Below are 222,137 nucleotides of genomic sequence, written 5' to 3' on the forward strand. Positions count from 1 at the left end.
GTCGCCGGACCGGGCGGCGCGGGCGGCGATCGGCCGCAACGTGCTGGACCCGGCGCGGCGGGCCGCGTCGGCGCGGGCCGGGTTCGCGCAGGCCGCCGCGGTGGCCGAGGAGGTGTCGGCCGTCTGGGCGTCCGGGGGTTGATCTTCCGGCTGTCGGTGCCGGCTGGTATCAAGGCAGGCATCAGACACGGGTACGGAAGAGGGCTGTGATGGCGGGCCAGGGTTTGTCCACTGACGAGGTACAGGGCATCCGGGAGGCGCTGGCGGCCGGCCGCAAGCCCAAAGTGGTGTTCACGGCGGCGGCCGGGCAGATTTCGGGCCAGCTCGGGCAGGTGGTGGAGCTGACCGACCCGGAGGTGTCCGAGGAGTTCGTGGTGGTGCGGTTCGGCCGCGACGAGCTGCCCTTCTCCCCCGCCGACGTGGCGATCGCGCCGAAGGGGGCCGGGCGGCGGCCGGCCGAGCCGAAGCCGGAACCCCCGGCCGAGGCGGCGCCGCCGGAGCCGGAGTTCGTGTTGGGCGCGCCGCCGGTGCCGGCGCCGCGGCGGGAGGAGCCGAGGGTGGAGCAGCAGGCGGAGCCGAAGCCGGCGCGGCGGGCCGTGAAGGCGGTCAAGCCGAAGGGTCCGGCCGGGTTGACGGTGACGCTGGCCTACGCCGAGGGCGAGTGGACGGTCGCGGCGCAGCAGGGCGCGAAGGCCCTCGCGAAGCCGTACGTGGTGAAGCCCGCGGAGGCGCTGCGGATGGTGGCGCTGGTGGACGTGCCCGGCGTGCAGGAGGCGGTGGAGCAGATCCTGGCCGCCGAGCGGGCCGAGGCGGAGCAGCAGGCGGAGAAGCTGCGCGCCGAGCTGGCCGAGATCGAGGCCCGGCTGGCGGAGCTGCGCGAGGCCCGCTGAGCCCCGCCGCGCGCCCCGGCCGGAATCGCCTCGGCCGGGGCGTGCGGCCTCTGCTAGGGTTCCGTCGCGTCCTCGAACGAGACCGGAGGGAGGTGAGCGCCATGGCACGCACGACTGTCACGCGCTCCCACCCGGCCGCGAGGACGTCGGGTTCCTGAACCGGGGAGCGTGCCGCTTCCTGGAAGGACCTTCATGACCGATCTGGTCATCCGCTCGCTCGTCGCGGGCGAGGAACAGCTCTTCGACTCCCTGCCCGACCCGGGGCTGGTCGGGCGCGCCGTGCTCGGCGAGACGTACGCCGCCGGCGGCTTCCGCCCCGAATGGACCTGGGTGGCCCTGCGCGAGGGAAAGGTGGTCGCCCGGGCCGCCTGGTGGGCCGGGCCCGACGACCCGGCGCCGCTGGCGCTGGACTGGTTCGACTTCACCGACGCGGACGCCGGCGCCGAACTGCTGCGCACGGCGCCGCTGCGCGCCGAGTACTCGATCCTGCTCCCGCACGGCTGGCGGGACGATCCGGCGGTGCGGGCGCAGGCGCAGGCCCGCATCGACGCCGCGACGGCCGCCGGCATGCGGGTGCTGGTCGAGCGGTACCGCTACCGGTGGACGCCCGGATGTGGCCTGCCGGCCCGGCCCGGGCGGCTGGAGTTCCGGCCCGAGCCGGACGACGCGGTGATCCTGGACGCGCTGTGCCGCATCGGCGAGGGCAGCCTGGACGCCCACTTCCGGGCCGCGGCGGCCGCGCACGGCCCGCTCGCGGCGGCGCAGGAGGACCTGGACCTGCTGCGCTGGATGCCCAGCCCGCGGGACTGGTGGCGGATGGCGTACACCCCGGGTGGGGAGCCGGTCGGGCTGGTCGTGCCGGCCCGCAACCAGACCGCCCACGTCGTCGGGTTCGTCGGCGTGCTGCCCGGCCAGCGCGGCCACGGCTACGCCTACGACCTGCTGATCGAAGGCACCCACCTGCTGGTCGAGGCGGGCGCCGACGCGATCGTGGCCGCCACCGACCAGGGCAACGCCCCGATGGCGGCGACGTTCGCCCGGGCCGGCTATCCGGTCGAGTGGGAGCGGATCGACCTGGTCTGAACGCCCCGCGGGGCCGGTGCGACCCCCTCGCACCGGCCCCGCGTCACCCGCGCCCGCAGGCTCATCAGTGTTGCGGGATGTTCTGTACCCCGATCCGGCGGCGGAACACCCAGTAGGTCCAACCCTGGTAGGCCAGCACGATCGGGGTGAACACGACCGCCACCCAGGTCATGATCTTCAGGGTGTAGGGGGTGGAGGCGGCGTTGGTGGCGGTGAGGGTGCCGGCGGCGTCCAGGGTCGACGGCAGCACGTTCGGGAACAGCGCGGCGAACAGGGTCGCCACGGCCAGGGCGATGGCCACGGCCGTGCCGGTGAACGCCCAGCCCTCCCGGCGTACCCGGGCGGCGGCCAGACCGCCGAGCAGGGCGAGGGCGGCGCCCACGGCGAGCACGACGGCGGCCGCGCTGGAGCGGATGCTCAGCGTCCAGGCCAGGAAGGCCACCGCCACCACGGCCGTGCCGGCCCCGACCTTGACCGCGAGCGCGCCGGCCCGCTCCCGGATGTCGCCGGTGGTCTTCAGGGCGAGGAACACCGCGCCGTGGGTCAGGAACAGGCCCAGGGTGGTCACCCCGCCGAGCAGGGCGTACGGGTTGAGCAGGTCGAGCAGGCCGCCGGCGTACTCGTGGTCGGCGGTCAGTGGCACGCCGCGCAGGATGTTGGCGAAGGCGACGCCCCACAGCACCGCCGGCACCGCCGAACCCCAGAAGATGGCCTGGTCCCAGCGGCGCTTCCAGCTCGCCTCGGTGCGCTTGTGCCGGTACTCGAAGGCCACGCCGCGGGCGATCAGGGCGAGCAGGATCAGCAGCAGCGGCAGGTAGAAGCCGGAGAAGAGGGTGGCGTACCACTCGGGGAAGGCGGCGAACATCGCGCCGCCGGCGGTGATCAGCCAGACCTCGTTGCCGTCCCAGACCGGGCCGATGGTGTTGATCAGGACACGGCGTTCCCGGTCGTCGCGGCCGAGAACGGGCAGCAGCATGCCGACGCCGAAGTCGAAGCCTTCGAGGATGAAGTAGCCGGTGAAGAGCACGGCGACGAGGAGAAACCAGATGGTGGTGAGTTCCACGATGGGCTCCGGGGTCAGTAGGCGAACGCCAGCGGGCGGTCGGCGTCGTCGGTGTCGGCCGGTTCGGGGTCGGGAGTCAAGTCGGGCACGCCGGCCTTCGCGTAGCGGACCAGCAGCTTGAACTCGATCACCGCGAGGGTGGCGTAGATCAGGGTGAAGGCGGTGAACGAGGTGAGCACCTCGGCCAGCGAGACGCTGCGGGACACGCCGTTGCGGGTGAGCATCTCGCCGAAGACGATCCACGGCTGGCGGCCCATCTCGGTGAAGATCCAGCCAAAGGAGTTCGCCAGCAGCGGCAGGGCCGGCATGACCAGTCCGGCGCGCAGCAGCCAGCGGCTCGACGGGGTGCGGCCCTTGCGCTGGGTCCAGAGCACGATCAGGGCGATCGCGGCGGCGGCCAGCCCGAAGGCGATCATGAAGCGGAAGCTCCAGTAGGTGATCGGGATGATCGGGGTGTAGCTGCCGGCGCCGTACTGGGCGGCGTACTGGGCCTGGAGGTCGTTGATGCCCTGCACGGTGCCCTTCGGGTCGCCGGTGCCGAGGAACGACAGCAGGTACGGGATCTTGAGGGCGAAGACCTCGCGGCTGCCGTCGAGGCTGCCGACGGTGAGCACGGAGAACGAGGCGGGGCTCTCGGTGGTGTAGAGGCCCTCGGCGGCGGCCATCTTCATGGGCTGCACCTCGGTCATGATCTTGCCCTGGATGTCGCCGGTGAACAGCACCAGCGCCGAGGAGACCAGCACCACCCAGGAGCCAAACTTCGTGGCGAAGCGGTAGGCGCCGGTGTCGGCGCTGTCCCGGTTGCGGATGAGGTGCCACAGCCCGACGGCGACGATCAGCGACCCGGCGACCAGGAACGCGCCGGAGAGGGTGTGCGGGAAGGTGATGAGGGCGACCTTGTTGGTGAGCACGGCGACGAAGTCGGTCAGCTCGGCGCGGCCGGTCTCAGGGTTGACCCGGTAGCCGACCGGGTTCTGCATGAACGAGTTCGCGGCGAGGATGAAGTAGGCGGACAGGTTCGTGCCGATGGCCGCGGCCCAGATGGCGGCCAGGTGCAGCCGCTTGGGCAGCCGGTCCCAGCCGAAGATCCACAGGCCGATGAAGGTCGACTCCAGGAAGAACGCGACGAGGGCCTCGATGGCCAGGGGCGCGCCGAAGATGTCGCCCACGAAGCGCGAGTAGTCGCTCCAGTTCATGCCGAACTGGAACTCCTGGACGATGCCGGTGACCACGCCCATCGCGAAGTTGATGAGGAAGAGCTTGCCGTAGAACTTGGTGAGTTTGAGGTACCGCTCGTTGCCGGTGCGGTGCCACAGGGTCTGCAGGATGGCCACCAGCACGGACAGGCCGATGGTCAAGGGCACGAAGAGAAAGTGGTAGACGGTGGTGACACCGAACTGCCAGCGGGCGACGTCCAACGCGTCCACCTGAAACCCCCAGCTGTGCATACTACGAGACGTAGTAAATACTACTCGGCGTCGTAGAAGAATCGGCAGGGCCACAGGGCCCGAAGCGGCCCGGGACCAATGACCCTGATCACCTCCCAACCGGTCAGGATTCGAGAAGCACCGGCCCGCCGCAGCTCCGTAGCGTGACTGACGTGCACACGACCAGCAGGCACGGAGAAGGAGACAACGCATGAAAGCCCACGTCAGCTCGATCCTCCTCGGCGTCCAGGACATGGAGCGGTCCAAGCGGTTCTACACGGAGGGTCTCGGCTGGAAGATCGCGCAGGACTACGGCGTCTCGGTGTTCTTCGCACCCGACGGCGGCTCGCCCGTCGGGTTCTACGGCCGCGAGGGCCTGGCCGAGCAGGTCGGCACGAGCGCCGCGGGCAGCGGCTTCAGCGGGCTGGTCCTCACCTACGTGGTCCGCAGCGAGGGGCGGATCGACGAGATCATGGCGGAGGCCGAGAAGGCCGGCGCCACGATCCTCAAGCCCGCCGGCGCCCTCCCCTGGGGCGGCTACGGCGGTTCCTTCGCGGACCCGGACGGCTACATCTGGAGCCTCGGCTACAGTGCCCAGGGCGAGAACCAGCCGTACGCCGAATAGCGGCACCCGGCCGGTGCCCGCCGCCGTGGCGACGGGCGCCGGCCGCCGTCGCGCAGGGATCGGTTCCCTCGCCCACCCCGTCGCATGCGACCATCCAGCACTGATGGACACCCCGATCACCCACTGGCGGGCGCCCCTGCTCTGGCGCGCCGCGCAACTGGCCGCCCGCGGCCTCGTCGCCCTGGTCGGCCGCCTCGAGGTCAGCGGCGACGTGCCCGACGACCTGCGCCACGGGCCGCTGGTCCTGGCCGCCAACCACATCAGCCCCTTCGACCCCGTGGTGCTCACCGCGGCCTGCCAGGTCCGGGGCATCCGCCCGCGGATCATGGCCACCGGCGGGCTGTTCCGCGCCCCGGTGATCGGCTCGCTGATGCGCCGCGCCGGGCACATCCGCGTCGACCGGGGCACCAGTTCCGTGCACCACTCGCTGGAGACCGCGGCCGGCGCGGTGGCCGGCGGCTCGGTGGTGCTGGTCTACCCGGAGGGGCGCATCGGCCTGGACCCCGGCATGTGGCCCGAGCGGGGCAAGACCGGGGCGGCCCGGCTCGCCTTCGCCAGCGGCGCCGCCGTCGTCCCGGTCGCCCAGTGGGGCTGCCACGAGGTGCTGCCCTACCGGGCGCCCCGGGGCATGCTGCGCGGCGTGGCCCGGGCGGTGCGGCGGCGGCCCGTCATCCGGGTGCGGTTCGGGCCCCCGGTGCTGCTGCGCGACCTGCACCCCGGCACCCCGGGCGCGGCCCGGCGGGCCACCGACCGGATCATCGACGCGATCACCGACGAACTCGTGCCGCTGCGCCCCGACGAGCCGGACCGGCCCCGCCACGTCGACCCCGGCCGCCCCACAGAGACCACCCGGATGCACCGCCGCCGGCCGCCGCGCTGAGCGGACAGGCTTCGCCGCCACCGGCCGGGGTATCAGACATCGTCACCGCCGGCCGGCCGAGAGGAAACGATCGTGGCGTCCATCCGGGCTCTGGTGCTCAACTGCACGCTGAAGCCGTCCCCCGCCCCGTCCAGCGCGGAAGTGCTCGGTCAGGAGGTGCTCGACGCGCTGGACAGCCAGGGCGTGTCCGGGGAGATGATCCGGGTCGTCGACCACGCCGTGCGCTTCGGGGTCTCCACCGACGAGGGTCACGGGGACGGGTGGCCCGCCATCCGCGCGAAGCTCCTCGCCGCGCAGATCCTGGTGATCGCCACCCCGATCTGGCTGGGCCAGCCGTCGGCGGTCTGCAAGATGGTCCTGGAACGGCTGGACGCCGAGCTGTCCGAGACCGACGCCGAGGGCCGCCTGCGCACGTACGGCAAGGTGGCCGCCGTCGCCGTGGTCGGCAACGAGGACGGCGCGCACCACACCATCGGCCAGGTGCAGCAGGCGCTCAACGAGGTCGGCTTCACCTGCCCCGCCGCCGCAGCCACCTACTGGGTCGGTGAGGCGCTGCACAAGACCGACTACATCGACGCCCGCCCGAAACCGGACACCACCGGCCGTACCACCACAGCGCTGGCGCTCAACAGCGCGCACCTGGCGCGGCTGCTGGCCGAGCAGCCGTACCCGCCGCCGCAGACCCGCGACGCCGGGGTCAGCCCGAGCCGGCAGCCGGGCTGACGGGTTCACGGTCGGCGTTCCGCTGCGCCGACCCGCCGCCCGGTGCGACCCTGCGATCGGAACCCTGGCAGCCGACGGCGGAGGCGGGGATGAGCGCACCAACGGTCCTGATCACCGGCACGTCCACCGGCATCGGCCTGGAGACCGCCGTGGGCGCGGCCCGCGCGGGCTGGCGCACCGTCGCCACCCTGCGCGATCCTGCCCGCGCCGACCGGCTGCGCGCCGCCGCCGACGCCGCCGGGGTCGGCGACCTGCTGGAGGTACGCCGGCTCGACGTCGTCGACCAGGCCGAGGCGGCCGCCTGCGTGGCCGACGTGGTCGCCCGCCACGGCCGGCTCGACGCGGTGGTCAACAACGCCGGCGCCGGGCACATCGGCACCCTGGAACGGGAGACCGTCGACGCCGTCCGGGCCGTCATGGAGGTCAACTTCTTCGGCGTCCTGCACGTCACCCGGGCCGCCCTGCCGCACCTGCGCGCCACCCGCGGGCGGCTGATCACCGTGACCAGCGTGGGCGGGGTGGTCGGGCAGCCGTTCAACGAGGCGTACTGCGCGGCGAAGTTCGCCGTCGAGGGGTTCATGGAGAGCCTGGCCCCGGTCGCCGCCACCGTCGGGGTCAGCGTCACCGTCATCGAGCCGGGTGCGGTGGCCAGCGAGTTCGTCGCCAACGTCGGCCTCGACGCCGAGGCCGCGGTCACCGCCGCCGGGGTGTACGGGCCGGCGCTGCGCGCGTACCTGGACCGCAGCGCCGCCGCGTTCGCCGCCGCCCAGTCGCCCGCCGACGCCGCCGCGGCGGTGGTGGCGACGCTGATCGACCCGGAGCCGGCGCCCCGGGTGCAGACCTCCCCCGCCGCGCGGCAGTTCGTCGGCGTCAAGCTGGCCGACCCCGACGGGCTCGGGGTGACCGCGCTGACCGCCGGCTGGGTGCGCTGAGGCTCAGGCGCCGCCGAGCCGGGCGTCCAGCGCGGCCAGGTCGGGCACGAACCAGACGTGGTCGTGGCGGTTGGACTCGGCCACCAGGGCCCGCAGCGCGCCGCTGGCCGCCAGGTGCGCGGAGATGTCGCCGACGACGACCAGCCGCAGCCGGTAGTTGACGAACTTCTGCATGATCTCCCCGGCGAAGCGGGTGCCCAGGGTGAAGAAACTCGGGTCGAGCCGCTCGGCGGGCACGGCGACCACCTCGGCGCCGCCGAAGGACGCGCCGCCGATGAGGTCCAGGGCCGCCTCGGTGGTGGCCACCGGGGGCCCGGCCGGGTCGCAGATCAGCACCGGCACCCCGGCCCGCTCCTCCAGCACGTCAGGCATCGCCGGTCCCCTCTCCGGTCAGCAGGTCGTTGTCGCCGGCCAGCACGGCGTCGACCAGGTGCAGCAGGTCGGCGGTGGCGGCGGCGTCGCCCAGGATCACGATCTTCATGCGGTGGCGTTCCTCGTCGTGGACGGTCTGCACGCGCAGCGGGCGTGCCGGGTCGTGGTGGGTGTTCACGCCGGCCAGCACCAGCGTGGCGAGACGGTCGGCGGCGGCCCGGTCGACGCCGTCGACCTGCACGATGCTCGACACCTCCAGCGCCGGCGGGCCGGCGGCCGGGGCGGGCCGGCCGGTCAGCGCGTCCAGGTCGGCGCGGGCGACGCGGTACTGCTTGCCGATCCGCACCGCCCGCAGCCGGCCCGTGCGGATGTAGCCGCGCACGGTGCGTACGTGCAGCCCGAGCAGCTCCGCAACCTGCTCCACCGAGTACATGTCGTTCCCCATCGCTCCCTATCATAGCCGTATCAGGGATGGATAGGGAAGTTCGTTACCGCGACGCCCACCGGTCACCGGGACGCCACCCGCGCCCGGCATACTTCCGGCGTGCAGCCCCGTCACGGCTACCTCGACGCCCCCGCGCCTCTCGCGTTCGCCCACCGCGGCGGCGCGGCCGAGGGCGACGAGAACACCGCCGCCGCGTTCGCCCGCGCCATCGCCCTGGGCTACCGCTACGTGGAGACCGACGTGCACGCCACCGCCGACGGCGTACCGGTGATCTTCCACGACGCCACCCTGCGCCGGGTCACCGGCGAGCCCGGCCGCATCGCCGACCTGCGCTGGGCGGACCTGGCCTCGGTACGCGTCGGCGGCGCCGCCGTGGTGCCCCGCCTCGACGAGGTCCTCGGCGCCTGGCCCGAGGTCCGGTTCAACGTCGACGTCAAGGCCGACGGCGGTGTGGTGCCGACCGTCGACACGGTGGCCCGCACCGGCGCCGGCGACCGGGTGCTGCTCGCCTCGTTCAGCGACGCCCGGCTGGCCCGGCTGCGCGCCCTGGCCGGGCCGAAGATCGCCACCGGCCTCGGCATGCGCGGGGTGGCCCGGCTGCGGATGGCCTCCCTGCATGGGCGGCCGATGCGACTGCCCCCGTCCGTGGTCGCGGCCCAGGTCCCCGTCCGCTACGGGCGCCTGCCCGTGGTCGACCGGCGGTTCCTCGACTACTGCCACCGGATCGGGTTGCAGGTGCACGTCTGGACGATCGACGAACCCGCCGAGATGCACGACTTACTTGATCTTGGTGTGGATGGCATCATGACCGATCACGTCGGCGTGCTGCGCGACGTCTACCGCAGCCGCGGCCACTGGGCCGCCTGAACCCCGAGGACCCCGATGGCCGATACGGTCGCCCCCGCCGTCGCCGAACCCGCCCACCCGGGCAGCACCCGCCGCGAACGCACCGGCTGGTACTTCTACGACTGGGCGAACTCCGCCTTCCAGACCACCGTGATCACGGTCTTCCTCGGCCCGTTCCTCACCACCGTCACCGAGCTGGCCGCCGGGTGCGAGCTGGGCGCCGACAGCTGTGACGGGGTGGTGCACCCGCTGGGCATCCGGGTGGCCGCGGGGTCCTTCTACCCGTACCTGATCTCCCTGTCGGTGTTCCTCACGGTGTTCGTGCTGCCGGTGGTCGGTGCCATCGCCGACCGGTCGGCGCACAAGAAGCGGCTGCTCGCCCTCGCTGCGTTCACCGGCGCCGCCGCGACCATCGGCTTCGCCTTCGTCACCGGCGACCGCTACCTGCTCGGCGGGGCGCTGTTCCTGGTCGCCAACATCTCCTTCGGCGCCGCCGTGGTGGTCTACAACTCGTTCCTGCCGCAGCTCGGCGGCCCCGACGACCGGGACGCCATCTCCAGCCGCGGCTGGGCCATCGGCTACCTCGGCGGCGGGCTGCTGCTCGCCCTGAACCTGGTCGCGGTCACCCTGCTCAGCGAGGAGGGCAACCACCAGCGCACCCTCGACCTGGCGCGCTGGTCGATCGTGTCGGCCGGCGTCTGGTGGGCGGCGTTCACCCTGCTGCCGCTGCGCTGGCTGCGCGAGCACCCCACCGCGGCGGCGCTGCACGCCGGCGGCAACGTGCTCACCGACGGGTTCCGGCAGCTCGGCCGCACCCTGCGGGAGATCAAGGCGTACCCGCTGACGCTGTTCTTCCTGCTCGCCTTCCTGGTCTTCAACGACGGCATCCAGACCGTCATCACCCTGGCCAGCCAGTACGGCACCGAGGAGCTGCGGCTGGAGCAGAGCACCCTGATCGTGACGATCCTGCTGGTGCAGTTCCTGGCCTTCGGCGGCGCGCTCGCCCTCGGCGCGCTGGCCCGGCGCATCGGCGCCTGGAAGACCGTGCTGCTGTCCCTGGTGCTCTGGACCGGGGTGATCATCGCCGCGTTCCGGCTGCCCGCCGAGGCGCCGCTGCCGTTCATGATCCTCGGCGGCTGCATCGGCCTGGTGCTCGGCGGCAGCCAGGCGCTGAGCCGGTCGCTGTTCAGCCAGCTCATCCCCTCCGGCAAGGAGGGCGAGTACTACGGCTTCTACGAGATCAGCGACAAGGGCACCAGCTGGCTCGGGCCGCTCGCCTTCGGGCTGGTGTTCCAGCTCACCTCGTCGTACCGGGTCGGCCTGGTCTCCCTGCTGATCTTCTTCGTGGTCGGGTTCGCGCTGCTGGCCGCCGTGCCGATCCGCCGCGCCATCATCGCCGCCGGCAACACCCCGCCCCGGGTGCTGTGAGGTCCGCCCGCGGTACCGCGCGGGCAAGATCCTTCTGCGTCGATGGGCTAGGCTGCCCCGACGTGACCGACGACGCCGCTGCCGCCCCGATCTGCCTGGCCCGCCCGCTCCCGGGCCCCGGCGACGACCGTGCCGGCGGCTGCGCCGCCGCTCGCGCCGTGGACGGCCGGCCGCTGCACGCCGCCGCGCTGAAGTTCTTCTGGGGCCCGATGGACTGCGGCAAGTCCACCATGGCCCTGCAGATGAACTACAACCACGCCCGGCAGGGCCGCCGCGGGCTGGTCACCACCCGCATCGACCGCTCGCTCGGCCCCCAGGTCACCACCCGCATCGGGCTGGCCCACTCCGCCGTCGAGGTGACCGACGAGCTGGACCTGCGCGACCTGGTCCGCGACGCCTGGGCCGAGGGGGTCCGCGTCGACTACCTGATCTGCGACGAGGCGTCCTTCTACAACCTGGCCCACATCGAGCAGATGGCCGACCTGGTCGACAACTTCGACGTCGACGTGTACGCCTTCGGCCTGGCCACCGACTTCCGCTCCTGCCTGTTCCCCGCCGCGCAGCGGCTGTTCGAACTCGCCGACGAGGTGGCCCGCATCCAGGTCGAGGTGCTGTGCTGGTGCGGCCGCGAAGGCCTGCTCAACGCCCGCGTCGTCGAGGGGCGGGTGGTGCGCGAGGGCGAGCAGGTCGTCATCGGCGACACCGTCGACACCGCCGACGTGCGCTACCAGGTGCTGTGCCGGCGCCACTACCGCTCCGGCGACCTCGGCCCGCGCTGACCGCCCGGCCCGCGCCCGGAAACCGGTTGAGCCTCCCGTCGGCGTTCCCGTAGGTTGCCTGCGGCCCGTCGCCTGAGGACTGAGGACAAAACCGCGTGACCCCGCCTGCTCTCTAGACCTGACACCTTCTTCCGCTTCCCCGTGACCGACCTCCCCGTCGGTTCCGCCGGGCTGCCCTCGTGCGCCCGGTCATTCAGCGATTGAGGCCGCGCGCTATCGGCCTCGTGTCAGGTCTAGAGATCAGGTCTAGCGAGTCATGTCTTCACAACCTCATATCGTGCTGCCCTGGGTCGTCCGCCGGACCCGGCTTCCGCTGCTGTCGCTGTCGTGCGTCGACTGCCGGTCAGGGTCGGCCACCACCGGCGAGGGCAGGTTCCGCGTCAACGCCAACGGCAAGCTGCTGGACGTGTGGCTGCTGGTCCGCTGCGTGTCGTGCGATCGGACGAGCAAACTCCCCGTGCACGAGCGAGCGTCGGTCCGATCCATCGATCCGGGCGAGCTGCACGGCTACCACGTCAACGATCCGGAACTGGTGGCGGCCCGGCTGCTGGATCCGCTGCTGGCCCGGCGCAACCACTTCACCCTCGACTGGACGGGAGCCTGGCGGCTGGACACCCCGACGGAACGGCTCGACCGTCCGTGGCCGCTCCAGGTGGCGGTCGCCTTCGCGGATCCGGTGCCGGTGCGCCCGGACCGGCTCATCGCGCAGGGGCTCGGCCTCAGCAGGAACGAGGTGCTGCGCCGGATCAAGTGCGACATCTCCCTGCGCCGTGCGACGAGCACCGGATTCACCTTCACCGTGCTGGCCGGGGACTAGCGCATAACGCAGCCGGGCGGGCCACCCCGCCCGGCTGCACCCCCCCGGCTTCCGGACCCCGGTCAGAACGGGTCGCCGCAGACCCGCCACTTCCCGTCCTCCTGCACGATCGGCAGCTCCCGCTCCTCGCTGCCGCCGCCGTCGCGGGTCAGCCGTACCTTCACCGTGCCGCGCGGCCGGCCGCCCCGGGTCTGCACCGCCACGTCGACGATCTCGTAGCCGCTGACCTGCGGCGGGGTGCGCACCCAGCTGCCGAAGCCGATCTGGCTCCACTTCCCGCGGGCCTCCCGGCACAGCTTGTCGTACGCCTGGTCGGTCTCACCGGCGGCGACCTCGCGGAAGAACGCGTCGGCGGTGTCCCGGACCGGGCCGTTGGCCTGGAGCACCACCTGCAGGTTCCAGACGCCGAGCCCGGCCACCCCGACCAGGCAGGTGCCCAGCCCGAGGGCGGCGACCAGCACACCGCCGCGTACCGGCCGGCGACGCCGGGCCGGCCGGCTGCCCGTGCGGTCCCTGCCCATCACCACCGACGGTAGAGATTGGCGGGCCGGTCCGCAGGAACTTGTACCGGCGCGGTCCGCCGGATGAACCTGACAGCAGGTGGCAGGTACGGGCGGCAGACTGCCGGGCATGACAGTGAACGCCGACCTCGCCATGGTCAACCTCGACAGCTCCGACCCGGCCGCCCACGCCGCGTTCTACTCCCGCACCCTCGGCTGGGAGGTCACCCACAGCCAGGCCGAATACGCCATGATCAGCAAGGACGGCACCTCGATCGGCTTCGGCCTGGTGCCCGGATACGCGCCGCCGGCCTGGCCCGACGAGACCGGCGGCAAGCGCTACCACCTCGACCTCTACGTCGACGACGTGTCCCTCGCCGAGAAGGAGCTGGTGGCGGCCGGTGCCACGCGGCCGGAGTTCCAGCCCGGTGGCGAGCGGTGGACCGTGCTGCTCGACCCGATCGGCCAGCCGTTCTGCCTCTGCCCCCGCCCGCAGGGCTGACCGCCGCCGGCCCGCCGGGCCATCGCCCGGCGGGCCGGGGCACCGGTCGGCGGACGTCGATCGGTCAGCGCAGCGGGCCCCGGGCGACCGACGCCCGCATCTCGGCCGGGCCACCGGCGGGGACGTACTCCAGCCACCAGGTGGCGCCGGCGGCCGCCAGCTCCGCCAGGTAGGCCCGCTCGGCCCGCTCGTCGGAGCGCCGCCGCCGGCCGCCGATCGCCACGTCGAACGGCTGCCCGTCGGCGCGGGTGGCGGGCAGCGCGGCGACCAGGTCGCGCACCTCGTCGGGCGTGAAGTCGGACCAGCCGGCGGTGTCGGTCAGCTTGTAGGGCACGATGCCGTCCGCCCGGGCGGCCCTGCGCAGCACCGCCCGGGCCTGGGTGCTGCCGCCGACCCAGACCGGCACCCGGGGCGACTGCAGCGGCGCGGGCCGCAGGGCCACCCCGTCGGCCCGGTAGTGCACGCCCCGGTGCGTGACCCGCCCGCCGCCGAGCAGCCCGACCAGGAGGTCGAGGCCCTCGGCGAGCATCGCGGCGCGGGTCGCCAGGTCGGTCGCCTCGCCGAACGCGGCGAGCCCACGGTCGGCCGGGTCACCGACCCCGACCGCCACCCCGGCCCGCCCGCCGGAGAGGTGGTCGAGGGTGAGCACCTCGCGGGCCAGCTTGGCCGGGCGGCGCCGGGGCAGCGCGGTCACCGTGGTGCCCAGCCGGACCCGGTCGGTGCGCCCGGCCACCGCCGCCAGCACCAGCCACGGATCCCACGTCGGCGGGTCGTCCCCGGCGTGGTGGATGAGGTAGTCCTCCAGGAACACTCCGTCCCAGCCGGATCGCTCGGCCAGTTCGCCGAGCGCGACCAGGTCGGACACCGTCACCGAGGCGCCCCCGCAGCAGATCTCCAGCCCGTGCCGCACGACGGCACCCTACGACGCCGGTACGACGCTCAGGCCGGGGACATCACCTCGAAGAGGTTGCCCGCGTCGTCGCGGAAGAACAGCCCGCGGGCGCACAGTGGATGGTCGGTGCGCCCGTTGTCCGGCGCGCCCGGCTCGCTGCCGTACGGCACTCCGGCGGCGCGCAGCCGGGCCAGGATCGCGTCGAAGCCGGCCGGGTCGACGTCGAAGGCCAGGTGGTGGCCCTCCGGCGCGGGCACGCTCATGAAGTCCAGGGTGAGCTGGTCGTTGACCCGGACCGGAGCGAAGTGACCGTGCCGGCCCGCGGGAGGCAGCACCGGCAGGCCCATCACGTCGGCGAAGAACCGGGCCGCGGCGTGGTGGTCGCGGGCCGGGACGATGGTGTGGTTGAGGGTGACGGTCATCGGCTCTCCTCGGCGGTGGCCGGCGCGAGCGCGCCGTGCAGGAACAGGTCGACCAGCTCGGCCGGTGCCGGCGGGTCGTCCGCCAGCGGCGGGCGGCCGGGCAGCAGCACGGCCAGGAACAGGGCGGCCAGCCGGTCGGGCGGTAGCCGCAGCCGCTCCGCCTCGGGGGCGAACAGGGCGGCCACCGCGGCCCGGGTGGCGGTCGCCGCCTCGTCGCGGGCCGCGCCGTCGCGCGGCGGCTGGTCGCCGGTCCCGCCGCGCCGGCCCCTGCCGGGGCGGCCGGTGGTGTGTGCGGCGGCGAGCACCGCGCCGAGCCGGCCCAGGTGGGCCAGCAGGGCGGTGGCGGCGGCGGTGAGCCGGTCGGCCAGCGGCTGGTCCAGCGGGACGGCCGCCAGCTCGGCGAGCACGGTGTCGGGGCGCAGCGCCTCGGCGACGGCGGCGTCGAGCAGGGCGTCCTTGTCGGGGAAGGCGCGGAAGACGGTGGCTTCGCCGATGCCCGCGGCGCGGGCCACCTGCGCGGTGGTGACCGCCGCGCCGTGCGTGGCGAGCAGGGGCAGCGCGGCTCGCACGATCATCGCCCGGCGCTGGTCGGGGCTCATGCCGGGTGCGCGGCGCCGGGGCGGTTGCGGATCGGTCATGGCATCGAGCATGCGGAGTGAGTACTCACTCCGTCAAGGGGGTTATCCGCGTCGGCGGGCCCGCGCGGCCCAGATCGCGTACGCCGGGTCACGGTCCAGGTTGTGCCGGTCCCGGTCGTAGCGGCGGGTGGTGCGCGGATCGGCGTGCCCCATGGCGTCCTGCACGTCCTCCAGCGGCACCCCCTCGGCGCGGGCCGTCGTGGCGAACGCGTGCCGCAGCGAGTGCGGGGACAGCTTCGCCCAGGAGGGGATCCCGGCGGCCTGCGCCAGCCGGCGCACCAGCCGGAACACCGCGTGCCGGTCCAGCCGCCCCCCGGTCGCGGTGACCAGCAGCGGACCGGTCAGCTCCGGCACGCTCACCCCCTCGGCGGCGGCGCGCGCCGCCAGGTAGGCGTCGATCGCGTACGCGGTGCCCGGCGTGAGTGCCCGCCGGCGTACCTTGCCGCCCTTGCCGACGAACCGCACGCTGCGGTGCCCGCGCTCGGCGCCCAGGTCGGCGAGGTCCAGCGAGACCAGCTCGCCGACCCGCAACCCCAGGTCGGCCAGCAGGGCGATGGCGGCCCGGTTGCGGGCGGCGGTCGCACCGGTGCCCGCGTCGGCGGCGGCCAGCAGCGCGTCGACCTCGTCCGGGGTGAGCCCGACCGTGGCGGAGTGGTCCCGGTCGACCCGCGGACGGTCGGCGGCGGCCACCGGGTTGGCCTCCACCGCGCGCAGCTTGACCAGGAAGTCGTACCAGCTCGACAGCGCGGACAGGCGGCGGGCCACGGTGGCCGGGGTGAGTGGCCGGCCGCCGCGCCCGGACGGCGTGGCCTCCAGCTCCCGCCCGTAGGCGTTGACGTCGAGGAAGCTGGCCCGCAGCGGGTCCAGCTCCCGGCCCGCGCACCAGCTCAGCCAGCCGGTGACGTCCCGCCGGTACGCGTCGCGGGTGTGCGCGGACAGCCGCCGGTTGTGCAGCCACGCCTCGGTGAAGTCGGTCGGGCCGCCACCCAGGGCGGCAGGGGCCGACGCGCGGGGCAGCACCTCGGGACGCAGCATGTGAGAAAGGCTCTCAGCCGGCCGGGCGATTCGCGACGAGGCGCGCCCGACGATCTCACCCCGGCTCCTCCACGAGCCGGCCGCCGTCCAGGCGCCACCGCCGGCCGACCCCCACCGCCTCGGCGAACCAGGCGTCGTGGCTGACCATCACCACCGTGCCGCGGAACTCGCGCAACGCCGCCTCGACCACCTCCAGGGAGTCGAAGTCCAGGTAGTTCGTCGGCTCGTCGAGCAGCAGCACCCGGGCCGGGCTGTTCACCAGCACGGCCAGCAGCAGCCGGCGCAGCTCCCCGGCCGACAGGGTACGCAGCCGCGCGCCCCACTGCTCCGGCCCGAACAGGTAACCGTCGAGCAGCCGCTCGGCGTCGTCGGCGTACACCGGGACGTGGGCGCGGAAGTGGTCCAGCACGGTGACGTCGGTGCGCAGCGCGTCGTGGGTCTGCGGTAGCAGGGCGACGCCCGCGGCGGCCTCCACACGGCCGCCGTCGGGGTCGCGCCGGCCGGCGAGGGCCCGCAGCAGGGTGGTCTTGCCGGCCCCGTTGGGCCCGGTGAGCAGGATCCGGTCACCGCCGCGCACGCACAGGTCGGCCCCGTCCACCAGCGTCCGGCCGCCGGCGGTGAGGGTCAGGTCGCGGGCCCGCAGCACCTCGGCGTCCGCCGGCCCGTCCTGCGGGAACGCCAGTGCAAGACCCGGCCGGGTACGCGGCTCCGCCAGCCAGCGGATCGAGTCCATCTGCCGGCGCAGCCGCCGCTCCCGGGCCTTCGCCTTCTTCGCGACCTTCTTGGCGTAGCGGCGCTGCTGGTCGGCGCCCAGGCCGCTGCGCACCGAGTCCTCCACACCGCGGGCCTGCTCCTTGGTGCGGGCGATGTCGGCCAGCCAGCGGCGGTGGTCCTTCTGCTGGGCCTCGTAGTCCAGCAGCAGCCGCTGCCAGCGGCGGACCTTCTCGGCGCGGTAGTCGGTGTAGCCGCCGGAGTAGGTCTGCGGCTCGTCGTGGATGCCGTCCAGCTCGATCACCCGCTGCACGGTGCGGTCCAGGAACGCCCGGTCGTGACTGACCACCAGCACCCCGCCGGGGAACGCGGCCAGCCACTGCCCGAGCCAGGCGATGCCGTCGGCGTCGAGATGGTTGGTCGGCTCGTCGAGCACCAGCAGGTCCGGGGCGTCGAGCAGCACGCGGGCCAGGGTGAGCCGGGCCTGCTCCCCGCCGCTGACCCGGTGCAGCGGGGTGTCGTCGGCCAGGTGGTCGACGTCGAGACGCTGCCGGACCTCGGTCAGCCGGGCCTGCGCCCGCCAGCCGTCCAGTGCCGCCCACCGGTCCTGCGCCTCCCCGTACGCGTCGAGCGCGGCGGTGTCGCCGACGGCCAGCCGGTGCTCCAGCTCGCGTAGCTCGGCGGCCAGCGGGTGCAGCTCGCCGAGCCCGGCGGCGAGGAAGTCGCCGACCGTGGCGGCCGGATCGGGTACCTGCTGGGCGAAGTAGCCGACCGTGGTGCCGGGCGCGCGCTCGACGTGGCCCGCCGACGGCGGCTCCTCCCCGATGAGCACCCGCAGCAGGGTGGACTTGCCCACCCCGTTCGGGCCGACCAGGCCGACCCGGTCACCGGCGTTGACGAGCAGGTCCAGGTCGGCGAAGAGGGGTTCGGCGTCGTGGTGCTTGCTGACGGAGACGGCTTTCAACACGGGTGATCCTCCACGCGACGACGGGCGGGACCACGGCCGGCGGGGCGGCGGCGGTCGGGGGCCGTGGCGGCGGGGCGGTGCGCCCGGCCGCGTCCTCGCGGATCACATGTGTCGATCGGCTCCTGCTCGGTCGGCGACACTGACGCAGCAGACAGTGCCAGCCGGCGGGCCGGGCCGCCAGCGGATTTCCGGCGCGGGATACCGTCACGGCGTGCGTGCCAGCCGCCTGGTCTCCCTGCTACTGCTCCTGCAGACCCGGGGCCGGATGACCGCCCAGGAGCTCGCCGACGCCCTGGAGGTGTCGGTCCGGACCGTCTACCGGGACGTCGAGTCGCTCGGCGCCGCCGGCGTCCCCGTGTACGCCGATCGCGGCCCGGCCGGCGGCTACCAGCTGCTGGAGGGCTACCGGACCCGGCTGACCGGGCTGACCGCGCCGGAGGCCGAGGCGCTGTTCCTGGCCGGGATGCCCGGCCCGGCCGCCGACCTGGGCCTCGGGCCGGTGGTGGCGGCCGCCGAGCTGAAGGTGCTCGCCGCGCTGCCCGGCGAGCTGGCCGACCGGGGCGGCCGCGCCCGGCAGCGGTTCCACCTCGACGCGCCCGGCTGGTTCCGGCACCCCGAACCCACCCCGCATCTGACCGTGCTGGCCCGGGCCGTGTGGGAGGACCGGCTGGTGGAGATGCGCTACCGGCGCTGGCGCGCGCCGCGCGAGGTGACCCGGGTGGTCGCCCCGCTGGGCGTGGTGCTCAAGGCCGGCCGCTGGTATCTGGTCGCCCGCTGCGACGAGCAGGTGCGCACCTACCGGGTCGGCGCTGTCCTCGACGTGACGGTCTCCGACGAGCGCCACGAGCGACCCGCGGACTTCGACCTGGCCGACTACTGGCGGGAGTGGACCGAGCGCTACGAGCGCGACGTCTACCGCGACCGGGCCCGGATACGGCTCACCGTGGCCGCGCTGGAGTTCATGCCGTACGTCTTCCCGCCGGAGATGAGCCGCGGCGCTCGCGCGGCGGCCGGCGAGCCCGGACCGGACGGCTGGCTGGAGACCACCGTGCCGATCGAGTCGGTCAGACACGCCCACACCGAGCTGCTGAAACTCGGCGCGGAGGTGGAGGTGCTGGAGCCGGCCGAGCTGCGGGAGCGCCTTGCCGCCACGGCGCACGCGCTGGCCCGGCTCTATCCGGTCACCCCGGACGCGGCAGCGGGGGCGGCCGGTTCCCCGGCCGCCCCCGCGCACCCGGTCCCCTGACCCGCTACGCCTGGTCAGGCGCTGATCTCCCCTGGCGGCGCCTGGTCAGGCGCTGATCTCCCGGCGGCCGTTGCTGCCCGCGGTGACCGCAATCCGGCGCGGCTTGGCCCGCTCGGAGATCGGGATGCGCAGGGTCAGCACCCCGTTCTCGTAGCCGGCCTCCAGCTTGTCGGTGTCGAGCGTGTCGCCGAGGAAGAGCTGCCGGGTGAAGGTGCCCATCGGGCGTTCGGCCGCCACCAGCTCGACGTTGTCACCGGCCGGCCGCCGCCGCTCGGCGCGGACGGTCAGCACGTTGCGCTCCACCGTGCAGTCGATGCTGTCCGGGTCGACGCCGGGCAGGTCGAAGGCGGCGTGGAAGAAGTCGCCGTCACGGTAGGCGTCGAGGTGCATGACCGCCGGCCGGGCCGTGGTGCCGAAGAACTGCTCGGCGAGCCGGTCGATCTCACGGAACGGGTCGGTACGCATCAACATGGCCGTGCCTCCTCGGTTCTCCTGGCCGAAGGTGTCGAGTTGAGTCGAGGTGACTCAAGTTCTCGATTTCTTGTTTTAGCGCGGAGCGCGTGTGTCGTCAACCCGGGCCGGCAGCGGTTTCTCGAACCAGTGCTGGGCGTACCGGCCGGCGTTGAAGGCGGGGATCTCCCGGTAGCCGTGGCGGGCGTACAGGGCCCGCGCCTCGACGAGGTCGCTGCGGGTGTCCAGCCGGATCCGGTCCACCCCCGCGCCCCGCGCGTACGCCTCGACGGCGGCGAGCAGCGCGGCCCCGCCGCCGGCGCCGCGGTGCGCCGGACGGACGTAGACCCGGGTCAGCTCCGCCCAGCCGGGCCGCCGGCGCAGCCCGGCGCAACCGGCCAGGTGCCCGTCGCGGCGGGCCAGCAGGAGCAGCCCGGTGGGCGGGATCAGGTCGTCGCTCGGCGACTCGGCGAGGGCGGCGCTCACCTCGCCCGGCCGCTCGGGCCGGCCGTGCCAGCGGCGGACCATCTCGGCCATGTACTCGCGCAGCACGGCCCGCGCGTCGGCGCTGTCGGGGGCGGTGCGGTGGGTGGTCCAGGTGCTCACCGCCCGATCCTCACCGGCCGGTCAACGGCTTTTCCCGGTCAGGGTCGCCAGTAGACGCCGTGCTCGCGGGTGAGCAGCAGGTCGTCGATCAGATAGCGGCGCAGCGTCACGTGGTCGGCCTCGCCGCCCTCGCACCAGCGGCGCAGCACGTCGTCGACGGCCCGTTCCGGGTAGCGCACACCAGGCTCGAAGGAGCGCTCGGTGATGTGCTCCAGCAGCACCCGGCGACGGCCGCGCTGGGCGGGCAGCCGGGTCAGCGTGCCGTCCCGCAGGAACGTGCGCAGGATCGTCTCCCGGGGGTCCGCCGACGGGGCCGGCGCGGGTGGGCCGCCGGCGCGGGCGAAGTCCCGCAGCCGCTCACCGTCGACCCGCAGCCCGGCGCCGTCGCCGGTCAGCACGCCGACGTCGGTGAGCCGGCGGACCGCGGTGGCGGCGTCCCGGGCGGACAGCCCGGTGCGGGACACGACGGCGGGGATGTCCCCGGCGCCGAGCACGATGGCGGCGAACACGGCGCGGCGGCGCTCGTCGGCGAGCGCCCCCGCGAGGGCCTGTGCACTCATGAGGGGCACCCTGCCAGCGCCCGTCCCCGGACGGCCACGGGTTTTCCGCCGCGCCGCCGCGCCGCTCAGGCGGGGACCGGCGCGGTGAAGTCGACGTCGGCGGTGTCGACCGTGCCGGCGGTGCGGCCGGGCGCGGAGTGGTGGTGCCAGTAGAGGTTGGTGTGGGCGATGACCTGCCCGGGCGGCGGCGCGCCGTAGGCGGACAGGTCATCGGTGGTGTGCGCGTCGGCGACCAGCGCCGCGTCGTAGCCACGGGTGATCGCGCCGTGCAGCGTCGAGCGGATGCACGCATCCGTCTGCGCGCCCGCCACGACGAGCCGGCCGATCCCCCGCGTGGCGAGGACCGACTCCAGGTCGGTCTCCTCGAAGGAGTCGCCGTAGGCCTTGTGCACCAGCGCCTCGCCGTCGCGGCGCACCAGCTCCGGCACGTACTGCCACTGCTCGCTGCCGGTGGGCAGCTGCTCGCTGCGGTGCTGCACCCAGACCACCTCGACCCCGGCCGCGCGGGCCCGGTCGACGAGGGTGGCGATGTTGCCGACCACCCGGTCCCGGTCGTGCGCGTTGTGCACGACGCCGTTCTGCACGTCGATGACGAGCAGAGCGGTGTGCGGTCGGTCGACGAGCGTGCTCATGGCGCCTCCCTGGACGGGTGCGGGCTGGTCGGTGACAACGTAGCCCCGCCCACCGACACTCCGAGCGCTCAGATCCGTCCGGGCGGCAGCTCGGCGGCCAGGGTGACCCGGCGGAGCAGGTCGGACAGCACCCGCCGCTCCGGCGCGGTGAGCGCGCCGAGGACCCGGTGCTCCTCGTCGCCGACCACGTCCAGGGCGCTGCGCCAGGCGGCCCGGCCGGCGTCGGTGAGCTCCACGTCGATGCGGCGGCGGTCCACCTCGGACGGGATCCGCCGCACGAAGCCCCGGCGGACCAGCGCGTCCACCCGGGCCGTGATCGAGGCGGGCGCCATCCGCAGGTCACCTGCGATCTCCGAGGGCGCGGCCCGGCCACCCCGGCCGGCGAGGGCGTGCAGGGTGCCGTACTCCTTCTCCTGCAGGTCGTGCGCGGCCAGCGCCCGGTCCTTCACCTCGCGCAGGTGCCGGGTCAGCAGCGACATCCGGACGACCGCCCCCTCCACGTCGGGGTCCAGGTCGGGCACCACGGGCAGCCAGCGTTCGACGTGCTGGTCGACGGGGTCGCGGTCGGTCACCCCACCACGATACGCCGACGTCGAAATATTCGTTGTCGAAATATTCGACGTCGAAGTACTCTGCCGGAGTGACGCATCCCCTCCGGCTCCGCGCCTTCCGCCTGCTCTTCCTCGGCCGCACCGTCTCCGCGGTCGGCGACGCCGTGGTGCCCACCGCACTGGCCCTGGCCGTGCTACGGGCCACCGGCTCGACCACCGCCCTGGCCGTGGTGCTCGGCTGCGCGATGGTGCCCCGGCTGCTGCTGCTCCCGCTCGGCGGGGTGATCGCCGACCGCTTCGACGCCCGCCGGGTCGCCCTCGGCACCGACCTGGTGCGCTGCGTGGCCCAGCTGGTCGTCGGCGTCGAACTGCTCGGCGACGCCCCCACCCTGACCCACCTCGCGGTGGCCTCCGCCGTCGGCGGAGCGGCCTCGGCGTTCGCCATACCGACCTCGTCCCCGCTGGTCGCCGGCACGGTCGACGCCGCCGGACGCCAGCGGGCCAACGCGCTCATGGGCGCCACCGGCAACGCCAGCCGGCTGGCCGGCCCGGCCCTGGCCGGGCTGCTGATCTGGACCGCCGGACCGGGCTGGGCGTTCGTGCTGGACGCCGCCTCGTTCGCGGTCAGCGCCGCGCTGCTGGCCGTCATCGCGGTGCGGCACGTGCCCGTCCCGCACCGCTCGCTCCGCGCCGACCTGGTGTTCGGCTGGCGCGAGGTCCGCGCCCGCGACTGGTACTGGAGCAGCCTGCTCGCCCACGGCATCTGGAACGGCGCCGCCGCGGTGCTGGTCACCCTCGGCCCGGTGGTCGCCGTGGACCGCCTCGGTGGCGAGGGCGTCTGGGTGCTGCTCCAGCAGGCCGGCGCCATCGGTCTGCTGGCCGGGTCGCTGCTCGCCGCACGAGCCCGCCCCCGCCGGCCCGTGCTGGTGGGCAACCTGGCCCTCGCCGCGTACGCGGCGCCGCTGCTGCTGCTCGCCGCCGCCGCGCCCGCCCCGCTCACGATCACCGCCTACTGCCTCGCGCTCATCGCCCTCGGCTTCCTCAACCCGGTGTGGGAGACCGTGGTGCAGGACCAGTTCCCGCCCGAGGTGCTCGCCCGGGTCACCTCGTACGACTGGCTGATGTCCCTGGGCGCCATGCCACTCGGGTACGCCCTCGCCCCCCTTGCGGCCGGCGCCTGGGGCGCCCCGGCCCCCCTCGCGGTGGCCGGGGCGCTGGTCCTGGTCGCCTGCCTCGGGACGGCCGCCGTCCCCGGCGTACGCCGGCTGGGCTGGCCGGCACCGACCCCGCCGGCCCCCGCGGAGCCCGCGCCGGCAGGCCGCTGAGGCGGGCCGGTCTAGAGCCGGTGCCCGGTGGTGGCGTCCACGTGCCCGGGCACCTCGTCGTGCCGCTCCCCGACACTGGACGTGCCGGACGGCTCGAACATCAGGATCGACGCGCCGCCCGGCGCGGACGGCCGGTGCTCCACCCCGCGCGGCACCACGAACACCGCGCCGCGCGGCAGCACCACCTCGCGTTCCGCGCCGTCCGCGCCGTCGCGCAGGGCGATGCGCAGCTCGCCGTCGAGCACCAGGAAGAACTCGTCGGTGTGCTCGTGGGCGTGCCAGACGTGCTCGCCGGCCACCTTGGCGATCCGGACGTCGTAGTCGTTGACGGTGGTGACGATGCGCGGACTCCACAGCTGGTCGAAGCGCGCCAGGGCGGCGGCCAGCTCGATCGGCTCAGTACTCATCGGCCCATCCTCGCGCAGCCGCCCCGCTCACAGGGGACGGTGCATGACGTGCAGCCCCACCCGCCCGAGCGTGGGGTGCGTGAACGACTCCGGCACGGTGCCGACCACCGTGAAGCCGAGCCGCCGGTACAGCTCGACGGCCGCCGTGTTGGTCTCCACCACCGCGTTGAACTGCATGGCGGTGAAGCCCTGCCGGCGGGCCCAGTCCAGGGCGTGCTCGCACAGGGCCCGGCCGACGCCGCGGCCCCGGGCGCCGGCGGCCACCATGAAACTGGCCGTGGCCACGTGCGCGCCCGGCCCCGGCCGGTTCGGCCCCATCTTGGCGGTGCCGAGCACCGTCCCGTCCTCCTCGGCGACCACGGTGCGGCCCGGCGGCCGTTCCACCCACACCTCGTGGGCCACCTCCGCCGGCCACGCCGGGTCGTAGGGAAAGGTCTCCTGGGCGACGATGACGTCCTCGACGATCGGCCAGACCTGGGCCCAGTCGGTCTCGGCGTACTCCCGGATGCGCATCCCGGGCACGCTAGCCGGGCGGCCGCCGGCCCGGTACCGGTTTCCGTCCACACGGGGCAGCGCGAGGTGGCCCGGCGGGACCATCATGGGCACGTGGCCGAACCCGTCACCGACCTCGACCGCTCCGACGCCGAGGCGTGCGCCGCGCCGACGACCCCGCCACCCGGGCCGCGCACCGCCGTGCCCTGGCTGGTCGGCGGGGCCGTCACCCCCGTGCTGCTGCTGCTCGCCGGCCGCTACGGCTACCACCGCGACGAGCTCTACTTCCTGCTCTGTGGCCGGCACCTCGACTGGGGCTACGTCGACCAGGGCCCGCTCGTGCCCGCCCTCGCCCGGCTGGCCGACACCGTCGCGCCCGGCAACCTCGTGCTGCTGCGCACCCCGTCGGCGCTGATCGCCGGCGCCTCGGTGGTGCTGGTCGCGGCGCTCGCCCGGGAGTTCGGCGGCGGTCGCGGCGTCCAGATCGTCGCCGCCGTGCTCGCCGCCGCCGCCGGGGTGGTGCTGGCCCCCGGCCACCTGCTCAGCACCACCACGGTCGACCTGCTGGTCTGGCTCGCCGCCGCCTGGTGCGCGGTGCGGATGCTGCGCACGGGCGACACACGCTGGGCGCTCGGCCTGGGCCTGGTGCTCGGCGTCGGCATGCTCAACAAGCTGCTGCCCGCGCTGCTCGGCGTCGGCCTGCTGGCCGGGGTGCTGATCGCCGGTCCGCGCCGGCTGCTGCGCGACCGGTGGGTGCTGGCCGGCGCGGGCCTGGCCGTCCTGCTCGCCGTGCCCAACCTCGCCTGGCAGGCCGCACACGGCTTCCCCCAGCTCTCGGTCGCCTCGTCGATCGCCGACGGCGACAGCTCCTACAGCGGCCGGGTGGACGCGGTCGTGCTCCAACTGATCATCATCAGCCCGTTCGCCACCCCGGTCTGGATCGCCGGCCTGGTCGCGCTGCTGCGCCGGCCCGCCTGGGCGGCGTACCGGGCGATCGGCTGGGCGTGGCTCGTGGTGTTCGCGATCGTCCTGCTCGCCGGCGGCAAGGGCTACTACGACGCCCCGCTGCTGCTCGTGCTCACCGCCGCCGGCGCGGTGCTCACCGCCGACTGGGCGCGGCGCGGCGCCGCCCGGGTCCGGCAGGCGCTGCTTGCCACCGCCGCCGTCCTCATGGTCGCCAGCAGCGCGATCCTGCTGCTGCCCACCCTGCCCGCCGACCGGCTGCCGGGGTTCGTGGTCGACGTCAACTACGACGCGGGCGAGACGATCGGCTGGCCGGCGTTCGCCGACTCGGTCGCCGCCGTGCACCGGGGCCTGCCGCCCGAGGACCGCGCCCGGGCCGTCGTGCTCACCGGCAACTACGGCGAGGCCGGTGCGCTGGCCCGCTACGGCCCGGCCCGCGGCCTGCCCCGGGCCTACTCGGGGCACAACAGCATGGCCTCGTTCGGCCGCCCGGCCGACGACGCCGACCTCGTGATCGCCGTCGGCTGGGAGCGCCCCGACCGGCTGCGCGCCTGGTTCACCGAGGTCACCGAGGCCGGCCGGGTCGACCAGCGGGTCGACGTGGACAACGACGAGAACGGTGAACCGATCTTCGTCTGCCGGGGCCTGCGCCGCCCCTGGTCGCAGATCTGGGACAGCGAGGTGACCCACGCCTCCTGAGCGCGGGGCGGCCGGTGCGGTCGGGCCATACTTGTCGCCATGCTCTGGGGTGTCAGCGGACCGCTCTTCCTCCTCGACTACCTGGGGGCGGTCGCCGCGGCGCTCGCCGTCGCCCTTGCCGCGCGGGAACTGACCGGCCGGCGGGCCCGGGGTGCCACCCCGGACACGATCGAGCTGGCCTACCTCACCGACCGGGCCCTGCTGGCCTGCCAGGTGGCCGTGGCCGCGCTGCACCGCGCCGGCGTCGTACGCCCCGGCGAGCTGGCCACCCTGTCGGTGGACGGCCCGCCGCCGCCCCGGTCACCCGCGCTGGTCCGCGCCCTGCACGCCGCGCTGCACCGGCCGCAGACCTGGGCCGCCGTGCTCGCCGACCCCGGCGTCGGCCGGGCGCTGCGCCGGCTGGTCGGCCGGCTCGTGCGGGACGGCTGGCTACTCACCCCCGCCCAGCGGCGCCGTGTCGCGCTGGGCACCCTTCCGCTGTTCGCGGTCGCCGCGGTCGGGGTGACCCGGTTGGTGGACAGCGCCGTCGAGGGGCGGGACGCGGGCGGGCCGGCCTCCGTGGTGGGCCTGCTGCTGTGCTGCCTGGCCACGGCCCTGGGCGGCTGGTGGCTGTGCGAGGTGCCGGAGACCGGCGCCGCGGCCCGCCGCCTGGTGCGCCGCCTGCGTCGGGAGCACGCCGAGCTGGACCCGCAGCGACGGCCGACCTGGCGCGATCGCGGCACCGACCAGCTGCTCACCGCCATGGCGCTGTTCGGGCCGCGCCCGCTGCTCGCCGTGGACCCGGGCCTCGCCGTGCAGGTCGGGGTCGATCCGGAGCGCGGCCGCCCGACCCCGGAGCGGAAACCCGCCCGCCGCTGACCCGGCGACCGGCCGGCGCCTCCCCTGCCCGGCGCCGGCCGACGCCGGATCAGCGCAGCTCGTCCGCGGAGCGGATGACCCGCGCCAGGTCCCGCACCTCGGGGTCCTCGGTGGCGGCGGCCGCCCCGTCGGCGATGGTCGCCAGGTCGGTAAGCCGGACCGGCCCGTCGGACTCCGTACCGCGCAGCGTCTCGGCGAACCAGGCCGCCGCGTAGCAGGCCCGCAACCGTGGCGACGCCGTGGCGAAGCTGCCCTGCACGTCGGCGACGGTCACCGACCCGTACGTCTCGGCCGGCGTCCGCTCGGCCGGGTCGGTCCAGCGCACCTGCACCTGGGCGATCCGGTCCGAGGGGGACGCGCCCTCGGCGAGCCGGACCGCGTACAGGGCCGTGACGCTGTGCCCGGGGCCCACCTCGCCGCCGTCGACCCGGTCGTCGCGGAAGTCCTCGTCGGCCAGCGCCCGGTTGTCGTAGCCGACCAGCCGGTAGGATCGCACCGCCTGCGGCGCGAAGGTCACCTGCACCTTGGCGTCCAGCGCCCGCACGCTCAGGGTCGCCGGCAGCTGCCGCACGAACATCTCGCGGGCCTGCTCCCGCTCGCTGACGTAGACGGCGAAGCCGTCACCCCGGTCGGCCAGCTGCTCCATCAGCTCGTCGCCGTAGTCGCTGCCGACGCCCACTCCGAGCAGGGCGATCTGCTTCTCCGCCTCGGCGCGCACCCGGCGCAGGATCGGCTCAGCTTCGGTGCTGCCGGTGTTCGCGAGGCCGTCGGACAGCACGATCACCCGGTTCGTCCGCCCGGGGCGGAAGCCGTCGCGGGCCACCCGGTAGCCGAGCACCAGGCCGGCCTCCAGGTTGGTGCTGTCCCGGGTGTGCAGCGAGTCGATCGCGTCGTGCAGCGGCCGGGCGTCGGCCACCGGGGTCATCTCCCGGATCACCCGGGCTGTGTTGCTGAACTCGACCACGGCGATGGAGTCGGTGGGGCGCAGCTGATCCACCAGCGTGTGCAGGGCGTCGCGTACCAGGTCGAGCCGGCCCGGCTCGCCCATCGACCCGGAGACGTCGATGACGAACGTGAGCGCCGCGTCCGGGCGGCGTTGCTCGTCCTCGGCGCGGGTCTGCAGGCCGACCCGCAGCAGCCGCTCGTCGCCGCCGGCCTCGTGGGTCTCCGGCAGGCGGGCGCCGTCGACGTGCACCGCGAAGCCGTCGCCGGCCGGCTGCGGGTAGTCCTGGCGGAACGAGTTGACGAACTCCTCCGGCCGCACCGTGGCGTGTTCCGGCAGCCGGCCGTCCATGATGAGCCGGCGGGCGTAGCCGTAGGAGGCGGTGTCGACGTCGAGGGCGAAGGTGGACAGCGGGTCGTCCGAGGCCCGGGTCTCGTCGCCGGAGCGGGGCGCGCGGGCGTCCGGGCGGGTCGGCCCGGGTGCCGCGTCGGCGCGCGGCCCACGGGCGGGCCCGTGTGCGGCGTCGCTGCGCCGGCCGCCGCCGTCGGCCGTGCAGGCGCCGACCGTCACGGTGGTGGCCAACGCCGCCAGCAGCAGCACCGAGCGTCTGATGTGGACCATGACTCCTCCGGAGGGGTGGGGAACGGGTCGTGGTCATCGACGCAGGGCCACGACCGGCCGATCCCGCCGTGATCGAGCCGAGACCCAAGCGCGATCGTCGTGACCGATCCGTGCGCGGACCGTGACCTGAGCGGGCCGGCGGGTGGCCCCTCGGCGGGCGGCGACGCGGCCGATACGGCAGAGTTGTCCCACGGCCGGCGGCGGCCGGGCGAGCAGGAGGTGAGCCGTGGACGGCCCGACCGGGGTGGTGTTCCCCGCGACCGGCGACGGCCGGCGCAGCACGACGGCGCTGGGGCGGGCGGTGGTCGCCGACGCCCTGCGCGCGGTGGACCCGGTGGGCGCGCGCTCGGCCGAGCACGAGACCGACTGGCGCCACGGCTACCTCGGCCACTTCCGCCGGCTCGTCGAGGCCGGCCTGCTCTCCCGGGAGGCCGCGCTCACCGTCGCCCGGGACGGGCTCGCCGCTCTGCACACCCGGATGCGCTACGTCCCCGCCGACGGCGCCGAGGTGGCGCTGGACGAGGCGTGCGCGCTGCCCGACCCGGAGCCACCGCTGGAGACCGCCACGGTGACCGGCGCCGGCCCGGTGGAGCGCGAGCTGTCCGTGCCGTACCGCGGGCAGCGCCTGCGCGGCGACGACCTGCGCCGCCGCCTCGACGCCTGGGTGGACGCGGGCGTGATCGAGCCGAGCTGCGCCGAGGCCGTGCGCGCGGTGCAGGCCGAGCCGGACTGGCTCGACCTGCGTGACCTGCGGATGGTGGTGCTCGGCGCGGGCGCCGAGATGGGCCCGCTGCCGTCCGTGCTGCGCTGGGGCGGCGACGTGGTCGCCGTCGACCTGCCCCGCCCGGAGATCTGGCGCCGCCTGCTGCGCACCGCGCAGCGCCACGGCGGCCGGCTGCACGTTCCGGTGCGGCCCGGCACCGGCGCCGACGACGCCGCCCTCGCCGCCGGCGCCGGCGCCGACGACGCCGCGCTCGCCGCCGGCGCCGGCGCCGACCTGCTGCACCGCCTGCCGCAGGCCGCCCGCTGGCTGGACGGCCTGGACGGCCGGCTCGTGCTCGGCAACTACGTGTACGCCGACGGCGCGACCAACGTCCGGGTCGCCACCGCGGTCGACGCGCTCACCGTCCACCTCGGGCGGCGCCGCCCCGACACCGCGCTGGCCTTCCTGGCCACCCCCACCGACGTGTACGCCGTGCCCGCCGAGGCGGTCGCCCACGCCGAGCGCGGGTACGCGGCCCGCGGCCTGGCCCGCCGGTCGCTGCGGCTGCTCTCCGGCGGCCGGCTGCTGCACCGCAACTATCCGCCCGGCGCCGACCCGGGGATCAACGACAGCCTGGTGCCGCAGCAGGGGCCCAACTACGCGCTGGCCAAGCGGCTGCAACGCTGGCGGGCGGCGGTGGCCCGGGACGCGGGGACGACCGTGTCGTTCACCGTGGCCCCGCCCACCCGGACCCGCTCGGTGCTGCGCAACCGCGCCCTCGCGGCCGCGTACGCCGGGGCGCACCGGTTCGGCATCGAGGTGTTCGAGCCGGCCACCAGCAACACCCTGATGGCCGCGCTGCTCGTGCACGACCTGCGCACCGGGGGTGGTCCGGCCCAGGACCACCCGTGGCGGGACGAGGCGTACGCGGCGGCGCACGGCGGCCTGTGGCGGGTGCCGTACGCCCCGCGCAGCGCGCTCGGCCTGGCCGTGCTGCTGGGACTGGGTGGCGCCCGGGCCTGACAGGTTTCCTTCTCTCGGGCGCCGGGAAGGCACCGGCATGGCCGAGACCTTCGCAGATCAGGACCTGACCACCCTGCGGTCCATCGCGCGCGGGGCCGGAATAACGGACACCGAGCGCATGCCGCACGACGAGCTGGTCGACATGTTGCGCCGCGCGGGGCTGGCCGACCCGGAAGCCCGGCCGGTCGACACGAGCCTGGCCGATCCGGGTGACCCCGGCGTGCCGGGCGCGTACCACGCGCAGGGCGTCGGACGGCGGGAGTCCGCCGGCGGCGCGGGCGCGCAGACCGCCGACTGGCCGGACCAGCCGACCCAGGACCCGGCCGGGCTGTCCGGGCTGCCGCGCAGCAGCCTGACCCTGGGTGACGAGAGCACCGGCGGGCGTGCCGCCGAGGAGGCGATCGGCGCCCGGCCCGGGGAATCCGGCACCGAGATCGACGACCGTGCCGAGGACGACCGGGGCGTGCGGGGCGACATCCAGGACCCGGCCGGGTTGTCCGGGCTGCCGCGCAGCAGTCTGACCCTGGGTGACGAGAGCACCGGCGGGCGTGCCGCCGAGGAGGCGATCGGCGCCCGGCCCGGGGAGTCCGGCACCGAGATCGAGGACCGGACCCAGCCCTGACCGACCACGTCCGCGGGTCACCCCGGCAGCGGGTGGCCCGCGGAATAATGTGGATATTCATCCTTTTTGTCTGTTCAGGGCGTCCCTGCGTCGTCTGGGGCGGATATACCTGTGATTCCGGATATGCGAATGGTGAAAGGTCGGCCTCCGTCCTCACCTTTCAATCCGGGACATACACCCACAAGCTCCCCAATAGCCTCAGCCAGTGGCTTCGCGTATTTCCTTCGACGAGTTCATCGGCCGCCCGCACCCTCCGAACCCCACCGTCCTCGCCCGACCCGCCCGACCCGCCCGACCGGTCTTCGTCGACGCCACCGGCACCCGCCGGCGACGGATCCGGCGCGCCGGCGTCCTGGTCGCGGTGGCCTCGCTGAGCTACCTGCCGATGGCCGCCGCCGCCCTGCTTCCGGGCCCCGCGACACCGCTGCTGCCCGGCCCGGTGTCGGTCGGCGGCGCGCCGAGCGGCAAAGCCACCCGCCCGCCCGTCGTCGCCCTGTCGCCCGCGCCGGCCCCACGCTCGACGAGGACCGCGGAGGCGCGACGGGCGCCGGCCGTCGCGCAACGCGCCGCCGGCAACGAGCGACCGGCACCCCGGCCGGTCGACCCCGCCCCGGTCGGCGTGCCACCGGAGGACGGGCCCGCCGCTCCCACCACGGCGCCGACCACGGCGCCGACCGTGCCGCCGAAGGACCCGACGCCGCCGGTCACCCCGGCGCCGTCCGCGACCACCGAACCCGGCACCATTCCGCCCATACTGCCCGGGACCGTTCCGGGGGGCATCGGATGACCCTCCGGAACCGTCGCACCGCCGGCCGGTTCGTCGTCGCGTCGCTGGCCCTCGTGGTCGGGTCCGTGCTGCTGGTCGAGGCGTACGCGAACGCCCGCTTCCGCCCCGACCACGTCCGTGAGGGCGAGGACCAGGTCACCGTGCCCACGGAGATCCTGAGCGGGGGGCCGCTGCTCGACGCGCGGGGCGACCAGCCCCGTACCTACCGGATGCCCGCGCGGACCATCGCCCTCACCTTCGACGACGGGCCCGACCCGACCTGGACCCCCAAGGTCCTCGACGTCCTGCGCCGGCACCAGGCCCCGGCCACCTTCTTCGTCATCGGGTCCCAGGTGGCCCGCCATCCGGATCTGGCCCGCCGCGTCGTGGCCGAGGGCCACGAACTGGGCGTGCACACCTTCACCCACCCCGACGTCAGCCTGCTGCCCGCCTGGCGGCAACGGATGGAGTACGCGCAGACGCAGATGGCCATCGTGCACGCCGCCGGCGTCCGCACCAGCCTGCTGCGCTTCCCTTACTCGTCGGTGCCCAGCGCCGTCGACGACGCCAACTGGCCGGTGATCCGGCGGGCCGCCGGGCAGGGCTACCTGACCGTGGTCAACGACCTCGACGGCGAGGACTGGGCCCGGCCGGGCGTGGACACCGTCGTGCGGAACATGACGCCGACCGGCGACGCGGGCGCGGTGGTGCTGCTGCACGACGCCGGCGGGGACCGCGCGCAGACCCTCGCGGCCCTGGACCGGTACATCCCGTCGATGCGCGCCCGCGGCTACACCTTCACCACGATCAGCGGAGGGCTGCACCGGGCCCGACCCGAGACGGCCGCGTACGCCGGCAACGTCCCGGCGTCCACCGCGGAACGCTGGCGGGCCGCCCCGGTCTGCTGGGCGATCCGACTGGCCGACGGGGCCCTGCTCGGCCTGGCCCTGCTCTTCGTGGTCGTCGGGCTGCTCATGCTGACCCGGACGCTGATGCTGCTCCTGCTGGCCGGCCGGCTGGCCCGGCGCCGGCGGACGCACCGCTGGCCCTGGGGGGTGACGACCTCGCCGGTCACGGTCATCGTGCCCGCCTACAACGAGCGGGCCGGCATCGTCGCCACCGTCCGGTCCCTGGTCGCCAACGACCACCCCGGGATCGAGGTGATCGTCGTCGACGACGGCTCGACCGACGGCACCGCCGACCTCGTCGACGCCCTCGGCCTGCCCGGCGTCCGGGTCATCCGCAAACCCAACGGCGGCAAGGCGACCGCCCTCAACACCGGACTCCTGTACGCCTCGCACGACATCATCGTCACCGTCGACGCGGACACCGTCTTCGAGCCGGACGCGATCCGGCGGCTCGTCGAGCCGTTCACCGACCCGCACATCGGCGCGGTGGCCGGGAACGTCAAGGTCGCCAACCGGCGGCGGCTGCTCGGCAAGTGGCAGCACATCGAGTACGTCATCGGCTTCAGCCTGGACCGCCGGTTCTACGAGAAGCTCGGTTGCATCCCCACCGTTCCCGGCGCGATCGGCGCCTTCCGCCGTCGTGCGCTGACCGAGGTCGGCGGGATGAGCGGCGACACCCTGGCCGAGGACACCGACGTGACCATGGCGGTCCTGCGCGCCGGCTGGCGCGTCGTGTACCAGGACCGGGCCCGGGCCTGGACGGAGGCGCCCGCCTCGGTGGGCGACCTGTGGCGGCAGCGCTACCGCTGGAGCTACGGCACCCTCCAGTCCATGTGGAAGCACCGCGGTGCCCTGCGCGACCGCGGCGCCGGGGCCCGCTTCGGCCGCTTCGGCCTGCCGATGCTCGCCCTGTTCGGGGTGCTGCTGCCCCTGCTCGGGCCCGTGCTCGACCTGCTCGCCGTGTACGGACTGTTCTTCCTGGACACCACGAAGACGGCCGTGGCGTGGCTGGTCATGCTGGCCGTGCAGCTGCTCACCGCGGCGGTGGCCTTCAAACTGGACCGGGAACCGCTGCGCCCGCTGCTCACCCTGCCCATCCAGCAGTTCGCCTACCGCCAGCTCATGTACCTGGTGCTGGCCCGGTCCATGGTCACCGCGCTGACCGGCGCCCGGCTGGGCTGGCGCCGGGTCAAGCGGGCCGGCGACGTGGCCGAGCAGACGCCCGTGCCGCCCGGCGCCGCGGCCCGGCCGGGTCGGGACCGCTGGTTCGACACCCTGCGGGCCCTCGCGCTGGGCCGGGTCATCGCGTACCACATGTTCGGCGCGGCCTGGCTGAGCTTCGTTTTCCCCGCCATGGGCGTGATGTTCGCCCTCGGCGGCGCGTTGATGGCCCGCTCGCTGGACCGTACGCCGGAGCGGGCGGTCAGCGGCCGGCTGCGTCGGCTGCTGCCGGGGCTGTGGGCCCTGGCCCTGGTGCTCCTGCCGCTGATGATCTGGCACGGCTGGTCCGACCGGCCCGCCTGGCCGGCGCTGCTGAGCTGGGCGGTACCGCTGGTGCAGCCGCCGGGCAGCGCGTGGGCGGCGGACGTGACCGGGGTGCTCTGGTACCTGGTGACGTACCTCTGGCTGGTGCTGCTCTCCCCCGCGATGCTGGCGCTGCACCGGCGGTGGCCGCTGTGGTCGGTGGTCGTGCCGCTGGCCGGCGTGGTGCTGCTCCAAACCGCGGCGCCCGGGTTCGACGGGCCGGTGGAGTCGGTGCTGACCGACCTGGCCACGTTCGCCGCCTGCTGGCTGGTGGGCTTCGCCCACCACGACCGCCGGCTCGGGCGGCTCCCGCTGCGGGCGCTGCTGGGCCTGGCGGTGCTCTGCCTGGGCGTGGCGGTCGGCTGGCTGGTCACGCATCCCGAGGCGGGCCGCGACCTCAACGACATCCCGGTGGCGCAGGCGTTCTGGTCACTGGCGTTCGTGCTGGTGCTGCTGCGCGCCGCGCCGCCCATGGGCTGGCTGTCACGCATCCGTCCGCTGGACCGGCTGGTGACCGCCCTGAACAGCCGCGCGCTGACCATCTACCTCTGGCACAACGCCGCCATCGCGGTCTGCTTCGCCGCGGGCGACGCCATCGGCGTCTGGCGGATCGGCCAGGTGGGCTACCTGGCGGTGGCCCTGGTGCTGATCACCGGCGTGGTGCTGGCCTTCGGCTGGATCGAGGACCTCAGCGCCCGGCGGCCACCACGGCTGCTGCCGTGGCCCCGCCGTACGACCGGGCGGCACCCGGCGCACCCGCCCCTGCCGCGCCCCACCACGGCGGAACGCGAGACGACTCCGGTGCGGACGTGAACACATACGACACACACCTTCGGATCGTCATAAACAGTTCAATATCGTGCACACTTGACTCACGGTGGTGGGTGCCCCGACCGGGTCCGCCCGCCACCGGAGACGACGTCACCGCGGGCCGGCCGCCCGCGGCGGCGCGAAGGCGGTGATTGGGGTGATCACCGCGGCCGGCACGGGTCTCGCCCTCCTACGGGCCCGTGCCGGCCACCCCCGACCCGGGGCGGCGCACCGGCCGCCGGAGAACTCTCGACGCCTGACCCCTCGCAGGTCAGAAGCGGAGCGAAGCGAAGATGGCGATGTGGCACCCGCCGACACCGGCGGAACAGGAGCTGTGGAACGCGGTGATGGCCGGGGTGCGGGCGGCCGACGAGTCGGACCTGGCCGGCGTCGACGCCGCGGTCGACCGGCTGACGCGGCTGCCCCACCCGTGGACGCACCATGTTCTCGGCGACACCGCCGCACTGCTCGTCGAGGAACTCGACCCCGAGGGCCAGGACGTCTGGCCGCTGCTGGCGGCGCAACTCGACGACGAGGCTCCGGCCTCCCCGGGGGCCCGCCGCCGGGCGTCGCCGTACCCGGGCGGCCGCCGGCCGGCGGAGTCCGGCGAGCCGGAGGCGCTGCGGCGGCGACTGCTGCTCATCGCCCGGCTCGCCGACGCCACCCAGGTCGGGGTCGGTGCGTTCCTCGACGTCGCGCTCGCCGAGAACGCCCGCGCCCCGCGCACTCCCTCCCGCACACTTCCGCACTGCCGCCTGGGCCAGTAAACCCCTCGGCCGGCGGCCGTCGGTGCCCCTCCCTATGCTCGCGCCGTGCTGTCGCAGGTGACCGGCCTCTCCCGGCATTTCGATGAAGAGTCCCTGAAGGCATACCTGCTCGGGCGGTCGGAACGGTTGCCGACCGGCTGCCTGATCGTGCGCGGCTACGGCAGCCGGCGTGGGGTGCCCCAGAAGCTCGCCGGGCGCGCATGGGCCCACGTCGCGGCCTACGCGGTGTTCGTCGGCGGCTACCGGCCGGACCTCGAGGTGCATCACCTGTGTGGCGTCCCCGACTGCATCGAGCCGACCCATCTCCGTCAGCTCAGCCACGCCGAGAACTGCCGCCGGCGCAGGCAGCAGCCACAGTGCCGCAACGGGCACGACCGCGAGCCGGACCCCGCCACCGGCCGCCTCCGCAAGGTCTGTCGACGCTGCAACAGCGAGGCGCAGAGGCGATGGCGGGAGCGCCGAGCCGCCGAGGTGGCCGAGGCGAAGTCCGGTCACCACGCCGCCCTCGGGGATTGACGCGCTGACGTCCGTCCTGGACGGCGTCGTCCGCTTCGGCCAGCGAGCCGAGCATGCGGTAGGCGACCGCCCGCAGCCGGGGTCGGTGCTGCTCGAAGCGCGCGGCCAGCCGCTCACCGTCGTCCATCGGAACACCATTGCATCGCCTGGGCATACCGCGGTGAACCCTCCGGCGCGGCGAGTGTGACTCCGTCCCGCGGCCGCTTACAACAGCGTGATTCCTTACGCACAAGAACTGTCATTATGATGCATGGCCGGTTCGCGGTCTTTGTCCGGCTTATTTACAGCATTGCTGTTACCAGTAATCCAGTAATTGGCTGGGGAGGTGCTCCGGGCGAAAGCGGTGGACGGGAGGATGCTCCGGCTTGTAGCTTGCAGGTGCCCGTGACGCCGCCCGAGGAGGTCAGACCCATGAACGCTGTATCGAAGTGGGTGCTCCCCCTTCCCGTCACGGCCGGGCGATCGACCTAGGTGTCGCCGGGAGCGCCTCGCCAACAGGCATCCCCGAAGGGCAACACCTATGCACTCTTCGCAGTTCGCCGCCGAGCCGTCATCGACCGACACGGCCGAGCGCGACACCACCGTGGTCGACGTCCCCGGACTCCCCTCGCCGGCCTCCGGCGCCGATCGCCCGCCCCTGCTGTTCGACGTGATCATCGCCGGGTGCGGGCCCACCGGCGCGATGCTGGCCGCCGAACTGCGGCTGCACGGCGTGCGGGTACTCGTACTGGACAAGGAGACCGAACCCAAGTCGTTCGTCCGCATCGTCGGTCTGCACATGCGCAGTCTCGAGCTGATGGCGATGCGCGGGCTGCTGGAGCGCGTCGTCGAACATGGTCGCCGGCGGCCGGCCGCCGGCTTCTTCGCCGCCATCAACAAACCCGCGCCCGAGGGCCTGGACTCCGCGCACGCCTATCTGCTGGGCATCCCGCAGCCGGTCATCGAACGCCTGCTCGAAGAACACGCGGTCGCGCTGGGCGCGCAGGTCCGGCGTGGCCGCGCGGTGGCCGGTTTCGCACAGGACGACGAGGGTGTGACGGTCGAGCTGGCCGACGGGGAACAGCTGCGTTCGCGTTACCTGGTCGGCTGTGACGGTGGGCGCAGCACGGTGCGCAAACTGCTCGGCGTCGGCTTTCCCGGCGTGGCCTCGCGGACCGAGACGCTGATGGGCGAGATGGAGGTGGGTGTGCCGCCGGAGGAGGTCGCCGCGACGGTGGCCGGAATCCGCGAGACCCAGCACCGGTTCTGGCTCCGGCCGTTCGGCGCAGGTGTCTACAGCGTCGTCGTGCCCGCCGCGGGCGTCAGCGACCGTGCGGAGCCGCCCACGCTCGAGGACTTCAAGCAACAGTTGCGCGCCGTCGCCGGAACCGATTTCGGCGTGCACTCCCCGCGCTGGCTGTCCCGCTTCGGGGATGCCACCCGGCTGGCCGAACGTTATCGGGTCGGGCGGGTGCTGCTGGCCGGCGACGCGGCGCACATCCATCCACCCATCGGCGGACAGGGCCTCAACCTGGGCGTCCAGGACGCGTTCAACCTCGGCTGGAAGCTGGCCGCACAGGTCCGCGGCTGGGCGCCGGAGACACTGCTGGACACCTACCAGGCCGAACGTCATCCGGTGGCCGAGGACGTCCTGGCCAACACCCGCGCCCAGATGGAACTGCTGTCCACCGAACCGGGCCCGCGGGCCGTACGCAGGCTGCTCACCGAACTGATGGACTTCAACGAGGTGAACCGCTACCTCATCGAGAAGATCACCGCGATCGGCGTCCGCTACGACTTCGGCGCAGGGCCCGACCTGCTCGGCCGGCGCCTGCCCGACATCGACGTGAAACCGGGCCGCCTCTACGGTCTGCTGCACCACGGCCGCGGCCTGCTGCTGGACCGCACCGAACGCCTGACTGTCGGCGGCTGGTCGGACCGGGTCGACTACCTCGGGGACCCCGGTGCGCAACTGGATGTTCCGAGCGTCCTGCTACGCCCCGACGGCCACGTCGCGTGGATCGGCGACGACCAGCAGGACTTGGACGACCACCTCGCCCGCTGGTTCGGCACGCCCGGTCAGCCGCCGGAGCAGTCACCGCAGGCGTAGGTGTCCCGGGCTCGGCTTGAGCCGGGGTGCCGACCCCAGAGAGGTCAGATCCCGGCTCAAGCCACCGCCTGTCTCCGGTGCCGGGTCGTCAGTCGGTCCGGGCGCGCAGGCCCCGTGCCAGGGTGGGGATCATCACCGCCGCCGGAACGAGGTGCAGCCCGAGAAGGGTGGTCGTGGTGGCGGTGTCCGCCCCGGAGAGCAGCGGCGGGAGCAGCGAGATCGCGGTCAGCGACACCGCCGTCCACACGAATCGCCGGGCGGGGCGGGCGCTCCACCGAAGAAGCGCGGCGGCGATGACGACGCCCACGACCGAGAAGAAGCCGGTCACCACGGCGAACCCGGGCAACGGGATCGTCTCGCCACCGTCGGGAACCTCGAAGTCGACGCCGGCGGCGTGGGCGAGCGCGGCGGCGAGGGTGGTGGCCGCCATCGCCGCGAGCGTGGCGACGAGACCGACACCGGCGAGCCCGCGCAGTCGGTGAAGGTGGCTGGTCCGGTCCGGCGCCGCGACGGCTCCGGTGTCATTCATGCTGGTCATGTCGCTCCTCGAATCTTCGGCAGCTGGTGTACGGGGGTGTGGTGACTGGTCGGTGCGAGGACTGGGCGCGCGGGCGACGATGCGTACCGTGGCCGTGCGACGGCCGGGGTTTCGCAGGGCGCGGACCCCGGTGCCGCTGAGCCAGAACCCGGCGTCGCGGCCGAGGACCGGCCCGGGCGCCCCGTCGCGCAGCTCCAGCTGCACCCGCCCGCGGGTGACGACACCGAACGCGTCGCGCCATTCCGCCGCGACCACCCCGACACGCGCGCCACCGCGCAGCGCGAGCGTCCGCACGGGGACTACTCCGTGCCGTCCGCCGGCAGGCGCTCCGGCAGCCCGAGCCGCGGGAACTGGTCGTCGTGGAAGATGACGATCTCGGTGATGGCCCCGCCGGTGATGCGCAGGACGTCGATCGTCAGCGGCAGGTACGCGCCCTCGCGCTTCCGCCAGTGATAGAAGGCGACGGCGGGCTGCCGGTTCACGGCGGTGGGGACGGCGCGCAGACCCGTCATGCCGTCGAAGCCGTCGTTGATCCAGTCGTTCACCACGGCGTCGCGGCCGATGTGCAGGCCCGGCGTGGGCGGCATCGAGCACCGGACGTCGTCCCGCAGCATCGAGGCGAGCGTGGGAATGTCGGTGGCCACGCTGGCGTCGGTGAATCGGCGCACCAGCTCGCGCGTTCCGGCGTCCTGCTCGCCGCCGGTCCAGTCCTGCCGCTCGGCGGGCAGGTGCTCCCGCATGCCGGCGCGGGCCCGCTGCAGCGCGCTGTTCACGGAGTTGACGGAGTCCCCGAGCAGCTCGGCGACGTCCTTGGCCGGCCAGCCGAGCACGTCCCGCAGGATCAGCACGGCCCGCGGGCGGGGCGCGAGGTGCTGGACGGCGACCAGGTACGCCAGCTCGATCGTCTCCCGCGCCACGGCGAGGGTTTCCGGCGCGTCCGCGTCGCCCGCGGGCAGTTCGTCCAGCAGCCGGTCCGGGTATGGCTGCAGCCACTGCACCTCGCCGCCGGTCGCGGGCTCCGGGCGGCACCGGGCGAGCAGGTCCAGGCAGGCGTTGGTGGCGATCCGGTAGAGCCAGGCCCGGAACGTCGACCGCCCCTCGAAGGTCTCCCGCCGCCGCCAGGCGCGCAGGAACGTCTCCTGCACGGTGTCCTCGGCGTCCTCGAACGACCCGAGCATCCGGTAGCAGTGCACGTGCAGCTCCCGCCGGTGCCGCTCCGCCAGCCCCGAGAACGCCGGCTCGTCGACCTCGCCCAGACCGCTCACGCCCAGCTCCTCCAGCCGCGTGTCCGCACTCATCACGTCATCCTTCCGCCTCGTCGTGTCCCGTCCTAGGTGTGACGGCCGCGGGCGCGACAACTCATCACTCGGGTCGGTCGGCGCCGGGCAGGCCGACGTGGCCGGGCGGGCGGCCGCGTTCGGGGCGACGTTCTGGTGGGTGCTCGGGTTCACCCTGCTGGCGGCGCTGCCCGCGCTGCTGCTGCCGGCCACCCGAGCGCCGCGTCCCGGCGTCGGGCCGGCCTGAGCAGCCGCCGTCGGGGGACCACCGGCTCGGGGGTGGTGGTCCCCCGACGGCGGTGGATCAGCGGCGCCGCCAGGGCCACCACGGTCGGCGGCGCGGCGGGGCCGGGACGGTCGCCGGGTCCGCCGCGGCGGTCACCCGCTCGGCAGCGGCGCGCTCCCGGGCGGCCCGCCAGTCGCGGACCGTGTCGTCGGCGTTGACCGGGCGTACCACCACGCGGGGGCCGACGGGCGTGCGCAGCCAGGCCACCACCTCGGCGTTGAGGGCCGCCACGTGGGCTCGCACCGAGTCCTCGGTGGGCAGGTCCCGGATCTCGTCGGGAAGCTTCTCGATGCGGCGGCGCAGTTGCAGCGGGGTGGGCAGGAGAAGATCGCCGGGCAGGTCCTCGCGCTCCAGGAAGCTGCGGATCCACCAGCCCTCGTCGTAGGGCACGTTCCGGCCCGGGATCGGCTTGCCGGCACCCGGCAGGTTGTCGAACTCCCCGCGCTCCTGGGCCGAGCGGATCTGCGCCTCGACCGCGGCCTCCCAGCCTGTCGTCACCGCCGTCACCTCCCCTCTCACCGTATCCGCTGGTCACCGACCCGGTTCAGCGCCGGCCGGGACCCGGCTGTTCCCGGCGGGCGGCGGGCAGCGGTGCGGCGTACATTCCTGGTGGGCCGGCGGGCGGCCCGTGTTCCGCGGGCGGGAGGATCGGCGGCGTGCGTGACTGGCTCATCGGGCTCGGGGTCGCGGTGGCCTGTCTGCTGGCCAGCTGGGCGTTGCTGGTGCTGCTGGCCCGGCGGATGCCACCGGGCATCCTGCGGGACCTGGCCGCTTTCATCCCGGACTGTCTGACCACGGTGCGCCGGCTGCGCCGCGATCCCCGGGTGCCGCGCCGGGCCAAGGTCGCGATCGTGTTCGCCGGGCTCTGGGTGGCCAGCCCCATCGACCTCATCCCGGAGTTCCTGCCGGTGATCGGCCCGCTGGACGACATCGTGGTGGTGGCGCTCGCGCTGCGCTACGCCGGCCGGCAGGTGCCCCGGCAGGTGCTGCTCGACGCCTGGCCGGGCGAGCCTCGGCTGCTGCTGCGCCTGCTCGGCCCGGCGACCGGCGCCGAACCGGCCGGCCGCTGAGCCGGGGCGCGGCTCAGGGCCGCAGGCGGACGTGGCGGTGGCCGTCGCGCGGGAACGGCGGGTGGGCCGGCAGGACCTCCGCGAAGGCGTACCCGGTCTTCTCCGCCACCCGGCAGGAGGCCGGGTTGTCCACCTGGTGCAGCAGTTCCAGGCGGGTCAGGCCGCCCGCGGTGAACCGGGCGAACGCCCAGCCGGTGACCGCCTCGAGGGCTCGCGGCGCGACCCCGCGTCCGCGGGCCGGCGCGGCGGTCCAGTAGCCCACCTCGGCGGCCGGCCGCCCGGGCGTGACCTCCTTGAGCACCACGTTCGCCACCAGCCGCTCCCCCTCCGTCGCCTCCAGCACGGCGAAGCTGAAGCGGCGGCCGGACGCCCAGCCCTGCCGGGTGCGGCGCAGGAAGGCCCGGGCCTCGGCCCGGGTGGTCACGGGGTACCGGGTCCAGGAGCGCAGCACCGGGTCGCGGTAGGCGGCGAGCAGCGCCTCGGCGTCGTCGTCGCGCCAGGGCCGCAGCAGCAGGCCGGGCGCGGAGGGGGTGGCGGCGGCGTGGAGCACGATCGGCATCCCGGTAGTGTGGCGCGTCACGCCGCCGCGGCGCGAGCCCGCCCACACCGCGTCGTACCGCGGGCGTAGGGTCCGCTCAGACGGACAGCGGGGGGACGCATGGTAACGGTCGGCGCTCTGGTGGGTATCGCCCTGGTGGCGTTGGGTCTGGTGCTCACGCCCGGGCCGAACATGGTCTACCTGGTGTCCCGGTCGGTCACCCAGGGGCGGCGGGCCGGGCTGGTGTCGCTGCTCGGCGTGGCCGTCGGTTTCCTGGTCTACCTGGGCGCCGCGGTGGCCGGCATCGCCACGGTCTTCGTGCTGGTCCCGCCGCTGTACACGGCGGTGAAGCTGGCCGGCGCGGCATACCTGCTGTGGCTGGCGTGGCGGACGCTGCGCCCGGGTGGCCGGTCGGCGTTCACGCCGGCGCCGCTGCCGCCGGACCGCCCGCGGCGGCTGTTCACCATGGGCCTGGTGACCAACCTGCTCAACCCGAAGATCGCCATCCTCTACGTGTCGCTGCTGCCGCAGTTCGTCGACCCGGCGCGCGGGCACGTGGCCGTGCAGAGCCTGCTGCTGGGGCTGACCCAGATCGGCATCGCGCTGACCGTGAACGGGTTGATCGTGCTCACCGCCGGCAGCGTGTCGGCGTTCCTCACCCGCCGGCCGACCTGGGCCAGGGTGCAGCGGTACGTGATGGGCAGCGTGCTGGCCGGGCTCGCGATCCGCATCGCCGCGGACCGCTCCCGCGCCGCCGTCGCCACCCCCTGAGCGGGATACGCCCGCCGCGGGCAGCGCCCGCCGGGTGGAGTGTCAGAGGTTGTCCGGCTGGTGCAGCGCCGGGTGGCGCTCGCCCGGAGCGGCGTACCAGGCAGCCCGGTCGTCGCGCAGCGCGGTGGAGATGCGCAGCCGCGACCAGTCGTCCAGTTCGGGCAGGTCGTCCGGGTCGAACCAGTCGACGGCGAGGGACTCGTCGCCGTCGGCGGTGGGCGCCCCACCGACCATCCGGCAGTGGAACCAGACGTTGAGGTATTCGCAGACGTCGCCGTTGGGGTAGACCACCGGGTGGGTGGCGACCCCGCCGATCCGGTCGATCTCCACCTTGACGCCGGTCTCCTCGTAGACCTCCCGCAGCAGCGCGTCGGCCGGCTGCTCACCCGGGTCGACCATGCCGGCCGGGACGGACCAGCGGCCGTTGTCGCCGCGCCGGGCCAGCAGCAGGCGTCCCGCGTCGTCGGTGACGACCCCGCTGACGCCGTACAGCATGAGCAGCTCGGGTCCGATGTGGCGGCGCATCCGGGCGACGTAGGGCGACTGCGGCATGGCGGCACCCTACCGGCCGGGCTCCCGGTGCCGCCGTACCATGCCGGCGGCCAGCGGCGCGTCGTCCAGGTCGCCGGCGGCCAACCGCCCGGTGACGGTACGGCGTACCAGCCGGTCGGCCAGCGTGGGCGCGTGCCGGGCCAGGGCCAGCTCCACCCGGCCCCGGGTGGTGGTGGCGACGTCCCGGGGCGCCCGCCGGGCGGTGGCGGCGCGCAGGATCGCCGCGACGACCCCCTCGACGGGCTCCAGCCGGGACACCCCGCTCAGCGACAGCCCGGCCTCGGCGGTGCTGTCGTGGATCGGTGAGGCGACCATGCTCGGGTAGACGACGCTCACCCCGACGTGGGTGCCGACCTCGTGGCGCAGCGCGTCGGCGTACGCGACGAGGGCCCGCTTGCTCACCCCGTAGGCGGCCGCGAGGGGCAGTGGCAGCACGGCCATCCGGCTGGCCACGAAGACCACCCGGCCCCGGGCCGCCTCCAGGGCGGGCAGCGCCGCCGCCGTGGTGCGCCAGGCGGCGAGCAGGTTCACCTCCAGCTGCCGGTGGACCACCTCGTCGGGGGGCAGCTCGGCCGGGGCGGGCCCGCCGACGCCGGCGTTGTTGACCAGCAGGTCCAGCCCGCCGAGCCGGTCCACGGCGGCGGCCACCGCGGCCGGCACGGCGGCCGGGTCGGTCAGGTCGCAACCGAGCACCGGCACCTCGCCGCCCTCGTCGGGGTGCAGGTCCAGCCCGACGACGCGGGCGCCCGCGCCGGTCAGCGTGGCGCACAGATGCCGCCCGAAGGTGCCGTTCGCGCCGGTGACCAGCACCCGGCGTCCGGTCAGCCCGCTCACCGCCGCACCTCCGCCCGGCGTCGCCCGGCGGTCAGCTCACGGTCCAGCTCCGCCAGGTACGCGTCGAAGTCGACCCGCATGTGTGGCCGGCGTTGCCCCCACCGGGCGGTGGCGACGCGCAGCTCGGCGCGGCAGGCCGCCGCCTGCCCGGCCCGGTCGGGTGGGGTCCAGGTGCCGGCGAGCCATCCGGCGACCAGCCGTGCCTGGGCCTCGACCAGCGGGAACGCCGCGCCGGTGGACTGCATCAGCCCGACGAAGGCCAGCCCGGGGGCGTCCAGGTGGAACACGTGCCGGTACAGCGGTAGCCGGTCGGCGCCGTCGCCGAGCAGGCCGGGGTCGAGGAAGGGGATCTCCACCCGGTAGCCGGTGCACCAGACCACCAGGTCGACCTCGTCGGCGCGGCCGTCGGTGAACTCGACCCGGTCGCCGGCGAAGCGGGCGATGCCGGGGCGGGCCTGGATGTCGCCGTGGGTGAGCCGGGACAGCAGCCCGTCGGACAGCGTGGGGTGGTCCTGGAGGAAGCCGTGGGCGGGGGCGGGCAGCCCGTACCGGGCGGGTGGGCCGACGGTGGTGGTGATCATGGTTTGGCTGATCCGCTGGCGCAGTCGCCAGGGCAGCCGGCGGGCGAGCGCCCCGTTGAGGGTGTCGGAGGGGCGGCCGAGCAGGTACTTGGGCACCACCCAGACCCCGCGGCGCAGCGACAGCAGGGTGCGGTCGGCGGCGTACGAGGCGTCCACGGCGATGTCCATGGCGGAGTTGCCGCCGCCGACGATCAGCACCCGCCGGCCGGTGAGCTGCTCCGGCCCCCGGTAGTCGTGGCTGTGTATCTGCTCCGCGGTGCACTCGCCCGGGTACGGGTCGGGCCGCTTCGGCGCCCGGTTGTGGCCGTTGGCCACGACCACCGCCTCGACGTCGAGGCGGAGCGGCCCGTCGGGTCCGGTGGCGTGCACGGTCCAGCCGCCGTCCGCCCTGGGGGTGGCCCACTCGACGGTGTGCCGCAGCCGCACGGCGTCGCGCAGCCCGAACCGGTCGGCGTAGTCGGCGAGGTATCCGGCGATGCGGGTGTGGTCCGGGTAGTCGGGCCAGTGCGCCGGCATCGGGTGGTCGGCGAACTGGGTGCGCCCCTTGCTGGTGTTCAGGTGCAGCGTGCGGTACGCCGGTGAGCCGGAGGACCCGTACACCCAGAGGCCGCCGACGGTGTCGGTGGTCTCGAACGCGACCGCCGGTACGCCGGCGTCGGCCAGCGCCTTGAGGGTGGCCAGTCCGGCCGCGCCGGCGCCGATGACCGCCACCCGGGGTGGTGCCGCCATGCCCCCGCCTCCTTAATCCAACGACCGCTGGATAATCCCCGGCGGGCGGCGGCCCGTCAAGGGGTGGCCGGCGGGTACAGCCCGTCGAGGAAGCGATGCACGAAGGCCCGGAACTCGCGCCGCTCCCGGGCGCCGGAGCCGTGCTGCGCGGCGAGGGCCACCACGTGCCCGTGCACCGCCCAGACCAGGCTGCGCACCGTGACGTGCGGGGCCGGCTCGACCAGCGCGCCGCTCGCCGCGGCGGCGGCGAGCAACTCCTCGACCAGCGTGTAGAGCGGGACCGCGTACCGCTGGTCGAGGTCGGCGTGCCGGTGCGGCTCCAGCCAGCGACGCAGCCACAGCGCGGTGGTCTCCGGCCGGTCCTCCAGGAAGTCGACGAACACGTCGACCAGGTCGTGCAGCGCCCGCAGAGCGTCGCCCGGCCCGGCCGCCAGGGCCGCCCGGGCGTGGCGCCCGGCCGCCTCCAGGACCTCCCGCTCGGCGGCGAACACCCGGGCGAAGCAGGCCTCGTAGAGTTCCGCCTTCGTACCCGTGTGGTGGGCGACCGTGGCCACGTCGACGCCCGCCGCGGCGGCCACGTCGCGCAGGCCGACCGCGTCGAAGCCCCGCTCGGCGAAGAGCGCGGTGGCGGCGGCGAGCACCAGCTCGCGGGTGGGTCGCTGGTCGTCGCGGCGGGGCCGGCCCGGTCGGCGGCGGGGCATGGTCATCCCGCCATTGTTCCCCCTACAATCCAGCATCCGTTGGATTGGGGGCGGCGTGTGCCCCGGGAGGAGGCGGCGATGACCGGGCTCGATCAGCGGCGGGAGGCCGCCGCCGCCCTCCCGCGTGGCCCGCTGGTCGGCTTCGCCGCCGGCTCGCTCGGCATGGGCGTCTGGGTCACGGTGCCCGGGCTGCTGCTGCTCTACTTCCTCACCGACGTCCTCGCCGTCGCCCCGTGGCTGGCGGGGCTGACCCTGCTGCTGCCGAAGATCGCCGACGTGCTGCTGCACCCGTGGATCGGGCACCGCTGCGACGTCGAGCAGGCCCGCCGCGGTCACCGGCGCCGGCTCCTGCTGGCCGGCTGCGCCCTGCCGCTGGCGTTCGCCGCGCTGTTCGCGGTTCCCGGCGCGCTGAGCGGCGCCACCGCCGCGGCCTGGGTCGCGGTGTTCTTCGTCGCCGGGAACCTGCTCTTCGCCGCGTACCAGGTGCCCTACCTGGCCACCCCGGCGGACCTGCGGATCGGCTACCACGAACGCACCCGGCTCATGGCCTTCCGGATGGTGGTGCTCACCCTCGGCATCCTGGTCTCCGGGCTGCTCGCCCCGCTGCTGGCCGGCGGTGACGACGCCACCCGCGGCGGTTACCTGCGGATGGCGTCGCTGCTCGCGGTGGGGATGCTCGCCGCCATGGCGATCGGCGTCGCCGGGATCGGCCGGCTACGCCGCACCGCCGCCGTGGCGGCGCCGCCGCACGGACCCGGCGGGTGGCGGGCCCTGACGGCGAGCCTGCGCGACCGGCAGTTCCGCTGGCTGGTCGGCGCGTACCTGGCCATGTCGAGCACCACCCACCTGGTGCTGGCCGCGGTGCCCTACTACGCGGAGTACGAGCTGGGCCGCCCGAAGCTCACCACCGTGCTGGTCGCCGCGTTCGTCGCGCCGGCGCTGCTGGTCACCCCGGCCTGGCTGGCGGTGGCCCGGCGGGTCGGCAAGCAGCGGGCGCTGCTCGCCGGGCAGCTCGCCTTCGCCGCCGGCGCGCTGGTGCTCGCCGTCGGCCGGCCGGCGGGGTTGCCCGTGCTCGTCGCCGCGGTGGCGGTGCTCGGGGTGGCCTTCGCCGGGATGCAGCTGCTGCCCTTCTCGATGCTGCCGGACGTGATCCGCGTCGCCGGCGCCGACCGGGCCGGCACGTACACCGGGGTGTGGACCGCCACCGAGGCCACCGGCGCGGCGCTCGGCCCCTACGCCTACGCGCTGTGCCTGGCCGCCGGGGGCTTCGTGGCCTCCGCCGCCGGGCAGGCGGTCACCCAGCCGGCGGGCGCCCTGGCGGCGATCCGGTACGGCTTCGGCCTGCTGCCCGCCGCCGTGATGGTGGTCGCCGTGCTGCTGCAACGCCGTTACACCCTCGACGACACGGCCCGCGCCGACGCCGGCGGCGAGTGACGGGCGGCGCGCGCGACCACGAAGAGGAACAGGCCGCAGGCCGCGACCAGGAGCCACCCCGGGCGGGACGCGCGGGCCAGGCCCGCCGGGCCGACCCCGGCGACGAGCCCTCCGGCGACGGCGATGCCGATGGCCGAGCCGAGCTGCCGGGCGGTGGAGGTGATCGCCCCGGCGACGCCGGCGCGGGCCGGGGGCAGTCCGCTCACCGCGGTGTTGGTGATGGGCGCGTTGGCGAAGCCGAAGCCGACGCCGATGAGCAGGTAGGCCGGCACGAGTTGCCGGGGATCCGGGTCGGGACGCAGGCCGACCAGGCTTAGCCCGCCGACGGTGAGGAACGTGCCGGCGAGCAGGAGGGGCACGCGCGCCCCGTACCGCCCTGCCAGCCGGCCCGACAGCGGCGCGCAGACCATCGCGCCCAGCGCCAGGGGCAGGGTGGCGGTTCCCGCCGCGAGCGGGGTCCAGCCGTGCCCGTGCTGCAGGTACAGCGTGGTGAGCAGCAGGCTGACGGTGAGCGCGACGAACACGGCCACCGCGCCCAGCACCGCCGTGGTGAAGGCCGGCCGCCGGAACAGCCCCAGCTCCATCAGGGGCTCGGGGCGACGCCGCTCGACCGCCACGAAACCCGCCGTGGCCGCGGCGGCGACCAGGTACGCGGCCCAGGCCGGCGGTGACGCCCAGCCGACGCGCGGACCCTCGATGAGCACCCCGACGCAGACGCACACCGCGACGGTGAGGAGAACCTGGCCGGGCAGGTCGAGCCGCCGGGCCCGCGCCGCCCGGGACTCCGGCACGAACAGCGCACTCAGCACGAGCGCGGCCACCACGACCGGAACGTTGACCCAGAACACCGACCGCCAGCCGAACGCCCCGATGAGCGCGCCGCCGGGCACCGGTCCGGCAGCCATGCTCAGCCCGAACACGGACGCCCAGATCCCGATGGCCTGCGCCCGCTCCCGCGGGTCGGGCATCGCGTTCACCACGATGGCCAGGGCCACCGGGCTGAGCATCGACGCGCCGATCCCCTGGAGGGCCCGCGCCGCGACGAGGGCGCCGAGCGACGGCGCGACCGCGCACGCCAGCGACGCGGCGCCGAAGACGAGCAGGCCGCAGCGGAAGACCCGGCGGCGGCCCAGCCGGTCGGCCAGCGCCCCCGAGGAGATCAGCAGGCTGGCCACCGCCACGGTGTAGGCGTCCACCACCCATTCCAGGCTCCGGGTGCCCACGCTCAGCCCGTGGCCGATGGCGGGCAGGCCGACGTTGACGATCGTGGTGTCCAGGCCGACCAGCAGCATGCTCAGCGCGCAGATCGCCAGCACCGCCCACCGCCGGCGCACGGTCAGGTCGGCTCGCACAGTCAGGGATGTCGTGGCCATCCGCTCACCTCCAGGGTCGGGAAACCTGCCCCGCCATGCTCGGGCCGGACAGACCCCCGGCCCCAGCGGTTTTGCGGAAACCGCAAAGATGGCGGGCATGGAAGCTGACGTGGCGGAACTCCTCGACGGCATCGGGCCCCGGCTGCGCGCGCTGCGCCGCGACCGCGGGCTCACGCTGGAGGCCCTGGCGGCGCAGACCGGCATCTCGGTGAGCAAGCTGTCCCGGCTCGAGTCGGGCAAGCGGCGCCCCACCCTGGAGCTGCTGATCCCGCTGGCCCGCGCCCACCGCGTCGCCCTGGACCAGCTGGTGGCGGCGCCGGCCACCGGCGACCCGCGCGTCCACCTGCGACCCCACCGGCGGCGCCGTGGCGGCGTGGTGGTGCCGCTGACCCAGTATCCGGGGCGGGTCCAGGTCTTCAAGCAGATCCTCGCGCCGCGGGAGCCGAGCCTCGTCACCCACGCCGGCTACGAATGGCTCTACGTCCTCGCCGGCCGGCTCCGCCTGGTCCTCGGTGACCGCGAGTTCACCCTCTCCCCCGGCGAGGTCGCCGAGTTCGACACCGGCGAGCCGCACTGGTTCGGCCCGGCCGGTACGGACACCGTTGAGATCCTGCACCTGTTCGGGCCCCACGGCGACCAGGCAGTCGTCCGCACCGGGCCGTCGGCGCCGTCGTGACCGGCGGCAACTAGACTTCGCCGCCGATGGACGCCGAGCCCGCCCCCGAGACCCGCCCCTGCGCCCACTGTGGACGGGATGTGCCGCAGCGCGCCGGCGCGGGCCGCCCCTTCCGGTACTGCCGGGACAACGACGGCGCCTGCCAGCGGGCGTCGCGCAACTCCCGGATGCGCCACCGCAACGCCCCCGGCCTGCCCGGGCAGGTGGCCCGCACCTGGGAGGCGGTCGACCGGCTCGACCAGATCGTGGAGACCCTCACCGAGGCCCTGCACGCCGAGCTGTCCCCGGCCGGGGTGGAGCGGCAGCTCGCCGAGGTCCGCGCCGAGACGGCCACCCGGGTGGCGGCGGCGCACACCGAACGCGACGAGGCCCGCCGGGACGCCGAGGACGCCGCCGCGGCCGCCGCCCGGGCCCGGCAGGAGGCGCAGGCCGCGCTGGCCGACCGCGACGCCGCCCGGGAGCGGGCCGACCGCGCCGAGACGGCGTCCGCGGCGGCCGACGAGGCGGCCCGCCGCGCCGAGGCGGCCCGGGACGAGGCACGCGGGGAGGCGGGCGCGGCGCAGGCGCTGCGGGTGCAGGCCGAGCGGGACCGCGACGCCGCGCGCCACGAGCTGCGTACCGTGCGGGCCGAACGCGACGGCGAACGGCGGCGGGTGACCGACCTGACCGCTGAACGCGACGCCGCCCGCGCTGACGCCGCGCGGGCCACCCGCTCGGCGGGCGAGGCCCTGGAGCGGGCCGAGGGACTGCGCGCCGAGGCCGACCGGGCCCACGCCGACGCCGAGGCGGCCCGCGCCGAGACCGACCGGGCCCGCGCGGAGGCCGCGGAGGCGCGGCGGGCCGGGCAGGAGGCGACCGAGCAGGCCCGTGCCCACGCCGAGGCGGCACGGCGGTCGGAGCAGGACGCGCAGGCGGCCCGCGACCGGGCCGAGGCCGCCCGGGAGGAGCTGGCGGCCCGGACCGCCGAACGCGACGGCCTCGCCGCGGACCTGGCGGCCGCGCGGCAGGCCGCCGCCGCCGTGGAGGCCCGCGTGGCGGAGCTGACCGCACGGCTGGCCGCGGCCGAGACCGACCGCGACGCCGCCCAGCGGCGCGCCGGTCAGCTCGCCGACCAGGTCAGCGACCTGGCCAGCGCCCTGGCCCGGCTCGGCTCCCGTACCGGCTGACGCGACCCGCGCCGGCGGCCACGGGCTGGGACGGGGCAGCGGGAGACCGCCGCCGGCAAGCATGATCAGGGTGTGGGTAAGACGTACGAGCGCATTGACGGCCGGTTGCGCACCTTCATCGAGGCGCAGCCGATGTTCTTCACGGCCACCGCCCCGCTGGCCGGCGACGGCACCATCAACCTGTCCCCCAAGGGTCTGCGCGGCTCCTTCGCGGTGCTCGACGACCGGACGGTGGCCTACCTGGACTTCGCCGGCAGCAACGCCGAGACCGTGGCGCACCTGCGGGAGAACGGCCGCATCACGCTGATGTGGTGCGCGTTCGACGGCCCGCCGAACATCGTCCGGGTGCACGGGCGGGGCGAGCCGGTGTTCCGCGACGATCCCCGGTGGCCGGAGCTGCTGGCCCATTTCCCCGGTATCGACCCGGGCCCGCACGGCCTGCGGGCGATCGTCGTGGTCCGCGCCGAACTGATCCGCGACACCTGCGGCTACGCCGTGCCGCTGATGACCTACGAGGCCGACCGCGACCTGCACGGGCGGCGGTTCGCCCGGGAGGACGACGAGTCGCTGAGCGCGTACTTCGCGGGCAAGGAGCACGTGGCCACCAGCATCGACGGGCTGCCCGGCCTGCCGCTGCCGCTGCCGCCGACCCCGGCGCGGTGAGCACCGGTCAGTGGATGCCGGCCATCAGGTGCCGGATCTGCCGGGTGAACATCACCGCGGCCAGCCCCAGCACCACCGAGGCCAGGCCGAAGGTCAGGAAGTAGGTCGGCTCGGACCAGCGGTCGGCCAGCCGGGCCACCTGCCCACCGATCGCGTCGCCGACGGCGGTGGCGAGGAACCACAGGCCCAGCATCTGGCTGGCGTACTTCACGGGGGCCAGCTTCGTGGTGGCCGACAGGCCCACCGGGCTCAGCGACAGCTCGCCGGCGACCTGGATGGCGTACACGGCGACCAGCCACCACGGCGAGACCAGGTCGCCGCCGACGGCGGCTTGCGCGGCGGCGGCCATCAGCACGAACGACAGGCCGTTGAGGACCAGGCCGACGGCGAACTTCGTCGGCGTGGAGACCCGGTGGCCGAGCTTGAGCCACAGCGCGGCGGCCAGCGGCGCGCCGATGATGATGAGGATCGGGTTCACCGACTGGAGCCAGGACGCCGGGAAGGTGAAGCCGGCCACGTTCCGGTCGGTCTGGTCCTCGGCGAAGATGTTCAACACCGACCCGGCCTGGTCGTAGATCAGCCAGAACGCGGCGGCGAACAGGAACAGCCACACGTAGGCCTTCATCCGGCTGCGCTCGGTGGCGCTGATCTCCCGGTCGGTCAGGATCCGGGCGAAGTAGGCGATGGTGACCAGCACGGTGACCACGGTGAGCAGGTTGACCACCGTGTCGACGGTGAACAGGCCCACCAGGGCGAGCACGGCCAGCACCACGAGCACCACCACGGTGACCACGGCGATGCGGGTCAGGGCCCGCCGCCGGTCGGCGCCGAGCAGCGGGTCGGCCGGGCGGGCGCCGGCGTCGCCGAGGTTGCCCCGGCCGAGCACGTACTGGAGCACGCCGAAGGTCATGCCGATGGCGGCGGCGCCGAAGCCCAGATGCCAGTTGATCCTCTCGCCGAGGAACCCGGTGATCAGCGGGGCGATGAACGCGCCCAGGTTGATGCCCATGTAGAAGATCGAGAAGCCGGCGTCGCGGCGCGGTGAGTCCCGGTCGTAGAGGTCCCCGACCATGGTGGAGATGTTGGGTTTGAGCAGGCCGGTGCCGAGCACGATGAGGGTCATGCCGGCGAACACGCTCCACCGGGCCGGGATCGCCATCACGTAGTGCCCGGCCGCGATGACCACGCCACCCCAGAGCACGCTGCGCCGCGCGCCGATCAGCCGGTCGGCCACCCACCCGCCGGGCAGCGCCATCAGGTAGACCATGGCGTTGTAGGTGCCGTAGACGGCGTTGGCGGTGGACTCCCCGATGGCCAGGCCCTCATCGGCGACCGACGCGGTCAGGTACAGCACCAGGATGGCGCGCATGCCGTAGAAGCTGAACCGCTCCCACATCTCGGTGAGGAACAGCGTGGACAGCGCCCGCGGGTGACCGAAGAAGGTCTTCCCGCCGGGGGGTCGCACCTCGGCCGGCGCGTCACCGGTCATCGTCACCTCCGCAGGACGTGGAGGCGGTTAACATCCCCGTTGGCAGTCGAAACACTCCACCGATTCGGCCCGGCCGGGGACGACCCCGCCGGGCGGCTGTCATGACCGGCTACTCTTGAGGATCCCGACCCCGCGCCGGGTCATCGGCGTGGCCGGGAATGGGCCGGCGGTGACGGACCGTTACACCTGAAGACCAGCACCACGAACGAGGGGAAGTCGATCATGGGCGAGCGTATGCTGCGCGGTAGCCGGCTGGGCGCAGTCAGCTACGAATCCGACCGCAACACGGAGCTCGCGCCGCGTCAGACCCGCGAGTACCTCTGCGCCAAGGGCCACCAGTTCGAGGTGCCGTTCGCCGTCGACGCCGAGGTCCCGACGACCTGGGAGTGCAAGTTCGACGGCAGCGTCGCCCGCCTGGTCGACGGCAGCGAGCCCGAGCAGAAGAAGGCCAAGCCGCCGCGCACCCACTGGGACATGCTGCTCGAGCGGCGCTCGATCGCCGAGCTGGAGGACATCCTCGCCGAGCGGCTCCAGGAGGTCCGCACCCGCCGCGGTCGCGCCTGAGCATCCGTAACGACACGAAGCGCCCCCGGGATCACCCCGGGGGCGCTTCGTCATGTCTGTCCGGTTCTCACCGGCCGGGTTCGACGATCTCCCCCTCGATGGCCCGGCCCGGCTCGGCCACCGGCGGCTGCTGCGGAGCCGGGGTGGGCTGCGGCGCGCCGCGGCGCACCCGCACCCGGCGCGGCCCGAACAGGTCACCGGCCACCATCGACGACACCCGGCGCTCGGTGGCCCGGCGCACCCCGGCGCCGGCCAGCCGCCGCACCGGCGGCACCAGCAACAGCAGCCCCGCCACGCCGCTGACCAGGCCGGGCAGCGCCAGCAGCAGCGCACCCAGCAGGCCCACCAGGCCATCGGTGACCTGCCGGCCCGGCGGCTGCCCGGACTCCGCGGCGGCCCGGAAGCCGCGCCAGGCCCGCATGCCCTCCCGGCGCAGCAGCACCAGGCCCAGCAGCGAGGCCGCGAACACCAGCAGCACCGCGAACCCGAACCCGACGCCTCGGCCGACCAGGATGAAAACGGTCAGCTCCAGCAGCGCGAGCAGCAGCAGAGCCGGTGGTACGTACTTCAGTCCTCGGCGCATCTCACCTCATCCGCCCGGGGTGTCATCACGCCCCTCCAGCATGACACGCCCGCGCTCACGGCCAGCGGGCCAACGCGGCGGGGCGGCGCGCCGCGGCACGCCGGTCCCGCAACCCCCAGGTGGTGATCCGCCACAGCGCCTCGGCCACGATCAGCGGGCTCATCTTGCTGTCGCCGTGCTCCCGCTCGGCGAACGTGATCGGCACCTCCACCATGCGCACCCCGGCGCGGTGCGCCAGCCGGGACAGCTCCACCTGGAAGGCGTACCCCTGGGACCGCACCGAGGCCAGGTCGATGGCGTCCAGCGCGGCCGCCCGGTACACCCGGTAGCCGCCGGTGGCGTCGGAGACGGGCACGCCGAGCGCGAGCCGCGCGTACAGGTTGCCAGCGCGGGACAGCAGCAGCCGCCGCAGCGGCCAGTTCAGCACCCGCGCGCCGCGGGTCCACCGGGAGCCGATCACCATGTCGGCGTCGCGGGCGGCGTCCAGCAGCGCCGGCAGGTCCTCCGGTGCGTGCGAGCCGTCGGCGTCCATCTCCACCACGGCGTCGTAGCCGCGCTGCCGGGCCCAGGCGAAACCGGCCAGGTAGGCCGCGCCGAGCCCGTCCTTGCCGGGGCGGTGCAGCACGTGCACGTGCGGGTCGGCGCCGGCCAGCCGGTCGGCGATGGCGCCGGTGCCGTCGGGGCTGTTGTCGTCGGCGACGAGGACGTCCACCGCCGGCGCCGCCTCCCGTACCCGGGCGACGATGCGGTGCACGTTGTCGGCCTCGTTGTAGGTGGGGATGACCACGAGGACCCGTCCCACCCCGGGATGGCCGGCCGTGCGCCTGTCGGCTACCACGCCCACGGTGTACCGCCTCCCGCCCCTCGTCCTATTCCGGGTCGGCCTCCCGGCGGCGGCGCAGCACGGCCGCGCCGGCCAGGGCCGCGACGGCGAGCGCCGTGAGGGCCGCTTCCGGCCACACCCCCGCCGTGGTGGCCGGGGTACGCCCGTCGCCGAGCCGCATCTGCCGCACCACCACCGCGGCGGTGTTGAACCCGGTGGCCCCGTCTACCCGCCCGCCCGGGGTAACGAACCCGGACACACCGACCGTGGAGGCCATCAGGGCGGCGCGACCGTGCTCGACGGCGCGCAGCCGGACCATGGCCAGCTGCTGGCGGGCCTCGGCCGCGTCGAAGGTGGCGTTGTTGGTCTGCACCACGAGCAGCTGCGCGCCGCCGGTGACGGTGTCCCGGACGACGCCGTCGTAGGCGACCTCGAAGCAGATCACGTCTCCGAGGGTGGCGGGGCCGGCGTCCAGCACGCCCGGGGTGCTGCCGGGGACGAAGTCGGAGCGGATCCGGTCGACCTCGGAGCTGACCATCCGGGCGATCTCGCGCAGCGGCACGTACTCGGCGAACGGCACGGGGTGGCGTTTGACGTAGAGCTGGTCGAGGTCGGGGCCGCTGCCGGGGCGCCACAGCAGGCCGGCGTTGCGGACCTGGCCGTCGCCGGGGCCGAGCAGCACGGCGCCGACCAGGATCGGCGCGCCGATCGCGTCGGCGGCCTGGGAGATCCGCTCGCCGGCGCCGGGGTTGCGCAGCGGGTCGATGTCGCTGGAGTTCTCCGGCCACACCACCAGGTCGGGGTGGCGTTGCGTGCCCGCCGCGACCTGTTCGGCCAGTTTCAGGGTGGCGTCGACGTGGTTGTTCAGCACCGCCTGCCGCTGGGCGTTGAAGTCCAGCCCGAGGCGGGGCACGTTGCCCTGGACGATGGCGACGGTGACGGTGTCGCCGCCGCCGCGCACCCCGACCGGCACGGCGGTGCCGGCGGCGAACACCGCGGCCAGGGCGGCGGCCAGACCGGCGACCGGCCGCCACAGCCCGTCGGGGCGGCGCCAGTCACGCCAGGCGAGGGCGAGCAGGATCCCGCCGGCGAGGGCCACGGCGAAGGTGACCAGCGGGGCGCCGCCGAGCGCGGCCAGCCGCAGCAGCGGGGAGGTGTCCTGGCTGAACGCCAGCCGCCCCCACGGGAACCCGCCGAACGGGGTGCGGTCGCGCAGCGCCTCCTGCCCCACCCACAACACGGCGGTGACCAGCGGCCACGCCGCGCGGTGCCGGTCGGCCAGCGGGGACACCCAGGCGGTGGCGGCGCCCAGCAGCGCCAGGTAGGCGGCCTGGAGCAGGGACAGCAGCAGCCACGGCAGGTAGCCGGTGTGCAGGTTGGTCCACTCCAGCAGCGGCGCGAACAGCGCCACCCCGGCGAGGAAGCCCAGCGCGGCGCCGGCGCGCAGCCGCCGCCGGTGCACGGCGGCGGCGAGCAGCGCCACACCGACCGGGGCGAGGGGCCACAGCCCGTACGGGGGGAGGGCGGCCAGCAGCGCCAGACCGGCCAGCAGGGCCGCCGGGACGGCCAGTTTCAGCGGCAGCGGCCGCCCGCCGGCGCCGGGGCGTGCCCCGCCGGTGGCACGGGTCTCTTCCCGGTCGAGCGTCGTCACCGGCACCTCACCACGATCACGCGCCGAAGGCTACCCGGCGGACCCGGCCGCCGGCCCGTGCGGGCCCGCTCATTCGGGCAGCCTGATCACCGGCAGGTCGTCGGCGCCGTAGCGGGCCTCGCCGGTGAGGATCGGGGCGTCGTGGTCGAGGCAGGCCAGCACGGTCGCGGCCAGGTCGGCGCGCCCGGTGAAGCCCCGCCAGTACGCCAGTTCCTGCCACGCCCCGCCGTGGGTGGGCAGGACGGCGCAGGCGTCGAGGGCGAGCAGCCGGCGCAGGGCCGCCCGGTCCTTCGGGTCGTCGACGGCCGTGTACGCCTCGGCGGCGGCGACCGCGGTCACCCCGAAGCGCACCCCGTCGGCGATCACCTCGTGCAGCGTCTCCCCCACGTGCACCGATCCGGCCACGTACGCCAGCAGCGCCGACCGGTCGAGCACCAGCCGCACGGGCGGGCCGTCGGGGTCGCTCACGCGGCGGTGACCCGGCCGGCGGGGTCCTCGCCGGCGGCGGCCTGCCGCACCCGCTCCCGGATCGCCTGGTAGCGCTCGGCCGGCCAGGCCACGTCGACGGCGGCGCGGGCCGCCCGCGCCCGGGCGACGCCCTCCTCGGTGACGGCGACACCCTGGTGGGCCAGTTCGGCGTCGAGAGCCTCCCGGCGCATGAGGGCCCGCGCGGCGTGCACGAGGAAGGCGCTGGCGTTGGGTTCCCGTTCGAGGCGTTCGGCGACGTCCGGCGGGACCGAGATCGACAACTTCCGCACCGCTCCGGTCATACCGAACAGCGTAACCGGTGGCACCGCCGGGGCCGGGGGTTCGGCGGACATGAAAATCGGGGCGCGGCTCGCGCCGCGCCCCGATGCTCCCAGGCCCTTCCCGGCCGGTGGGGCGAGGACGATCGGCGCCGACCTTCGGACCGACCCGACGTGGACTGGCTGCCCCCGCCTGGCCGTTGTCTACTGGCCGTGCCTCTCACCCTGCCCGTACACCGGTAACCGCGGCCGGTTCGCGCCGCCCCGCCGACCCCCGCCCGCTGGACCTGGCCGCCGCAACCTTCCGGTCGCTCGGCCAGCGGACGAAGGGACGAAGCGAACAACAGCCGCTTCCCGTGGTAGGACTCAAAGACGGTACGGCGTCCACCCCCGCCGCTGTCAACCCATCCGGGCCTGTCGTGTGTTGCGACACGGCGTGTCGCGTCGGCGCGTCTCGATACGAACGCCGGTTTCCGCAGGGCTCTCCCCTCCATCTCGTCGGGTTGCGCCCGGCTCGCGCCGGCGCCGGGCGGTCACGCGTCGCGCTGGTGCGCGGCCCGGTACTGCTCGTCGGGCAGCGGCTCCAGCCAGGTGGTGGGGTCCTGCCCGCCGGGCAGCGCCTCCAGCATGGCCAGGTGGCTCATGAACGTGTTCTCGGTGGCGCCGTGCCAGTGCTCCTCACCGGGCGGGCAGATGACGGTGTCGCCGGCGCGGATGCGCAGCACCGTGCCGTCGCGGGTGCCGACCAGCCCCACGCCCTCGGTGACGTGCAGGGTCTGCCCGACGGCGTGGGAGTGCCAGTGGGTGCGGGCGCCCGGGGTGAAACGCACCAGGGCCACGGTCATCCGCGACGGCTCGGTGCCGTTGTAGACGGGGGTCAGGTAGACGTCCCCGGTGAAGTTCTGGGCGGATGTCTTGACGGTGGGGTTGACGGGCTTGAGTTCCATCGGCGCTCCTTTGCGGTGCGTGGGCCGGTCACGGGCGCAGCAGGGCCTTGATCGCATCAGTTCCGGCAGGAACCCGCCGTACGGGTGCGGGGCCGCCGTGCAGGTGCGCCAGGGACCAGAACAGCTCCATGCCGGGCACGGCCACGTCGTGGGTGACGCCGACGAACCCGACGTGCCCGCCGGCGCGGGCCGCGTGGATGGCCTGCATCATCGACTCCTGCGTGCCGACCGCCTCGATCGGTGACCGTTTGACGAGTTCCCCGGTCGGGTTCCAGGTAACTCCCTGCCGGCGCCGGCAGGGAGTTACTGGTGGGGGGTGTACCGGCGGTACACCTGTGCGGCTCGCGGGTGACGCTCTCAGGCCCCGGCGAGGTGGCGGCGCAGCAGCCCGGCCGCCGCACCCGGATGGTCGGCGGCGAGCAGCCCACCGGCGGCCAGGACGTAGTCCACGTCGACGACGGCCCGCGCGGCCCGCGGCAGCGGCCACCCGCCGGCGTGGTCACCGAGGACCGCCGCCAGCACCCCGGCGGCGTCGCCGGGCGCGGCATGCCGAAGCACCCCGCCGGACCCGACCATCAGCTTGACGTCGCGCAGGTCCCGGCCGGCGCGCTCTCCCGTGGCGGCGCCCCGGGCGTGCCGGCGCAGCGCCACCGTCGCGGCGAGCGCGGCGATACGCCGGTCGGCGGCCCGGTCGGCGTCGTCGGCGGGCAGGAAACCGGGGTCGCCGGCGCGCACCGCCGCCGCCGCGGCCAGGCCGTCGGCCTCGCCGGGCGCGAGGAGGCGTTCCTCGGCGGCGGCGCGAACCACGCCGGGGGCGCTCCACCGCATGCCGAGGTCCCCCTCGACGGTGCGCGCCCGCCACAGCGTCCCGGCGACCTCCTGGCTGGGGCCGCTGTCCCGCTCGTCGGGGGTGAGCACCGAGTACACGTCGGTGGTGGCGCCGCCGACGTCGACCACGGCCAGGTCCCCGCCGAGGGCGTCGGCGAGGACCTCCACGCCGGTGAGCACCGCGTCGGGGGTGGCGGCGCGCACCAGCCGGGCGAACCGGCCGCCGCGGGACAGCTTCTTGCCGCCGATGACGTGCCGCAGGAACACCTCCCGGATCGCGGCGCGCGCCGGCGCGGGCGCGAGCACCCCGATGCGCGGCAGCACGTTGTCCGCGGCGGTGACCGGCACCTTCGCCGCCGCGAGCAGGGCGTGCAGGTCGTCGCGGACGTCGGCGTTGCCGGCGAGCACCACCGGCACCCGCCAGCGCGCCCGCGCCAGCCGGGTGGCGTTGTGGGTGAGGGTGTCGGCGTCACCGCCGTCGGTGCCGCCCACGAGCAGCACCACGTCGGGGCGGGCGGCGCGCAGCGCGGTCAGGTCGGCCTGACCGAGCCGCCCGGCGGCCACGTGCACCACGTTCGCCCCGGCGGACAACCCGACCCGCCGGCCCGCCTGCGCGGTCACGAGGGGCTCGTAGCCGATGACCGCCAGCCGCAGCCCACCGCCGGCCGACGAGCAGACGTACCACGGCAGGTCACGGGCGGCCAGGCCGGCGGTGGCGGCGCCGACCGCGGCGTCCAGGCCGTGCAGCACGTCCGTGCGCACGGTGGTCGGCGCGGCCGCCGCGGCGACCAGGCGGCCGCCGTCGAGGTCGACCACCGCGGCCTTGGTGTACGTCGACCCGACGTCGGCGCAGACGGCGAGGTTCACGCGCCGCCGTCCTTCGTTCGCGCGCTCACGCGCAGCTGTCCTTCGTTCGCGACTGCCGGGCTCGCAAACCCGGCTCACTCCCCGCGCTCACGCCGATGGCGGGACGACGACCGTGCCGGTCGCGGTGACCGCCACGATCGGCTCGGGAAGCACCTCGGCGGCGGACTCGCCCTTGTCGGGGCGGCCCCGGCACACCACCCGGGCGGCGAAGTCGATGGTGCGGCTGCGGGTGCCGACCCGGGTGACGGTGGCGATCACCTCCAGCACGTCACCGGCCTTCATGGGGGCCTTGAACTGCACGTCGGAGTAGGAGGCGAACAGCCCCTCGTCGCCGTCGGTGCGGATGCACACCTCCGTGGCGACGTCCCCGAACAACCCCAGCGCGTACGCCCCGTCGACGAGGTTGCCCGCGTAGTGGGCGTGGGAGTACGGCACGTACCGGCGGTGGGTGACGGTCAGGCCGACCCGGGGATCGCTCATGCTCTCGCCTTCTTGTCCGTGATCAGGGCGTGGACCAGGTAGCTGGCGACCTCGCCGGGGGTGGTGCCGCGGCCGAAGATCCGGTCGACGCCCAGCTCCCCGGTCATGGTCTCGTCGAAGCGGGGGCCGCCGACGATCAGCAGGGGCCGCCGGCCGGCGGGCAGGGCCTCCCGGAACGCGGCGGACATCTCCCGCGTGTTGTGCAGGTGCGCGTCGCGCTGCGTGACCACCTGGGAGACGAGCACGGCGTCGGCCTTCTCCCGCCGGGCCGCCTCCACAAGCTCCGGCACACTCACCTGCGCGCCCAGGTTGGTGACCTTCAACTCCCGGTAGTACTCCAGGCCCTTCTCCCCCGCGATCCCCTTGACGTTGAGGATCGCGTCGATGCCCACGGTGTGCGCGTCGGTGCCGATGCACGCGCCCACCACGGACAGCTTGCGCCGCAGCCGCTGCTTCACCACCGTGTTGACCTCCTTGGCCGACAGCAGCGGGAAGTCCCGTTCCACCACCTGCACCTTGTCCAGGTCCACCAGGTGGTTCACCCGGCCGTAGACGACGAAGAAGGTGAACCCGTCGCCCATCTGCTTGGCGTGCACCAGCATCGCCGGGTCGATGCCCATCTTGTTGGCCAGCTGCACCGCCGCGCCCTCGGCGCGCTTGTCGTGCGGCACCGGCAGCGTGAACGACACCTGCACCATGCCGTCGCCGGTCGTGTCCCCGTACGGCCGGACGATCTTCTTCTCCGTCATGCCGCCTGCTCCAGGATGTCCGTGGCCGGGTTGTAGTAGTCGGCCTCGTGCTTCGCCACACCGTCGAGGCCCTTGCCCCGGTCCGCGGGCCGCTTCATGATCCCGAACGTGCCCTCCGCGATCGCGGTCAGCAACGACTGGTCACCGATGCGCTCCAGCAGGTCGACAGCCTCACCGAGCACCCGGTGGGCGCGCTGCTGGATGAACCCGCCCGGCGCGGGCACGAAGTCCTCGTGCAGCCCGCCCGCGGCGCCCAGCACGTACCGGACGTTCTGCAGGGCGATGTCCCGGTCCGACAGCCACGGCGTCACCACCGCCTCGGTCATCATCCCCACCAGCAGGATGCCCTGACCCGTCATCGTGCCCACCAGGTTGAAGAACCCGTCGAGCAGGTTCCCGCGGAACACGTCACCGGTCATGTGCTTCGTCGGCGGCATCCACTTCAGCGGCGCGTCCGGGAACAACTCCCGCGCCAGCAGCGCGTGCGCCAGCTCCAGCCGGAACGACTCCGGCACATCCGGGTTGATCTCGAACGCGTGCCCCAGCCCGAGCTGCCAGTCCGCCAGCCCCGCCTCGTGCGCGAAGTACTCGTTGAGCAGCTGCGACACCGTGACCGTGTGCGCCTCGTCCACCGCGTCGGCGGTGGTCAGGTAGTTGTCCTCACCGGTGTTGATGATGATCCCCGCGCGGGCGTGCACCTGCCGGGAGAACCGCTGGTCGACGAACGTGCGGATCGGGTTGATGTCGCGGAACAGGATCCCGTACATCGAGTCGTTGAGCATCATGTCCAGCCGCTCCAGGCCCGCCAGGGTGGCCATCTCCGGCATGCACAGACCCGAGGCGTAGTTCGTCAACCGCACGTACCGGCCCAGCTCCCGCGACGACTCGTCCAGCGCCGCCCGCATCAGCCGGAAGTTCTCCTGCGTCGCGTACGTGCCGGCGAAACCCTCCCGGGTGGCGCCCTCGGGCACGTAGTCCAGCAGCGACTGCCCGGTCGACCGGATCACCGCGATGATGTCCGCCCCGGCCCGCGCGGCGGCCTGCGCCTGCGGGATGTCCTCGTAGATGTCCCCGGTCGCCACGATCAGGTAGATCCACGGCCGCTGCTTCGGATCCCCGTGCCGCTTCACCAGGCGGTCCCGCTCGACCCGCCGCCGGTCGATCTGCCGCACCCCCGCGGCGACCGCCTTGCGGGCCGCCCGCCGGGCGGCCGTGGCCGCCTTGCCGGTGGGCTGCGTGAACCGCACCGACCCCGCCGCGGCCTTCTGCGCCAGCAGCGTCACATCGGCGATCTGCTCCCGCGCGAGCGCGTCGAACACCGGCACCGCCACCCCGTGCCCCAGACCGACGTCGGCCACCACCGCGTCCACCAGCCGGTTCACCCACGGGATGCCGTCCGGGTCCGCGCCGGTCACCCCGGCCAGCCGCAGCACCGCCCGCTCCACCGACACGGTGGTGTGGCTGCGCGCCAGATCCACCACCGGCTGCCCGGCGCGGCGCGCCAACTCCCGCGCCCGCGCCACCAGCGCCGGATCCAGCCCAAGCTTGCTCGTCACGAAACGCCTTCCTGATAGATCACGTCACCGCGCAGCACCGTGGCCCGGCACACCGGCAGCGGCGTCGGATCGTCCGCGCCGCGCGCCTCCGGGTCCTCGGCCTGCAACACCGGAAGCCCCCGCTCCACACCGGCCGGCGTCTCCCACACCGCGAACGTCGCCGGCGCGCCCAGCGCCAGGACCCCCTCGTTGTCCAGGTGCACGGCCCGCCACCCACCGCGGGTGTGCGCGGCGAACGCCGCCCGCACACTCATCCGCTGCACCGGGTTGTGGTGCGCCGCCGCCGCCCGCACCGACCCCCACGGGTCCAGCGGCGTCACCGGCGAATCCGACCCGAACGCCAACGCCACACCCACCCCGTGCATGGCGCCCATCGGGTTCGACTCCAGCGACCGGGCAAGGCCCAGCCGCGACTCGTACATCCGGCCCGCGCCACCCCACAACCGGTCGAACGCCGGCTGCATCGACGCCACGATCCCGTACTCCACGAACCCGGCGATCAACCGCTTGCTCATGATCTCCGCGTGCTCGATCCGGTGCCGGGCCGCCCGCAACCGGTCCACGCCCACCTTCTGCGCCGCCTGCGCGAAACCCTCCAGCACCGTGCCGATCGCCGCGTCCCCGATCGCGTGGAAACCGCCCTGCAACCCGTGCGCCGCGCAGTCCAGCAGATGGTCACGCACCTGCTCGGCGCTCACGTACCCGTGCCCGCACGCCCCCGGCTCCCCGTCCAGGTACGCCGCCGACACGTGCGCCGTGCGCGAGCCCAGCGCCCCGTCGGCGAACAGGTCACCGCCCGCGCCGACCGCGCCCAGCTCCCGGGCCTTCGCGGCGCCCAGCAGCTCACCCCAGTACCCGTACACCTCCGGCACCCCGGCCCCCGAGATCGCCAGCAGCCCGGTGAAGTCCTCCTCGTCGGAGATGTCCGGACCGCCGCACTCGTGCACCGCCGCGATGCCCAGCGACGCCGCGTGCGCCAGAGCCCGCCGCTGCGCCGCCACCCGCTGCGCCCGCGTCACCGACGCGAACGCCGCCGCCCGCACCACATGGTGCGCGTCCCGCCGCAGCCAGCCCGACGCGTCGAAACCGGCAGCGCCCGCCGCGTCCGGGCAGGCCGCCAGCAGCGCCGCCGACACCAGCGCCGAATGGATCGACGCCTGCGACAGGTACACCTTGCGGCCCCCCGCCGCCCGGTCCAGCGCCGCCGCGTCCGGCAGCGTCTTGTCCGACCAGTTGGACTCGTCCCATCCGTGTCCGAGCACCACGGCGTCGGCCGGCAGCTCGGCGGTGAACGCCGCCACGGCCTCGCACACCGAACCCGCCGACCAGGTACCCGACAGGTCCAGCCCCGACAGGGCCAGCCCGGTGTCCGTGGCGTGCACGTGCGCGTCCACGAACGCCGGCGTCACCAGCGCCCCGCCCAGCTCCACCACCCGGTCGGCGGCCGGCGCGTCGCCGTCGGCACCCAACCAGGCGATCCGCCCGTCACGCACCAGCAACGCCGTCGCGCTCGGGTCGGCGGGACAGTGCAGCACTCCGCCGCGGTACAAGGTCGAGGGGTTCGTCATGATGCTCAGTCTGCCGCCAGGCGGGCCTCGAACAGACGACGCACCCCCGGCTCGCCGCGCAGCAGGTCCAGCGCCAGCTCCGCGTGCCCCGGCACGTACCCGTTGCCCACCAGCATGGTCACATCCGCGGCCAGGCCCTCCGCGCCCAGCGCCGCCGCCGCGAAGCTCGTCGCCATCGAGAAGAAGATCACCGTGCCGCCGTCCTCGGTCGCCAGGACCGCCCCGTGCTCGCAGCCCGGCACGTCCACGCAGACCACCGTCACGTCCGCCGGGGCGCCCAGCGCCGTCGTCACCGCCGTGGACAGCCCCACCGGGTCGCGGGCGTCGGCCAGCGCCACCACATCGGCCAGGCCGGCCGCTTGCAGCGCGTCGCGCTCCGCCGCCACCGGCACCACCCCGACCGTACGGCCGGCGCCCGCCCGCCGCGCCGCCGCCAGGGACAGCGAACCGCTCTTGCCGGCCCCGCCGATCACCGCCACCGTCACCGGACGCCGGTCCTCCTCGCGGCCGCGCCGCGCCACCTGCTCGGCCACCACCCGCGCGGTCAGCGCCGGCGCCCCGCACACGTCCAGCACCGCCAGCGACAGCTCCGGGTGCAGGTCACCCGGCAGCACCGCGGCGATCGACCGGGCGAACAGGATCGCGTAGCCGTCGCACGGCACCTGCTCGCTGCGCCCGTCCCAGCGCGCCAGCCCGTCGAGGATCGTCAGCGGGGTCAGCGTCAGCGACACCAGCGTGGCCACCCGGTCACCCGGCCGCAGGCCCAGCGGGGACCGCTTCCCGGCCTCCTCCACCGTGCCGATCAGCATGCCGCCGGAGCCGGTGACCGGGTTCTGCATCTTCCCCCGGGTCGAGATGATCTCCAGCACCTCGGCGCGGACCTTCTCCCCGTCGCCGCCGTGCTTCTCCGACAGCTGCCGGAAGCTCGCCGCGTCCAGGTTCAGCCGCTCGACTCGGATCCGCACCTCGTTCGCTGCGATCCGCGGGTCGGCGTCCAGCCGCCACGCCGCCTGCGGCAGCACCCCCGCCGGTTCCACGACTCGGTGCAGACCCACCGGTGACGTCACGCCGACCCCCTATGTCCAGCCGCCCGAAACCCCGGTCAGGGCTCGCGTCGCGGGAAAACTTCCGGCAGACTAATTTCTTCACGGGATATTTTCCAGTAGCCTTCGGGATCGCTGATCACCCGCACCACACCTCAGGAGGGGCCGTGACCCAGACCCAACCGGTTGAGACCATCCCTCAGCCCCGTCACGCCCCGGTCGCCGTACCGACCGCCGGGCAGCCGTACGAATACCGCCGCAGCCCCCTGGTCGAACCCGACTGGACCCGCTTCCCCGGCTGGCGCCACGTCACCCGCGAGCAGTGGGAGAACGCCCAGTGGCAGCGGGTCAACTGCGTCAAGAACATCAAGCAGCTGCGCACCCTCCTGGGCGACCTCGTCGACGAGACCTTCTACGCCGACCTCGAGGCCGACCAGAAGGCCCTGGCCACCATGTCCATGCTGGTGCCCCCGCAGATGCTCAACACCATGGTGCCCTTCGAGCCCATGACCACCGAGGCGCTCCTCGCCGACCCGATCCGCCGCTACATGATCCCCGTCGCCTCCGACCGGCGCACCGACTGGCCCTCGCACCCCTACGCCAGCCGCGACAGCCTCCACGAGCACGACATGTGGGTCGCCGAGGGCCTCACCCACCGCTACCCCACCAAGGTCCTCGCCGAGCTGCTCTCCACCTGCCCGCAGTACTGCGGACACTGCACCCGCATGGACCTCGTCGGCAACTCCACCCCCGCCGTCGACAAGCTGAAGCTCACCCTCAAGCCCGTCGACCGCTACGACGCCCACATCGCCTACCTCAAGGCCCACCCGGGCGTCCGCGACGTCGTCGTCTCCGGCGGCGACGTGGCCAACGTGCCGTGGAAGAACCTCGAGTCCTACCTCATGCGGCTGCTCGAGATCGAGACCATCCGCGACATCCGCCTCGCCACCAAGGCCCTCATGGGCCTGCCCCAGCACTGGCTCCAGGCCGACGTCGTCGAGGGCCTCGAACGGGTCGCCCGCACCGCGTCCCGACGCGGCGTCAACCTCGCCATCCACACGCACGTCAACCACCGGCAGTCGATCACCCCGCTGGTCGCCCGGGCCGCACAGACCGCCCTCGACGTCGGCGTCCGCGACGTGCGCAACCAGGGCGTTCTCATGCGCGGCGTCAACGCCACCAGCGCCGACCTGCTCGACCTCTGCTTCGCCCTCCAGGGCGAGGCCGGCATCCTGCCGTACTACTTCTACATGTGCGACATGATCCCCAACGCCGAGCACTGGCGGGTCCCCGTCTGGCACGCCCAGCAGCTCCAGCACGACATCATGGGCTACCTGCCCGGCTACGCCACGCCCCGGATCGTCTGCGACGTCCCCTTCGTCGGCAAGCGCTGGGTGCACATGCTCACCGAGTACGACCGCGAACGCGGCATCTCCTACTGGACCAAGAACTACCGCACCTCGATCGAGTCGGCCGACCTCGAAGCGCTCGACAAGCGCTACGCCTACTACGACCCGATCGACACCCTGCCGGAGACCGGCCAGGCCTGGTGGACCGCCCACCGCAACGACTGACCCGCGCCACCCCGTCGCCCCCGCGAGCCACCCGGCCGCGGGGGCGACGCGCATCCGGCCCCGTTTAGCCGCCGCCGGCGCGGCCCTTACCGCACACGGCGGCAGGCCCCCGGATCGCTCCAGGGGCCCGCCGCCTCGCGGATCACTTGTCGAACGCGTCACGGACGTTGCGTCCGGCCTCCTTGACGTTCTGCCCGGCCTGCCGCGCCCGGGCGGCACTCTGCTCGCTGGCGCCCTCGGCCCGCAACCGCTCGTTGTCGGTGGCGTCGCCGATGCGCTCCTTGGCCATGCCGGCCATCTCCTGGGCCCGGCTCTTCGCCTTGTCGGTGAAGCTCATCCCGCCTCCTCGGCTCGTTCGGGCTTCCGCCGGTTGCGTCCCCGGCGCCGGTGTGCCCAAACGCTGTGCGGGTGGGCACACCCTGTATAGGCATCCTAGGAAGATAGGTTGAGAGGAAGGGCTCTCGCTGCCCGGCCCGGGCCGCCGGACCGTGATTGACTGGGCTCGTGAGCGAGATCCTGCTGATCCGGCACGGCGAGACCACCTGGAGCGCCAGCCGCAGGCACACCTCGTACACCGATCTGGAGCTGACCCCCGACGGCGAGCGGCAGTCCCAGGCGCTCGCCGCGGCCCTCGCCGGCCGGCGCTTCGCCCGGGTGCTGTCCAGCCCCCGGCAGCGCGCGACCCGCACCGCCCACCTCGCCGGGCTCACCGTCGACGCCACCGATCCCGACCTGGCCGAGTGGAACTACGGCGCCTACGAGGGGCGCACCACCGCGGACATCCACGAGGAGAACCCCCGGTGGAACATCTGGACCGACGGCTGCCCCGACGGGGAGTCCCCCGCCGAGGTCGGCGCCCGGCTCGACCGGGTGCTCGAACGGGTCGCCCCGCTGCTGGAGTGCGGCAGCGTCGCGCTCGTCGGCCACGCGCACAGCCTGCGGGTGCTCGGTGCACGCTGGATCGGCCTGCCGCCGTCCGCGGGCGGGCTGCTGCGGCTGGACACCGCCACCGTCAGCGTGCTCGGTCACGAGCACGGCCGGCGGGTCATCCTGCGGTGGAACCAGCCGGTGCCGCAGACGGACCCGGACGGCAGCGACCGGGCGGCCCGGCACTGAACCCCGGCGGCCCGCCACTCCCCCGCCAGACACACGATCGGCTCCGGTCCGGCGTCGATGCCGGACCGGAGCCGATCAGTGCCGGTCAGAGGTAGCGCGCAGCCTCGTCGAGGAAACGCTGCGCGTACCGGTCCGCCGGGATGTCCCCGAGGTAGTACCTCTTGAGGTCACGGCGGGTGCCGGCGAGGGGGTCCCCGCCGAGGAGGTCGTCGAGGGCGGCGTCGAGCCCCTGCACCCGGCCGCCGTGCGCGTCGATCACGTAGGCCGCCCGAGCGAGCGGGAACGCCTCCGGGAACTGAGCCGCCGACGTCGAGACGGCGACCATCACGAAGGGCTTCTCCGAGTACAGGTAGTCCGCCACCACGCTCGAGACGTCCGACACCATGGCGTCCGAGGCGTTGAAGCAGTCGGCGACCGTCATCGTGACCTCCGCCTCGGCGCCGAAGACGTGCGGCCGCCCGTTCGTCCGCCGGTCGTCGGCCAGCAGCGCCCGGATCCGCTCCGACTCGCGGGCCAGCTCCGCCGACCGCTTCGTGTACGGATGCGGCCGGAAGACGACGCTGCACCCGCGGGCGATGAGCGCCTTGACGATGTCGTAGCCGGCGAGCAGCGACGAGTAGTTGGAGTCGGCGTAGAAGCCGGCCCACGTCGGGGCGTAGAGCACCCGGGGGTGGGCGATCGAGGAGATCGGCGCGGTGGCGATGGCGACGTTCTCCACCTGCGGGCGGCCGACGATGGTGAACATCTCCGCGGGCATGCTCACGCCGTTGGCCGCGAACCGGTCGATCGCGGCCTGGCCCGCGACGAAGTTCTTGTCGTAGATCCGGAAGACCGGGTTGTGACTCGGCACCTTGTCGCTGTCGCCGTGGTTGAGCTGGATGTGCTTCAGGTTGGTGTACCGGATGACGTGGTTGTTCACCGTCGCGGTGTTCACGTAGAAGGCCGCCCGCAGCGACGGGGCGATGACGTCGTCCAGCTGGTTCAGGCCCATCCGCATGACGACCGGGACCTTGGTGAGGGCCACGACCTCGTCGAAGTTGGTCTGGTTGCGCACCAGCACGAAGAACTTCCGGCCGAGGCGCTCCAGGTAGGGCAGCCACATGGCGAGCTGGTAGGCGGTGCCGGCGGGTGCGTTCCAGTGCACGAGGAACGCCGGCTCGTAGGCGGTCAGCGCGGCGTGCAGCTTCTTCTCGCGGCCACGCCGCGCCCGCACCGCCCGCACCCCCTGCAACCCCGTGAACAGCGTGACCCCGAGCGCCGCGACCGCCACCGCCAGCGCGACCCACCCGACGACGCCGGTGAACGCGCAGACCAGCGCCACGAGCACCGCGGCGCCGTTGGCCGGCGTCACCCGGCCCGAGTCCGGGCCGCGGCTCGGCTGCGAGCCGATACCGGGCAGGTTGGCCGAGACGGGATAGACGGCCTCGTACAGGGACGCCAGCAGCGGTTCGCTGAGAATCGCCAGGCCCGCGACGGCGACACCGACGGCCAGGATCGGATCGAGATCGCCGTGGACCGCGCCGAGCAGGTACGCGCAGGCGAGCAGGAGGACCCGCGCCACGACGGAGGTGCCGACGGCCACCGAACCGGCGCGCCACGTCCAGGCCAGCAGACCGAGCGCGATGACGGCCGGGGCGAGCGCCCAGAGACGGGAGCCTCCCACCGCTGCCAGCAGCAGGGCGGCGAGGGCCGCCACCTCGGCCGTCAGGGCGGGCACTCGCGCGCCGGCCGCCGATGTCCGCGCCTCCGTCAGCCATCCGCTGAGCCGGGACCGGCCCGGCTTCGCCGCGGTCATCGCCCGAGCCCCATCGACGACAGGCCGTTCCACCGCAGCCGACTCGCCCGACCCCGGCATGTCGCCAGCAGGTTCTGTTGCAACGCCAACTCCTTCTCCCCACGTGCTGAACCCGCCCCGCGAGCCCTCGCGGCTCGGTGAACGGTGGGTTCACAGTAGGCGAAGCGCAGGGGCGGGCCGTCACGTCCCCGCCGCCGCGACCGCACGTTCCCGGCCCGGCGGCGTCCACGCCCGCGGGCGGCGGAATCGGTCGTCGGGCGCGGAGCGTGGTCGATCCGCCGGTGGCCCCCGGCTCAGCCGATGCCGCGGAGCCGGGGCTGATCCACCGGGTCCGGGCCGACCTTCGGTGGCCGGTGCTCGTAGGGGGTGGAGAGCACGACGGTCGTCCGGGTGGTGACGTTCGCGGCCGTGCGGATCTCCTGCAACACCCGCTCCAGGTCCGCCGGGCTTGCCACCCGCACCAGCAGCAGGTAGAAGTCCTCCCCGGCCACCGAGTAGCACGAGTCGATCTCCGGAAGGTGGGCCAGCCGTTCCGGGGCGTCGTCCGGCTGCGAGGGGTCGAACGGCCGGATCGCCACGAACGCGGTCAGTGGCAGCTCCAGCGCCTCGAACGAGACGCGGGCCGTGTATCCCTTGATGACACCGCGCTGCTCCAGCCGGCGGACCCGCTGGTGCACGGCCGACACCGACAGCCCCACCTTCTCGGCGAGGTCCGTGTACGACAGCCGACCGTCCCCGGTCAGTGCGGCGACGATGGCGCGGTCGATCTCCTCCACGCGGTGCAACCTACCTGGAAAAGCGCTCCCACGCCGCACCCGGCCCGCCGTCGTGACGCTGCGCGGGCCGGGTCGTCGCACCGGGTCGATCAGCCCTTGGCCAGGGCCCGGGAGATGACCAGCCGCTGGATCTGGTTGGTGCCCTCGACGATCTGGAGCACCTTCGCCTCGCGCATGTACCGCTCGACGGGGTGGTCGGCGACGTAGCCGGCGCCGCCGAGCACCTGCACGGCGTCGGTGGTCACCCGCATCGCCATGTCGGTGGCGAACAGCTTCGCCTTCGCCGCCTCGATCGAGTACGGGCGGCCGGCGTCGCGCAGCCGGGCCGCGGCCAGCGTGAGCGCGCGGGCGGCGGAGATCTGGGTGGCGTGGTCGGCCAGGGTGAAGCCGAGCCCCTGGAAGTCGACGATCGGCCGGCCGAACTGCTGGCGCTCCCGGGCGTAGCCGACGGCGTAGTCCAGGGCGGCCTGGGCGAGGCCGACCGCGCAGGCGGCGATGCCGAGCCTTCCTGAGTCCAGCGCCGACATGGCGATGGTGAAGCCCGCGCCCTCGCCGCCGATGAGCCGGTCGGCCGGCACCCGGGCGTCGTCGAAGGCGATCTGGGCGACCGGGGAGGCGTGCAGGCCCATGGTCCGCTCGGCGGCCTGGGGGTGGATGCCCGGGGTGTTCCGGTCGGCCAGCAGGCAGGAGATGCCCTTCGGGCCGGGGCCGCCGGTGCGGCAGAAGATGTTGTAGAAGTCGGCGACCCGGGCGTGGGTGATCCACGCCTTGGTGCCGGAGACGACGTAGTCGTCGCCGTCGCGGACGGCCTTCGTGGTCAGGGCCGCGGCGTCGGAGCCGCCCTGCGGCTCGGACAGGCAGTAGGCACCCAGCAGCTCGCCGCCGATCATGTCGGGCAGCAGCTTGCGCTGGGCGTCGGTGCCGAACTGGGCGACCGGGTAGCAGGACAGGGTGTGCACGCTGACCGCTTCGGCGACGGCGAGCCAGCGGCTGGCCAGGATCTCCAGCACCTGGAGGTAGACCTCGTACGGTTGGGCGGCGCCGCCGTGCTCCTCGGCGTACGGCAGGCCGAGCAGGCCGGCCCGGCCCAGGGTGCGCAGCACCTCGCGGGGGAACTCGGCGCGCTCCTCGAAGCCGGCGGCCTTCGGGGCTAGTTCCCGGTCGGCGAGTTCGGTGGCGAGGTCCAGCAGGTCGTGGGCCTCGTCGGTGGGGAGGATCCGGTCGACAGTCATAGCGCGATGAGCTCCGTGGGGGTGGTGTTGAGCCGTTGCCCGCCGTCCGTCGTGCAGACGACGATGTCCTCGATCCGGGCGCCGTGCCGCCCGGCGAGGTAGATCCCGGGTTCGACCGAGAACGCCATGCCGGCCTCGACCGGCCGCGGGTTGCCGGCCACGACGTACGGGTCCTCGTGGGTGTCGAGGCCGATGCCGTGGCCGGTGCGGTGCAGGAACGCGCCGCCGTGGCCGGCGGCGGTGATGATGTCCCGGGCGACCGCGTCGAGCGCCTCGGCGGTCACCCCCGGGCGGACGGCCGCCACCGCGGCGCGCTGCGCCTCGTGCAGGACCGCGTAGTAGTCGGTGAACTCGGCCGGGGCGGGGCCGCCGGCGACGTAGGTGCGGGTGCAGTCGGAGCGGTAGCCGGACGGCATGGTGCCGCCGATGTCGACCACCACCGGCTCGCCCGCCCGGATCGGCCGGTCGCCGGTCTGGTGGTGCGGGCTGGCCCCGTTCGGGCCGGCGGCCACGATGACGAAGTCGACGCGGACGTGCCCGGCGGCCCGGATGGCGGCGGCGATGTCGGCGGCCACCTCGGCCTCGGTCCGGCCCGGGCGCAACCACTCCCCCATCCGCCGGTGCACCGCGTCGATCGCGGCGCCCGCCTCGGCCAGGGCCGCCACCTCGGCGGGCGACTTGCGGATGCGCAGTTCGCGCAGCACCTCGGAGGCGAGCCGCTGGGCCGCGTCGGGCAGCGTGGCGCGCAGGGCGAGCACCTGCTCGGCCCACATCCGGTCGGCCAGCCCGACGGCGGTGACCGGGCCGGGCAGCGCGGCCCGCACCAGCGGCCACGGGTCGGTGCCGTCGGCGTGGTCGACGATCCGGTAGCCGGTGCCGGGCGCGGCCTCGGCGCCGGGGCGTTCCAGCACCGGGACGATCAGGGTGGGCTCGCCCTGGGCGGGGAGCACCAGGCAGGTGAGCCGCTCCCCCTCGTGGGCGTCGTAGCCGGTCAGGTAGCGCAGGTCGGAGCCGGGGGTGAGCAGCAGCGCGTCCAGCCCGGCGGCGGCCGTGGCACGCTGGGCGGCGGCCAGCCGCCCGGCCGGGTAGAGGTCGTCGGTTCCCACCCCCAGAGCTTAACGGTCGTTTGGGCGGTCGCGGGACCCCGGTGGCCGCTCAGACCCCGGCCATCCGGTCCGCCTCGGCCTTGGTCAGCCCGGAGGCCTGGAGCAGCTCGCCGACCACGATGAACACCTGCGAGGCGACGATGGTGCCGGAGAAGCCGAGATCCTGCGCCCGCGCCCGGCGGGCCGCCTCGGCCGCGTGCAGGGCCCGGGACCGGGCGATCTCGGGGGTCCGGCCGGCCAGGAAGTCCCGGTGCAGCAGCCGCAGCGACTGGCCGAAGGTCTCGATCGCCTTCGGCAGGTCGGGCGGCACGGGCTCGCGGGCGTCGAGCAGCGCGACCACCCGGCGGACCATGTTGCGGCTGTTGGTGAAGGCAAGCTCCAGGTGCCTGGCGGCGTTCTCGTACCGGCGCAGCTGGGACCGGCGCCGCCACCGCCAGGGCGACAGCGACGCCACCTCCGCGGCCGCGGCCACGATCTCGGTAGTCTGTCTTCGCTCCGCCTCGGCCGCCAGGAGCCGCTGCAACGCGGCGTCGGCCTGCCCGCCGTCACCGGCGGCGAGGGCCTCGGCCGTGACGGTCAACTGGTGGGCGAAGAGGTTGAGCGTGGGACCGGCCGCGCGATGCACCACCCGCACCGGGTTCAGCGGCAGCAGGAGCAGCGCCACCACGACGGCGACCCCGCCGCCCACCAGCGCGTTGGCCGTCCGCGGCACGGCGAGGTCCGGCCCGCTGGGCTCGACGGTGCCCAGGAGGACGGCCGTACTGCCGGCCTGCACCATCACCGCCCCGCTGCCGCGGAACACCACCGCCGCCGAGATGGCCAGCGCGACGACCAGCCCGGTCTGCACGGGTCCGTTGCCGATCACCTGGATGATCAGGTCACCGACGAGCACCCCGAGGATCACCCCGCCGAGCAGTTCGGCGGTGCGGCGTACCCGGTTGCCGATCGCCGCGGCGATGGTGCCGACGGCGGCGGCGGGCGCGAACAGCGGCTGCGGGTTGTGCAGCAGGGTGTTCGCGATGTACCAGGACAGCCCGGCCGCCAGCCCGGCCTGGAGGGCGACGATGAAGTACCGGCGCAGCCGCTCGTACGCCTCCTGGGCGTGCCGCCGGGCGACGGCCACCACGCCGGTCACGGCGCGTCCCGGCCGTCCGGGCGCCACCGGCGGCACGGCCCGGGCGCGGTCACGCCCTCCTCTACCCCGGCCGCGCTCCGGTAGTCCCGGCGGCGGTCAGGCGCTCGCGGCCTCGGCCCGGAGGTCCTCCTCCGACGCGCCGCGCCGCCAGTAGCCGGCGAAGGTGACCCGGCGGCGGTCCAGGCCGCGCTCGGCGACCAGGTGCCGGCGGACCGCCCGGACCATGCCGGCCTCGCCGGCGATCCAGGCGTACGGTGCGGCGCCGGGCAGCCGGGCGGCGCGCAGCGTGTCGGCCAGCAGGCTGCTGCCCGGCGTGGTGGCGCCGCGGACCAGCCAGGTCACCTCGGCGCGGGCGGCGCTGGGCAGCGGCTGGATGTCGGCGGCCGTGGGGACCTCGACGAAGGCCCGGACCGGAGTGCCAGCGGGCAGCCAGTCGAGGATCCCGCCGACGGCCGGCAGCGCGGTCTCGTCGGCGACCAGCAGCACGGAGTCGGCGCCGGTGGGCGGCTGGAAGCGGACCGTGCGCTCGTCGGGCACGGCCGGGCCGAGCAGCAGCACCCGATCACCGGGGCGGGCCCGGCCGGCCCAGCGGGTGGCCGGGCCGGTGTCGCCGTGGCGGACGAAGTCGATGTCCAGTTCGCCGAGTTCGGGGCGCTGGGCACGGATCGTGTAGGAGCGCATCACCGCCCGCACGGCGGGGTCCAGGGCCCGCCAGGCCGCGTACCAGTCCTCCCCCGCCTCGACAGGGACGACCGGGGCGTCCTGGCCGGGGTGCGGCAGGAAGACCGAGACGCTCTGGTCCCGGCCGCCACCGGCGAACTCGCCGAGGTCGTCGCCGCCGAGGGTAACCCGGACCAGGCAGTCGCCCACCGCCCGGGTGGCGGTCACCCGGGCGGCGTAGAACCGGTACCGCAGGGCGACGGCGCTGGTCACGCCGTGACCTTCTTCGCGCCCCGGATGGCGGTGGCCAGGTTCTCCAGCAGCGGGGCGGCGCCGGCGTACGAGAAGCGGGGCACCGCGTCCCACGGCGTGACCTGGCCGGCCTTGACCGCGGGCAGTTGCGCCCACGTGGGCTTGGCGGCGAGGTCCTTCGGCTGCAGGGCGGTGGGCCGGTTGTCGAGCAGGATCAGGTCGGCCGGGAACTTGCCGGTGTTCTCCCAGCTCAGCGCCTCGAAGTAGTCGCCCTGTTCGAGCTTGGTCGGCACGACGATGTCGACGCCGAGTTCGGCGAAGTACATGAGGTCGGTGCTGACCTTCGGGTTGGAGACGTAGAACAGGTCGGGGCTGCCGGAGGCCGCCATCACCCTGATGCCCGGGTTCGCCTTGACCGCCTGGCGCACCGCGTCGGCGGCGGCGGTGAACCGGGCCTTCGCGTCGGTGACCTTCTTCGCGGTGAGGTCGGCGCCGAGGGAGCCGGCGAGTTCGGCGTACCGCTCGATGGGCCTGGTCATCGGCACGCGGGCCGTGGTGATGGCGACGCTGGGCGCCAGCGGGAGGATCTTCGCCTTGCTCTCGTCCGGTACGTACCAGAGCGCGCCCGGGTCGTACATGTGGGTGACCAGCAGGTCGGGGCGGAGGCCGGCGTACTTCTCCAGGTTGAACTCGCCCCAGGCGTTGCCGAGGATCTCGACCTGCTCGACGTTCAGGTCGCCGGCCTGCGGCTCCTTGCTGCCGTCGGCCTTCCTCGTCTCGCCGAACACCCCGACGATCTGCTTGTCGAGTCCGAAGTCGACCAGGGCGGCGGCCACCCCGGTGAACGCGACGATCCGGGACGGCCGGGCGGCGGCGCCGAGCTTCTCCTGCCGGTCGTCGGTGAACGACCAGGGGCCGCCGGTCGGACCGGCGCTGGTGGCGGCGTCGCCGCCGTCCTTGCCGCAGCCGGCGAGGAGGGCGCCGAGGCCGGCGGCGCCGGCGGCGGCGAGGAGGCCACGGCGGGAGAGCCGGCGGCTGGACACGATGTCGGGCATGGCGATGTCTTTCGGTACGGGTCTGCGAATGACCATGGACAGCCGGGTTAGGTTAACCTAACCTAAGTCGCTGTCAAGGCCCTTCCCGCCCCCGGAGTCCACGCTGTCCGTCATCACCCCACCCCGAAGCGGTGTCGTCACCGCCCCGGCGCCGCGCCGCCGTCGGCTCCGGGCCGGCGGGCTGGCCCTCGGCGTGCTGCTGCTCGCCGCGGTGACCCTGCTCAGCCTCGCCCTCGGCGCGAAGCCGCTCCCCCTCGCCGACGTGTGGCACGGCCTCACCGACCCGGCCTCCCCCGAGTACGCCGTCGTGCACCAGGGCCGGTTGCCGCGGACGCTGCTCGGCCTCGCCGCCGGCGCGGCGCTGGGCGTCGCCGGGGCGGCCATGCAGACGCTGACCCGCAACCCGCTCGCCGACCCCGGCCTGCTCGGCATCAACGCGGGCGCGTCGGCCGCGGTGGCCACCGCCACCGTGCTGCTCGGCGTCGCCGGCCTCGACCGCCAGGTCTGGTACGCGCTGCTCGGCGCCGCCGTCGTCACCGTCGCGGTCCACACGATCGCCGGCGGCCGGCAGGCCACCCCGGCCCGGCTGGCCCTGGCCGGCGCCGCACTCAACGCAGCCCTCTACTCCTACGTGAGCGCCCTCATGCTGGTCGACAGCACCTCGCTGGAACGCATGCGGTTCTGGACCGTCGGCTCGCTCGCCGGCGCGCGTACCGACACCGTGCCGGGGCTGCTGCCGTTCGTCCTGGCCGGACTGCTGATCGCCCTGCTGGTGACCCGTCCGCTGGCCGCCCTGGCCCTCGGTGACGACTCCGCCCGGGCGCTCGGCGCTCGGCCCGGCCTGGTCCGCGGCGCGGTGGTCGTCGCCGTCACGCTGCTCTGCGGGGCCGCCACCGCCGCGTGCGGGCCGATCGTCTTCGTCGGTTTGCTCGCGCCGCACCTGGTGCGCGCCCTCACCGGTCCGGACCCGCGCCGGCTGCTGCCCTGGTGCGCGGTGTTCGCGCCGGTGCTGCTGCTCACCGCCGACGTGGCCGGCCGGGTGCTGGGCCGCCCCGGCGAGCTGCAGGTGGGACTGGTCACCGCCGTGCTCGGCGGGCCGCTCTTCCTGCACCTGGTCCGGCGCGGACGGGTGGGCCGGCGGTGATCGTGCTGCGCCTTCCCGGCGGGCTGTCGCTGCGCCTGCGTCCCCGCGCCCTCGTCGTCGGTCTGGCCGGCACGCTGCTCGCCCTCGTCCTCGCCGTGCTGGCCGTCGGCGCCGGCGACTATCCGATCGCCCCGGCCGACGTGCTGCGGGTGCTGGCCGGCGGCGGCAACCCCGCCGACCGGTTCATCGTCACCGAGCTGCGGCTGCCCCGGCTCCTCACGGCCCTCGCGGTCGGCGCCGCCCTCGGCCTGGCCGGTGCGGTGTTCCAGTCGTTGACGCGCAACCCGCTGGGCAGCCCCGACGTGCTCGGGGTGACCTCCGGCGCGGCCACCGGCGCGCTGATCCTGGTGGTCGTCGGCGGCGGCAGCGCCGTGCTGGCCGGGTCGGCCGCCGCCGGTGGCCTGGCCACCGGCCTGCTGCTGTACGCCCTCGCCGGCCGGCACGGCGTGGGCGGGCACCGGCTGGTGCTGGTGGGCATCGGCCTCACCGCGATCCTCACCGGCGTCAACGGCTGGCTGCTCACCCGCGCCCCGCTGATGGACGCCGCCCGCGCCGCGCTCTGGATCACCGGCAGCCTGGACGGCCGGGGCTGGGCGAACGCGTTGCCGGTGCTCGGCGCGCTGGCGGTGCTGCTGCCCGCCGTGCTGCTCGCCCGCGCCCCCGCGCTGCGGCTGCTGGAGATGGGCGACGACTCGGCGGCCGGGCTCGGCGTGCCGGTGCGCCGCGTCCGGGGCGCCGCGCTCGGCTCGGCCGTGCTGCTGGTGTCGGTGGCCGCGGCGGCCGCCGGGCCGGTGTCGTTCCTGGCGCTGACCGCGCCGCACCTGGCCCGCCGGCTCACCCGCGCGCCCGGGCCGAACCTGCTGCCGTCGGCGGTCGTCGGCGCGGCCCTGCTGCTCGCCGCCGACCAGCTGGCCCAGCACGCGGTCGCCGGCCGGCAACTGCCTGTCGGTGTGGTCACCGGCGTGCTGGGCGGCGGCTACCTGGCCTGGCTGCTCGCCGGCGAACGCGGGGGCCGGCGATGACCGGCCCCGACGAGAAGGGAACTCCTGTGCGGCCCGACACCACCCGGCTGGTCGGCGAGGCGCTGACCCTCGGCTACGACCGGCGCACCGTCGCCGAGGACCTCACGGTCGCCGTCCCCGACGGCTCCTTCACCGTGATCATCGGGCCGAACGCGTGCGGCAAGTCGACGCTGCTGCGCGCCCTGGCCCGGCTGCTGCGCCCGGCCCGGGGCACGGTGCTGCTCGACGGCGCCGACATCCACCGCCGGCCCGCGCGGCAGGTGGCCCGTACCCTCGGGCTGCTCCCGCAGTCGGCGGTGGCGCCGGACGGGCTGACGGTGGCCGAGCTGGTGTCCCGCGGCCGCTACCCGCACCAGGGCCTGCTGCGGCAGTGGTCCCGCGAGGACGAGCGGGTGGTCGACCGGGCGATGGCCGACACCGGGGTCGCGGAGCTGGCCGACCGGCCGGTCGACGAGCTGTCCGGCGGGCAGCGGCAGCGGGTCTGGATCGCCATGGCGCTGGCCCAGCAGACGCCGCTGCTGCTGCTCGACGAGCCGACCACCTACCTGGACATCGCCCACCAGGTCGAGGTGCTGGACCTGTGCGCCCGGTTGCACGAGGAGCAGGGCCGCACGCTCGTGGCGGTGCTGCACGACCTGCACCAGGCGGCCCGGTACGCCACCCACCTGGTGGCCATGCGCGACGGTCGGGTGGTCGCCGCCGGGGACCCGCGGCGGATCGTCACGACCGAGCTGGTCGAGGAGGTGTTCGGCCTGCCCTGCCGGATCATCGAGGACCCGGAGACCGGCACGCCGCTGGTCCTCCCGGCGGCCCGCCGGTCCGCCGGGGCGCCTCGGCCGGGCCCGGACCGGGCGGTTCACCCGGCCCGGTGAGTGCGTTCGCCACCTAGGGGCGGCGCGCACTTACGGTCGCGCGACGGGACGGGGTAGACCGGGTTGACCGCTTGCCGAGCGGTTCCTGCCTGCCCTGAAGGGGGTCGACCACCGTGCGGACCGATCGCCACAGCCCCCGTCTCGACGGCGCCGAGGCGGTCGCGGACGCCGTCCTGTACGAGGGCTACCTGCTCTATCCCTATCGGCGCTCGTCGGTCAAGAACCGGGTCCGCTGGCAGTTCGGCGTCCTGGTGCCCCCGGCCTGGGCGGCGGCACACGGACTGGTCGACGGCGGCGTGGCCGGTTCGGCGGAGTCGCCGTGGCAGCAGACCGCCTGCCTGGTGGAGGCGCCGGACACGGCGCGCGTCCGGATCCGGCTGCGGTTCCTGCACCTGCAACGGAAGGTGACCGAGAGCCGGACGGCCGACGGCGGGTACCGGCCGGTCGACCGGATCGAGGTCGGCGGCCGCACCGAGCTCAGCTTCGACGAGGCGGTGCCGCGGGAGTTCGACGTCGAGGCGTCGATCGCCGACCTGCGGCACGGCCGCCGCCTCGACGTCCGGGTGCCGGGCGGGGAGGACGTCGAGCCGCTGATCGACGGCCGGGGCGAGCCGGTCGGGCGGGTGGTCCGGCGGCGGCGCCCGTTGTCCGCCTCGGTCACCGCCTCCGCCGTGCCGTGCGAGACGCCCTTCCGCCTGCTGCGGCTGGAGATCCGGGTCGAGAACACCGACCGGACGACCGCGCCGGACAGCCCGCGGGACGAGGCGTTGCCCCGCTGCCTGCTCGCCGCCCACACGCTTGCCACCGTCGACCAGGGGCGGTTCCTGTCCCTGCTCGACCCGCCCGAGTGGGCGGCGCACGCCGCGCGGGAGTGCCGCAACGTGCACACCTTCCCGGTGCTCGCCGGCGAGCCCGGCAGCGACGACGTGCTCCTCTCGTCGCCGATCATCCTCTACGACCACCCGCGGATCGCGCCGGAGAGCCCCGGCGACCTGCACGACGCGACCGAGATCGACGAGATCCTCTCGCTGCGTACCCTCACGCTGTCCGACGCCGAGAAACGGGAGGCCCGCGCCACCGACCCCCGGGCCGCCGCCATCCTCGACCGGGTCGACACGATGCCGCCCGAGGTGCTCGAACGCCTGCACGGGGCGATCCGGGCCCTGGAGCCGGTACGCCGCGGCGGCGACGCGGCCACCGACCCGCCCGGCAGCGACGCGGCCGACGACCCGGACACCGGGACGGTCCTGGTCGGGGGCACGGTGCTGGCGCCGGGCAGCCGCGTCCGGTTACGACCGCGGCGGCGCGGCACGGACGCGCACGACATGTTCCTGGCGGGCCGGACCGCCCGGGTGGAGCAGGTGCTGCTCGACGTGGACGGCACGCGGTTCCTGGCGGTGACCGTGGACGACGATCCGGGCGCGGAGCTGCACCAGTGGTACGGGCGGCTGCGCCACTTCCGGCCGGACGAGGTGGAACCGTTGACCGGAGAGGTGGCGGCGCCGTGAGCGACCCCGACGGCGGACGGGTCCTCGTCGCCGGCATCGGCAACATCTTCCTCGGCGACGACGGGTTCGGCGTCGAGGTCGTCCGGCGCCTCCGGGACGAGGTCCTCCCACCGGTCGTGGATGTGTCCGATTACGGCATTCGCGGCATGCATCTGGCCTACGATCTGCTGGACGGCCGCCACCACGTGCTGGTTCTGGTGGACGCGTTGCCGCTGGACGAGCCGCCCGGGACATTGGCCGTCATCCAGGTGGACCTCGACGACCCGGGCTGGACACTGCGCCCGGCCGACGTGCTGGAGGCGCCGGTCGCCGACGCCCACGGCATGGATCCCGAGTCGGTGCTGCGGCTGCTGCGCAGCCTGGGCGGCACGGTCGGCCGGGTGCTCGTGGTGGGCTGCCGGCCCGCCGTCCTGGACGAGCACATGGGGCTGTCCGCTCCGGTGACGGCCGCGATCGACGAGGCGGTCCGGATGGTGGCCGGGATCGCACGGGAGCAAGCCGCGCGGCTCACCGCCGGTCGAGCAGCCGGGAAGGCCGCGGCGAGCGGCAGCCGAGAGGGGGTGGGCGCCGATGCATGAGACCGGACTGTCCGAGGCGATCGTGGCGGCGGCGGTACGCCGAGCCGCGGGGCGGCGCGTCACCGGCCTGCGGGTCCGGATCGGCGGCCACGCCATCGACCCCGACGTCGTCACGCAGGGCATCCAGGTGGCCGCGGCCGGCACGGTCGTCGCGGACTCCGCGGTCGACCTGGTGCTGGAGCCCATGACCGTGCGGTGCCACCAGTGCGGCCGCAGCGAGCCGATTCGCGACCACCTGGCGATGGTGGCCTGCCCGCGGTGCGGCGGCGTCGACATCGAGGTAGGCGGCAGCGACGACGTCGTACTGGAGTCGATCACGCTGGCCAGCCCCACGATGGGAGCGGTCTGATGGACGCCACCGAGCTGCTGCGGCACGACCACCGCGTGGTGGAACAGCTGTTCCGGGACTACCACGCGGCGGCGTCGGACGCTCAGCGGCGTGGCGTCGTGGAGATCCTCGTCCGCGAGCTGTCGAAGCACGCCGCGCTCGAGGAGGTGCTCTTCTACCCGTTCGCCGCGCGGGTGCTGGCCGACGGGCAGGTCGACCGGCACCTCGCCGGGCACGGGCCCATCAAGGAGCTGCTCCTCGACCTGGACCGCTGCCGGGAGGGCGACCGCGCACAGGACGGGCTGATGGAGCGGCTGGCGTCCGCCGTCGCCCGGCACGTGCGCGACGACGAGAACGAGCTCATGCCGCTGCTGTGCAGCCGGGCCGACGAGCAGGCCCTCCGCGAACTGGGCCAGGAGATCGACCAGGGCAAGCAGCGGGCCCCGACGCGCCCGCACCCGCACGCGCCCGACGAGCCCCCCGCGCTGGCCCTCGCGGCGCCGGTGGCGGCCATCTACGACCGGCTACGGGATCGGATGCAAGGGAGGCCAAGGACATGACGCAGAGCAGTCGCGACACCGCGGTGATCCCCCGGGAGAACGGCTTCGACGAGATCACCATCCTGTGGATCTCCGAGGGCATGAGCTGTGACGGCGATTCCGTGTCGATGACCGCGTCCGGTCAGCCGGCGATCGAGGACATCGTGCTCGGGCTCGTTCCCGGGCTGCCGAAGGTCAACCTGCACAACAAGGTGCTGTCGCCGGCGGCCGGTGGCGAGGAGTTCCTGGCGCCGTACCGCCGGGCCGCCCGCGGGGAGATGACCGAGCCGTTCATCCTCGTCATCGAGGGCTCGATCCCCAACGAGAACATCAACGGCGACGGCTACTGGACCTCGTTCGGCAATGACGAGAAGACCGGCGAGCCGCTGACCCTGAACTGGTGGATCGACCACCTGGCGCCCAAGGCCTGGGCGGTCGTCGCGGCCGGCACCTGCGCGACGTACGGCGGAATCCACGCCATGGCGGGCAACCCGACGGGGTGCATGGGCCTGGCCGACTACCTCGGGTGGGACTTCCGCTCCGAGGGTGGCCTGCCGATCGTCAACGTGCCCGGCTGTCCGATCCAGCCGGAGAACTTCATGGAGACCCTGACCTGGGTGCTCTACCACGCCGCCGGCTCGGCGCCGCCCCCGCCGCTGGACCACATGCTGCGGCCGCAGTGGCTGTTCGGCAAGACGGTGCACGAGGGCTGCGACCGGGCCGCCTACTACGAGCAGGCCGACTTCGCCAAGGACTACAACTCGCCCAAGTGCCAGGTGAAGATCGGCTGCTGGGGGCCGGTCATCAACTGCAACGTGCCGAAGCGCGGCTGGATGGGCGGGGTGGGGGGCTGCCCCAACGTCGGCGGCATCTGCATCGGCTGCACGATGCCGGGCTTCCCCGACAAGTTCATGCCGTTCATGGACATGCCGCCCGGCGGCAGCCTGTCCACGTTGCTCATCAAGCCGTACGGCGCGGTGATCCGCCGCCTGCGCGGCATCACCAACGCCACCGCCAACCGGGAACCGAAGTGGCACCACAACGGACCGGAGCTGACCAGCGGCTACAACCCGCGGTGGCGCCCGTACGGCCCGGCGGATCCCCGCCGGCAGGCGGCAATCGAGAGGAACAGACCGTGACCGCGACGAAACCGAAGCCGGCCGCCGCCCAGAAGCCCGGCGAGCTGGTGGAGATGGCGTGGGATCCGATCACCCGGATCATCGGCAATCTCGGCGTCTACACGAAGATCGACTTCGCGAACCGCGTGGTCGCCGAATGCCACACCACGTCGTCGCTGTTCCGCGGCTACTCGGTGTTCATGAAGGGGAAGGACCCCCGCGACGCCGGCTTCATCACCAGCCGGATCTGCGGCATCTGCGGCGACAACCACACGACCTGCTCGGTCTACGCGCAGAACATGGCCTACGGCATCAAGACCCCGCCGCTGGCGGAGTGGATCATCAACCTCGGCGAGGCCGCCGAGTACATGTTCGACCACACCCTGTTCCAGGACAATCTCGTCTTCGTCGACTTCTGCGAGGCGATGGTCAAGCAGACCAACCCGAGTGTGCTGGCGCGCGCCGAGAAGACCGCCGCCCCGGGCCGGGACATCCACGGCTACCGCACGATCGCCGACCTCATGCGGGCGTACAACCCGTTCGAGGGTGAGGTCTACAAGGAGGCGCTGAAGGTCAGCCGGACGACCCGGGAGATGTTCTGCCTCATGGAGGGCCGGCACGTCCACCCGTCGACGGTCTATCCCGGTGGCGTCGGCACGATGCCCCAGCCGACGCTGTTCACCGACTACCTGAGCCGGTTGATCAGCATCCTGGACTTCGTCAAGAAGGCCGTCGCCATGAACGACGACATCTTCGACTTCTGGTACGAGGCGCTGCCCGGCTACGAGGAGGTGGGCCGCCGGCGGGTCCTGCTCGGCTGCTGGGGCGCGTTCCAGAACCCCGACGTCGTCGACTACCGCTACGAGACCATGTCGAACTGGGGGCGGGCCATGCACGTCACGCCCGGCATCGTCGTGGACGGCAAGCTGCTCACCACCGACCTGGTCGACATCAACCTCGGCATCCGGATCCTGCTCGGCAGCTCGTACTACAAGGACTGGGTCGGCGAGGAGGAGCCGTTCGTCAGCCACGACCCGCTCGGCAACCCGGTCGACATCCGCCATCCCTGGAACCAGACCACCCTCCCCGACCCCGGCAAGCGCGACTTCGAGGACAGGTACAGCTGGGTGATGAGCCCTCGCTGGTTCGACAAGAACAGCGGGCAGCACCTCGCGCTCGACACCGGGGGCGGCTGCTTCGCCCGCCTGTACACCACGGCGCTGGCCAAGATGGTCGACACGCCGTACGTCAAGTCGACCGGCAACAGCGTGCTGATCTCGCTGCCGAAGAGCCAGAAGCTGCCCGAGATGACGTTGGAGTGGAAGATCCCGCGCTGGTCGAACGCGCTGGAGCGGGACCGGTCCCGGGCCTACTTCATCGCGTACGCCGCGGCGATGTCGCTGTACTTCCTGGAGCGGGCGATGGAGCGGATGCGAAGCGGCGACATGCGGGTCTTCGCCGAGTTCGACGTCCCGGACGAGGCCATCGGCTGCGGCTTCCACGAGGCCGTCCGCGGCACGCTGTCCCACCACCTCGTGATCCGGGACCGCAAGATCGCCAACTACCACCCGTACCCGCCGACGCCGTGGAACGGCAGTCCCCGCGACAGCTACGGCACGCCCGGTCCCTACGAGGACGCCATCCAGAACACGCCGATCTTCGAGGAGAACGGCCCGGACAACTTCAAGGGCGTCGACATCATGCGCGCGGTGCGCAGCTTCGACCCCTGCCTCCCGTGCGGGGTGCACATGTACGTCGGCGGCGGCCGTACCCTCAAGAAGATCCACTCGCCGATGTTCGGCGCGTCCCATGGCTGAGCAGCCGGACGTCCCGCGGCTCGCCGACGCCGCCGTCGAGCCGCGGCTGGCCCGCCTGGACGCCGTGCTCGGCCAGCTCGAACAGACCCCCGGCCGCACCGCCGAGCTGGCGCTGGAAGCGGTCGAGCTCCTCACCGAGGTGTACGGCGAGGCGCTGGCCCGGATCACCGATCTCGCCGGCGAGGGCGCCGGCGAGCTGGACCGGCTCATCGACGACGAGTTGCTGCGGCACCTGCTGCTGTTGCACCGCCTCCACCCGGATCCGCTGGAAGGGCGCGTGGCGCGCGCGGTCGACGACCTCCGGCCGCAGCTGCGCGCGCGGGGCGCCGAGATCGCGTTGGTCGGTGTCCACGACGAGGTGGCGCGGATCAGCCTGTCGGCGAGCTCGTGCGGCGCAGCCGCGCTGGGTGACCTGGTGCGGGAACAGGTGCTGACGTTCGCCCCGGAGCTGTCCGCGGTCGACGTGACGGCGCCCGCGCCGGCTCCGGCGCTGATCCCGGTCGCCGCCCTGTGGCAGCGGCCGGACCGGGCCGCGGAGGCGACGACGAGCGGGGCGGAGCAGGCCGCGGAGCCGCTGGCGCTGGACGGAACGGCGTGACGGCGGGCGCCCTGCAACGGGCGATCCGCCGCGCGCGGCAGCGCGCGGCGACGGTCGAGCGCTGCGGCATGTGCGCCGGGGCGGTCGCCCCGGAACACCGGCACGTGTGGGACGAGCAGGACGGGGAGCTGATGTGCGCCTGCACGCCGTGCTCCCTGCTGTTCGAACGCGAGGCGGCCGCCGCCGGCCGATACCAGCTGGTGCCCACCCGGGGCAGGCGGCTGACCGGGCCGTCCCCGGACGAACTGGGCGTGCCGGTCGGTCTGGTGTTCTTCGTGAAGCGGCGGGACGGCCGCGTGCTCGGGCACTACCCGAGCCCGCTCGGCACCACCGAGTCGGAGGTCGACGTCGGCGCCTGGCGGGCGGTCGAGGCGCGCTCACCCGCGCTGGCCGAGCTGAGGCCACGGGTCGAGGCGTTCCTGGTGTGGACGGGCCCGCGGCGCGGCGACGGCCAGCAGTGGGTGGTGCCGGTCGACGAGTGCTTCCGGCTGGTCGCGCTCATCCGCCGGCACTGGACGGGCATGTCCGGAGGAAGCGCGGTGTGGCGGGAGATCTCCGGGTTCTTCGACGATCTGGGCCGGCGACACGACCGGCCGTCCGGTGACAACTGATGGAGGAGGCGGGAATGGGCGAGATTCGGGTGGGCGATCCCGATGTCGAACTCGACGCCCCGGCGCACACCAAGGGTGTGGAGGAGGGCAACTCGCGGCGGAGGAAGCAGTCGGGCCATCAGGACGACGGGACGGTGGACGCGCGCCGCTCGACCGGCATCCGGCCCGACAAGCACGACCCGATCCTGCCGATCATGCCGAACCTGCCGCCCGGCTGAGCCGGCCCGGCGTGGACCCGAGGGAGACGAGCTGTGCGGAAGCTGTTGGTGCTGCTGGCCGGCGCGGCCGTGGTGGGGATGTTCTGGAAGGAACTCCCCGCGCTGCGGCGCTATATCAAGATCGAGAAGATGTGACCGGAGAGGACGAGTAGCTCGATGTGCCTTGGGATCCCGGGCGAGATCGTCGAGATCAAGGCGGGCCACGACGATCTGGCCATCGTCGACGTCGTGGGTGTCCGGCGGGCCATCAACATCGGCCTGCTCGGCCCGGACCAGATCGGTATCGGCGACTGGGTGCTCGTCCACGTCGGCTTCGCCATGTCGAAGATCGACGAGGCCGAGGCGGCCGCCACGTTGGCCATGTTGAACGGCCTCGGGCAGGCCTACACCGACGAGCTTCAGGCGCTCGCCGAATCCGACATCACCTAGGAAAAGATCAGATGCGCTTCGTTGACGAGTACCGCGACGCGGACAAGGCCCAGGCGCTGGCGACCCAGATCGCCGCGTTGTGCGAGCCGGGGCGGCAGTACAAGTTCATGGAGGTGTGCGGCGGGCACACCCACACCATCTACAAGCACGGCATCGAGGACTACCTGCCGGAGAGCGTCTCGCTGGTGCACGGGCCGGGCTGCCCGGTCTGTGTCATCCCGATGGGCCGGGTGGACGACGCCATCGCCATCGCGAACGAGCCGGGCGTCATCATGACCGCGTTCGGCGACATGATGCGCGTACCGGGCGGCAACGGCTCCTTCCTGGACGCCAAGGCGGCCGGTGTGGACATCCGCATGGTCTACTCGCCGCTGGACGCCCTCAAGATCGCGCGGACCAACCCGGACCGCAGGGTCGTGTTCATGGCGATCGGGTTCGAGACCACCTCGCCGTCGACCGCCATGACCGTGCTGCGGGCGGCCGCCGAGGGCATCGACAACTTCTCGGTCTTCTGCAACCACGTCACCATCCTTCCGGCGATCAAGGCCATCCTCGACTCGCCGGACCTGCGTCTGGACGGATTCCTCGGCCCGGGACACGTCTCCACCGTCATCGGCTGCCGGCCGTACGAGTTCATCGCCCGCGACTACGGCAAGCCGCTGGTGTGCGCCGGGTTCGAGCCCCTGGACCTCCTGCAGTCGGTCTTCATGCTGCTCACCCAGGTCGCCGAGGGGCGCTGCGAGGTGGAGAACCAGTACACGCGGGTGGTGCCCTGGGACGGCAACCTGCGGGCGCTGGAGGCGATCGGCCAGGTCATGCAGCTGCGCCCGTACTTCGAGTGGCGTGGCCTCGGTTTCATCTCGCACTCGGCGCTGCGGATGCGCGACGAGTACGCGGCGTACGACGCCGAGCGGATCTTCGGCGTGCCCGGGGTCCGCGTGGCCGACCCGAAGGCCTGCCAGTGCGGCGAGGTGCTCAAGGGAGTGCTCAAGCCGTGGGAGTGCAAGGTGTTCGGCACCGCGTGCACACCGGAGACGCCCATCGGCACGTGCATGGTCTCCTCGGAGGGCGCGTGCGCGGCGTACTACAACTTCGGCCGCTTCACGCGGCAGCGGCTGACGGAGGCGACGCGGGTATGACGACGGAACGCACCGCCGGCTGGGCCGAGCGCGCGGTGGCCGAGGCCGAGGCGGCGTCCGAGCCCGAGCCGGGGCGGCTGTCGCCGGAGCAGCAGGTGCTCAAGCGCATCGAGCGGGCCCGGCAGCGCGCGCCGAAGATCAGGGAGAGCCGGATCACGCTCGCTCACGGGGCGGGCGGGAAGGCGACGCACAGCCTGATCGAGGGGGTGTTCGTCGAGGCGTTCCGGAACCCGGTGCTGGAGGAGCTCGATGACGGCGCGGTGCTCGCCGTGGGCGGCAGCCGGCTGGTCCTCACCACCGACTCGTACGTGGTGTCGCCGCTGTTCTTCCCGGGCGGTGACATCGGCGATCTCGCCGTCAACGGCACCGTCAACGACCTCGCCGTCAGCGGCGCCCGGCCGCTGTACCTGTCGGCCGGGTTCATCCTGGAGGAGGGCTTCCCCGTCGCCGACCTGCGGCGGATCGTCGCCTCGATGGCCGCGGCGGCGGAGCGCGCCGGGGTCCAGGTGGTCACCGGCGACACGAAGGTGGTGCAGCGGGGCAAGGCCGACGGCTGCTACCTCAACACGGCCGGCGTCGGCGTGCTGGAGCGGCCGGTGGCCCTGGGCACCGCGCAGGTCCGCCCGGGCGACGCGATCATCGTGTCCGGGCCGATCGGCGACCACGGGGTGACCATCATGCTCGCCCGCGGTGAGCTGGACCTCGCCGCCGACCTGGCCTCGGACACCGCCGCGCTGCACGGGCTGGTGGACGCTCTGCTGGACGCGGCCCCTGGTGTGCGGCTGCTGCGCGATGCCACCCGGGGCGGCGTGGCGACCATCCTCAACGAGGTGGCGCAGGCGGCGCAGGTCGCCGTGGTCGTCGACGAGGCCGCGGTGCCCGTGCGTCCCGCCGTCACCGGCGCGTGCGAACTGCTCGGCATCGACCCGCTGTACGTGGCGTGCGAGGGACGCCTCGTGGCCGTGGTGGACGGCACGCAGGCGGAGGCCGCCGTGGCGGCGCTGCGCGGCCATCCGCTCGGCGACGGCGCGGCGGTGATCGGCCGGGTCACCGCCGACCCGCCCGGGATGGTGCTGCTGCACACGGCGTTCGGCGGCACCCGGGTGGTCGACATGCTGGTCGGGGACCCGCTCCCCCGCATCTGCTGAGCGCGGTTCCCGGTCAGGCGGCGGAGGTCGCCCGGGCTGCGGCCACCGCGGCCTGACCCAGGGAGATGCCGCCGTCGTTGGGCGGCACCCGCGAGTGCACGAGCACCCGGAAGGCGTCCTGTTCGAGCCCGCTCACCACCCGGTCGAGCAGCAGCACGTTCTGGAAGACCCCGCCGGAGAGCGCGACCGTGTCGAGGCCGGTGCGCTCCCGGACGGCGCCCGCCGCCCGGACCACGGCGTCGGCCAGGCCGTGGTGGAAGCGCGCGGCGATCCGGCCGGGGTCGACCCCGGCGAGCAGGTCGTCGACGACGCACCGCACCAGTCCGCGCCCGGCGTGCAGGAGCGGGACCGGGCCCGCGGCCTCGACCCGGTAGCCGCCGCGCTCGTCGCGATCGGCCCGCTGCTCCAGGGCGATCGCGGCCTGCCCCTCGTACGTGACGCGGTCGTGGAGGCCGAGCAGCGCCGCGACGGCGTCGAACAGCCGGCCCGCGCTGGAGGTACGCGGCGAGTTCGTCCCGCGCCGCGCCAGCGCCACGATGGCGGGCCAGTGCCGGTCGTGCCGGCGCCGCAGCGGCAGGTCCGGGACGGCGTCGCCGTAGATGTCGTCGAGATAGGACGCGGCCATCCGCCACGGTTCGTGTACCGCCGCGGCCCCGCCCGGCATCGGCACGGCGCCCAGGTGGCCGGCCCGCTCGAACCCGGTCAGGTCCGCGACGAGCAGCTCACCGCCCCAGAGGGTGCCGTCCGGGCCGAATCCGAGGCCGTCGAAGGCGACGCCGATCACCGGTCCGGGTTCGCCGTTGTCGGCCAGGCAGGACGCGATGTGGGCGTGGTGGTGCTGGACGCCGAGCAGCTCGACGTCGTCGCGCTGGAGGGCGTACTTGGTGGAGAGGTATTCGGGATGCAGGTCGTGGGCGACGATCTCCGGCCGCACGTCGAAGAGCCGGGTGAAGTGCGCGATGCCGTCGGTGAACGCCCGCAGCGTCTCGTAGTTCTCGAGGTCGCCGACGTGGTGCGACACGAACGCGCGCCGTCCCTTGGCCACGCAGAACGTGTTCTTCAGCTCCGCGCCGCACGCGAGGACCGGGCGCGGGAACGGCCAGGGCAGGGTGATCGGCGCGGGCACGTAGCCACGGGAGCGGCGGATCGGCAGCTCCCGGCCCCGGAAGACGCGCACCACCGAGTCGTCGGTGCGGACGTGTATCCGCCGGTCGTGGACCAGGAAGCCGTCGGCGATCCGCGCCAGCCGCCGGCGGGCGTCGTCGTCGCGGTGGGCGATCGGCTCGTCGGACACGTTGCCGCTGGTCAGGACGATCGGCATGCCGAGGCGCCCGAGCAGCAAGTGGTGCAGCGGCGTGTACGGCAGCATGATCCCCAGCTCGCGGTTGCCCGGGGCCACCGAGTGCGCGACCGGGGCGTCGGCGCGGCGGGGCAGCAGCACCACGGGCCGGCGGGCGCCGGTGAGCACCGGCTCGGCCGCCGCCGTGACGTCGGCGAGGACGCGCGCCGAGCCCAGGCCGTCGGCCATCACGGCGAACGGCTTCTCCTCGCGGTGCTTGCGGGCGCGCAGCGTCGAGACGGCCCGGTCGTCGTCGGCCCGGACGGCCAGGTGGTAGCCGCCGAGGCCCTTGACCGCGACGACGTGCCCGTCCCGCAGCCACCGTACGGCCGTGTCCAGGGGTTCGCCGGCGACCGGGGCGCCGTCGGCGGTGACGAGCCGCAGGGCCGGGCCGCACGCGGGGCAGCACACCGGCTCGGCGTGGAAGCGGCGGTTCTTCGGGTCGGCGTACTCGGCGGCGCAGTCGGCGCAGAGCGGGAACTCGGCCATCGTGATGGTCCGCCGGTCGTACGGGACGTCCTCGACGATGGTGAACCGTGGGCCGCAGTTGGTGCAGTTCGTGAACGGGTAGTCGTGCCGCCGGTCGGCCGGATCGGACAGCTCCCCGAGGCAGTCCGGGCAGGTGGCGGTATCCGGGGAGATGAGGGCCTCCCGGCCCGCGCCGGTGACGCTGGTGACGATGGCGAAACCGGGCCGGCCGGTCGGCGGGAGCGCGTCGGTGGTGAGCCGTTCGACCTGGGCGAGTGCCGGTGCCCGCCGGCTGAGGTCGGCCACGAAGGCGGTCAGCCGGTCGCCGTCGCCTTCGACCTCGACGAAGACGCCCGCGCTGTCGTTGCCGACGAATCCGGCCAGCTCGTACTCGGTGGCCAGCGCGTGCACGAACGGCCGGAACCCGACCCCCTGCACGATGCCCTCGACGCGGACGTGCACCCGTCGCACGCTGGTCAGCTCCACGGTGACCGGTCAGTTCGGCTCGGCCAGCGCCTGCTGGGTGAGTTCCCAGAGCACGTGGTAGACGGTCGTCTGCGCCTCCTGGACCCGGTGCACGGAGGCCGACGGCACCACGAAGAGGTGGTCGATGAACTCGGATTCGGCCATCCGGCCGCCGTCGTAGCCGGCGAACCCGACGGTGAGCATGCCGCGCCGGGCCGCCTCCTCGAACGCCCGCAGGACGTTGTTCGACCCGCCGCTGGTGGACAGTCCCACCGCGATGTCCCCGGCCCGGCCGAACGCCGCCACCTGCCGGGCGAAGACCACCTCGAACCCGACGTCGTTGGAGAGCGCCGTGATGACGGCGACATCGTGGGTCAGCGAGATGGCCGGCAACGGGCGGGCGGCCTTCGGCGGGTGCAGGAACAGTTGGGCGACGTCCTGCGCGTCGGTGCTGCTGCCGCCGTTGCCGAAGGCGAACAGCGTGCCGCCGGCCCGGAAGGCCGCGGCGCACTGCCGGGCGCAGTCGAGCAGCCGCTGCCCGTGCTCGGCGACCAGGGACTGGCGGAGGGCGACGATCTCGGCCGCCTTGTCCGCGGTGGACCTCGCGACCGCGGCGAGTACGGCGTCCACGTCGGTCGGCCGGGTGTCGAGGAACGGGTACAGGGCTCCGACGGCGCCCTCGACCCGGGCGCTCACGATCGCTTCTCCACGACGGCGATGGCCTCCTTGGCGTGGACCAGCACGACGTCACCCGGTTCCGCCTCCACGAGGGCCACGCTGACCTCCTCCGGTCCGGCGTCGGTGTCGACCACGGCCAGCCCGCCGGCCCTGAGCTCCCGCACCCGGACGGCCACCGCCGCGTCCGAACAGGTGATGCACACGTCGTCGTGGCACTCCGGTACGGCCCGGGTCGCGGGCGCCGGCCGCGGGCTCACCGGACGGCCTCCGGCTCCAGCAGTCCAGGCTGCTCGAAGAACACGTGCACCAACTCCCACAGGATGTGATAGATCGTCACGTGCACCTCCTTGACGATGCACGGGTCCTCGGAGCGGGCGACGACGACATGATCGGCGACGGCGTCCCGGGCGAGGTCGCCCCCGTCGCCGCCGAGCAGGCCGACGGTGAGGAGACCGAGGTCGCGGGCCGCCGCCAGGCCCCGCCGGACATTGGCGCACCGGCCGTCGACGGACAGGCCGAGCGCGATGTCCTCCGGGGCGGCGAGCAGGCGCAGTTGCGCCGCGAAGACCTCGTCGAAGCCCTCGGCCCGGGCGATCCCGGTGAGGGTGGCGGCGTCGCTGGTCAACGAGATGGCGGGCAGCGCCCGCTTGCCCACGATGACCGGGTGGACGAACTCCACCACCACGTGCTGGGCGTCCGTCGCCGGGCCGCCGTTGCCGAAGACGATCAGCTTTCCGCCGCGGTGGAAGCGGACGGCCATCGCGTAGCAGGCCCGCGCGATGCGCGCCGCGTCGCCGGCGAGCGCCTCGGCGGGTGCCACGCGGCGGGCGAACGCGCGCTCGACCGGCGGCAGGACGGGCGACTGCATGATTCTCCGTTCAGCGTCCGGACGGGACGTACCGGCCGGCCGGGCCGGCCCCCGTCCCGGCGAAGGCGCCCGCCGCGCGTCGCAGGCAGGCATCGATGACCTGGTCGAGCTGCGCCAGCCGGACCGTCCACAGGCGGAGAGCCTGGCGGCCCTCGGCGGTGAGTTCGTAGCGCCGGCGCGCCGGCCCCGCCCCGGCGGTCTCCCAACTGGAGATCAGCGAGCGATCGCGTTCCAGGCCACGCAGCACCCGGTAGACGTGGCCGGGCTCCACATCGGGCATCCCCAGGGCGCCGAGCCGGTCGATCAGGTCGTACCCGTGGCCGGGCCGCTCGAAGACCAGCAGCAGGAGGAGCGGAGGCAGCAGGCCACGCAGCTCACGTCCGTGCATGCCACTCCCTTCCGGCGCGGGGCACCGCTCTCCCCCGAGAGCTAAACACACTTCCTCCCGGAAAGAGGAGGATTGCCCGGTTCACCGGCGGTCACCCGCGTTCACCCGCTCCGGCGGATCGGCCCCGTCGCCGTCGCGCTGCCGGCGGCGGTCGCGCCGGCGCTCGACCAGCGCCGCGACGAGCAACGAACCGGCGGCGGCCGCGCGACCCCACCGGCGCAGGGCGGCCCGGACCGGCCCGGGCGGAGACGGCGGGGGCGGCCCCGGCACCACGACCCGGTCCACGCCCGGGTACGCCAGCCGGGCGGCCTCGGCCGCCTCCTCCTCCGACACCGCAATCCTGTTGGCGGTCAGCACCACCCGCCGGGCCTCGTCGCGGTACCGCCACCGCCACACCTCCCCCTCCGGCCACAACTCGATCCGCTCCCCCGGCCGGTCCGGCGCGGGGATCTCGGGTTCGTCCTCGCGCGGGGCGGGCCGGCGGGAGGGACGGCCGGCGCGCCGCAGGTCGGCCCGGGTGAGGTCCCCGAGCGAGGCCGCGTCGCCGCGGCGCAGCGCCCGCGCGGTCAGGAACGCGGCCGCGCCGGTCAGGATCGGCAGGGCGAGCACCAGGACCCGGAAGAGGTACAGCAGGTCGTAGACCGGCACCCCGAGCAGCCGGGCGAGGACGTCGTCGCCGGCGGCCACCACGAGCACCGCGAAGAAGGTCAGGGCGGCCACGCCGACACCGATCCGCACGGGATGGTCCCGGGGCCGGTCGAGCAGGTGGTGCGGACGGCGGTCGCGCGTGCGCAGCCGCTCGCCGAACGGCCAGAGGTAGAGCGCCAGGAAGGCCAGCCCGCCCAGCACGACGCCGGGGAAGAACGGCGCCGGCACCAGGTAGCCGCCGATGCGGAACTCCCAGGGCGGGAACAGGCGCAGCGCGCCGTCGCCCCAGGCCACGTACCAGTCCGGCTGCGCCGGCGAGGTGGACTGGGCCGGCTCGAACGGTCCGTAGAGCCAGACCGGGTTGATCTGGGCCAGGCCGCCGAGGGCGAACAGCACCGCCAGCACCCAGGCGAAGAGGGCGAGCGAGCGCAGGGTGTAGCTCGGCCACAGCCGGGACCCCACCACGTTGTGCTCGGTCCGGCCCGGACCGGGGAACTGGGTGTGCTTCTGCCGCACCAGGATGCCGAGGTGCAGGGAGATGAGGGCGACGAGGACGGCCGGCACGAGCAGCACGTGGGTGACGAACATCCGCGGGATCATCTCGTCGGAGGGGAACTCGCCGCCCAGGGCCAGGGCGGCCAGCCAGGTCCCGACCAGGGGGATCGACTCCACCACCGAGGTGATGATCCGCAGGCCGAGTCCGGAGAGGAGGTCGTCGGGCATGGAGTAGCCGGTGAAGCCGTTGGCCAGGGCGAGGGTCAGCATGGTGACGCCGATCAGCCAGTTGAGTTCGCGCGGCTTCCGGAACGCGCCGGTGAAGAAGATCCGGGCCAGGTGCAGCACGATGGCGGCGAGGAAGATCAGCGAGGCCCAGTGGTGGGTCTGGCGGATCAGCAGACCGGCGCGCACGTCCCAGCTCAGCCGCACCACGGAGGCGTACGCGGCGGAGGTGGTGCTGCCGTCCAGCGGGGCGTACGACCCCTGGTAGACGCGGTCGGCGGAGCTGGGGTCGAAGAAGAGGGTGAGGTAGACGCCGGTGAGGACCAGCGCCACGAAGGAGTAGAGCGCGAGTTCGCCGAGCATGAACGACCAGTGGTCGGGGAAGACCTTCGCCAGCGCCCGGCGGGTGATCGGGGACAGCCGGAGCCGGTCGTCCAGCGCGCGGGCCAGCCGGTTCATGATCATGGCCGGCTCCAGAAGCCGGCGCCGGGCGGCGCTGTGAAGTCGCCGGTGGCCCGCAGGAAGCCGTCCGGGCCGACCTCGATCGGCAGGCCCGGCAGCGGCCGCGCCGCGGGACCGGCGACCGCCCGAGCCCCGGCCAGCAGGTCGAACGACGACTGGTGGCACGGGCAGAGCACCCGGCCCGTGCCCTTGAGGTAGAGCCGCACCGGGCAGCCGGCGTGGGTGCAGAGCATCGACCAGACGACCAGGCCGCCGAGGTGGCCGCCGGCGGGCGGGCGGGAGAAACGCCCGGGGTCGAGGCGGACCGCGAAGGCGGGGGCGTCGCCGGCGTCGCGGTCGCCCTCGGGGAAGACCGCCACCATCGTCTCGGCGGGCACGTCGTCCGGCCGCAGGGGTCGTCCCGTGTCGTCGACCAGCCGTACGCCGGGCCCCCACGGGGTGTCCTTGAGGGCCCGGGGCGGACGCACCCGGTCCCACGGGAGCAGGGAGCGCAGCGGGAACAGCGCGGCGACGCCGAGGGCGGTCAGCGCGAACCCGAGCGCCGCGAGCAGGCCGTACCGGCGCGTCGGGCTGTCCGGCGCGGCGAACTCCGCGGCGGTCAGCGCCTGCTCGGCCGGCGGCGAGGGGAAGCCCTCGTGCTCCTCGACGTACCCGCCGACCGGGACCAGCCGCCGGGCCCAGACCGCGAGCCCCACCGCCAGGCCGGCGAAGGCGACCGCCAGGCACACCCCCTCCCACCGGGTGTCACCGCCGAGCCCGTACGTCACGGCGAAGCCGACCGCGCCGGCGGCGCTCACCAGGAACGCGCCGACGATCCGGCGGCTCGCGGACTCCTCGGCCGGCGACGGGGGCGGGCGCCTCACTCCGCGGCCCTCCGGCCCAGCCAGCGCACGCCGGCCACCAGGAGTACGAGCACGGCCACCCAGGCGAGCAGCCCCTCGGCCAGCGGGCCGAGCCGGCCGAGCGGGTTGCCGCCCGGGTCCAGCCGCTCGGTGCGCAGCCGCCGTACGTAGCTGGTCAGGTCGTCGACCTGCTGATCGGTGAGCACCTGGCCGGGGAAGGCCGGCATCAGCCCGGGCCCGACCCGGACCGCCTCGGCGATCTGGGTGGCCGAGGCGTCGTACAGGGGCGGGGCGCTCCAGCCGTTCGTGAGCACGGCCCCCGAACCGGTGGCACCGTGGCAGGGCGCGCAGTTGGCGGCGAACACCTCCCGGCCGGAGGCCAGGTCGCCGGGCGCGACCCGGGGGATCTGCGGTCCGCCGCCGCCGAAGCTGGCGACGTGGTCGACCAGCGCGGAGATGTCGCCGGCGGAGAAGACGGGCTCGCGGCGCCGCGCCTGGGAGACCTCGCGCGACACCGGCATCCGGCCGGTGGAGAGCTGGAAGTCCACCGCGGCGGGCCCGACGCCGACCAGCGACGGGCCCTGCTGCGACCCCTGCCCGCGCACGCCGTGGCAGCTCGCGCACCGCTCCAGGTAGAGCCCGGTGCCGCGGTCGCCGGCGGGGGTGGTGGCGGCCGGGGTCGGCGTGGGGCCGGGCGCGGGCGCGAGGGCCACCGGGCCCGCGGCGAGCGCCAGCACGGACCCGGCCACGAGGGCCCGGCGCGGGTGCAGGGCGGGCAGCGTCACCGCTCGTGGTCGCCGCATCGGTCAGTCCAGCGTGTAGAGGTACGCGGCGATGTCCTGCGCGTCGATCGCGCTGACGCCGAGGTTCGGCATGGCGGTGCCCGGCTCGACGGCCTGCGGGTCGGTGATCCACCGTCGTAGGTTGTCGGCGTTGTTGGGCAGCTCACCGGCGATGTACGACCGGGCGCCGAAGCGGGTCAGCGGCGGGCCGACGAGCCCACCGGCCCGGTCGACGCCGGGGACGGTGTGGCAGGAGCCGCACCCGTACTGGGCGATCAGCTTCGCGCCCCGGTCCGGCCGCCCAGCGCGGGACTCGGGCGGCGGTGGCGGCGACGTCGACGCGCAGCCGGTCACGGTGACGACCGGCAGCGCCGCCAGCACCGTTGCCAGCAGCCAGAGACGACGGCTCATCGCACCATCCCTTCGGTTGCGGCGCCGCTCGCTGGCGGCACGCCGGGCCGGGCCGTGGCCAGGCGGCCAGGGCGCTCCCGGTCCAGCCGCAGCAGCCAGCCGAGGAAGACCGCCAGCGCCGCCACCAGGACCACCAGGTCCATCGGCGCCCACATCAGCAGTCCGGCGAGCTGCTGGTCGGCGAGCGGGTCGGGGCCGAGGACGCGTGCGGGGTAGACCGGTTCGGGGGCGAAGGTGAGGACCGCGCCGAGCGCGGAGGCGGGCAGCATGGTGCCGACGAGCAGCAGCAGCGACACCGGCGCGGGCGTGCGGTGGCGGGCCGGGCCGAGCACCGGCGCCCACAGCAGCCAGGCCGCCGCCACCAGGCTCACGTGCTCGGCGGCGTGCAGGACCGGGTCGTCCACCGCGGCGACGTACGGGCCCGGCAGGTGCCACAGCCACAGGGCCAGGGTTTGCGCGGCCGCGGCCAGCAGGGCGTACTGGGCCGGTCGGCGCAGCCGGCGTACCGGCGTCGCGGCGCGGACGCGGGCCAGCAGCCGGCGCAGCGGGCGGGGTGCGGCCAGGATGAGCGGCAGTCCCGCCGCACCGGCGGCGAGCAGCGGACCTGCCACCAGCAGGAGCAGCATGTGCTGGGCCATGTGCCCGGCGTAGGAGGACTCCGCCAGCCGGTGCACCGGCCCCTGGTCGGCCGCCAGCACCACCACCAGCCCGGCGCCGAACGCGGTCACCCGCCGGCCCCCCACCACCCGGCCACGGCCGCGCCGCGCCCACAGCTCCTGCACCCCCCGGCCGTAGCCGGCCGCGAGCAGGCAGACCACGGCCACGGACAGGATCGCCAGCAGCCCGTCGGCCACGTCGCCCGCGCCGGACCCGTGGGCCCGGCAGACGGTCAGCCCTGACATGGCGGGAACACCAGCACGGCGACCCCGCCGAGCACGATGATCGTCAGGAACAGCAGGTTCGCCCAGACCCCGACCACGGCGAGCATCCGGGAGCGGTCGACGGCCCGGTCCTCGGCGCCGGCCGACGACGCCTGGGCGGTACGCCGCCACACCAGCGTGGCCACCAGCAGCGATCCGATGGTGACCAGGCCCGGGATCACCACCGCGAGCCACACCGCCAGCCAGAGCGGCACGGCGGAGACCCGCTCGCGGCCCACGGCGCAGGTCAGCTCGTCCAGCGGCCAGGCTACGAGCAGGTGCGCGGCCCAGGCGACGGCTCCGCCGAGCACGCCGTACCAGAGCAGCAGCCCGCCGGCCAGGCGGGTGTGCGGGCCGGGTCCGGTGGTCATCACAGCCGCGGGGACAGGTAGATGGTGAACAGGATGGCGACCCACACCGTGTCGACGAAGTGCCAGTAGATCGCGGCGTTGCGGACGCGTTCGTGGCGGTGGGACCCGAAGCTGCCGCCGCGCAGGGAGGCGGCGAGCAGCCAGCCGATCATCGTCAGCCCGACCAGCACGTGCAGCCCGTGGAAGCCGGTGATCAGATAGAACAGCGAGCCGTAGACGTCGGTGGTCATGGTGAAGTGCTTGAGGTCCTCGGCGTACTCGACGGCCAGCAGGGCCAGGAAGGTCAGGCCGAGCACCAGGGTGGCGGCCAGGCCGGCCCGCAGCCGCCCGCGCCGGCCGCGCCGGATGCCGTGCTCGGCCCAGACCACGGGCAGGCTGCTGGGCACCAGGACCGCCGTCATCAGCAGCGGGAGGAGCAGCTTCGGCTTGTCGACGCCGCCCGGCGGCCACTGCGGACCGAACTGGAAGCGGAGGTAGAAGTAGCTGCCGAGCAGGCAGGCGAAGAGGGTGGCCTCGGTGGCCACGAACAGCACCATGCCCCACCAGCCGGTCGGTCGGCCGACCGGCTCCTCGGTGGTCAGCGCCGTGACGCCGGTGGCCGCGGCCACGACCCCACCCCGGTCGGTCATGACGCCACCCCGAGTTCCTCGTCGGGGCGGCGCGGCGGCCAGAGCCACGCCGCGATCGTCGCCGCCGCCACCAGCACGGCGAGCGCCGCGACGGGGTACGCGGCCAGCAGCATGGCGGTGAAGAAGACCAGCAGGGCGCCGGCGAGGACGAGCGGCTTGAACGACGGCTCGGGCATGGTCACCGCCCGTTCGGTGCGCGCGTCCAGCTCGCTGGTGAACAGGGTGCGCCGGCCGTCGCTGAGGATGCGGTCCGCGGTCGCGCCGGTGGTGGTCGACTCGGCGGTCCGCGCGTCCCAGGTGGGGTGCAGGCTGTGTACGCGGGGAATGACCGGGAAGTTGTACGGCTCGGGCGGTGAGGCCGCCGACCATTCCAGGCTGTCGCCCTCCCACGGGTCCGCCGGCGCCGGCCGGCCCCGCCGCAGCGCGTGCACCACGCCGACGAGCACCAGCAGCAGCCCGAGCGCCAGCAGGTACGACCCGATGGTGCTGACCAGGTTCCACCCGTCCCAGCCCGGCTCGCTGCGGTAGGTGTAGACACGCCGGGGCATGCCGAACAGGCCGGTGAGGTGCATGGGGAAGAAGGTGACGTGCATGCCCGTGAAGGTCAGCCCGAACGCCCACCGCCCGAGCCCCTCGTGGTACATCCGGCCGGTGATTTTCGGCAGCCAGTAGTAGATGCCGGCGAGCATCGGGAAGACGGCTCCGCCGATCAGCACGTAGTGGAAGTGCGCCACCACGAAGTAGGAGTCGGTGACCTGCTGGTCGAACGCGGTGACGGCGAACATCGCGCCGGTGACGCCGCCGAGCACGAAGGTGACGATGAACCCGACCACGAACAGCAGCGGCACCCGCGGCACCAGCCGGCCGAGCAGCATGGTGGCCAGCCAGGCGAAGATCTGGATCCCGGAGGGGATCGTGATGACGGTGCTGGCCGCGCTGAAGAAGCTGTAGGACAGCTGCGGCAGCCCGGTGGCGAACATGTGGTGCACCCAGACGCCGAACGAGATGATGGAGATCGCGACGATCGCCAGCACGATCAGCGGGTAGGCGACGACGCCGCGGCGGGTGAACGCGGGGAGCACGGCCGAGACGATGCCCAGCCCGGGCATCACGATGATGTAGACGTCGGGGTGCCCGAAGATCCAGAACAGGTGCTGCCAGAGCAGCACGTTCCCGCCGCCGGACGGGTCGAAGAAGTGGGTGCCGAACCGCCGGTCGAGGAAGAGCATCGCGTTGTCCGCGTTGAGCGCCGGCAGGGCGAAGACCACCATGAACGCGGTGGCCACGATCGCCCAGACGAACAGCGGCACCCGGTTGAGCGACATCCCGGGCGCCCGCAGCTTGAGCGCGGTGACGATGAAGTTGATGGCGCCCGAGGTGGTGGAGATGCCGAGGAAGAGCAGTCCGAGCGCGTAGACGTCCATGTGCGGGCCGGGGTTGTGCTGCGCCTGGTTGAGCGGCGCGTACGCGAACCAGCCGTTGTTGGGGGCCGCCCCGAACGGCAGGCTGGCCCACATGAACAGGCCGGCGAAGAGGAACACCCAGTAGCCGAAGGCGTTCAGCCGGGGGAACGCCATGTCCCGGGATCCGATCATCAACGGGACGAGGAAGTTGCCGAAGCCGAAGAGCATCGGGGTGGCGAAGAGGAAGATCATCGCCGTGCCGTGCATCGTGAAGAGCTGGTTGTACTCGTCGGGCGACACCACGCCGGATTCGGGCCGGGCGAGTTGGGTGCGCATGACCAGGGCGCTGAGTCCGGCCAGGACGAAGAAGAACGCGGCGGTGACCAGGTAGCGTCGGCCGATCTTCTTGTGGTCGACGGTGGTGAGCCAGGCGCGCAGCGAGCGGGGCTCGGCCCAGTGCTCGGCCAGGCGGGCCAGGTCGTCCCGGCCGACGCCGGGGGCGGTGCTGGTGGTCGTGGACATGGCGGCCCCTACTCCAGCGACCGGAGGTAGGTGATGAGGTCGGGCAGCCGGGCGGCGTCGACCGGCTGCGGGGGCATGGCGTTGCCCGGCTTGACGGTCTGCGAGTTGGCGATCCAGCCGCCGAGGTGTCCGGCGTCGTTGGGCACGGCGCCGGCGCCGATGCTCCACCGCGAGCCGACGTTCGACAGGTCGGGCCCCACCCGCCCCTGTGCGGCGGTGCCGCGGACGGTGTGGCAGGCCGCGCAGGTGCCCTGCGCGAAGGTCTGCTGACCGCGCCGTTCGGCCTCGGTCCGCGGCGCCTGGGCGGGGGCGTCCAGCCGGGCAAGCCAGGCGTCGAAGTCGGCGCGGGGCTGGGCCACCACGAGGAATGCCATGTGGGCGTGCTGGGTGCCGCAGTACTCGGCGCACTGGCCGCGGTAGCTGCCGTCGCGCCGGGCCTCCAGCCAGGTCTCGCGGGTCTCGCCGGCGATCAGGTCGGTCTTCGGCATCAGCTGCGGCACCCAGAAGCTGTGCAGGACGTCGTCGGTGCGCAGGCGGACCCGGACCCGCTCCCCCACCGGGATGTGGATCTCGTTGGCGGTGGCGCCGGAGGCGCCCGCGTAGCGCACCTCCCACCACCACTTGTGGCCGGTGACCTCCACGGTGAGCGCGTCCCGGCCGGGTCCGGCGCCGAGCGCGGCGAGGTCCCGCAGGCCGACGCCGTAGACCGCCACGAGGATGACGAACGGCAGTCCGGCCCCGGCGATCGTGACGAAGCGCAGCGGTTGGCCGTGACGCACCCGGGCGGCGCCCCGCCGGAACACGAGTGCCCAGGCGAGCAGTGCCATGACCTCGGCGAACACGGCCATGGAGATCCAGAACAGCAGCCACCAGAGGCCGCTGACCCGCGCCGCCCCGGTGCCCGCGGGATTCAGGGCCGACGGGCTGCCGCCGGAGCAGCCGGCGAGCAGCAGCGGGCCGTACAGCAGCGGCAGCACCGACCGCGGCCGGCGCTGTCGCCGTGCCGGGCGCGAGGTGGTCTGCGCTGTCGTCTTCACCGGCATGGACCTTAGTACCGGTTAGCGGCCTTCATACCTTTTACCCCGAACAGCGGCGTATGGGACGACCATCGCCCTTATGGTGGGCTGCAGTCCCCACCTTCTCGGTCAAGCGCCTCCGGGACGCGGACAGGGAGATGATGCAGTCCTCCACCGTGGACCTCCTCACGGACACCGCCAGAGCAGCCGCGGCGCGCCGGACGACGGCCTGGGTCGCCGGCGGGCTCGCCGTCGCGGCCGCCGTGGCCGGCGGCTGGCTCGCGCCCCGCGACGAACTCCAGGGCGACGCGCAACGCCTCATGTACCTGCACGTCCCGGCCGCCTGGGTGGCGTACGCCGCGTTCGCGGTCGTGCTCGCGGCCAGCGGGGCGTACCTGATCGGCGGTGACCTGCGCTGGGACCGGTTCGCCCGGGCGGCGGCCGAGCTCGGCGTGGTACTCACCGCCGCCGCCATCGGCACCGGGTCCCTCTGGGGGCACCTGGTCTGGGGCACCTGGTGGGCCTGGGACCCGCGGCTGGTCAGCACCGCCCTGCTGCTGCTCGCCTACGCCGGTTACCTCGCCCTGCGCCGCACGCTGGCCGAGCGCCGGGGAGCGCGCGACGGCGGCGATCACCGGGTGGCCCGGCCCGCCGCGATCGCCGGCGTCGCAGGTTTCCTCCTCGTGCCCGTGGTGCACTTCTCCGTGGTCTGGTGGCGCTCGCTGCACCAGCAGGCGACGGTGCTGGCCCCGCACCGGCCGCCCATCGACCCCCGGATGGCCACCGCGCTGCTCCTCGCCGTGGCCGCCGCGACCCTCGCCGCGTTCTGCGTGCTGCTGCACCGGGTCCGCCGGCTGGAGCGCCGCCTGGCCCCCGCGCCCTCCCCCACCGCGAAGCGCTCGCCGGCCCGGGTCGGATGATGCGTCGCCGGAGGGGCCGGGCGGCCCTCGTCGCGGTGCTGCTCGCCGCCGGCGGGCTGCTGGTCACCAGCGCGCTCCGCGACACCGTCACCTACTACCGGACGCCCGGCGAGCTGCTCGCCGACCCGGGTCTCGCAGGCCACCGGGTCCGCCTCGGTGGCGACGTCGTGCCCGGCTCTCTGCGCCACGACGGCGAGGTCGTCGTGTTCCGCCTCGCCGAGGCGGGCCACGAGATCACCGTTGAGCAGCGCGGCGCACCCCCGGAGACCTTCCGCGAGGGGACCGGGGCGGTCGTCGAGGGCACGCTGTCCTCCGACGGCGTGTTCCGCTCCGACCACGTGGTGGTCCGGCACGGCAACGAGTACGGCCCGTCGTCCTCCCCGACGGTTCCGGTCGATGCTGGGTGACCTCGGCACCGCCGGCCTCGCCGTCGGGCTCGCCTGCGCGACCCTCACCGCCCTGCTCTGGCTGCGGGTGGCCCTGTTCGGCGCGGCCGTGCGCACCGCCCGGCACGGCACCGCGGCCACCCTGGCCGCCGCCGCCCTGGCCTGCGCCCTGCTGGAGACGGCGCTGTTGCGGCACGACTTCAGCGTCCGGTTCGTGGCCGAGAACGGCGGCCGGGACGTCCCGCTCTACTACACCCTGACCAGCCTCTGGTCGGCCCTGGACGGTTCGCTGCTGCTGTGGTTGCTGGTCCTCGGCGGCTACGCCGCGCTGCTGGCCCGGCGCGCGTACCCGCCGCGGCTGCACGCGTACGCGATGGTGGTCGTCAGCGTGGTCATGATGTTCTTCTTCGCGCTGTCCACCTTCGCCGCGAACCCGTTCCGCGCGGTGAGCCCGGTGCCGGCCGACGGCCCCGGACCGAATCCCCTGCTCCAGCAGCATCCGGCGATGGGCGTGCACCCGCCGCTGCTCTACGCCGGCTACCTCGGTCTGGTCGTACCCTTCGCGTTCGCGCTGGCGGCGCCACTGGCCGGCCGGGACGGAGCGCGCTGGGTGCGGCTGGCGCGCCCGTGGGCGCTGGTCGCCTGGGCGGCGCTGACCGGCGGCATCGGCATGGGCGCCTGGTGGTCGTACGCGGTGCTGGGCTGGGGCGGCTACTGGGCGTGGGATCCGGTGGAGAACGCCTCCCTGCTGCCCTGGCTGACCGCCACCGCGTTCCTGCACACCACCCTGGTCCGCGGGCGGGTCGCCTGGCACGGCGCGCTGGCCTGCGCGAGCTTCCTGCTGGTGCTGCTCGGCACGTTCCTCACCCGCTCGGGCGCGGTGGCCAGCGTGCACGCCTTCACCGACTCGCCGCTGGGCCCCATGCTGCTCGGCTTCGTCCTGCTGGCGGTGGTGGTGTCGGCCGTCCTGACCGGTCGCCGGGCCCCCGAGCCGGCCCGCGCCGGGCGCCCCCGGGCGCTGTCCCGCGCCAGCCTGGTGCTGGTCCACGGTGTGCTCCTGGTGACCATCGCCGCGGTGGTGCTGATCGGCACGATCCTGCCGCTGCTCACCACTCCGCTGACCGGTTCGGCGTCCTCGGTGGGCCCCGCCTACTACCAGCGCACCGCGGTGCCCCTGGCGGTCGTGGTGCTGCTGGTGATGGGCGTGACGCCGGCCCTGCGCGTCCGCGACCGGTCGGCGGCGCGGGGGCGCCTCGTCGTCCCCGCCGGCGCCGGCCTGGGCACCGTGGCCCTCGTCGGCCTGCTCAGCCGGCCCGGCCCGGCCGCGCTCACCGCGTTCGGCGCGGCCGCGTTCGTCCTCACCGGACTGGCCGGTGACCTGGCGCACCGGCTGCGCCGGCCCGGCCCGCACCGGCGGCCCGCCCGGCTCGCCGGGCTGGTCGCGCACGCCGGTCTCGCCCTGGTCGCGGTCGGCGTCGCCGGGTCGTCGGCGTACGGCCGCGACGCCGAACGGACGCTGCGGGTCGGCGAGACGCTGCGGGTGAGCGACGTCGCCGTCCGGCTGATCGGGGTGGACCGGGCCGGCGGCAGCGGGAGCATGGCGGTACAGGCCCGGCTGGCACTCACCACGCCGGGCCGCCCCGCGCGCACGATCACGCCGGCGCTGCGCTACCAGGCCGCCCGGGACACCGCGGTCACCGTGCCCGCGATCGGCACCGGCCCGCTGCGCGACACGTACGTCACGCTGCTCGCCGTCGCCGAGGACAGCGGCACCGCCACCGTACGACTCGCGGTGAACCCGCTCGTCGGACTGATCTGGGCCGGCGGCGCCCTGACCGCCGCCGGCGGGTTGCTCGCGGCCGTCGCCACCGCCCGCCCGCGTACCCGGCCGGCGGGCCGCGCCGAGCCGCCGCGGCCGGCCCCGGTGGCCGTCGGACCGGGAGCCGCGACGTGAGGCGGCCGACACGGCGCCCGGGATGGCTGCGCGCCGGGCCGGCGACGGTCCTCACGCTCACCGTCGCGGTCGGCGCCCTGATCGCCTTCGGCCTGCGCGCCCCCGCCACGCCGGAGCCCGGCGCGGCCACGGCGGTGACCGGCCGGCCCGCCCCGGCGCTGGCCGGCGCCACCCTGGACGGTGGCCGCTTCGCGCTGTCCGACGCCCGTGGCCAGGTGGTGCTGGTCAACGTGTTCGCCTCCTGGTGCGGGCCGTGCCGGGACGAGCTGCCGGTGCTCGTGGACGCCGAGCGCAGCTGGTCCCCGCGAGGCGTCCGGCTGGTCGGGCTGAACATCCGCGACGGCGCCGACGCGGTCCGGGCGCTGCTCGACGAGACCGGCGCGACCGGGTTGACCGTGGTGCCGGATCCCGACGGCACGCGGGCGGTCGAGTGGGGCGTGCGGGGCGTGCCGGAGACCTTCGTGGTCGACCGGGACGGCCGGCTCGTCGACCGGCGGCAGGGGGTGGTGACCCGGCAGTGGCTGGAGCAGCGGATCGCGCCGCTGCTGGCCGGATGAGGTGGCGCCGCGCCCTGGTGGCGCTCGTGCTCGGCACGCTCGCCGCGGCGGCCGGCGTGGCACTGGCCCGGTTCGCGGGCGACCCCGGCCGTGCGGACCCGGTGCGCGCGGTGTCCGCCGGGCTGCGCTGCCCGGCCTGCCAGGGCGAGTCGGTGGCGGACTCCCGGTCACCGGTCGCGGCGGCCATGCGGCAGGTGGTGGCGGACCAGCTCGCCCAGGGGCGGGACGAGGCCGAGATCCGGCGGTGGTTCGTCCAGCGGTACGGCGCCGACGTGCTGACCGATCCACCGGCCCGCGGGGCCCGGCTGCTGCTCTGGGGCGTACCCGTGCTGGCGTTGCTGGCCGGCGGCTATGCGGCCGTGCGGACGCTTCGGCCTGGTGCCGTCCGGACCCGAGCCGTGCGGAGCGGTGCCGCCCGGACCGATCCTGCCCGGAGTTGTGCCGTCCCGACCGGTCCGGCCGCGCCCGGGACGCCGGACGTTCGGGGCAGACGGCGGGCCTACCGGGTGGCGTCCGTGGGCCTGGTGGCGCTCGTGGCGTCCGTCGCGATCGTCGCCGACCGGCTCGACCCGCCCGCCCGGCCGGCGCCGGCCGACCCGGTGGCGGTCGTCCTCCAGCTCGCCCACGACCTGGAGACGCAGGACCGGTACGACGCCGCCGCGCAGATGTACCAGGAGGCGCTGCGGGACCGGCCCGACGACGGCGTCCGGCTGCGCCTCGCGTTCGCGCTGCTCCGGGCCGGCGACGGCGCCGCGGCGCAAGAAACCGCCCGGGACGTGCTCACCCGCGAGCCGGACTCCCCCGACGGCCTGCTGGTGCTGGGCCTGGCGCAGCGGAACAGCCGGTCCGTCGAGGCCGGCGACACGCTGCGGCGTTTCCTGGCCGTGGCACCGGCGCACCCGGCCGCCGCGGAGGTCAGGCGGCTGCTCGCGACGGGCCCGGAACCGGCCGGGCGCTGAGGTGATCTGGTCGAACCCCGGTCCCGGCCGGCGTGCGGGCTACCCGACGCCGGCCGCGGCGGCCCGGCCGGCGATGCGGCCGGAGAACAGGCAGCCGCCCAGGAAGGTGCCCTCCAGGGCGTTGTAGCCGTGCATGCCGCCGCCCCCGAAACCGGCGACCTCCCCGGCGGCGTACACACCGGCCAAGGGCTCGCCGTCGGGGCGCAGCACCCGGCCGGACAGGTCGGTGTGCAGGCCGCCGAGGGTCTTGCGGGTCAGCACGTGCAGTTGCACGGCGATCAGCGGGCCGGCCGCCGGGTCGAGCAGCCGGTGCGGGGTGGCCACCCGGATCAGCCGGTCGCCCCGGTAGCGGCGGGCGCCGCGGATCGCGTGCAGCTGGGCGTCCTTGCCGAACGGGTGGGCGATCTCCCGGTCCCGGGCCTCGATGACCCGGCGCAGCGCCGTCGCGTCGAGCTGCGGCCCGCCGCTCTCGGCGGCCAGCTTGTTCATCCCGTCGACCAGCTCCGGCAGGGCGTCGGCGACGACGAAGTCCGCGCCGTGCCGCTTGAACGCCTCCACCGGTCCCGGCGCGCCGGGGCGTACCCGCTGGAGCACCTGCCGGACGCTGCGGTTGGTCAGGTCCGGGTTCTGCTCCGAGCCGGAGAGCGCGAACTCCTTCTCCAGGATCTTCTGGGTGAGCACGAACCAGCTGTAGTCGTGGCCGGTGGCCCGCAGGTGGCGCAGCGTGGCGAGGGTGTCGAAGCCGGGGAACAGGGGCGCCGGCAGCCGCTCGCCGGTCGCGTCGAGCCAGAGCGAGGACGGCCCGGGCAGGATGCGGATGCCGTGCCCCGGCCAGACCGGGTCCCAGTTGCGCAGGCCCTCGGTGTAGTGCCACATCCGGTCCGGGTTGATCACCTGGCCGCCGGCCGTCTCGGTGACGGCGAGCATCCGGCCGTCGACGTAGGCGGGCACCCCGGTGACCATCCGGGCCGGTGGGGCGCCGAGCCGCGCCGGCCACGCGCGCCGGACCAGGTCGTGGTCGCCGCCGATGCCGCCCGAGGTAATGATCACCGCCTGCGCGCCGTACGCGAAGTCGCCGACCACGGTCCGGGAGGTGGGCCGCCCGCGCGGGGCGTCGTCGGGGGCGAGGATCGCGCCGCGCACGCCGGTGACCGCGCCGCCGCTGGTGACCAGCTCGTCGACGCGGTGGCGGAACAGCAGCCGGATCCGGCCCTGGTCGGCGGCGGCGCGGACCCGCCGGGCGAACGGCTCGACCACGCCCGGGCCGGTGCCCCAGGTGACGTGGAAGCGGGGCACCGAGTTGCCGTGCCCGTGCGCCGCCCCGCCGCCGCGCTCGGCCCAGCTCACCACCGGGAAGACCCGGTGGCCCATGCCGCGCAGCCAGGCGCGCTTCTCCCCGGCCGCGAAGTGCACGTACGCCTCGGCCCACCGGCGCGGCCAGTGGTCCTCGGGGCGGTCGAAGGCGGCGCTGCCGGTCCAGTCCTGCCAGGCCAGCTCGACGGAGTCGCGGATGCCCATCCGCCGCTGCTCCGGCGAGTCGACCAGGAACAGCCCGCCGAACGACCACCACGCCTGCCCGCCGAGGTTCTGCTCCGGCTCCTGGTCCAGCAGCAGCACCCGGCGGCCCGCGTCGGCGGCCTCGGCGGCGGCGACCAGGCCGGCCAGCCCGGCGCCGATCACGATCACATCGGTATCCACGGCACCGACCGTACGTAGCCCGGGGCCAAAATCGTTGGTCGGGGCGTGCATGATCCGCCACCAGTTTTGTCACGGCGATGACAAAGGAGCCGACGATGGCGGACACGCTGCTTCACATCGAGCCCGGCCTGGCGCGGCTCGCGCCGGCGGTCGGTGAGCAGCTGCGCGGGCTGCGGGACCCGCTGCACGGCCGGATCCTGGCGACCGTCCGCGCTGCCATGCGGGCGCAGGGCCGCTCGCTGACCGGTGGGCAGGGGCGCGGCCTGGCTCTCGGGGTGCGTACCGCGGTGGACGCCTTCGTCGACGCGGTCGCCGAGCCCGCCCGCGACCTCGCCACCACCCGGGCCGTCTTCCACGCGCTGGGCCGCACGGAGTACCGGGAGGGGCACCGGGTCGACGCGCTGCGCGCCGTGCTCACCCTCGGCGGCCGGGAGATCTGGGCCTTCCTCGTCGCGCACACCACGCCCGCCGGCCCCGCGCCAGCGGACCTGTACGTGGTCGCCGGCGCGCTCTTCGGCTACGTCGACGCGCTGGCCGGTGCCGCCGCCGAGGGATACCTCGACGAGCAACGCGAGGCGGCGCGGGACTGGGCCACCACCCGGCGGCGGCTGATCACCCTGCTCGTGCAGCCGCAACCGCCGGCCGAGGCCGCGCTGCGCGCCGCCGCCGACGCGGCCCGCTGGCCGCTGCCCCGTACGGTCGCCGTGCTCAGCGTCGACGGCGACGACGCCGAGCACCTGGGCCGGACCATCGGGGGCGGCGCGATCGCCACGGTCATCGACGACGCGGTACGGATCGTGCTGCCCGAGCCGGCCACCCCGGGACGGCTCGACCGGGCCCGCCAGGCCCTCGCCGGGCGGCGGGCGGCAGTCGGGCCGAGTGTGGTGCTGGGCATGGCCCGGCTGTCGTACCGGATCTCCGGGCGCGCCCTGGCGTTGCGCCGTGACGGGGTGCTCCCCGGCGACCCGGTGGCCGGGGACGAGCACCTGCTCACCCTGCTGCTGCGCTGGGAGCCGGGGCTGGCCGACCACCTGGCCGAGGCCTGCCTCGCGCCGCTGGCCGGCGTGCGGCCGGCCGCCCGGCGGGCCCTGGCCGAGACGCTGCACGGCTGGCTGCGCCGCCAGGGGCAGGTGGTCGCCGTGGCGGAGGACCTGCACACCCACCCGCAGACCGTGCGCTACCGGATGCGCCGGCTGCGCGAGCTGTTCGGCGCGGATCTCGACGACCCCGACCGGCGTCTGGTGCTCCACCTCGCGCTGCGGCACCGGCTGGGCGGCGGGTAGCGATGTCGTACCGGTGGTCCATGATCCTTGTCGTCACAGCGGCACGGATGTGGGCCGGCGACGGCGCCTCCGCGTGCCCGGCGCGGGCCAGGCGGCGGGGAGGTCGAGATGACGGAGGCGACGGACGCCTCGTGGCGGCGGCGGAGCGTGCTGCGGGTGGTGCCACCCGCCCGGGCGCGCAAGCTGGCCAAGGTGCCCTTCGTGGAGCTGGCCGACGGGCGGCTGCAGGGCGTGGTCTCCAGCGGGTCCGATGTGGAGCGGGTGTACGTGTCGTCGGTGTCCGCCGGCAGCCACACCGTCAACTGCAGCACGAACAACAACCGGCCGTGCGGCGGCCTGCGGGGCAGCCTGCTCTGCAAGCACCTGCACGCGCTGGCCGACGAGGCCCTGCTGCAGTACGGCGCCGCGCAGGTCGCCCGCTACCTGCGCGTCGACGTGGGCGACGGGGTCGGCAGCGGCGCGGACCTGTTCGCCCGGATGGACGCCCGGCACGAGCCGACCCCGGCGGCCGTGGTGTTCAGCCGCTTCCTGCGCCACCTGGCCTACCTGGAGGTGCCGGCCACCACCGTTTCCGTGCCGGAGCTGCACTGGTTCCCGGCGACCGCGGGGGTGCGCTGATGCTGGCCGCGCAGCTCGCCCAGCTGCGCGCCGCCGCCCCGGCCGGGATGGCCGAGGCGCTCGACGTGATCACCGGCGTGGACGACGCGCTCGTCCGCGGCCTGGCCCGGGTCGGCGAGGCCGACGCGACCGCGCTGACCGCGCTGGCCGGCGCGGTGTCCGGCACGCCGCTGGCCGGCCGGGTCGCCGAGGCGGTGGGCGCGGCGACGAGCGGCGCGCTCACCGAGGACCACCTGGCCGCCCTGGCCGGCGCCCGGTCGGCGCTGCTCGGCGCGGTGCACGACGCTCTGCTCGACGCCCTCGACGCCGCGCTCGGCCGGCACCGGTCGCCGTGGACCGGCCCGGGCGCCGGTGCCCCGGAGCCGGCGGCGGCCCCGGCCGGGGCCCGGGCCTGGCTGCACGAGCTCGCGTTGACCGGCTGGCGCGGCGTCGACCACGACCTGGTGTCCGGCAGCGCCGCGCCGGTCGAGGCGGCCCTGGCGGCGCCGGAGCTGCGCCGGCTCGCCGTGCTGCTCGACGGCTTCGCCGCCGAGCTGCGGGCCTGCCTGCCGGTGGCCACCCTGCCGCAGGTGCCGGCCCGCCGGTGGGCCGACTTCTGGGCGCGGGCCGTGCTGCTCGCCGGGGGCGCGGCGGCCCCGGTCGCGGCGGCGGAGCCGGTCTCGGGCCGGCTGCTGCCGCTCGGCGTGGACGTCCACGAACACGACACGGCCGTGCAGGTGCAACTGCACGCGCTGCTCGAACCGGCCGGCGGCGGCACGCCCCGGGCGGTCCGCGTCACGGTGGCCGCCGCGAAGGTGGCCACCATCGTGGGCCCGGCGGTGTGGCGACTGCTGGAGGCGCACCCCGTACTCCTCAAGGCTCTGGCGGAACGGCGGTCCGTGACGGTCACCGACCTGCCGCTGCACGGCGGCGACCTGCGCTGGGACGACACCCGCGCGGACCTCGGCGAGCCCGCCGACCCGTTCGCCACCGCCCGGGTCCTGCTCGCCGCGGCGGTCGCCGCCGCGACCCCGCCGCTGGACCGGCACCCCGCCGCGATCGCCGAGCCGGTGCTCGTGGAGGGCTACGCCACCCGCGACGACGGCGGCGACCTCGTGCTCGACCTCGACGGGCACCCGGTCGCGGTGACCACCGACCGGTTGCCGGCCGCCGGCCCGCTCACCCGCGAGCTGGTCGCCGCCTCCACCGCCTGCCTCGGCCTGCTGCGCTGGGACGACGGCCGTTGGCTGCTGCAACCCCTCGCCGTGCGCGCCACCGTGAAGCGGCAGGCCGTCGAGGCGCACAACGGCGACTGGGCGTGCGGCGTCACCGACGCCAAGGTCGGCAAGGCCGAGGCCAAGGCCGGCGACGCCGTGGCCGTGCTGCGCGAGCGCGCGGGACGGTTGCTGCGCCGATGACCGCCGACCGCAACGACGAGAACCGCCGGCAGGTGCTCTACTGGCGGCTGCTGGCCCGCCTGTTCAACCCCGACGAGCAGCCCGCGCTGGAGTCGGCCGCCGTGGCCGTCGTCGACGACCTCGGCCTGCCCGCCGCGCTGCTGGACCCGGCGGTCTCCGTGGACACCGTGGTGCAGCGCTTCCCGGCTCTCGCCGCCGACCTGCGCGGCCTGCTCGCCGGCGGCGACGCCCCGGCCGAGGCCGGGACGTTCGCGCCCGGCGAGGCCGAGGTACGCCGCGCCGCGCTGGTGTCCAAACTGCTGCTCAACGTGTTCGCCACCGGCGCCGGCGAGGTCAGCGCCGGGCAGCTCGCCCGGTGGCAGGCCGACGCCGGCTGGTTCGAGCAGGCGCTCGGCGCCGAGCCCGGCGAGCTGCGCCGGCAGGGCACCGGCCTCGGCGCCACCCTCGCCGGGCTGGAGGGCGACCTGGTCCGGCGGATGCACCTGCGGGAGGTGCTGGCCGACCCGGCGCTGGCCGGCCGGCTGACCCCGAGCATGTCGCTGATCGAGCAACTGCTGCGGGACAAGGCGAACCTGTCCGGGGTGGCGCTGGCGAACGCGAAGTCGCTGATCCGCCGCTATGTCGACGAGGTCGCCGAGGTGCTGCGCACCCAGGTCGAGCAGGCGAGCGTCGGGGCGATCGACCGGTCGGTGCCGCCCAAGCGGGTGTTCCGCAACCTCGACCTCGACCGCACCATCTGGCAGAACCTCACCAACTGGAGCCCGGAGGACGAGCGCCTCTACGTCGACCGGCTCTATTACCGGCAGACCGCCCGGCGCACCACCCCGGCCCGGCTGATCGTGGTGGTGGACCAGTCCGGATCGATGGTCGACTCGATGGTCAACTGCACCATCCTCGCCTCGATCTTCGCCGGGCTGCCCAAGGTGGACGTGCACCTCATCGCGTACGACACCCGGGCGCTGGACCTCACCCCGTGGGTGCACGACCCGTTCGAGGTGCTGCTGCGCACCAACCTGGGCGGCGGCAACGACGGCCCGGTGGCCATGGCGCTGGCCCGGCCGAAGATCGTCGAGCCGCGCAACACCGTTCTGGTGTGGATCTCGGACTTCTACGAGTTCGACCGCTCGCAGCCGCTGTTCGACGGCATCGAGGCCGTGCACCGCTCCGGGGTGCGGTTCATCCCGGTCGGCTCGGTGAACAGCTCCGGCGGCCAGAGCGTCAACCCCTGGTTCCGGCAGCGCCTCAAGGACCTCGGCACCCCGGTCATCTCCGGCCACATCCGCAAACTCGTCTTCGAGCTCAAGAGCTTCCTCACCTAGGAGACCACCCCTGATGTCCGACATGCTCCGTGCCCCCGCCGAGGTCAAGTACGCCGACGAGCTCGCCTACCTGGAGTCCGTCGACACCGGCCCGAAGCCGTTCTCCTGGCGGCTCAGCCCGCGGATGGTCCGGCTGTTCGTCCTCGGCTCCGAACGCGCCGACGGCCTGGACCGGGAGATTCCGCAGAAGTGGTTCGGCGACCGCAGCTTCGTCGAGCGCAGCATCGTCACCCTGGCCTCGGACCGGGGCCTGCTGCTGATCGGTGACCCGGGCACCGGCAAGAGCTGGCTGGCCGAGCTGCTGGCCGCCGCCATCTGCCGCAACTCCACCCTGGTCGTGCAGGGCACCGCCGGCACCACCGAGGACCACATCAAGTACTCGTGGAACGTGTCCATGGTCATCGCCCGCGGGCAGTCCCGCGAGTCGATGATCCCCTCCCCGATCATGACCGCCATGGAGCAGGGCGTCATCGGCCGCTTCGAGGAGCTGACCCGCTCCACCAGCGACGTGCAGGACGCGCTGATCTCCATCCTCTCCGAGAAGTACGTCTCGATCCCCGAGCTCAACGACGACAACATCGTCTTCGCCAAGCCCGGCTTCTCGATCATCGCCACCGCGAACAGCCGCGACCGCGGCGTCAACGACCTCTCCTCGGCGCTCAAGCGGCGGTTCAACTTCGTCCGCATCCCGGTGGTGACCAACAAGCGCAGTGAGGCGGAGATCGTCCGCTTCCGCACCGAGGAACTCCTCCACCGGCACCGCATCGAACTGGACGTCCCGCCCACCCTGCTGGACATCCTGCTGCAGAGCTTCGCCGACCTGCGGGCCGCCGCCGCGTCCGCGACCAGCGACGACGAGAAGCTGGAGTCGGCGCTGTCCACCGCCGAGCAGATCGGCGTACTGGAGGACGCCATCCTGCACAGCCAGTTCTTCGGCGACCGCACCCTGCGCCCGGAGACCCTCGCCGGTTCGCTGATGGGCTCGCTGGCCCGGCGCAGCCCGGAGGACCTGGCCATCCTCAACAAGTACCTGCACGGCGTCATCGAGCCGCGGGCCAAGCAGGACGGTGGCGAGTGGACCGGCTTCCTCGACGGCGGCCGCCAGGCGATCGCGTCCCTGTCGTGAGCGCACCCACCGCCCCCGGCCTGTTCGGCGCCCTGCGCGAGCAGCTCACCGACGCGGCCGCCGCGTTCGCCGGCTCCCCCGACGCGCTCGCGGGCATCCTCGCCGGCATCGTCGACGACGTCGACCGGGCCATCGGCGAGCGGCTGGAGATCTTCCCGGTCTGCCACCACTCCCCGGCCAGCGCGCTGGCCATGGTGCGCCGGCTGCGGGCCAAACAGCCCAAGGTCATCTACCTGGAGCTGTGCGAGGACCTGCGACCGCTGCTCGGCGAACTGCGCAACTGCCGGCTCCCGGTGGCCGTGCAGGCGTTCGCCACCGAACTGGACGGCTTTCCCGCCGAGTGGAGCCCGCTCAGCGTCGTCGCCCCGATCACCGAGGCGTCCGCCGAATACCAGGCCATCGCGTACGCGCTGGAGACCCCGGGCGTGGAGCTGGTGCTGGTCGACCGCTCCACCGACCACGTCTTCCAGTGGTCCCCCCGCGCCGCCGGCGAGGCCCTGCAGGACGGCCCGGCCCCGGATCCCGAGGCGGGTGAGGAAGCGGCGCTGCACGGCGACGCGGTCGGCGTGGAGATCGGCGACCTGCGCCCCCGGTTCGCCGAGCTGGAGGCGTACCTGCTGCACCACGGGAAGGTGCGCCACTGGTCGGAGTGGTGGGACCAGTACGTCGAACGGCCCCTCGCCGACGCCGACCACGACACCTACCGGCAGGTGATGGTGCTCATCGGCAGCCTGTTCCGGCGGCTGCGCCCCGTCGACGCCGACCGGCACGACCGGGACGAGGACCGCGAGCGCTACATGTGGACCCGGATCCGGCAGCACCTGGCCGCCTCCGGCGCCGACCCCGCCGACTGCCTCTACGTCTGCGGCGCCTTCCACGCCGCCAGCCACGTCGAGCAGTTCGGCCTGGACTCGACCGCACCGGACTTCGCGATCAGCCCCCGCACCGGCACGCGCTGGCGCTACGGCCTGATCCCGTCCAGCCACTCGGCCATCGAGGCGCAGTTCGGCCTGGCCCCGGGCGCGGTCTCGATCGCCGCTGCGAGCTGGACGACCGCGGTGAGCCGCTCGGGCCTGGTCCCGTACCGGCTCGACGGCCAGCGGGGCCAGAAGAAGACCCGGCGGTCCCGGGCCGCCGGCACCCCCGCCCCGGCCGGGCCGGCCACCGACCGGCTCACCGGGTTCCTGGCCGCGCCACCCGCCCTCGACGAGCTCGCCGAGGCGGAGCTGCGCGGCTGGTGCGTCGACATCGTCCGGCTGGCCCGCCGCAACGGCTACCTGGCCAGCACCGCCGACGCCATCGCCGTCTTCGAGACCTCGATCCTGCTGGCCAACCTGCGCAACCGGGCCCGGCCCACCCCGTACGACTTCGCCGACGCCGCGGTCACCTGCATCGAGAAGGACGTGGTGCCCGGCCGGCGCGACGTCCGCCGGCTCTGCGAGATCCTGCTCGGCGGCGACCGCATCGGCCAGGTCGGCTACGACTCCCTCCCCCCGCTGGCCCGCGACGTCCTCGACCGGCTGCGCCCGCTGGGGCTGGATCTGGAGAAGCGGACCGTGCAACGGGCGCTGCTCGACCTGCGGGCCGACCGGGCACTGGCATCCTGCTCCGACCTGCTGTGGATGCTGCGGCACCTGCTGCCGCCGGACGCGGCGCGGCCCATCATGGGCGAACGGCGCCTCGGGCACCGGTCGCTGCAGGAGAGCTGGGATCTGGCCCTCGGCCGCAACCAGCGCGCCCTCATCGAGCTGGGCTACGAGGGCGTCACCGTCGAGCAGGTGCTGGAACAGCGCCTGCGGCGCGCTGTCCGCGGCCCCGACGCGACCGCCGCCCGCGCCCTCGCCGCCGTCGAGGACGCTATCCGCCTGCTCGACAGCCCGCGCCTGGTCGACGAGCTGGGCGCGCGGGCTGTGGAACTGCTCGCCGCCGAGCGCACGGTCGACGACGCCCCGGACGTGCTGCGCCGGATCCGCCGGCTGCTCGCCCACCACCGCACCACCGCGCCGGCCCTGCCGGCCTGGTGCCAGGCGTTCGTCATCACCGGGTACGCGCACTACTGCACCCTGCTGCCCACCGCCTTCGTCGACGAGGGGACCGGGGTACGGCAGGTCGGCGCCATGCTGGGCTTCCTGTTCAGCATGGAGAGCCTCGCGCTGTCGCTGGGCTGCGACCGCGCACAGCTCGAACTGGCCGTCGCCCAGTCCCACCCGGAGGCCCCCGCCAAGGTGGCGCTGCTCTGGGCGGCCCGCCACCAGCTCGGCCTGCTTCCCCTGGCCGACCTGCGTGCCCGCTGCGCCGACCTGCTGGCCAACCCGCTGGTGGTGCCGGCGTTCCCGCAGTACCTGTCCGGCTTCGTGCACGCCCTGGAGCCGGTGCCGGCGTTGGCGCCGTTCGTGGTCGAGACCATGTCGAGCGCGTTCGCCCGGCTTCCCGACCCGGTGCTGCTGCCGTGGCTGCCCACGCTGATCACGACGCTGCGGGAGCAGGGCCCGGAACTGGTGCCGCTGCTGGTCCGCGAGGCCGAACGCACCTTCCCCGCCACCCTGCCCGCGCTCGACGCCTGGACGCCACCGTGGGCGGCGCCCGCACCGTCGGCCGGGCCGGTGTCGGCGGCAGCGGCGGTGCCGGCGATCGGCGGTGCGGTGCACGCCCTGCTGGTGGCGCATCCGCGGTCGGTGGACGCGGTGGCCGGGCTGCTCGGGTGCGACGGTCCGTGGCGACCGGCCGTCGGCCGCCCCGAGCCCGGGGATGCGGCTGGCGCGCTGGTGGCCGCGCACCCGGCGACCGCCGTGGCGGTCGCCGGCCTGCTGACGACCGGGTGACCTTGCGGGTGGGGGCCACCATGGGAGCGTGCTTCGCTTTCTGCTGAACCTGTTGTGGCTCGTCTTCGGCGGTGGTTTCGTCCTGGCCCTGGGCTACGGGGTGGCCGCCCTGATCTGCTTCGCGCTGGTGGTCACCATCCCGTTCGGGGTGGCCTCGCTCCGTCTCGCCTCGTACGCGCTGTGGCCGTTCGGCCGCACGCTCGTCCCGAAGCCCGGCGCCGGGGTCGCCTCCGGCCTGGCGAACGTGCTGTGGGTGCTGCTGGCCGGCTGGTGGCTGGCCCTGTCGCACATCCTCGCCGGTGTCGCGCTCTGCGTGACGATCATCGGCATCCCGTTCGGGGTGGCCAACTTCAAGCTGGTCCCGGCCGCGCTCTGGCCGCTCGGCCAGGAGGTCGTCGAGACGCCGTGAGGCGGCCGCCTCCCCCGGCGGGCCGCTCAGCCGCGCAGCAGCGCGTTGAGCCGGGCGGCCTGCCGGGTGAGGTGGTCGCGTTCGGCCAGGCTGGACGCCGACCGGGCGGCTTCGGCGTAGAGCCGGGCGGCGGGCGCGAGGGCGCCGTCCCGTTCCCTGAGGTACGCCTCGACGGCGGCGTACCGGGGCAGGGCGGGGTCCAGCCTCGCCAGGGCGGCCAGTCCCGCCCGCGGACCGTCGGCCTCGCCCACGGCGACGGCCCGGTTGAGGCGGGCCACCGGGCTGTCGGTGAGGCGCACCAGTTCGTCGTACCACTCGACGATCTGGACCCAGTCGGTCTCCTCGACCGTCCGGGCATCGGCGTGCAGCGCGGCGATGGCGGCCTGGGCCTGGAACTCGCCCAGGCGGTCGCGGGCGAGGGCCCGCTGGAGGACGTCGACGCCCTCGGCGATCAGGCGGGTGTTCCACCGGCTGCGGTCCTGCTCGGCCAGGGGCACGAGCCGGCCGTCGGGGCCGGTCCGTGCCGTGCGGCGGGCATGGTGGAGCAGCATGAGCGCGAGCAGGCCGGCGACCTCCTCGTGGTCGGTCCTGGCCGCCAGCTCGCGGGCGAGCCGGATCGCCTCGCCCGCGAGGTCGACGTCGCCGGAGTAGCCCTCGTTGAAGACCAGGTAGAGCACGCGCAGCACGGTGGCGACGTCACCGGCCTGGTCGAGGCGGACCCCGGAGATCGTCCGCTTGGCCCGGCTGATCCGCTGCGCCATGGTCGCCTCCGGCACCAGGTAGGCCTGCGCGATCTGGCGGGTGGTCAGGCCGCCCAGGGCGCGCAGCGTCAGCGCGACGGCCGACGCGGGGGTCAGGGACGGGTGCGCGCACAGGAAGTACAGCTGGAGCGTGTCGTCCACGGCCTCGGCCGGGCCGGGTGCCGGCTCGGCGTCGACGCGTACCTCCCGGTGCCGCCGGGAGGCGTCGGCACGGGCCGCGTCGAGGAACTTGCGCCAGGCCACCGTGACCAGCCAGCCCTTCGGGTCGCGCGGTGGGTCGTCCGGCCACCCGCCAACCGCCTCGACCAGGGCGTCCTGCACGGCGTCCTCGGCCGCCGCGAAGTCGGCTCCGCGGCGGACGAGGATCCCGATCACGGTGGGCGTGAGGGTCCGCAGCAGGACCTCGTCCACCGTGCTCACTCCGTGATGGTCGGGGGCTCGGTCAGGAACGGCCGCACCTCGAGCCACTCGTGGATCGGCTTCCCACCCGCACCCGGCGCCGCGGACAGCTCCCCGGCGAGTTCGAGCGCCCGCTCGTAGCTGTCGACGTCGATCACCATCCAGCCGGCGATCAGGTCCTTGGTCTCCGCGAACGGGCCGTCGGTGACCGGCGGGCGCCCCTCGCCGTCGTAGCGGACGAACGTTCCCTCCGGGGACAGCGCCTGGCCGTCGACGAACTCGCCGGTGCCTTCGAGCCGGGCGGCGAAGTCCTGCATGTACCGCACGTGGGCCGAGACCTCCTCCGGCGTCCACTGGTCCATCGGCACGTCGTTGACCGCTGCCGGGGCGCCCCGGTAGTGCTTGAGCAGCAGGTACTTCATCATGTTCTCCTCAGTGCGGTACGGCCGTCGTCGCCGTGTTCACCCGGGGGACGGAGCCGCGCGCCGGTTCTCGACATGCCGTCGCGACTTTTTCCTGGCGAGTTTCGATGACACCACACCCCCCGCACATGTGGGCCGGTCACACCCGCTAGAGCATCCTAGGAGGCTGGGGTGAGGAGTGGAGTGGGCTCACCCGAAAGGGGCTCACAACCGGGGTGGCGCGGCTACGGTCGGAGTGGTGGGCGGTCATATCGGGGTGATCGAGACACTCAAGGCAGACCCCTCCATGTCGGGCCTGCGCCGATCGCTGGAGGCGTACTACGGCGACCCGGCCCGCGACGCCGCGATGGACGCGTTCTACGCCCCCCTGGTCCGCCCCGGCGACCTGGTCTTCGACGTCGGCGCGCACGTGGGCGACCGGCTCGGCAGCTTCCGGCGCCTGGGCGCCCGCGTGGTGGCCGTCGAGCCGCAGCCGCTGTGCACCCGGGCGCTGCGCGCCCTCTACGCCGGCGACAACCGGGTGACCGTGGTGGAGGCGGCGTGCGGTGCGCGTACCGGGCCGGTGCGGCTGCACGTGAACTCGGCGAACCCCACGATCTCGACCGCGTCGGCCGGGTTCCTGGAGGCCGCCCACGGAGCCCGCGGCTGGGCGCACGAGGTCTGGGACGCCGAGATCGAGGTGGCGGGCACGACGCTCGACACCCTGATCGCGACGCACGGCGTGCCGGCCTTCGTGAAGATCGACGTGGAGGGCTTCGAGGACGCCGTGCTGGCCGGCCTCAGCCGGCCGCTGCCGGCCCTGTCGTTCGAGTTCACCACCATCGAGCGCGACCTGGCCGCGCGCTGCCTGGACCGGCTCACCGGGCTGGGCTTCGGCTCGTTCACCGTGGCACTCGGCGACGAGATGGCGTTCGCCCTCCCCCGCTGGCGGCCGGCGGACGAGGTGGCGGCCTACCTCCGGGCCCTGCCGCACGAGGCCAATTCGGGCGACGTCTACGCCCGGACCCGCCCGGCCTGACCCAGCCGATTCCTCGCATCGACGCTGCTCACACCCTCGATGGACGGCGTTGTCCAGAGGCACTTTTTTCAGGTTTCGAACTTAGCCATGTTTCGTTACCCGCCCGTTATTGACGTGACCGGCGCCACTTCGGTTGACTGCGACGGAACCGCTTCCGCAACCGGTTCCGAAACATCCCCCTCACCCCTGCGACCCGGGAGCGTCACGTGCCGATCACCATCGCCGACGTCGCCACCCGCGCCGGCGTGAGCAAGACGACGGTGTCCCGGGTGCTCAACGGCAAGGGCGAGGTGCACGTCCGCACGGCCGACCGGGTCCGCGCGGTCATCAACGCCCTGGGATACGTGCCGAGCGCCCGCGCGGTCGGCCTGGCCCGCGGGCGTACCCGGGTGGTGGGCATGCTGGTCCCGGCGCTGACCTGGCCCTGGATGGGTGAGGTGCTCCAGGGCGCGGCCGACGTGGTCGAGGCCGAGGGGTACGGGATGCTGCTGTTCACCTGCACCCACGGCGACGAGTCGATGCGGCGGTTCGCCTCCCAGGTCTCCGCCAAGTCCTTCGACGGCCTGCTCGTGGTCGAGCCGGAGGGCACCCTCGACTACATCACCGAGCTGCACGAGCGCGGCCTGCCGGTGATCCTCATCGACGACCGCGGCCACCAGCCCGGCTTCCCGTCGGTGCGGACCACCAACGAGTCCGGCGCGCGGGCGGCGGCGGCGCACCTGCTGGCCCAGGGGCGGAAGCGGCCGCTGGTCGTCACCGGCCTGAGCCGCTTCGGCTGCACCCGGGAGCGGCTCGCCGGTTTCGCGGCCGGGTACGCCGACGCCGGCCTGCCCATCGATCCGGCCCTCGTCGTGGAGGGCGACTTCACCTTCGAGTGCGGGCGGGTCGCGGTGGAACGCCTGCTCGCCGACGGCGTGCTGTTCGACGCCGTCTTCGCCCACAACGACCTCTCCGCCGCCGGGGCGCTCCAGGCCCTGCGGGACGCGGGCCGGCACGTCCCGGACGACGTGGCGGTGGTCGGCTTCGACGACCTGCCGCTGGCCGGGCACACCCATCCACCGCTGAGCTCGGTGCGCCAGCCGCTGCGGGAGATGGGGGCGGTCGCCGCCCGCACCCTCATCGCCCACCTCGGCGGGACCCCCCTGCCCGCCACCCCGACCGTCATCCCGACCAGCTTCACCGTCCGCGCCTCGACCGGCACCACCTGACCTCGCCACCGCTGTAGCACCACCCGCACCGGCGAGCGCCCCGCCCGCCGGTGGCACCACCGCACACCCTCCATCCACCACATCCCGCCCCAGGACTGCGGGAGCACCGAGGGAGACCTCCATGAGAAGAAGGCAACTCCTCGCCGTCGCGCTGGCCGGCGCGATGGCCACCGGCGTCGCCGCCTGCGGCGACAGCCCGAACGCCAACAAGAAGAACGGCCAGGCGGCCACGGTGCTGAACGTCGGCATGCCGAACGGCCCGCAGGCCGAGAACAACAACCCGTTCCTGACCACGTCCGCCGCGGCCTCGCTCGGCTACCGCTGGCAGATCTACGAGCCGCTGATGATGTGGAACCCGGTGAAGCCGGCCGACCCGTTCAAGCCGTGGCTGGCCACCAAGGCCGAGTGGTCGCCGGACTACACCTCGGTCAAGGTCACCATCCGGGACAACGCCACCTGGTCCGACGGGCAGAAGGTCACCGCCGAGGACGTCGCCTTCACCTACAACCTGGTGAAGAAGTACCCGGCGCTCAACGACCAGGGCGTGCCGTACACCGATGCGACCGCCAGCGGCAACGAAGTCACCATCAAGATGGAGAGCCCGCAGTTCGTCAACCAGCAGAAGGTGCTGTGGCGGGTGCCGATCGTGCCCAAGCACATCTGGGAGAAGATCAGCGACCCGACGACCGACGCCGTGAAGGAGCCGGTCGGCAGCGGCCCGTACACGCTGAAGTCGTTCACGCCGGCCAGCATGACCCTGTCGGTGCGCGACAAGGGCTACTGGCAGGACCTGCCGAAGGTCAAGGAGCTGCGCTACACCTCCTACACGGACAACAGCGCGCAGACCACCGCCCTGGCCAACGGCGAGTCGGAGTGGAGCTTCGTCTTCATCCCCAACTACCAGGCCGTCTTCGTGGCCAAGGACCAGGAGCACCACAAGGTGTGGGCGCCGCCGGTGCTGGGCATCCACGGCCTCTACCTCAACACCACGAAGAAGCCGTTCGACGACCCGACGCTGCGCCGCGCCATGAGCATGGTCGTCGACCGCGAGGACATCTTCACCACGGCCGAGGCCGGCTACTTCCACCCGCTGGTCAAGAGCGTCACCGGCCTGCCCAGCCCGGCCGGTGACTCGTTCATCGCCCCGGAGTTCAAGGGCCAGGACCACAAGGTCGACATCGAGGGCGCGAAGACGCTGCTGACCGGCGCCGGCTACAAGCTGGAGGGCAACACCCTCAAGGACAAGACCGGCAAGCCCGTCACCATCAAGCTGACCGACCCGGCCGGCTGGTCCGACTACCAGACCAGCCTGGAGATCGTGAAGGGCAACCTGGCGAAGATCGGCATCGCGGCCACGGTCGACAAGGCCAACCAGGACGCCTGGTTCCGCAACGTCGAGCAGGGCAACTTCGAGGCGACCTTCCGGTGGACCGAGAGCGGCGCCACGCCGTACGACATCTACCGCACGGTGATGGACGGCCGGCAGCTCAAGCCGATCGGCACCGCCTCCCCCGCGGGCAACTTCGGCCGCTTCAACAACTCGGAGGCGACCGAGGCGCTGAAGGCGTACGCGAACGCCACCGACGAGGCGGCCCGGACCGCCGCCATGAACACGCTCCAGAAGGTCTTCGTCGAGCAGACGCCGATGATCCCGGTCGGCGCGGACAACATCGGCGGCGCGTACAGCACGAAGAACTGGACCGGCTGGCCGGACGACTCGAACCCGTACGGCGCCATGCAGCCGACCCAGCCCAACGCGGTGGACGTGGTCCTGCACCTCAAGCCCGCCAACGGCTGACCTCCTCAACCGCCTCCCCGGCCGGCTCCGCGGCCGGCCGGGGAGGCGCACCCCACGTTCAGACAGGAACTCGGCATGACGTTGAGCGAGAGCGCGGCGGCGCCGGTCGACGAGGTGGTGCTGGAGGCCGTCGGCCTCACCAAGCACTTCCCCGTCCGCAGGCGGCTGCGTGACCTCTTCTCCCGGACGCCGGCCGTCGTGCACGCCGTCGACGACGTATCGTTCGCGCTGCGTCGCGGCCGGGTGACCGCGCTGGTCGGGGAGTCCGGCTCCGGCAAGTCCACGGTGGCGCGGCTGCTGGCCCAGATCTATCCCCGTACCGACGGCGACATCCGCCTGCACGGCACCTCGACCCGGGTGCGCGGTGGCCGGCCGTTCCGGTCGTACGTGCGGCGGGTCCAGCTGATCCTGCAGGACCCGTTCGCCTCGTTGAACCCGGTGCACACCGTGCGCTACCACCTGACCCGGTCGCTGCGGATCCACGGCAACGCCGGGCGCGGCGCCGAGGACCTGGAGAAGGCCCTCGGCAAGCTGCTCACCCGGGTGAGCCTCACCCCGCCCGAGCGCTACCTGGACGCCTTCCCGCACGAGCTGTCCGGCGGCCAGCGGCAGCGCGTCGCCATCGCCCGGGCCCTCGGGGCCGACCCGGAGGTGCTCCTCGCCGACGAGCCGGTCTCCATGCTCGACGTCTCGATCCGCCTCGGCGTGCTGAACCTGCTGCAGGACCTCAAGCAGCGGCTCGACATCGCCATCCTCTACATCACGCACGACATCGCCTCGGCCCGCTACTTCGCCGACGAGACGATCGTGATGTACGCCGGCCGGATGGTCGAGGGCGGCGACAGCGAGACCGTCACCCAGAGCCCGGCCCACCCGTACACCCGGCTGCTCACCGACTCGGCGCCGGACCCGGAGCGGATCACCGGCGACGGCGCCGGTGCCGGGGCGGCCGCCGGTGCGGACCGCGGTCAGGGCGAGCCGCCGAGCCTGATCGCCCCGCCGTCGGGCTGCCGGTTCCACCCTCGGTGCCCGCACGCCATGCGGCGTTGCACCACCGACCTGCCGCCGCGGCTCGACATCGGTGACCGGCCCGGTCACTGGGCGGCGTGCTGGCTCTACGACGCGGACACCGTCGCCGCCGACGCCCCCGGCTCGGCCGCGCCCGACGCCGACCCGACCGTGCCACCGCCCGCGCCGGCGGCCGAGCGGGACGGCACCGCCACCCTCGGGGAGGCACGATGAGGTTCCTTCTGCAGCGCACGGCCTTCTACCTGTTCACGGCGTGGGCGGCCATCACGCTCAACTTCTTCATCCCGCGGCTGGTGCCGGGCGATCCGGTGCAGTCCCTCATCTCGCGCAACCAGGGCCGGATCAGCGCCGACGCCATCAACTCGCTGCGCGTGCTGTTCGGGCTGGACTCGCACGAGAACATCTGGCAGCAGTACCTCGACTACTGGGGGCAGCTGCTCCACGGCGACCTGGGGCTGTCGTTCACCTTCTTCCCCACGCCGGTGTCGACGGTGATCGGCGACAGCCTGCCGTGGACGGTCGGCCTGGTGGGCATCACCACCATCATCAGCTTCCTGCTCGGCACCGCGCTCGGCGTCGGCGCCGGCTGGCGGCGCGGCTCCTGGGTCGACGGGCTGCTGCCGGCCACGACGTTCCTGTCCTCGATCCCGTACTTCTGGCTGGGTCTCGTCGCCATCGCCGTGTTCACCGGGCCGGGGAGCTTCTTCCCGTCCTCCGGCGGCTACGAGGCGGGCCTCGTGCCGGCGTTCGACGCGTACTTCATCCCGAGCGCGATCAAGCACAGCGTCCTGCCCGCCGCCACCATCCTGGTCTCCTCGATGAGCGGGTGGATCCTCAGCATGCGCAACATGATGGTGACCGTCTCGTCGGAGGACTACATCACCGTCGCCCACGCCAAGGGCCTGTCGGAGCGCCGGGTGGCCCTGAGCTACGCCGCCCGCAACGCGCTGCTGCCGAACGTCTCGGGCTTCGCGCTGTCGCTCGGGTTCATCGTCGGCGGCACGCTGCTCGTGGAGATCGTGTTCTCCTACCCGGGCCTCGGTTTCCAGCTCTTCCAGGCGGTCGGCTACAAGGACTACCCGCTCATGCAGGGGATCTTCCTGATCATCACGATCTCCGTGCTGGTGGCGAACCTGCTCGCCGACGTCGCGTACCTGCTTCTCGACCCGCGGACCCGAAAGAGCTGAGCGATGACCATCTCACCGTCGAGCATCGAGCAGGTCATCCCCGGCCAGGGGGCGATGGCCCAGCCGTCGGCCGCACCCGGCCGGGCGAAGCGGCGCCGGTTCCGGTTCGTCGCCAACGCCAAGGCCGCCACCGGCCTGGTCATCCTGGCCGTCTACTGCCTGTTCGCGGTCATCGGGCCCTGGGTGGCGCCGTACGACCCGGACGCGCGCAGCGCCGATGTGCTGCAGGCGCCCTCGGCGCGGCACTGGTTCGGCACGACACACCTCGGTCAGGACATCTTCAGCCAGATCCTGGTGGGCGCGCGCAGCGTCATGCTGGTGGGCCTGCTCGCCGGCGTGCTGGCGACGATCCTGTCCATCCTCATCGGCGTGACGGCCGGCTACCTCGGCGGGGTGCCCGACGAGGGCCTGTCGGCGCTGTCGAACGTGTTCCTGGTCATCCCCGCCCTGCCGCTGATCATCATCGTGACGTCGATCGTCGAGCAGGCCAGCGACACGCTGGTGGCGCTCATCATCGGCTTCACCTCGTGGGCGTGGGGCGCCCGCGTGCTGCGCGCCCAGACGTTGTCGCTGCGCCGCCGCGACTACGTCGAGGCGGCCCGGGCCACCGGCGAGCGGACCTGGCGGATCATCCTGTTCGAGATCCTGCCCAACCTCACCGCGATCATCGCCTCCGGCTTCGTGGGCACGGTCATCTTCGCGGTCATGTCGGAGATCACGCTGGCCTTCATCGGCATCTCGTCGATCTCCTCGTGGAACTGGGGCACCATCCTGTTCTGGGCGCAGGGCCAGCAGGCCCTCGCGCAGGGCGCCTGGTGGTGGTTCGTGCCGGCCGGGCTGGCCATCGCGCTGCTCGGCACCGCCCTGGCCCTGATCAACTTCGGCATCGACGAGTTCGTGAGCCCTCGGCTGCGCAGCGCCGGCCGGACCCGGATCCGCACCGCCGACGGCCGTACCGTGCGGATGCGGGTCGGCTTCACCCCCGTGCTGGCCCCGGCCGCCCGTGCGGTGCCGGCGCCCCGAGACGAGGTCACACCGTGAGCGTGAGGAGTGCAGCGAAGCGGAGCCCCGCAGTCGCGAACGAAGGAGGGCTCAGGTGAGCGCGAGGAGTGCAGCGAAGCGGAGCCCCGCAGTCGCGAACGAAGGAGGGCTCAAGTGAGTGATCCGGTGCTGGAGATCCGTGGGCTGCGGGTCGACTACGGGCTCGGCGCCGCGGCGGTGCACGCCGTCCGCGACGTGGACCTGACCCTGCACCGCGGCGAGGTGCTGGGGCTGGCCGGGGAGAGCGGCAGCGGCAAGTCGACGCTGGCGTACGGGCTGACCCGGCTGCTGCCGCCGCCCGGCGTGGTCAGCGGCGGCGAGGTCATCTACCACCCGGTCGACGGCCCGCCGGTGGACGTGCTGACCCTCAGCCCGGCGCAGCTGCGGCAGTTCCGCTGGGCGGAGACCTCGATCGTCTTCCAGGGCGCCATGAACTCGCTCAACCCGGTGCACAAGGTCTCCACCCAGCTGCTCGATGTGATCAAGGCGCACGAGCCGAGGAGCACGCCGGCGGGCCGGCTGGCCCGGGCCCGGGACCTGCTGCGCCTGGTCGGCATCGCGGGCGACCGGCTGGACAGCTACCCGCACCAGCTGTCCGGCGGGATGCGGCAGCGGGTGATGATCGCCATGGCGCTGGCGCTGGAGCCGCAGGTGGTCATCATGGACGAACCGACCACGGCGCTGGACGTGGTGATGCAGCGGCAGATCCTCGGGCAGCTCGCCGAGCTGCGGGAGCGCCTCGGCTTCGCGGTGCTGTTCATCACCCACGACCTGTCGCTGCTGGTCGAGTTCTCCGACCGGATCGCCATCATGTACGGCGGCCGGATCGTCGAGGAGGCGCCCGCCGCCGAGCTGTACCGGAGGGCCCTGCACCCGTACACCGAGGGGTTGCTGCACTCCTTCCCGGCGCTGCGCGGGCCGCGCCGGGAGCTGACCGGCATCCCCGGCTCGCCGCCGGACCTGCGGGCCATGCCGGAGGGCTGCGCGTTCCACCCGCGCTGTCCGAAAGCGTTCGACCCGTGCGACAAGGAGGTGCCGGCACTGGGCGCAGCCGCCCCGGGCCGGGACGTCGCCTGCTGGCTGCACCCGGTCGCCGCCCCGGTCCCCCGCTGACCCCACCCGCCGTCCGACCGAACGACCGCTACCGCGAGGAGAACCATGGACACCGACCTCACCGGCCCGACGACCACCGGGCGGGCCGACCCGATCGACACCCTCCCACCGACCTTCCGGTGGGGGGTGGCGACCTCGTCGTACCAGATCGAGGGCGCGGTGGCCGAGGACGGCCGGACGCCGTCGATCTGGGACACCTTCTGCCGCGTGCCCGGCGCGGTGGCCAACGGCGACCACGGCGACGTGGCGTGCGACCACTACCACCGGATGCCGCAGGACGTCGCGCTCATCGCCGACCTGGGCCTGGACACCTACCGGTTCTCCGTGGCGTGGCCGCGGGTGCAGCCGGGCGGCCGCGGGCCGGCGAACCCGGCCGGGCTGACCTTCTACGACCGCCTGGTGGACGAGCTGCTGGGCCGCGGGATCGACCCGTGGGTGACGCTCTACCACTGGGACCTGCCGCAGGAGCTGGAGGACGCGGGCGGCTGGCCGAACCGGGACACCGCCCACCGGTTCGCCGACTACGCGGAGCTGGTCTTCGGCGCGCTCGGCGACCGGGTGAAGACCTGGACCACGCTGAACGAGCCGTGGTGCTCGGCCATGCTCGGGTACGCGTACGGCAACCACGCCCCGGGCCGGCGCAACCTGGGCGACGGCATCGGCGCGGCGCACCACCTGCTGCTCGGTCACGGGCTGGCGGTGCAGCGGCTGCGTGCCGCGGCGGCCACCCCGATCGAGCTGGGCCTGACGGTCAACCTGTCCACGGCGGATCCGGCCACCGACAGCGCGGCCGACCGGGACGCGGCACGGGCCGCCGACGGGCTGGGCAACCGGCTCTACCTGGACCCGGTGTTCCGCGGCGCGTACCCGGAGGACGTGGTGGCCGACCTGGCCGCCGAGGGGGTGCGCATCCCGGTGCAGGACGGCGACCTGGAGGTCATCTCGTCGCCGATCGACGTGCTCGGGGTGAACTTCTACTTCGGGCAGGTGCACTCCGGGGTGGACGAGCAGGGCCGGGAGCGCGACGACGACGGCCGGCCGGTGCGCCGGGTGATCCGCCGGGACCTGCCGCGTACGGCGATGGACTGGGAGATCGTGCCGGACTCCTTCACCGAGCTGCTGGTCCGGCTGCACCGGGACTACCCGGGCGTGCCCCTGGTGATCACCGAGAACGGCGCGGCCTTCGACGACAAGCCGGACGCCGACGGGTTCGTGGCCGACGACGACCGGGTGGCGTACCTGACCGAGCACCTGCGGGCGGTGGCCCGGGCCCGGCAGGCCGGGGCGGACGTGCGCGGCTACTTCGCGTGGTCGCTGCTGGACAACTTCGAGTGGGCGTACGGCTACGACAAGCGGTTCGGCATCGTGCGGGTGGACTACGACACCCAGCGGCGCACGCCGAAGCGCAGCGCGAACTGGTACCGCGACACCATCCGGCGGGTGCGCGGGGAGCGCTGACCGGCCGTTCGGGGCGGCCGCGCGGGATCCTCCCGCGCGGCCGCCCCGCCATGCCCGGACACCCGTCTGAGTGCTTTTTTCATGCCTTGACATAAGCAGGTGCGAGGGGTTTTCTCATTCACGGATGTCGATCTGCTCGGAAGGAGCATCCGTGTCCCCCACCACCGTTCCCCGCCTCGCCGGCCGCGCCGCCTTGGCGCTCTGCCTCACCGCCGGCGCCCTCGCCCTCGCCCCGCCACCGGCCGCCCGGGCCGCCGGCGAGACCGTCAACGTCTGGCTGACCACCACCTCCGACTCCGGCGGGCGGACCGTCACCCGCGGCCTGCAACAGCAGAGCCCGCTGGCCTTCGCCGCCACCAGCCCCGGGGCCACGCACACGATCACAGTCGACGAGAACACCCGCTACCAGCCGTTCGAGGGCGCCGGGGCGTCCATCACCGACACCACCGCGTACCTGCTGCGCGGCGGTCCGGTGAGCGCGGCCACCCGGGATGAGGTGATGCGCAAGCTGTTCAGCCCCACCGACGGCATCGGCCTGTCCTACGTCCGCAACCCGATCGGCGCCTCCGACCTGTCCCGGCCCGGCAACGTCTCGCTCGACGACACCTGCTGCGACCTGAACGACTTCGGCGCCAACGGCTACGACACCGACGTCGAACTGCTCACCGCGCAGGCCCGGCAGCTCAACCCGGCGCTGCGGGTGATGGTGGTGCCGTGGAGCGCGCCCGGCTGGATGAAGGACAACGGCCGGATGGACCAGATGGGCTGGCTCAAGTGGGAGTACTACGCCACCTACGCCCAGTACTTCGTGAAGACCATCCAGGCGTACGCGTCCCGCGGCGTGAAGGTCGACTACCTCTCGGTGCAGAACGAGCCGAACTGCTGCCAGTCCGGCAACCCCACCGCCATGGACTACCCGGGGATGAGCTGGAACTCCTCCGGCCTGGTCGAGCTGACCAAGAACTTCGTCTACCCGGCGTTCCGCGCCGCCGGCATCACCACGAAGGTGCTGGTGCACGACTGGAACTACGGCGACTACGGCACCATCGGCTCCGGGCTGCTCGCCGACAGCGCGGTGCGCACCGACCCGCTCTTCGGTGGCATCGCCTGGCACGGCTACTGGGGCGACCCGGCCGTCGGCAGCCAGGTGCACGGGCAGTACCCGGCGGTGCCGCAGTTCAGCACCGAGCACTCCGGCGGCACCTGGATCGGCAACCAGCACAACGAGGACATGGCCGACATCGTGAACTACGCCCGGAACTGGAGCCGGAGCGTGGTGAAGTGGAGCCTCGCGGTCAACCAGTTCATGGGCCCGCACAACGGCGGCTGCGGCACCTGCACCGGCCTCATCACCGTGCAGGAGGGCGGCGCCCGCGCCGGCCAGGTCGACTACACGATCGAGTACTACACGACCGGGCACCTCACCAAGTTCGTCCGGCCCGGGGCGCTGCGGATCGACTCCACCGCCAACGGCACCGTCCAGAACGTCGCGTACCGCAACCCGGACGGCACCAAGGCGCTGCTCGCGCACAACGGCGGCACCTCGGCGCAGTCGGTGAAGGTGGTCTGGGGCGGGCAGTCCTTCACCTACACCCTGCCGGCCCGCACCACCGCCACGTTCACCTGGGGCGGCACCCAGTCCGGCGGCGGGGGCGGCACCCCGACCGGCCCGATCACCGGCATCGGCGGCAAGTGCCTCGACGTCACCGACAACAGCAGCGCCGACGGCACGCCGGCGCAGATCTGGAGCTGCACGGGCGGCGCGAACCAGCAGTGGACCCGGGCCGCCGACGGCACCATCCGCGCGCTGGGCAAGTGCCTCGACGTCTCCGGCGGCGGCACCGCCGACGGCACGAAGGTGCAGCTGTGGACCTGCAACGGCAGCGCCGCGCAGCGGTGGACCTGGACGGCCGCCCGGGACCTGGTGAACCCGCAGGCCAACAAGTGCCTGGACGTCACCGGCAACACCTCCGCCGACGGCACGAAGACGCAGATCTGGAGCTGCACCGGCGGCGCCAACCAGAAGTGGAACCTCCCGTCCTGACCCGAGGCCGGGCCGGCGGCGCCGCGCCGCCGGCCCGGTGGGTCAACGGGTGCGCGAGCGGGGCCGCCGCGGCGGCGGCGGGGACAGCCGGGCGACCGGTTCGCGCGGCACGCCGCCGTCGCGCAGCAGCCGGGCCATCGGCAGGGTGGCCGCGCCCATCGCGACCGCGTCCGGGCCGAGCCGGCACAGCTCGATCGAGGTCTGGGCGTACGGCTGGCGCAGCGCGTGCCGCGCCGTGACCTCGCGGATCTGCGGCAGGTAGCGCTCGCCCAGGGCCAGGCCGGCCCAGCCGCCCAGCACCACCCGCTCGGGGTTGAACAGGTTCACGAGGTTCGCCACCCCGGCGCCCAGGTAGCCGACCGTCTCGTCGAGCACCTTCGCGGCGGTGCGGCTGCCGGCGCGCAGCAGCTCGCCGAAGGCGGTCTCCTCGTCTCCACCGGCCGCCGGACGGCCCCGGTTGGCCTGGCGGAACCGGTCGAGCACCCCCTCCGCCCCGACGTACGCCTCCAGGCAGCCGAGGTTGCCGCAGCGGCAGCGGCGGCCCCCGTACACGATGGTGGTGTGCCCCCACTCGCCGGCGCTGCTGTGCGCGCCGCGGTAGCCCACGCCGTCGGCGACCACGCAGGCCCCGACGCCGGAGCCGACCAGGGCGACGACGGCGTGCCGCACGCCTCGGCCGGCGCCGAACCACATCTCGGCCTGGCCGAGGGTCTTCCCGCCGTTGTCGATGTGCACGGGGATGTCGGTGCCGGCGCGGAGCATGGCGCCGAGCGGCACGCCGTCCCAGCCGAGGGTCTGCGCGTGCACGACGGCGTCGGCGGTGCGCTCGACGGTGCCGGAGACGGCGACGCCGAAGCCCAGCACCGCGGCCGGGTCGACGCCGGCCTGTTCGATCACCGCGGCGAGGCCGTGCAGCAGGTGGTCGGTGACCTGGCGGGGGTCGGGTTCGGCGGCGGCGATCGGATACTCCGCCTTGGCCAGGGCGGTCATCGCGAGGTCGAACAGCTCGACCTGCACCCGGGTCTCGCCGACGTCGGCGCCGACCAGGTAGCCGTAGGCGGGGGCGACCCGGAGCAGGACCCGGGGCCGGCCGCCGTCGGACTCGACCGAGCCGGCCTCCTCGACCAGGCCCTCGGCGATCATCTCGCCGACCAGGTTGCTCACGCTGGCCAGGCTGAGTGCGGTGGACTGCCCCAGCTCGTGCCGGCTCAGCGGGCCGTCCAGCCAGATCCGGGTGAGCAGGACCGACCGGTTGGCACGACGCATGTCGCGCACGGTGGTGCGTCTGGCGTCCACGTCCGCCGCCGTCCTCTCCCGGCCGCCCCCGGCGGCCTGCTTCACGCCGTGAACCAAGTGCTGACAGACTACTGCGCATTTACATTTAACAAAGTTAACTGCTAGCCTCCGGCGCATCGATGAGGAGGTATGTCATGCGACTTCGACGACGGCTGACCGCCGTGCTCGGCGGCGCCCTGCTGCTCGCCGTACCCACCGCCCTGCCGGCCGCCACCGGTCTGGCCGCCTCCGCCGCGGAGACCGCGCTGGTCTCCTGCGCGGGCGTGCCGGCCTGGGCCGAGGGGGTGACCTGGACCGCGGGCAGCCGGGCCACCTACGCCAACCGGCTCTACCAGGCGCTGGTCACCCACACGCCGCCGGCGGGCGCCGGGTGGACCCCACCGGCCACACCCGCGCTCTGGAGCGACCTCGGCGCCTGCGGCACCGGCACCCCGTCACCGACCCCCACCACCAAGCCGCCCTCGCCCACCCCCACGCCCACCACCTCCCCCACGACGTCGCCCACCCCCACGGCGACGCCCACTCCCACCCCGACCACGCCGCCGCCCGGTGGGACCACCTGCGCGCTGAAGTCGCGGCCCGCCGGCAAGGTGCTCCAGGGCTACTGGGAGAACTGGGACGGCGCGGCCAACGGCGTGCACCCCGGCATGGGCTGGATCCCGGTCACCGACTCCCGGATCACCGCCCACGGCTACAACGTGGTCACCGCCGCGTTCCCCGTGATCCGCTCCGACGGCACCGTGCTCTGGGAGGACGGCATGGACGCCGGCGTGAAGGTGCCCACCCCCGCCGAGGTGTGCCAGGCCAAGGCCGCCGGCCTGACCGTCCTGCTGTCCATCGGCGGCGCGACCGCCGGCATCGACCTCGGCTCCAGCGCGGTCGCTGACCGGTTCGTCGCCACCGTCGTGCCGATCCTCAAGCGGTTCAACTTCGACGGCATCGACATCGACATCGAGACCGGGCTCACCGGCAGCGGCAACATCAACCAGCTGTCGACCTCGCAGGCCAACCTCGTGCGGATCATCGACGGGGTGCTGGCCCAGATGCCCGCCGGCTTCGGACTCACCATGGCCCCGGAGACCGCATACGTCACGGGCGGCAGCGTCACCTACGGCTCGATCTGGGGCGCGTACCTGCCGATCATCAAGAAGTACGCGGACAACGGCCGGCTCTGGTGGCTGAACATGCAGTACTACAACGGCTCGATGTACGGCTGCGCCGGCGACTCGTACCCGGCCGGCACCGTGCAGGGCTTCACCGTGCAGACCGACTGCCTCAACACCGGCCTGGTCGTGCAGGGCACCACCATCCGCGTCCCCTACGACAAGCAGGTCCCCGGGCTGCCCGCGCAGACCGGCGCCGGCGGCGGGTACCTGAGCCCGGCGCTGGTGGCGCAGGCGTGGAACACCTACCGGGGCGGCCTCAAGGGCCTGATGACCTGGTCGGTCAACTGGGACGGCTCGAAGGGCTGGACCTTCGGCGACAACGTGAAGGCACTCCAGGGCCGCTGAGGCCGCGCGGGGCCCCGCAGGCGCGCGGGGCCCCGCCCCTCAGCGAGGGCTGTCGCGGATCGCGAGGACGGCCTGGATGAGCGCGGCGTGGGTCAGCGTCTGCGGGTAGTTACCGCGGTAGGCGCCGGTCGTGGGATCGACCTCCTCGGCGTAGAGGCCCAGCGGGCCGGCGTGGTCGAGCAGTTCCCGGAACAGGTCCTCCGCCTCGCGGCGCCGCCCGGTGGCGGCGAGGGCCTGCACGAGCCAGAACGAGCAGGGCAGGAAGGCGCCTTCGGTGCCGTGGAGGCCGTCGCGTCCCGGCGGGTAGCGGTAGAGCAGCGGCCCGCCGGCGGAGAGCCGCTCGCGGATGGCGTCGACGGTGCCGCGCACGCGGGATGACGTCGCGTCGTCCAGGCCGAGCAGAGGAAGCACGAGCAGAGCCGAGTCCAGGTCCGGCGTCCCGTAGCTGCGGACGTAGCTGGCCTGGGCCGGGTCGAAGCCGCGCGTCCGTACCTCGGCCGCGATGGCGTCCCGGGCCTCCCGCCAGCGCCGGCGTTGCCGGTCGGGAAGCGGGTGCGTGTCGGCGATGCGCAGGGCACGGTCGAGGGCGAGCCACCCCATGAGCTTGGAGTGCACGTGGTGGCCGGGTTCGCGGACCTCCCAGATGCCGGCATCGGGCTCGCCCCAGCGACCGGCCACGACGTCGGCGAAGCCCCGCACCGCCCGCCACGTCTCCGAGTAGAGGCGGTTCCCGGCCTGCACGAACACCCAGGCGGCGTCGACCACCCAGCCGTAACCGTCGAGCTGGTGCTGACCGGCGGCGGCATTGCCGAACCGTACGGGCACGCTGTCCAGGTAGCCGGGCCAGCCGGGCAACTCCCGTTCCCGTGGCACGTGGCGGCCGGTCAGGGTGAACACCGCCGGCAGGCGCGGCCGCTCCAGGCGGCTGGCGTGCAGCAGCCAGGCGAGGAAACCGTGGGCCTCGTCGGGCTTGCCGACGCCCAGGAACGCGTTGACGCCGATGCTGGCGTCCCGGGGCCAGACGTAGCGGTAGTCCCAGTTGCGTACCCCGCCGGGGTCCTCGGGCAACGACGTCGTCGGCGCGGCGACCGGGGCCTGCGACGGTGAGTAGGTCAGCAACCGCAAGGTCAGCAGGCTGCGGACGACGTCCTCCCGGAACGGCAGCGAGCCGTCGATCCCGGCCGACCAGGCCCGCCACCGGGCCTCGTCGCCGAGGACGAGTTCCCAGGCCGTCTCCGGCTCGACCTGGATCAGCGGTTCGCGGTCGGCCACGGTGAGGACGAGGGTGACCGGATGGCCCGGCACCACCTCGACGGTGGTGGGCCGGCCCGGTTCGACCGCGACCCCGGGTGAGCAGGTCAGGGACACGGCGAGCGCCCCCCACTGGCACACCACGGCCTCCCCGCGGCGGCTGACCCGGGGCCGGCGGTGCCGTACGCCGAGGCGGGGGTCGAACTCGACGACGGCGGCGACCGCCGCGCCCTCGGCCGACAGCCGCCGCACCAGCAGCGTCGCGGGCAGCAGCCGTCCCTTGATCTCGGCCACCATGGAATCGGCGAGGGTCAGCCGGCCGTCGCCCACCGTCCACGTCGTCTGGATCGTCGCGGTGTCCTTCCGGTAGCGCCGCTCGACGACCGTGGCGGGCGGGAGCGGTCCGGCCCGGAAGGTGCCCGCCGCCGGACCGCCCACGAGGCGTCCGAACAGGGGCTCACCGTCGAAGCGGGGTACGCAGAGCCAGTCGATCGCCCCGTCACCACCGACCAGGGCGGCGGTACGGGTGTCGCCCAGCAGCCCGTAGTCGCTGATCGGCGTCGCGGGACCGGGACCCGTCATCGCGGACTCCTCTCGGTTCCCGTGGCCGGCCCCCGAAGGCCGGTGGCGGTCAACCGGCCCGCAGGAGCAGTCCGAGGACGACCCCGTAGATCACGTGGACGACGGCCGCGACCGCGGGCGTCTGGATGCCGTAGTTGAGGGCGAACAGGCCGGGTGGCTCCAGCACGGCTGTGCTGGACGGACCGGCCCGCAGCGAGGCCATCCGCGGATGGACACCCGGTAACAGCGGCAGGAGCACGGTCAGCGCGATCGCGACGTGCAGCCCGCCGAACAGCGCGCCGATCCACCAGGTGGCACGGTGCAGCAGGGCGAACGCCGCCGCGTACCCGAGGGCGAAGCCCTGCCCGGCGAGGAGGTGGATGAAGAAGCCGACGACCCGGGCCCGGTCGGGGTCCTCGGTCACGAGGGTGCCGAGCACCAGGGGAAGGTCGAGCCGGGTGAGCCCCACCAGTTGCGCCGCGATCATCGCCGCGGTGAGCGCGGCGGTGGCGACCAGCCCGAACACTGCCCATCCGGCCCAGTCCATCTCAGCGGTGGCCGCCGGGGCACACCCGGACGTGCGGCGCGGCGCGGCCCGGCACGGTTGTCTCGGCCATCGATGCCTTCCGGCTGTACGGCGAGCGCGTTCGGCTCCGGGACCGCCAGCCCCGCCTCGCTTCGACTGTCGACCACGGTGGTCGCCCGGGTCTCCACCCTAGGCCCGCCGCACCTGCGGATCGGGTGGTGTGCGGCGCGGATAGCCCGACCGGGTGAGCCGGCGCGCGCAGGGCCGGGCGGCCGGTAGACGACGACCTGGCCGGCGCGAAGGGGTCAGGCGGGCGTGGCGGCCTGGCACAGCGGCTCGCCGGTGGCCGGGTCCTGGCACAGGTACCGGCTGCCCGCGTGCATCCACCCCCAGAGGCTGTCTTCGAACAGGGGCTGCCGGCAATGCTGGCAGGTCGGCCGCGGCCCGGGCTGTCCGGCCCGGGCGGCGCCGTCGGCGGCTGCCGGCACCGTGGCGGCCGGCGAATCCGGGCCCGGCCGGCGCTGCGCGTGCGGGACTGACGTCGTGTGCTCCACCATGAACACTCCCGTGCTCGACTCGATCGGGCGGCACCTCTCGGTCCCACATCCGCCCGCGGCTGAAAGGCGCTGTATAAGAGCGGCGCTGCGGGCGGCCGTGCCGTTACGTGGACGGTCGGGGGCCAGGTCCCGCAGTGGCGGCCTGGAACAGCTCAGCGGTCGACCGGAGGTGGGCGGCCAGTTCCGGCGGGCCGCTGACGGTGAACGGCAGTCCGATCGACGCCAGCCGCAGCGCGTGCCATTCGGGAGTGTCCGGCGGCGCGAGCCACCGGCAGGTGCCGTCCGGCTGGTCGGTGAGGGTGCCCGGCGGCGGTCCGCCGAGGCGGTCCACCACCTGCGCGGCCGGCGCGTGCAGCACGACGTCGGCCGTGCACGTCGGGGCCATCCGCATGGTCCGGGCGGCCACGAAGGCGGCGACGTCCCCGCCGGGTACGTCCCTCGTGGTCGCCCGGGCACCGGTGGCGGCGGCCGTCGCCACCCGGTCCAGCCGGAAGGTCCGCCAGTCGCCGCGGTCGAGGTCGAAGGCGAGGAGGTACCAGCGCCGCCCGGCCGTCACCAGGGCGCGCGGCTCGACGTGCCGGCCCTCGTCGCGGTAGCGGAACCGCAGCCGCTCGTGGTTGGCGATCGCCGCGGAGGCGACGACCAGCGTGTCGGGGTCCACCGGCTCCGCGGCCAGGGAGAACGGGTGTGCCACCGTGGCGGAGGCCAGGGTGTCGACCCTGCGGCGCAGCCGGGCCGGCAGAACCTGGAGCAGCTTGCGCAGTGCGCGCACCGCCGCCTCGTCCACCCCGGCGACCGGCTGGGCCGCGGCCGTGCGCAGGCCGATGGCCACGGCCACCGACTCGTCGTCCTCGAGCAGCAGCGGCGGCATCGCCGTGCCGGCGGTCAATCGGTAGCCGCCCAGTCCGCCCTGCTCGGCGTGCACGGGATAGCCCAGTTCCCGTAGCCGGTCGACGTCCCGGCGCACGGTCCGGCCGGACACCCCGAGCCGCCGCGCCAGCTCGCTTCCGGACCACAGTCGAGGGGTCTGCAACAACGACAGCAGGGACAGCAGTCGGGCACGCGGGTCGGACATGGCTGCCATTGTGTCGCGCGACTAGGACGGGATCTGACCTATACGAGCCCTAGCGTGGGCGCAGTTGGTCACCACACGAGGGAGATTCACCATGAGCCGCACCGCGCCCGCCGGGTACACGACCGCCGCGCCGTGGATCGTCACGCCGGACACCGGGCAGTTGCTGGACTTCATCACCGCGGTGTTCGACGGGGTCGAACTCGGGCGGGTACGGCTGGAGGACGGCACCATCGGCCACGCCGAAATCCGGGTCGGCGACACCGTCCTGCTCGCCTTCGACCAGCAGCCGGACTGGCCGGCCATGCCGTCGCTGCTGCGGGTCTTCGTCGCCGACGCCGACGCCACGACCGAGCGCGCGGTCGCCGCCGGAGCCCGCGTGGTCACCGCACCGGCCACCCACGCGTTCGGTCAGCGGGGCGGCCGGGTCCGCGATCCGTTCGGCAACATCTGGTGGATCAGCGCGGTGGTCGAGGAGGTCGCGCCCGAGGTGGGAATGCGACGGCTGGCCGAACCGGCGTACGCCGAGGCGATGCGCGACGCGCAGGAGACGCTGGACCGGGAGTTGAGCGGCCGCGCCGTCAGCGTCGTGAGCCGTCCGTTGATCGGCTGACCTCTGCTTGCCCTGATGCGGCGGACATTCGGCGGCCCCACTTTAACGTATATCGGACCGGGGGCCTTGCCGCAAGACCCGGGTCTTGCCGCAGAATCGTCGGCCGGACCCAGGAAGGGACGAAGAATTGGGGCACGACATCGCAATGATCGAGCAGTACGTGTCAGGTTTCCACGAGGTCGACGAGACGCAGGTCGCGATCGTCGGTGGCAAGGGCGCGCACCTGGGGGCGTTGTCGCGGATCGACGGCGTCCGGGTGCCGGCCGGGTTCTGCGTGACCACGGGCGCCTTCCGGCGGATCGTGGCCGAGGCGCCGGCGATCGACGAGCGGCTCGATCGGCTGTCGCACCTGGACCCGGACGACCGGGAGGAAATCCGCGCGCTCAGTGCGGAGATTCGCCGGAGCATCGAGGGGATCGCCGTCCCCGGCGACGTGGCGGCGGCGATCACCCGGGCGCTCACCGGGCTCGGCGAGCAGGCCGCCTACGCGGTCCGGTCCAGTGCGACGGCGGAGGATCTGCCGACGGCCTCCTTCGCCGGCCAGCAGGACACGTACCTGAACGTCGTGGGGCCGGCGGCGGTTCTCCAGCACGTCAGCCGGTGCTGGGCCTCGCTGTTCACCGAGCGGGCCGTGAGCTACCGCCAGCGGAACGGCATCGACCACCGCCGGGTCCAGATGGCCGTCGTGGTGCAGCAGATGGTCTTCCCGAAGGCGGCCGGCGTCCTCTTCACGGCCGACCCCGTCACGTCCAACCGGAAGGTCGCCTCCGTGGAGGCCGGCTTCGGCCTCGGCGAGGCCCTGGTCTCCGGGCTGGTCAACGCCGACTCGTACAAGGTCCGGGACGGTGAGATCGTCGATCGGTCGATCGTCGCCAAGCGGCTCGTCATCCGCCCGCTGCCAAACGGCGGAACGGAGGAACAGGCGGTCGACCCGGAGCGGCAGGAGCAGCCGGCGCTGACGGATGCGCAGGTCCTGCGGCTGGTGGAGCTCGGCCGGCGGATCGAGGCCCACTTCGGCCGCCCCCAGGACATCGAGTGGTGCCTGGTCGACGACGACTTCCAGATCGTCCAGAGCCGGCCGATCACCACGCTCTTTCCGATCCCGCAGGCCGGCGACGGGGAGAACCACGTCTACCTCTCCGTCGGTCACCAGCAGATGATGACGGACGCCATGAAGCCGCTCGGTGTCTCCATGTGGCAGCTGACGGCCATGGCGCCCATGCACGAGGCCGGTGGGCGGCTGTTCGTCGACGCCACCCGGGCCCTGGCGTCTCCGTCGAGCCGAGCGGGCCTGCTGGAGATGGCGGGCAGGGCCGACCCGCTGACCAGGGACGCGCTGGAGACCGTCATCGGCCGGGGTGACTTCATCCCGTCGCTTCCCGACCAGGGTCCGGCGGGGCCGCGCGCCGGCGGAGCGCGGGCCCCGCTCGAGACCGATCCGGCCGTCGTCACCGAGCTGATCGACCGCAGCCAGGCGTCCATCGCCGCCTTGCGGCGCGACATCGCGGCGACATCGGGGCCGGCGCTGTTCGACTTCCTGCTGGCGGCCTTCGAGGAGCACAAGCGGCTCCTCGGCGAGCCGCGGAGCATGCAGGCGATCATGGCGGGGATGGATGCCTCGTGGTGGCTCAACGAGCAGCTGGAGGAGTGGCTGGGCGAGAAGAACGCGGCCGACACCCTCACGCTGTCCGCGCCCCACAACGTCACGTCCGAGATGGGGCTCGCGCTCCTGGACGTCGCCGACGTCATCCGCCCGCACCCGGAGGTGGTGGCCTTCCTGCAGCAGGTGACGGACGAGGGATTCCTGGACGAGCTGGCCGGGCTGCCCGGCGGCCCGGAGGCGCGCGACGCCATCCGGGCCTACCTCGACACGTACGGCATGCGCTGCGTCGGCGAGATCGACATCACGAGGCCGCGCTGGAGCGAGCAGCCCAGCGCGCTCGTGCCGCTCATCCTGGACAACGTCCGGAACTTCGAGCCGGGCGCTCGTAGGCGGCGCTTCGAGGAGGGGCGCCGCAGGGCGGAGGAGAAGGAACGGGACATCCTGGAGCGCCTACGGGCCCTGCCGGACGGGGAGCGGAAGGCCGAGGAGACCAAGCGGATGATCGACCGGGTCCGCACTTTCATCGGGTACCGGGAGTATCCGAAGTACGCCATCGTGAGCCGCTACTTCGTCTACAAGCAGGCCCTGCTGGGCGAGGCCGAACGACTCGTGCGGGCCGGCGTGCTGCGCGAGACGGAGGACATCTTCTACCTCACCTTCGCCGAGCTGCACGAGGTCGCGCGCACGAACCGGGCGGACGTTCAGCTCATCGACCGGCGGAAGGACGCCTTCCGAGCGTTCCAGGCGCTCACACCGCCACGCGTGCTCACGTCTGAGGGCGAGGGCATCTCGGGGGCGTACCGGCGCGAGGACGTGCCGGCCGGCGCCCTGGTCGGTCTCCCGGTCTCCGGCGGGATCGTCGAGGGGCGGGCCCGCGTCATCCTGGACGTGGCCGACGCCGACCTCGAACCGGGCGACATCCTGGTCACGACCTTCACCGACCCGAGCTGGTCGCCACTGTTCGTCGCCGTCGACGGGCTGGTGACGGAGGTGGGCGGCCTCATGACCCACGGGGCGGTGATCGCCCGGGAGTACGGGCTGCCCGCCGTCGTCGGCGTGGCGAACGCGACCAGGCTGATCCGGGACGGACAGCGGATCCGCCTGCACGGCACCGACGGCTACGTCGAGATCCTGTCCTGACCGATCGGCGGGCCCGCCGGATTCCAGCACAACGGTGGGCGGGCGTGGAGGTTGCGGGGGCCGCGGAGGTCGTCGGGCCGGTGGAGTTCGGTCTCGATGCCGGCGGCCCCCGGGCCTCCCGGTGGACGTGAGCCGCTCAGCCGACGCCGACGCTCTGCCGGTCGGCTTCGATCACGGCCACCACGCGCTCCTCACCCCGGGGGTACGGCTGAGCGGTGTACTTGGCGACCAGCCGGTCGATGATCTGCCACGCCGCGTCGCCCTCGAGCCATTCGACGACGCGCCCGCGGACGACGACGGGCGTGAACGGGTTGTCGGCCGGCGCGACGGACAGCGCCACACGGGGGTCGCGTCGCAGGTTGCGCGCCTTGCGGGTGCCCGGGCCGGTGAAGAGGACGACGTGGTCGTCGTGCGTGCCGATGTAGACGGGGGTGCTGTGGGGCGAGCCGTCCGGAAGGAGGGTGGCGAGGTGGGCGATCGGGGCGCCGTCGAGCACCCGCCGCACCTCCGGGTCGAGACCGCCGGTCACGGGGCTCATCGGACGACCTCGTAGTGCAGGTGGGTGACCCCGGGGGCCGGAATCGCCTCGACGAGCCGCAGGCGAACGTGCCCGGGCAGGGACTGGAAGAACGGTCGTCCCCCGCCGAGCAGGATCGGCACCTGATGCAGGATCACGTCGTCGACCAGGCCCGCCGCCAGGGCCTCGGTCACGACGCCGCCGCCCATGAGCGCGACGTCCTTGTCGCCGGCGACCGCGCGAGCCGCGGCGATCGCGTCTCCGATGCCGGTGCTGACGAAGGTCTGCCGCTCGTTGGCCTGCGGCGCGGGGCGGTGGCTGAGCACGACCAGCGGGGCCGCCGGGTGGGGGGTGCCGCCGGCCGACCAGCCCGAGTCGTCGTAGGTGTTGCGGCCCACCAGGCTGGCGCCGACGCGCCCGGCCAGGGCGTCGAACACGCGGGCGCTGGGCTCGCTCAGCCGGAACCCGTCGAACACCCCGCTGGGCGTGTCGCCGTCGAAGTACCAGTCGAACAGCGTCGGCGCGTCACCGAGGCCGCGTCCCGCTCCGGGATCGCGACCGGTGATGTAGCCGTCGACCGACACCGACAGTGCGGTGAACACCTTGCTCATTCCACTCACCCTTTCCTGGGTTCCCTCAGGAGACTCTGTGACCGTAGCAGCTTGAGTTCCTTGAGGGAACCTCCGGTGGTAGATTGAGGCCATGCAACGCACGAACTTCGGCGAGATGGCCTGCTCGATCGCGCGCACGCTCGACGTCATCGGCGAGCCCTGGTCGCCGCTGATCCTGCGTGACGTGAACGTCGGCCTCACGCGGTTCGAGCAGCTCCAGGCCGATCTCGGCATCTCCCGCAAGGTCCTGACCGAACGCCTGAACCACCTCGTCGCCCACGGGGTGCTCGAACGCCGGCCCTACGACCGCAGACCCCGGTTCGAGTACGTCCTCACCGAGAAGGGCACCGAGCTGGTCGACCTGCTGATGGTCATGGTCGGTTGGGGCGACAAGTGGCTGGCCGGTGAGGCCGGCCCACCGGTGCTCTACCGCCACCACGCCTGCGGCCAGATCAGCCACGTCGAGCTGCGCTGCGCGCACTGCGGGCAGCCGATGCACGCCAGCGACGTCGACCCGCTCGCCGGCCCGGGGGCCGCGACCTGACGCCCCTCCCGCGGATCTTGCCAGCTCAGGTGTGGCATTGTCATGGGAATGGAGCCGGACGCGGACGCCGAGGCCCACCGGCGCCTGACCCGGCCCGGCCCGGTCGGCCTGCGGGTGCTGCGCGACTACCGGCCCACCGTCGCCCGGCTCCGCAGCCTGCTGCGCAGCATGGTCACCTCGTTCGTGGTCCTCAGCGTGACGCTGTGGCTGCTGCCCGGGGTCACCGCCAGCGGCCTGCTCGCCACGCTGTGGCTGGTCGGGCTGATCGCCGCGATCGGCGCGGTGCTGCGCCCGGTGCTGTTCGCCCTGGCCACCCTGCTCGGCGGGGGCGGCGCACTCATCGTCGGCGTGTCCGTCCAGGCCGTCGTCATGTACGTCGCGCTCCGCCTGGACCCGGAGGCGGACGTCGCCGGGTTCGCCGACGCCTTCGCCGCCGCGTGGCTCGCCGTGGCGCTCGCGGCGGTCGTGAACTGGCTCGCCGACGCCGGCACCGACGACGCGTTCGTCAGCGAGATGCTGTGGGTGATGACCCGGGTCCGGCGCCGGCGGGAGCGGCGCCGGCACCCGGGCTGGCGGTACCGGCTGCGACACGGCCGCGCCGCCCTGCCGGCACCCGAGGGGCACACGCCCGACGGCCTGCTCGTCGTCCAGCTCGACGGCGTGGCCGCGCCGCTCGTGCAGTGGGCCATCCGCGCCGGCAACCTGCCCACCATCGGCCGGTGGCTGCGCACGGGCAGCCACCGGCTGTCCGGCTGGCACACCGGCCTTCCGGCCACCACTCCCGCGGCCCAGGCGGGCCTGCTCTACGGCGACGTCCGCCGACTGCCGGCCTACCGCTGGTACGAGAAGGCGGCCCCCACCGGCGACCGCGGCCACTCCCCCGGCCGGCTCGTGGTGACCAGCCGGCCCCGCGACGCCGCCGAGATCGAGCAGCGCCTCTCCACCGGGCAGGGGCTGCTGCGCGACGGCGGTGTCAGCATCAGCACCGTCTTCTCCGGCGACGCCCCCACCAGCCTGCTCACGGTCAGCCGCGCCGGCCTGCCGGGACGGTCCACCCAGGGCTACGCGGTCTTCATGGCCAGCCCGTACGGTTTCGCCCGGGCCGTCGTCCGCGGCGCCGGGCAGGTGGTCCGCGAGCTGTACGAGGCGCGGCGGCAGCGCCTGCGCGACGTCCGGCCCAGGGGCCGGCGCAGTGGCTCCTACCTGGCGCTGCGCCCGATGGCGAGCCTGCTCAGCGACCTGAACGTGTCGCTCATCGCCGAGCAGATGGCGGCCGGGGCGCCGGTCGTCTTCTGCGACTTCCTCGACTACGACGAGGTCGCCCACCACGCCGGTCCGGCCCGTCCGCAGGCGATGGCGGTCCTCGAGGCGCTCGACCAGACGCTGGGCATCCTGCAGCGGCTGGCGGCCGAGGCGACCCGGCGCTACCACCTCGTGGTGCTCAGCGACCACGGGCAGAGCCAGGGTGCCACGTTCCGCCAGCGGTACGGCGAATCCCTCGCCGACGTGGTCGCCCGGCTCGCCGCTCCCCCGGTGCGGCAGGTGGCACCCGAAGGCCCGGTCCCGCAGGTGGCGGCCGCCGCGGCCGCCGGCCCGGTCGAGGAGTGGGGACGGTTGAACACGCTGCTCACCGAGGCGGCTGGGTCGGGCGGGGCGACCGGCACGGCCACCCGGCTGGCGTTGCGCTCCCACGCCGACGGCGGCGAGGTCAGCCTCGGGCCGGCCGACCGTGAGGAGGCGGCGACCCACACCGATCCCGCCACGGTGGTGGTGGCTTCCGGGAACCTGGCGATGATCTACCTGGCCCGTCACCCGGGGCGGCTGACCCGCGAGCGCGTCGACGCCGTCGCGCCGGGGCTGATCGACGGCCTGGCCGCGCATCCCGGCGTCGGGCTGGTCGTGGTCGACTCGGCGGCCGGGCCTCTGGCGATCGGGGCGCGGGGCTGCCACCACCTGCGCGACGGGCGGGTCGACGGCGAGGATCCGCTGGTCCGCTACGGTCCGCTGGCCCGCCGGGACCTGCTGCGCCACCAGGCGACGGAGCACGTGGGTGACCTCGTGGTGATCAGCACGGTGGATCCGGGCCTGGAGGAGGTGGCGGCCTTCGAGGAGCTGGTCGGCTGCCACGGTGGGCTCGGCGGCTGGCAGACGCAGGCTCTGCTCATCCACCCCGCGGACTGGCCGCAGGACGGCGAGCTGGTCGGACCGGACGCGGTCCACCGGCAGCTGCTCGGGTGGCTGCGCCGGCTGGGCCTGCGCGGGCCCGACGAGCACGCCGGCGACGAGCCGGAGGGTCCGGGTGGCGCCGGGCGGGTGGCGCGGACGACGGTTACCGCGTCGTCAGCGGACCCTCCGGTCCAGCCCGGCGCCGGCTCACCCAGCTCAGCCCCTGAGTGACCACCACGACGAGCAGGATCGCGGCGACGACGCTCTCCCAGGGCTCCGGAAAGACCGCGCGGCCGAGGACGCCGATCGCGGCGTAGAGCACCGACCACAGGAGGCTGGCCGGCGCGTTGGCGACGGCGAAGCGCCGCCAGGCCAGCCCGGCCACGGCGGCCGCCAGCAGCACCGGGATCCGGCCGCCGGGGATGAGCCGGGACACCAGGAGCGTGGAGACGCGGGCCTCCCGGACCCGCGCCGGCACCCGGTCGATGCGCTGGACACGCAGACCCGGCAGCCGCCGGGCCACCCGTCCGCCGCTCCAGCCGAGCAGGCGGAACGTCGCCAGGTCGCCGACGTACGCTCCGGCGGCACCGGCGAGCACCACCAGGACCACGGTCAGCGGATGCTGGTGGGCGGCGAGCGCGGCGGCGCCGCTGACGGCCGCGCCGGTCGGCACCACCGGGACCACCGAGCCGAAGAGCACCACCAGGAGCAGCGAGCCCAGCGCACCCAGCGTCGCCGTCACGGCCGGCACACCGCGAGCGACCCACCCGGCCGCAGCACCCGGACGCGGGTGGCCGGGGAGATGGTCGCCGCCTGCCGGGCGAACTCGTCGCCGGGCCCGTGGAAGCGGTCCGGCCGGACCGCGTCGAGACCGACCGGCCAGAAGGTGCCGTAGTGGATCGGCACGGCCCACGCCGCCCCCACCCGCCGTACCGCCTCGGCGGCTCCGGTCGGATCGAGGTGGCCGGGGCCCAGCGTCGGCCCCCATCCGCCGACCGGAATCAGCGCGAGATCCACCGGCGCCAGGGCCGCCATCTCGTCGAAGAGGCCGGTGTCCCCGGCGAACCAGGTGCGCGCGCCACCTTCGACGACGTAGCCGAGGGCGGGTGCGCGGTGCCGGGACCAGGGACCCCGGCCGGCGTGGTGGGCGGCGGGCACGGCGGTGACGTCGAGCCCGCCGATGCGGGTCCGCTGGCCGATCGCCAGTTCCGTGCACCGGCCGGCAGCCGCCGCGCCGAGCGCCTGGCGGACCAGCCGCCCGGCTCCCGCGGGGACCACCAACGCGGTGTCCGCGGGCAGCCGGCGCAGCGACGCGAAGTCCAGGTGGTCGGCGTGCAGGTGCGACACGAGTACGGCGTCCGGCGCGGCCGGCAGTCGCGGGATCGGCCCCCGGCGCCGGCGCAGGTGGGCCAGCCGGTTGCGCAGCAGCGGGTCGGTCAGCAGCCGGGTGCCCGCGTCCTCGATCCACACGGTGCTGTGCCCGTACCAGGTCAGGTCGACCACGTCGACACCCGCACCACCTCGATCACGCCTGCCACCGTATCCGGAGCGGCGCGGAACTGTCGGAGGGGCGCCGTAACGTGTCGCGCGTGACCGATCGTGGCGACGTCCCACCCGAGATCCTCGATCGGCTCCGGCCCGTCTGCCTCGGCCTGCCGGAGACCTACGAGGAGCCGGCGTGGGTGGGCACCCGCTGGCGGATCCGCAAGCGGACGTTCGCCCACGTGGTCACCGTCGACCCCGAGCGCCAGGTCGCCTACGCCCGGGCCGCAGGGACCGACGAGCCGGTCTGTGTGCTGACCTTCCGCTGCCCCGGCGACGAGATCGCCGGGCTGCTGGCCGGGGGCCACCCCTTCTTCAAGCCCGACTGGGGCGCCGACGTCGTGGGCCTGGTGCTCGACGGCGGGGTCGACTGGGACGAGGTCGGCGAGCTGCTGACGGAGAGCTACTGCGTGCTGGCCCCGAAGAAGCTGGCCGCCCAGGTCGACCGGCCGGCCGGGCCACCGCCGGGTCGGCCCGGGCCGCACTGACCCGTCGGTCAGCTCTGGCGCGCGCCGCGACATGCTGCCAGGCTGGCGGTTGTGTACGACTACGACCTGCTGGTGCTGGGCTCCGGTCCGAGCGGTCAGAAGGCCGCGATCGCCGCGGCCAAGCTGGGCCGGCGGGTCGGCATCGTGGACCGCCGCGACATGATCGGTGGGGTGTGCATCAACACCGGCACCGTTCCCTCCAAGACGCTGCGCGAGGCCGTGCTCTACCTGACCGGCCTGAGCCAGCGGGACCTCTACGGCAGCAGTTACCGGGTCAAGGAGGAGATCACGGTCAGCGACCTGGCCGCCCGGACCCAGCACGTGATCAGCCGGCAGACCGACGTCATCCGCAACCAGCTGGCCCGCAACCGGGTCGCCATGATCACCGGCACCGGGCGGTTCGCCGACGCGCATGCGGTCTGGGTCGACGGTGGCTCCGGCCGCGAGTCCCGGGTCACCTTCGACAAGATCGTCATCGCCGCCGGCACCCGGCCGGCCCGCCCGGACAGCGTCGACTTCGACGACCGGACCATCGTGGACTCCGACGGGGTCATCAACCTGCAGGCCGTGCCCCGCAGCATGGTCGTGGTGGGCGCAGGCGTGATCGGCATGGAGTACGCGTCCCTGTTCGCGGCCCTCGGCACCAAGGTGACCGTGGTGGAGCGCCGCGACCGGATGCTCGACTTCTGCGACGAGGAGATCGTCGAGTCGCTCAAGTACCACCTGCGGGATCTGTCCGTGACGTTCCGCTTCGGCGAGGAGGTCGCCGCGGTCGAGAAGCACCAGACTGCCGCGCTGTGCGTCCTGAAGAGTGGCAAGAAGATCGTGGCGGACACGGTCATGTACTCGGCCGGCCGACAGGGCCAGACCGACGACCTGGCGCTGGAGGCGGCCGGCCTGGCGGCGGACCACCGGGGCCGGATCCAGGTCGACGCGACCTACCGCACCGCGGTCGACAACATCTACGCCGTCGGCGACGTGATCGGTTTCCCGGCGCTGGCGTCCACCTCCATGGAGCAGGGCCGGCTGGCCGCGCAGCACGCCTGCGGCGAGCCGGTGCGCGCGATGCCGGAGTTGCAGCCCATCGGCATCTACACGATCCCGGAGATCAGTTTCGTCGGGAAGACCGAGGAGGAGCTGACCGACAGCTCGACCCCGTTCGAGGTGGGCATCGCCCGCTACCGTGAGCTGGCCCGGGGCCAGATCGTGGGTGACTCGTACGGCATGCTCAAGCTGCTCGTGTCGCCGGACGACGGGCGGCTGCTCGGCGTGCACGTGTTCGGGACCGGGGCCACCGAGATCGTCCATGTCGGGCAGGCGGTGATGGGCTGCGGCGGCACCGTCGACTACCTGGTCGACGCCGTGTTCAACTACCCGACGCTGGCCGAGGCGTACAAGGTGGCCGCGCTGGACGCCGCCAACAAGATCCGCAACATCACCCGGATCGACGGCTGACCGCCTCGGCCGAGGAAGGGACGCGATGCCGGGAACGTCGCAGGCGAGTCGCACCGCGGTGCTGGTGTGTCAGGGCCGTGCCGCGGCGGACGGGCTCATCGCCGCCGGCCGCTTCTCGGATCCGACCGCCCTGCCCCTGCTGCGTCCCGACGAGCGGGCGGCCGTCCAGCAGGTCCGCGACGGCGTACCGCCCCAGGGGTGGCGGCAGCGGATCGACTACGAGACGGTCCGCGCCTCCGCCGAGCTGATGGCGCCCCGGACGATCGCCATCGACGACGCGATCCGCGCCCGTCCGTGCCCGCAGGTGGTGATCCTCGGCGCCGGGCTGGACGGCCGCGCGTGGCGGATGCCGGAACTCGCCGAGGTGGCGGTCTTCGAGGTCGACCAGCCGGCCACCCAGCGGGACAAGCGCGACCGCGCCGCCGCCCTGCCCGGCACCCCGCCCCGGTTCGTGCCGGTGGACTTCGGCCGCGACCGCCTGACCGACGCGCTGGCCGCCCACGGGCACCGCGCCGACCTCCCGACGACCTGGGTCTGGGAGGGCGTCGTGCCGTACCTGACCAGGGCCGAGGTCGCCGCCACGGTGGCCGGCCTCGCCGCCTGCTCCGCGCCGGACAGCCGCCTGGTCGTCAACTTCCAGATCCCCGCCACCTCCGCGCGGCTGGGCCGGATCGTCGCCCGGCTGCTCACGGCCACCACCGGCCGGTCGAGCGTGTGGGCGAACGAGCCGTGGCGCTCCACCTGGACGCCCGCCGCCATGGCCGCCCTGCTCAGCCGGCACGGCTACACCGTCACCGCCGGCGAGAACCTGCTCGACACGGCGCGGGCGCTGGCCCTACCGGTTGGCCACGCGAGGTCGCTGCGCCACGGCCAGGTCATGGTGGCCGACCGGGCCTGACCCCTGCGGCGGCGGTTCAGGAGGCGAGGGCCAGCTTCAGGCCGAGCCACCGCGCCAACTCCTCGATCTCGTGCCACACCGCGTTCGTCATCGCCCTGCTGAACGGCTCGTCCTGGTGGATCGCGTCCACCCGGAGCACACCGGCCCGGCGGTCGGCGGTGGCGTCGAGCTTGCCGACGAGCCGGTCCCCGTACAGGATGGGCAGCGCCCAGTAGCCCCAGCGGCGCTTGGCGGCCGGCTTGTACATCTCCAGCTGGTAGTCGTACTCGAACAGCTCGGTCATCCGCCGGCGGTCGTAGACGAGGCGGTCCAGCGGGGACAGCAATGCCGCGCGGCCCGTGAACTCCTGGTCCAGCAGCTCGGGGTCGACCCGCCACTGGCCCTTCACGCCCTCGACCACCGCGGGCTCCCCGGCCGTGCGCACGTCGTTGGGCTCGCCCGCGCTCTCCGGGGCTCGGGGGCGCGCGATGCCCAGCGCCCGCAGCCGCCGCTCGTCACGGATCCGCGACGCCTCCTCGTAGGGCACCGTCTCGTCCGGGTAGATCCGTTCGGCGAGATCCCACAGCCGGTCGGCGCCGCGCCGGCCGGCGGCCGCCACCTCGCCGCGCTGGACGAGGAAGTCGAGCATCTTGGTGACGTTGCGGTTGTTCGTCCAACCGGAGGAGCGCCACGGGACCACGCACGTGTCCGGCAGCTCGCGCGTGCTCAGCGGCCCGTCGGAGCGGAGCCGGGCCAGGATGTCCAGCCGGCAGCCGTTGTTGGCGTCGACCCAGTCCCGCAGGCCCTCCTGCCAGTCGCGCAGTGGCGGGCGGCCCGGCCACTCGGCCATCTCCGCCCGGAAGAGCGCGAGGTCCTCGGGCGGGCGGACGAGGCCGTCCAGCTCCAGCAGGGTCTGCTCGTCGAGGGCGTCGCGCAGCTGCGCCGGGGCGTACGAGGCGCCGAGGCGGCTCCACAGGACCAGGTCGGCGCTGCGGGCCACGGCCGCCGTCGGGTCGTTCTGCAGCAGCGTCAATCGGCGGACGACCTCGAACATGCCGCTCGGGCGGCGGGCGTCGAGCAGCTGGGCGCGCACCGCGAGGCGGCGGGCGTCGCGGCGGGACAGCTCGTGCACGGTCACCCGCCGAGCCTAGGAGGCGGGTACGACCACCGGGAAACGCGGATCGTTGACATGTGACCATTTGGTCACCTATTCTCGGTGGGGTGAGCGACGACGACGATCTGGTGTTCAAGGCGCTCGCCGATCCGACCCGGCGCGCCCTGCTCGACCGGCTCTTCGTCCGCGACGGTCAGACGCTGACCGACCTCGAGTCCGAGCTGGCGATGACCCGCTTCGGTGTCATGAAGCACCTGCGCCTGCTCGAGGAGGCCGGTCTCGTGGTCACCAGACGGCAGGGCCGGGAGAAGCTGCACTTCCTCAACCCGGTGCCGATCCGGTTGATCCATGACCGGTGGATCGACAAGTACACCGCGCACCATGCCGCGACGCTGTTGGAACTGAAGGCGGAACTCGAACGCGACGACCCGAAGGAGAACCGATGACCACCACCACGACGACGGCCGGGACGACCAGGGTCTACCGGGTCTACATCAAGGCCACCCCGCAGGCGATCTGGGACGCCATCACCAAGCCGGAGTGGACCCGGCAGTACGGCTACCAGTGCCTGGCCGAGTTCGACCTGCGGCCGGGCGGCCGGTACCGGGCCCTGGCCGTCCCGGAGCACCGGGAGACCGGCATGCCGGAGGTGCCGGTCGAGGGCGAGGTGATCGAGGTGGACCCGCCGGTCCGGCTGGTGCAGACCTGGCGGCCGACCTGGCTGGACGAGCCGGCCACCCGGTTGACCTACGAGATCGCGGAGCGGGGCAACGGCGTCACCTCGCTGACGGTGATCCACGAGCTGGGCGACGCGCCGCAGACTCTGGCGCAGGTCAATGGCGAGGTCGAGAGCGCCGGTGGTGGCTGGCCGGAGGTTCTCAGTGACCTCAAGACGCTGCTGGAGACCGGCAAGCCGCTCTACGCCTGACCGCGGCCCGGAACGAGGCGCAGACACGGGCGGCCCGGCTGGTCGTACGCCGGGCCGCCCGTGCGGTCGCGCGGTCAGCCGCCGAGGCTCGCCGCGGCCGAGGCGATGGCCGAGGAGAAGTAGCTGACCTGGGTGTAGACGCCGGGGTAGTTCGGGCGGGCGCAGCCGTTGCCCCAGCTCACGATGCCGACCTGGATCCAGGCGTTGGCGGCGTCCCGGCGGAACATCGGCCCGCCCGAGTCACCCTGGCAGGTGTCCACGCCGCCGCTGGCGTACCCGGCGCAGATCTCCTCGGCCGGGATGAGGTCGCCACCGTAGTTGGCGTTGCAGGTGGCGTCGCTGACGAACGGCACGGTCGCCTTCAGCAGGTACCGCTGCTGCGCGCCTCCTTCGCGGGCCGCGCCCCAGCCGGCGATCGTGAACGTGCCGTTGTCGTAGGCCGTGGTGTCGGCGATCTTCAGGGTGCTCAGCCCGGTGACCGGGGCGGCCAGGCGGATCAGCGCCCAGTCCTTGCCGTTGCCGTTGTAGCCCGGGGCCCGGTAGACGTAGTTCGACCGGACCGTGATCCGGCTGGACGACTGGAGGTCCACCACGCCGAGGGTCGCCGTGATGCTGGTGTTGGTGCCCGTGGCGCCGACACAGTGGGCGGCGGTGAGCACCAGGCGGGGACTGTAGAGCGCGCCGCCGCAACCCATCGAGAGCCGCACCATGAACGGGAACTCGCCCTGAGCGGCGCGGGTGCCGCCGACGACGTTCGGCGTCATCGGCGTGGGGTCGGCGAGGGCGGGTGCGGCGAGGGTGAGGCTGCCCGCGGTCACCGCGGCCAACGCGGCGGCCAACAGGCCGGTGAGGGTACGCCAGCGAACCATGAATTCCTCCGCATCAGGACCGGTGCGCCTCGGGGTGCGCACCTGATTCGAGATTGCGGACAGCATATTGATATCAATAAATAAAGCGGCCATACCCTTCGGGTCGTATCGCCCCGATATGGAGACCGGTCAGGTCACGGCGCCAGCACCTTCTCGAACCAGTGGTGCGCGTAGGGCTCGTCGTTGTACGGCGCGATCTCCCGATAGCCGGCGGCGCGGTACATGGCGATCGCCTCGGTCAGGTTTCGGTTGGTGTCCAGCCGGACGGCGGTCCAGCCGCGCTCGGCGGCGTACCGCTCCAGCCGGTCCAGCAGGCGCCGACCGACGCCCAGCCCGCGGACGGTGTCCGCCACCCAGACGCGCTTGATCTCCGCGGGCCCGTCGGCATGCAGCTTGATCGCGCCGCAGCCGACGGGCTCTCCGTTGAGGGTCGCGAGCAGGAACACGCCGGCGGGCGGGACGAGCTCCTCGTCGCGGACCGGCTTGCTGAGGGCCGGGTCGAACCCGTCGTCGAACCGCTGCGCGATCTCGCGGGCGTACGCCCGCACGGAGGCACGGGCCCGGGGGTCTCCCGGCGGGCAGGGCTCGACGACCACCATCGAACCGACGAGCAGCCGCTCCACCTCCGCCATCGCCGCTACGAGGCGTTCGCGGCGACGGTCGCCGAGCGGTTCGAGAATGGACCGGGCCAGCTCGTCGGACCGCTCGTCCAGCTCGGCCCACTCCCCCCGTCCCGCTGGGGTGAGCGTGGCGAGGCGTACCCGTCCGTCACCGCCGGCCGGGCCGGCCGGGCCGACGCTCACGAGTCCGTCGCCCTCCAGGGTGCGCAGGAGCCGGCTGAGGTACCCGGAGTCCAGCCCGAGCCGGGCCCGCAGCGCCGCGACCTCGGCGCCGTCGGGGCCGATCTCCCAGAGCAGCCGCGCCTGGGCGAGCGGCCGGTCGCGGGACATGTACTGGTCGTCGAGAGCGCCCACCCGTTGGGTGACCGTCCGGTTGAACCGCCGCACGGTGGCGATGAGCTCCGGGTCCATATGCCTGACTTTAGTCAGGCATCGACGCCGGGCGCCAGGGCCCGGGCCCGTCCGATCAGGTGGAAGGTCCGGCTCAGCTGCCGGTAGGGGTCCCGAAGGCTCGCCTCGAGTTCGACGGCGGCCACCGCCGGCACGTCCGTGCTCTCGGGCGGCAGGTCCCGCCAGTCCGAGAACAACCAGACGCCGTACCAGCCCTCGGGGTCTCCCGCCGCCGGACGTCGTCCGGCTCGTGACGCAGCCGCTGCTCGGCCTTGGCGAGCATGGCCGGCGACGGGTCGAGGACCGTCACCTCGTAGCCGAGCCGGGCCAGTGGCAACGACTGGTGGGCCGCGCCCCCTCCGACGTCGAGGACGCTAGCCGGCGGCTCGGACAGGTGCCGCAGCAGCTGAGCGTGGATGACGTACGTCCGCACCTGTCCCTTCACGGAGGCGTACGCACCTTCCACGAACGGGCTCGCCAGCGCGGCCCAGGCGTCCGACGGCATACCGGGATTGTGGCATCCGGCGTGGTCGTCACAGGGACAACGGTCCGGCCCTACGCCGCCTCGCCCGGGTAGGTGCGCCGGCCCGCCGTCCGGTGGGCCCAGGACCGCCACATCTCCGGCAGGGACCGGCCGCCCGCGAGGCACCACACGGCGATGACCGGGTCGCAGATCGCGCAGCCCAGCGAGGAGTGCGCCGCGAACGGCAGGATCGGCTTGCCGTGGAGGTGGTGCAGCAGGTCCCACGCGGTGTGCATCAGCCACGCCACGCCGATCCACCGCCACGACCGCAGCCCCCGGAAGGCGGCGTACGTCATCGCCGCGGTGAACAGCAGCTCCCAGACCCCGAAGCCGCCGCTCAGGTAGGCGGCGCCCGCCCCGGCGACCATGATCGCGTTGAGGGGTCGGCGGTGCACGGCGGGGATCAGCGAGTTCAGCGCGGCGTAGGCCAGCCCGATCAACACGGGCGCGATCACGAACATGCAGGGAACCTACGATCGGGACCGCGGGGCGAACAGTGGCGCGAGCGCCAACCATCAACGGCTCACCGCCACGGTGCCCGCGGGTAGCGTCGACGCGTGCACACGGTGGCGGTGGCGGCGTTCGACGGGGTGGTCGGCTTCGACCTGGCGACCGCTCTGGAGGTGTTCGGCAGGGCGCGGCTGGCGGACGGCGCGCCGGCCTACGAGGTGAAGGTGTGCGCCGAGCGGCGTGAGGTCGATGCGGGTTCCTTCGTGCTGCGGGCGCCCTGGCGTCTCGACGCGCTGCGCGAGGCGGACACGGTGATCGTGCCCGGCGTCGCGGACCTCGCCGCGCCCACCTCGGCGCCGCTGCTCACGGCCGTGCGGGCGGCGGCCGCCCGGGGAGCCCGGGTGGCGTCGATCTGCGTGGGCGCCTTCGTCCTGGCCGAGGCCGGCCTGCTCGACGGCCGCCGGGCCACCACGCACTGGGCCGCCGCCGCGGAACTGGCCCGCAGGTATCCCGCCGTCACCGTCGAGGAGAACCTGCTCTACGTCGACGAGCGCGACGTGCTGACCTCGGCGGGGGCCGCCGCCGGGCTCGACCTGTGCCTGCACATGGTCCGCCGCGACCACGGCGCCGCCGTCGCCGCCGATGTCGCCCGCGCCTCGGTGATGCCGTTGGAACGCGCCGGCGGGCAGGCGCAGTTCATCACCTACGAGCCACCGGCCGCGAGCGGCTCCCTCGCGCCGCTGCTGCAGTGGCTGGCCGCCAATGCCGTGCGCGACATCGACCTGGACGACATGGCGGCCCAGGCCGCCGTCAGCGTGCGCACCCTGCTGCGGCGTTTCCGTGCCCAGACCGGGACCACGCCGATGCAGTGGCTCACCCACCATCGGGTACGCCGGGCGCAACACCTGCTGGAGACCAGCGACATGCCGGTCGAGCGGGTGGGGCAGGCGACGGGTTTCGCCTCGGCCACGACGTTCCGCGACCGGTTCAAGGATCTCGTCGGCGTCAGCCCGGCGGCGTACCGGCGCACGTTCTGCCCCACCCCGCGCACGTCGGGACCTTCGTGACGGATCGGTGGCCGGACCCGCCAGCCGGTCTCAGCCGTGCAGCCCGAGCTGGGGATACAGGGCGTCGGGGGCGGGGACCGCTTTCTGGGGCCGCGTGACGTCGACGTCCGTGCCGAAGTCGCTGTAGCGCAGGGACGCGTTCGGCATGCCGTTGGCGGCCGGGATCAGGAAACTGACCAGCCGGCCCTCGGCATCGATCGTTGCCTGGAACGGGTTGCTGCGCGCGCCGTCGGGAAAGCCGTCCGGGCCGGCGCGGAGGTTGATCCCGTTGCCGGCGCCCAACCGGGTCAGGTCGATCGTGCCGACGATCTGCGAGCCGTCTGCTCGTGCGGTGACGATGGCGTTGATGAGGCGCGCCGAGCCGCCGGGGTCGTTCTTGCCCGGGGCGAAGCTGAGGGCGAAGTCTGATGGGACCCGCGCCGGGTCGAGGGCCATCCATTCGTGGCCGACACCCGGCAGGTCGAACTCGGACTTCAGGTAGACCTCGTTGCCGGTCATCCGGATCTCGATGACCTGACCGGACGCCGAGATCGTGGAGACGGCACGCTTGTTGACGTTGTCGACGTGCGACAGCGTCGTGACCTGGCTCGCGATGTCGACGTCCGCGCGGAAGCTCGTCCGGTCGATGAACGTCGTGCCCGATCTCAGCAGCTCGATCGCCTCGGCGCCGGTGCTGGCCTCGGCGCCGACGGTCGACGCCGGGGCGGCGGGCCCGGTTCCCGTCCGTGCACCGGCCGAGCAACCCAGCAGCAGCATCGTTCCGGCGGAGAGGGCGGCGACCGCTGCTCGACGTGTCACAGCCGCAGGGTAGGGGGCTCGCGCAAGGCCGCGACGCCCACGACGCGGCGCAGCGCGCCCGGCCGGTGGGTGGGCGGGGCGCGCTGCGGGGGCTCGCCTCACGTGACGGTGACGGCCTTCGGCGTGGTCTTCGAGTCGAGCCAGGTGTTGATGAGCTTGGTGAAGTCGCGCCCGGTCTGCTTGTTGACGAAGGCGATGAACGACGCCCGGTCCTGCTGGGTGTTGCGCTGATCCTGCACCCAGGCGCGGGCCAGCGCGAAGAACGCCTTGTCGCCCAGCTTCCGGTGGATCTCGTGGAGCATGGCCTCCGGGCAGAGGTAGACGTTGCCCTCGGCGAAGTTCTTCGGGTTGGGCTTGCCGGGCGGGCCGAGCTTCTTGCGCAGGGCGGCGTCGGCGTCCCGCAGGTACCGGTCCAGGCTGGCGTCGCTGAGGTGCCGGGTCTCCTTCGTGTACAGGTCCTGCGCGTACTGGGCCCAGCCCTCGTTCAGCCACAGGTCGGTCCAGGTGGTCGGGGTGACGGAGTCGCCGAACCACTGGTGGGCGTACTCGTGCAGCAGGTCGCCTCCCCAACGCTCCCGGCGGGCCGTGGTGTTCTCGATCTTCCGGCCCATCGTGATCATCTGCTGGGTCTCCATGCCGGACGCCGAGTCCACCACGACGACCCCGCCGGTCGGGAACGGGTACGGGCCGAACTTCTTCTCCAGCCAGGCCAGATACTGGGGGGACTTCTTGAGGTACGGCAGCAGCTTGTCGTCGGCGCCCTTGCGGTACCAGTAGGTCAGCGGCACGCCGCGGGGCCCCTTGGCGGTCAGCTTCTGGTATTTCCCGACGGCGAGCGTGGTCAGGTACGTCGCGACCGGGTCGGCGCTGCGGTAGGTGAACGTGGTGCCGGACTGCCCGGCCGGGGTGCCGCTGGCGATGGCGGTCCAGCCCGCCGGGACGGTCACCCGGATGTCGTAGAGGGCCTCGTCGGACGGCTGGTCGTTCGCCGGGTACCAGGTGAAGGCCCCGAACGGCTCCTGCATCGTCCAGAGGCCGCCCTCCTTGGTGACGGTGAGGCCCAGGTCCTCCACGTCCTTGCGGTGCGACGGCATCGGCGTCGTCTTCGGCTTGCCGTGGTACGTGACCACCAGCGTCACCGGCTTGTCCGCGACGAGCGGGGCGGCCACGGTCAGCTTCTCCCGGGCGACCGTGCCGGTGACCGTCGCGCCGTCCAGCGTCACCCCGTCGACCTGGTAGGGCATGAAGTCGAGGACCAGGCTGGGAGCGTCCTTCGTGGGCCGGATCCGCAGGGTGGCGGTGCCCGTGAGGGTCCGGGTCGTCGGCGCCCACTCCAGCGCCAGGTCGTAGTGCAGGACGTCGAGGGCGTCGGTGCCGCGGGCCGGGTAGACCTTGTCGGCCACCGGCGCCGAGCGCCCGGCCTGCCAGGCGGTGTAGTCCACGGCGGGAGCGGTGGGGCTCGGTGTGGTCGCGGGGGCGGACGAGCCGGCGGCCGGGGCGGCTGGATCGGAGGTGCACCCGGCGACGAGCAGCGGTGCGAGAAGCAGGATCAGTGGTAGGCGGCGACGCATCCGCGCACCATACGGCAGAGATCCACTTCCGTGGGGCCCCTCACCGGTTAGCACCTTTTGCGGCTTTGTCAGCATGGCACAACCCGTCTGGCCAGGCGAGGAACCACTCAGCAGGATGGAGGCAAGGATCTGACGGGGTGGTACCCATGATCGGCACCGGCCAGGCAGTGCACAACTTCCGGCACTTCCCCGCGGCGGCCCGGCGGTCGGCCGAAGCCGCGTCGGAGGAGCGCGACCAACGCCTGCGAGAGATCACGAAGAAGCGCGACAGCAGGGCGGCGAAGCTGTCCGCCGAGGCGAGCCGACGGCTGCGCCACCTGCTGGGCGACGACACCTGGGCGGACCTGCGGGACCTGATGCGGCGGGAACGGATGACCGTCCGTGACCTGCTCCAGCCGCCCGAGGGGTTGACGGCGCGCTACGACGACCTGCACCGGACCCGGCGGCGCACGGCCAAGGCGTTCCTGCGCAGCCGCGACATCCGGCCTGACGCTCTCGTCGCGATAGCCGGCGACTACCACGAGGCGCTCGCCGACGTGTTCACCGCCGACGAGAACATCAGCCCCGGGTTCCACCTCTCGCACCACCTCGACAAGTGGCTGAGCCTCTCCCCCTTCCATGACCGCGCGCTGCCCTGGGGGGTCTTCGAACCGGACGACAGCGACGACCCGCACCGGTGGGAGGTCTTCCGGCCGCCGTTCTTCGGGTTCAACTTCGGCTTCGTCCCGGTGCGCAACGACAACTTCGTCGTCGACCGCAGCCACACGCTGAACCCGTCGGTCGGGGATGTCGGCATCTCCATCTCCATGAAGGACGACGACGCCGGCGACTTCGACTACGCGTCCGGCGACGCCTTCAGCGCGATCGCGTTCGCGTTCGTGCCGCCGGCGACGGGTCTGGTCGAGGTACTCATCGACGCGCAGTGCGTCGAGGCGACGCACCGGCTGGAGTCGACGGACGAGTGGGGCTGGTCCAACTCGCACACCAGCCAGCAGAACTTCCTGATGCTCGACGTGCTGCACCCGAGCGTGGCCGAGCCCTCGTACGCCGCGATGTCGGCCCTCGACGAGACGACCGACGACGACGAGAGCTTCCACCAGGAGCATCTGACCCGCGGCACCCACTACTTCGCGCAATTGTTCAGCGCGGGGCCGGTGCCGGCGGACCAGTCGGTCATCGTCTGCGCCGGCACGCGCTCCTTCGACAAGAGCGGCACCAACGACGTGTCCATCGACAGCACGTCCGACTTCCGGTGGTACATCAGCTCGGTCGAGGTCCGCATCTCCCCGTGAGCGGCGGGGTCACCGAGACGGGCTAGTGCGCGGGGACGCCGTCCAACCGGACGCAGCAGGCCCCGGGACGGGGCGCGAGCCGGGGCAGCAGGTCGGTGCGGCCGGCGCCGTCGACCATCCCGGCCAGGAACGCGTGGTTGAGCCCGCACACCAGTGCGGTCTGCCGGCTGGCGAGGGCGTGGAACGGGCAGTTGCCGAGCAGCACCTGGTCGCCGGCCGTCTCGGGTGCGAAGCCGAGGCCGGCGAGCGCGGCCACGAGGTCTTCTCCGGCGTCGCGTACGCGCGCTCCGATGTCGCGGCCGCGTTGCCGGGCGTGCCGCCGTGCCGCCTCGGGGGCGTCGTGCGGGTCGTCGGCGACCGCGTCGGCGAGGATCTCGGCGATGAGCTCGTAGCGCCGCTCGGGCACGGTGATGGCCAGGCCGTCGCCGGCCGCCTCGTAGACCTTCGGCGTCCGGCCGCGGCCCCGGGGCTGGTCGGCCGGCGCCTCGTAGTGGGCCCGCAGCAGCCCGGATTCGACGAGCTTGTCGAGGTGGAACGCGGTGAGGTTGCGGGACATGCCGTGCGCCTCGGCCGCCTCCTCGCGGGTGACCGGATGGTCGGCCCGGCACACGTAGTCGTACAGCGCCCGTCGGGACCGGTCGACGAGCGCGGCCATCGCGCTCCAGCGCTCCCCCGTGCTCATGGCGAAAGGTTATCACCAACGACGGCTATTGAAATTCCGGAGGCGGTGCGGCAGCATGATCGCTATCACCAATCAGCGTTGGTTAAAATCCCCTGGGGGCCCCGAGTGAGTGTCAGCGCGCTGCGAGTGCAGCACCAGCGTCCCCGCCGCGACCCGGCCGCCGCCGAGCGGGCGGCGGCGGAGTTCCTGACCGCGCTCGGCGTGGACCTCTCCGCCGACGGTCTCGCCGACACCCCGGGCCGGATGGCCCGCGCCTACTCCGAACTGCTCACCCCGCGCGAGTTCCAGCTGACCACCTTCGACAACGACGAGGGGTACGACGAGCTGGTGCTGGCCCGGGCCATCCCGATCCGGTCGGTCTGCGAACACCACCTGTTGCCGTTCGTCGGCGTCGCGCACGTGGGCTACCTGCCCGGCGAGCGCATCCTCGGACTGTCCAAGCTGGCCCGGGTGGTCGAACTGTTCGCCCACGGCCCGCAGGTCCAGGAACGCCTGACCAAACAGATCGCCGACTGGCTGACCAGCCAGCTGCACCCCCGCGGGGTCGGCGTGGTCATCGAGGCCGAACACCTCTGCATGACGCTGCGCGGCGTCCAGGCCGTCGGCAGCAGCACCATCACGTCCACCCTGCTCGGCACCCTGCGCGACGACCACCGCTCGCGCGCCGAGTTCTTCACCCTGACCGGGGTCGGCCCCCGCTGATCGACGTACCTCCGGAAGGAGCTGGACCGATGTCGAAGACCGGCACGTTCGTGATCGTGGGCGCCGGGCTCGCCGGCGCGCGGGCCGCGCAGACGCTGCGGGAGGAGGGCTTCGGCGGCGGCATCGTCCTGATCGGCGAGGAGCCCGAGCGACCGTACGAGCGGCCACCCCTGTCCAAGGGCCTGCTGACCGGCGGCGCAGAACCCGACAGTGTGTACGTGCACGACGCCGGGTGGTACGCCGAGCACGACGTCGACCTGCGCACCGGCGTCCGCGCCGCCGCCGTCGACCGCGCCGCGCGGGAGGTCCGCCTCGCCGACGGCACGGCCATCCGGTACGACAAGCTGCTGCTGGCCACCGGCGCCACGCCCCGCGACCTCGCGGCACCCGGCGTCGGCCTGGACGGGGTGCTGCGGCTGCGTACCCTCGCCGACAGCCGCCGCATCGCTGCGGCGCTGGTCGACGACGCGCACCTCGTGATCGTCGGCGCGGGGTGGATCGGCCTGGAGGTCGCCGCCGCGGCCCGGCAGCGCGGCGCCACCGTCGACGTCGTCGAGTCGGCCGCGCTGCCGTTGCGCCGGGTGCTCGGCGACGAGATCGCCCGGGTGTTCGCCAACCTGCACCGGGACCACGGCGTCACCTTCCACTTCGACGCCGAGGTCCACGAGGTCCGCGGCACCGGTCGCGTCTCCTCGGTCCGGCTGGCCGACGGCACCGAGCTGCCCGCCGACGCCGTGGTGGTGGCCGTGGGCGTGCGGCCGAACACCGAGCTGGCGACGGCGGCCGGTCTCACCGTCGAGAACGGCATCGTGGTCGACGCGTCCCTGCGCACCTCGGACCCGGACATCCACGCCGCCGGTGACGTCGCGAACGCCTACCATCCGCTGCTGCGCCGGCACCTGCGCGTCGAGCACTGGGCCACCGCGCTGCACGGCGGGCTCGCGGCGGCCCGCGCCATGCTGGGGCAGGCGGTCAGCCACGACGACCTGCCCTACTTCTACACCGACCAGTACGACCTGGGCATGGAGTACGTCGGGCACGCCCCGCCGGGGGCGTTCGACCGGGTCGTCGTCCGGGGCGACGTCGCCAAGCGGGAGTTCATCGCCTTCTGGACCGCCGGCGGGCGGGTGCTCGCCGGCATGAACGTCAACGTGTGGGACGTGGTCCCGTCGATCCGGCGGCTCGTCGCGGCGGCCGATCCGGTCGACCTCGGCCGGCTGGCCGACCCCGACGTGCCGCTCGACGAGGTGCGGGGCGGCTAGTGCTTCCTCCTGGCGGTTCTGCCGGGCACCGGCTCACGCAGGCGGCGTGACCGGGGGTCGCTGGCCGAGCCACTGCTCGGCGTCCCAGGCATGGAACCGCTCGACCTCGGTGAACCCCAGCTTCGCCGCGAGACGCATCGAGCCGACGTTGGCCGTCTGTGTGGTGAGCACCACCGGCTCGCCGGGAAGGACGCCGTCGAACCAGTCGAGTGCCGCCGTGCACGCCTCGGCGGCGTACCCGAATCCCCACGCCCGCGGCAGGAACAGGTAGCCGAGATCGGCCTTCCCGACGGCAGCCGGGCGACGGTGCTCCGTCGCCCTCCGGAGCAGGATCTGGCCGATCATCGCCCCGCCGAGATCGACGACGAAGCTCCCGGGCCACCGCCCGGGCGCCTCGGGCAGCTCGCGCTCGAGCTCGTCACGCGGCCGGGGGCCGCCGAGATAGGTGTGGACCTCCGGTGACGCCAGCAACTCGACGAACGCGGGTCGGTCCCGGGCCTCGGCCTGCCGGAGCACGAGCCGCTCGGTCCGGATCGGCTCGGGCGGCCAGGCGACGGGTCCGAGGTCGGTCATACCGGCCAGCCAATCAGCAGACGCGCCAGCGATCAAGACCCGCGGACCGGTCAACCCCCCGCGGTGCCCGTCACCAGGCGAGGCCGGCGTAGGCGCGTAGCTCCTCGTGGGTCGTCGGCAGGCCGTGTTGGCGGAGCGGACCCTGAGGTCCAGAGGAGCCGAACACCTGCGGGTTGTCGATGAGCCAGGCGACCACCGCCCGCTGCGCCGCCGTCAGTTCCTCGAAGCCGCGGCCATGATCCGACTCCATCTGCGGGAACGCGCGCGCCAGCACCAGGTTGAAATGGTTGTGCCAGTTCGACGTGGGTTGCTGGGCGAGCGCCGCCGCGACGAGGTCCGACCGCACCTCCTCGGCCACCGGCGCGGCGAAGGCGTCGAGCACGTCGAGTGCCACGGAGCCTGGGCTGGCACCCCAGATCGTGTGCGCGGGGTCCGGTCGCCGAACGGCCGCCCATCGGCGTAGCTCGGCTATCGCCGGATCCGGCACCTCTTCACCGGCCAGCTGCGCCCAGGCCACTGCGGCCGCCCATCTCAGGTCGGGATCCGTGCCGGCGAGGTTCCTGCCGAGCAGGTCCGCTACCGGCTGCGTCAGCGCACCGCCGACCAGCCCCAACGCGATCAGCGCCGCCCCGACGAGCCACGCCGGGCGCTGGTCGTCGGAGGCGATGTCGAGCAGGCGGGGGCGGATCGACGTCGACTCCTCCGAGAACCAGGCCAAGGCGTGGATCGCCTCCCCGACCACCTCGGTGTCCGCGTCCGTCAGGCAGGTCAACAGCAGCGGGACGCCGGCCCGGACGGCGTCGTAGGTGGCCAGCGCGTGCCGGCGCTCGATCATGCGCCGCTCGGGCTTGGTGAGCGGGAGCGGCTGCCGCTGCCCTGTTCTGACGACCTGGTACCAGTCCTTCATCGCTTGCGACCAGCGGCGCCAGTCCTCCTCGGGGACCTGGGCCACGGCCTTACGGATCCTGGCGACGGGGTAGCCGCGGGCGGGCAGGTCATAGGGCGTGTAACCGACAGCGAGGCAGGAGAGCAGCTGGATGACCTCGTGCCGGACGGGCGTGGCGGGGTCGGCCGCCAGCTCCAGCAGGAACGGAACCGCGTGCGCACTGGCCTCGTAGCGGGTGCCCTGGTGGTAGATGTTGCCGTACAGCTCGTGCATGGCCGCGCCACGGACCTCGGCGTCGGATGACCGCAGATCACGGATGAGGCCGGGCACGTCCTCGGCGCTTCCGTACGCGTGCGTCAACGACGCCCAGTCGATGCTCTCCAGATCACCTCGCACCCGGCGCATTCTCCACGCTGGGCGCATTCACCGCAGTCCCGGTAGCACCGGCCGGTGTTCGGCCCACCGGAGCCGGCCGGCACCCAGCGGTGCCGGCCGGTCCCGAGGTGCCTCGCGGGCGGCAGGATCAGTTGGTGCCCTGGTCGTGCGGCACGGTGACGGTAACGGTGCAGCCGACCGGCCGGCCGATCTCGTCGTGGCCGGCGTAGGTGAGCTGGTAGACCCGGTCCCCGCCGTCGCCGGCCCGCTCGGCCCGCAGCTTCCCGCTCGTGTCCGGGGTGCCGGTGACGAAGTCGCTGACGTCGGCGGCGTCACCGCCGGTCACGCCGGTGAGGGTGAACGCGTTCGGGCCGAGCACGCCGTCGTGCAGGTCCGCGGTCACGTTGACGTCGACCAGCTCGTGGTTCGGCGGCCAGAGGACCGGCCGGTCCACGGCACAGTCGAGCTGCCGTACCGGCAGCGGGTTGGCCAGGGTGGCGGTGGCGTGGCCGATGGTGGCGGTGAGCCGGCCGCCGGCCTCGTAGTACATGTGCGCGGTCTGCCCGTCGAAGTAGAACGTGGGCGCGGCCGACCGGCCGAGGTCGGGGGCGGCGGTCATCGAGTCGTGCACGACGCCGAGGTGGATCTCCTGGTCGAAGTTCTCCCCGACGTCCACGGCGTGCATGTTGCCGTCGGCGGCGTGGTAGATCACCAGGTTGCGGTCGTTCCAGCGCAGGAAGAACGGCCCCGAGGCGTTCGGGCCCTCGTCGCCCTGCGGGGTCACGATCGGTTCGGGCTGCATGGTCCAGGTGCGCGCGTCGTTGGAGACCGCCCAGCGGATCCGCCGGGACACCGGCCCGGTCGGTCCGGGCGCCCCGCCCGTGGGGTTGTCCATGAAGACCATCAGATACCGGGTGCCCAGGCGCGGCACGGACTGCTCGAACACCCGGGCGTAGGACGTCTCGCCGCCGGTCGTCTCGTTCCGGCTGACCGCGGTGCCGCCGTAGTCGAAGTGGATGCCGTCGTCGGAGGTGGCGTACCGGGTGATCGAGTTCTCGCCGTGGAAGTAGAGGAACAGCTTCCGCTCCCCCTCGATCCACACGGCGTGCGGCGAGGAGATGTGGCTGACCGTGGAGTAGTACGGCAGCCAGGTGTTGCTGATCAGGGGGTTCGCGGTGTACTCGGTCCACGGGCCGTTGATCGAGTCGGAGTACGCGAGGGCGATGCCGCCGGGACGCTCGTGCGGCGCGTAGTAGAGGTAGTAGGTGCCGAGCGGGTTGGCGAAGTAGTCGGCGGCCCGGATGACGCTCGGGAAGATGAACTCGTTGGTCGGGTTGTAGGCGAGGGCGCTCTTGTCGAACGCGGTGCCCTGGTAGGTGAACTGCGGGAAGTCGAGCCCGGTATCGGCGGCGGCCGGTGCAGCGCCGGCCAGGGCGGCGACGAGCAGGCCGGCGCTGGCCGTGGCCAGGGCGGCGCGCCGGGAGGACGGGACGGGTGGCTTCGTCATGCGGCTTCCTCTTCGGTCGGTGCGATCGGGTGACGGTTCGCGAGCAGCGCGGAATGACTCTCAGTAAGAACACAGGGGACACCGATCGGCGGACGCAACCTGGCGTCGCCGTGCTAATACGTATTAGCATCTATGTTTCTCGAATGTTGCTCGCTCGGCGGCGCTCCTGTCAAGAGGCGGCCCGGCACCGCCCCGATTCGCCCGGATCGCCGGCCCGCCCGCCGCCGAGCGGATCGCTAATGCGCATTACTCCTGCGGGTTCATCTCGCCGAAATCTTCCGGTCCACCTCTTGACACACGCCGACCCACCCGCCAGGCTCCTTCCCAACGCCGAGCGCTAATACGCATTAGCCGCACCGGAAGGACCCGACGTGACCGCTCCCCTCAGACGTGTCACCCAGCGTGACATCGCGCGGATGGCCGGCGTCAGTCAGGCGACCGTGTCGCTGGTGCTCAACAACCGCACCGACGCCGACGTCCGCATCGCGCCGGAGACCCGGGACCGGGTGCTGCGGGTCATCGCCGAGACCGGCTACGCCGCCGACCCCGTGGCCCGCCGCCTCGCCTCGCGGTTCAACCGGATCATCGGCGTCTTCACGTACGAGCCCGCCTTCCCCAGCGGCAGCCGGGACTTCTTCCATCCGTTCCTGCTCGGCATCGAGGAGTACGCCGAGCGGGTCGGCTGCGACCTGCTGCTGTTCACCAGTGCGCCGGTCGTGGACGGCCGGCGGCGCATCTTCCACCAGGACAACCGGCTGCGGCTGGCCGACGGGTGCATCCTGCTCGGGCGCGAGATCGACGGCGCGGAGCTGCAGCGGCTCAACGGCGACGGATATCCGTACGTCGCCGTGGGGCGCCGCGACGACGCCGGCGGGCCGGTCCCCTACGTCGGCGCCGACTACGCCGCGGCCGTGGCCCGGCTGGTCGAGGCGGCGCTGCGGCACGGCCACCGCCGCCTGACGTACGTGGGCATGGGCATGACCGCCGAGTCCTCGCAGGACCGGCGCCAGGGTTTCGGCGCCGCCGCGGCCACCGCGGAGAGCGCCCGCCAGGTGTCCGCGGCGCCCGGGGCGGCCGACGCGACGCTCGACGACCTGCTGGCCGACGGCAGCACGGCGGCCTTCGTGGAGGACTTCGCCACGGCGGTCGCGCTGGAGGCGGCCGCCCGCCGGCGTGGCCTCACCGTGCCCGGCGACCTGTCGATCGTGACCCTCGGGGATCCGACGGTCCCCGTGCCCACCGACATCGTGTTCACCGGGTTCCGAATCCCCCGAGAGGAGATGGGCCGGCAGTCGGTCGAGGTGCTGACCGGCGTCATCGACGGCAGCGCGGGCGGCCTCCAGCAGCGACTTCTCCCCTGCGAACTCGTCGAGGGCAGCACCCTCGGCACCCCTGATCCGGCGGTCGACCGGCCCTGAGCGGTCGGCCGCGCAACTGGAAGGAAGCAAGTGGTCATCATGCGTGCGGACGTCCTCGTCGTCGGGGGCGGACTGGGCGGTGTCGCCGCGGCGCTCGCCGCGGCCCGGACCGGCCGGTCCGTCATCCTGACCGAGGAGTTCGACTGGCTCGGCGGGCAGCTCACCAGCCAGGCCGTCCCGCCGGACGAGCACTCCTGGATCGAGCAGTTCGGCGCCACCGCCAGCTACCGGGCGCTGCGCAACGGCATCCGCGACTACTACCGTCGGCACTTCCCGCTGACCGAGCGGTCCCGGGCCTGGACCGACCTCAACCCGGGTGCGGGCTGGGTGAGCCGGCTCTGCCACGAGCCGCGGGTGGCCGTCGCGGTCCTCGAGGAGATGCTCGCCCCGTACCGCGGTTCGGGGCGGCTGCGGGTGCTCCAGCCGTACCGGCCGGTCGCCGCGGAGACCGACGGCGACCGGGTGACCGGTGTGACCCTCGCGCACCACGACCGGGACGAGCGGATCGAGGTGGTCGCGCCGTACGTCCTGGACGCCACCGAGACCGGCGAGTTGCTGCCGCTGACGGGCACCGAGTACGTCACCGGGTTCGAGTCGCGGGAGGAGACCGGTGAGCCGAGCGCCCCGGCCGAGGCCCAGCCCATGAACATGCAGGCGGTCTCCGTCTGCTTCGCCATCGACCACGTCGACGGCGACCACACCATCGACCGCCCGGCCGGGTACGACTTCTGGCGCGACTACAAGCCCGACTTCTGGGGTGACCGGCTGCTGTCGTGGAAGTCGCCGCACCCGCGCACGTTGGAGATCGTCGAGCGCAGCTTCACCCCCAACCCGGACGACGACCCCTTGAGCGTCAACGCCGACCAGCGCGTCAACCCCGGTGACGGCAACCTGTGGACGTTCCGGCGGATCGCCGCGCGGCGCAACTTCACCGACGGCGCGTACGGCAGCGACATCACGCTGGTCAACTGGCCGATGATCGACTACTTCGAGGGCCCGGTCATCGACGTGCCGAACGCGTCGTGGCACCTGGCCAAGGCCCGCGAGCTGTCGTACTCGGTGCTCTACTGGCTGCAGACCGAGGCGCCCCGGCCCGACGGCGGCACCGGCTTCCCCGGCCTGCGGCTGCGCGGCGACGTGACCGGCAGCCCCGACGGCCTGGCCCAGGCCCCGTACATCCGCGAGTCCCGCCGGATCCGGGCCGAGTACACCGTCGCCGAGCAGGACCTGTCGCTGGCGGTCCGGGGCGACCACGGCGCGGTCAGCTACCCGGACGCGGTGGGCGTGGGCATGTACCGGATCGACCTGCACCCGTCGACCGGCGGCGACAACTACATCGACGTCGGCTCCTGCCCGTTCGAGATCCCGCTCGGCGCGCTGATCCCGCAGCGGATGGAGAACCTGCTGCCGGCCGGCAAGAACATCGGCACCACCCACGTCACCAACGGCAGCTACCGGCTGCACCCGGTCGAGTGGAACGTCGGCGAGGTCGCCGGCCTGCTCGCCGACTTCTGTCTGGCGCGGGGCGAGTCCCCGCGTGCGGTCCGCAACACCCCCCGTCTGCTGGCCGAATTCCAGGACCGCCTCACCGCGGCCGGCGTGGAACAGCGCTGGCCGCGGATCGCGGGCTACTGAACACACACCCCCGGTGAGGAGAAGATTGTGAGAGCAGGAAAGGCCCTGCGCGGCGTCGCCGTGGCCCTGGCCGGCGCGCTCGCCCTGACCGCCTGCGGCGGCGGTGGCGATTCCGCCGACAGCGGCCCGACGAAGCTGCGGATGACCGTCTGGTCGGCCAACGAGGCGCACCTCAAGCTGTTCAACGAGATCGCCGACGAGTACCGCAAGAGCCACCCGGACGTCGCCGAGATCAAGTTCGACCCGCTGCCGTTCGACAACTACACCACCACCCTGACCACCCAGATCGCCGGCGGAAACGCGCCCGACCTCGCCTGGGTGTTCGAGAACTCCGCCCCCGACTTCGTCGCCTCGGGCGCGCTGCAGCCCCTGGACGACACGCTGAAGAAGGCCGAGGGCTACCAGTACGACGACCTGTCCCCCGCCACGCTCAAGCTCTGGCAGAACGACGGGAAGCTCTACGCCTACCCCTTCTCCACCTCGCCGTTCGGGGTCTTCGTCAACACCGACATGGTCAAGAAGGCCGGGCAGAAGACCCCGGCCGAGCTGATCGCGGCCGGGCAGTGGACCTGGGACAACGCCCTGGCCACCGCCGCGGCGGCGGGCGCGAAGTCCGGCAAGGCCGGCCTGGTCATCCGGGACTTCGACTACAAGGGCTGGGACAACCTGTCCACCTTCTGGACCGGATGGGGCGCCCAGGCCTGGAGCGAGGACGGCAAGACCTGCGGGTTCAACAGCCCGGAGATGGTCGAGGCGATGACCACCCTGCACAAGGCCACCTTCGCTCAGAAGGCGCTGCCGGGCCCGGGCACCACGGCCGACTTCTTCGCCGGTGACTCGGCCATGACGGTGACCCAGATCTCCCGCGCCTCGCTGCTGAAGGACGGCGGCTTCGGGTGGGACCTGGTGCCGCTGCCGGCCGGCCCGAAGGGCAACTACGCGGTGGTCGGCCAGGCCGGCCTCGGGGTGATGAAGAAGAGCCCGCACGCCAAGCAGGCGGCCGATTTCCTGGCCTTCTTCACCAACCCCACGAACTCGGCGAAGCTCGCCCAGTTCTTCCCGCCGCCCCGGCAGTCCCAGCTGACCGCCGAGACGCTCGCCAAGACGAACCCGAAGCTCAAGCCGGAGCAGCTGCAGAAGGTCGTCATCGACGGCATCACCAACGGCGTCGTCAAGCCCAGCCACGCCGGCCAGGCCGAGCTGAGCCAGCAGGTCCGCGCCGGCCTCGACCCGCTGTGGCAGCCGAACGCGGACGTCAAGGCCGTGCTCGAGGGCGTCTGCGCCAAGATCCAGCCGCTGCTGGCGAAGTAGGGCTGACGATCATGACCCAGACGGACACCAGGGTGGGCCCGGCAACCGCCGGGCCCGCCCCGGGCCGGGCCCGGCCGTTCTGGACCACCCGCCGCCGGGACCAGCTCACCGGTTACCTGTTCATCACCCCGCAGCTGCTCGGCAGCGCCGTCTTCGTGATCCTGCCGCTGATCCTCGTGGTCTGGTACAGCCTCCACGAGTGGAACGTGCTCGCCGGGACCTTCGACTTCGTGGGCACCGACAACTACAAGGCGCTCGCGGACGATCCCAACCTCGGCGCGGTGCTGCGCTCCACCGGGCTGTTCTCGATCGGCCTGGTGGTGCTCAACCTCGGCCTGGCGCTGCTGCTGGCCGTCCTGCTCAACCAGAAACTGCGGGGCACGATCCTGTTCCGCACGCTGTTCTTCTCCCCCGTGGTCGTCTCGCTGGTGGCCTGGACCATCGTGTGGGGCTTCCTGCTGCAGGACAACGGTGGGCTGAACAGCCTGCTCGACACCGTCGGCATCGACGGGCCGAACTGGCTGCGCGGCGAGGGCACCGCGATGCTGTCGGTGATCGTCGTGCAGGTGTTCAAGAACGTCGGCCTGAACATGGTGCTGTTCCTGGCCGCCCTTCAGGGTGTGCCGGCCGAGCTGTACGAGGCCGCGCAGGTCGACGGGGCGAGCCGGCTGCGCCAGTTCTGGCGGATCACGGTGCCGCTGATCAGCCCGACGATCATGCTCACCTCGATCATCACCGTGGTCGGGTCGCTGCAGGTCTTCGCGCAGATCGCGGTGCTGACCCAGGGCGGGCCGGGCACGTCGACGACGGTGCTCGTCTACTACCTGTACCAGCAGGCCTTCCAGTTCCATCACTTCGGCTACGGCGCCACGCTGTCGATCGTCCTGTTCGCCATCGTGCTCGCCCTCACCGTGCTGCAGTGGCAGATGCGCAAGAGGTGGGTCTTCCATGAGTCGTGACCTGTCGCGGCGGACCAAGCTGGTGCTCTACGGGGTGCTGCTGGTCCTGGCGATCCCGTTCGTCTTCCCCACGTGGTGGATGGTCACCTCGTCGCTGAAGCCGGTGGCGGACATCTTCGCCTTCCCGCCGGACCTGCTGCCGACCAACCCGCGCCTCGACGCGTACCGGCGGGTGTTCGAGTTGCAGCCGTTCGGGGAGCAGTACCTGAACAGCCTCTACATCGCGCTGGTGGTCACGGTCGGCACCCTGGCCGTGTCGGCGCTGGCCGGGTACGCATTCGCGCGCATCCGGTTCCGCGGCCAGAACGTGCTGTTCCTGGTCGTCCTCGCGGGCCTGCTCATTCCGAGCGAGGTGACGATCGTGCCGCTGTTCCAGATGTTCTTCAAGCTCGGCCTGGTCAACACCCACTGGCCGCTGATCCTGGTGCCGATCTTCGGCGCGCCGAGCGTGCTGGCGACGTTCATCATGCGGCAGTTCTTCATCAGCCTCCCCGGCGAGCTGGAGGAGGCGGCCCGGGTCGACGGGCTGGGCCGGTTCGCCACCTTCTGGCGGATCGCCCTGCCGCTGTCGCGGCCGGCGCTGGGCGCGGTGGCCATCTTCACCTTCCTGCACAGCTGGAACCTCTACCTGGAACCGATCGTGTTCCTCTCCTCGCCGGAGAAGTTCACGCTGCCCCAGGCGCTCACCCAGTTCGTCGACGCCTACGGCGGTCCCATGTGGGACGTCCAGCTGGCCGCGGCGTCGATGACCGCGCTGCCGGTGCTCGTGGTGTTCGTCATCGCGCAGAAGCAGTTCGTCGAGGGCCTCGCGCACACCGGTCTCAAGGGATGACGCCGCCGGTCATCGGTATCGACATCGGTGGCACCAAGACGGCGGCGGCGCTGGTCGGCCGGGACGGGCGGGTGCGGGAGCGCCGCGAGGCGCCCACGCCCGCCCGGTCCGGGCCCGAGGCCGTGCTGGACGCCGCCGCGCGGCTGGCCGCCGACCTGCTCGGCGCGGCCCCCGGGCCGGTCGGGGTGGGCACGGCCGGCACGGTCGACCCCGCGACGGGCAGCATCCGGTACGCCACCGACAGCCTGCCCGGCTGGGCCGGCACCCCGGTCGCCGGCGCGCTGGCCGCCCGGCTGGACCGGCCCGTGCGGGTCACCAACGACGTGAGCGCCGCCGCGCTCGGCGAGTGCTGGGCCGGCGCCGGACGGGACCGCGCCCACGTGCTGCTGGTGGCCGTCGGCACCGGGCTGGGCGGGGCGATCGTCCGCGACGGCCGGGTGGAGGCAGGTGCCCGCGGCGCCGCCGGCGGGGTCGGGCACCTGCCGGCCCCGGGCGCCGAGCGGCTGCGGTGCGGGTGCGGCCGGCACGGGCACCTGGAGGCGATCGCCTCGGGCAGCGGGCTGGCCGCCGCGTACGCCCTCGAAACCGGGACCCGGGTCACCGGCCGGACCGTGGCGGACCGGGCCGCGGCCGGCGACGGCATCGCCCGGCGGGTCGTGGACCGGGCCGGCGCCGCCCTCGGCGCCGCCCTGGCGGGGCTGGTGGCCCTGCTCGATCCGGACGCCGTCCTGGTGGCCGGCGGTGCGGCAGGTGCCCTGCTGCCCGCTGCGTCGGCCGCCTACACCGCCGAGCTGCCGGCGGGCTGGGCCGGCGTTCCGCTGCGGCCCGCCGCGCTGGGCGCCGATGCCGTCCTGGTCGGCGCGGCCCGGTTGGCCATGAACAGCCACGACTTCGAAAGGAACAGCGGGTGAACGCGCTCGACGACCTGGCCGGCGGACTGGTGGTGTCCTGCCAGCCGCTGCCCGACGACCCGGACGACCCGATGCGGGACCCGTACGTCCAGGCCCGGGTGGCGGCCGCGGTGGTACGCGGCGGCGCCGTGGCGGTCCGGGTCAACGGACCGGACGACGTCGCAGCGGTACGGGCCGCCGTCGACGTACCGGTGATCGGCCTGTACAAGTACGGCGCGGAGGACGTCTTCATCACCCCGACCGCAGCCCACGCGCTCGACGTGGCCCTGGCCGGGGCGGACATCGTCGCGGTCGACGCCACCGACCGGCCCCGGCCGGACGGGCGCGCCTTCGCCGACACGGTCCGCCTGATCCGCGAACGCACCGACGCACTGGTCCTGGCCGACGTCTCCACCACGGCCGAGGGCGTCGCCGCCGTCGAGGCCGGCGCGGACGCCGTCGCCACCACGCTGTCCGGCTACACCCCGGCCAGCCCACCGACTGACGGGCCCGACCTCGGGCTCGTGGCGCGACTCGTCGCACAGCTGTCCGTGCCGGTGCTCGCCGAAGGGCGGTACCGCACCACGGAACAGATCGGCCGGGCCTTCGAGGCGGGTGCGCACGCGGTGGTGATGGGCAACGCCGTCACCTCACCGCTGTGGATCACCCGCCGGCTCGTGCCGGCCACCCCCCGCGCGGCGAGCGCTCCGGAGAAGAGGGAGTGAGCATGAGAAGACGTACCCTCCTGGCCACCGGCGTGGCCGGGCTGGCCACCGTGGCCATCGGCCGGCCGGCCCTCGCCGGGCCCGCCGGGCGGCAGCCGACCGTGGCGCTGGTGCCGCTGGACGACCGGCCGGTCAACACGTACGCCCCGCAGATGACCGCGGCGAGCGCCGGCGCCGAGGTGCAGCTGCCGCCGCGGGAACTGCTGGGCCGCTTCTTCACCCCCGGTGACGGGGCCGCCATCGCCCGCTGGCTCGGCGCCACCGGCGGCGCCGACGGGTACGTGATCTCGGTGAGCATGCTCGCCTACGGCGGCCTGATCGCCTCCCGGACCGCCGCACCGACCCTGGCCGCCGCACTGGACAACCTGGCCGCCATCCGGAACCTGCGCGCGGCCCGGCCGGACGCGGTGATCGAGGTGCACGACACCATCCAGCGCCTCGCGATCACCAGCACCGGCACCGAGCTGGACAAGTATCGCGACGCGCTGGTGAGCTGGGCGAAGCTCTACGACCAGGTGGTCAACCTCGGTCAGGAGGAGCTGCGGGCCCAGCTGGACGCCGTCCGGAAGCAGATCCCCGACCAGGTCGTCGAGGACTACCTCGCCGCGCGGGCCCGCAACCATCAGGTCAACCGGCTCATGGTCGAGTGGGTCGCCGACGGCACCATCAGCCACCTCGTGCTCTCCGAGGACGACACCGCGCCGGTCGGGCTGGCCCGGGCGGAGCGGGTCGAACTGGAGGCGCTCGTCGCCCGGCTCGGCGTGGGCGACCGGGTGGAGATCTTCCCCGGCGCCGACGAGGTCGACGCGTTGCTGGTCGCCCGGGTGATCGCGGCCGGCACGACGCCCACCTACCGGGTGGAGTACGCCGGGGTCTCCGGCGAGAGCTGGACCGCCCAGCTGGAGGGCATCCCGTTCGCGGAGAACATCCGCCGGCACGTGGCCGCCGTGGGCGGCCGGGTCGTCGACGGCGACGCGGACATCGTGCTCGCCGTGAACACCCCCTCGGCGGCGCCCGGGCAGCGGGCCGCCGACCTGGACGCCTTCGTCGGGCGGATCGGCGCGCTGCTGGCCGCCGGCACCCCGGTGATCGTGGTGGACCCGCTCATCGTCAACAAGGCCGACCACGACCTGGTCGCCCGGATGGAGAGCGGCCTGGACCTCGCGGCGCTGCTGTCGTACTCGGGGTGGAACACCGGCGGCAACGCCCTCGGCCTGGCGCTCGGGCACGGGACCGCCCGGTGGGCGTACCTGCGCTCGTCCGGCAGCGGGTTCGGCGTGCCGGAGTTGCGCGGGCCCGGCCTGGCGCACGCCGAGTACCTGCTCTACCGGTTCGTCAAGGACGACCCGTGGAAGAACATCGTGCAGGTCGAGGCGTACGCGCACGCGCGGGCGCAGGGCTGGGACCCGCTGGCGCTCACGCCGGCGCAGAAGACCTACTTCGACGGCTGGGTACGCGAACGGCTGGTGCCGCTGACCGAGCGGTACTTCGCCGACCACTTCGCGGGGCACCGTCTCGTGCTGGGCCGGCGCGGCGCGCAGACGTTCACCGCGACGCTGGAGCGCTTCGAGTCGGCGCGGGTCGAGCTGCCGTGGGACCGGCTCTTCGAGGTGATCCTGGAGCCGCGGCTGCGGCTGTCCTGACCGGACGACCGGTCGCGCCGGGGCCGACCCGCCGGCGCGACCGGTCCGCCGTGCTCGTGCGGGTTCAGCCGGCGCGTTCCCGTTGCTGGCGCGGGCGGCCCTGCCCGTCCTCGCGGTCGATGCGCAGCTCCCGTTCGAGCTCGCCGATGACGGCGCGCAGGTCGTCCAGCCGCTGGGTGAGGGCGATGCGGTCGAGTTCGTCGGGTATCCCGTCGCCGTCCTCGTCGTAGTCCGGCGCCAGCCGCTCGGTCATCTCCAGCCGGCGGGCCTCCTCCATCGAGTTGACGATGACCGCGATCAGGATGTTGAGCAGCACGTTCACCGTGATCAGCACGAAGCTGACGTAGTAGACGAGGGTCCACGGCGACACCGCCATGCCCTGCTGGAGCAGGTCCGGCAGCGTCTCCAGCGACAGCAGCACGAACAGGGTCAGCAGCGAGCGGCCGATGTCGCCGTACTGCTCCGGGTACCGCTCCCCGAAGATCAGCCAGCCGGCCATGCCGTACACGTAGAGGGTGACCGCGGCCAGGGCGAGGAAGCCCGCGACACCGGGAAGGCTCCGCCACAGCGCCGCCACGATGGTGCGCAGCCCGGGTGAGAACCGCACCAGCCGCAGTACCCGGGCGACCCGCAGGAACCGCAGCACCCCCGAGTCACCGTGCAGGCCGGGGATGAAGATGGTGGCCGTCACCAGGAAGTCGAAGACGTTCCAGCCGTGCCGGAAGAAGTCCTGCGGCCGGCGGCCGTAGGCCAGCACCCGGATCGCGATCTCGACGACGAAGACGAGCCGGAAGAACCACTCGCACCACCGCAGGAGCGGGTGCGCCGCCCCGATGTCGCGGTAGGTCTCGAAGCCGAGCACGGCCCCGTTGAGCATGATGACCACGACGATCACCACGTCGAAGGCGCGCGAGTCGGCGATCAGCCGGCAGCGGTCCGCCAGGCCGGAGCGCCCGGCCGGGGGTGCGTTGCGTTGCCGGGGCACGGTGGGCGGCGTCACCACCCCGGCCCGCCCGCTCTCCTACCGGGGCCGTCGGTCTGGGCAGGTGGGCGGGGCCGGGCAAGCATGCGGACAAGCCTAGAGGTGTGACCGGCCCACGTCCGTCGGCCGGGTCAGGCCGTCGCTTCGATGATGCGCAGGTCGCGGTCGGCGCCGTCGCCGAGCGCCCGCAGCGCCTCCTGGTAGGCGGGGGTCTCGTGGGCGGCGAGCGCGGCGTCGACGCTGTCGAACTCGATCAGCGTGGTGCGCTCCCGCACGCCGGACTCGAACGCGTGCGCCGCCACGCCGCGCGCCAGGAACGTGCCGCCGGCCTCGCGCAGCGCCGGCCCCGCCAGTTCCGCGTAGGCGGCGACCTTCTTGTCGTCGCTGATGGACCGGTAGGTGGTGATCCAGTATGCCTTCGGCACCGTCGCTGTCCCCCGCTCATGTGGACGGCATCCCTGCTGGGCTGCCCTGCGAAGCGTAACTGTCGTCGACCGGCGGCCGGTCACGCCCGGGCACGTACGGCGTCGACGACCCGGCGTACCTCGTCGCCGTCCGTGGCCTCACGGCCGTCGCGCCGCACCGGTGCGCGCAGGTGCACCTCCCGCGCGCCGGTCTCCGCGAGCACCTGCCGGACGTTGTGCGAGCGGATGCCGCCGCCGGCGATGACCCGCAGCCGGTCGCCGGCCCGCTGCCGCATCGCGGCGATCCGCGTGGCGCCGGCCAGCGCGGTCGGCGCGCCGCCCGAGGTGAGCACTGCGTCGGCCCCGAGGTCGATGAGTTCCTCGACCGCGCTCAGCTGGTCGTCGACCTCGTCGACGGCCTTGTGCACGGTCACCGGCAGCGGTCCCGCCGCTTCGATGAGGGGGCGCAGCACGGCCAGGTCGAGGCCGCCGGTGGCGGTGAGGGCGCCGACCACCACCCCGACCGCGAGACCGTGGGGATTGGGCAGGTCGCGGATGGCCGCGATGTCGGCGAGCATGACCTGCTCCTCGACCTCGCTGACCCGGAAGTCGCCGCCCCGGGGACGGACCATGACGCGTATGTCCACCCTGCGCAGCGTTCGCAGCGCGACTTCGACCGTCCCGAGGCTCGGGGTGGTGCCGCCCTGGCCGAGGTCGGCGCAGAGCTCCAGCCGGTCGGCTCCGGCGGCCTCGGCCACCAGCGCGGTCGGCACGTCGCTCACGCAGATCTCGACGGTGGTCATGCGACGGCCCCGGCCCGGGCGGACGGCGCGGTCGACTCCGGACGCAGCGGGAAGTGGCAGGCCACCTGGTGGGCGTCGCCGGCCAGCGGCGGTTCGGTCTCGCAGATGTCCTGAGCCAGGGGGCACCGGGTCCGGAACCGGCACCCGGTGGGCGGGTTCATCGCGCTGGGCAGCTCGCCCCGGATGGTCACCCCGTCGCGCGCGGTCGCGGCGTTCGGCGTGACGGAGGGGACGGCGTCGATGAGCGCCTGGGTGTACGGGTGCCGGGCGGCCCGGACCACCTCCCGGGCGGGCCCGACCTCGACGAGCTTGCCGAGGTACATGACGCCGATGCGGTCGGCCATGTAGTCGACGACGGACAGGTCGTGGCTGATGAAGACGTACGCCAGGCCGAGCTCGCGTTGCAGGTCCCGCATGAGGTTGAGGACCTGCGCCTGGATGGACACGTCCAGGGCGCTCACCGGCTCGTCGCCGACGATCAGCCGGGGTTGCAGGGCCAGCGAACGGGCCAGCCCGATGCGTTGCAGCTGGCCGCCGGAGAACTCGTGGGGGTAGCGCTCCAGGACCCGGCGCGACAGCCCCACCTGGTCGAGCAGCGTCGCGATCCGCGCCCGCCGCGCCGCCGCGCCGCCCACCTTCTGGATCTCCAGGGGTTCGGCGAGGATGGCGTCGACGCGCATCCGCGGGTTCATCGCGGCGTAGCTGTCCTGGAACATCAGTTGGACCTGCCGGTGCATCCGGCGGCGCTCCCGCCCGGCCAGGCCGGCGATGTCCGTGCCGTCCAGCATGATCTGCCCGGCGGTCGGCTGCTCCAGCCCGACGGCCAGCCGGCCCACGGTGGACTTGCCGCAGCCGGACTCACCGACCAGTCCGAACGTCTCCCCCGGACCGACCTCGAACGACACACCGGCCACGGCGCTGACCTGCCCGGCGGTCCGGCGCAGCACGCCACGGCCGTGCGCGGCGTAGTTCTTGACAAGGTCCCGTACCGACAGGACGGGCTCGGCCGCCGGATCGGCGGGTCCGGCGGCCGGCACCGGCTCGACCCGCACGGGGGTGGTCAGGCTGACCGGCGCGGCGGGCTCCGCCGGCACCGGGTGCAGGCAGGCGTGCTGGTGCGCGCCGGCCGACAGAGTCACGTCGGTGGTCCGGCACTCGTCGGTGACGTGCCGGCAGCGTGGCGCGAAGCGGCAGCCGGTCAGGGGCCGGGACAGGTCCGGCGGCAGGCCCGGGATGCTGTAGAGCCGGCCGTGTTCACCGGAGTCCCGGATGGCCGACTCGGGCAGCGCCTCCATCAGCGCCTCGGTGTAGCGGTGCCGCGGCGTGCGGAACAGCTCTGCGGTGGCGGCGGTCTCGACCACCCGTCCGGCGTACATGACGGCGACCCGGTCGGCGCGGCCGGCGATCACCCCGAGGTCGTGGGTGACCAGGATGACGGCCATCCCGAACTCTTCGCGCAGGTCGTCGATGAGTTCGAGGATCTGCCGCTGGGTGGTGACGTCGAGCGCCGTGGTCGGCTCGTCGGCGATGAGCAGGCGGGGTGAGCAGACCAGGGCCATGGCGATGGCGACCCGCTGCCGCATCCCGCCGGACAGCTCGTGCGGGTAGTTGTCGACGATCCGCTCCGGGCGCGGCATGCCGACGCGGCGCAGGATCTCGACGGTCCGCTCCCGGGCCTCCGCCCGGCCGACCCGCTCGTGCACCCGCAGCGGTTCGCCGACCTGGACGCCGATGCGCATGGTCGGGTTGAGCGAGGTGAGCGGGTCCTGGAAGACCATGCCCATCCGCACGCCCCGGATGCGGCGTACCTCGTCGGCCGGCAGGGATCGCAGGTCGCGGCCCTCGAAGAGGATCTGTCCCCCGGACACCTGGCCGCCGGGCGGCAGCAGGCCCATGATCGAGAGCGCGGTCATCGTCTTGCCGCTGCCCGACTCCCCCACGACGCCGAGGGTCTCCCCCGGCATGACCTGGAGGCTGACCCCGTCCAGGGCGTGCACCGTGCCGCGGCGCAGCGCGATGTCGGTGTCGAGATCGCGCAGTTCCAGCAGGGGCTCGCCGGCTGCCGGCGCGGGTCGGACGGTCGATTCGCTCATTCTCAGCTCCTGCTCAACGCCGCCGGAGGCGGACCTCGAAGGCGTCCCTCAGCCCGTCGCCGATGAAGTTGAAGGCGAGGACGATGAGGATGATGGCGATGCCGGGCGGGTACAGCAGCCACCAGTGGCCGCTGTAGGTGTCCGCCAGGCCGTCGGAGAGCATCCCGCCCCAGTTCGCCGCGGGCGGGGGGACGCCGAGGCCGAGGAAGGACAGGTACGCGACGTAGAGGATCGCGTCGGCGACCTGGAAGGTCGCGTTGACGATCACGGTTCCGATGGCGTTGGGCACGATGTGCCGGCGCACGGCCCGTCCGCCGGTGCCGCCCATGCCCCGCATGGCCTGGACGTATTCGCGGGAGCGCAGGCTCAGTGCCTCACCCCGGACCAGCCGGGCCGGTCCGAGCCAGGCGAATGCGCCGATGATGAGGATGAGCATGGGCACGCTCGGCGTGACGATGGCGGCGAGCAGCATGAAGAGGAACAGCGACGGGATCGACATCATGGCGTCGACCACGCGCATCATGGCCGAGTCCACCCAGCCGCCGGCGAACCCGGCGACGGCGCCCCAGATCGTGCCCAGGGCGGTGGCGAGGATGCCGGCGGCGAGCCCGACGATGATCGAGGTCTGCCCGCCGAGCATGAGCCGGCCCAGCTGGTCGTAGCCGACCCCGTCGGTGCCCAGCGGATGCCCCTGCTCACCGGGGGCCAGGTGGACCGCGGTGAGGTCGGTGTGCACCTGGTCGGTGTGGTAGACGAGCGGGCCGAGGAAGCAGATCCCGGCCAGCAGGACGAACAGGCCCAGGCCCACCAGGGCCAGGCGGTTCTCGCAGAAGACGACCAGCCCCTGGCGCCAGAGGCCGCGCACCGGCGTCTCGGCGTCGGCGGGCTGGTCGGGGACGGCACCTGGGCGGACCGCCTCGGAGAGTGTGGTCATGACGCGCTCCGCTGGAGTCGGACCCGGGGATCGACGGCGGCGTAGAGCAGGTCGGCGACGAGCGCGCCGACCACCGTCGCGATCGAGATGATGACGGTGACCCCGAGCAGGATCGGGAAGTCACGCTTGAGTGCCGCCTGCCAGAACAGCTGTCCCATGCCGGGGAAGTTGAACAGTGACTCGACGACCAGCGCCCCGCTGAACAGCGCGGGCAGGTACATCCCGAGCAGCGCGATGACCGGGAACAGCCCGTTGCGCAGCGTGTGCCGCAGCACGACGCGCCGCTCGGAGAGGCCCTTGCTGCGGGCGGTGCGGACGTAGTTCTCGTTGAGGTTGTCGACCATGGCGGAGCGGACGTACCGGGAGTAGACCGCGATGGTGACGATGGCCAGTGTGATCGTGGGCAGGACCAGCCCGGCCGGATCGGCGAGCACCTCCGCCACGGTGAACCCCTGCGGCGCCTCGGGCGGCAGGATCGGCCAGACCTGCGAGAAGAGGATGATCATCATGAGGCCCATGAAGAAGATGGGCGTGGCGTAGGCCAGCAGCGACAGCGAGGTGATGGCGTAGTCGGGCCAGCGGTTGCGGCGTACCGCCTGGATCACCCCGAGCGGGATCGCCAGCACGATGGCGAGCACGGTCGACAGCAGCGACAACACCATGGTCTTCGGCAGCCGCTGGCTGATCGCCTCGACGACCGACTGGTTGAGCTGGTACGAGTAGCCCAGGTCGCCCCGCAGCAGGCGCTGCACGTACATGCCGTACTGCTGGATCCAGGGCCGGTCGTAGCCCATGTCGTGGTTGAACGCCGCCAACTGCTCCAGCGTCGCCTCCTTGCCGAGGGTGGCGCGTGCCGCTCCCCCGGGCAGCAGGTGCAGGATGAGGAACGCGATCACCGTGACGAGCACGACGACGACGAGGGCCTGGCCCAAGCGCGTGATGAGGTACCGGACCACCTGGGCCCCGCCTCCTCCCCGGTCGGGGCCCCGGCGGCGCGTTCGGCGCCGCCGGGGCCGGGACGATCAGTGATCGGTCACTTCCAGGACCAGTCCTGGAAGTACATGAAGTTCATCGGGTCCTGGGGCTCGACGCCCTGCAGACCGGACCGGTACGCCGAGACCTGGAACACCGGGTTCGGCATCCAGAGCACCGGCAGGTCCTTGGCGAGGAAGTCGTTGTACGCCTTGAGCGTGCTCTCGTCGCCGGAGAACTGCGTGGCCTCGATGAGCTTGTCGGCCTCGGGGTTGCTGTAGCTGCCCAGGTTCACCGGGGCGCCGGTGGCGAAGAGCCGCTCGCCGCTGGCGAAGGCCGGGTAGTACCAGCTGCCCTGCGAGCCGAAGAAGGACATGTCCCACGAGCAGGTGGCGTCCGCCGGCTTGCAGGCCGGGGTGACGGCGACCGAGTCGGGTACCTCCTTGATGGTCAGCTGGATGCCCAGCTTGGCCATCTGCGACTTGATCTCGGCGAACATCTTGGTGGTGGCGGCGAAGCCGGTCTGGCTGGTCACGGTGAGGTTCAGCGCCGTGCCGGCGGCGATGCCGTCGCCGCACTGGTTCGGTCCGGTGCCCGGCGTCTGGCAGGTGGTCTGCCCGTCCGGGGTCACCTTCCAGCCGTGGCTCTCCAGCAGTTCCTTCGCCTTGGCCGGGTCGAAGGAGTACACGCAGCCGGTGGCGTCGGCGCCGTTGGTGCCCGGCTTGGCCGGCACCGGGCCGCAGGTCGGCGCGGCCGTGCCGGACCAGATCACCTTGCTGATGGTCGGCTGGTCGATGAGCATCTGCAGCGACTGCCGCAGGTACGGCTGCTTGAACAGCACACCGGTCTTCGGGTTGTTGAAGTTGAGCTGCAGGTAGGTGACGGACCAGCCGTACCACGGCGAGACCGTGTAGCCCTTGGACTTGAGATAGCTCTCCTGGGAGAGGTTGGCCGCGGGCACGTACCCGTAGTCGATGTCACCGGCGCGCAGCACGTTGAACTCGGCGTCGTCGCCGGTGAACGGCCGCAGCACGATCTTGGCCAGCTTCGGCTTGTCCACGCCGGAGTAGTTCGGCTGGGCGGCGAGGGTGACCTCGCCGTTGGGCACGTACTTCGCCAGCTTCCAGGGGCCGCTGTTGACCTTCCACAGCTCGTTGGAGTCGTAGGTCTTCGGGTCCTTGGCGGCGGCGGTGAGGAAGTCGAAGACCTTCTTCGCGCCCTCCGGCGTGCTGGCCAGGTTGCCCACGGCCGCGGTGGCGGAGTCCTTGTCCCAGGCGTGCTGCGGCATGGGGGTGATCTTGTTGAGCTGGTTGTCGACGAACCAGGCGGTGTTGAAGACCTTCGTGGTGGTGATCGAGAAGGTCTTGTCGTCCTTGACCGACCACTGCGCGATGTTGTCCGGGAGGCCGCCGGCCCGGTAGGAGGCCCACTTGTCCTTGTTCGCGCGGACCAGGTCGTACCAGAACTGGATGTCCCTGGTGGTGACGGGCTTGCCGTCGGACCAGGTGTTGTCCTTCAGGGTGATGGTCAGGGTCTTGCCGCCGTCGCTCACCACCGGCGCCTCGGCCATCGAGCGCTGCGGGTCGATGTTGTACTGCGCCGTGCCGTCCAGCTTGTACTGGTAGAGCGACCGGTACAGCGCCTGGCCGAAGATGGCGTTCTCGCCCTGGGTGAAGCCGGGCGCCGAGATCGGCAGGATCCAGTTGGGGGTACGGAAGGCGACGGTCGCGGTGTCCTTGCCCTGGCTCCCGCCGTCCTTCGACGAACCGCTGCCACCACCGCAGGCGACCAGACCCGCCCCGAGGGCGACCGCGCTGGCTACCGCGACCGCGCCGCGGAGGGCTCGCCGGGGAAATCTGCTCCTCATGAATCTCCTCGATTGATGTGCACTGCCCCGCGTCTGCGGGCGCTACCGGCGGTGCCACGTGTTCGGCCGCCTGGTGCTGCTCCTCGACGTTCGACGCGGAGAATGTATCCGGGCCGAAGTGCGGAGTCAACGAAACTTACCCTCTTTATTCGCCGACTTCGGCCAGGGTACGATCTAAGTCGGCGAAGCATCGACCGATACTCTTCGCGTGGGCTCCGGCACGCACCCCGCCGTGCACTGCCACACTGAGGCGGCGCCGGAGGACCGCCCGAACAAGGAGAGGCACCCTTGGAACCATCGATCTCCGCCACGCTGCGAGACCAGACCCTGAGCCTGCTGGCCAGCGGCACGGTCACCTCGCGCGCCGACCTCATCGAGGCGTTGCAGGTCGCCCCCTCGACCGTCACGAGCGTGGTACGCCGGCTGCTGGAGGAGGGCGTCATCCTCGAGGAGGGGATGGGCCGGTCCACCGGGGGTCGACGCCCCCGGATCCTGCGCCTGCGGGAGACCAAGGGGATCCTCGCCGTCGCGGAACTCGGCGGCAGGCACGCCCGGGTGGGCCTGTGCGCGCCCGACGGAGGGCTGCGCACCACCGAGGAGGTGGCCATCGACATCGCCGCCGGACCGGCGGAGGTGTTCGAGGTCGTCGGGGCGACGTTCGACCGGCTCCGGGCGGCGGCCGCGCCCGGCCAGGAGCTGCTCGGGGTCGGGGTGGCCCTGCCGGGTCCGGTCGAGTTCCCCGGTGGGCGGCTCATCGGCCCGGCCCGGATGCCCGGCTGGAGCGGCGTCGACGCGAGCGCCCGCCTCGCCGAGCGCTTCCCGGTGCCGGTGGTCGTCGACAACGACGCCAAGGCGGCGGCGATCGGCGAGTACGTCACCCGGCGCGACGAGTTCGGCGACATGATCTACGTCAAGGCCGGCACCGGCATCGGCGCATGTCTGGTCAGCGGCGGTCACATCTACCGGGGCGGGCGCGGCCTCAGCGGCGACGTCACCCACGTCCGCGTGGCGGACAGCGGCGAGCGGGAGTGTTCCTGCGGCAGCCGGGGCTGCCTGGAGACCGTCGCCAGCGGCGCCGCGCTGGCCCGCCAGCTGGCCGAGCAGGGCTCGTCGGCGACCACGATCCGGGAGATCGTGGCAGCGGTCAGCGACGCCGACCCGACCGCGGTGACCATGGTGCGCCACGCCGGCCGGCTGCTCGGCGTCGCCCTCTCCGGCCTGGTCAACTTCCTCAACCCCGACGCCGTCGTCATCGGCGGCGCACTGTCCAGCCTCGACGTCTACGTGGCCGCCACCCGCGGGATGCTCTACGAGCGCTGCCTACCGTCCATGACCCAGTCCCTGACCATCGAAGCCAGCGTCGCGGGCCCGGATGCGGCCCTGGTCGGCCTCGGGCACCTGCTGCGCACGACGACCGACGTACGACCCTCCTGAGGAGCAACACCCGTGCCCCGTCCCCTCCGCGTCGCCATCGGCGGCATCCACATCGAGTCCAGCACGTTCTCGCCGCACCTGAGCACCGCCGACGACTTCGAGGTCACCCGCGACGACGCGCTGCTGGCGCGGTACGACTGGCTCTCCCCCGCCCAGCCCTGGGCCGCCGACGTCGAGTGGATCCCGCTCGTGCACGCCCGGGCCCTGCCCGGCGGGGCGGTCGACCCGGCGACCTACGAGGTCTGGGCCACCGAGATGGTGGAGAAGCTGCGCGCGGCCGGCCCGCTGGACGGCATGCTGCTGGACTTCCACGGCGCGATGACCGTCGTCGGCAGCGACGACGCGGAGGGCGACCTCATCACCGCCATCCGGTCGGTGCTCGGGCCGGAGCCGTTCGTCTCCGCCGCGATGGACCTGCACGGCAACGTCTCGCCGGTGCTCTTCGACGCCTGCGACCTGCTCACCTGTTACCGCACCGCCCCGCACGTCGACGTGTGGGAGACCCGTGAGCGCGCCGCCCGGAACCTCATCGAGGCGCTGCGCCGGCAGCAGCGCCCGCACAAGGCGCTGGTCCACATGCCGATCCTGCTGCCGGGCGAGATGACCAGCACCCGCGAGGAGCCGGCCCGGGGCCTCTACGCGCGGATCGGTGAGGTCGAGGCCCGGGATGGCATCGTCGACGCGGCGATCTGGATCGGGTTCGCCTGGGCCGACCAGCCGCGCTGCCGGGGCGCGGTCGTCGTCACCGGCACCGACGCCACCGCCACCGCCGAGGCGGCCCGCGAACTCGGCGGGCACTTCTGGGCGGCCCGCGACGAGTTCGCCTTCGTCGCGCCGACGGGCTCGATGGACGAGTGCCTCGACACCGCCCTCGCCGCGGTCGCCGATCCGGCCCGCCGACCGTTCTTCATCAGCGACTCCGGCGACAACCCGGGCGCCGGCGGCGCCGACGACGTCACCTTCGCCCTCGAACGGATGCTGGCCCGCCCCGAGATCCGCGACGGCGCCCGCCGTGCCGTGTTCGCCTCGCTGGTCGACCCGCAGGCCGTGGCGCAGATCGCCGACCAGCCGATCGGATCGCCGGTCCGGGTCACCGTCGGCGGGCGGATCGACCCCCGGGACCCGGGGCCGCTCCCGCTCGACGGGATCCTGGAGGCGGTCGCCGACGATCCCGACGGCGGGCGGTGCGTCAGCGTGCGGGTCGGCGGGCTCAGCGTCTTCGTCACCTCCCGCCGGATGCAGTACCGCCTGCTGGACTCCTACACACGCCTGGGCGTCAAGGTCGACGAGGTGGATCTCGTCGTGGTGAAGATCGGCTACCTCGAACCCGAACTGTTCGAGGCGGCCGGTGACTGGCTGCTCGCCCTGACGCCGGGCGGCGTCGACCAGGACCTCGCGCGACTGCCGTACCAGAAGGTGGTGCGACCGGTGTTTCCCCTGGACCGCGACTTCACCGCGGACCTCGCCGTGGTGACCGGGTGATCGCGTGACCCAGCCCGAAGGCCACTGCGTCCTGGCCGTCGACGTCGGCGGAACGACCATCAAGGGGGCCGTGGTCGGCGAGGACGGCCGGCGCCGGCACACGCTGACCGTGCCGTCGCAGGCGGACGACGACCCGGTCAAGGCGGTCCGGTCCCTGTGCCGCCAACTGCGCGACGACGCGCTCGATCTCGGCGCCACGCCCGCCGCGATCGGCGTGGTCACGCCGGGCCTCGTCGACGAGACGAACGGGGTGGTGCGGTACGCCGCCAACCTCCGCTTCCGCGACGTGCCGCTCCGCGCCCTCGTCGGGGACGACCTCGGGCTCCCGGTGGCGGTCGGCCACGACGCGCGGGCGGCGGGCGTCGCCGAGGCGGTGGCCGGGGCGGCCCGCGGGCTGGACAACTTCCTGCTGCTGCCGCTGGGCACCGGCATCGCCGCGGCCGTGGTGGTGCACGGCGAGCCGGTGCCGGGCGCGACCGGCTCGGCCGGCGAGGTCGGCCACATGCCGGTCCACCCCGGCGGCGAGCCGTGCAGTTGCGGGCAGCGGGGCTGCCTCGAGGTCTACGCCTCCGCCGGCGGGCTGGCCCGCCGCTACGTCCGCCTCGGCGGAACCCCGGGGTCGGACAGCCGGGCCATCGCCGACGCGGTGGCCACCGATCCGGTCGCCGCCGCCGTCTGGAACGACGCGACCCAGGCGCTGGGGATCGCCCTGGCCACCCTCACCCTGACCCTCGACCCGGCCCGCATCGTGCTCGGCGGTGGGCTGGCGGACGCGGGCGCGCTGTTCTTCGACCCGGTACGCGACGCCCTGCGCGCGGCCCTCGCCTGGCGGACCCCTCCCCCGGTGCTGCGCTCCGCCTTCGGTGCGCAGGCCGCACAGATCGGCGCCGCCATCCTGGCCCGACGGCTCGCCGGCCTGTCCGTTCCCGACGGCTGGGGCGCACCGGCCCTCCGCGACCACCAGGACGACGGCGGAGTGGCGCCGAGATCTTGACGGCGGCCGTCCGGTGCGGGTGGAGTGGGCGTACACAGCCGGCGGGCAGTGACGCCACGGCCGTCCAAGGAAGAGGATCCACATGACCGTCCCACGCCTGCGCGGTGCCGCGCTCGCCACAGTCGCCCTGGTGGCTGTCGGATCGGTGGTGGCACCGGGCTCGGCCGGCGCCGCACCCGGCAACCCCGGAGCCCCTCGCTACTCGGCCGGCGCGGCGAGCGTCGGCGACCCGTACTTCCCCGACGAGGGCAACGGCGGATACGACGTCCAGCACTACGACCTCAACTTCTCCTACGACCCGGCAACCCGGTTCATGGCGGCCACCGCGACCATCACCGCAGTGGCCACCCAGGATCTCGACCGGTTCAACCTGGACTTCCGTGGTCCGGAGATCTCGTCGCTGACGGTCAACGGGCACGCGAACGACTTCGTCCGCGACGGCCAGGAGCTCATCGTCACACCCCGCCCGAAGCTCAAGACCGGGCAGACCTTCACCGTGGTGGTGACGTATTCCGGCGTACCGGGGCCGATCACCGACCCGGACGGGTCGATCGAGGGCTGGGTGCCCACCGACGACGGCGCCTTCGTCGTCGGCGAGCCGCAGGGCACGCCGGCCTGGCTGCCCACCAACGACCACCCGACCGACAAGGCCACCTTCCGGTTCACCGCGAAGGTGCCGGAGGGGCTCACCGCCGTCGGCAACGGCCAGCTCCTGTCCCAGGAGACCCGGGCCGGCTGGACCACCTTCATCTGGGACTCGACCGAGCCGATGGCCAGCTACCTGGCGACGATCACCATCGGCACCTTCGTGGTCACCACGTCGACCACGCCGAGCGGGATCCCCGTGTACGTCGCCGTCGACCCGCGGCAGGTCGCCGGGTCCGCGGCCGCGGTCGCGCAGATCCCCAAGATGATCGACTTCTTCGCCTCGACGTTCGGCCCCTACCCGTTCGCCTCGACCGGGGCGATCATCGACCGGGCCCCCGACGTCGGCTACGCCCTGGAAACCCAGACCAAGCCGATCTTCTCCAGCGCGCCGAGCGTCGGCACGATGGCCCACGAGCTGGCACACCAGTGGTACGGCGACTCGGTCTCCCCGCAGCGCTGGTCGGACATCTGGCTCAACGAGGGCTTCGCCACCTACGCCCAGTGGCTGTACACCGAGTACAACGGCGGCGCGTCGGTCAACCAGACCTTCAACAGCAGCAGCAACTACGGTCGGGCCGCGTCGTCGTCGTTCTGGCAGATCGTCCTCGCCGACCCGGGCCCCGAGGACATGTTCAGCAACATCCCGTACAACCGCGGGGCGATGACCCTGCACGCGCTGCGGGGCAAGGTCGGCGACGACACCTTCTTCCGCATCCTGCGCGAGTGGGCGGCCGGCCACCGGCACAGCCACGCCGCGACGGCCGACTTCATCGCCCTGGCCGAGCGGGAATCCGGGCAGAACCTCGATGCCTTCTTCGACGTGTGGCTGTTCCAGAAGGGCAAGCCCACGACCTGGTGACGTCGGTGGGGTCCCGCGACCGGAACGGCCGCGGGACCCCATCCACGCCTCGGGCCGGTAGCGCTACCCCGCGTTGGCGCGGCGGGTCGTGCTGAACCGGCGTTGGTAGGCGGCGGGGCTGATGGACAGCTTTCGGGCGAAGACCCGTCGCATGCTCTCGTAGCTGGGGAACCCGGCGAGGGTCGCGGCCTGCGTCGCGGTGTGTCCCTGGTCGAGCAGTGCCCTGGCCAGGTCGAATCGGATGACCTCCACGTAGCGGGCCGGTGTCGTGGCCAGTTCGTCGTGGAAGAGCCGGGTGAGGTGCCGGGTGCTCACGTTGAGGTGTTTCGCGAGTTCCGCGAGCGAGTAGTGCCCGCGGGGATTCGCCGTCACTAGGTCGGTGATGGTGCGGAGAGCCGGCGAGCGGGGCGGCGGTCCCTGCAGCGGCGCCGAGAACTGGGACTGGCCACCCGCGCGCTGCATGTACACCACCAGGGCGCGGGCGACGCCGCGCGCCAGGTCGGGGCCGTGGTCCTCTTCGACGAGGGCGAGCGCCAGATCGATGCCGGCCGTCACCCCTGCCGAGGTGTACGTGGTGCCGTCGCGAACGTAGATCGCGTCGGGCTCGACGCGGCACGTCGGGCACCGGGCGGCAAGCTCGTGCGCGACCCGCCAGTGCGTGGTCGCGCGCTTGCCATCGAGGATTCCGGCGGCGGCGAGGATGAACGCCCCGGTGCAGATCGACGCGACCCGGCCGGCTGCAGCCGCGGGTATCCGTGCGGCGTCCGCCACGTGGGCGGGGACACGTTCGCGCGGATAGAGGTCGGACCCGGCCACCAGCACCGTGTCGAAGGCCGGCTCCGAGGTGACGCCGCCGTCGACCGCGACCCGGATCCCGAGGTTCGACGTGACGTCCGCGCCGGTCGGTGACAGCAGCACGATCCGGTAGTCGGCACCGAACCGGTTCGCCTCCTTGAACACCTCCGCGGGGCCGGCGACGTCCAGCAACGTCACCCCGTCGTAGACGAAGATCGCGACGCGATGGGGGCCGGCGTTCACCACTCCGGTCCCTTCGGGGCGCGGTGGGCGGCCGGACCCGGCGGCACGGACCGCCCTGGGGGCGGCGAGACAGGAGGCCTGGACACCGGTTATTGGTAGCACGCCATTTCGGGACAGACGGGGTTCTCGGGCCGGGTCGTGGTGGGCACTGGACCGCGGTTTCGCCGTGTCCGGATGTAGGTGGTTCCTGGCCGGAGGAAGGCGGCGCCGTACGACGATCGGTGGGCAGCATGGAGGCCGGACGCACACCTGCCCGGAAGGTCGGAGATCATGCCAGAGAGCATCGCGGGATTGGAGATTCCTGACACGGCGGCGGTCGCCGAGGCGACCAGGCGCATCCAGGAGACGACCAGCCCCCTCATCTACCACCACTCCCGACGGGTCTTCTTCTTCAGCCTGATGCACGCACACAGGCTGGGCGTGAAACCGGACCCGGAACTGCTCTATCTGGCCGCCATGTTCCACGACGCCGGCCTCCTGACCCCCTTTTCCGAGATCGAGCAGCGCTTCGAAGTCGATGGCGCCGACCACGCGCGCAAGTTCCTCCTGGAACGGGGCTTCTCGACGGCCGCCGCCGAGACCGTCTGGACGGCGATCGCGCTGCACACCACGCCCGGCATCCCCGACCGGATGGCACCGGAGATCGCGACCACGTACCTCGGTGTCCTGACCGACGTGCTCGGCTTCGGCCTGGACGGACTGGAACAGGATCAGCTGGCCGAGATCCTCGCCGTCCATCCACGCGGTGACTTCAAGAACGAGTTCCTGCGGACCTACGTCGACGGGCTGAAGAACCGTCCCGAGACCACGAACGGCACCGTGAACTCCGACGTGCTCGAACACTTCATCCCCGGCTTCCGGCGCGTGACGACTGTCGAGCGCATCGCCGGCTCACCCTGGCCGAGCTGAGCGGACCCGGCCTTACCGGCGCATACCGACGAGCTTTCTTGAAAGGATCCGAGCATGCGAGCGATCACCGTGCGGGACCGTGACGCGGGGGTCGGCGGGCTCACCCTGACCGACATGCCCTACCCGCACGCTGCGGAGAACGACGTCATCGTGTGCGTGCACGCCGCCGGCTTCACCCCCGGAGAACTCGACTGGCCGGCAATGTGGACCGACCGCGCCGGTCGCGACCGGACACCCAGCATCCCCGGCCACGAGCTGTCCGGAGTGGTGGTCGAGCTCGGCTACGGGACCACCGGCCTCACCGTGGGCCAGCGGGTGTTCGGGCTGACCGACTGGGCCCGCAACGGATCCCTGGCCGAGTACACCGCGGTGGCGGCTCGTAACCTCGCGCCCCTCGCGGCCGACATCGACCACACCGTGGCCGCCGCGCTGCCCATCTCGGGACTGACCGCCTGGCAGGGCCTGTTCGACCACGCCCACCTCACGACCGGCCAGACCGTCCTCATTCACGGCGCCGCCGGGGGCGTCGGCTCGATCGCCGTGCAACTCGCCCGCGAGGCGGGCGCCCGCGTCATCGGCACCGGCCGCGCCGGCGACCGCGATGTGGCGCTCCGCCTCGGCGCACAGACCTTCCTCGACCTGGACGCCGACGATCTGCGGCAGGCCGGCGAGGTCGACGTGGTGTTCGACGTCATCGGCGGCGACATCCTCGATCGATCGACGGAGCTGGTACGCCCGGGCGGGACCGTCGTCACCGTCGCCGCGCCACCCACCGTGCAGCCCAAGGACGGGCGGGCCGTCTTCTTCGTCGTCGAGCCCGATCGCGCCCGCCTGACCGACCTCGCCGAGCGCCTCCGGACCGGACGGCTCAACCCCATCGTCGGCGCCGTGCGACCGCTCTCCGAGACGGCCGCCGCGTTCGCCCGCCACCGCCGCACGCCCGGCAAGACGATCATCCAGGTCGCGGAGGAACAGGGAACGCAGAACTCCTGACCGGACCGCCGAAGGATGGGCTCATGACCAGCACCGACCTCCCCGCCCCGATCCAGACGTTCATCGACGCCACCAACCGCGCCGACTCGGATGCCTTCGTCGCGGCTTTCACCGAGGACGCGTACCTCAACGACTGGGGCCGTGAGTTCCACGGCCGCGACGGCGTGCGCTCCTGGGACCGCACCGACAACATCGGGGTGCAGTCGCACTTCGAGCTCGTCGCAGTCGAGCGCGGCACCGACTCCGACAGCTACGTCGTCACCCTCACCGTCTCGGGCAACGGCTTCAACGGCACCGGCCCGATGACCTTCCGCCTCCGCGACGGCCTGATCGCGAGCCTGCGCATCAGCTGAGGTCCCTGCTGGTCGCCCCCGCGGGGCGGGAGACCTGCCAGGATCGGCCGCATGTCTGCTGGCCTGGGCGCTCCCCCGGGCCCGCCGGCCCGGCCGTGGTCAACGACCACGACAGTTTCCTCGGCGGTGCAGCGGGTCCGCCGCTCGCGGCACTGCGCGGTCGCGGTGCCGTCGTGACCGGCATCGACCCCAGCGCCAACGGAGCGCATCCTGTTCTTCCTGCTCTTCGCCCTCGAGGCTGCCTGATACGACAGCGGCCCCGCCGTCCATTCGGCTGGTACGGGCGTCCTCGGTTGCCATGACGGCTGATACAACTAGCACCGGCTGCACCGCAGCCTGGGCCACCGCCGTCCCGCCGACTACCAGGCCGCCCCTGGCGGCCTGACCACCACCCCGATGGTGTCCGCCACGGCGGACGAGCTCAGACCACAGGAGTGTCAGAAGGTATGGACGGAACTGCAGGCAGCCCGTGGGCGGTGACCGGTCTGGATCCACTGGCCGGGCGGGTGTTGGAGCATCTGGTGGCCGTGCCGTCGGCGAACGTCACCGAGGTGGCGGCGGCGCTCGGGGTGTCTCCGGCGGAGGCGGAACGGGCACTGCGGCACCTTGCGGACTCCGCACTGGTGCTGCAGATCGACGGCACGGCATCGCGATGGGCGGCCGGTCCCCCGCGGTCGTCGCTCAGCGCCCTGCTGGCCCGGCGGCGGGCCGAGCTGGCCCGCGTCGAGAGCCTCGTGGATCGGCTTCACGAGGTGTACGAGGCGGTGTCCGGGCCGCGCGCCGCGCACCTGGTGGAGGTGCTGGAGCGCGAGGATGAGGTGCCGGCGCGCTACGGCCAGCTGCTGAAGGGGACCTCGGTCGAGGTGCTGCATCTGGCGAAGCCGCCGTATGTGACGGCCACGCAGGCGTCCGTCGCGGAGCCGGTGGTGGCGCCCGGGGTGCGGATGCGGTCGGTGTACGAGACGGAGGGCTTCACCGACACGGTGTCCCTCGAGACGGCGCTGCGCGGCACGGGGCAGGGCGGGGAGCTGCGGCTGGCGTCAGGCCTGCCGGTGAAGCTGGTGGTGTTCGACCGGGCGGCGGCGCTGCTGCCCGTGCGCGGGGACCGCCCGGCGGCGGGTTCCATGGTGGTGCATTCGCCCGCGCTGGTGGCGGCGCTGGTGGCGCTGTTCGAGAGCATCTGGGAGCGCGCCGAGCCGGTGTCGCTGGCGAGCCGCCTGGACGGACCGGCCACCAAGGACGGTCCGACGGCTGTGGGGCCGGACCGGCGGACGCAGGAAATTCTGCACATGATGGCGACCGGGATGAAGGACGAGGCGATCGCCCGGGTGCTGAAGGTGAGCCGCCGCACCGTGCAGAAACATGTCAGCGATGCCGGTGCCCTGCTAGGCGCCCGGACCCGGTTCCAGATCGCGCTGCTGGCGGCGGAGCGGGGGTGGCTGAGGCCGGCCACCGCATGATCTCCAAGGGCTCCCACCTCTGGTGACCATGCGGTGGCCGCCAGGCCGGGACCTCCTTGTGGGAGGTCCCGGCGCATCGTCGTGCAGCGCGCTTCCCTAGCGGGGGCTCACTGGCAGGACTTGGCTCCCTTCGCGTACGCCAGGCCGAAACCGCCCGCCGACGAGTCCATGAAGACCACCACGCGCCCCTCGCCCGCCGTCGCGAACATCTGCGCGCCCGGGCTGCACGACGCCGGACCGACGTACGTCCCGTCGAACGTGTACTGCTTGAGCTTCGGGTTGAGCGAGTTGTCCGGGTAGCCGTCGGTCGCGAGCCAGAGGTCCACGGGGGCCTCCTCCGTGACCGTGAGGGTCGTGTCGGACAGCGTGAGGACGTCGGCGCGGATCGCCTGCGGGGAGTTCTCCTCGAAGAGCAGGTGGCTGGTGCCCGTGGCGAAGTCGAAGAGCCGCACGGAGTCGTTGAACGTCCCCTGGGTCCACTTGCCGTCGACGTAGCTGCCGTAGTCGCGGTTGATCACCCAGGCGACGGCGGTGCCGGACACCTCCGGGTAGCTCATGGTCTCGGCGCCCGGGTCACCGCCGGCGAAGGTCGTCTTCCCCGTCGTGACGTCGTACACCTCGACGCCCAGCGACCACCAGTTGCCGTTGGCGTCGGGCTGCGCGTAGTCCTCGTACCGGACGTAGGAGATCTTTCCGTTCTCGACGCTCGGCGCCGTGGCGTTCCCGAGCCAGTCGGGGTGCGCGAGGGTGTGGACGGTCCGCGAGCTGCCCTGCAGGTAGCGCACGACGTCGCGGTACCCCTGTTCCGGGTCGTACTGGCTCCACGCGACGACGGTGCCGTCGTAGCCCAGGCCGTCGATCCGGTACGGGGAGTTGTAGAGCTCCTCGATGTCGCCGCCGCCGACGGGCGCCGACAGGATGCGGTTGGTCTCCCACGTCGGCGAGTCGGGGTTCCCCTCGACCGAGAGCCACACGACCCGCTTGCCGTCGGTGTGGGGGAAGCTGTGTGCGTTCCCGTCGTTCGGGGAGATCCGGTACGGCGCAACCTTGCCGTCGATGCGGCCCACCCAGATCGACGGCGGCTCGGTGTGGTTCGCGTCGGAGCGCGGCACGGTGAACCAGCCGCCGGCCATGCTCGCCTTCAGGTCGCTGTACATGCCGGTGTTGAGCCGGTCGACCAGGAGGTCGGTCTTCTTGCCGTACAGATTCGCCTTCCACTTCGCGGTGATCCCGCGCGAGTCGAACGCCGCCTGCACCACCTTGAGGTCCTTCTGGCTCAGCCCGAAGGACTTGGCGGAGGCGAGCACGGCGTCGCGGGCGTCGACGAAGTCGGACATGGGCGTGAGGTAGTCGGTGAGCGCCCGGTAGAGGATCTTGTCGGCGACCGCGCCGCCGAACGTCTGGCGGAGGTCCCACAGCGCCCCGGACACGATCGTCGAGTTGAGGTGCACGCCGCCGTCGTCCATCTGCGGCGTGTCCATGAGGTGCTGGAAGTCCGCCGTGGTGGCGCCGTCGTCGAGGTTGCGCAGGGCGCACCTGGTGGGCGTCAGGGTGCGGCAGAGGTCGCCGCCGATCAGGCTCGCCTCGGGGTCGGACATCGGCGTGCCCGAGGCGTCGAGGTCGATGGCGTTGCCGAAGTAGTCGGCGATCGCCTCGTTGAGCGCACCCGGCTGGCCGGCGTAGACGAGGTTGGCGGAGTTCTCCACCACGCCGTGCGTCATCTCGTGGCCCACGACGTCCGGGTCGGCGGCCAGCGGCAGGTACTCGTCGTCGCCGCTGCCGTACACCATGCGGGTGCCGTCCCAGTACGCGTTGACGAACGGGTAGCCGCCGTAGGTGATGCCGACGATCGAGTTGATGGGCATGCCGTCGTCGTCCAGGCTGTTGCGCCCGAGTTCCGTCTGGTACCACTCGAACACCTTCGCGGCGTCCCAGGCCGCGTCCACGGCGCCGGCGTCGGTCAGGTCGGCGCCGAGCGTGCTCGACGGCGACGCGAACGGTCCCACGCCCTCGGGCAGCTGGCCGTCGAGCAGTTCGTAGTAGTCGCGGCCCCGGGCGTCCCAGGTGGTGATCGGCACCGTCCGGCCGTCCGGGAGGGTGTGGGTCTGGTCGATCATGAGGTAGGAGTTCGCGTCGTCGATCCGGACGAGCGGGACCGGCACCGTGGCGCCGTGCAGGCTCTTGCCCTCGCCGACGACCGGCGTCGTGCCGTTGCCCGACGGGGCGGGCTCCGTCACGGCGCGCGGTGCGACGGCGGTGCCGCCGGCGGCGAGGGCGGCGGCCTGCTGCGCGGTGGCGAAGGGCTTGATCCGGCTGACGCTGAGCAGGGTCAGCCCGTTCGTCGCGCCCAGGTACACGTCGCGGAGCACGGGCTGGCCCGTGGCGACGTCCTTGCCCTTGACGAGTACGCGCCGCGCGAGCACGCCGGTGCCGGTCGGCATGACCACGAGCCCCTGGTCGGTGCCGGTGAGGTCGGTGTGGGCCGCGTCGGGCGTGGTGCCGCGGCGCGGGGTGCCGGCCACGACGGCCGCGCCGGGGTGCAGGCTCTTGCGCACGTCCTCGACCGCTCGGGAGATCGCGACGTCCGCGGGGATCGGGGTGCGGGTCGTGTCGACGTCGAGGTTCGTGAAGTAGCTGCCCGACGTGCCGGTCACCGCGCGCGTGCCGGCCTTCTTCTCCATCCGCACCACGTACTGGGCGCCGAACACGGGCAGGCCCTTGTACTTCTGGTTCAGCCGGACGGTCTCCCGCGTGCCCTGCGTGTCGACGCTCGCCGTGGTGAGCGTGCCGGCCGGGTCGGCGATCCGGTAGCGGTCCTTGTGGCCCGTGAGGTGGGCCTTGGCGGCCTTGTCGGGTGCGATCGTGGCGTCGACCGGGTCGGCCAGGTCGTCCACGAGCGCGGGGGTGTCCGTGGCGGGCGCCGCGGTGGCGGGGACGGACGCCTCCGCAGCGGTCGTCGTGCCCGTCCCCGACGGGGCTGCGGCGTGTGCGGCCTGGGCGGTGGTTCCGAGGAGGGCGGCCGCTGCCAGGATGGCGAGAGCCGGTGGGGCCTTGAGTCTGCGCATCTGTTGCTCCTGCAAAATGATCCAGCGCCCGGCCGGCTCCTTGCGGCACGGGATTCGCTCACCCTCACCGCGGTGTCGGCGGCGGCACAAGAACGACTTTGCGCATCTGCACAAGTCGGAAGCTCATCGAGGGCGCGCTGGACCGGACGGCATACCTGGTCGTGGTGGCTGGCGGCGGTGTCGACTTCGTCGCGGTTGGATGCTCCCCGGCGCGCCCTCGGTGGACGGTGGCCTAGGCTGCCTCCTCGTGGGCGAGCCGCGCGGGTCAGGAATCCTTCGTCATCAGTCGCTGCACGACGGTTTCGTACCGGCGAAAGGCCCGCAGCGGGACTTCGCCGAGGCCATCGACCGGCACATCGCGGAACATTTCGGGCCTGTCGAGTTCGTCTACCACGAGTTCGCCTCGCATCTGGTCGGTGTGCATGTCCATGTCGTGGCACCGACCGAGGAACGCCCGTACCGCACGTTGATCACGTCGGGGATGAGTGAGCTGCCGATGGCGGTCCCGGACGGTCACGACATCAGTCCGTACGCCGAACTGATGCTCAGCCTGCCCGCGGACTGGCCGCTGGACGAGGTGGCCGGGCTCGACGATGCGACCGGGTGGCCGTTGCGGGTCCTCAAGCAGGTTGCCCGGCTGCCGCACGAGTACGGGACCTGGATCGGCGAGTGGCATTCCGTGCCGAACGGCGATCCCGCCCAGCCGTACGCTGCCGGCACCCCGTTCGCCGGTGTCGTCGTCACGCCGATGCTGCGTGTGTCGCCGGAGGCTCGGACGATCGACCTCGCCGGCGGTACCCGGATCGCGTTGCTCGCGCTGGTTCCGCTGCATCCGGCCGAGTTGGCGGTCAAGCTCGAACGCGGCACCGACGCACTCATCGAGGTGCTCGATCGTGGTCACGTGACCGAACTGCTGGACCCGCACCGCCCCTCGTACGCCTGACAACAGAGGTAGGGCGCCCGATCCTCATTCCGTGGGCTGTCCCTGATGGTGGCGTTCGGCGAGGTGTTTGAGGTTCAGCAGCTGCCGTCGCGCCATGACGAGGTCGCCGATGGACAGCCCGACGGCGGCCCAGCGGTTCGTCCGCATGACGACCTTGAGCAGCAACCGCATCGCGTCGGGCTCCTGGGGCACCAGGAGGTATGACATGAACGCACCCATGATGGTGCTGGTCAGTTGTCTGCCGGGGTCGACCGACACGATCCGGCCCAGCTTCCGTCCGCCGGCGGTGGTGAACGCCTCGCCGACCCGGGGCTCGGGCAGGCCCACCAGCCGTCGAGGTGAGCGGTGGCCGAGGTTGTCGATCCAGTCGTAGGAGTACGGCGCCAGCCGCACCTGGGTCAGCCACGGCCACACCGCCGCGGCGGGCGCTTCGATCCGCACTCCTCGCCACGCCTGCAGCGCGGGCGAGACGACGAGGTCGTCGCACGGATAGGACCGCGACGTCTCGCTGTCCGTCATGCCCCACCGGTCACCGATCATCGCTCCATCTTCCACCGCACCGGAACGGATTGATGAGGCAGCAGGGTCACCGGGCCGATCGGGAACGCTTCCAGGAGCAGCCGAACAACCTGTTGAAAATTGCCGGGCGGTGCGATGGAATGGTCGAAATATTTCACCACCGGTCCTCCCGGATGAAGGTGGCACCATGTCACTCCGCCCACCCCGCCTTCTCGGCACGGCGACGGCCGGCACCCGGCGACGCGCGCCGGCGGCCGGGCCCCGCACGCAGCAGACGTACCTGGTGATCGCCCTCGACCGGCTCCGGCACGGGAGCGCCGGGTCCATCCCATAGGTCGGACCGGCCGGGCCTTCGGTCTGCCGTCGGCCCGGACCGACATGCATCGACAGTGTCCACCCGCCCACAACAGTTGTCGTTGTTGTTCCATCCCCCTCATGGAGGCAGCGCATGTCAGCTCATCGGCACGAGGTCGATCGCCGCACCCTGCTCAAGGCAGGTCTGGGCACGGGGATCGCGGCGATCGTCGGCACCGAGGTGTTCACGGCGGCACCGGCGGGCGCGGCGCCCAGCACCATGTTCCCCTGGGTCATCGACTGCGACACCTGGGGTGCGCGCCCGCCACGGGGAACGATTCAGATCACCGGCAACACCACCAACAAGATCATCCTGCATCACATGGCCTTCCCGAACGTCACGGACTACTCGGTCGACCACGCGATGCAACTGGCGCGGGACTGCCAGAACCTGCACATGGACGGCAACGGCTGGGCGGACACCGGACAGCACTTCACGGTCAGCCGTGGCGGCTACGTGCTGGAGGGTCGCCACCGCAGCCTGCAGACACTCGACGCGGGCGGGCACCAGGTCATCGCCGCGCACTGCCCGGGCGAGAACGGGAACGCGATCGGGATCGAGAACGAGGGCACGTACCTCACCGAGACGCCACCGGAGGCCCTGCTCGACTCGCTGGTGACGCTGTGCGCCGCGGTGTGCCGGCAGTTCCGGCTGCAGCCCTGGGACATCTTCGGCCACGGGGACTTCTACACGACCCAGTGCCCGGGCAACGCCTTCTACCGGTTGTTCCCGATGGTCCGCTCCCGTGTCGCGGCAGAGCTCGGCACCAACCAGACGGACATCCCCGCACGCCGGTGGCCCGATATCTGGCGCTTCGGCGACGGCCCGGTCGTGCAGGTCGCGCAGTACCTGCTCGCAGATCTCGGCTACCCGCTGACCCCGAACGGCGACTTCGGCTACGACATGAACGCCGCCGTGGCCGACTTCCAGGCCAGCCACGGGATCCGGGTCGACCCGGACGCGACCTTCGACGCCGCCACCTGGGAAGCGCTCGTGCCGACACTCGACAAGGACGCCACCGGCCTTCCCGTCACCGCGCTGCAGTTCATGCTCGGCCGCAAGGGGTACGACGACGTCACAGCAAGCGGGGAGTTCGACCACGGCACCATGAAGGCGGTCCAGGACATGCAGCGCCTGCACGGCCTGGTGCCCAACGGAAAGGTCGACGTGGACACGTGGTGCGCGGTTGTCGGTGGCACCGTCCGTACGGCCTTCCAGCAGGTGGACGCCGCCTAAGCCACCGGTACGGAGTGGTGCCTCGTCGGGTCGGCTACGACGACGCCCCGTCAGCGGGGCGTCGGGAATCCCGGCCCGACGGGGCATGGCCGTCGACGTCAGGTGATGGCCAGCAGCACGGCCTGATCGTTCGCGGCTGCGGCGTGGTAGAACCGGCGCAGTTCGACGAAGTGCGCCATCAGGTAGTCAAGCGCGTCGGCACCGTCGGTCCAGATGTCCGGGTAGATCTCGGCCGCAGACATGGCGTCCGGGTCGAAGCGGGCGCCCAGAGTCTCCACATCCAGTGCGTCCAGGTCGGTGGCCACGGCGCGGACGGTGTCCCGGTCGAGTAGCCGTGGAGGACCGTAGCCACCATCCTCGCCGATCTCGGCACCACCGAGGATCGCCGCGCCGGCGCCCTCACCGATCTGCCAGTCGGTACCGGTGAGCAGGTAGTGGATGCCGTGCCACGACTTGTCGAGGTCGAGCTCCGGCTCGGGCATCTCGGCCTCATCGTCGTCGAGATCGCCGTACAGCAGGGTGTCGACAGCCCTCGGGTCGGCGCGCACCGCTGCCAACTCCTCGGCCGACAACCGGTACCCGATCAACACCATGCCCAACGTCGCGGGCCCCTTCCGGTCGGCGGCGTGCTGTCCGCGGTCGACGGCTTTCTCCGGCGCCACGCTACCGCAACCTCGATCTCGGGCCGGTCTGAAAATCCGGCTCATTTGATCTTGTGGCAAGATCGCCGGATGCTGCGACTCACCGATTTCATCATCGACTGCCCGGACACGATGGCGCTGGCAGCCTTCTACTCAGAGGTGACGGGTCGCCCGGTCAAGGAGGGCAGCCACAGCAACTGGGCCGGAATCCGGTTCGGCGAGATCGAGCTGGCCTTCATCCGGGTGGAGGACTACCGCGCCCCGCAGTGGCCCGACACCGAGCACCCCAAGCAGTTCCATCTCGACTTCGAAGTCGACGACATCGAGGCCGAACAGAGCCGCGTCCTGGCCCTCGGCGCGACCCTGCGGCAGGACTCCGTCGGCCCCGAGGGCTACGGCTGGCGCGTCTACACCGACCCGGTCGGCCATCCGTTCTGCCTCTGCCGCAACAAGGGCGTCACCTGGACCGACCAGGGCCCCAGCTGGTCCGAGAGCGAGTAGAGCGTCCATACCGACACGCGTCACGTGACGTCAGGCACCGCCGACGTGGCGGAGCACGGCCAGGACCCGGCGGTTGTCGCTGTCCGAGGAGGGCAGGCCGAGTTTCGCGAAGATGTTCGCCACGTGCTTCTCCACGACTCCGGAGGTGATGACAAGAGCCGCCGCGATCCCGGCGTTGGATCGTCCCTCGGCCATCAGCGAGAGCACCTCACGCTCCCGGGGGGTCAGCGACGCCACCCCGGCCGTCTCCTGCCCAGCCCGCATCAGGTGGCCGACGACCTCCGGATCCAGAGCGGTGCCACCGGAGGCCACCCGGGTCAGCGCGTCCACGAAATCGGCGACGTCGGCGACACGGTCCTTGAGCAGGTAGCCGACACCAGTCGGCCGGTCGGCGAGCAGGCGGGTCGCGTAGCGGGTCTCCACGTACTGGGAGAACACCAGCACGCCGACGTCGGGATGGTCGCGTCGGATGTCGATCGCGGCGCGCAGCCCCTCGTCGGTGTGCGTTGGCGGCATCCGGATGTCGATGATGGCCACGTTCGGCACCTTGTCGGCAATCGCGGACCGCAGCGCGTCCGCGTCCGCCACGGCGGCGCACACGTCGAAACCGCGGTCGGTGAGCAGCCGGACCAGCCCTTCGCGCATCATGGCGGCATCCTCCGCGATCACCACCCGCATGTTGTCGCCTCCGTTCACACGTGTGTGGGCAGCTCGATCTCGACCCGGGTCGGACCGCCGGCCGGACTGTGTACGCGCATCCGGCCGTCCACGACGGCGATGCGGCGGGCCAGGCCGGACAGGCCGGGACCGTCCGGGTTCGCCCCGCCGGCGCCGTCGTCCCTGACGGTCACCGTCAGGCGTTCGCCGGATCGGACGACGCCGAGCACGATACGGCTCGCCCGGCTGTGCTTGGCGGCGTTCGCGAGCAGCTCGGAGGCGCAGAAGTAGGCGATCGTCTCGATCGCGGGCGCCGGGCGGTCGGGCAGCTCGACGTCCACCGCGACCGGGATGGCGCTGCTCGTCGCGAGCGTCGCCAGCGCGTCGCCGAGACCGTTGTCGAGGACCGGCGGATGGATCCCGCGCACCAGGTCGCGCAGGTCGGCGAGCGCGTCCTTCGCGCCGCGGTGGGCGAGCGCGACCAGTTCGCGGGCCTGTGCGAGGTCGGGTGGCGGGCCGTCGACGCCGAGCTTCTCGGTCGCCATGCCGAGGTTCATCGCCAGCGTCGCGAGCCGGATCTGCGCGCCGTCGTGCAGGTCCCGTTCCAGCCTGCGCATCATCGCGGCCGCGTCGTCGATTGCGCGGGCCCGGGTGACCTGCAGTTGGCGTACCCGCTCGGCGAGCCGGCGCGGACCGAGCAGCCGTCGCATCGCGGCGAGGTCCAGTGTCGTGGCGGCCCGCATCAACCACGGTGCGATCAGCAGCATGGCGAGGCCGGCCGCGGCGATGAGGAGCGCTCCGGCGAACGTCCGCGCTGCGATGGCGCCGAACGGCGTCAGCGCCCACACCGGTCCGAGACGCGTTCCGGCCGGATGGTTGCGAAACAGCGGCCACCACACCGGGTAGCTGAGGTTGACCAGGCCGAACACGTAGCAGAAGGCGCCGTAGCCCTCGGGGATGGCCAGTGGCACCTTGAGCAGGCCGTACCCGACGGCCCGCCAGCCCGGTCCGTCGGAGACCACCGCGCTGATCCGCTTCGAGGGCCGGGGCGGCGGGGCGTCCACCTGCACGTCGAGCAGCCGGTCGGCGAGTGAGCGGTGCACGGCTCCCAGCGCGCGCCCGATCGGGGCGGCCAGCACGACCAGGAGCACGGCGGTGAGCGGGAGCAGGACCAGGAACAGCGGTGCGACGGGGGGTGCGGGCTGCTTGGACGTTGCCCCGGTCGCCCAGAGAAGGAGGGCGCCCAGGGCCGGCACGATCGCCGGTACGCTCAGGATCGCAGCCGCACTGACGACACCCGCGAGGCAGAACACCGCCCGGCGCAGGGCCAGTGTGGTGAACGGAGCGCGCAGCGCGGTCATCGGCCCATTGTCGCCGCTCATGTGTCACGGTGGCGGAGCAGCACGCTGCCGCACAGAATCGCCGCCGCCGCGTACCCGCACATCAGCAGTGCGCTGATCCAGCCGGCGAACAGCCCGGGTACGGGCGAGGTCACCGCGATCGAGTTGAGCAGCATCAGCAGCGGTATGAAGCGGCCGACCTGGATTCCGCTCTCGCCGAACAGGCCGGCCACGATCATCGGGACGAACATCAGACCGAACAGCGTGCCGACCGCGGCGCCCGAGTGCCGCACGATCGTCCCGATGCCGACCCCGATCAGGGCGGTGACGCCCAGATACACGCCGGTCAGCACGACCGCGCGCAGGATCGCCGGGTCGGTCAGGGGTGCGGCCGGGATGGCGGTGCCGCGGATCGCGAGCTGCCCGCCCAGGTAGCCGGCGAAGCTGGCGACCAGGCCGACGCCGAGAGCCGCGCCGCCGCACACGGCGACCTTCGCGGCCAGGACGGTCCGACGCCGCGGGACGGCGGCGAACGTCGAGCGGATCATCCCGCTGCCGTACTCGCCGGTCACCATCAGGACGCCGAGCGCGCCGAGGAGCAACTGGGCCACGATCGCGCCGCCGAGGCTGTTGTTCAGGATCTGGGCGGCGGTGGCGACCGGGGTGTGCGATCGGTACCCGAGTCCCACCCCGGCCCCGGCCGCGGCCATCGAGAACACCGCGGCGCTCGCCAGCCACCACGTCGACCGGACGCTGCTCAGCTTGATCCGCTCCATCCGGGCAGCGTGCCGGAATCCGTACCCGTTCATGACGCTCCCACTCCGCGATAGTCGGTGGCTTCTGAGGTGAGCCGGAAGAAGGCGTCCTCCAGGCTGTCGTCGCCGCCGGCGAGTTCGGCGACGGTGGTCTCGGCCAGCAGCCGGCCGCGCCCGATGACCACCAACCGGTCGGCGGTCAGCGCCATCTCGGCGATCAGGTGGCTGGACACGAACACCGTCCGGCCCTCGGCGGCGAGTCCGCGCAGCAGGTCCCGGATCCAGCGGATGCCCTCCGGATCCAGTCCGTTGACCGGCTCGTCGAGCAGGAGGACGCCCGGGTCGCCGAGCAGGGCCACCGCGACGCCGAGCCGCTGGCGCATGCCGAGCGAATACGTGCCGGCACGCCGTGCTGCCGCGTCGGACAGGCCGACGATGCGCAGCACCTGCTCGACCCGGGAACCGGGGATGTCGTTGCTCGCGGCCAGCGCGGTCAGGTGCGCACGGGCGCTGCGGCCGGGATGGAAAGCCCCGGCGTCGAGGAGCGCACCGACCGTCTTCAACGGCCAGTCGAGGTCCGGGTACCGGACGCCGCCGATCAGCGCCTCGCCATGGTCCGGGGCATCCAGGCCGAGGATCATCCGCATCGTCGTCGACTTGCCGGATCCGTTCGGGCCGAGGAAGCCGGTCACCACCCCCGGCTGCACCCGGACGCTCAGCCTGTCGACGGCGACCCGGTCGCCGTAGCGTTTCGTCAGCTCACGTAGTTCGATCACACGATCGACGCTAGGCAGCGGCGTCGGCGCTCGGAAGCCGGAAACCATCCGGCTCCGCCTGGGGGTTTTCCGCCCCCGTGGCGGTCCCGGCCCAGTTGGTGGCTGGTGCTGCCATGCCGATGCGGGTGCGCCTCGGAGCCGTCGCGAGCGCCGGACATTAGAGTCGCTCCATGTACTCGACACAGGTGTCTCACCTCGTCAAGGCGCCGCGGTCGGCGGTTTATCGGGCACTGCTGGATCCGGCCGCGGTGGCGAAGTGGCGCGTCCCCACCGGCATGAGCGGCCACGTGCACGAGCTCGACGCGCGCGAGGGCGGTACGTTGCGCGTCTCGCTCACCTACGAGGCCCCGGACAGCACCGGCAAGACGACGGCGCACACCGACAGCTATCACGGCCACTTCGCGAAGCTCGTACCCGATCAGCAGGTGGTCGAAGTCGTCGAGTTCGAGACCGACGACCCCGCGCTGCGGGGCGCGATGACCATGACCACGACGCTCACCGACGTGGAGGGCGGCACCGAGGTCGTCGTCGTGCATGACGGCATTCCGGACGCGATCCCGGCCGAGGACAACGAGACGGGTACGCGGATGGCCCTGGCGAACCTCGCCAGACTCGTCGAAGGGGGCTAGCGCCGCTCACGCCGCTGAGCAGGCGTGGGCGCGCGATGCCGCCGCGGTGAACGAGGCCCGCGCTGACCTGCGGCGTATCGATTGCGCTGATGGGTCATGCTGAGGCAATCCGGGGGTTGCGGCCGATTGGGGTGGACCATGACGATGTCCTGGCTCTGGGTCGTCCTGGGCGGAGTAGCGCTGCTGCTTGTCATCACGTCCGCCGTGATCGTCGTGCGGCGCCGCCGGGTGGCCCGTGCATCGTTGGAGCATGACCTCGTCATGCGGAACGCGCGGCGAGCCATGGCCGAGATGGAAGGACAACGTCGGCGTTCCGGCAAGGGCACGATCCGGGGTCAAGGCGGCGGTGGGAACGCGGGAACGATGTATGACGCCGCGTACGGCTCGGACACCTCCGCCGGGGCATAGACCGATCGAGGCCACCTGGACGGGTGCGCTCACCTTCCGCCGGCCGGGCGTTCAGTGGGGAAACGCGCGGGGGACGCGTGCATTGAGGAGTTCGTCGCGGAACGCTTGGATGCGCGTGATGACCTGTCGCCTGCCGATGGTGTTCTCGATGCGGTCGAGATACAGGCATCGGGCGGCGAGTTTGTCGAGGTCGACGGTGAAGTAGATCGCCATCAGCGGGTTGACGAACAGGTCGCCGCCGCCGGTGCGCCGGGTGAACCGGACGTCTCCGAAGGCGCCGCTAGTGGCGGCGGCGATCTGACCTTGGACGATGCTCGGCCGGTCCGGGGTGGCGGCTATCGCGTCGGCGACAGCATCGCGGTACAGCGCCGCCTCCCGGCTGGAACCGGGGATGGACAGGGCGCCGAGGTAGCCGCCGTCGCGGTCGAGTGCGGCGAGGTTCTCCAGCACCTGGACGTGGTTGACGCCGTCGTAGGCGTCGATGCCGAAGCCCAGGCTGGTGACCAGCTTGACCGGCACGTTCAGCGCGGCCACGGCGGCCAGGCTGGTGATGTCCTCCACCGGAGTGCCGAGATCGCTCTCGTCGCCGCGCAGCAGGACATCGGTGCCACCGTCGACCAGGACCACCGCGTCGATGTCGAGTTGGTCGACCAGGTGCCGGTACGCGGCTCGTAGTGGCTGGACGCCGAGCGGCGGAAAGGCGTACACCGTCGACGGCAGGTCCTGAGCGGCCAGCCACCGGGCGAGCGTCCGTTCGGGGAAATACCAGTCCGGGCTGGCGGTGTCCGGCTGCACCGCCGCGACGTGCTCCGCCACCCACGCGTCGCGGTCGATCAGCTCGAGCTCGGAGAAGGACAGGCTGGCCAGGTGCACCTGTGCGCCGCCGCGCCGCAGGGCGAACGCCAGGGGCAGGCCGGCGTACACGTCGAAGCCCCCGCCCGCTCCGGCGATGAGGATGTTCCGCGCGGGGGCCAGCGCGGCGAACAGCGGCGGAACGGCCAACGAGAACGTACCGGGGTCGGCGGGCGGTGCGGCAGGGTTCGTCACCGCTCCATGATCAGCCACGCCCACGCCGCGCAAGGGCCGGAGGGAGCCTGCCGTTTTCGGGAGCCCGCTCACCATGAGCGGGCTCCCCGGAGCCTGGCCCGGCTCGAACGGTGCTGCCATCCCTGGGTTCAGTGACGCGCGGTATCGGCGCCGCGCGTTGGGCAGGCCGGCGTCCAAGCGTGGTACGTCCGGTCCCAAGGCACCGGTCCGCGCGGCTCGTCGAGGCCGAGGCGTCATCGACGTATCGTCGGGTCGTCCGCATGCCCGGGCACTGCGTCGACGTACCGGTGGTGAAGTTCTTCGAAAAAATCTTGGCGGACCTGTCGATTGGGGTCGGATCTGTTCGTCGCTCTGGTGAGAGCCCGGCACCGAGCCGGTCCATTCACCCACTGGAGGGCACGATGACCACCACGGCGAACACGACCCGCGCCACCACGTCGACCATCGGTACGCTGATCCGGGCCGGTGTCATCGCCACGGTTGCCGCGAGCGCCGCCACCATGGCCGTCGCCGCGGCCGGTCAGGCGGCAGGGGTCAGCCTCGATGTGGCCGGCGCCCCGATTCCGGTCACCGGGTTCGGCGTGCTGACCGCCGTCTTCTCGTTGGTCGGCGTGCTCATCGCCGCGCTGCTGTCCCGCTTCGCCCGGCGTCCGCGACGCGCGTTCGTCCGTACGACGGTGGTGCTGACCGTCCTGTCGCTGGTGCCGGATGTGATCGTCGAGGCCGGGGCGGCCACCAAGGCGCTGCTGATGCTCACCCACCTGGTCGCGGCCGCGATCGTGATTCCCGCTGTCGCGCGCCGCCTGGCCGCCTGACCCGTCGCACTGTCATCGTCGAGCCGAGGGAGGACCGTCATGAGGCAGTACCTGTTGTCGGTGCATCTCGTCGAGGGCGCGCCGGCGCCGTCGGACGAGGAGATGCAGACCGTGTTCCGGGAGACCGACCGGATCAACGACGAACTGCAGGCCGCGGGCGCCTGGGTCTTCGGCGGAGGTCTCCTGTCGCCCGACAGCGCCACCGTCGTGCGGATCGAGAACGGCACCACCACGATGAGCGATGGGCCGTTCGCCGAGACGAAGGAGCACATCGCCGGGTTCTGGGTCATCAAGTGCGCGGACCTGGACCAGGCGCTGGCCTGGGCCGAGAAGTGCGCGGCGGCCTGCGGCCCGGTCGAGGTGCGTCCCTTCGACGACCTGTCCCAGGCCTGAACTGGAGCCGGTCGGCCGACATGGACCTGGCGAGCATCTACCGCGCGGAGTACGGCCGCTGCGTCGCCACCCTGGCCCGCCTCCTCGGTGACATCAACCTCGCCGAGGAGGCGGTCCAGGACGCCTTCACCACGGCCCTGCAGAAGTGGCAGACGCCGCCGCCGAACCCGGGCGCCTGGATCGTGGTCACCGCTCGGAACCGGGCTGTCGACCGGCTCCGCCGGGAGTCGACCCGTGAGGCCCGGCACGCCCAGGCCCTGCTGCTGCATCAACAGGACGAGCCCCAGGAGGTGGGACCGGTGAAGGACGACCAGCTGCGGCTCATCTTCACCTGCTGCCACCCGGCGCTCGCTCCTGACGCGCGGACCGCTCTCACGCTCCGTCTGCTCGGCGGCCTCGACGTACCGGAGATCGCCCGGGCCTACCTGATTCAGGAGGCGACCGTCGCGCAGCGGATTGTGCGCGCCAAGAAGAAGATCCGCGACGCCGGCATTCCCTACCGGGTGCCCGCCGAGCATGAGCTTCCGGACCGGCTGCCGCCCGTGCTCACCGTGCTCTACCTGATGTTCAACGAGGGTTACACGTCCACCGCCGGGCCGTTGATCAGAACGGACCTGTGCACCGAGGCCATCCGGCTTGCCCGCGAGCTCGCCGGGTTGATGCCCGACGAACCCGAGGTCCTCGGCCTGCTCGCCCTGCTGCTGCTGACCGAGGCGCGCCGCCCGGCCCGGCTCGATCCGGTCGGCGGACTGGTGCCGCTGAGCGAGCAGGACCGGTCGTTGTGGAACCGGGCACTCATCGCCGAGGGCCACGATCTGGTGCGCCGTTGCCTGCGGCGCAACCAGCCCGGCCCGTACCAGATCCAGGCCGCGATCAGCGCGGTCCACACCGACGGCGCGGCCACCGACTGGTCGCAGGTCCTGGCACTCTACGACCAGCTGTTCGCGCTCGCGCCGACCGCGATCGTGGCGCTCAACCGTGCGGTCGCCGTCGCCGAGGTGCACGGACCGGCGGTTGCCCTCGCCGCGTTGGAGGACGTCGATCTCCCGGGCTACCACCGGCTGCCCGCCACCCGGGCCGAACTGCTGGCCCGGCTCGGGCGACGAAGAGGCCCGCGCCGCCTACGACCAGGCCCTTGCGCTGGCGACCAACGAGACCGAATGCGCCTTCCTGCAGACCCGCCGCACCGAACTCAGCCGGACGAGGAGAGCATCGTGACCGCCACCTACACCTTCGACGTCTTCTCCAGCCTCGACGGGTTCGGCTCCCACAGCGGCAGCTGGGGAGGGTACTGGGGCAAGCAGGGCCCCGAGTTGCTCGCGCACCGCCTCGCCGTGTACAGCGAAGAGCAGCGCATGGTCTTCGGGTCCGGCACGTACCGGGTGTTCGCGCGGATGCTGGCTGCGAGCACGGAGGAGTCCGAGGTCCGTGACGCCTGGGTCACCCGGATGAGGAGCCTTCCGGCGACGGTGGTGTCGAGCACGCTGGAAGGCCCTCTCGACTGGCCGGACGCGACCGTCGTGGGCGGGGACGCCGTCGACGCCCTCGCGCGGCTCAAGGAGGAGTCGGAGGTGCCGTTGCGCTCGCACGGCAGCCTGTCGTTGAACCGGGCGCTGATGGCCGCCGGCCTGGTCGACCGCGTCCAGGTGACGCTGTTCCCGGTGGTCACAGGTCGGACCGGGACGGAACCCGTCTTCCAGGGGGCGGCCGACTTCGACCTGGAGTTGCTCGAGAGCCGGACACTCGACGGTCGCGTCCAGGAACTGATCTACCGGCCCACCCTGCATGTCTGAGTCCGGCCAACCCGCCACCGGGGCCCCGCACGCGGGCCGGCGTCGGCGTCGGCCCGCGTGCGGGATCGGGGCGGTTACCGGCCCGCGCCTGGGTGCGGCAGGAAGTACGGGTCGTGCACCAGCTGGCGCAGCGCGGCCTCGGTGCGCGGATTGCCCGGCAGGACCCAGTCGGCGTCACCGCTGCCCCGCGAGTCGAAGTAGACCATGGCCCGTACCCGCGGGAACGCCGTCGGCAGGTCCGTCCGGGCCTGCCGCAGCCAGTCGGCCTGCACCCCGGGTGCGGTGTCGTTGACGCCGACCTCCGCGAGCATCATCGGCTTGTCGTGCCGGATCCCGAGTCGTAGAACCAGGGGAACAGCTCGGTCAGGGGTGCGTGGTCGTTGCTCGGGCGGGCGTACCCGTCGACGGCGACCCAGTCGACCATCGAGTCGCCGGGCCAGAAGGACGAGACCCGCCCGGTCTGGAAAGCCAACCAGGTCGGGCAGAACACGAACGCGACATTGTCGGCGCGTTCCTCCCGGAAGATCGTGCGGACCCGGCGCCACGCCGCCTTGCGTCGTCGTTTGACGTTCGTGGCCAACCCGGCCACCACCCGCCGGTCGACGACAGGGGCCGGTGACGTGAGGAGACGGGGTCCGGCCATCCACTAACGTCCAGGGCATGGGAGCCGAAGCACGATCAGTCGAGCAACCAGCCGTGTAATTGCGTGCCGTACGGAGTCAGGGCGAGCGCCGCCAGCGCAACCCACATCCCCGTGCTGATGATGAGCCAGCCGAACGCTTTCCGGTCGCCGGTCCGCCAGGTGCGGATGAGGGCCGCCACCCCGAGGACCAAGGTCACGCACGCGAGCGGGTAGACGAACATCGCCACCACGCGACTGATCCCGAACACCCAGACCAGCGGGTTCCACACCGAGTCCGGGCCGGCCGGCGGAAGGGAGTCCTTCGGGTCGCCCAACCGTTCCAACCGCGGGTCCAACACAGCCGGGAAATCGCCGGTATGCAGTGCGGCCACGAGCAGCACACCGAAGCTACCGACCAGACACACCGCCAGCATCAGCAACTGCGCCGACACCACCACGCGTCCGCCGAACGAGGCGGCCGAGACCTCAGCCTGTCGACTCATCGGCGCAACGTACCCGCTCGCCGCCGACTTCGAAAGCCCGCGCGGACAGGCGGGTTCACTGCCTGCCTGAGCGCACGGTGCCCCGCACAAGCCGCACCCGGGTTTCGCCGAGCGGCTTCCCTCACGCCGCGAGGGGCATGCCGGAGGCGAGGACGTACTCGCTGCCCGCTTCCCGAGCCTGTCCAGGCGGCTTCGACGAGTGAGATGAGAACGTCCGGGGCGGACCGGCGGGCAGCGTCGTCCCCGAGGGCTGCCGCGAGGGCATCAACTCAATATGACCTCGCCAGCGCGGACGGCACGCATGGCGCGCTCGACGGTCTCTTGGTTCTCGCCGACCGGAGCGACATAGCCGACGACGTCGCGCGCGGCTGCTTCCCCGAGCGTGCGGGTGATCACCCACGCGGCGAGATACTGGGACGCCAGGCAGCCGCCGGCCGTGGCGACGTTTCCCTCGGCGTGGAACGGCGCGTCCAGCACGGTGATGTCGAAGGCTTCGACGAACGGTCGGCTCTTCATGTCCGTGCAGGCGGCCATGCCAGGGAGCAACCCGAGCCGGGCGAGCACCAGCGCGCCCGAGCACTGCGCGCCGATCAGCTGTCGGGATGGTGCGAGCGGAAGCCTGGACAGCATTCGGTCATCGGCGATCACGTCGCGCGCCTTCACCCCACTGCCGATCAGCACCACGTCGGCTTCGGTCACGAACTCCATGGGCCGTTGCCCGCTCACCTCGACGCCGTTCATCGACGTGACCGTCGGCGTTGGCGTCGTGATGTAGGCCGCCAACCCGTCCTGACGGCACCGGTTGATCAATGCGGCTGCGATGAAGCTGTCGAGCTCGTTGAACCCGTCGAAGGTGACCACGGCTACCTGCATCACATATCCCCTGAGTACGGCATCAGCTCGCCACTCTCCCTGACCGGCCGTTCCGGGTCGAGGGCCAATCAGTGGCCAGCGGTATGCCAACCGCCGCTGCTGATCAGGACCCCGATTCAGCACAGGTCGGCTGCTGGACTGGAGGTCGTTGGCGGTGGGCGTGGGCCGCCGGTTATGGGACGTCGGGGTCGTTTCCGTCCGTCACCGGCCGGCTCGTTTTCAGGTGATGTGCCGCAAGCGGTGCCGAGGAACGCCCGCGGCTGCGAGCAACTCCGCGAGGGATGCCGAGGAGTGATCGAGGAAGACAGTTACCTGGTGGTCGTCGCCCAGGTGACAAGCGGCCGCCAGAGTGCCGAGGTTGATCGGGTCGAGGTCATCGACGTCGGCCAGGTCCAGGACCAGACGCAAGGGCCGCGTGTGCCGGATGGCCCTGACCAGTGCGCGGCGCAACCCGGTGGCGTCTGCGGCGTCGAGGACGCCGTAGGGATGGATGACGAGGGTGCCGTCGGGTGCGGTGTTGACGTCGACCGTGGTAGCGGTCATCGGGTTACCTTCCGTTACCCGGTGTTTCTTCAAGCCGTCAGGTTAGGTCTTTGCTGCGGCAGAGTCGATGAATCCCACGAAAGTTCACCTGGTCACGTCCAGGTCCCGACTGCGGGACCTCAGAAGCGCCGGCCAGCGGCCCGCCGGGGCGGCAGCCGGAATCAGACTCCCTGCCCAGCAGGGAAGGAAAGCCACTCGAATGGCCGACCGAACGTGAATCGCTCGCCATTCGCAAGGCGCATAGGCGCAGTCAACACCAGTCCGCTGGGTCAGGCGATCCACTGTCGCGGGGGCGGCTTGTTGACAGAGTGAGGTCGTGCGGAGCTTCGGTCGACTCCACCTGGCCCGGGGAGAGGGAAGTGTTACTCGGCTGGAGCTGTTCCTGGACCTGATCTTCGTGTTCGCGTTTCTGAACGTCACGGGTGTGACTGCCGAGCAGCTCAACCCGGCCGGTCTTCCCCGAGGTCTGCTGCTGCTCGTGCTGTTGTGGGGCTGTTGGGCGCCGTACGCGTGGCTCGGCAACATCCTGCGGCTGGACCGGGGCATCATGCCGGTGTTCATGTTCGGACTCAGCGCGACGCTGTTCGTGATGGGTCTGACAGCCCGGGAGGCCTTCGTCGACCGCCCTGGCGGGCTCTCCGGTCCGGTGGTGTTCGCGATCTGCTACATCATCGCCCGCAGCGGCGCCCTCGTGTTCGCGATCGCCGCGGGCGTGGCGCAACCGGGCACCGGCCAGCGGCTGTGGAAGGCCGGGCCGATGATCGTCGCCGGTGAGCTGGCGTTGCTGGCTGCCGCACTCGTGCCGCCGTATGAACACAGTGAGCAGGCGTTCGCAGACGGCGCCGTGACCCATGAATGGATCCGGTTCACCCTGGTCGCTGCCGCGATCATCGCCGGGTACGCCGGTACCTTTCTGCTGGGTGCCGGGACCTGGCATATCCGATCCATCCGTTACTGGGCGGAACGGCACAGCCTGATCATCCTGATCGGTGTTGGCGAGGCGATCATTTCAGTCGGGCTGGGTCAGGGTGTGGCCGTGGCGCATCCGCTCACCCTGGAGGTGCTGGCTGGCGCGCTGCTCGGCGTCCTGCTTGCCGGGCTGCTGTGGTGGACCTACTTCGACGTTGCCCGGTACGCCGCGGAGATGGCGCTCGAACGGGTGTCGGAGGCCCGCCGGGCGCTGCTTGGCCGTGACGCGTACAGCTTCCTGCACCTGCCGATGATGGCCGGGCTGATCCTGGTCGCTCTCGGCATCCACCACACATTGTCCGAGCAGCGTGTACCGACGGAGGCGTCGGCCGCGATCCGGCTACTGGTGCTCTACGGCGGGGTGATCCTCTACCTCATCGGTCTGGTCCTGTTCGAGGTACGCACACTGCGCCTGCTCGGTCGATCACCCATCCTGGGGATCCTCCTGGTGGGGTCCCTGGCGTCGGTCGCTCCTCACGTGCCGGTGCTGGCCCAACTGGCGCTGTTGACGGCGGCGGTGGCTGCCATGGCGCTGGCCGACGCCACTGTCTTCCGGCGCCGCCATCGTCGGCTGCACGCCGAAATACAACCCGTCCTGAAGCAGTCCGGGGTGACGCCGAAGGAGCTCTTCTTCGACCTGGTCTACGTGTACGCGTTTCTGCAGGTCGCCGCCATAATGGCGGACGACCCGACCTGGCGCGGCGTGGTGCGAGGGCTGCTGGTGCTCACCGTTCTCTGGGTTGCCTGGTGCGCCTACACCTGGCTGGGCATCGCGGTCCGCTCAGAGCACCCGGTGGTGCGCCTGGTGCTGGTGCTCGTCGTCACGCTCACCGCGTTGATCACCCTGGCCAGCCCGGAGGCGTTCAGCACCGACGGCACCGGCCTGCCCGGGCCGCTGATCTTCGTGGCCTGCTACGCGCTGATCCGGCTGCTGTTCCTCGTCGCGTTCTGGTTCAACCTCCGACAAGACCGAACGCAGCGGGCCGCAGTGATGCGCAGCGCCGTGCCGACCCTGCTGGCGCTGGCCATCCTGTTCGCCGCCGCGTTGATGCCGCAGTCAGTCGGCGATATTCGGCTGCTGACCCCCGCGCACGCCGGGCTCTGGATCCTCGCCATCGCCGTCGACCTGGTCGGCAACCGGCTCGCCGGAGCCCGCCACTCGTGGACCTGGTCCGCCGAGCACTGGGCCGACCGGTACAGCCTCATCATCATCATCGCCCTTGGCCAGGCGGTCATCTCCATGGGCATCGCCGTGGTCTACACGCCGATCTCCGCGCGGATCATCGTCGCCGCCGCACTCGGCGCGGCCCTGCTCGCCGCACTCTGGTGGATCTACTTCAGCACGACCGCCATCTATGGTGGGCGGGTGCTGGCGGCAAGCGGCATGGACCGGCGGGCGGCACTGGCTCAGGACGCGTACGCGCTGCTGCACCTGCCGATGATCGCCGGCATCGTGCTCGTCTCGCTCGGGCTCGGCAAAACGATGTCCGTGCTGGGCAACCGGGGCCTGTTCGAACTCGGCGTCCCGCTGTACCCGCTTGCGCACCTCGCCCTCTTCGGCGGGGTGATCATTTATTTGCTGGCGGACCACGCGATCCGCTGGCGGTTGACCCGCCGTGCCCACCCACAACGGATGGTCGAAACCGTGGTGGTCATCGCGGTGGCGCTCGCCACCGTTCACGTACCGGTGCTGGCCGCGCTCGCCGCTCTGACCGCAGTCTGCTTGGGGTTCCTGACGATTGAAGTGAGACGCCGAGGTCTGATGGCTCGACAGGACCAGTGAGGGAAGTGCCGGCTGCAGCGGGTTGACGTTTCGCAGCCGTGGCCCGGTTCGGGGCTGCAGGGACTGCCCCGTGGTGGGCCGGAGCCGGGCTGGACCCGGCCCACCACGGAGCACGTCAGGCGGCGTCGGCCTGCACGCCCGGTCGGCCGTTCTCGACCACGAAGCTCGCCCGGGTGGACACCGGGGCGTCCGGCTCGGTCACGTACGGCACGACGCGGTAGTCGGTGCGCCATAGTTGCTGGTCGAATTGCCAGGGGGCGGAAGCACGCCGCCAAGCTAACAATACGTACGTACGGTTTGCAATGCCGAGTTACCCCTCCGGCTCGCCGAGTTGCAGCCCCTCCCCCTGCCGACCCAACTTGTAGCTTAATAATCTCAAGTTCCACCTCTATATTTCTCAACAGGTTCAAGGTACAAATTAATCAGAGCAAGCCGAGGAGCGAGGGAGTCGACGTGGACTGGCAGGAACTGACCGACCTCACGCAAGGGCAGCCGTTCACGGTCGAGCGGGTTCGTCTCGCCGACAACGGCGTGGTGATCGAGGGCCAGTTCGAGCCGCCGCAGCTGGCTCAGCTCAGCGTGAGCGACCAGGTCTTCGTGGCCGCGTTCGTCCGCTCGCACGGTTCGATCAAGGAGATGGAGCGGATCTTCGGGGTGAGCTACCCGACGATCAAATCCCGGCTCAACCGGATCGCCGAGCACCTCGACTTCGCGGAGCACCTCGACACCGCGGACGACGCCGGCACCGACCGGGCGGCCGGCGCCGACGTCGTCGACCGCCTCCAGCGCGGCGAGATCACCGTTCAGGAGGCACTGGCCGAGCTGGAGCGTTCCCGGTGATCCCGCAGCTGGTGACCGTCCGTCACCGCCGTCACGACGGCAGTTGGCTACGGCTGCACGTCCCGGTCCTGCCCGTCCTGCTGCTGCTGTCACCGCTGCTGATCCTCGCCCTGCTGGCCGGCCTGATCGCCTGCCACGTCAACCGAATCAGCCCGCTGGGCGCCCTCCGTGGCCTCGGGCGCCTGCTGTGGGCGCTGCCCGGCACCCACATCGACATCGACGACGGCGCGACCGCCATGCAGGTCCACGTCAGGTGAATCACCACGAGAAGGAGCACCCCATGAACGAGCAGCGCCGCCAGATCCTCGAGATGCTCGCCGCCGGCAAGATCACCGCGGACGAGGCCGAGCGACTCATCGATGCGCTCGGACGCGAGCAGGCCGAGCCGCCGCTGGACGCCGCCACCCGCCCCAGATCGCGGCCGAAGTACCTGCGCGTGCTGGTGAGCTCGGAGGACAACATCGGCGGCGACGGGCCGAGCCGGATCAACGTCCGGATCCCGCTCCAGTTGCTGCGCGCCGGCGTCAAGCTCACGAGCCTCATCCCTCCGCAGGCCCTTGACAAGGCCAACGCCGGGCTGGCGCGGTCCGGGATGCCGATCGACCTCACCCAGCTCAAGCCGCAGCAGCTCGAGGAGCTCATCGAGCAGCTCGACGACCTCACCGTCGACGTCGACGACGCCGGCGCGAAGGTTCAGGTGTTCTGTGAGTGACAACCCGGCGATCCGGATCGGCGGATTGCGGAAGTCCTATCAGGATCTGCAGGTGCTCAAGGGCGTCGACTTCGAGGTGGCGCCGGGGAGCATCTTCGCGCTGCTCGGCTCCAACGGCGCCGGCAAGACCACGATCGTGCGGATCCTCGCCACCCTGCTCAAGCCCGACGGCGGCACGGCCACCGTCAACGGGTTCGACGTGGTTGCGAAGCCGGCGCGGGTACGCGAGTCGATCAGTCTGACCGGGCAGTTCGCCGCGGTCGATGAGATCCTCACCGGCCGGGAGAATTTGCTCATGATCGCCAGGCTGCGGAAGGTGGACGGCCCCCGCCGGGTCGCCGACGACCTGCTCACCCGCTTCGGTCTGGCCGACGCGGCCGGGCGTCGGGTCGCGACCTACTCCGGCGGCATGCGCCGGCGCCTCGACATCGCCATGAGCCTGATCGGCGACCCACCGGTGATCTTCCTCGACGAGCCCACCACCGGGCTCGACCCGGAGGCCCGCATCGAGGTGTGGCAGGTGATCCAGAACCTCGCGCACAGCGGCACCACGGTCCTGCTGACCACTCAGTACCTGGAGGAGGCCGAGAAGCTCGCCGACCGGATCGCGATCCTGCACGAGGGCAGGATCATCGTCTCCGGCACCCTGGCCGACCTCAGGAAACTGCTCCCACCCGCACAGGTGGAGTACGTGGAACGCCAGCCCACGCTGGAGGAGATCTTCCTGGCCACCGTCGGAAACAAGCAGGTGCAGTGATGACCACACACGCTCTCAGCGACACCGGAGTGATGCTCTGGCGCTCCGTGCGTCACGTGACCCGCAGCGTCGACACCATCATCACGGTCACGATCATGCCGATCGCGTTCCTGTTGCTGTTCCGCTACGTCTTCGGTGGTGCCATCCAGGCCGGCACCGACAACTACGTGAACTACCTGATGCCCGGCGTCCTGCTCATCGCCATTGCCAGCGGCATCTCGTACACCGCCTACCGCCTCTTCGGGGACCTGCAGCGCGGCATCTTCGAACGGTTCCACTCGATGCCGATCGCGCGCTCGTCCGTGCTGTGGGGGCACGTGCTGACCTCGCTGGTGTCCAACGCGATCTCGGTGGTCATCATCATGCTGGCCGGGCTGATCATCGGATTCCGCTCGTCGGCGGGGGTGCTGGCCTGGCTCGCCGTGGCCGGCATTCTCGCCCTGTTCACGCTCGCGCTGACGTGGGTCGCGGTGATCGCGGGACTCTCCGCGTCCTCGCCCGACGGCGCGTCCGCCTTCTCGTACCCGATCGTCTTCCTGCCGTTCGTCAGCTCGGCGTTCGTCCCCACCGACACCATGCCCGGACCGGTGCGGGCCTTCGCCGAGAACCAGCCGGTCACCTCGATCGTCAACACCATCCGGGCTCTGCTCGACCAGCAGCCGGTCGGCAACGACATCTGGACCGCCCTCGCCTGGTGCGCCGGCATCCTGATCGTCGCCTACGCCTTCGCCATGCGCGCCTACCGGCGGAAGATCGCCTGACCACCAGGGTAGCGGCTCGCTCGGTCAACGCCCACCGCTCGCCCGACAAGTCCGACCGGTACCTGCGCGATGAGCTGGACGGCGAGAAGAGGACTCCTCCTCTCGCCGTCCGGCTCATCGCCGGATGAGACCGAGGTCGGTGGCGGTGGCGACCGCTGACGTACGCGAATCGACATCGAGCTTGGTGTAGATGCGGGCCAGGTGGGATTTGACCGTGCCCTCGGTCAGGTGCAGGCGGGCGCCGATCGCCTGGTTCGACAGGCCTTCCGCGACCAGGGTGAGAACTTCGGTTTCGCGGCGGGTAAGCGTGGTGGCGGGTTGCCGCATGCGCTGCAGGAGGCGGTCGGCGACCACCGGGGCCAGGGCGCTGCGCCCGGCGGCGGCGGTGCGCACGGCGGCGGCCAGGTCTTCCGGTGGCGCGTCTTTGAGCAGGTAGCCGGTGGCGCCGGCGGCGATGGCGGGCAGGGTGTCGGCGTCGGTGTCGTAGGTGGTGACGATGACCACGCGGGGCGCGTCCGGGCGAGCGGTGATCGCGGCGGTGGCTTCGGCACCGGTCATGCCGCCTTTGAACTGCAGATCCATCAGGACGACGTCGACATCGCCCTCCTGGGCCCGGGCGACGGCCTGTTCGGCGCTGGCAACCTCGGCCACCACCGCGAGATCCGGCTCGGTCTCCAGTACGGCGCGCAGCCCGGCTCGCACTACCGGATGGTCGTCGGCGATCAGCAGGCGGATCGTCGCGCCGGTCATGGCCGTACCCCCGTGCGGGTGGGAACCTGCACGGCCAGGGCGGTGCCGGCGCCCGCAGCGGCCTCGATGGTGAGGGTGCCGCCGAGTGCCTGGGCGCGGGCGCGCATGGCCGTGAGCCCGTATCCCCCGCTGCCCGGCTCGGTAGCGGTGGTCTGGGTGGGGTCGAAGCCCGTGCCGTCGTCGACGACGTCCAGGGCGACCTGGTCGCCGAGATAGCTGAGCGTGACGTCCACGGTGGCGGCGTCTGCGTGCCGTACGACGTTGGCCAGGGCGGACTGCGCGATGCGCAGCAGGGCGATCTCGGTCGCGGTGGGCAGGGGCACCGGCTCTCCGGTCTGGTGGAAGTGGGCGGTGACCCGGTGCCGTCCGGTCGTGGTGGTGCACAGCTGTTCGAGGGCTTCGGCGAGGCCGGCGTTGGCGAGGGCGGGTGGACTGAGCGCGGCGACGAAGCGGCGGGCCTCGGCGAGGTTGTCGACCGCAGCTTGCCGGGCCTGGGCGACGTGGCGGGCGGCTATTTGGGCGGTGTCGGGCAGGGCGCGTTCGGCGGCCCGCAGCAGCAGTTGGATGCTGGACAGCCCCTGGGCGAGGGTGTCGTGGATTTCCCGGGCCAGGCGTTCCCGCTCGGCCAGCATCCCCGCGGTGTGCTGTGCCGCGGCCAGGCCCGCGCGGGTGGCGGTGAGTTCCTCGATCAGCTGCCGGCGCCGCTCGCTCTCCCGGTACAGGGCTTGATAGCCCCGGACGACGGTGATCGCCACGGCCGCGCCGAGCGTCGGCCCGACCGCGATGGCCAGGGTGAGCGTTCCAGCGTGGGCCGCGAAACCGGTGATCGCCGCGACGGCGGTGGCGAGCACCGCGACGACGCCGGCTCGGCGCGGCAGCAGGTGTAGCTGCAGGAAGTACAGCGGGAAGGCCAGCCACACACCGTCAGCGGAGACCGCGAGGAACACCAACCAGACCGTGCTGACGGCGGCGAGCCACACGCGAGCCGCCCGGCGGGACGTGCGGACAGGCGCTACCAGCAGTCCCCCGGCATAGGTCAGCGCGAGGCAGGCAGCGACCGCGACCACCAGCCAGGCGTGCGCGCCTCCACCGGCCACCGCCCGGCCGGCCGCCAGCACCAGCAGTCCCGCGACCAGCAGGTGCAGGAACCACAGCACGCCGCGGGCGGTTCGCGGCAGGCGGGACGCGGTGACAGACATGATCCCTTCAGCGTACGGAGGGCCACGCCCGAGCCGCCTCTATCGGAAGATGTAACCCCCAACCCGTCCTGCGTCAGATGTCCGGCCCGCCTGCCTGCGGGGACCGTGGATGTCGCCACCACCACGCCGAAGGAAGGGCGGGACATCACCGTGTTCGTCGCATGGCGCGACCTGAGGTTCGCCAGGGGCCGCTTCGCCCTCATGGGGGCCGTCATCGTTCTGATCACCCTGCTCGTCGGGCTGTTGTCCGGGCTGACGGCCGGGCTCGGACAGCAGAACGTCTCCGCGGTCACCGGCCTGCCGGCCGACCGGATCGCGTTCAACGCCCCCGGCCGGGGGCAGGACCTGTCGTACGCCAACTCCACCGTCACCGAGCAGCAATGGCAGCAGTGGGCCCACACTCCCGGTGTCACGAGCGCGGAACCGCTCGGGATCAGCACCACCCGGGCCACGGCCGGCACCACGAGCGCCGCGGTGTCCGTGTTCGGGGTGCAACGCGGATCCTCGCTCACCCCCGCGAGTGACCGGATCGACGACCGGTCCGTGGTGTTGTCCACCACCGCCGCCGACGATCTGGGAGTCGGCGACGGCGACACCCTCACCCTGGCCGGTCAGGCGTTGACGGTCGCCGCCGTCTCCGGCGATGCGTCTTTCAGCCACACCCCGGTCGTCTGGGCAAGCCTCGGCACCTGGCACCGGACCACACCACCCACCGAGTCCGACCGTGCGGCCGCGACCGTGATCGCCCTGACCACCACCGGCGCTGACATCGACGCCGCCGACCGGGCGGCCGGCACCCGGACCGTCACCCGCGACGACTCGCTGGCCGCGATCGGTTCCTACACCTCGGAGAACGGTTCCCTGCAACTGATGCGCGGCTTCCTGTTCGCCATCTCCGCCCTGGTCATCGGCGCCTTCTTCACGGTCTGGACGATCCAGCGCAGCGGTGACGTCGCCGTCCTGAAAGCCCTCGGCGCCTCCACCACCGGCCTGCTGCGCGACGCCCTCGGCCAAGCCGCCGTCCTGCTCACCGCCGGCACCCTGACCGGCACGGCCCTCGCCGCTGCGGCCGGCGCCCTGGTCGCCGGCACCGCCGTGCCGTTCCTGCTCAGCCCGGCCACCATGCTCGTGCCCGCCAGCATCATGATCCTGCTCGGCGTGCTCGGCGCGGGCCTGTCCATCCGCCGCATCACCTCCGTCGACCCGCTGACCGCCCTGGGGAGCGCCCGATGAGCCTGCATCTGACCGACGTCACCCTCACCTTCCCCGACGGCGACACCCGGCTCACCGCCCTCGACCACGTCAGCCTCGACGTGCCACGGGGCGACCTCACCGCCGTCGTGGGCCCATCCGGCTCCGGCAAGTCCAGCCTGCTCGCCGTCGCCGCCACCCTCATCGCCCCGGACAGCGGCACCGTCACCATCGACGGCACCACCGTCACCGGCCTCAGCCGCGGCGACCAGGCCACGCTGCGCCGCCGTCACATCGGCATCGTCTTCCAGCAGCCCAACCTGCTGCCCTCACTCACCGCCGCCGAACAGCTGCAGGTCATGGCCGAGATCGACGGCCGCCGGACCGCTACCGCACGTCGGCGCGCCCTGGAGTTGCTCGACGCCGTGGGCATGGCCGCTCACCACGATCGCCGTCCGCACCAGCTCTCCGGCGGCCAGCGCCAGCGCGTCAACATCGCCCGCGCCCTCATGAACGACCCCACCGTCCTGCTGATCGACGAACCCACCAGCGCCCTCGATCAGGAACGGGGCGCCGCGATCATCGACCTGATCACCCGGCTCACCCACCAGCGAGCCACCGCTACCGTCCTGGTCACGCACGACCGCACCCACCTCGCCGCCGCCGACCAGATCACCGAGGTCCACGACGGCCGCCTCCGTGCCGTCCAAGGACAGTCATGAGGGGCACCGACCTGGCCTGCCGTGGATGATCGTGTCCACTGCCGGCACCTGGGCCGGGGACACCACCCCGGCACATCGCATGCGTGGTGTGCAGATCAGTCGAGGCCGAGACCGCGGCGACCGATCTTGTTGAGGTCCTCGATGCGGAAGCGGTTGGGCCAGTGCCGCTCGTAGTGCTCGGCCGGGAAGTCGCTCGGGCTCGACCCGGTACGGAACGCCTCTCGTACCGTCGCCGCGTACTGCTCGTTCCGCGGGCACCAGGGCGCGGCGGGGATGTACATGACGTTGCCCCAGCCCTTCTGGTTCTCTACGGGGGCCACGCTGTGGATCATGTCGCAGTGCCACCAGACGGAGTCGCCGGCCTTGACGTCGGGGATGCCGGCGAGGGCCTTCATGAGCGGGGCATGCCACTTGTGGCCGGCCGGGAACACCTGGTTGACGGTGACGCCGCACATGTCGTCGTCGGGCACGTCGCTCAGCAGCGGGCGCAGCATCAGGTAGGCCATCGCCTCGGGGATGGGCACGGTGTGCAGGACGCCCTGGTCGTGATCCATGTCGGAGAGGGCGGTCCAGCCCTGGAAGGTGCGGAAGGCCGAGCACATGGTCGAGCCGGGGTACTGCGGTCCGGCGGTGCGGTAGGCCGCGTCCCACGGGTCGTACTGCTCGACGCTGCCGTCGAACAGGTGCCGGAACGCCTTCTGGTAGGCCTGGGTCATCCACAGGTCGAGGGTGCCGGGGTCGAGGTGGGTGCCGAGGCCGGCGGAGTCGGCGCCCTCGGGGCGGCGGCGGATGCGATCGGGGTAGAGCGAGTCGCGGTGGGGGTCGAACCACTGCACGCCGTCGGACTCGTGCTTCCATTGGCCGTTGAGGAACGCCTGGACGGTGGCCATGCGCTCGCTCTGCCGGGCCTGCATCTGCGCGGGCGACCAGTAGATCGGGTAGATCTCGGGCTTGGAGCCGACGCTGCCGAAGAAGTCGTCGCCGGGGCCGCGGTAGTTCTGGAAGAAGCTGTTGCTCTCGACGTAGTCGACGATGTCCCGGTCCCAGGCCAGGGCCTGATCGCGGTCGAAGTGGCCGCGCACGACCAGGCAGCCGCGGCGGCGCACCAGGGCGACCTGCTCCTTTGGCACGGTGCCGGCGGCGATGTCGGTGTACTCGATGACCGGCCAGATCGCCTCGCCCCGGCGGCGGGCCGAGGAGATGTCGTCGACCGCGGCCTGGACGCGCTGTTCGACGACCGCGAAGACCTCCTCGACCGTCCGGCCGGAGGCGGCGATCCGCTCCCGCAGTGCCTTCTTGATCTCGCGGGTCGCAGCCTTGAGGTCGGTCGGTGTCTCCTCCCAGTGCGGCAGCGCGGCAGTCGTCGACACGGCAGCTCCTTTCAAGTCAGCCTCACTTACTTGAACGGACTGTAGGCGCTCTCCTCGATTCAAGGCAAGGGCCCTGACTAGAATCGGGGCGTGGAAGCCGCCAAGCCGTCAGTGGATCTGGTCCGGTCGCTGACCGACGAGCACGTCCTGCGGGCGCTGATGCACCACCGCCGCCTCACGCGAGCCGAACTCGCCGTCGAGATCGGCATCTCCAAACCGACCGCCGGCGAGAGCGTGCGCCGGCTGACCGAGCGCGGCCTGGTGGCCGACACCGGGGAACGCACGCCGGGCGGGCGCGGCCGTGGCCGGGTGGGTTCGTACTA

General features: G+C 73.2%; 225 protein-coding genes and 5 pseudogenes (1 of these 230 running past the window's edge). 117 read left to right on the top strand and 113 right to left on the bottom strand.

Going from position 1 to position 222,137, the window contains the following annotated elements:
• Positions 1-209: 209 nt before the first annotated feature.
• Positions 210-890 carry a hypothetical protein gene (locus ABZW14_RS08005; protein WP_355341634.1) on the top strand — a complete coding sequence of 227 codons (681 nt, stop codon included), beginning with the start codon at positions 210-212 and terminating at the stop codon, positions 888-890.
• A 192-nt stretch (positions 891-1,082) separates the two neighbouring features.
• Positions 1,083-1,973: a GNAT family N-acetyltransferase gene (locus tag ABZW14_RS08010; RefSeq protein ID WP_355341637.1), complete on the top strand. Its 891-nt coding sequence runs from the start codon at positions 1,083-1,085 to the stop codon at positions 1,971-1,973.
• A 64-nt stretch (positions 1,974-2,037) separates the two neighbouring features.
• Here the strand turns inward: ABZW14_RS08010 and cydB are convergent, their stop codons facing one another.
• Positions 2,038-3,036: a cytochrome d ubiquinol oxidase subunit II gene (gene cydB / locus ABZW14_RS08015; protein WP_355341640.1), complete on the bottom strand. Its 999-nt coding sequence runs from the start codon at positions 3,034-3,036 to the stop codon at positions 2,038-2,040.
• Positions 3,037-3,050: 14 nt separating this feature from the next.
• Positions 3,051-4,463 carry a cytochrome ubiquinol oxidase subunit I gene (locus ABZW14_RS08020; RefSeq protein ID WP_355341643.1) on the bottom strand — a complete coding sequence of 471 codons (1,413 nt, stop codon included), beginning with the start codon at positions 4,461-4,463 and terminating at the stop codon, positions 3,051-3,053.
• A gap of 211 nt (positions 4,464-4,674) precedes the next feature.
• On the opposite strand from ABZW14_RS08020, the gene ABZW14_RS08025 reads away from it, so the two are divergent.
• The 4 genes from ABZW14_RS08025 (at position 4,675) to ABZW14_RS08040 (ending at position 7,623) form a co-directional block, all read left to right on the top strand.
• Entirely contained in the window at positions 4,675-5,088 is a 414-nt protein-coding gene (locus ABZW14_RS08025; protein WP_355341646.1) for a VOC family protein, read from the top strand.
• A 103-nt stretch (positions 5,089-5,191) separates the two neighbouring features.
• Complete coding sequence (locus tag ABZW14_RS08030) at positions 5,192-5,968, top strand: lysophospholipid acyltransferase family protein (RefSeq protein ID WP_355341649.1); 777 nt, start codon at positions 5,192-5,194, stop codon at positions 5,966-5,968.
• Between the two features lie 72 nt (positions 5,969-6,040).
• Positions 6,041-6,691, top strand: coding sequence for an NAD(P)H-dependent oxidoreductase (locus tag ABZW14_RS08035; RefSeq protein WP_355341652.1), 651 nt, complete (start codon positions 6,041-6,043; stop codon positions 6,689-6,691).
• Positions 6,692-6,780: 89 nt separating this feature from the next.
• The gene (locus tag ABZW14_RS08040; protein ID WP_355341655.1) at positions 6,781-7,623 is read left to right on the top strand and encodes an SDR family NAD(P)-dependent oxidoreductase; all 843 of its coding nucleotides are present in this window, start codon (positions 6,781-6,783) and stop codon (positions 7,621-7,623) included.
• 3 nt (positions 7,624-7,626) lie between these two features.
• Here the strand turns inward: ABZW14_RS08040 and ABZW14_RS08045 are convergent, their stop codons facing one another.
• Together ABZW14_RS08045 and ABZW14_RS08050 are read right to left on the bottom strand one after the other, a co-directional pair.
• A complete protein-coding gene (locus ABZW14_RS08045) occupies positions 7,627-7,995 on the bottom strand; it encodes a DUF4180 domain-containing protein (RefSeq protein ID WP_355341658.1) in 369 nt (122 codons plus the stop codon).
• The gene (locus tag ABZW14_RS08050; RefSeq protein WP_355341661.1) at positions 7,988-8,440 is read right to left on the bottom strand and encodes a helix-turn-helix domain-containing protein; all 453 of its coding nucleotides are present in this window, start codon (positions 8,438-8,440) and stop codon (positions 7,988-7,990) included. The genes ABZW14_RS08045 and ABZW14_RS08050 overlap by 8 nt, the downstream gene beginning before the upstream one ends.
• Positions 8,441-8,539: 99 nt before the next feature.
• Between ABZW14_RS08050 and ABZW14_RS08055 the strand changes: the two genes are divergently transcribed.
• From ABZW14_RS08055 to ABZW14_RS08070, 4 genes are all read left to right on the top strand, one after another.
• A complete protein-coding gene (locus ABZW14_RS08055; RefSeq protein WP_355341664.1) occupies positions 8,540-9,307 on the top strand; it encodes a glycerophosphodiester phosphodiesterase family protein in 768 nt (255 codons plus the stop codon).
• Between the two features lie 15 nt (positions 9,308-9,322).
• Positions 9,323-10,714, top strand: coding sequence for an MFS transporter (locus ABZW14_RS08060; RefSeq protein ID WP_355341667.1), 1,392 nt, complete (start codon positions 9,323-9,325; stop codon positions 10,712-10,714).
• Between the two features lie 158 nt (positions 10,715-10,872).
• Entirely contained in the window at positions 10,873-11,493 is a 621-nt protein-coding gene (locus tag ABZW14_RS08065; RefSeq protein ID WP_355342407.1) for a thymidine kinase, read from the top strand.
• Positions 11,494-11,770: 277 nt separating this feature from the next.
• Positions 11,771-12,310, top strand: coding sequence for a DUF1062 domain-containing protein (locus ABZW14_RS08070; protein ID WP_355341670.1), 540 nt, complete (start codon positions 11,771-11,773; stop codon positions 12,308-12,310).
• Between the two features lie 62 nt (positions 12,311-12,372).
• Here ABZW14_RS08070 and ABZW14_RS08075 read toward each other — a convergent pair whose 3' ends face one another.
• Positions 12,373-12,831: a hypothetical protein gene (locus ABZW14_RS08075; protein ID WP_355341673.1), complete on the bottom strand. Its 459-nt coding sequence runs from the start codon at positions 12,829-12,831 to the stop codon at positions 12,373-12,375.
• A 109-nt stretch (positions 12,832-12,940) separates the two neighbouring features.
• On the opposite strand from ABZW14_RS08075, the gene ABZW14_RS08080 reads away from it, so the two are divergent.
• The gene (locus tag ABZW14_RS08080) at positions 12,941-13,312 is read left to right on the top strand and encodes a VOC family protein (RefSeq protein WP_355341675.1); all 372 of its coding nucleotides are present in this window, start codon (positions 12,941-12,943) and stop codon (positions 13,310-13,312) included.
• A gap of 64 nt (positions 13,313-13,376) precedes the next feature.
• Here ABZW14_RS08080 and ABZW14_RS08085 read toward each other — a convergent pair whose 3' ends face one another.
• From ABZW14_RS08085 to ABZW14_RS08105, 5 genes are read right to left on the bottom strand one after another with little or no spacing between them, the layout of a single operon-like run.
• Positions 13,377-14,222 (bottom strand): LLM class flavin-dependent oxidoreductase, encoded by an 846-nt coding sequence (locus tag ABZW14_RS08085; protein ID WP_355341678.1) that lies wholly within the window; start codon positions 14,220-14,222, stop codon positions 13,377-13,379.
• A gap of 29 nt (positions 14,223-14,251) precedes the next feature.
• Positions 14,252-14,626: a VOC family protein gene (locus tag ABZW14_RS08090; protein ID WP_355341681.1), complete on the bottom strand. Its 375-nt coding sequence runs from the start codon at positions 14,624-14,626 to the stop codon at positions 14,252-14,254.
• A complete protein-coding gene (locus tag ABZW14_RS08095) occupies positions 14,623-15,264 on the bottom strand; it encodes a helix-turn-helix domain-containing protein (RefSeq protein WP_355341684.1) in 642 nt (213 codons plus the stop codon). The genes ABZW14_RS08090 and ABZW14_RS08095 overlap by 4 nt, the downstream gene beginning before the upstream one ends.
• 42 nt (positions 15,265-15,306) lie before the next feature.
• Complete coding sequence (locus ABZW14_RS08100) at positions 15,307-16,299, bottom strand: tyrosine-type recombinase/integrase (RefSeq protein WP_355341687.1); 993 nt, start codon at positions 16,297-16,299, stop codon at positions 15,307-15,309.
• 55 nt (positions 16,300-16,354) lie between these two features.
• Positions 16,355-17,977, bottom strand: coding sequence for an ABC-F family ATP-binding cassette domain-containing protein (locus tag ABZW14_RS08105; RefSeq protein ID WP_355341690.1), 1,623 nt, complete (start codon positions 17,975-17,977; stop codon positions 16,355-16,357).
• A gap of 211 nt (positions 17,978-18,188) precedes the next feature.
• Between ABZW14_RS08105 and ABZW14_RS08110 the strand changes: the two genes are divergently transcribed.
• Positions 18,189-19,223, top strand: a complete 1,035-nt coding sequence (locus ABZW14_RS08110) for a YafY family protein (protein ID WP_355341693.1) — start codon at positions 18,189-18,191, stop codon at positions 19,221-19,223.
• Positions 19,224-19,268: 45 nt separating this feature from the next.
• On the opposite strand, the gene ABZW14_RS08115 is transcribed toward ABZW14_RS08110, so the two are convergent.
• The 5 genes from ABZW14_RS08115 to ABZW14_RS08135 form a co-directional block, all read right to left on the bottom strand.
• The gene (locus tag ABZW14_RS08115) at positions 19,269-19,694 is read right to left on the bottom strand and encodes an Hsp20/alpha crystallin family protein (RefSeq protein WP_355341696.1); all 426 of its coding nucleotides are present in this window, start codon (positions 19,692-19,694) and stop codon (positions 19,269-19,271) included.
• A 75-nt stretch (positions 19,695-19,769) separates the two neighbouring features.
• Positions 19,770-20,279 carry a GNAT family N-acetyltransferase gene (locus ABZW14_RS08120; protein WP_355341699.1) on the bottom strand — a complete coding sequence of 170 codons (510 nt, stop codon included), beginning with the start codon at positions 20,277-20,279 and terminating at the stop codon, positions 19,770-19,772.
• Between the two features lie 38 nt (positions 20,280-20,317).
• Positions 20,318-20,839 carry a DUF2087 domain-containing protein gene (locus tag ABZW14_RS08125; protein WP_355341701.1) on the bottom strand — a complete coding sequence of 174 codons (522 nt, stop codon included), beginning with the start codon at positions 20,837-20,839 and terminating at the stop codon, positions 20,318-20,320.
• A gap of 65 nt (positions 20,840-20,904) precedes the next feature.
• Entirely contained in the window at positions 20,905-21,471 is a 567-nt protein-coding gene (locus tag ABZW14_RS08130; RefSeq protein ID WP_355341704.1) for an isochorismatase family protein, read from the bottom strand.
• Positions 21,472-21,539: 68 nt separating this feature from the next.
• Positions 21,540-22,043 (bottom strand): MarR family transcriptional regulator, encoded by a 504-nt coding sequence (locus ABZW14_RS08135; RefSeq protein ID WP_355341707.1) that lies wholly within the window; start codon positions 22,041-22,043, stop codon positions 21,540-21,542.
• A 68-nt stretch (positions 22,044-22,111) separates the two neighbouring features.
• Here ABZW14_RS08135 and ABZW14_RS08140 point away from each other — a divergent pair, with 68 nt between their 5' ends.
• Positions 22,112-23,347 (top strand): MFS transporter, encoded by a 1,236-nt coding sequence (locus ABZW14_RS08140; protein ID WP_355341710.1) that lies wholly within the window; start codon positions 22,112-22,114, stop codon positions 23,345-23,347.
• 11 nt (positions 23,348-23,358) lie between these two features.
• Here ABZW14_RS08140 and ABZW14_RS08145 read toward each other — a convergent pair whose 3' ends face one another.
• Together ABZW14_RS08145 and ABZW14_RS08150 are read right to left on the bottom strand one after the other, a co-directional pair.
• Positions 23,359-23,754: a cupin domain-containing protein gene (locus tag ABZW14_RS08145; RefSeq protein WP_355341713.1), complete on the bottom strand. Its 396-nt coding sequence runs from the start codon at positions 23,752-23,754 to the stop codon at positions 23,359-23,361.
• 27 nt (positions 23,755-23,781) lie between these two features.
• A complete protein-coding gene (locus ABZW14_RS08150) occupies positions 23,782-24,267 on the bottom strand; it encodes a GNAT family N-acetyltransferase (RefSeq protein WP_355341716.1) in 486 nt (161 codons plus the stop codon).
• A 93-nt stretch (positions 24,268-24,360) separates the two neighbouring features.
• Here ABZW14_RS08150 and ABZW14_RS08155 point away from each other — a divergent pair, with 93 nt between their 5' ends.
• A complete protein-coding gene (locus tag ABZW14_RS08155; protein ID WP_355341719.1) occupies positions 24,361-25,908 on the top strand; it encodes a glycosyltransferase family 39 protein in 1,548 nt (515 codons plus the stop codon).
• A gap of 39 nt (positions 25,909-25,947) precedes the next feature.
• Complete coding sequence (locus ABZW14_RS08160; protein WP_355341722.1) at positions 25,948-26,766, top strand: TIGR04222 domain-containing membrane protein; 819 nt, start codon at positions 25,948-25,950, stop codon at positions 26,764-26,766.
• 49 nt (positions 26,767-26,815) lie between these two features.
• Here the strand turns inward: ABZW14_RS08160 and ABZW14_RS08165 are convergent, their stop codons facing one another.
• Entirely contained in the window at positions 26,816-28,330 is a 1,515-nt protein-coding gene (locus ABZW14_RS08165; protein ID WP_355341725.1) for a von Willebrand factor type A domain-containing protein, read from the bottom strand.
• Between the two features lie 226 nt (positions 28,331-28,556).
• Here ABZW14_RS08165 and ABZW14_RS08170 point away from each other — a divergent pair, with 226 nt between their 5' ends.
• The 6 genes and pseudogenes from ABZW14_RS08170 (at position 28,557) to ABZW14_RS08195 (ending at position 35,969) form a co-directional block, all read left to right on the top strand.
• A complete protein-coding gene (locus ABZW14_RS08170; RefSeq protein ID WP_355341728.1) occupies positions 28,557-30,056 on the top strand; it encodes a hypothetical protein in 1,500 nt (499 codons plus the stop codon).
• Between the two features lie 37 nt (positions 30,057-30,093).
• Positions 30,094-30,438: pseudogene (locus tag ABZW14_RS08175) on the top strand (hypothetical protein); the annotation flags it as partial.
• A 445-nt stretch (positions 30,439-30,883) separates the two neighbouring features.
• Entirely contained in the window at positions 30,884-31,465 is a 582-nt protein-coding gene (locus tag ABZW14_RS08180; protein ID WP_355341731.1) for a hypothetical protein, read from the top strand.
• A complete protein-coding gene (locus ABZW14_RS08185; RefSeq protein WP_355341734.1) occupies positions 31,462-34,689 on the top strand; it encodes a glycosyltransferase in 3,228 nt (1,075 codons plus the stop codon). Before ABZW14_RS08180 ends, ABZW14_RS08185 begins: the two co-directional genes overlap by 4 nt.
• A 290-nt stretch (positions 34,690-34,979) precedes the next feature.
• On the top strand, positions 34,980-35,453 hold the full coding sequence (locus ABZW14_RS08190) for a hypothetical protein (protein WP_355341737.1): 474 nt from the start codon (positions 34,980-34,982) through the stop codon (positions 35,451-35,453).
• Between the two features lie 45 nt (positions 35,454-35,498).
• The gene (locus ABZW14_RS08195; protein ID WP_355341740.1) at positions 35,499-35,969 is read left to right on the top strand and encodes an HNH endonuclease; all 471 of its coding nucleotides are present in this window, start codon (positions 35,499-35,501) and stop codon (positions 35,967-35,969) included.
• Here the strand turns inward: ABZW14_RS08195 and ABZW14_RS08200 are convergent.
• Positions 35,965-36,096 (bottom strand): annotated as a pseudogene (locus ABZW14_RS08200) (sigma factor); the annotation flags it as partial. The gene ABZW14_RS08195 and the pseudogene ABZW14_RS08200 sit on opposite strands and share 5 nt — an antisense overlap.
• A gap of 513 nt (positions 36,097-36,609) precedes the next feature.
• Here ABZW14_RS08200 and rox point away from each other — a divergent pair.
• The gene (gene rox / locus ABZW14_RS08205; RefSeq protein ID WP_355342410.1) at positions 36,610-38,058 is read left to right on the top strand and encodes a rifampin monooxygenase; all 1,449 of its coding nucleotides are present in this window, start codon (positions 36,610-36,612) and stop codon (positions 38,056-38,058) included.
• An 88-nt stretch (positions 38,059-38,146) separates the two neighbouring features.
• Here the strand turns inward: rox and ABZW14_RS08210 are convergent, their stop codons facing one another.
• Together ABZW14_RS08210 and ABZW14_RS08215 are read right to left on the bottom strand one after the other, a co-directional pair.
• Positions 38,147-38,890, bottom strand: a complete 744-nt coding sequence (locus tag ABZW14_RS08210) for a DUF6069 family protein (protein WP_355341743.1) — start codon at positions 38,888-38,890, stop codon at positions 38,147-38,149.
• Between the two features lie 5 nt (positions 38,891-38,895).
• Positions 38,896-39,894, bottom strand: coding sequence for an RNA polymerase subunit sigma-70 (locus ABZW14_RS08215; protein WP_355341746.1), 999 nt, complete (start codon positions 39,892-39,894; stop codon positions 38,896-38,898).
• Positions 39,895-39,991: 97 nt separating this feature from the next.
• On the opposite strand from ABZW14_RS08215, the gene ABZW14_RS08220 reads away from it, so the two are divergent.
• Positions 39,992-40,120: a hypothetical protein gene (locus ABZW14_RS08220; RefSeq protein WP_355341749.1), complete on the top strand. Its 129-nt coding sequence runs from the start codon at positions 39,992-39,994 to the stop codon at positions 40,118-40,120.
• A gap of 57 nt (positions 40,121-40,177) precedes the next feature.
• On the opposite strand, the gene ABZW14_RS08225 is transcribed toward ABZW14_RS08220, so the two are convergent.
• Positions 40,178-40,657 (bottom strand): DUF1992 domain-containing protein, encoded by a 480-nt coding sequence (locus ABZW14_RS08225; protein WP_355341752.1) that lies wholly within the window; start codon positions 40,655-40,657, stop codon positions 40,178-40,180.
• Between the two features lie 158 nt (positions 40,658-40,815).
• On the opposite strand from ABZW14_RS08225, the gene ABZW14_RS08230 reads away from it, so the two are divergent.
• The gene (locus ABZW14_RS08230) at positions 40,816-41,229 is read left to right on the top strand and encodes a DUF1232 domain-containing protein (RefSeq protein WP_355341755.1); all 414 of its coding nucleotides are present in this window, start codon (positions 40,816-40,818) and stop codon (positions 41,227-41,229) included.
• 13 nt (positions 41,230-41,242) lie between these two features.
• Here ABZW14_RS08230 and ABZW14_RS08235 read toward each other — a convergent pair whose 3' ends face one another.
• Entirely contained in the window at positions 41,243-41,788 is a 546-nt protein-coding gene (locus tag ABZW14_RS08235; RefSeq protein ID WP_355341758.1) for a GNAT family N-acetyltransferase, read from the bottom strand.
• Positions 41,789-41,887: 99 nt separating this feature from the next.
• On the opposite strand from ABZW14_RS08235, the gene ABZW14_RS08240 reads away from it, so the two are divergent.
• Positions 41,888-42,538, top strand: coding sequence for a LysE family translocator (locus ABZW14_RS08240; RefSeq protein ID WP_355341761.1), 651 nt, complete (start codon positions 41,888-41,890; stop codon positions 42,536-42,538).
• A gap of 42 nt (positions 42,539-42,580) precedes the next feature.
• On the opposite strand, the gene ABZW14_RS08245 is transcribed toward ABZW14_RS08240, so the two are convergent.
• From ABZW14_RS08245 to ABZW14_RS08260, 4 genes are read right to left on the bottom strand one after another with little or no spacing between them, the layout of a single operon-like run.
• Positions 42,581-43,090 carry an NUDIX domain-containing protein gene (locus tag ABZW14_RS08245; protein ID WP_355341764.1) on the bottom strand — a complete coding sequence of 170 codons (510 nt, stop codon included), beginning with the start codon at positions 43,088-43,090 and terminating at the stop codon, positions 42,581-42,583.
• A gap of 9 nt (positions 43,091-43,099) precedes the next feature.
• Positions 43,100-43,924, bottom strand: a complete 825-nt coding sequence (locus ABZW14_RS08250; protein ID WP_355341767.1) for an SDR family oxidoreductase — start codon at positions 43,922-43,924, stop codon at positions 43,100-43,102.
• The gene (locus ABZW14_RS08255) at positions 43,921-45,234 is read right to left on the bottom strand and encodes an NAD(P)-binding domain-containing protein (RefSeq protein WP_355341770.1); all 1,314 of its coding nucleotides are present in this window, start codon (positions 45,232-45,234) and stop codon (positions 43,921-43,923) included. Before ABZW14_RS08255 ends, ABZW14_RS08250 begins: the two co-directional genes overlap by 4 nt.
• A 56-nt stretch (positions 45,235-45,290) precedes the next feature.
• Positions 45,291-45,935 (bottom strand): TetR/AcrR family transcriptional regulator, encoded by a 645-nt coding sequence (locus tag ABZW14_RS08260; protein WP_355342413.1) that lies wholly within the window; start codon positions 45,933-45,935, stop codon positions 45,291-45,293.
• 78 nt (positions 45,936-46,013) lie between these two features.
• On the opposite strand from ABZW14_RS08260, the gene ABZW14_RS08265 reads away from it, so the two are divergent.
• Positions 46,014-47,369, top strand: a complete 1,356-nt coding sequence (locus ABZW14_RS08265; protein WP_355341773.1) for an MFS transporter — start codon at positions 46,014-46,016, stop codon at positions 47,367-47,369.
• Here ABZW14_RS08265 and ABZW14_RS08270 read toward each other — a convergent pair.
• On the bottom strand, positions 47,324-48,742 hold the full coding sequence (locus tag ABZW14_RS08270) for an MFS transporter (protein ID WP_355341776.1): 1,419 nt from the start codon (positions 48,740-48,742) through the stop codon (positions 47,324-47,326). The genes ABZW14_RS08265 and ABZW14_RS08270 overlap by 46 nt on opposite strands.
• 97 nt (positions 48,743-48,839) lie before the next feature.
• Here ABZW14_RS08270 and ABZW14_RS08275 point away from each other — a divergent pair, with 97 nt between their 5' ends.
• From ABZW14_RS08275 to ABZW14_RS08285, 3 genes are all read left to right on the top strand, one after another.
• Positions 48,840-49,418, top strand: coding sequence for an XRE family transcriptional regulator (locus tag ABZW14_RS08275; protein WP_355341779.1), 579 nt, complete (start codon positions 48,840-48,842; stop codon positions 49,416-49,418).
• Between the two features lie 26 nt (positions 49,419-49,444).
• On the top strand, positions 49,445-50,584 hold the full coding sequence (locus ABZW14_RS08280; RefSeq protein ID WP_355341782.1) for a hypothetical protein: 1,140 nt from the start codon (positions 49,445-49,447) through the stop codon (positions 50,582-50,584).
• Positions 50,585-50,656: 72 nt separating this feature from the next.
• A complete protein-coding gene (locus tag ABZW14_RS08285) occupies positions 50,657-51,247 on the top strand; it encodes a pyridoxamine 5'-phosphate oxidase family protein (protein ID WP_355341785.1) in 591 nt (196 codons plus the stop codon).
• Between the two features lie 7 nt (positions 51,248-51,254).
• On the opposite strand, the gene ABZW14_RS08290 is transcribed toward ABZW14_RS08285, so the two are convergent.
• Complete coding sequence (locus ABZW14_RS08290; RefSeq protein ID WP_355341788.1) at positions 51,255-52,736, bottom strand: peptide MFS transporter; 1,482 nt, start codon at positions 52,734-52,736, stop codon at positions 51,255-51,257.
• Positions 52,737-52,958: 222 nt separating this feature from the next.
• Here ABZW14_RS08290 and ABZW14_RS08295 point away from each other — a divergent pair, with 222 nt between their 5' ends.
• On the top strand, positions 52,959-53,300 hold the full coding sequence (locus ABZW14_RS08295) for an RNA polymerase-binding protein RbpA (protein ID WP_046564157.1): 342 nt from the start codon (positions 52,959-52,961) through the stop codon (positions 53,298-53,300).
• Between the two features lie 67 nt (positions 53,301-53,367).
• Here the strand turns inward: ABZW14_RS08295 and ABZW14_RS08300 are convergent, their stop codons facing one another.
• The 13 genes from ABZW14_RS08300 to ABZW14_RS08360 form a co-directional block, all read right to left on the bottom strand.
• Entirely contained in the window at positions 53,368-53,883 is a 516-nt protein-coding gene (locus tag ABZW14_RS08300; protein ID WP_355341791.1) for an FxsA family protein, read from the bottom strand.
• A 55-nt stretch (positions 53,884-53,938) separates the two neighbouring features.
• Entirely contained in the window at positions 53,939-54,727 is a 789-nt protein-coding gene (locus ABZW14_RS08305; protein WP_355341793.1) for a polyprenol monophosphomannose synthase, read from the bottom strand.
• A 25-nt stretch (positions 54,728-54,752) separates the two neighbouring features.
• A complete protein-coding gene (lnt, locus tag ABZW14_RS08310) occupies positions 54,753-56,357 on the bottom strand; it encodes an apolipoprotein N-acyltransferase (protein ID WP_355341796.1) in 1,605 nt (534 codons plus the stop codon).
• A 69-nt stretch (positions 56,358-56,426) separates the two neighbouring features.
• On the bottom strand, positions 56,427-56,825 hold the full coding sequence (locus ABZW14_RS08315; protein WP_355341800.1) for a hypothetical protein: 399 nt from the start codon (positions 56,823-56,825) through the stop codon (positions 56,427-56,429).
• Entirely contained in the window at positions 56,822-57,127 is a 306-nt protein-coding gene (locus ABZW14_RS08320) for a hypothetical protein (protein WP_355341803.1), read from the bottom strand. The genes ABZW14_RS08315 and ABZW14_RS08320 overlap by 4 nt, the downstream gene beginning before the upstream one ends.
• Before the next feature lie 509 nt (positions 57,128-57,636).
• Positions 57,637-58,050, bottom strand: a complete 414-nt coding sequence (locus tag ABZW14_RS08325; protein WP_355341806.1) for a cupin domain-containing protein — start codon at positions 58,048-58,050, stop codon at positions 57,637-57,639.
• 28 nt (positions 58,051-58,078) lie between these two features.
• Positions 58,079-58,258, bottom strand: coding sequence for a hypothetical protein (locus ABZW14_RS08330; RefSeq protein WP_355341809.1), 180 nt, complete (start codon positions 58,256-58,258; stop codon positions 58,079-58,081).
• Positions 58,259-58,407: 149 nt separating this feature from the next.
• Positions 58,408-59,745, bottom strand: coding sequence for a glutamate mutase L (locus tag ABZW14_RS08335; RefSeq protein ID WP_355341812.1), 1,338 nt, complete (start codon positions 59,743-59,745; stop codon positions 58,408-58,410).
• 87 nt (positions 59,746-59,832) lie between these two features.
• Positions 59,833-60,225, bottom strand: a complete 393-nt coding sequence (locus ABZW14_RS08340) for a hotdog domain-containing protein (protein WP_355341815.1) — start codon at positions 60,223-60,225, stop codon at positions 59,833-59,835.
• On the bottom strand, positions 60,222-60,974 hold the full coding sequence (locus ABZW14_RS08345; protein ID WP_355341818.1) for an OAM dimerization domain-containing protein: 753 nt from the start codon (positions 60,972-60,974) through the stop codon (positions 60,222-60,224). The genes ABZW14_RS08340 and ABZW14_RS08345 overlap by 4 nt, the downstream gene beginning before the upstream one ends.
• Positions 60,971-62,530, bottom strand: a complete 1,560-nt coding sequence (locus ABZW14_RS08350) for a lysine 5,6-aminomutase subunit alpha (RefSeq protein ID WP_355341821.1) — start codon at positions 62,528-62,530, stop codon at positions 60,971-60,973. The genes ABZW14_RS08345 and ABZW14_RS08350 overlap by 4 nt, the downstream gene beginning before the upstream one ends.
• The gene (locus ABZW14_RS08355; RefSeq protein WP_355341824.1) at positions 62,527-64,098 is read right to left on the bottom strand and encodes an amidohydrolase family protein; all 1,572 of its coding nucleotides are present in this window, start codon (positions 64,096-64,098) and stop codon (positions 62,527-62,529) included. Before ABZW14_RS08355 ends, ABZW14_RS08350 begins: the two co-directional genes overlap by 4 nt.
• Before the next feature lie 5 nt (positions 64,099-64,103).
• Positions 64,104-65,153 carry a zinc-binding alcohol dehydrogenase gene (locus tag ABZW14_RS08360; RefSeq protein WP_355342416.1) on the bottom strand — a complete coding sequence of 350 codons (1,050 nt, stop codon included), beginning with the start codon at positions 65,151-65,153 and terminating at the stop codon, positions 64,104-64,106.
• Positions 65,154-65,308: 155 nt separating this feature from the next.
• Here ABZW14_RS08360 and ABZW14_RS08365 point away from each other — a divergent pair, with 155 nt between their 5' ends.
• Positions 65,309-66,715, top strand: a complete 1,407-nt coding sequence (locus tag ABZW14_RS08365; protein WP_355341826.1) for a lysine 2,3-aminomutase — start codon at positions 65,309-65,311, stop codon at positions 66,713-66,715.
• Positions 66,716-66,857: 142 nt separating this feature from the next.
• Here ABZW14_RS08365 and ABZW14_RS08370 read toward each other — a convergent pair whose 3' ends face one another.
• A complete protein-coding gene (locus ABZW14_RS08370; protein ID WP_355341829.1) occupies positions 66,858-67,052 on the bottom strand; it encodes a CsbD family protein in 195 nt (64 codons plus the stop codon).
• A gap of 167 nt (positions 67,053-67,219) precedes the next feature.
• Between ABZW14_RS08370 and ABZW14_RS08375 the strand changes: the two genes are divergently transcribed.
• Positions 67,220-67,831 (top strand): histidine phosphatase family protein, encoded by a 612-nt coding sequence (locus ABZW14_RS08375; protein WP_355341832.1) that lies wholly within the window; start codon positions 67,220-67,222, stop codon positions 67,829-67,831.
• Positions 67,832-67,916: 85 nt separating this feature from the next.
• Here ABZW14_RS08375 and ABZW14_RS08380 read toward each other — a convergent pair whose 3' ends face one another.
• From ABZW14_RS08380 to ABZW14_RS08410, 7 genes are all read right to left on the bottom strand, one after another.
• On the bottom strand, positions 67,917-69,626 hold the full coding sequence (locus tag ABZW14_RS08380; protein WP_355341835.1) for a CDP-glycerol glycerophosphotransferase family protein: 1,710 nt from the start codon (positions 69,624-69,626) through the stop codon (positions 67,917-67,919).
• Between the two features lie 293 nt (positions 69,627-69,919).
• Positions 69,920-70,402, bottom strand: a complete 483-nt coding sequence (locus tag ABZW14_RS08385; RefSeq protein ID WP_355341838.1) for an Lrp/AsnC family transcriptional regulator — start codon at positions 70,400-70,402, stop codon at positions 69,920-69,922.
• An 89-nt stretch (positions 70,403-70,491) separates the two neighbouring features.
• A complete protein-coding gene (locus tag ABZW14_RS08390) occupies positions 70,492-71,634 on the bottom strand; it encodes an acyl-CoA dehydrogenase family protein (RefSeq protein WP_355341841.1) in 1,143 nt (380 codons plus the stop codon).
• Positions 71,631-72,746 carry a Xaa-Pro peptidase family protein gene (locus tag ABZW14_RS08395; protein WP_355342419.1) on the bottom strand — a complete coding sequence of 372 codons (1,116 nt, stop codon included), beginning with the start codon at positions 72,744-72,746 and terminating at the stop codon, positions 71,631-71,633. Before ABZW14_RS08395 ends, ABZW14_RS08390 begins: the two co-directional genes overlap by 4 nt.
• Positions 72,747-72,789: 43 nt before the next feature.
• Positions 72,790-73,875 (bottom strand): FUSC family protein, encoded by a 1,086-nt coding sequence (locus ABZW14_RS08400; protein ID WP_355341845.1) that lies wholly within the window; start codon positions 73,873-73,875, stop codon positions 72,790-72,792.
• Positions 73,876-73,971: 96 nt separating this feature from the next.
• Entirely contained in the window at positions 73,972-74,808 is an 837-nt protein-coding gene (locus ABZW14_RS08405; RefSeq protein ID WP_355341848.1) for a siderophore-interacting protein, read from the bottom strand.
• A complete protein-coding gene (locus tag ABZW14_RS08410) occupies positions 74,805-75,842 on the bottom strand; it encodes an ABC transporter substrate-binding protein (protein WP_355341851.1) in 1,038 nt (345 codons plus the stop codon). Before ABZW14_RS08410 ends, ABZW14_RS08405 begins: the two co-directional genes overlap by 4 nt.
• A gap of 193 nt (positions 75,843-76,035) precedes the next feature.
• Here ABZW14_RS08410 and ABZW14_RS08415 point away from each other — a divergent pair, with 193 nt between their 5' ends.
• The 15 genes from ABZW14_RS08415 to hypE all read left to right on the top strand — a co-directional run bounded on the left by ABZW14_RS08415 (position 76,036) and on the right by hypE (position 88,911).
• Complete coding sequence (locus ABZW14_RS08415) at positions 76,036-76,986, top strand: iron ABC transporter permease (RefSeq protein ID WP_355341854.1); 951 nt, start codon at positions 76,036-76,038, stop codon at positions 76,984-76,986.
• Positions 76,983-78,008, top strand: a complete 1,026-nt coding sequence (locus tag ABZW14_RS08420) for an iron chelate uptake ABC transporter family permease subunit (protein WP_355341856.1) — start codon at positions 76,983-76,985, stop codon at positions 78,006-78,008. Before ABZW14_RS08415 ends, ABZW14_RS08420 begins: the two co-directional genes overlap by 4 nt.
• Positions 78,005-78,880 carry an ABC transporter ATP-binding protein gene (locus ABZW14_RS08425; RefSeq protein WP_355341859.1) on the top strand — a complete coding sequence of 292 codons (876 nt, stop codon included), beginning with the start codon at positions 78,005-78,007 and terminating at the stop codon, positions 78,878-78,880. Before ABZW14_RS08420 ends, ABZW14_RS08425 begins: the two co-directional genes overlap by 4 nt.
• Before the next feature lie 113 nt (positions 78,881-78,993).
• The gene (locus ABZW14_RS08430; protein ID WP_355341862.1) at positions 78,994-80,388 is read left to right on the top strand and encodes a hypothetical protein; all 1,395 of its coding nucleotides are present in this window, start codon (positions 78,994-78,996) and stop codon (positions 80,386-80,388) included.
• Positions 80,385-80,966 carry a hydrogenase maturation protease gene (locus ABZW14_RS08435; protein ID WP_355341865.1) on the top strand — a complete coding sequence of 194 codons (582 nt, stop codon included), beginning with the start codon at positions 80,385-80,387 and terminating at the stop codon, positions 80,964-80,966. Before ABZW14_RS08430 ends, ABZW14_RS08435 begins: the two co-directional genes overlap by 4 nt.
• The gene (locus ABZW14_RS08440) at positions 80,959-81,315 is read left to right on the top strand and encodes a hydrogenase maturation nickel metallochaperone HypA (RefSeq protein ID WP_355341868.1); all 357 of its coding nucleotides are present in this window, start codon (positions 80,959-80,961) and stop codon (positions 81,313-81,315) included. Before ABZW14_RS08435 ends, ABZW14_RS08440 begins: the two co-directional genes overlap by 8 nt.
• Entirely contained in the window at positions 81,315-81,854 is a 540-nt protein-coding gene (locus ABZW14_RS08445; RefSeq protein WP_355341871.1) for a hemerythrin domain-containing protein, read from the top strand. The genes ABZW14_RS08440 and ABZW14_RS08445 overlap by 1 nt, the downstream gene beginning before the upstream one ends.
• On the top strand, positions 81,851-82,972 hold the full coding sequence (locus ABZW14_RS08450) for a hydrogenase expression protein HypE (protein ID WP_355341874.1): 1,122 nt from the start codon (positions 81,851-81,853) through the stop codon (positions 82,970-82,972). The genes ABZW14_RS08445 and ABZW14_RS08450 overlap by 4 nt, the downstream gene beginning before the upstream one ends.
• On the top strand, positions 82,969-84,768 hold the full coding sequence (locus ABZW14_RS08455) for a nickel-dependent hydrogenase large subunit (RefSeq protein WP_355341877.1): 1,800 nt from the start codon (positions 82,969-82,971) through the stop codon (positions 84,766-84,768). The genes ABZW14_RS08450 and ABZW14_RS08455 overlap by 4 nt, the downstream gene beginning before the upstream one ends.
• The gene (locus ABZW14_RS08460; RefSeq protein ID WP_355341880.1) at positions 84,761-85,366 is read left to right on the top strand and encodes a hypothetical protein; all 606 of its coding nucleotides are present in this window, start codon (positions 84,761-84,763) and stop codon (positions 85,364-85,366) included. The genes ABZW14_RS08455 and ABZW14_RS08460 overlap by 8 nt, the downstream gene beginning before the upstream one ends.
• Positions 85,363-85,977: a DUF5947 family protein gene (locus tag ABZW14_RS08465; protein WP_355341883.1), complete on the top strand. Its 615-nt coding sequence runs from the start codon at positions 85,363-85,365 to the stop codon at positions 85,975-85,977. The genes ABZW14_RS08460 and ABZW14_RS08465 overlap by 4 nt, the downstream gene beginning before the upstream one ends.
• Positions 85,977-86,195: a hypothetical protein gene (locus tag ABZW14_RS08470; RefSeq protein ID WP_355341886.1), complete on the top strand. Its 219-nt coding sequence runs from the start codon at positions 85,977-85,979 to the stop codon at positions 86,193-86,195. The genes ABZW14_RS08465 and ABZW14_RS08470 overlap by 1 nt, the downstream gene beginning before the upstream one ends.
• A 156-nt stretch (positions 86,196-86,351) precedes the next feature.
• Complete coding sequence (locus ABZW14_RS08475; RefSeq protein ID WP_355341889.1) at positions 86,352-86,624, top strand: HypC/HybG/HupF family hydrogenase formation chaperone; 273 nt, start codon at positions 86,352-86,354, stop codon at positions 86,622-86,624.
• Between the two features lie 11 nt (positions 86,625-86,635).
• The gene (gene hypD, locus ABZW14_RS08480; RefSeq protein ID WP_355341892.1) at positions 86,636-87,763 is read left to right on the top strand and encodes a hydrogenase formation protein HypD; all 1,128 of its coding nucleotides are present in this window, start codon (positions 86,636-86,638) and stop codon (positions 87,761-87,763) included.
• Entirely contained in the window at positions 87,760-88,911 is a 1,152-nt protein-coding gene (hypE, locus tag ABZW14_RS08485) for a hydrogenase expression/formation protein HypE (RefSeq protein WP_355341895.1), read from the top strand. Before hypD ends, hypE begins: the two co-directional genes overlap by 4 nt.
• 13 nt (positions 88,912-88,924) lie before the next feature.
• Here hypE and hypF read toward each other — a convergent pair whose 3' ends face one another.
• The 14 genes from hypF to coxB form a co-directional block, all read right to left on the bottom strand.
• Positions 88,925-91,189: a carbamoyltransferase HypF gene (gene hypF, locus ABZW14_RS08490; RefSeq protein WP_355341898.1), complete on the bottom strand. Its 2,265-nt coding sequence runs from the start codon at positions 91,187-91,189 to the stop codon at positions 88,925-88,927.
• 24 nt (positions 91,190-91,213) lie between these two features.
• Positions 91,214-91,879 (bottom strand): SIS domain-containing protein, encoded by a 666-nt coding sequence (locus ABZW14_RS08495; protein WP_355341901.1) that lies wholly within the window; start codon positions 91,877-91,879, stop codon positions 91,214-91,216.
• Positions 91,876-92,118 (bottom strand): HypC/HybG/HupF family hydrogenase formation chaperone, encoded by a 243-nt coding sequence (locus ABZW14_RS08500; protein ID WP_355341904.1) that lies wholly within the window; start codon positions 92,116-92,118, stop codon positions 91,876-91,878. Before ABZW14_RS08500 ends, ABZW14_RS08495 begins: the two co-directional genes overlap by 4 nt.
• Positions 92,115-92,729: an SIS domain-containing protein gene (locus ABZW14_RS08505; RefSeq protein ID WP_355341907.1), complete on the bottom strand. Its 615-nt coding sequence runs from the start codon at positions 92,727-92,729 to the stop codon at positions 92,115-92,117. Before ABZW14_RS08505 ends, ABZW14_RS08500 begins: the two co-directional genes overlap by 4 nt.
• A gap of 10 nt (positions 92,730-92,739) precedes the next feature.
• On the bottom strand, positions 92,740-93,117 hold the full coding sequence (locus tag ABZW14_RS08510; RefSeq protein ID WP_355341910.1) for a helix-turn-helix transcriptional regulator: 378 nt from the start codon (positions 93,115-93,117) through the stop codon (positions 92,740-92,742).
• A gap of 81 nt (positions 93,118-93,198) precedes the next feature.
• Positions 93,199-94,950, bottom strand: a complete 1,752-nt coding sequence (locus ABZW14_RS08515; RefSeq protein ID WP_355341913.1) for a ubiquinol-cytochrome c reductase cytochrome b subunit — start codon at positions 94,948-94,950, stop codon at positions 93,199-93,201.
• Positions 94,947-95,810, bottom strand: a complete 864-nt coding sequence (locus ABZW14_RS08520) for a Rieske 2Fe-2S domain-containing protein (protein ID WP_355341916.1) — start codon at positions 95,808-95,810, stop codon at positions 94,947-94,949. Before ABZW14_RS08520 ends, ABZW14_RS08515 begins: the two co-directional genes overlap by 4 nt.
• Entirely contained in the window at positions 95,807-96,592 is a 786-nt protein-coding gene (locus tag ABZW14_RS08525) for a c-type cytochrome (RefSeq protein ID WP_355341919.1), read from the bottom strand. Before ABZW14_RS08525 ends, ABZW14_RS08520 begins: the two co-directional genes overlap by 4 nt.
• A gap of 3 nt (positions 96,593-96,595) precedes the next feature.
• Positions 96,596-96,982 carry a c-type cytochrome gene (locus tag ABZW14_RS08530; RefSeq protein WP_355341922.1) on the bottom strand — a complete coding sequence of 129 codons (387 nt, stop codon included), beginning with the start codon at positions 96,980-96,982 and terminating at the stop codon, positions 96,596-96,598.
• Positions 96,979-97,884, bottom strand: a complete 906-nt coding sequence (locus ABZW14_RS08535) for a cytochrome c oxidase assembly protein (RefSeq protein WP_355341925.1) — start codon at positions 97,882-97,884, stop codon at positions 96,979-96,981. The genes ABZW14_RS08530 and ABZW14_RS08535 overlap by 4 nt, the downstream gene beginning before the upstream one ends.
• Positions 97,872-98,273: a hypothetical protein gene (locus ABZW14_RS08540; protein ID WP_355341928.1), complete on the bottom strand. Its 402-nt coding sequence runs from the start codon at positions 98,271-98,273 to the stop codon at positions 97,872-97,874. The genes ABZW14_RS08535 and ABZW14_RS08540 overlap by 13 nt, the downstream gene beginning before the upstream one ends.
• Positions 98,273-98,902, bottom strand: coding sequence for a cytochrome c oxidase subunit 3 (locus tag ABZW14_RS08545; RefSeq protein ID WP_262284103.1), 630 nt, complete (start codon positions 98,900-98,902; stop codon positions 98,273-98,275). The genes ABZW14_RS08540 and ABZW14_RS08545 overlap by 1 nt, the downstream gene beginning before the upstream one ends.
• Positions 98,899-100,827 (bottom strand): cytochrome c oxidase subunit I, encoded by a 1,929-nt coding sequence (ctaD, locus tag ABZW14_RS08550; protein ID WP_355341932.1) that lies wholly within the window; start codon positions 100,825-100,827, stop codon positions 98,899-98,901. Before ctaD ends, ABZW14_RS08545 begins: the two co-directional genes overlap by 4 nt.
• Before the next feature lie 8 nt (positions 100,828-100,835).
• A complete protein-coding gene (coxB, locus tag ABZW14_RS08555) occupies positions 100,836-101,864 on the bottom strand; it encodes a cytochrome c oxidase subunit II (protein ID WP_355341935.1) in 1,029 nt (342 codons plus the stop codon).
• Positions 101,865-102,001: 137 nt separating this feature from the next.
• Between coxB and ccsA the strand changes: the two genes are divergently transcribed.
• From ccsA to ABZW14_RS08580, 5 genes are read left to right on the top strand one after another with little or no spacing between them, the layout of a single operon-like run.
• Positions 102,002-102,763 (top strand): cytochrome c biogenesis protein CcsA, encoded by a 762-nt coding sequence (gene ccsA, locus ABZW14_RS08560; RefSeq protein WP_355341938.1) that lies wholly within the window; start codon positions 102,002-102,004, stop codon positions 102,761-102,763.
• Positions 102,763-103,170: a cytochrome c maturation protein CcmE gene (locus ABZW14_RS08565; protein ID WP_355341941.1), complete on the top strand. Its 408-nt coding sequence runs from the start codon at positions 102,763-102,765 to the stop codon at positions 103,168-103,170. The genes ccsA and ABZW14_RS08565 overlap by 1 nt, the downstream gene beginning before the upstream one ends.
• Entirely contained in the window at positions 103,160-105,103 is a 1,944-nt protein-coding gene (locus tag ABZW14_RS08570; RefSeq protein ID WP_355341944.1) for a cytochrome c-type biogenesis CcmF C-terminal domain-containing protein, read from the top strand. The genes ABZW14_RS08565 and ABZW14_RS08570 overlap by 11 nt, the downstream gene beginning before the upstream one ends.
• Positions 105,100-105,660 (top strand): redoxin domain-containing protein, encoded by a 561-nt coding sequence (locus tag ABZW14_RS08575; RefSeq protein ID WP_355341947.1) that lies wholly within the window; start codon positions 105,100-105,102, stop codon positions 105,658-105,660. Before ABZW14_RS08570 ends, ABZW14_RS08575 begins: the two co-directional genes overlap by 4 nt.
• Positions 105,657-106,619, top strand: a complete 963-nt coding sequence (locus ABZW14_RS08580; protein ID WP_355341950.1) for a cytochrome c-type biogenesis protein CcmH — start codon at positions 105,657-105,659, stop codon at positions 106,617-106,619. Before ABZW14_RS08575 ends, ABZW14_RS08580 begins: the two co-directional genes overlap by 4 nt.
• 39 nt (positions 106,620-106,658) lie before the next feature.
• Here the strand turns inward: ABZW14_RS08580 and ABZW14_RS08585 are convergent, their stop codons facing one another.
• A complete protein-coding gene (locus tag ABZW14_RS08585; RefSeq protein ID WP_355341953.1) occupies positions 106,659-108,317 on the bottom strand; it encodes an FAD-binding dehydrogenase in 1,659 nt (552 codons plus the stop codon).
• 95 nt (positions 108,318-108,412) lie between these two features.
• On the opposite strand from ABZW14_RS08585, the gene ABZW14_RS08590 reads away from it, so the two are divergent.
• From ABZW14_RS08590 to ABZW14_RS08620, 7 genes are all read left to right on the top strand, one after another.
• On the top strand, positions 108,413-109,600 hold the full coding sequence (locus ABZW14_RS08590) for a helix-turn-helix domain-containing protein (RefSeq protein ID WP_355341956.1): 1,188 nt from the start codon (positions 108,413-108,415) through the stop codon (positions 109,598-109,600).
• Positions 109,601-109,747: 147 nt separating this feature from the next.
• Positions 109,748-110,218, top strand: coding sequence for a hypothetical protein (locus ABZW14_RS08595; RefSeq protein WP_355342422.1), 471 nt, complete (start codon positions 109,748-109,750; stop codon positions 110,216-110,218).
• Positions 110,218-111,615, top strand: a complete 1,398-nt coding sequence (locus ABZW14_RS08600) for a hypothetical protein (RefSeq protein ID WP_355341958.1) — start codon at positions 110,218-110,220, stop codon at positions 111,613-111,615. Before ABZW14_RS08595 ends, ABZW14_RS08600 begins: the two co-directional genes overlap by 1 nt.
• A complete protein-coding gene (locus tag ABZW14_RS08605; RefSeq protein ID WP_355341961.1) occupies positions 111,612-112,934 on the top strand; it encodes a VWA domain-containing protein in 1,323 nt (440 codons plus the stop codon). Before ABZW14_RS08600 ends, ABZW14_RS08605 begins: the two co-directional genes overlap by 4 nt.
• 13 nt (positions 112,935-112,947) lie before the next feature.
• The gene (locus ABZW14_RS08610) at positions 112,948-114,060 is read left to right on the top strand and encodes an AAA family ATPase (RefSeq protein WP_355341964.1); all 1,113 of its coding nucleotides are present in this window, start codon (positions 112,948-112,950) and stop codon (positions 114,058-114,060) included.
• Positions 114,057-116,882 carry a hypothetical protein gene (locus tag ABZW14_RS08615; RefSeq protein WP_355341967.1) on the top strand — a complete coding sequence of 942 codons (2,826 nt, stop codon included), beginning with the start codon at positions 114,057-114,059 and terminating at the stop codon, positions 116,880-116,882. Before ABZW14_RS08610 ends, ABZW14_RS08615 begins: the two co-directional genes overlap by 4 nt.
• 28 nt (positions 116,883-116,910) lie before the next feature.
• Positions 116,911-117,291 (top strand): YccF domain-containing protein, encoded by a 381-nt coding sequence (locus ABZW14_RS08620; protein ID WP_355341970.1) that lies wholly within the window; start codon positions 116,911-116,913, stop codon positions 117,289-117,291.
• A gap of 26 nt (positions 117,292-117,317) precedes the next feature.
• Here the strand turns inward: ABZW14_RS08620 and ABZW14_RS08625 are convergent, their stop codons facing one another.
• Positions 117,318-118,463, bottom strand: a complete 1,146-nt coding sequence (locus ABZW14_RS08625; protein WP_355342425.1) for a DUF6596 domain-containing protein — start codon at positions 118,461-118,463, stop codon at positions 117,318-117,320.
• 5 nt (positions 118,464-118,468) lie between these two features.
• Entirely contained in the window at positions 118,469-118,876 is a 408-nt protein-coding gene (locus tag ABZW14_RS08630) for a YciI family protein (RefSeq protein ID WP_355341973.1), read from the bottom strand.
• 283 nt (positions 118,877-119,159) lie between these two features.
• Here ABZW14_RS08630 and ABZW14_RS08635 point away from each other — a divergent pair, with 283 nt between their 5' ends.
• The 9 genes from ABZW14_RS08635 (at position 119,160) to ABZW14_RS08675 (ending at position 130,769) form a co-directional block, all read left to right on the top strand.
• Positions 119,160-119,891, top strand: a complete 732-nt coding sequence (locus ABZW14_RS08635) for an FkbM family methyltransferase (RefSeq protein WP_355342428.1) — start codon at positions 119,160-119,162, stop codon at positions 119,889-119,891.
• A 206-nt stretch (positions 119,892-120,097) separates the two neighbouring features.
• Positions 120,098-121,099, top strand: coding sequence for a LacI family DNA-binding transcriptional regulator (locus ABZW14_RS08640; protein WP_355341976.1), 1,002 nt, complete (start codon positions 120,098-120,100; stop codon positions 121,097-121,099).
• Positions 121,100-121,220: 121 nt separating this feature from the next.
• A complete protein-coding gene (locus tag ABZW14_RS08645) occupies positions 121,221-122,897 on the top strand; it encodes an ABC transporter substrate-binding protein (RefSeq protein ID WP_355341979.1) in 1,677 nt (558 codons plus the stop codon).
• Positions 122,898-122,972: 75 nt separating this feature from the next.
• Positions 122,973-124,139 (top strand): ABC transporter ATP-binding protein, encoded by a 1,167-nt coding sequence (locus tag ABZW14_RS08650; RefSeq protein WP_355341982.1) that lies wholly within the window; start codon positions 122,973-122,975, stop codon positions 124,137-124,139.
• Positions 124,136-125,113: an ABC transporter permease gene (locus ABZW14_RS08655; RefSeq protein WP_355341985.1), complete on the top strand. Its 978-nt coding sequence runs from the start codon at positions 124,136-124,138 to the stop codon at positions 125,111-125,113. The genes ABZW14_RS08650 and ABZW14_RS08655 overlap by 4 nt, the downstream gene beginning before the upstream one ends.
• Positions 125,114-125,116: 3 nt before the next feature.
• A complete protein-coding gene (locus ABZW14_RS08660) occupies positions 125,117-126,154 on the top strand; it encodes an ABC transporter permease (RefSeq protein WP_355341988.1) in 1,038 nt (345 codons plus the stop codon).
• A gap of 114 nt (positions 126,155-126,268) precedes the next feature.
• Entirely contained in the window at positions 126,269-127,267 is a 999-nt protein-coding gene (locus tag ABZW14_RS08665) for an ABC transporter ATP-binding protein (RefSeq protein ID WP_355341991.1), read from the top strand.
• A gap of 45 nt (positions 127,268-127,312) precedes the next feature.
• Positions 127,313-128,725: a GH1 family beta-glucosidase gene (locus ABZW14_RS08670; protein WP_355341994.1), complete on the top strand. Its 1,413-nt coding sequence runs from the start codon at positions 127,313-127,315 to the stop codon at positions 128,723-128,725.
• 151 nt (positions 128,726-128,876) lie between these two features.
• Complete coding sequence (locus ABZW14_RS08675) at positions 128,877-130,769, top strand: ricin-type beta-trefoil lectin domain protein (protein ID WP_355341997.1); 1,893 nt, start codon at positions 128,877-128,879, stop codon at positions 130,767-130,769.
• A 42-nt stretch (positions 130,770-130,811) separates the two neighbouring features.
• Here the strand turns inward: ABZW14_RS08675 and ABZW14_RS08680 are convergent, their stop codons facing one another.
• Positions 130,812-132,035, bottom strand: a complete 1,224-nt coding sequence (locus ABZW14_RS08680; RefSeq protein WP_355342000.1) for an ROK family transcriptional regulator — start codon at positions 132,033-132,035, stop codon at positions 130,812-130,814.
• Between the two features lie 164 nt (positions 132,036-132,199).
• On the opposite strand from ABZW14_RS08680, the gene ABZW14_RS08685 reads away from it, so the two are divergent.
• Entirely contained in the window at positions 132,200-133,576 is a 1,377-nt protein-coding gene (locus ABZW14_RS08685) for a glycosyl hydrolase family 18 protein (RefSeq protein WP_355342003.1), read from the top strand.
• 39 nt (positions 133,577-133,615) lie between these two features.
• On the opposite strand, the gene ABZW14_RS08690 is transcribed toward ABZW14_RS08685, so the two are convergent.
• The 4 genes from ABZW14_RS08690 to ABZW14_RS08705 form a co-directional block, all read right to left on the bottom strand.
• Positions 133,616-135,409, bottom strand: a complete 1,794-nt coding sequence (locus tag ABZW14_RS08690; protein ID WP_355342006.1) for a glycoside hydrolase family 15 protein — start codon at positions 135,407-135,409, stop codon at positions 133,616-133,618.
• A 49-nt stretch (positions 135,410-135,458) separates the two neighbouring features.
• Positions 135,459-135,914 (bottom strand): hypothetical protein, encoded by a 456-nt coding sequence (locus ABZW14_RS08695; RefSeq protein WP_355342009.1) that lies wholly within the window; start codon positions 135,912-135,914, stop codon positions 135,459-135,461.
• Positions 135,915-136,219: 305 nt separating this feature from the next.
• A complete protein-coding gene (locus ABZW14_RS08700) occupies positions 136,220-136,471 on the bottom strand; it encodes a hypothetical protein (RefSeq protein WP_355342012.1) in 252 nt (83 codons plus the stop codon).
• Between the two features lie 103 nt (positions 136,472-136,574).
• Complete coding sequence (locus tag ABZW14_RS08705) at positions 136,575-137,546, bottom strand: YafY family protein (RefSeq protein ID WP_355342015.1); 972 nt, start codon at positions 137,544-137,546, stop codon at positions 136,575-136,577.
• Between the two features lie 91 nt (positions 137,547-137,637).
• On the opposite strand from ABZW14_RS08705, the gene ABZW14_RS08710 reads away from it, so the two are divergent.
• Together ABZW14_RS08710 and rph are read left to right on the top strand one after the other, a co-directional pair.
• Positions 137,638-138,156: a VOC family protein gene (locus tag ABZW14_RS08710; RefSeq protein WP_355342018.1), complete on the top strand. Its 519-nt coding sequence runs from the start codon at positions 137,638-137,640 to the stop codon at positions 138,154-138,156.
• A 145-nt stretch (positions 138,157-138,301) separates the two neighbouring features.
• Positions 138,302-140,899: a rifamycin-inactivating phosphotransferase gene (rph, locus tag ABZW14_RS08715; protein WP_355342021.1), complete on the top strand. Its 2,598-nt coding sequence runs from the start codon at positions 138,302-138,304 to the stop codon at positions 140,897-140,899.
• A gap of 136 nt (positions 140,900-141,035) precedes the next feature.
• Here rph and ABZW14_RS08720 read toward each other — a convergent pair whose 3' ends face one another.
• Both ABZW14_RS08720 and ABZW14_RS08725 read right to left on the bottom strand, forming a co-directional pair.
• Positions 141,036-141,437 carry a PPOX class F420-dependent oxidoreductase gene (locus ABZW14_RS08720; protein WP_355342024.1) on the bottom strand — a complete coding sequence of 134 codons (402 nt, stop codon included), beginning with the start codon at positions 141,435-141,437 and terminating at the stop codon, positions 141,036-141,038.
• Positions 141,434-142,027 carry a dihydrofolate reductase family protein gene (locus ABZW14_RS08725; RefSeq protein WP_355342027.1) on the bottom strand — a complete coding sequence of 198 codons (594 nt, stop codon included), beginning with the start codon at positions 142,025-142,027 and terminating at the stop codon, positions 141,434-141,436. Before ABZW14_RS08725 ends, ABZW14_RS08720 begins: the two co-directional genes overlap by 4 nt.
• Before the next feature lie 91 nt (positions 142,028-142,118).
• On the opposite strand from ABZW14_RS08725, the gene ABZW14_RS08730 reads away from it, so the two are divergent.
• A complete protein-coding gene (locus tag ABZW14_RS08730) occupies positions 142,119-142,571 on the top strand; it encodes a helix-turn-helix domain-containing protein (protein ID WP_355342030.1) in 453 nt (150 codons plus the stop codon).
• Positions 142,572-142,619: 48 nt separating this feature from the next.
• Positions 142,620-144,968: a phage holin family protein gene (locus tag ABZW14_RS08735; RefSeq protein WP_355342033.1), complete on the top strand. Its 2,349-nt coding sequence runs from the start codon at positions 142,620-142,622 to the stop codon at positions 144,966-144,968.
• On the opposite strand, the gene ABZW14_RS08740 is transcribed toward ABZW14_RS08735, so the two are convergent.
• Positions 144,901-145,479: a VTT domain-containing protein gene (locus ABZW14_RS08740; RefSeq protein WP_355342036.1), complete on the bottom strand. Its 579-nt coding sequence runs from the start codon at positions 145,477-145,479 to the stop codon at positions 144,901-144,903. The genes ABZW14_RS08735 and ABZW14_RS08740 overlap by 68 nt on opposite strands.
• Positions 145,476-146,240 carry an MBL fold metallo-hydrolase gene (locus ABZW14_RS08745; protein ID WP_355342039.1) on the bottom strand — a complete coding sequence of 255 codons (765 nt, stop codon included), beginning with the start codon at positions 146,238-146,240 and terminating at the stop codon, positions 145,476-145,478. Before ABZW14_RS08745 ends, ABZW14_RS08740 begins: the two co-directional genes overlap by 4 nt.
• An 86-nt stretch (positions 146,241-146,326) precedes the next feature.
• Between ABZW14_RS08745 and ABZW14_RS08750 the strand changes: the two genes are divergently transcribed.
• The 3 genes from ABZW14_RS08750 to ABZW14_RS08760 are packed head-to-tail and all read left to right on the top strand — an operon-like array spanning position 146,327 to position 149,120.
• Entirely contained in the window at positions 146,327-146,767 is a 441-nt protein-coding gene (locus ABZW14_RS08750; RefSeq protein ID WP_355342042.1) for an MmcQ/YjbR family DNA-binding protein, read from the top strand.
• 51 nt (positions 146,768-146,818) lie between these two features.
• Positions 146,819-148,222, top strand: a complete 1,404-nt coding sequence (gene sthA, locus ABZW14_RS08755; RefSeq protein WP_355342045.1) for a Si-specific NAD(P)(+) transhydrogenase — start codon at positions 146,819-146,821, stop codon at positions 148,220-148,222.
• A 25-nt stretch (positions 148,223-148,247) separates the two neighbouring features.
• Positions 148,248-149,120 carry a class I SAM-dependent methyltransferase gene (locus ABZW14_RS08760; RefSeq protein ID WP_355342048.1) on the top strand — a complete coding sequence of 291 codons (873 nt, stop codon included), beginning with the start codon at positions 148,248-148,250 and terminating at the stop codon, positions 149,118-149,120.
• 16 nt (positions 149,121-149,136) lie between these two features.
• On the opposite strand, the gene ABZW14_RS08765 is transcribed toward ABZW14_RS08760, so the two are convergent.
• Entirely contained in the window at positions 149,137-150,237 is a 1,101-nt protein-coding gene (locus tag ABZW14_RS08765) for a crosslink repair DNA glycosylase YcaQ family protein (protein WP_355342051.1), read from the bottom strand.
• An 83-nt stretch (positions 150,238-150,320) separates the two neighbouring features.
• Between ABZW14_RS08765 and ABZW14_RS08770 the strand changes: the two genes are divergently transcribed.
• Together ABZW14_RS08770 and ABZW14_RS08775 are read left to right on the top strand one after the other, a co-directional pair.
• Positions 150,321-150,659: a metalloregulator ArsR/SmtB family transcription factor gene (locus ABZW14_RS08770; protein WP_355342054.1), complete on the top strand. Its 339-nt coding sequence runs from the start codon at positions 150,321-150,323 to the stop codon at positions 150,657-150,659.
• Positions 150,656-151,141: an SRPBCC family protein gene (locus ABZW14_RS08775; protein ID WP_355342057.1), complete on the top strand. Its 486-nt coding sequence runs from the start codon at positions 150,656-150,658 to the stop codon at positions 151,139-151,141. Before ABZW14_RS08770 ends, ABZW14_RS08775 begins: the two co-directional genes overlap by 4 nt.
• A 74-nt stretch (positions 151,142-151,215) precedes the next feature.
• On the opposite strand, the gene ABZW14_RS08780 is transcribed toward ABZW14_RS08775, so the two are convergent.
• The 5 genes and pseudogenes from ABZW14_RS08780 to ABZW14_RS08800 all read right to left on the bottom strand — a co-directional run bounded on the left by ABZW14_RS08780 (position 151,216) and on the right by ABZW14_RS08800 (position 154,004).
• On the bottom strand, positions 151,216-152,010 hold the full coding sequence (locus ABZW14_RS08780; protein ID WP_355342060.1) for a serine protease: 795 nt from the start codon (positions 152,008-152,010) through the stop codon (positions 151,216-151,218).
• A gap of 134 nt (positions 152,011-152,144) precedes the next feature.
• Positions 152,145-153,041, bottom strand: coding sequence for a helix-turn-helix domain-containing GNAT family N-acetyltransferase (locus tag ABZW14_RS08785; RefSeq protein WP_355342063.1), 897 nt, complete (start codon positions 153,039-153,041; stop codon positions 152,145-152,147).
• A gap of 14 nt (positions 153,042-153,055) precedes the next feature.
• Complete coding sequence (locus tag ABZW14_RS08790; protein ID WP_355342437.1) at positions 153,056-153,217, bottom strand: hypothetical protein; 162 nt, start codon at positions 153,215-153,217, stop codon at positions 153,056-153,058.
• A 59-nt stretch (positions 153,218-153,276) separates the two neighbouring features.
• Positions 153,277-153,525: pseudogene (locus ABZW14_RS08795) on the bottom strand (methyltransferase domain-containing protein); the annotation flags it as partial.
• 50 nt (positions 153,526-153,575) lie between these two features.
• Complete coding sequence (locus ABZW14_RS08800; protein ID WP_355342066.1) at positions 153,576-154,004, bottom strand: DUF6010 family protein; 429 nt, start codon at positions 154,002-154,004, stop codon at positions 153,576-153,578.
• 96 nt (positions 154,005-154,100) lie between these two features.
• Here ABZW14_RS08800 and ABZW14_RS08805 point away from each other — a divergent pair, with 96 nt between their 5' ends.
• Positions 154,101-155,060 carry a helix-turn-helix domain-containing protein gene (locus ABZW14_RS08805; protein WP_355342069.1) on the top strand — a complete coding sequence of 320 codons (960 nt, stop codon included), beginning with the start codon at positions 154,101-154,103 and terminating at the stop codon, positions 155,058-155,060.
• 30 nt (positions 155,061-155,090) lie between these two features.
• On the opposite strand, the gene ABZW14_RS08810 is transcribed toward ABZW14_RS08805, so the two are convergent.
• Complete coding sequence (locus tag ABZW14_RS08810; RefSeq protein ID WP_355342072.1) at positions 155,091-155,858, bottom strand: hypothetical protein; 768 nt, start codon at positions 155,856-155,858, stop codon at positions 155,091-155,093.
• A 98-nt stretch (positions 155,859-155,956) separates the two neighbouring features.
• Positions 155,957-157,429 carry a M1 family metallopeptidase gene (locus ABZW14_RS08815; RefSeq protein ID WP_355342075.1) on the bottom strand — a complete coding sequence of 491 codons (1,473 nt, stop codon included), beginning with the start codon at positions 157,427-157,429 and terminating at the stop codon, positions 155,957-155,959.
• Positions 157,430-157,575: 146 nt separating this feature from the next.
• Here ABZW14_RS08815 and ABZW14_RS08820 point away from each other — a divergent pair, with 146 nt between their 5' ends.
• A complete protein-coding gene (locus ABZW14_RS08820; RefSeq protein ID WP_355342078.1) occupies positions 157,576-158,721 on the top strand; it encodes a hypothetical protein in 1,146 nt (381 codons plus the stop codon).
• Between the two features lie 22 nt (positions 158,722-158,743).
• Here ABZW14_RS08820 and ABZW14_RS08825 read toward each other — a convergent pair whose 3' ends face one another.
• The gene (locus tag ABZW14_RS08825; RefSeq protein ID WP_355342081.1) at positions 158,744-159,403 is read right to left on the bottom strand and encodes a helix-turn-helix domain-containing protein; all 660 of its coding nucleotides are present in this window, start codon (positions 159,401-159,403) and stop codon (positions 158,744-158,746) included.
• Positions 159,404-159,508: 105 nt separating this feature from the next.
• Between ABZW14_RS08825 and folE the strand changes: the two genes are divergently transcribed.
• Both folE and ABZW14_RS08835 read left to right on the top strand, forming a co-directional pair.
• Positions 159,509-160,105 carry a GTP cyclohydrolase I FolE gene (folE, locus tag ABZW14_RS08830; protein ID WP_355342084.1) on the top strand — a complete coding sequence of 199 codons (597 nt, stop codon included), beginning with the start codon at positions 159,509-159,511 and terminating at the stop codon, positions 160,103-160,105.
• Positions 160,106-160,134: 29 nt separating this feature from the next.
• Entirely contained in the window at positions 160,135-161,367 is a 1,233-nt protein-coding gene (locus tag ABZW14_RS08835; protein ID WP_355342086.1) for an FAD-dependent oxidoreductase, read from the top strand.
• A gap of 33 nt (positions 161,368-161,400) precedes the next feature.
• Here the strand turns inward: ABZW14_RS08835 and ABZW14_RS08840 are convergent, their stop codons facing one another.
• The 3 genes from ABZW14_RS08840 to ABZW14_RS08850 all read right to left on the bottom strand — a co-directional run bounded on the left by ABZW14_RS08840 (position 161,401) and on the right by ABZW14_RS08850 (position 164,708).
• On the bottom strand, positions 161,401-161,940 hold the full coding sequence (locus ABZW14_RS08840; protein WP_355342089.1) for a GNAT family N-acetyltransferase: 540 nt from the start codon (positions 161,938-161,940) through the stop codon (positions 161,401-161,403).
• 70 nt (positions 161,941-162,010) lie between these two features.
• Positions 162,011-163,222 carry a hypothetical protein gene (locus ABZW14_RS08845; RefSeq protein WP_355342092.1) on the bottom strand — a complete coding sequence of 404 codons (1,212 nt, stop codon included), beginning with the start codon at positions 163,220-163,222 and terminating at the stop codon, positions 162,011-162,013.
• Positions 163,223-163,349: 127 nt separating this feature from the next.
• A complete protein-coding gene (locus tag ABZW14_RS08850) occupies positions 163,350-164,708 on the bottom strand; it encodes a hypothetical protein (RefSeq protein WP_355342095.1) in 1,359 nt (452 codons plus the stop codon).
• 371 nt (positions 164,709-165,079) lie between these two features.
• On the opposite strand from ABZW14_RS08850, the gene ABZW14_RS08855 reads away from it, so the two are divergent.
• The 8 genes from ABZW14_RS08855 to ABZW14_RS08890 are packed head-to-tail and all read left to right on the top strand — an operon-like array spanning position 165,080 to position 174,121.
• The gene (locus ABZW14_RS08855) at positions 165,080-166,126 is read left to right on the top strand and encodes a LacI family DNA-binding transcriptional regulator (protein WP_355342098.1); all 1,047 of its coding nucleotides are present in this window, start codon (positions 165,080-165,082) and stop codon (positions 166,124-166,126) included.
• Between the two features lie 39 nt (positions 166,127-166,165).
• A complete protein-coding gene (locus tag ABZW14_RS08860) occupies positions 166,166-167,761 on the top strand; it encodes an FAD-dependent oxidoreductase (RefSeq protein WP_355342101.1) in 1,596 nt (531 codons plus the stop codon).
• Between the two features lie 27 nt (positions 167,762-167,788).
• Positions 167,789-169,072 carry a sugar ABC transporter substrate-binding protein gene (locus ABZW14_RS08865; protein ID WP_355342104.1) on the top strand — a complete coding sequence of 428 codons (1,284 nt, stop codon included), beginning with the start codon at positions 167,789-167,791 and terminating at the stop codon, positions 169,070-169,072.
• A gap of 11 nt (positions 169,073-169,083) precedes the next feature.
• Positions 169,084-170,031: a sugar ABC transporter permease gene (locus tag ABZW14_RS08870; protein WP_355342107.1), complete on the top strand. Its 948-nt coding sequence runs from the start codon at positions 169,084-169,086 to the stop codon at positions 170,029-170,031.
• Positions 170,021-170,863 (top strand): carbohydrate ABC transporter permease, encoded by an 843-nt coding sequence (locus tag ABZW14_RS08875; protein ID WP_355342110.1) that lies wholly within the window; start codon positions 170,021-170,023, stop codon positions 170,861-170,863. The genes ABZW14_RS08870 and ABZW14_RS08875 overlap by 11 nt, the downstream gene beginning before the upstream one ends.
• A complete protein-coding gene (locus ABZW14_RS08880) occupies positions 170,860-171,774 on the top strand; it encodes an ROK family protein (protein ID WP_355342113.1) in 915 nt (304 codons plus the stop codon). Before ABZW14_RS08875 ends, ABZW14_RS08880 begins: the two co-directional genes overlap by 4 nt.
• The gene (locus ABZW14_RS08885) at positions 171,771-172,478 is read left to right on the top strand and encodes a putative N-acetylmannosamine-6-phosphate 2-epimerase (protein ID WP_355342116.1); all 708 of its coding nucleotides are present in this window, start codon (positions 171,771-171,773) and stop codon (positions 172,476-172,478) included. Before ABZW14_RS08880 ends, ABZW14_RS08885 begins: the two co-directional genes overlap by 4 nt.
• A 2-nt stretch (positions 172,479-172,480) precedes the next feature.
• A complete protein-coding gene (locus ABZW14_RS08890) occupies positions 172,481-174,121 on the top strand; it encodes a DUF4127 family protein (protein ID WP_355342119.1) in 1,641 nt (546 codons plus the stop codon).
• 64 nt (positions 174,122-174,185) lie between these two features.
• On the opposite strand, the gene ABZW14_RS08895 is transcribed toward ABZW14_RS08890, so the two are convergent.
• The 7 genes from ABZW14_RS08895 to ABZW14_RS08925 all read right to left on the bottom strand — a co-directional run bounded on the left by ABZW14_RS08895 (position 174,186) and on the right by ABZW14_RS08925 (position 182,176).
• Positions 174,186-175,124, bottom strand: coding sequence for an ion transporter (locus ABZW14_RS08895; protein ID WP_355342122.1), 939 nt, complete (start codon positions 175,122-175,124; stop codon positions 174,186-174,188).
• Positions 175,125-175,234: 110 nt separating this feature from the next.
• The gene (locus ABZW14_RS08900) at positions 175,235-175,528 is read right to left on the bottom strand and encodes a DUF1330 domain-containing protein (RefSeq protein WP_355342125.1); all 294 of its coding nucleotides are present in this window, start codon (positions 175,526-175,528) and stop codon (positions 175,235-175,237) included.
• 80 nt (positions 175,529-175,608) lie between these two features.
• Positions 175,609-176,310 (bottom strand): copper homeostasis protein CutC, encoded by a 702-nt coding sequence (locus ABZW14_RS08905; RefSeq protein WP_355342128.1) that lies wholly within the window; start codon positions 176,308-176,310, stop codon positions 175,609-175,611.
• A complete protein-coding gene (locus ABZW14_RS08910) occupies positions 176,307-178,403 on the bottom strand; it encodes an ABC transporter ATP-binding protein (protein WP_355342131.1) in 2,097 nt (698 codons plus the stop codon). The genes ABZW14_RS08905 and ABZW14_RS08910 overlap by 4 nt, the downstream gene beginning before the upstream one ends.
• Before the next feature lie 13 nt (positions 178,404-178,416).
• On the bottom strand, positions 178,417-179,337 hold the full coding sequence (locus ABZW14_RS08915) for an ABC transporter permease (RefSeq protein ID WP_355342134.1): 921 nt from the start codon (positions 179,335-179,337) through the stop codon (positions 178,417-178,419).
• Entirely contained in the window at positions 179,334-180,293 is a 960-nt protein-coding gene (locus tag ABZW14_RS08920; RefSeq protein WP_091257715.1) for an ABC transporter permease, read from the bottom strand. Before ABZW14_RS08920 ends, ABZW14_RS08915 begins: the two co-directional genes overlap by 4 nt.
• Before the next feature lie 77 nt (positions 180,294-180,370).
• Positions 180,371-182,176, bottom strand: coding sequence for a peptide ABC transporter substrate-binding protein (locus ABZW14_RS08925; protein WP_355342137.1), 1,806 nt, complete (start codon positions 182,174-182,176; stop codon positions 180,371-180,373).
• A gap of 288 nt (positions 182,177-182,464) precedes the next feature.
• On the opposite strand from ABZW14_RS08925, the gene ABZW14_RS08930 reads away from it, so the two are divergent.
• The 4 genes from ABZW14_RS08930 to ABZW14_RS08945 all read left to right on the top strand — a co-directional run bounded on the left by ABZW14_RS08930 (position 182,465) and on the right by ABZW14_RS08945 (position 187,593).
• A complete protein-coding gene (locus ABZW14_RS08930) occupies positions 182,465-183,610 on the top strand; it encodes an ROK family transcriptional regulator (RefSeq protein ID WP_355342140.1) in 1,146 nt (381 codons plus the stop codon).
• Positions 183,611-183,622: 12 nt separating this feature from the next.
• Positions 183,623-185,092, top strand: coding sequence for a M81 family metallopeptidase (locus ABZW14_RS08935; protein ID WP_355342143.1), 1,470 nt, complete (start codon positions 183,623-183,625; stop codon positions 185,090-185,092).
• Between the two features lie 4 nt (positions 185,093-185,096).
• Complete coding sequence (locus ABZW14_RS08940; protein WP_355342146.1) at positions 185,097-186,086, top strand: ROK family protein; 990 nt, start codon at positions 185,097-185,099, stop codon at positions 186,084-186,086.
• A gap of 82 nt (positions 186,087-186,168) precedes the next feature.
• Entirely contained in the window at positions 186,169-187,593 is a 1,425-nt protein-coding gene (locus ABZW14_RS08945; protein ID WP_355342149.1) for a M1 family metallopeptidase, read from the top strand.
• 63 nt (positions 187,594-187,656) lie between these two features.
• Here ABZW14_RS08945 and ABZW14_RS08950 read toward each other — a convergent pair whose 3' ends face one another.
• Positions 187,657-188,631, bottom strand: a complete 975-nt coding sequence (locus ABZW14_RS08950; RefSeq protein ID WP_355342152.1) for a DJ-1/PfpI family protein — start codon at positions 188,629-188,631, stop codon at positions 187,657-187,659.
• Positions 188,632-188,901: 270 nt separating this feature from the next.
• On the opposite strand from ABZW14_RS08950, the gene ABZW14_RS08955 reads away from it, so the two are divergent.
• The 4 genes from ABZW14_RS08955 (at position 188,902) to ABZW14_RS08970 (ending at position 192,346) form a co-directional block, all read left to right on the top strand.
• A complete protein-coding gene (locus ABZW14_RS08955; RefSeq protein ID WP_355342155.1) occupies positions 188,902-189,540 on the top strand; it encodes an HD domain-containing protein in 639 nt (212 codons plus the stop codon).
• A 54-nt stretch (positions 189,541-189,594) separates the two neighbouring features.
• Positions 189,595-190,533, top strand: a complete 939-nt coding sequence (locus ABZW14_RS08960; RefSeq protein WP_355342158.1) for an NADP-dependent oxidoreductase — start codon at positions 189,595-189,597, stop codon at positions 190,531-190,533.
• 23 nt (positions 190,534-190,556) lie between these two features.
• Positions 190,557-190,886, top strand: coding sequence for a nuclear transport factor 2 family protein (locus ABZW14_RS08965; protein ID WP_355342161.1), 330 nt, complete (start codon positions 190,557-190,559; stop codon positions 190,884-190,886).
• A 446-nt stretch (positions 190,887-191,332) separates the two neighbouring features.
• Positions 191,333-192,346, top strand: a complete 1,014-nt coding sequence (locus ABZW14_RS08970) for a helix-turn-helix domain-containing protein (RefSeq protein ID WP_355342164.1) — start codon at positions 191,333-191,335, stop codon at positions 192,344-192,346.
• Between the two features lie 107 nt (positions 192,347-192,453).
• On the opposite strand, the gene ABZW14_RS08975 is transcribed toward ABZW14_RS08970, so the two are convergent.
• Entirely contained in the window at positions 192,454-195,411 is a 2,958-nt protein-coding gene (locus tag ABZW14_RS08975; RefSeq protein WP_355342167.1) for a M4 family metallopeptidase, read from the bottom strand.
• Between the two features lie 247 nt (positions 195,412-195,658).
• Here ABZW14_RS08975 and ABZW14_RS08980 point away from each other — a divergent pair, with 247 nt between their 5' ends.
• Positions 195,659-196,354, top strand: a complete 696-nt coding sequence (locus ABZW14_RS08980) for a suppressor of fused domain protein (protein WP_355342170.1) — start codon at positions 195,659-195,661, stop codon at positions 196,352-196,354.
• Between the two features lie 24 nt (positions 196,355-196,378).
• Here the strand turns inward: ABZW14_RS08980 and ABZW14_RS08985 are convergent, their stop codons facing one another.
• On the bottom strand, positions 196,379-196,894 hold the full coding sequence (locus ABZW14_RS08985; protein ID WP_355342173.1) for a polyketide cyclase: 516 nt from the start codon (positions 196,892-196,894) through the stop codon (positions 196,379-196,381).
• Positions 196,891-197,031: a hypothetical protein gene (locus tag ABZW14_RS08990; RefSeq protein ID WP_355342176.1), complete on the bottom strand. Its 141-nt coding sequence runs from the start codon at positions 197,029-197,031 to the stop codon at positions 196,891-196,893. Before ABZW14_RS08990 ends, ABZW14_RS08985 begins: the two co-directional genes overlap by 4 nt.
• A gap of 29 nt (positions 197,032-197,060) precedes the next feature.
• Here ABZW14_RS08990 and ABZW14_RS08995 point away from each other — a divergent pair, with 29 nt between their 5' ends.
• Positions 197,061-197,207 (top strand): hypothetical protein, encoded by a 147-nt coding sequence (locus tag ABZW14_RS08995; protein WP_355342179.1) that lies wholly within the window; start codon positions 197,061-197,063, stop codon positions 197,205-197,207.
• Positions 197,208-197,321: 114 nt separating this feature from the next.
• Positions 197,322-198,464 (top strand): N-acetylmuramoyl-L-alanine amidase, encoded by a 1,143-nt coding sequence (locus tag ABZW14_RS09000; RefSeq protein ID WP_355342182.1) that lies wholly within the window; start codon positions 197,322-197,324, stop codon positions 198,462-198,464.
• Between the two features lie 98 nt (positions 198,465-198,562).
• On the opposite strand, the gene ABZW14_RS09005 is transcribed toward ABZW14_RS09000, so the two are convergent.
• Positions 198,563-199,057, bottom strand: coding sequence for a YfbM family protein (locus tag ABZW14_RS09005; protein ID WP_355342431.1), 495 nt, complete (start codon positions 199,055-199,057; stop codon positions 198,563-198,565).
• A gap of 138 nt (positions 199,058-199,195) precedes the next feature.
• Between ABZW14_RS09005 and ABZW14_RS09010 the strand changes: the two genes are divergently transcribed.
• Positions 199,196-199,606, top strand: a complete 411-nt coding sequence (locus ABZW14_RS09010; RefSeq protein ID WP_355342185.1) for a VOC family protein — start codon at positions 199,196-199,198, stop codon at positions 199,604-199,606.
• A 30-nt stretch (positions 199,607-199,636) separates the two neighbouring features.
• Here the strand turns inward: ABZW14_RS09010 and ABZW14_RS09015 are convergent, their stop codons facing one another.
• Genes ABZW14_RS09015 through ABZW14_RS09030 form a run of 4 tightly spaced genes read right to left on the bottom strand, consistent with a single transcriptional unit; the run spans position 199,637 to position 203,134 of the window.
• Positions 199,637-200,284, bottom strand: coding sequence for a response regulator transcription factor (locus ABZW14_RS09015; protein WP_355342188.1), 648 nt, complete (start codon positions 200,282-200,284; stop codon positions 199,637-199,639).
• Positions 200,285-200,298: 14 nt separating this feature from the next.
• Positions 200,299-201,624, bottom strand: coding sequence for a sensor domain-containing protein (locus ABZW14_RS09020; RefSeq protein WP_355342191.1), 1,326 nt, complete (start codon positions 201,622-201,624; stop codon positions 200,299-200,301).
• Between the two features lie 17 nt (positions 201,625-201,641).
• The gene (locus ABZW14_RS09025; RefSeq protein ID WP_355342194.1) at positions 201,642-202,412 is read right to left on the bottom strand and encodes an ABC transporter permease; all 771 of its coding nucleotides are present in this window, start codon (positions 202,410-202,412) and stop codon (positions 201,642-201,644) included.
• The gene (locus ABZW14_RS09030) at positions 202,409-203,134 is read right to left on the bottom strand and encodes an ATP-binding cassette domain-containing protein (RefSeq protein WP_355342197.1); all 726 of its coding nucleotides are present in this window, start codon (positions 203,132-203,134) and stop codon (positions 202,409-202,411) included. The genes ABZW14_RS09025 and ABZW14_RS09030 overlap by 4 nt, the downstream gene beginning before the upstream one ends.
• Positions 203,135-203,304: 170 nt before the next feature.
• Between ABZW14_RS09030 and ABZW14_RS09035 the strand changes: the two genes are divergently transcribed.
• The gene (locus tag ABZW14_RS09035; protein ID WP_355342200.1) at positions 203,305-203,763 is read left to right on the top strand and encodes an SRPBCC domain-containing protein; all 459 of its coding nucleotides are present in this window, start codon (positions 203,305-203,307) and stop codon (positions 203,761-203,763) included.
• A 138-nt stretch (positions 203,764-203,901) separates the two neighbouring features.
• A complete protein-coding gene (locus ABZW14_RS09040; protein WP_355342203.1) occupies positions 203,902-204,171 on the top strand; it encodes a hypothetical protein in 270 nt (89 codons plus the stop codon).
• A gap of 51 nt (positions 204,172-204,222) precedes the next feature.
• Here the strand turns inward: ABZW14_RS09040 and ABZW14_RS09045 are convergent, their stop codons facing one another.
• Entirely contained in the window at positions 204,223-205,218 is a 996-nt protein-coding gene (locus tag ABZW14_RS09045) for a DUF1152 domain-containing protein (protein WP_355342206.1), read from the bottom strand.
• A gap of 290 nt (positions 205,219-205,508) precedes the next feature.
• Here ABZW14_RS09045 and ABZW14_RS09050 point away from each other — a divergent pair, with 290 nt between their 5' ends.
• The 4 genes and pseudogenes from ABZW14_RS09050 to ABZW14_RS09065 all read left to right on the top strand — a co-directional run.
• A complete protein-coding gene (locus tag ABZW14_RS09050; protein WP_355342209.1) occupies positions 205,509-206,033 on the top strand; it encodes a DUF6069 family protein in 525 nt (174 codons plus the stop codon).
• 39 nt (positions 206,034-206,072) lie between these two features.
• Positions 206,073-206,426, top strand: coding sequence for a YciI family protein (locus ABZW14_RS09055; protein ID WP_355342212.1), 354 nt, complete (start codon positions 206,073-206,075; stop codon positions 206,424-206,426).
• Between the two features lie 20 nt (positions 206,427-206,446).
• Positions 206,447-207,644 (top strand): annotated as a pseudogene (locus tag ABZW14_RS09060) (RNA polymerase sigma factor).
• Positions 207,645-207,667: 23 nt separating this feature from the next.
• Positions 207,668-208,219, top strand: a pseudogene (locus ABZW14_RS09065) (dihydrofolate reductase family protein); the annotation flags it as partial.
• Between the two features lie 74 nt (positions 208,220-208,293).
• On the opposite strand, the gene ABZW14_RS09070 reads toward ABZW14_RS09065, so the two are convergent.
• The 5 genes from ABZW14_RS09070 to ABZW14_RS09090 form a co-directional block, all read right to left on the bottom strand.
• A complete protein-coding gene (locus ABZW14_RS09070) occupies positions 208,294-208,533 on the bottom strand; it encodes a hypothetical protein (RefSeq protein WP_355342215.1) in 240 nt (79 codons plus the stop codon).
• A complete protein-coding gene (locus ABZW14_RS09075) occupies positions 208,530-208,862 on the bottom strand; it encodes a hypothetical protein (protein ID WP_355342218.1) in 333 nt (110 codons plus the stop codon). The genes ABZW14_RS09070 and ABZW14_RS09075 overlap by 4 nt, the downstream gene beginning before the upstream one ends.
• A gap of 35 nt (positions 208,863-208,897) precedes the next feature.
• Complete coding sequence (locus tag ABZW14_RS09080; protein WP_355342221.1) at positions 208,898-209,344, bottom strand: hypothetical protein; 447 nt, start codon at positions 209,342-209,344, stop codon at positions 208,898-208,900.
• Positions 209,345-209,608: 264 nt separating this feature from the next.
• Positions 209,609-210,217: a DJ-1/PfpI family protein gene (locus ABZW14_RS09085; RefSeq protein WP_355342224.1), complete on the bottom strand. Its 609-nt coding sequence runs from the start codon at positions 210,215-210,217 to the stop codon at positions 209,609-209,611.
• Between the two features lie 219 nt (positions 210,218-210,436).
• Positions 210,437-210,760 carry an STAS domain-containing protein gene (locus ABZW14_RS09090; RefSeq protein ID WP_355342227.1) on the bottom strand — a complete coding sequence of 108 codons (324 nt, stop codon included), beginning with the start codon at positions 210,758-210,760 and terminating at the stop codon, positions 210,437-210,439.
• Between the two features lie 316 nt (positions 210,761-211,076).
• On the opposite strand from ABZW14_RS09090, the gene ABZW14_RS09095 reads away from it, so the two are divergent.
• From ABZW14_RS09095 to ABZW14_RS09120, 6 genes are all read left to right on the top strand, one after another.
• Positions 211,077-213,512, top strand: coding sequence for a low temperature requirement protein A (locus tag ABZW14_RS09095; protein WP_355342230.1), 2,436 nt, complete (start codon positions 211,077-211,079; stop codon positions 213,510-213,512).
• 453 nt (positions 213,513-213,965) lie between these two features.
• Positions 213,966-214,352, top strand: coding sequence for a DUF2089 domain-containing protein (locus ABZW14_RS09100; protein ID WP_355342233.1), 387 nt, complete (start codon positions 213,966-213,968; stop codon positions 214,350-214,352).
• Positions 214,349-214,609 carry a hypothetical protein gene (locus ABZW14_RS09105; RefSeq protein WP_355342236.1) on the top strand — a complete coding sequence of 87 codons (261 nt, stop codon included), beginning with the start codon at positions 214,349-214,351 and terminating at the stop codon, positions 214,607-214,609. Before ABZW14_RS09100 ends, ABZW14_RS09105 begins: the two co-directional genes overlap by 4 nt.
• Positions 214,610-214,632: 23 nt before the next feature.
• Positions 214,633-215,064, top strand: a complete 432-nt coding sequence (locus ABZW14_RS09110; RefSeq protein WP_355342239.1) for a hypothetical protein — start codon at positions 214,633-214,635, stop codon at positions 215,062-215,064.
• Complete coding sequence (locus ABZW14_RS09115) at positions 215,057-215,821, top strand: ATP-binding cassette domain-containing protein (protein ID WP_355342242.1); 765 nt, start codon at positions 215,057-215,059, stop codon at positions 215,819-215,821. The genes ABZW14_RS09110 and ABZW14_RS09115 overlap by 8 nt, the downstream gene beginning before the upstream one ends.
• Positions 215,821-216,582 carry an ABC transporter permease gene (locus ABZW14_RS09120; RefSeq protein WP_355342245.1) on the top strand — a complete coding sequence of 254 codons (762 nt, stop codon included), beginning with the start codon at positions 215,821-215,823 and terminating at the stop codon, positions 216,580-216,582. Before ABZW14_RS09115 ends, ABZW14_RS09120 begins: the two co-directional genes overlap by 1 nt.
• A gap of 114 nt (positions 216,583-216,696) precedes the next feature.
• Here the strand turns inward: ABZW14_RS09120 and ABZW14_RS09125 are convergent, their stop codons facing one another.
• Together ABZW14_RS09125 and ABZW14_RS09130 are read right to left on the bottom strand one after the other, a co-directional pair.
• Positions 216,697-217,332 carry a response regulator transcription factor gene (locus ABZW14_RS09125; protein ID WP_355342248.1) on the bottom strand — a complete coding sequence of 212 codons (636 nt, stop codon included), beginning with the start codon at positions 217,330-217,332 and terminating at the stop codon, positions 216,697-216,699.
• The gene (locus ABZW14_RS09130) at positions 217,329-218,531 is read right to left on the bottom strand and encodes a sensor histidine kinase (RefSeq protein WP_355342251.1); all 1,203 of its coding nucleotides are present in this window, start codon (positions 218,529-218,531) and stop codon (positions 217,329-217,331) included. Before ABZW14_RS09130 ends, ABZW14_RS09125 begins: the two co-directional genes overlap by 4 nt.
• A 105-nt stretch (positions 218,532-218,636) precedes the next feature.
• Between ABZW14_RS09130 and ABZW14_RS09135 the strand changes: the two genes are divergently transcribed.
• Positions 218,637-219,764, top strand: coding sequence for an ABC transporter permease (locus tag ABZW14_RS09135; protein ID WP_355342254.1), 1,128 nt, complete (start codon positions 218,637-218,639; stop codon positions 219,762-219,764).
• On the top strand, positions 219,761-220,444 hold the full coding sequence (locus tag ABZW14_RS09140; RefSeq protein ID WP_355342257.1) for an ABC transporter ATP-binding protein: 684 nt from the start codon (positions 219,761-219,763) through the stop codon (positions 220,442-220,444). The genes ABZW14_RS09135 and ABZW14_RS09140 overlap by 4 nt, the downstream gene beginning before the upstream one ends.
• Positions 220,445-220,539: 95 nt before the next feature.
• On the opposite strand, the gene ABZW14_RS09145 is transcribed toward ABZW14_RS09140, so the two are convergent.
• Positions 220,540-221,814, bottom strand: coding sequence for a DUF1479 domain-containing protein (locus ABZW14_RS09145; protein WP_355342260.1), 1,275 nt, complete (start codon positions 221,812-221,814; stop codon positions 220,540-220,542).
• A 90-nt stretch (positions 221,815-221,904) separates the two neighbouring features.
• Between ABZW14_RS09145 and ABZW14_RS09150 the strand changes: the two genes are divergently transcribed.
• Positions 221,905-222,137: the start of an ROK family transcriptional regulator gene (locus ABZW14_RS09150; RefSeq protein ID WP_355342263.1), read on the top strand. Its footprint extends 874 nt past the window's final position; 233 of the gene's 1,107 nt are visible here — the first part of the coding sequence; its start codon is at positions 221,905-221,907; its stop codon lies beyond the right edge, outside the window.

The organism is Micromonospora sp. NPDC004551, assembly GCF_040609975.1.
GTDB lineage: Bacteria > Actinomycetota > Actinomycetes > Mycobacteriales > Micromonosporaceae > Micromonospora.

What these genes read in the sequence shown, in the direction of transcription:
- ABZW14_RS09025 (WP_355342194.1), bottom strand. Translation starts at nt 202,412, where the DNA reads ATGAACGGGTACGGATTCCGGCACGCTGCCCGGATGGAGCGGATCAAG.
- ABZW14_RS08670 (WP_355341994.1), top strand. Translation starts at nt 127,313, where the DNA reads ATGGACACCGACCTCACCGGCCCGACGACCACCGGGCGGGCCGACCCG.
- ABZW14_RS08875 (WP_355342110.1), top strand. Translation starts at nt 170,021, where the DNA reads ATGAGTCGTGACCTGTCGCGGCGGACCAAGCTGGTGCTCTACGGGGTG.
- ABZW14_RS08780 (WP_355342060.1), bottom strand. Translation starts at nt 152,010, where the DNA reads ATGGTTCGCTGGCGTACCCTCACCGGCCTGTTGGCCGCCGCGTTGGCC.
- ABZW14_RS08445 (WP_355341871.1), top strand. Translation starts at nt 81,315, where the DNA reads ATGGACGCCACCGAGCTGCTGCGGCACGACCACCGCGTGGTGGAACAG.
- ABZW14_RS08130 (WP_355341704.1), bottom strand. Translation starts at nt 21,471, where the DNA reads ATGAGCACGCTCGTCGACCGACCGCACACCGCTCTGCTCGTCATCGAC.
- ABZW14_RS08515 (WP_355341913.1), bottom strand. Translation starts at nt 94,950, where the DNA reads ATGATCATGAACCGGCTGGCCCGCGCGCTGGACGACCGGCTCCGGCTG.
- ABZW14_RS08720 (WP_355342024.1), bottom strand. Translation starts at nt 141,437, where the DNA reads ATGAGCCCCGTGACCGGCGGTCTCGACCCGGAGGTGCGGCGGGTGCTC.
- ABZW14_RS09125 (WP_355342248.1), bottom strand. Translation starts at nt 217,332, where the DNA reads ATGACCGGCGCGACGATCCGCCTGCTGATCGCCGACGACCATCCGGTA.
- ABZW14_RS08275 (WP_355341779.1), top strand. Translation starts at nt 48,840, where the DNA reads ATGGAAGCTGACGTGGCGGAACTCCTCGACGGCATCGGGCCCCGGCTG.
- ABZW14_RS08860 (WP_355342101.1), top strand. Translation starts at nt 166,166, where the DNA reads ATGCGTGCGGACGTCCTCGTCGTCGGGGGCGGACTGGGCGGTGTCGCC.
- ABZW14_RS08730 (WP_355342030.1), top strand. Translation starts at nt 142,119, where the DNA reads ATGCAACGCACGAACTTCGGCGAGATGGCCTGCTCGATCGCGCGCACG.
- ABZW14_RS08340 (WP_355341815.1), bottom strand. Translation starts at nt 60,225, where the DNA reads ATGAGCGATCCCCGGGTCGGCCTGACCGTCACCCACCGCCGGTACGTG.
- ABZW14_RS08005 (WP_355341634.1), top strand. Translation starts at nt 210, where the DNA reads ATGGCGGGCCAGGGTTTGTCCACTGACGAGGTACAGGGCATCCGGGAG.
- ABZW14_RS08255 (WP_355341770.1), bottom strand. Translation starts at nt 45,234, where the DNA reads ATGGCGGCACCACCCCGGGTGGCGGTCATCGGCGCCGGCGCGGCCGGA.
- ABZW14_RS08025 (WP_355341646.1), top strand. Translation starts at nt 4,675, where the DNA reads ATGAAAGCCCACGTCAGCTCGATCCTCCTCGGCGTCCAGGACATGGAG.
- ABZW14_RS08185 (WP_355341734.1), top strand. Translation starts at nt 31,462, where the DNA reads ATGACCCTCCGGAACCGTCGCACCGCCGGCCGGTTCGTCGTCGCGTCG.
- ABZW14_RS08580 (WP_355341950.1), top strand. Translation starts at nt 105,657, where the DNA reads ATGAGGTGGCGCCGCGCCCTGGTGGCGCTCGTGCTCGGCACGCTCGCC.
- ABZW14_RS08510 (WP_355341910.1), bottom strand. Translation starts at nt 93,117, where the DNA reads ATGCACGGACGTGAGCTGCGTGGCCTGCTGCCTCCGCTCCTCCTGCTG.
- ABZW14_RS08060 (WP_355341667.1), top strand. Translation starts at nt 9,323, where the DNA reads ATGGCCGATACGGTCGCCCCCGCCGTCGCCGAACCCGCCCACCCGGGC.
- ABZW14_RS08590 (WP_355341956.1), top strand. Translation starts at nt 108,413, where the DNA reads ATGGCGGACACGCTGCTTCACATCGAGCCCGGCCTGGCGCGGCTCGCG.
- ABZW14_RS08215 (WP_355341746.1), bottom strand. Translation starts at nt 39,894, where the DNA reads ATGAGTGCGGACACGCGGCTGGAGGAGCTGGGCGTGAGCGGTCTGGGC.
- ABZW14_RS08955 (WP_355342155.1), top strand. Translation starts at nt 188,902, where the DNA reads ATGCCAGAGAGCATCGCGGGATTGGAGATTCCTGACACGGCGGCGGTC.
- ABZW14_RS08345 (WP_355341818.1), bottom strand. Translation starts at nt 60,974, where the DNA reads ATGACGGAGAAGAAGATCGTCCGGCCGTACGGGGACACGACCGGCGAC.
- ABZW14_RS08165 (WP_355341725.1), bottom strand. Translation starts at nt 28,330, where the DNA reads ATGGTCCACATCAGACGCTCGGTGCTGCTGCTGGCGGCGTTGGCCACC.
- ABZW14_RS08380 (WP_355341835.1), bottom strand. Translation starts at nt 69,626, where the DNA reads ATGACCGCGGCGAAGCCGGGCCGGTCCCGGCTCAGCGGATGGCTGACG.
- ABZW14_RS08145 (WP_355341713.1), bottom strand. Translation starts at nt 23,754, where the DNA reads ATGAGTACTGAGCCGATCGAGCTGGCCGCCGCCCTGGCGCGCTTCGAC.
- ABZW14_RS08295 (WP_046564157.1), top strand. Translation starts at nt 52,959, where the DNA reads ATGGGCGAGCGTATGCTGCGCGGTAGCCGGCTGGGCGCAGTCAGCTAC.
- ABZW14_RS08725 (WP_355342027.1), bottom strand. Translation starts at nt 142,027, where the DNA reads ATGAGCAAGGTGTTCACCGCACTGTCGGTGTCGGTCGACGGCTACATC.
- ABZW14_RS09080 (WP_355342221.1), bottom strand. Translation starts at nt 209,344, where the DNA reads ATGAGTCGACAGGCTGAGGTCTCGGCCGCCTCGTTCGGCGGACGCGTG.
- ABZW14_RS08925 (WP_355342137.1), bottom strand. Translation starts at nt 182,176, where the DNA reads ATGAGGAGCAGATTTCCCCGGCGAGCCCTCCGCGGCGCGGTCGCGGTA.
- ABZW14_RS08245 (WP_355341764.1), bottom strand. Translation starts at nt 43,090, where the DNA reads ATGCCGCAGTCGCCCTACGTCGCCCGGATGCGCCGCCACATCGGACCC.
- ABZW14_RS08840 (WP_355342089.1), bottom strand. Translation starts at nt 161,940, where the DNA reads ATGACCGACCTCGGACCCGTCGCCTGGCCGCCCGAGCCGATCCGGACC.
- ABZW14_RS08630 (WP_355341973.1), bottom strand. Translation starts at nt 118,876, where the DNA reads ATGATGAAGTACCTGCTGCTCAAGCACTACCGGGGCGCCCCGGCAGCG.
- ABZW14_RS08265 (WP_355341773.1), top strand. Translation starts at nt 46,014, where the DNA reads ATGACCGGGCTCGATCAGCGGCGGGAGGCCGCCGCCGCCCTCCCGCGT.
- ABZW14_RS08040 (WP_355341655.1), top strand. Translation starts at nt 6,781, where the DNA reads ATGAGCGCACCAACGGTCCTGATCACCGGCACGTCCACCGGCATCGGC.
- ABZW14_RS09070 (WP_355342215.1), bottom strand. Translation starts at nt 208,533, where the DNA reads ATGATGCTCGCGGAGGTCGGCGTCAACGACACCGCACCCGGGGTGCAG.
- ABZW14_RS09090 (WP_355342227.1), bottom strand. Translation starts at nt 210,760, where the DNA reads ATGACCGCTACCACGGTCGACGTCAACACCGCACCCGACGGCACCCTC.
- ABZW14_RS08970 (WP_355342164.1), top strand. Translation starts at nt 191,333, where the DNA reads ATGGACGGAACTGCAGGCAGCCCGTGGGCGGTGACCGGTCTGGATCCA.
- ABZW14_RS08440 (WP_355341868.1), top strand. Translation starts at nt 80,959, where the DNA reads ATGCATGAGACCGGACTGTCCGAGGCGATCGTGGCGGCGGCGGTACGC.
- ABZW14_RS08610 (WP_355341964.1), top strand. Translation starts at nt 112,948, where the DNA reads ATGTCCGACATGCTCCGTGCCCCCGCCGAGGTCAAGTACGCCGACGAG.
- ABZW14_RS08905 (WP_355342128.1), bottom strand. Translation starts at nt 176,310, where the DNA reads ATGACCACCGTCGAGATCTGCGTGAGCGACGTGCCGACCGCGCTGGTG.
- ABZW14_RS09015 (WP_355342188.1), bottom strand. Translation starts at nt 200,284, where the DNA reads ATGCGGGTGGTGATCGCGGAGGATGCCGCCATGATGCGCGAAGGGCTG.
- ABZW14_RS08815 (WP_355342075.1), bottom strand. Translation starts at nt 157,429, where the DNA reads ATGCGTCGCCGCCTACCACTGATCCTGCTTCTCGCACCGCTGCTCGTC.
- ABZW14_RS08890 (WP_355342119.1), top strand. Translation starts at nt 172,481, where the DNA reads ATGAGAAGACGTACCCTCCTGGCCACCGGCGTGGCCGGGCTGGCCACC.
- ABZW14_RS08460 (WP_355341880.1), top strand. Translation starts at nt 84,761, where the DNA reads ATGGCTGAGCAGCCGGACGTCCCGCGGCTCGCCGACGCCGCCGTCGAG.
- ABZW14_RS08605 (WP_355341961.1), top strand. Translation starts at nt 111,612, where the DNA reads ATGACCGCCGACCGCAACGACGAGAACCGCCGGCAGGTGCTCTACTGG.
- ABZW14_RS08820 (WP_355342078.1), top strand. Translation starts at nt 157,576, where the DNA reads ATGATCGGCACCGGCCAGGCAGTGCACAACTTCCGGCACTTCCCCGCG.
- ABZW14_RS08565 (WP_355341941.1), top strand. Translation starts at nt 102,763, where the DNA reads ATGCGTCGCCGGAGGGGCCGGGCGGCCCTCGTCGCGGTGCTGCTCGCC.
- ABZW14_RS08655 (WP_355341985.1), top strand. Translation starts at nt 124,136, where the DNA reads ATGAGGTTCCTTCTGCAGCGCACGGCCTTCTACCTGTTCACGGCGTGG.
- ABZW14_RS08010 (WP_355341637.1), top strand. Translation starts at nt 1,083, where the DNA reads ATGACCGATCTGGTCATCCGCTCGCTCGTCGCGGGCGAGGAACAGCTC.
- rph (WP_355342021.1), top strand. Translation starts at nt 138,302, where the DNA reads ATGATCGAGCAGTACGTGTCAGGTTTCCACGAGGTCGACGAGACGCAG.
- ABZW14_RS09020 (WP_355342191.1), bottom strand. Translation starts at nt 201,624, where the DNA reads ATGACCGCGCTGCGCGCTCCGTTCACCACACTGGCCCTGCGCCGGGCG.
- ABZW14_RS08330 (WP_355341809.1), bottom strand. Translation starts at nt 58,258, where the DNA reads ATGCAGGCCATCCACGCGGCCCGCGCCGGCGGGCACGTCGGGTTCGTC.
- ABZW14_RS08475 (WP_355341889.1), top strand. Translation starts at nt 86,352, where the DNA reads ATGTGCCTTGGGATCCCGGGCGAGATCGTCGAGATCAAGGCGGGCCAC.
- ABZW14_RS08545 (WP_262284103.1), bottom strand. Translation starts at nt 98,902, where the DNA reads ATGACCGACCGGGGTGGGGTCGTGGCCGCGGCCACCGGCGTCACGGCG.
- ABZW14_RS08115 (WP_355341696.1), bottom strand. Translation starts at nt 19,694, where the DNA reads ATGTTGATGCGTACCGACCCGTTCCGTGAGATCGACCGGCTCGCCGAG.
- ABZW14_RS08300 (WP_355341791.1), bottom strand. Translation starts at nt 53,883, where the DNA reads ATGCGCCGAGGACTGAAGTACGTACCACCGGCTCTGCTGCTGCTCGCG.
- ABZW14_RS08290 (WP_355341788.1), bottom strand. Translation starts at nt 52,736, where the DNA reads ATGACCGGTGACGCGCCGGCCGAGGTGCGACCCCCCGGCGGGAAGACC.
- ABZW14_RS08650 (WP_355341982.1), top strand. Translation starts at nt 122,973, where the DNA reads ATGACGTTGAGCGAGAGCGCGGCGGCGCCGGTCGACGAGGTGGTGCTG.
- ABZW14_RS09055 (WP_355342212.1), top strand. Translation starts at nt 206,073, where the DNA reads ATGAGGCAGTACCTGTTGTCGGTGCATCTCGTCGAGGGCGCGCCGGCG.
- ABZW14_RS08870 (WP_355342107.1), top strand. Translation starts at nt 169,084, where the DNA reads ATGACCCAGACGGACACCAGGGTGGGCCCGGCAACCGCCGGGCCCGCC.
- ABZW14_RS08045 (WP_355341658.1), bottom strand. Translation starts at nt 7,995, where the DNA reads ATGCCTGACGTGCTGGAGGAGCGGGCCGGGGTGCCGGTGCTGATCTGC.
- ABZW14_RS08325 (WP_355341806.1), bottom strand. Translation starts at nt 58,050, where the DNA reads ATGGAACTCAAGCCCGTCAACCCCACCGTCAAGACATCCGCCCAGAAC.
- ABZW14_RS08280 (WP_355341782.1), top strand. Translation starts at nt 49,445, where the DNA reads ATGGACGCCGAGCCCGCCCCCGAGACCCGCCCCTGCGCCCACTGTGGA.
- ABZW14_RS08775 (WP_355342057.1), top strand. Translation starts at nt 150,656, where the DNA reads ATGACCACCACCACGACGACGGCCGGGACGACCAGGGTCTACCGGGTC.
- ABZW14_RS08570 (WP_355341944.1), top strand. Translation starts at nt 103,160, where the DNA reads ATGCTGGGTGACCTCGGCACCGCCGGCCTCGCCGTCGGGCTCGCCTGC.
- ABZW14_RS08410 (WP_355341851.1), bottom strand. Translation starts at nt 75,842, where the DNA reads ATGCCCGACATCGTGTCCAGCCGCCGGCTCTCCCGCCGTGGCCTCCTC.
- ABZW14_RS09110 (WP_355342239.1), top strand. Translation starts at nt 214,633, where the DNA reads ATGAACGAGCAGCGCCGCCAGATCCTCGAGATGCTCGCCGCCGGCAAG.
- ABZW14_RS08240 (WP_355341761.1), top strand. Translation starts at nt 41,888, where the DNA reads ATGGTAACGGTCGGCGCTCTGGTGGGTATCGCCCTGGTGGCGTTGGGT.
- ABZW14_RS08505 (WP_355341907.1), bottom strand. Translation starts at nt 92,729, where the DNA reads ATGCAGTCGCCCGTCCTGCCGCCGGTCGAGCGCGCGTTCGCCCGCCGC.
- ABZW14_RS09140 (WP_355342257.1), top strand. Translation starts at nt 219,761, where the DNA reads ATGAGCCTGCATCTGACCGACGTCACCCTCACCTTCCCCGACGGCGAC.
- ABZW14_RS08915 (WP_355342134.1), bottom strand. Translation starts at nt 179,337, where the DNA reads ATGACCACACTCTCCGAGGCGGTCCGCCCAGGTGCCGTCCCCGACCAG.
- ABZW14_RS08530 (WP_355341922.1), bottom strand. Translation starts at nt 96,982, where the DNA reads ATGAGCCGTCGTCTCTGGCTGCTGGCAACGGTGCTGGCGGCGCTGCCG.
- ABZW14_RS08150 (WP_355341716.1), bottom strand. Translation starts at nt 24,267, where the DNA reads ATGCGCATCCGGGAGTACGCCGAGACCGACTGGGCCCAGGTCTGGCCG.
- ABZW14_RS08090 (WP_355341681.1), bottom strand. Translation starts at nt 14,626, where the DNA reads ATGACCGTCACCCTCAACCACACCATCGTCCCGGCCCGCGACCACCAC.
- ABZW14_RS09075 (WP_355342218.1), bottom strand. Translation starts at nt 208,862, where the DNA reads ATGGCCGGACCCCGTCTCCTCACGTCACCGGCCCCTGTCGTCGACCGG.
- ABZW14_RS08100 (WP_355341687.1), bottom strand. Translation starts at nt 16,299, where the DNA reads ATGCTGCGTCCCGAGGTGCTGCCCCGCGCGTCGGCCCCTGCCGCCCTG.
- ABZW14_RS09040 (WP_355342203.1), top strand. Translation starts at nt 203,902, where the DNA reads ATGACGATGTCCTGGCTCTGGGTCGTCCTGGGCGGAGTAGCGCTGCTG.
- ABZW14_RS08535 (WP_355341925.1), bottom strand. Translation starts at nt 97,884, where the DNA reads ATGTCAGGGCTGACCGTCTGCCGGGCCCACGGGTCCGGCGCGGGCGAC.
- ABZW14_RS08540 (WP_355341928.1), bottom strand. Translation starts at nt 98,273, where the DNA reads ATGACCACCGGACCCGGCCCGCACACCCGCCTGGCCGGCGGGCTGCTG.
- ABZW14_RS08320 (WP_355341803.1), bottom strand. Translation starts at nt 57,127, where the DNA reads ATGACCGGAGCGGTGCGGAAGTTGTCGATCTCGGTCCCGCCGGACGTC.
- ABZW14_RS09120 (WP_355342245.1), top strand. Translation starts at nt 215,821, where the DNA reads ATGACCACACACGCTCTCAGCGACACCGGAGTGATGCTCTGGCGCTCC.
- ccsA (WP_355341938.1), top strand. Translation starts at nt 102,002, where the DNA reads ATGATGCAGTCCTCCACCGTGGACCTCCTCACGGACACCGCCAGAGCA.
- ABZW14_RS08190 (WP_355341737.1), top strand. Translation starts at nt 34,980, where the DNA reads ATGGCGATGTGGCACCCGCCGACACCGGCGGAACAGGAGCTGTGGAAC.
- ABZW14_RS08965 (WP_355342161.1), top strand. Translation starts at nt 190,557, where the DNA reads ATGACCAGCACCGACCTCCCCGCCCCGATCCAGACGTTCATCGACGCC.
- ABZW14_RS08800 (WP_355342066.1), bottom strand. Translation starts at nt 154,004, where the DNA reads ATGTTCGTGATCGCGCCCGTGTTGATCGGGCTGGCCTACGCCGCGCTG.
- ABZW14_RS08995 (WP_355342179.1), top strand. Translation starts at nt 197,061, where the DNA reads ATGTCACTCCGCCCACCCCGCCTTCTCGGCACGGCGACGGCCGGCACC.
- ABZW14_RS08785 (WP_355342063.1), bottom strand. Translation starts at nt 153,041, where the DNA reads ATGGACCCGGAGCTCATCGCCACCGTGCGGCGGTTCAACCGGACGGTC.
- ABZW14_RS08075 (WP_355341673.1), bottom strand. Translation starts at nt 12,831, where the DNA reads ATGGGCAGGGACCGCACGGGCAGCCGGCCGGCCCGGCGTCGCCGGCCG.
- ABZW14_RS08270 (WP_355341776.1), bottom strand. Translation starts at nt 48,742, where the DNA reads ATGGCCACGACATCCCTGACTGTGCGAGCCGACCTGACCGTGCGCCGG.
- ABZW14_RS08710 (WP_355342018.1), top strand. Translation starts at nt 137,638, where the DNA reads ATGAGCCGCACCGCGCCCGCCGGGTACACGACCGCCGCGCCGTGGATC.
- hypD (WP_355341892.1), top strand. Translation starts at nt 86,636, where the DNA reads ATGCGCTTCGTTGACGAGTACCGCGACGCGGACAAGGCCCAGGCGCTG.
- ABZW14_RS09005 (WP_355342431.1), bottom strand. Translation starts at nt 199,057, where the DNA reads ATGGTGTTGATCGGGTACCGGTTGTCGGCCGAGGAGTTGGCAGCGGTG.
- ABZW14_RS09000 (WP_355342182.1), top strand. Translation starts at nt 197,322, where the DNA reads ATGTCAGCTCATCGGCACGAGGTCGATCGCCGCACCCTGCTCAAGGCA.
- ABZW14_RS08880 (WP_355342113.1), top strand. Translation starts at nt 170,860, where the DNA reads ATGACGCCGCCGGTCATCGGTATCGACATCGGTGGCACCAAGACGGCG.
- ABZW14_RS08095 (WP_355341684.1), bottom strand. Translation starts at nt 15,264, where the DNA reads ATGACCGATCCGCAACCGCCCCGGCGCCGCGCACCCGGCATGAGCCCC.
- ABZW14_RS08680 (WP_355342000.1), bottom strand. Translation starts at nt 132,035, where the DNA reads ATGCGTCGTGCCAACCGGTCGGTCCTGCTCACCCGGATCTGGCTGGAC.
- ABZW14_RS08030 (WP_355341649.1), top strand. Translation starts at nt 5,192, where the DNA reads ATGGACACCCCGATCACCCACTGGCGGGCGCCCCTGCTCTGGCGCGCC.
- ABZW14_RS08685 (WP_355342003.1), top strand. Translation starts at nt 132,200, where the DNA reads ATGCGACTTCGACGACGGCTGACCGCCGTGCTCGGCGGCGCCCTGCTG.
- ABZW14_RS08390 (WP_355341841.1), bottom strand. Translation starts at nt 71,634, where the DNA reads ATGACTGTCGACCGGATCCTCCCCACCGACGAGGCCCACGACCTGCTG.
- ctaD (WP_355341932.1), bottom strand. Translation starts at nt 100,827, where the DNA reads ATGTCCACGACCACCAGCACCGCCCCCGGCGTCGGCCGGGACGACCTG.
- ABZW14_RS08660 (WP_355341988.1), top strand. Translation starts at nt 125,117, where the DNA reads ATGACCATCTCACCGTCGAGCATCGAGCAGGTCATCCCCGGCCAGGGG.
- ABZW14_RS08260 (WP_355342413.1), bottom strand. Translation starts at nt 45,935, where the DNA reads ATGCCCCGCCGCCGACCGGGCCGGCCCCGCCGCGACGACCAGCGACCC.
- ABZW14_RS08910 (WP_355342131.1), bottom strand. Translation starts at nt 178,403, where the DNA reads ATGAGCGAATCGACCGTCCGACCCGCGCCGGCAGCCGGCGAGCCCCTG.
- ABZW14_RS09035 (WP_355342200.1), top strand. Translation starts at nt 203,305, where the DNA reads ATGTACTCGACACAGGTGTCTCACCTCGTCAAGGCGCCGCGGTCGGCG.
- ABZW14_RS08160 (WP_355341722.1), top strand. Translation starts at nt 25,948, where the DNA reads ATGCTCTGGGGTGTCAGCGGACCGCTCTTCCTCCTCGACTACCTGGGG.
- ABZW14_RS08235 (WP_355341758.1), bottom strand. Translation starts at nt 41,788, where the DNA reads ATGCCGATCGTGCTCCACGCCGCCGCCACCCCCTCCGCGCCCGGCCTG.
- ABZW14_RS08850 (WP_355342095.1), bottom strand. Translation starts at nt 164,708, where the DNA reads ATGACGAAGCCACCCGTCCCGTCCTCCCGGCGCGCCGCCCTGGCCACG.
- ABZW14_RS09010 (WP_355342185.1), top strand. Translation starts at nt 199,196, where the DNA reads ATGCTGCGACTCACCGATTTCATCATCGACTGCCCGGACACGATGGCG.
- ABZW14_RS08645 (WP_355341979.1), top strand. Translation starts at nt 121,221, where the DNA reads ATGAGAAGAAGGCAACTCCTCGCCGTCGCGCTGGCCGGCGCGATGGCC.
- ABZW14_RS08945 (WP_355342149.1), top strand. Translation starts at nt 186,169, where the DNA reads ATGACCGTCCCACGCCTGCGCGGTGCCGCGCTCGCCACAGTCGCCCTG.
- ABZW14_RS09085 (WP_355342224.1), bottom strand. Translation starts at nt 210,217, where the DNA reads ATGCAGGTAGCCGTGGTCACCTTCGACGGGTTCAACGAGCTCGACAGC.
- ABZW14_RS08825 (WP_355342081.1), bottom strand. Translation starts at nt 159,403, where the DNA reads ATGAGCACGGGGGAGCGCTGGAGCGCGATGGCCGCGCTCGTCGACCGG.
- ABZW14_RS08355 (WP_355341824.1), bottom strand. Translation starts at nt 64,098, where the DNA reads ATGACGAACCCCTCGACCTTGTACCGCGGCGGAGTGCTGCACTGTCCC.
- ABZW14_RS08080 (WP_355341675.1), top strand. Translation starts at nt 12,941, where the DNA reads ATGACAGTGAACGCCGACCTCGCCATGGTCAACCTCGACAGCTCCGAC.
- ABZW14_RS08470 (WP_355341886.1), top strand. Translation starts at nt 85,977, where the DNA reads ATGGAGGAGGCGGGAATGGGCGAGATTCGGGTGGGCGATCCCGATGTC.
- ABZW14_RS08690 (WP_355342006.1), bottom strand. Translation starts at nt 135,409, where the DNA reads ATGACGGGTCCCGGTCCCGCGACGCCGATCAGCGACTACGGGCTGCTG.
- ABZW14_RS08525 (WP_355341919.1), bottom strand. Translation starts at nt 96,592, where the DNA reads ATGCGGCGACCACGAGCGGTGACGCTGCCCGCCCTGCACCCGCGCCGG.
- ABZW14_RS08450 (WP_355341874.1), top strand. Translation starts at nt 81,851, where the DNA reads ATGACGCAGAGCAGTCGCGACACCGCGGTGATCCCCCGGGAGAACGGC.
- ABZW14_RS08960 (WP_355342158.1), top strand. Translation starts at nt 189,595, where the DNA reads ATGCGAGCGATCACCGTGCGGGACCGTGACGCGGGGGTCGGCGGGCTC.
- ABZW14_RS08985 (WP_355342173.1), bottom strand. Translation starts at nt 196,894, where the DNA reads ATGATCGGTGACCGGTGGGGCATGACGGACAGCGAGACGTCGCGGTCC.
- ABZW14_RS08425 (WP_355341859.1), top strand. Translation starts at nt 78,005, where the DNA reads ATGACCGGCCCCGACGAGAAGGGAACTCCTGTGCGGCCCGACACCACC.
- ABZW14_RS09130 (WP_355342251.1), bottom strand. Translation starts at nt 218,531, where the DNA reads ATGTCTGTCACCGCGTCCCGCCTGCCGCGAACCGCCCGCGGCGTGCTG.
- ABZW14_RS08050 (WP_355341661.1), bottom strand. Translation starts at nt 8,440, where the DNA reads ATGGGGAACGACATGTACTCGGTGGAGCAGGTTGCGGAGCTGCTCGGG.
- ABZW14_RS08760 (WP_355342048.1), top strand. Translation starts at nt 148,248, where the DNA reads ATGCCGGGAACGTCGCAGGCGAGTCGCACCGCGGTGCTGGTGTGTCAG.
- ABZW14_RS08635 (WP_355342428.1), top strand. Translation starts at nt 119,160, where the DNA reads ATGTCGGGCCTGCGCCGATCGCTGGAGGCGTACTACGGCGACCCGGCC.
- ABZW14_RS08600 (WP_355341958.1), top strand. Translation starts at nt 110,218, where the DNA reads ATGCTGGCCGCGCAGCTCGCCCAGCTGCGCGCCGCCGCCCCGGCCGGG.
- ABZW14_RS08975 (WP_355342167.1), bottom strand. Translation starts at nt 195,411, where the DNA reads ATGCGCAGACTCAAGGCCCCACCGGCTCTCGCCATCCTGGCAGCGGCC.
- ABZW14_RS08735 (WP_355342033.1), top strand. Translation starts at nt 142,620, where the DNA reads ATGGAGCCGGACGCGGACGCCGAGGCCCACCGGCGCCTGACCCGGCCC.
- ABZW14_RS08705 (WP_355342015.1), bottom strand. Translation starts at nt 137,546, where the DNA reads ATGTCCGACCCGCGTGCCCGACTGCTGTCCCTGCTGTCGTTGTTGCAG.
- ABZW14_RS08125 (WP_355341701.1), bottom strand. Translation starts at nt 20,839, where the DNA reads ATGAGTGCACAGGCCCTCGCGGGGGCGCTCGCCGACGAGCGCCGCCGC.
- ABZW14_RS08370 (WP_355341829.1), bottom strand. Translation starts at nt 67,052, where the DNA reads ATGAGCTTCACCGACAAGGCGAAGAGCCGGGCCCAGGAGATGGCCGGC.
- ABZW14_RS08700 (WP_355342012.1), bottom strand. Translation starts at nt 136,471, where the DNA reads ATGGTGGAGCACACGACGTCAGTCCCGCACGCGCAGCGCCGGCCGGGC.
- hypE (WP_355341895.1), top strand. Translation starts at nt 87,760, where the DNA reads ATGACGACGGAACGCACCGCCGGCTGGGCCGAGCGCGCGGTGGCCGAG.
- ABZW14_RS08835 (WP_355342086.1), top strand. Translation starts at nt 160,135, where the DNA reads ATGTCGAAGACCGGCACGTTCGTGATCGTGGGCGCCGGGCTCGCCGGC.